General features: G+C 59.5%; 212 protein-coding genes, 1 tRNA gene, 1 other RNA gene and 2 pseudogenes. 118 read left to right on the top strand and 98 right to left on the bottom strand.

Features of this window, described 5'->3' with window-relative positions; genetic code table 11:
• The first annotated feature begins 53 nt into the window (after positions 1–53).
• The 13 genes from I3J13_RS08800 (at position 54) to I3J13_RS08740 (ending at position 11,405) form a co-directional block, all read left to right on the top strand.
• Positions 54–722 (top strand): 4-carboxy-4-hydroxy-2-oxoadipate aldolase/oxaloacetate decarboxylase, encoded by a 669-nt coding sequence (locus I3J13_RS08800; protein ID WP_196378569.1) that lies wholly within the window; start codon positions 54–56, stop codon positions 720–722.
• Positions 723–794: 72 nt separating this feature from the next.
• Positions 795–1,247, top strand: a complete 453-nt coding sequence (locus I3J13_RS08795; RefSeq protein ID WP_196378568.1) for a tripartite tricarboxylate transporter TctB family protein — start codon at positions 795–797, stop codon at positions 1,245–1,247.
• A complete protein-coding gene (locus I3J13_RS08790) occupies positions 1,244–2,755 on the top strand; it encodes a tripartite tricarboxylate transporter permease (protein WP_196378567.1) in 1,512 nt (503 codons plus the stop codon). Before I3J13_RS08795 ends, I3J13_RS08790 begins: the two co-directional genes overlap by 4 nt.
• Positions 2,756–2,798: 43 nt before the next feature.
• Complete coding sequence (gene denD / locus I3J13_RS08785; protein ID WP_196378566.1) at positions 2,799–3,785, top strand: D-erythronate dehydrogenase; 987 nt, start codon at positions 2,799–2,801, stop codon at positions 3,783–3,785.
• Complete coding sequence (locus I3J13_RS08780; protein ID WP_196378565.1) at positions 3,782–4,537, top strand: SDR family oxidoreductase; 756 nt, start codon at positions 3,782–3,784, stop codon at positions 4,535–4,537. The genes denD and I3J13_RS08780 overlap by 4 nt, the downstream gene beginning before the upstream one ends.
• A gap of 9 nt (positions 4,538–4,546) precedes the next feature.
• Positions 4,547–5,482: a 2-hydroxyacid dehydrogenase gene (locus I3J13_RS08775; protein WP_196378564.1), complete on the top strand. Its 936-nt coding sequence runs from the start codon at positions 4,547–4,549 to the stop codon at positions 5,480–5,482.
• Between the two features lie 169 nt (positions 5,483–5,651).
• The gene (locus I3J13_RS08770) at positions 5,652–6,452 is read left to right on the top strand and encodes an SDR family oxidoreductase (RefSeq protein WP_059757916.1); all 801 of its coding nucleotides are present in this window, start codon (positions 5,652–5,654) and stop codon (positions 6,450–6,452) included.
• On the top strand, positions 6,449–7,156 hold the full coding sequence (locus tag I3J13_RS08765) for an ABC transporter permease subunit (RefSeq protein WP_196378563.1): 708 nt from the start codon (positions 6,449–6,451) through the stop codon (positions 7,154–7,156). The genes I3J13_RS08770 and I3J13_RS08765 overlap by 4 nt, the downstream gene beginning before the upstream one ends.
• Complete coding sequence (locus I3J13_RS08760; RefSeq protein WP_035225052.1) at positions 7,153–7,914, top strand: amino acid ABC transporter permease; 762 nt, start codon at positions 7,153–7,155, stop codon at positions 7,912–7,914. The genes I3J13_RS08765 and I3J13_RS08760 overlap by 4 nt, the downstream gene beginning before the upstream one ends.
• The gene (locus I3J13_RS08755; protein WP_196378562.1) at positions 7,911–8,675 is read left to right on the top strand and encodes an amino acid ABC transporter ATP-binding protein; all 765 of its coding nucleotides are present in this window, start codon (positions 7,911–7,913) and stop codon (positions 8,673–8,675) included. The genes I3J13_RS08760 and I3J13_RS08755 overlap by 4 nt, the downstream gene beginning before the upstream one ends.
• A 31-nt stretch (positions 8,676–8,706) precedes the next feature.
• Entirely contained in the window at positions 8,707–9,543 is an 837-nt protein-coding gene (locus tag I3J13_RS08750) for an ABC transporter substrate-binding protein (RefSeq protein WP_035264884.1), read from the top strand.
• Between the two features lie 90 nt (positions 9,544–9,633).
• Positions 9,634–10,308 carry a 4-carboxy-4-hydroxy-2-oxoadipate aldolase/oxaloacetate decarboxylase gene (locus I3J13_RS08745; RefSeq protein WP_003519667.1) on the top strand — a complete coding sequence of 225 codons (675 nt, stop codon included), beginning with the start codon at positions 9,634–9,636 and terminating at the stop codon, positions 10,306–10,308.
• Between the two features lie 65 nt (positions 10,309–10,373).
• Positions 10,374–11,405, top strand: coding sequence for an L-idonate 5-dehydrogenase (locus I3J13_RS08740; RefSeq protein WP_196378561.1), 1,032 nt, complete (start codon positions 10,374–10,376; stop codon positions 11,403–11,405).
• 73 nt (positions 11,406–11,478) lie between these two features.
• Here I3J13_RS08740 and I3J13_RS08735 read toward each other — a convergent pair whose 3' ends face one another.
• Positions 11,479–12,420, bottom strand: coding sequence for a GNAT family N-acetyltransferase (locus I3J13_RS08735; protein WP_196378560.1), 942 nt, complete (start codon positions 12,418–12,420; stop codon positions 11,479–11,481).
• 235 nt (positions 12,421–12,655) lie between these two features.
• On the opposite strand from I3J13_RS08735, the gene I3J13_RS08730 reads away from it, so the two are divergent.
• Positions 12,656–13,000 (top strand): hypothetical protein, encoded by a 345-nt coding sequence (locus I3J13_RS08730; protein WP_196378559.1) that lies wholly within the window; start codon positions 12,656–12,658, stop codon positions 12,998–13,000.
• A 39-nt stretch (positions 13,001–13,039) separates the two neighbouring features.
• On the opposite strand, the gene I3J13_RS08725 is transcribed toward I3J13_RS08730, so the two are convergent.
• The 9 genes from I3J13_RS08725 to I3J13_RS08685 all read right to left on the bottom strand — a co-directional run bounded on the left by I3J13_RS08725 (position 13,040) and on the right by I3J13_RS08685 (position 23,967).
• Entirely contained in the window at positions 13,040–14,185 is a 1,146-nt protein-coding gene (locus I3J13_RS08725; RefSeq protein ID WP_003519654.1) for an alpha-hydroxy acid oxidase, read from the bottom strand.
• A gap of 50 nt (positions 14,186–14,235) precedes the next feature.
• Positions 14,236–15,903 carry an acyltransferase gene (locus I3J13_RS08720; RefSeq protein WP_196378558.1) on the bottom strand — a complete coding sequence of 556 codons (1,668 nt, stop codon included), beginning with the start codon at positions 15,901–15,903 and terminating at the stop codon, positions 14,236–14,238.
• 5 nt (positions 15,904–15,908) lie between these two features.
• Positions 15,909–17,774, bottom strand: coding sequence for a DUF2264 domain-containing protein (locus I3J13_RS08715; protein WP_196378557.1), 1,866 nt, complete (start codon positions 17,772–17,774; stop codon positions 15,909–15,911).
• A 70-nt stretch (positions 17,775–17,844) separates the two neighbouring features.
• Positions 17,845–19,125: an ABC transporter substrate-binding protein gene (locus I3J13_RS08710; protein ID WP_003519651.1), complete on the bottom strand. Its 1,281-nt coding sequence runs from the start codon at positions 19,123–19,125 to the stop codon at positions 17,845–17,847.
• 48 nt (positions 19,126–19,173) lie between these two features.
• The gene (locus I3J13_RS08705) at positions 19,174–19,878 is read right to left on the bottom strand and encodes a DUF624 domain-containing protein (protein WP_196378556.1); all 705 of its coding nucleotides are present in this window, start codon (positions 19,876–19,878) and stop codon (positions 19,174–19,176) included.
• Between the two features lie 19 nt (positions 19,879–19,897).
• Complete coding sequence (locus I3J13_RS08700; protein ID WP_003519648.1) at positions 19,898–21,007, bottom strand: ABC transporter ATP-binding protein; 1,110 nt, start codon at positions 21,005–21,007, stop codon at positions 19,898–19,900.
• Between the two features lie 13 nt (positions 21,008–21,020).
• Positions 21,021–22,193, bottom strand: coding sequence for a glycoside hydrolase family 88 protein (locus I3J13_RS08695; protein ID WP_196378555.1), 1,173 nt, complete (start codon positions 22,191–22,193; stop codon positions 21,021–21,023).
• A gap of 4 nt (positions 22,194–22,197) precedes the next feature.
• On the bottom strand, positions 22,198–23,034 hold the full coding sequence (locus tag I3J13_RS08690; RefSeq protein WP_080854175.1) for a carbohydrate ABC transporter permease: 837 nt from the start codon (positions 23,032–23,034) through the stop codon (positions 22,198–22,200).
• Positions 23,035–23,037: 3 nt separating this feature from the next.
• Positions 23,038–23,967 carry a carbohydrate ABC transporter permease gene (locus I3J13_RS08685; protein ID WP_206696150.1) on the bottom strand — a complete coding sequence of 310 codons (930 nt, stop codon included), beginning with the start codon at positions 23,965–23,967 and terminating at the stop codon, positions 23,038–23,040.
• Positions 23,968–24,214: 247 nt separating this feature from the next.
• Between I3J13_RS08685 and I3J13_RS08680 the strand changes: the two genes are divergently transcribed.
• Both I3J13_RS08680 and I3J13_RS08675 read left to right on the top strand, forming a co-directional pair.
• Complete coding sequence (locus I3J13_RS08680; RefSeq protein WP_196378554.1) at positions 24,215–26,002, top strand: heparinase II/III domain-containing protein; 1,788 nt, start codon at positions 24,215–24,217, stop codon at positions 26,000–26,002.
• 10 nt (positions 26,003–26,012) lie between these two features.
• The gene (locus I3J13_RS08675) at positions 26,013–26,810 is read left to right on the top strand and encodes a carbohydrate-binding protein (protein ID WP_196378553.1); all 798 of its coding nucleotides are present in this window, start codon (positions 26,013–26,015) and stop codon (positions 26,808–26,810) included.
• A gap of 56 nt (positions 26,811–26,866) precedes the next feature.
• Here the strand turns inward: I3J13_RS08675 and I3J13_RS08670 are convergent, their stop codons facing one another.
• The 7 genes from I3J13_RS08670 to I3J13_RS08640 all read right to left on the bottom strand — a co-directional run bounded on the left by I3J13_RS08670 (position 26,867) and on the right by I3J13_RS08640 (position 38,588).
• Positions 26,867–27,619 (bottom strand): FadR/GntR family transcriptional regulator, encoded by a 753-nt coding sequence (locus tag I3J13_RS08670; RefSeq protein WP_020808597.1) that lies wholly within the window; start codon positions 27,617–27,619, stop codon positions 26,867–26,869.
• A gap of 145 nt (positions 27,620–27,764) precedes the next feature.
• Positions 27,765–28,775: a 2-hydroxyacid dehydrogenase gene (locus I3J13_RS08665; protein ID WP_196378552.1), complete on the bottom strand. Its 1,011-nt coding sequence runs from the start codon at positions 28,773–28,775 to the stop codon at positions 27,765–27,767.
• Positions 28,776–28,831: 56 nt separating this feature from the next.
• On the bottom strand, positions 28,832–30,454 hold the full coding sequence (locus I3J13_RS08660) for an ABC-F family ATP-binding cassette domain-containing protein (RefSeq protein WP_003519640.1): 1,623 nt from the start codon (positions 30,452–30,454) through the stop codon (positions 28,832–28,834).
• A gap of 110 nt (positions 30,455–30,564) precedes the next feature.
• A complete protein-coding gene (locus I3J13_RS08655; RefSeq protein ID WP_196378551.1) occupies positions 30,565–31,803 on the bottom strand; it encodes a vWA domain-containing protein in 1,239 nt (412 codons plus the stop codon).
• Positions 31,804–31,971: 168 nt separating this feature from the next.
• Positions 31,972–32,850 (bottom strand): transglutaminase family protein, encoded by an 879-nt coding sequence (locus I3J13_RS08650; protein ID WP_196378550.1) that lies wholly within the window; start codon positions 32,848–32,850, stop codon positions 31,972–31,974.
• Positions 32,851–32,854: 4 nt separating this feature from the next.
• Positions 32,855–35,260, bottom strand: coding sequence for a circularly permuted type 2 ATP-grasp protein (locus I3J13_RS08645; RefSeq protein WP_196378549.1), 2,406 nt, complete (start codon positions 35,258–35,260; stop codon positions 32,855–32,857).
• A gap of 1 nt (position 35,261) precedes the next feature.
• On the bottom strand, positions 35,262–38,588 hold the full coding sequence (locus tag I3J13_RS08640) for a transglutaminase family protein (RefSeq protein WP_196378548.1): 3,327 nt from the start codon (positions 38,586–38,588) through the stop codon (positions 35,262–35,264).
• A 292-nt stretch (positions 38,589–38,880) separates the two neighbouring features.
• Between I3J13_RS08640 and I3J13_RS08635 the strand changes: the two genes are divergently transcribed.
• The gene (locus tag I3J13_RS08635) at positions 38,881–40,689 is read left to right on the top strand and encodes an ABC transporter ATP-binding protein/permease (protein ID WP_196378547.1); all 1,809 of its coding nucleotides are present in this window, start codon (positions 38,881–38,883) and stop codon (positions 40,687–40,689) included.
• A 27-nt stretch (positions 40,690–40,716) separates the two neighbouring features.
• On the opposite strand, the gene I3J13_RS08630 is transcribed toward I3J13_RS08635, so the two are convergent.
• The gene (locus tag I3J13_RS08630) at positions 40,717–40,950 is read right to left on the bottom strand and encodes a hypothetical protein (RefSeq protein ID WP_078052121.1); all 234 of its coding nucleotides are present in this window, start codon (positions 40,948–40,950) and stop codon (positions 40,717–40,719) included.
• Positions 40,951–41,084: 134 nt separating this feature from the next.
• On the opposite strand from I3J13_RS08630, the gene I3J13_RS08625 reads away from it, so the two are divergent.
• From I3J13_RS08625 to I3J13_RS08610, 4 genes are all read left to right on the top strand, one after another.
• Complete coding sequence (locus I3J13_RS08625) at positions 41,085–41,474, top strand: acyl-CoA thioesterase (protein ID WP_035260778.1); 390 nt, start codon at positions 41,085–41,087, stop codon at positions 41,472–41,474.
• A 173-nt stretch (positions 41,475–41,647) separates the two neighbouring features.
• Positions 41,648–43,891, top strand: a complete 2,244-nt coding sequence (locus I3J13_RS08620; protein WP_196378546.1) for a polysaccharide deacetylase family protein — start codon at positions 41,648–41,650, stop codon at positions 43,889–43,891.
• Positions 43,892–44,124: 233 nt separating this feature from the next.
• On the top strand, positions 44,125–45,165 hold the full coding sequence (locus I3J13_RS08615) for a four-carbon acid sugar kinase family protein (protein ID WP_196378545.1): 1,041 nt from the start codon (positions 44,125–44,127) through the stop codon (positions 45,163–45,165).
• Between the two features lie 4 nt (positions 45,166–45,169).
• Positions 45,170–45,877 carry a FadR/GntR family transcriptional regulator gene (locus I3J13_RS08610; protein WP_003519630.1) on the top strand — a complete coding sequence of 236 codons (708 nt, stop codon included), beginning with the start codon at positions 45,170–45,172 and terminating at the stop codon, positions 45,875–45,877.
• Between the two features lie 45 nt (positions 45,878–45,922).
• Here the strand turns inward: I3J13_RS08610 and I3J13_RS08605 are convergent, their stop codons facing one another.
• The 3 genes from I3J13_RS08605 to I3J13_RS08595 are packed head-to-tail and all read right to left on the bottom strand — an operon-like array spanning position 45,923 to position 49,196.
• Positions 45,923–47,050, bottom strand: coding sequence for an iron-containing alcohol dehydrogenase (locus tag I3J13_RS08605; RefSeq protein WP_196378544.1), 1,128 nt, complete (start codon positions 47,048–47,050; stop codon positions 45,923–45,925).
• Positions 47,047–48,003, bottom strand: a complete 957-nt coding sequence (gene pdxA, locus I3J13_RS08600) for a 4-hydroxythreonine-4-phosphate dehydrogenase PdxA (RefSeq protein WP_196378543.1) — start codon at positions 48,001–48,003, stop codon at positions 47,047–47,049. Before pdxA ends, I3J13_RS08605 begins: the two co-directional genes overlap by 4 nt.
• Entirely contained in the window at positions 48,000–49,196 is a 1,197-nt protein-coding gene (locus I3J13_RS08595; RefSeq protein WP_196378542.1) for a sialidase family protein, read from the bottom strand. Before I3J13_RS08595 ends, pdxA begins: the two co-directional genes overlap by 4 nt.
• A gap of 323 nt (positions 49,197–49,519) precedes the next feature.
• On the opposite strand from I3J13_RS08595, the gene I3J13_RS08590 reads away from it, so the two are divergent.
• The 6 genes from I3J13_RS08590 to I3J13_RS08565 all read left to right on the top strand — a co-directional run bounded on the left by I3J13_RS08590 (position 49,520) and on the right by I3J13_RS08565 (position 55,758).
• Positions 49,520–51,028: an ABC transporter substrate-binding protein gene (locus I3J13_RS08590; protein ID WP_196378541.1), complete on the top strand. Its 1,509-nt coding sequence runs from the start codon at positions 49,520–49,522 to the stop codon at positions 51,026–51,028.
• A 76-nt stretch (positions 51,029–51,104) separates the two neighbouring features.
• Entirely contained in the window at positions 51,105–52,019 is a 915-nt protein-coding gene (locus I3J13_RS08585; protein ID WP_035262398.1) for an ABC transporter permease, read from the top strand.
• A 15-nt stretch (positions 52,020–52,034) separates the two neighbouring features.
• Positions 52,035–52,958, top strand: coding sequence for an ABC transporter permease (locus I3J13_RS08580; RefSeq protein ID WP_196378540.1), 924 nt, complete (start codon positions 52,035–52,037; stop codon positions 52,956–52,958).
• Complete coding sequence (locus tag I3J13_RS08575; RefSeq protein ID WP_196378539.1) at positions 52,951–54,594, top strand: ABC transporter ATP-binding protein; 1,644 nt, start codon at positions 52,951–52,953, stop codon at positions 54,592–54,594. Before I3J13_RS08580 ends, I3J13_RS08575 begins: the two co-directional genes overlap by 8 nt.
• Complete coding sequence (locus I3J13_RS08570) at positions 54,591–55,472, top strand: dihydrodipicolinate synthase family protein (RefSeq protein ID WP_196378538.1); 882 nt, start codon at positions 54,591–54,593, stop codon at positions 55,470–55,472. The genes I3J13_RS08575 and I3J13_RS08570 overlap by 4 nt, the downstream gene beginning before the upstream one ends.
• A gap of 196 nt (positions 55,473–55,668) precedes the next feature.
• A tRNA-Ser gene (locus I3J13_RS08565) sits at positions 55,669–55,758 on the top strand.
• 213 nt (positions 55,759–55,971) lie between these two features.
• On the opposite strand, the gene I3J13_RS08560 is transcribed toward I3J13_RS08565, so the two are convergent.
• Together I3J13_RS08560 and I3J13_RS08555 are read right to left on the bottom strand one after the other, a co-directional pair.
• Entirely contained in the window at positions 55,972–56,142 is a 171-nt protein-coding gene (locus I3J13_RS08560) for a YegP family protein (RefSeq protein WP_196378537.1), read from the bottom strand.
• Between the two features lie 142 nt (positions 56,143–56,284).
• Positions 56,285–56,539: a hypothetical protein gene (locus tag I3J13_RS08555; protein WP_196378632.1), complete on the bottom strand. Its 255-nt coding sequence runs from the start codon at positions 56,537–56,539 to the stop codon at positions 56,285–56,287.
• Positions 56,540–56,716: 177 nt separating this feature from the next.
• Between I3J13_RS08555 and I3J13_RS08550 the strand changes: the two genes are divergently transcribed.
• The 5 genes from I3J13_RS08550 (at position 56,717) to I3J13_RS08530 (ending at position 63,863) form a co-directional block, all read left to right on the top strand.
• Entirely contained in the window at positions 56,717–57,334 is a 618-nt protein-coding gene (locus I3J13_RS08550) for a restriction endonuclease subunit S (RefSeq protein ID WP_196378536.1), read from the top strand.
• A gap of 2 nt (positions 57,335–57,336) precedes the next feature.
• On the top strand, positions 57,337–58,863 hold the full coding sequence (locus I3J13_RS08545) for a type I restriction-modification system subunit M (RefSeq protein ID WP_196378535.1): 1,527 nt from the start codon (positions 57,337–57,339) through the stop codon (positions 58,861–58,863).
• A gap of 85 nt (positions 58,864–58,948) precedes the next feature.
• Positions 58,949–60,160 (top strand): restriction endonuclease subunit S, encoded by a 1,212-nt coding sequence (locus I3J13_RS08540; RefSeq protein WP_236000849.1) that lies wholly within the window; start codon positions 58,949–58,951, stop codon positions 60,158–60,160.
• On the top strand, positions 60,157–63,126 hold the full coding sequence (locus I3J13_RS08535; RefSeq protein ID WP_196378533.1) for a type I restriction endonuclease subunit R: 2,970 nt from the start codon (positions 60,157–60,159) through the stop codon (positions 63,124–63,126). The genes I3J13_RS08540 and I3J13_RS08535 overlap by 4 nt, the downstream gene beginning before the upstream one ends.
• Positions 63,123–63,863: a YgjP-like metallopeptidase domain-containing protein gene (locus I3J13_RS08530; protein WP_196378532.1), complete on the top strand. Its 741-nt coding sequence runs from the start codon at positions 63,123–63,125 to the stop codon at positions 63,861–63,863. Before I3J13_RS08535 ends, I3J13_RS08530 begins: the two co-directional genes overlap by 4 nt.
• Positions 63,864–63,982: 119 nt before the next feature.
• Here I3J13_RS08530 and I3J13_RS08525 read toward each other — a convergent pair whose 3' ends face one another.
• Positions 63,983–64,531 (bottom strand): recombinase family protein, encoded by a 549-nt coding sequence (locus tag I3J13_RS08525; protein ID WP_196378531.1) that lies wholly within the window; start codon positions 64,529–64,531, stop codon positions 63,983–63,985.
• 470 nt (positions 64,532–65,001) lie between these two features.
• Here I3J13_RS08525 and I3J13_RS25720 point away from each other — a divergent pair, with 470 nt between their 5' ends.
• The 6 genes and pseudogenes from I3J13_RS25720 to I3J13_RS25940 all read left to right on the top strand — a co-directional run.
• Positions 65,002–65,355 (top strand): hypothetical protein, encoded by a 354-nt coding sequence (locus tag I3J13_RS25720; protein ID WP_236000847.1) that lies wholly within the window; start codon positions 65,002–65,004, stop codon positions 65,353–65,355.
• 294 nt (positions 65,356–65,649) lie between these two features.
• On the top strand, positions 65,650–65,859 hold the full coding sequence (locus I3J13_RS08515) for a cold-shock protein (protein ID WP_059759453.1): 210 nt from the start codon (positions 65,650–65,652) through the stop codon (positions 65,857–65,859).
• A 134-nt stretch (positions 65,860–65,993) separates the two neighbouring features.
• Positions 65,994–66,221 (top strand): hypothetical protein, encoded by a 228-nt coding sequence (locus I3J13_RS08510; protein ID WP_065654520.1) that lies wholly within the window; start codon positions 65,994–65,996, stop codon positions 66,219–66,221.
• 29 nt (positions 66,222–66,250) lie between these two features.
• Positions 66,251–66,507 (top strand): annotated as a pseudogene (locus tag I3J13_RS26045) (hypothetical protein).
• 128 nt (positions 66,508–66,635) lie between these two features.
• A complete protein-coding gene (locus I3J13_RS08505; protein WP_065654519.1) occupies positions 66,636–66,911 on the top strand; it encodes a hypothetical protein in 276 nt (91 codons plus the stop codon).
• Between the two features lie 109 nt (positions 66,912–67,020).
• A pseudogene (locus I3J13_RS25940) lies at positions 67,021–67,556 on the top strand (oxidoreductase); the annotation flags it as partial.
• Positions 67,557–67,756: 200 nt separating this feature from the next.
• Here the strand turns inward: I3J13_RS25940 and I3J13_RS08495 are convergent.
• Complete coding sequence (locus I3J13_RS08495; RefSeq protein ID WP_174046928.1) at positions 67,757–68,077, bottom strand: hypothetical protein; 321 nt, start codon at positions 68,075–68,077, stop codon at positions 67,757–67,759.
• Between the two features lie 13 nt (positions 68,078–68,090).
• On the bottom strand, positions 68,091–68,378 hold the full coding sequence (locus I3J13_RS08490; RefSeq protein ID WP_065654517.1) for a hypothetical protein: 288 nt from the start codon (positions 68,376–68,378) through the stop codon (positions 68,091–68,093).
• A gap of 305 nt (positions 68,379–68,683) precedes the next feature.
• On the opposite strand from I3J13_RS08490, the gene I3J13_RS08485 reads away from it, so the two are divergent.
• The 3 genes from I3J13_RS08485 (at position 68,684) to I3J13_RS08475 (ending at position 69,968) form a co-directional block, all read left to right on the top strand.
• Positions 68,684–69,019, top strand: a complete 336-nt coding sequence (locus I3J13_RS08485) for a hypothetical protein (RefSeq protein ID WP_065654516.1) — start codon at positions 68,684–68,686, stop codon at positions 69,017–69,019.
• Positions 69,020–69,166: 147 nt separating this feature from the next.
• The gene (locus I3J13_RS08480) at positions 69,167–69,448 is read left to right on the top strand and encodes a hypothetical protein (RefSeq protein ID WP_065654515.1); all 282 of its coding nucleotides are present in this window, start codon (positions 69,167–69,169) and stop codon (positions 69,446–69,448) included.
• A 133-nt stretch (positions 69,449–69,581) separates the two neighbouring features.
• A complete protein-coding gene (locus I3J13_RS08475) occupies positions 69,582–69,968 on the top strand; it encodes a response regulator (protein WP_206696133.1) in 387 nt (128 codons plus the stop codon).
• Between the two features lie 403 nt (positions 69,969–70,371).
• On the opposite strand, the gene I3J13_RS08470 is transcribed toward I3J13_RS08475, so the two are convergent.
• Entirely contained in the window at positions 70,372–71,415 is a 1,044-nt protein-coding gene (locus I3J13_RS08470; protein WP_196378530.1) for a hypothetical protein, read from the bottom strand.
• Positions 71,412–71,756 carry a hypothetical protein gene (locus I3J13_RS08465; RefSeq protein WP_196378529.1) on the bottom strand — a complete coding sequence of 115 codons (345 nt, stop codon included), beginning with the start codon at positions 71,754–71,756 and terminating at the stop codon, positions 71,412–71,414. Before I3J13_RS08465 ends, I3J13_RS08470 begins: the two co-directional genes overlap by 4 nt.
• Before the next feature lie 103 nt (positions 71,757–71,859).
• Here I3J13_RS08465 and I3J13_RS08460 point away from each other — a divergent pair, with 103 nt between their 5' ends.
• Complete coding sequence (locus I3J13_RS08460) at positions 71,860–72,126, top strand: helix-turn-helix domain-containing protein (protein WP_196378528.1); 267 nt, start codon at positions 71,860–71,862, stop codon at positions 72,124–72,126.
• Positions 72,127–72,150: 24 nt separating this feature from the next.
• On the opposite strand, the gene I3J13_RS08455 is transcribed toward I3J13_RS08460, so the two are convergent.
• Positions 72,151–72,516, bottom strand: a complete 366-nt coding sequence (locus I3J13_RS08455; RefSeq protein ID WP_196378527.1) for a DUF3768 domain-containing protein — start codon at positions 72,514–72,516, stop codon at positions 72,151–72,153.
• A 5-nt stretch (positions 72,517–72,521) separates the two neighbouring features.
• A complete protein-coding gene (locus tag I3J13_RS08450; RefSeq protein WP_196378526.1) occupies positions 72,522–73,127 on the bottom strand; it encodes a hypothetical protein in 606 nt (201 codons plus the stop codon).
• 436 nt (positions 73,128–73,563) lie between these two features.
• On the opposite strand from I3J13_RS08450, the gene I3J13_RS08445 reads away from it, so the two are divergent.
• The 5 genes from I3J13_RS08445 (at position 73,564) to I3J13_RS08425 (ending at position 78,532) form a co-directional block, all read left to right on the top strand.
• A complete protein-coding gene (locus I3J13_RS08445) occupies positions 73,564–74,058 on the top strand; it encodes an HIT family protein (protein WP_196378525.1) in 495 nt (164 codons plus the stop codon).
• A 93-nt stretch (positions 74,059–74,151) separates the two neighbouring features.
• The gene (locus I3J13_RS08440; protein WP_196378524.1) at positions 74,152–74,625 is read left to right on the top strand and encodes an NUDIX hydrolase; all 474 of its coding nucleotides are present in this window, start codon (positions 74,152–74,154) and stop codon (positions 74,623–74,625) included.
• Positions 74,626–75,436: 811 nt separating this feature from the next.
• Positions 75,437–76,600 carry a DUF2235 domain-containing protein gene (locus tag I3J13_RS08435; RefSeq protein ID WP_338081635.1) on the top strand — a complete coding sequence of 388 codons (1,164 nt, stop codon included), beginning with the start codon at positions 75,437–75,439 and terminating at the stop codon, positions 76,598–76,600.
• A gap of 137 nt (positions 76,601–76,737) precedes the next feature.
• Positions 76,738–77,904, top strand: a complete 1,167-nt coding sequence (locus tag I3J13_RS08430) for an MFS transporter (RefSeq protein ID WP_196378523.1) — start codon at positions 76,738–76,740, stop codon at positions 77,902–77,904.
• Positions 77,905–78,076: 172 nt separating this feature from the next.
• Positions 78,077–78,532 (top strand): ArsR/SmtB family transcription factor, encoded by a 456-nt coding sequence (locus I3J13_RS08425; RefSeq protein WP_196378522.1) that lies wholly within the window; start codon positions 78,077–78,079, stop codon positions 78,530–78,532.
• A gap of 76 nt (positions 78,533–78,608) precedes the next feature.
• Here the strand turns inward: I3J13_RS08425 and I3J13_RS08420 are convergent, their stop codons facing one another.
• Positions 78,609–78,824 carry a hypothetical protein gene (locus I3J13_RS08420; RefSeq protein WP_137006064.1) on the bottom strand — a complete coding sequence of 72 codons (216 nt, stop codon included), beginning with the start codon at positions 78,822–78,824 and terminating at the stop codon, positions 78,609–78,611.
• A gap of 383 nt (positions 78,825–79,207) precedes the next feature.
• Here I3J13_RS08420 and I3J13_RS08415 point away from each other — a divergent pair, with 383 nt between their 5' ends.
• Positions 79,208–79,789, top strand: coding sequence for a hypothetical protein (locus I3J13_RS08415; RefSeq protein ID WP_196378521.1), 582 nt, complete (start codon positions 79,208–79,210; stop codon positions 79,787–79,789).
• 20 nt (positions 79,790–79,809) lie between these two features.
• Here the strand turns inward: I3J13_RS08415 and I3J13_RS08410 are convergent, their stop codons facing one another.
• The 13 genes from I3J13_RS08410 to I3J13_RS08350 form a co-directional block, all read right to left on the bottom strand.
• Positions 79,810–80,625: a hypothetical protein gene (locus I3J13_RS08410; protein ID WP_196378520.1), complete on the bottom strand. Its 816-nt coding sequence runs from the start codon at positions 80,623–80,625 to the stop codon at positions 79,810–79,812.
• A 1-nt stretch (position 80,626) separates the two neighbouring features.
• A complete protein-coding gene (locus I3J13_RS08405; RefSeq protein ID WP_149743284.1) occupies positions 80,627–81,052 on the bottom strand; it encodes a hypothetical protein in 426 nt (141 codons plus the stop codon).
• Positions 81,049–81,261 (bottom strand): helix-turn-helix transcriptional regulator, encoded by a 213-nt coding sequence (locus I3J13_RS08400; protein WP_149743285.1) that lies wholly within the window; start codon positions 81,259–81,261, stop codon positions 81,049–81,051. Before I3J13_RS08400 ends, I3J13_RS08405 begins: the two co-directional genes overlap by 4 nt.
• 239 nt (positions 81,262–81,500) lie before the next feature.
• Positions 81,501–82,508, bottom strand: coding sequence for a hypothetical protein (locus tag I3J13_RS08395; protein WP_149743286.1), 1,008 nt, complete (start codon positions 82,506–82,508; stop codon positions 81,501–81,503).
• Positions 82,460–83,659, bottom strand: a complete 1,200-nt coding sequence (locus I3J13_RS08390) for a tyrosine-type recombinase/integrase (protein ID WP_196378519.1) — start codon at positions 83,657–83,659, stop codon at positions 82,460–82,462. The genes I3J13_RS08395 and I3J13_RS08390 overlap by 49 nt, the downstream gene beginning before the upstream one ends.
• A 257-nt stretch (positions 83,660–83,916) precedes the next feature.
• Complete coding sequence (locus I3J13_RS08385; RefSeq protein WP_196378518.1) at positions 83,917–85,020, bottom strand: agmatine deiminase family protein; 1,104 nt, start codon at positions 85,018–85,020, stop codon at positions 83,917–83,919.
• 178 nt (positions 85,021–85,198) lie between these two features.
• Positions 85,199–86,128 carry a sugar phosphate isomerase/epimerase family protein gene (locus I3J13_RS08380; RefSeq protein ID WP_196378517.1) on the bottom strand — a complete coding sequence of 310 codons (930 nt, stop codon included), beginning with the start codon at positions 86,126–86,128 and terminating at the stop codon, positions 85,199–85,201.
• A gap of 55 nt (positions 86,129–86,183) precedes the next feature.
• A complete protein-coding gene (locus I3J13_RS08375; protein ID WP_196378516.1) occupies positions 86,184–87,125 on the bottom strand; it encodes a sugar phosphate isomerase/epimerase family protein in 942 nt (313 codons plus the stop codon).
• A gap of 78 nt (positions 87,126–87,203) precedes the next feature.
• Positions 87,204–88,376: a Gfo/Idh/MocA family protein gene (locus I3J13_RS08370; protein ID WP_196378515.1), complete on the bottom strand. Its 1,173-nt coding sequence runs from the start codon at positions 88,374–88,376 to the stop codon at positions 87,204–87,206.
• An 82-nt stretch (positions 88,377–88,458) separates the two neighbouring features.
• Positions 88,459–89,361: a sugar phosphate isomerase/epimerase family protein gene (locus tag I3J13_RS08365; RefSeq protein WP_196378514.1), complete on the bottom strand. Its 903-nt coding sequence runs from the start codon at positions 89,359–89,361 to the stop codon at positions 88,459–88,461.
• A gap of 24 nt (positions 89,362–89,385) precedes the next feature.
• Positions 89,386–90,207, bottom strand: a complete 822-nt coding sequence (locus I3J13_RS08360) for an ATP-binding cassette domain-containing protein (RefSeq protein ID WP_003519613.1) — start codon at positions 90,205–90,207, stop codon at positions 89,386–89,388.
• A gap of 9 nt (positions 90,208–90,216) precedes the next feature.
• Positions 90,217–91,221 (bottom strand): ABC transporter permease, encoded by a 1,005-nt coding sequence (locus tag I3J13_RS08355; RefSeq protein WP_162936062.1) that lies wholly within the window; start codon positions 91,219–91,221, stop codon positions 90,217–90,219.
• A 105-nt stretch (positions 91,222–91,326) separates the two neighbouring features.
• Positions 91,327–92,292: a substrate-binding domain-containing protein gene (locus I3J13_RS08350; protein WP_196378513.1), complete on the bottom strand. Its 966-nt coding sequence runs from the start codon at positions 92,290–92,292 to the stop codon at positions 91,327–91,329.
• Positions 92,293–92,440: 148 nt separating this feature from the next.
• Here I3J13_RS08350 and I3J13_RS08345 point away from each other — a divergent pair, with 148 nt between their 5' ends.
• Positions 92,441–93,481: a LacI family DNA-binding transcriptional regulator gene (locus I3J13_RS08345; RefSeq protein WP_196378512.1), complete on the top strand. Its 1,041-nt coding sequence runs from the start codon at positions 92,441–92,443 to the stop codon at positions 93,479–93,481.
• 9 nt (positions 93,482–93,490) lie between these two features.
• Here I3J13_RS08345 and soxG read toward each other — a convergent pair whose 3' ends face one another.
• The 4 genes from soxG to I3J13_RS08325 form a co-directional block, all read right to left on the bottom strand.
• On the bottom strand, positions 93,491–94,027 hold the full coding sequence (gene soxG / locus I3J13_RS08340) for a sarcosine oxidase subunit gamma family protein (RefSeq protein ID WP_196378511.1): 537 nt from the start codon (positions 94,025–94,027) through the stop codon (positions 93,491–93,493).
• The gene (locus I3J13_RS08335; protein ID WP_196378510.1) at positions 94,020–96,983 is read right to left on the bottom strand and encodes a sarcosine oxidase subunit alpha; all 2,964 of its coding nucleotides are present in this window, start codon (positions 96,981–96,983) and stop codon (positions 94,020–94,022) included. The genes soxG and I3J13_RS08335 overlap by 8 nt, the downstream gene beginning before the upstream one ends.
• Complete coding sequence (locus I3J13_RS08330) at positions 96,980–97,255, bottom strand: sarcosine oxidase subunit delta family protein (protein ID WP_065656564.1); 276 nt, start codon at positions 97,253–97,255, stop codon at positions 96,980–96,982. Before I3J13_RS08330 ends, I3J13_RS08335 begins: the two co-directional genes overlap by 4 nt.
• Positions 97,256–97,328: 73 nt before the next feature.
• Entirely contained in the window at positions 97,329–98,579 is a 1,251-nt protein-coding gene (locus I3J13_RS08325) for a sarcosine oxidase subunit beta family protein (RefSeq protein ID WP_196378509.1), read from the bottom strand.
• Between the two features lie 89 nt (positions 98,580–98,668).
• Here I3J13_RS08325 and I3J13_RS08320 point away from each other — a divergent pair, with 89 nt between their 5' ends.
• From I3J13_RS08320 to I3J13_RS08285, 8 genes are all read left to right on the top strand, one after another.
• Entirely contained in the window at positions 98,669–99,643 is a 975-nt protein-coding gene (locus I3J13_RS08320; RefSeq protein WP_196378508.1) for a GlxA family transcriptional regulator, read from the top strand.
• Positions 99,644–99,677: 34 nt separating this feature from the next.
• Positions 99,678–100,358 (top strand): helix-turn-helix domain-containing protein, encoded by a 681-nt coding sequence (locus I3J13_RS08315; RefSeq protein ID WP_196378507.1) that lies wholly within the window; start codon positions 99,678–99,680, stop codon positions 100,356–100,358.
• Between the two features lie 96 nt (positions 100,359–100,454).
• A complete protein-coding gene (locus tag I3J13_RS08310; RefSeq protein ID WP_196378506.1) occupies positions 100,455–101,360 on the top strand; it encodes a class II glutamine amidotransferase in 906 nt (301 codons plus the stop codon).
• 37 nt (positions 101,361–101,397) lie between these two features.
• A complete protein-coding gene (locus I3J13_RS08305) occupies positions 101,398–102,084 on the top strand; it encodes a GltB/FmdC/FwdC-like GXGXG domain-containing protein (RefSeq protein ID WP_142780797.1) in 687 nt (228 codons plus the stop codon).
• A 16-nt stretch (positions 102,085–102,100) separates the two neighbouring features.
• On the top strand, positions 102,101–103,429 hold the full coding sequence (locus tag I3J13_RS08300) for an FMN-binding glutamate synthase family protein (RefSeq protein ID WP_196378505.1): 1,329 nt from the start codon (positions 102,101–102,103) through the stop codon (positions 103,427–103,429).
• 86 nt (positions 103,430–103,515) lie between these two features.
• On the top strand, positions 103,516–104,823 hold the full coding sequence (glnT, locus tag I3J13_RS08295) for a type III glutamate--ammonia ligase (protein ID WP_065656696.1): 1,308 nt from the start codon (positions 103,516–103,518) through the stop codon (positions 104,821–104,823).
• Between the two features lie 171 nt (positions 104,824–104,994).
• Complete coding sequence (purU, locus tag I3J13_RS08290; protein ID WP_196378504.1) at positions 104,995–105,879, top strand: formyltetrahydrofolate deformylase; 885 nt, start codon at positions 104,995–104,997, stop codon at positions 105,877–105,879.
• Between the two features lie 142 nt (positions 105,880–106,021).
• Positions 106,022–106,720 carry a GntR family transcriptional regulator gene (locus tag I3J13_RS08285; RefSeq protein WP_059757796.1) on the top strand — a complete coding sequence of 233 codons (699 nt, stop codon included), beginning with the start codon at positions 106,022–106,024 and terminating at the stop codon, positions 106,718–106,720.
• Positions 106,721–106,762: 42 nt separating this feature from the next.
• Here I3J13_RS08285 and I3J13_RS08280 read toward each other — a convergent pair whose 3' ends face one another.
• The 5 genes from I3J13_RS08280 to I3J13_RS08260 all read right to left on the bottom strand — a co-directional run bounded on the left by I3J13_RS08280 (position 106,763) and on the right by I3J13_RS08260 (position 111,520).
• Positions 106,763–108,271 (bottom strand): HAL/PAL/TAL family ammonia-lyase, encoded by a 1,509-nt coding sequence (locus I3J13_RS08280; protein ID WP_196378503.1) that lies wholly within the window; start codon positions 108,269–108,271, stop codon positions 106,763–106,765.
• Positions 108,264–109,094, bottom strand: a complete 831-nt coding sequence (locus tag I3J13_RS08275) for a quaternary amine ABC transporter ATP-binding protein (RefSeq protein WP_003519594.1) — start codon at positions 109,092–109,094, stop codon at positions 108,264–108,266. The genes I3J13_RS08280 and I3J13_RS08275 overlap by 8 nt, the downstream gene beginning before the upstream one ends.
• Complete coding sequence (locus I3J13_RS08270; RefSeq protein ID WP_003519593.1) at positions 109,087–109,944, bottom strand: ABC transporter permease; 858 nt, start codon at positions 109,942–109,944, stop codon at positions 109,087–109,089. The genes I3J13_RS08275 and I3J13_RS08270 overlap by 8 nt, the downstream gene beginning before the upstream one ends.
• 95 nt (positions 109,945–110,039) lie before the next feature.
• Complete coding sequence (locus I3J13_RS08265; protein WP_196378502.1) at positions 110,040–111,077, bottom strand: ABC transporter substrate-binding protein; 1,038 nt, start codon at positions 111,075–111,077, stop codon at positions 110,040–110,042.
• Between the two features lie 101 nt (positions 111,078–111,178).
• A complete protein-coding gene (locus tag I3J13_RS08260) occupies positions 111,179–111,520 on the bottom strand; it encodes a hypothetical protein (RefSeq protein WP_196378501.1) in 342 nt (113 codons plus the stop codon).
• 130 nt (positions 111,521–111,650) lie between these two features.
• Here I3J13_RS08260 and hutC point away from each other — a divergent pair, with 130 nt between their 5' ends.
• The 12 genes from hutC (at position 111,651) to I3J13_RS08200 (ending at position 123,237) form a co-directional block, all read left to right on the top strand.
• Positions 111,651–112,391 (top strand): histidine utilization repressor, encoded by a 741-nt coding sequence (hutC, locus tag I3J13_RS08255; RefSeq protein WP_003519590.1) that lies wholly within the window; start codon positions 111,651–111,653, stop codon positions 112,389–112,391.
• Positions 112,392–112,668: 277 nt separating this feature from the next.
• Positions 112,669–113,271 carry an amino acid synthesis family protein gene (locus I3J13_RS08250; RefSeq protein WP_003519589.1) on the top strand — a complete coding sequence of 201 codons (603 nt, stop codon included), beginning with the start codon at positions 112,669–112,671 and terminating at the stop codon, positions 113,269–113,271.
• Positions 113,272–113,282: 11 nt separating this feature from the next.
• Complete coding sequence (locus I3J13_RS08245; protein WP_196378500.1) at positions 113,283–114,128, top strand: alpha/beta fold hydrolase; 846 nt, start codon at positions 113,283–113,285, stop codon at positions 114,126–114,128.
• Positions 114,125–115,063, top strand: coding sequence for a flavin reductase family protein (locus tag I3J13_RS08240; protein ID WP_236000844.1), 939 nt, complete (start codon positions 114,125–114,127; stop codon positions 115,061–115,063). The genes I3J13_RS08245 and I3J13_RS08240 overlap by 4 nt, the downstream gene beginning before the upstream one ends.
• Positions 115,060–116,100 carry an LLM class flavin-dependent oxidoreductase gene (locus I3J13_RS08235; RefSeq protein ID WP_196378499.1) on the top strand — a complete coding sequence of 347 codons (1,041 nt, stop codon included), beginning with the start codon at positions 115,060–115,062 and terminating at the stop codon, positions 116,098–116,100. The genes I3J13_RS08240 and I3J13_RS08235 overlap by 4 nt, the downstream gene beginning before the upstream one ends.
• A 4-nt stretch (positions 116,101–116,104) precedes the next feature.
• The gene (locus I3J13_RS08230; RefSeq protein ID WP_196378498.1) at positions 116,105–117,571 is read left to right on the top strand and encodes an aldehyde dehydrogenase; all 1,467 of its coding nucleotides are present in this window, start codon (positions 116,105–116,107) and stop codon (positions 117,569–117,571) included.
• Between the two features lie 4 nt (positions 117,572–117,575).
• Complete coding sequence (locus tag I3J13_RS08225) at positions 117,576–117,890, top strand: NIPSNAP family protein (protein WP_196378497.1); 315 nt, start codon at positions 117,576–117,578, stop codon at positions 117,888–117,890.
• A 57-nt stretch (positions 117,891–117,947) separates the two neighbouring features.
• Positions 117,948–118,958 carry an ABC transporter substrate-binding protein gene (locus tag I3J13_RS08220; protein WP_080819559.1) on the top strand — a complete coding sequence of 337 codons (1,011 nt, stop codon included), beginning with the start codon at positions 117,948–117,950 and terminating at the stop codon, positions 118,956–118,958.
• A gap of 60 nt (positions 118,959–119,018) precedes the next feature.
• Positions 119,019–119,894: an ABC transporter permease gene (locus tag I3J13_RS08215; RefSeq protein WP_196378496.1), complete on the top strand. Its 876-nt coding sequence runs from the start codon at positions 119,019–119,021 to the stop codon at positions 119,892–119,894.
• 1 nt (position 119,895) lies between these two features.
• On the top strand, positions 119,896–120,696 hold the full coding sequence (locus I3J13_RS08210; RefSeq protein ID WP_080857499.1) for an ABC transporter permease: 801 nt from the start codon (positions 119,896–119,898) through the stop codon (positions 120,694–120,696).
• Entirely contained in the window at positions 120,693–121,772 is a 1,080-nt protein-coding gene (locus tag I3J13_RS08205; RefSeq protein ID WP_196378495.1) for an ABC transporter ATP-binding protein, read from the top strand. Before I3J13_RS08210 ends, I3J13_RS08205 begins: the two co-directional genes overlap by 4 nt.
• Before the next feature lie 10 nt (positions 121,773–121,782).
• Complete coding sequence (locus tag I3J13_RS08200; protein WP_196378494.1) at positions 121,783–123,237, top strand: NAD-dependent succinate-semialdehyde dehydrogenase; 1,455 nt, start codon at positions 121,783–121,785, stop codon at positions 123,235–123,237.
• Between the two features lie 23 nt (positions 123,238–123,260).
• On the opposite strand, the gene I3J13_RS08195 is transcribed toward I3J13_RS08200, so the two are convergent.
• Complete coding sequence (locus tag I3J13_RS08195) at positions 123,261–123,875, bottom strand: TetR/AcrR family transcriptional regulator (protein ID WP_196378493.1); 615 nt, start codon at positions 123,873–123,875, stop codon at positions 123,261–123,263.
• Between the two features lie 305 nt (positions 123,876–124,180).
• Between I3J13_RS08195 and I3J13_RS08190 the strand changes: the two genes are divergently transcribed.
• From I3J13_RS08190 to I3J13_RS08175, 4 genes are all read left to right on the top strand, one after another.
• Positions 124,181–125,257, top strand: coding sequence for an efflux RND transporter periplasmic adaptor subunit (locus I3J13_RS08190; protein ID WP_080857497.1), 1,077 nt, complete (start codon positions 124,181–124,183; stop codon positions 125,255–125,257).
• Positions 125,257–126,342: an efflux RND transporter periplasmic adaptor subunit gene (locus I3J13_RS08185; RefSeq protein WP_059757757.1), complete on the top strand. Its 1,086-nt coding sequence runs from the start codon at positions 125,257–125,259 to the stop codon at positions 126,340–126,342. The genes I3J13_RS08190 and I3J13_RS08185 overlap by 1 nt, the downstream gene beginning before the upstream one ends.
• Positions 126,339–129,410, top strand: coding sequence for an efflux RND transporter permease subunit (locus I3J13_RS08180; protein WP_196378492.1), 3,072 nt, complete (start codon positions 126,339–126,341; stop codon positions 129,408–129,410). Before I3J13_RS08185 ends, I3J13_RS08180 begins: the two co-directional genes overlap by 4 nt.
• A 197-nt stretch (positions 129,411–129,607) precedes the next feature.
• Positions 129,608–130,324, top strand: coding sequence for a FadR/GntR family transcriptional regulator (locus I3J13_RS08175; RefSeq protein WP_080857495.1), 717 nt, complete (start codon positions 129,608–129,610; stop codon positions 130,322–130,324).
• On the opposite strand, the gene I3J13_RS08170 is transcribed toward I3J13_RS08175, so the two are convergent.
• Positions 130,293–131,720 (bottom strand): aspartate ammonia-lyase, encoded by a 1,428-nt coding sequence (locus tag I3J13_RS08170; protein ID WP_338081634.1) that lies wholly within the window; start codon positions 131,718–131,720, stop codon positions 130,293–130,295. The genes I3J13_RS08175 and I3J13_RS08170 overlap by 32 nt on opposite strands.
• A 273-nt stretch (positions 131,721–131,993) precedes the next feature.
• Between I3J13_RS08170 and I3J13_RS08165 the strand changes: the two genes are divergently transcribed.
• From I3J13_RS08165 to I3J13_RS08125, 9 genes are all read left to right on the top strand, one after another.
• Complete coding sequence (locus I3J13_RS08165) at positions 131,994–133,445, top strand: amino acid permease (protein WP_020813467.1); 1,452 nt, start codon at positions 131,994–131,996, stop codon at positions 133,443–133,445.
• The gene (locus I3J13_RS08160) at positions 133,442–134,395 is read left to right on the top strand and encodes an asparaginase domain-containing protein (RefSeq protein WP_196378490.1); all 954 of its coding nucleotides are present in this window, start codon (positions 133,442–133,444) and stop codon (positions 134,393–134,395) included. Before I3J13_RS08165 ends, I3J13_RS08160 begins: the two co-directional genes overlap by 4 nt.
• A gap of 375 nt (positions 134,396–134,770) precedes the next feature.
• Positions 134,771–134,860: a K(+)-transporting ATPase subunit F gene (gene kdpF / locus I3J13_RS08155; protein ID WP_003506089.1), complete on the top strand. Its 90-nt coding sequence runs from the start codon at positions 134,771–134,773 to the stop codon at positions 134,858–134,860.
• Positions 134,861–134,893: 33 nt separating this feature from the next.
• Entirely contained in the window at positions 134,894–136,597 is a 1,704-nt protein-coding gene (kdpA, locus tag I3J13_RS08150) for a potassium-transporting ATPase subunit KdpA (protein ID WP_196378489.1), read from the top strand.
• 9 nt (positions 136,598–136,606) lie between these two features.
• Positions 136,607–136,768, top strand: a complete 162-nt coding sequence (locus I3J13_RS08145; RefSeq protein ID WP_196378488.1) for a hypothetical protein — start codon at positions 136,607–136,609, stop codon at positions 136,766–136,768.
• A 44-nt stretch (positions 136,769–136,812) separates the two neighbouring features.
• Positions 136,813–138,897 carry a potassium-transporting ATPase subunit KdpB gene (gene kdpB, locus I3J13_RS08140; RefSeq protein WP_196378487.1) on the top strand — a complete coding sequence of 695 codons (2,085 nt, stop codon included), beginning with the start codon at positions 136,813–136,815 and terminating at the stop codon, positions 138,895–138,897.
• Positions 138,898–138,909: 12 nt separating this feature from the next.
• Positions 138,910–139,476, top strand: coding sequence for a potassium-transporting ATPase subunit KdpC (gene kdpC, locus I3J13_RS08135; protein WP_196378486.1), 567 nt, complete (start codon positions 138,910–138,912; stop codon positions 139,474–139,476).
• A 55-nt stretch (positions 139,477–139,531) separates the two neighbouring features.
• On the top strand, positions 139,532–142,234 hold the full coding sequence (locus tag I3J13_RS08130; protein WP_196378485.1) for a sensor histidine kinase: 2,703 nt from the start codon (positions 139,532–139,534) through the stop codon (positions 142,232–142,234).
• A 48-nt stretch (positions 142,235–142,282) separates the two neighbouring features.
• On the top strand, positions 142,283–142,972 hold the full coding sequence (locus I3J13_RS08125; RefSeq protein WP_080854231.1) for a response regulator transcription factor: 690 nt from the start codon (positions 142,283–142,285) through the stop codon (positions 142,970–142,972).
• 30 nt (positions 142,973–143,002) lie between these two features.
• Here the strand turns inward: I3J13_RS08125 and I3J13_RS08120 are convergent, their stop codons facing one another.
• Positions 143,003–144,055 (bottom strand): threonine aldolase family protein, encoded by a 1,053-nt coding sequence (locus tag I3J13_RS08120; protein ID WP_196378484.1) that lies wholly within the window; start codon positions 144,053–144,055, stop codon positions 143,003–143,005.
• Positions 144,056–144,427: 372 nt separating this feature from the next.
• Between I3J13_RS08120 and gltB the strand changes: the two genes are divergently transcribed.
• Positions 144,428–149,173 carry a glutamate synthase large subunit gene (gltB, locus tag I3J13_RS08115; protein WP_080854233.1) on the top strand — a complete coding sequence of 1,582 codons (4,746 nt, stop codon included), beginning with the start codon at positions 144,428–144,430 and terminating at the stop codon, positions 149,171–149,173.
• 181 nt (positions 149,174–149,354) lie between these two features.
• The gene (locus I3J13_RS08110) at positions 149,355–150,809 is read left to right on the top strand and encodes a glutamate synthase subunit beta (RefSeq protein WP_127755537.1); all 1,455 of its coding nucleotides are present in this window, start codon (positions 149,355–149,357) and stop codon (positions 150,807–150,809) included.
• Positions 150,810–150,892: 83 nt separating this feature from the next.
• On the opposite strand, the gene I3J13_RS08105 is transcribed toward I3J13_RS08110, so the two are convergent.
• The 4 genes from I3J13_RS08105 to I3J13_RS08090 form a co-directional block, all read right to left on the bottom strand.
• Positions 150,893–152,248 carry an ATP-binding protein gene (locus I3J13_RS08105; RefSeq protein ID WP_196378483.1) on the bottom strand — a complete coding sequence of 452 codons (1,356 nt, stop codon included), beginning with the start codon at positions 152,246–152,248 and terminating at the stop codon, positions 150,893–150,895.
• Positions 152,245–152,919 (bottom strand): response regulator transcription factor, encoded by a 675-nt coding sequence (locus I3J13_RS08100; RefSeq protein ID WP_003519552.1) that lies wholly within the window; start codon positions 152,917–152,919, stop codon positions 152,245–152,247. The genes I3J13_RS08105 and I3J13_RS08100 overlap by 4 nt, the downstream gene beginning before the upstream one ends.
• Before the next feature lie 247 nt (positions 152,920–153,166).
• On the bottom strand, positions 153,167–154,402 hold the full coding sequence (locus tag I3J13_RS08095; RefSeq protein WP_196378482.1) for an SGNH/GDSL hydrolase family protein: 1,236 nt from the start codon (positions 154,400–154,402) through the stop codon (positions 153,167–153,169).
• 63 nt (positions 154,403–154,465) lie between these two features.
• Positions 154,466–155,689: a lytic murein transglycosylase gene (locus I3J13_RS08090; RefSeq protein WP_003519550.1), complete on the bottom strand. Its 1,224-nt coding sequence runs from the start codon at positions 155,687–155,689 to the stop codon at positions 154,466–154,468.
• A gap of 195 nt (positions 155,690–155,884) precedes the next feature.
• Here I3J13_RS08090 and galU point away from each other — a divergent pair, with 195 nt between their 5' ends.
• Positions 155,885–156,772 (top strand): UTP--glucose-1-phosphate uridylyltransferase GalU, encoded by an 888-nt coding sequence (gene galU, locus I3J13_RS08085; protein WP_003519549.1) that lies wholly within the window; start codon positions 155,885–155,887, stop codon positions 156,770–156,772.
• 59 nt (positions 156,773–156,831) lie between these two features.
• Here galU and uppP read toward each other — a convergent pair whose 3' ends face one another.
• Positions 156,832–158,331: a polysaccharide biosynthesis protein UppP gene (uppP, locus tag I3J13_RS08080; protein ID WP_196378481.1), complete on the bottom strand. Its 1,500-nt coding sequence runs from the start codon at positions 158,329–158,331 to the stop codon at positions 156,832–156,834.
• 419 nt (positions 158,332–158,750) lie between these two features.
• Here uppP and I3J13_RS08075 point away from each other — a divergent pair, with 419 nt between their 5' ends.
• Positions 158,751–159,116 carry a PAS domain-containing protein gene (locus tag I3J13_RS08075; protein WP_020809352.1) on the top strand — a complete coding sequence of 122 codons (366 nt, stop codon included), beginning with the start codon at positions 158,751–158,753 and terminating at the stop codon, positions 159,114–159,116.
• Between the two features lie 112 nt (positions 159,117–159,228).
• The gene (locus I3J13_RS08070; RefSeq protein WP_003519544.1) at positions 159,229–160,224 is read left to right on the top strand and encodes a KpsF/GutQ family sugar-phosphate isomerase; all 996 of its coding nucleotides are present in this window, start codon (positions 159,229–159,231) and stop codon (positions 160,222–160,224) included.
• A 34-nt stretch (positions 160,225–160,258) separates the two neighbouring features.
• Here I3J13_RS08070 and I3J13_RS08065 read toward each other — a convergent pair whose 3' ends face one another.
• The 6 genes from I3J13_RS08065 to I3J13_RS08040 form a co-directional block, all read right to left on the bottom strand.
• Positions 160,259–160,723: an NfeD family protein gene (locus I3J13_RS08065; protein WP_031233584.1), complete on the bottom strand. Its 465-nt coding sequence runs from the start codon at positions 160,721–160,723 to the stop codon at positions 160,259–160,261.
• A 2-nt stretch (positions 160,724–160,725) separates the two neighbouring features.
• Positions 160,726–161,775, bottom strand: a complete 1,050-nt coding sequence (locus tag I3J13_RS08060; RefSeq protein WP_137453620.1) for an SPFH domain-containing protein — start codon at positions 161,773–161,775, stop codon at positions 160,726–160,728.
• Positions 161,776–161,832: 57 nt separating this feature from the next.
• Positions 161,833–162,867, bottom strand: coding sequence for a ferrochelatase (hemH, locus tag I3J13_RS08055; RefSeq protein ID WP_142780764.1), 1,035 nt, complete (start codon positions 162,865–162,867; stop codon positions 161,833–161,835).
• Between the two features lie 352 nt (positions 162,868–163,219).
• Entirely contained in the window at positions 163,220–165,160 is a 1,941-nt protein-coding gene (locus I3J13_RS08050; RefSeq protein WP_196378480.1) for a 5'-nucleotidase C-terminal domain-containing protein, read from the bottom strand.
• A 216-nt stretch (positions 165,161–165,376) separates the two neighbouring features.
• A complete protein-coding gene (gene omp10 / locus I3J13_RS08045) occupies positions 165,377–165,751 on the bottom strand; it encodes an outer membrane lipoprotein Omp10 (protein ID WP_003497694.1) in 375 nt (124 codons plus the stop codon).
• Positions 165,752–165,900: 149 nt separating this feature from the next.
• On the bottom strand, positions 165,901–167,346 hold the full coding sequence (locus I3J13_RS08040) for a homospermidine synthase (protein ID WP_196378479.1): 1,446 nt from the start codon (positions 167,344–167,346) through the stop codon (positions 165,901–165,903).
• 258 nt (positions 167,347–167,604) lie between these two features.
• Here I3J13_RS08040 and I3J13_RS08035 point away from each other — a divergent pair, with 258 nt between their 5' ends.
• Positions 167,605–168,513, top strand: coding sequence for a sensor domain-containing diguanylate cyclase (locus I3J13_RS08035; protein WP_196378478.1), 909 nt, complete (start codon positions 167,605–167,607; stop codon positions 168,511–168,513).
• Here the strand turns inward: I3J13_RS08035 and I3J13_RS08030 are convergent.
• Both I3J13_RS08030 and I3J13_RS08025 read right to left on the bottom strand, forming a co-directional pair.
• Positions 168,510–169,145 carry an aminotransferase class IV family protein gene (locus I3J13_RS08030; RefSeq protein ID WP_196378477.1) on the bottom strand — a complete coding sequence of 212 codons (636 nt, stop codon included), beginning with the start codon at positions 169,143–169,145 and terminating at the stop codon, positions 168,510–168,512. The genes I3J13_RS08035 and I3J13_RS08030 overlap by 4 nt on opposite strands.
• 99 nt (positions 169,146–169,244) lie before the next feature.
• Positions 169,245–171,095: a M3 family oligoendopeptidase gene (locus tag I3J13_RS08025; protein WP_196378476.1), complete on the bottom strand. Its 1,851-nt coding sequence runs from the start codon at positions 171,093–171,095 to the stop codon at positions 169,245–169,247.
• 169 nt (positions 171,096–171,264) lie between these two features.
• Between I3J13_RS08025 and I3J13_RS08020 the strand changes: the two genes are divergently transcribed.
• Positions 171,265–172,812, top strand: coding sequence for a sigma-54-dependent transcriptional regulator (locus I3J13_RS08020; RefSeq protein ID WP_174058059.1), 1,548 nt, complete (start codon positions 171,265–171,267; stop codon positions 172,810–172,812).
• Between the two features lie 175 nt (positions 172,813–172,987).
• A complete protein-coding gene (locus I3J13_RS08015) occupies positions 172,988–174,895 on the top strand; it encodes a peptidoglycan L,D-endopeptidase MepK (RefSeq protein WP_196378475.1) in 1,908 nt (635 codons plus the stop codon).
• 85 nt (positions 174,896–174,980) lie between these two features.
• Here I3J13_RS08015 and pyk read toward each other — a convergent pair whose 3' ends face one another.
• Positions 174,981–176,420, bottom strand: coding sequence for a pyruvate kinase (gene pyk, locus I3J13_RS08010; RefSeq protein WP_003520375.1), 1,440 nt, complete (start codon positions 176,418–176,420; stop codon positions 174,981–174,983).
• On the bottom strand, positions 176,420–176,806 hold the full coding sequence (locus tag I3J13_RS08005) for a DUF1036 domain-containing protein (RefSeq protein WP_020012242.1): 387 nt from the start codon (positions 176,804–176,806) through the stop codon (positions 176,420–176,422). The genes pyk and I3J13_RS08005 overlap by 1 nt, the downstream gene beginning before the upstream one ends.
• Positions 176,807–177,097: 291 nt before the next feature.
• Between I3J13_RS08005 and I3J13_RS08000 the strand changes: the two genes are divergently transcribed.
• The 3 genes from I3J13_RS08000 to I3J13_RS07990 all read left to right on the top strand — a co-directional run bounded on the left by I3J13_RS08000 (position 177,098) and on the right by I3J13_RS07990 (position 178,612).
• Positions 177,098–177,886, top strand: coding sequence for an N-formylglutamate amidohydrolase (locus I3J13_RS08000; protein WP_020012241.1), 789 nt, complete (start codon positions 177,098–177,100; stop codon positions 177,884–177,886).
• 15 nt (positions 177,887–177,901) lie between these two features.
• Entirely contained in the window at positions 177,902–178,207 is a 306-nt protein-coding gene (locus I3J13_RS07995; RefSeq protein ID WP_059755835.1) for a DUF1244 domain-containing protein, read from the top strand.
• 147 nt (positions 178,208–178,354) lie between these two features.
• Positions 178,355–178,612 carry a DUF2312 domain-containing protein gene (locus tag I3J13_RS07990; protein ID WP_020812069.1) on the top strand — a complete coding sequence of 86 codons (258 nt, stop codon included), beginning with the start codon at positions 178,355–178,357 and terminating at the stop codon, positions 178,610–178,612.
• 68 nt (positions 178,613–178,680) lie between these two features.
• Here the strand turns inward: I3J13_RS07990 and I3J13_RS07985 are convergent, their stop codons facing one another.
• The 5 genes from I3J13_RS07985 to I3J13_RS07965 form a co-directional block, all read right to left on the bottom strand.
• Complete coding sequence (locus I3J13_RS07985; protein ID WP_196378474.1) at positions 178,681–179,301, bottom strand: tetratricopeptide repeat protein; 621 nt, start codon at positions 179,299–179,301, stop codon at positions 178,681–178,683.
• A 101-nt stretch (positions 179,302–179,402) separates the two neighbouring features.
• Positions 179,403–179,528 (bottom strand): type B 50S ribosomal protein L36, encoded by a 126-nt coding sequence (gene ykgO, locus I3J13_RS07980; protein WP_003497670.1) that lies wholly within the window; start codon positions 179,526–179,528, stop codon positions 179,403–179,405.
• 147 nt (positions 179,529–179,675) lie between these two features.
• Positions 179,676–180,752, bottom strand: coding sequence for a 5-(carboxyamino)imidazole ribonucleotide synthase (locus tag I3J13_RS07975; RefSeq protein ID WP_196378473.1), 1,077 nt, complete (start codon positions 180,750–180,752; stop codon positions 179,676–179,678).
• Between the two features lie 11 nt (positions 180,753–180,763).
• Positions 180,764–181,231, bottom strand: coding sequence for a 5-(carboxyamino)imidazole ribonucleotide mutase (purE, locus tag I3J13_RS07970; RefSeq protein WP_035212960.1), 468 nt, complete (start codon positions 181,229–181,231; stop codon positions 180,764–180,766).
• A 48-nt stretch (positions 181,232–181,279) separates the two neighbouring features.
• Positions 181,280–181,483, bottom strand: a complete 204-nt coding sequence (locus I3J13_RS07965) for a YdcH family protein (protein ID WP_003497661.1) — start codon at positions 181,481–181,483, stop codon at positions 181,280–181,282.
• 235 nt (positions 181,484–181,718) lie between these two features.
• Here I3J13_RS07965 and I3J13_RS07960 point away from each other — a divergent pair, with 235 nt between their 5' ends.
• The gene (locus I3J13_RS07960; RefSeq protein WP_003506164.1) at positions 181,719–181,895 is read left to right on the top strand and encodes a YdcH family protein; all 177 of its coding nucleotides are present in this window, start codon (positions 181,719–181,721) and stop codon (positions 181,893–181,895) included.
• 103 nt (positions 181,896–181,998) lie between these two features.
• Here the strand turns inward: I3J13_RS07960 and I3J13_RS07955 are convergent, their stop codons facing one another.
• Positions 181,999–182,763, bottom strand: a complete 765-nt coding sequence (locus I3J13_RS07955) for a sulfite exporter TauE/SafE family protein (protein ID WP_003520365.1) — start codon at positions 182,761–182,763, stop codon at positions 181,999–182,001.
• A gap of 104 nt (positions 182,764–182,867) precedes the next feature.
• Here I3J13_RS07955 and I3J13_RS07950 point away from each other — a divergent pair, with 104 nt between their 5' ends.
• The 6 genes from I3J13_RS07950 to I3J13_RS07925 all read left to right on the top strand — a co-directional run bounded on the left by I3J13_RS07950 (position 182,868) and on the right by I3J13_RS07925 (position 189,583).
• Positions 182,868–183,521 carry a thiamine phosphate synthase gene (locus I3J13_RS07950; RefSeq protein WP_174058054.1) on the top strand — a complete coding sequence of 218 codons (654 nt, stop codon included), beginning with the start codon at positions 182,868–182,870 and terminating at the stop codon, positions 183,519–183,521.
• Between the two features lie 8 nt (positions 183,522–183,529).
• Positions 183,530–184,630, top strand: a complete 1,101-nt coding sequence (locus I3J13_RS07945; RefSeq protein WP_162936878.1) for a tetratricopeptide repeat protein — start codon at positions 183,530–183,532, stop codon at positions 184,628–184,630.
• Positions 184,631–184,794: 164 nt separating this feature from the next.
• Positions 184,795–185,595 carry an inositol monophosphatase family protein gene (locus I3J13_RS07940; protein WP_035262908.1) on the top strand — a complete coding sequence of 267 codons (801 nt, stop codon included), beginning with the start codon at positions 184,795–184,797 and terminating at the stop codon, positions 185,593–185,595.
• Positions 185,596–185,796: 201 nt separating this feature from the next.
• Entirely contained in the window at positions 185,797–186,813 is a 1,017-nt protein-coding gene (locus I3J13_RS07935) for a hypothetical protein (RefSeq protein ID WP_003520359.1), read from the top strand.
• 2 nt (positions 186,814–186,815) lie between these two features.
• Positions 186,816–187,847 (top strand): peptidoglycan -binding protein, encoded by a 1,032-nt coding sequence (locus tag I3J13_RS07930; RefSeq protein ID WP_035262896.1) that lies wholly within the window; start codon positions 186,816–186,818, stop codon positions 187,845–187,847.
• A gap of 89 nt (positions 187,848–187,936) precedes the next feature.
• Positions 187,937–189,583, top strand: coding sequence for an FAD-binding dehydrogenase (locus I3J13_RS07925; RefSeq protein ID WP_196378472.1), 1,647 nt, complete (start codon positions 187,937–187,939; stop codon positions 189,581–189,583).
• Position 189,584: 1 nt separating this feature from the next.
• Here the strand turns inward: I3J13_RS07925 and I3J13_RS07920 are convergent, their stop codons facing one another.
• On the bottom strand, positions 189,585–191,384 hold the full coding sequence (locus tag I3J13_RS07920) for an ABC transporter transmembrane domain-containing protein (RefSeq protein WP_196378471.1): 1,800 nt from the start codon (positions 191,382–191,384) through the stop codon (positions 189,585–189,587).
• Between the two features lie 260 nt (positions 191,385–191,644).
• On the opposite strand from I3J13_RS07920, the gene rpmE reads away from it, so the two are divergent.
• Positions 191,645–191,866 carry a 50S ribosomal protein L31 gene (gene rpmE / locus I3J13_RS07915; RefSeq protein ID WP_003497640.1) on the top strand — a complete coding sequence of 74 codons (222 nt, stop codon included), beginning with the start codon at positions 191,645–191,647 and terminating at the stop codon, positions 191,864–191,866.
• Positions 191,867–192,310: 444 nt separating this feature from the next.
• Here the strand turns inward: rpmE and rcdA are convergent, their stop codons facing one another.
• The 3 genes from rcdA to I3J13_RS07900 all read right to left on the bottom strand — a co-directional run bounded on the left by rcdA (position 192,311) and on the right by I3J13_RS07900 (position 194,708).
• The gene (gene rcdA, locus I3J13_RS07910) at positions 192,311–192,826 is read right to left on the bottom strand and encodes a protease adaptor protein RcdA (RefSeq protein WP_035262902.1); all 516 of its coding nucleotides are present in this window, start codon (positions 192,824–192,826) and stop codon (positions 192,311–192,313) included.
• A gap of 404 nt (positions 192,827–193,230) precedes the next feature.
• Complete coding sequence (locus tag I3J13_RS07905; RefSeq protein WP_003506186.1) at positions 193,231–193,422, bottom strand: DUF1192 domain-containing protein; 192 nt, start codon at positions 193,420–193,422, stop codon at positions 193,231–193,233.
• A complete protein-coding gene (locus tag I3J13_RS07900) occupies positions 193,419–194,708 on the bottom strand; it encodes an MFS transporter (RefSeq protein WP_035262904.1) in 1,290 nt (429 codons plus the stop codon). Before I3J13_RS07900 ends, I3J13_RS07905 begins: the two co-directional genes overlap by 4 nt.
• Positions 194,709–194,845: 137 nt before the next feature.
• Between I3J13_RS07900 and I3J13_RS07895 the strand changes: the two genes are divergently transcribed.
• Positions 194,846–195,001 (top strand): hypothetical protein, encoded by a 156-nt coding sequence (locus tag I3J13_RS07895; protein ID WP_003520354.1) that lies wholly within the window; start codon positions 194,846–194,848, stop codon positions 194,999–195,001.
• A gap of 89 nt (positions 195,002–195,090) precedes the next feature.
• On the opposite strand, the gene I3J13_RS07890 is transcribed toward I3J13_RS07895, so the two are convergent.
• Entirely contained in the window at positions 195,091–195,576 is a 486-nt protein-coding gene (locus I3J13_RS07890) for an Lrp/AsnC family transcriptional regulator (RefSeq protein ID WP_059755818.1), read from the bottom strand.
• 161 nt (positions 195,577–195,737) lie between these two features.
• Between I3J13_RS07890 and I3J13_RS07885 the strand changes: the two genes are divergently transcribed.
• Entirely contained in the window at positions 195,738–196,304 is a 567-nt protein-coding gene (locus tag I3J13_RS07885) for a PPC domain-containing DNA-binding protein (protein WP_196378470.1), read from the top strand.
• Positions 196,291–196,698 (top strand): PPC domain-containing DNA-binding protein, encoded by a 408-nt coding sequence (locus tag I3J13_RS07880; RefSeq protein WP_196378469.1) that lies wholly within the window; start codon positions 196,291–196,293, stop codon positions 196,696–196,698. The genes I3J13_RS07885 and I3J13_RS07880 overlap by 14 nt, the downstream gene beginning before the upstream one ends.
• 38 nt (positions 196,699–196,736) lie before the next feature.
• Here the strand turns inward: I3J13_RS07880 and I3J13_RS07875 are convergent, their stop codons facing one another.
• From I3J13_RS07875 to I3J13_RS07825, 11 genes are all read right to left on the bottom strand, one after another.
• Positions 196,737–197,630: a PCC domain-containing protein gene (locus tag I3J13_RS07875; RefSeq protein ID WP_196378468.1), complete on the bottom strand. Its 894-nt coding sequence runs from the start codon at positions 197,628–197,630 to the stop codon at positions 196,737–196,739.
• Positions 197,627–198,406 (bottom strand): SDR family NAD(P)-dependent oxidoreductase, encoded by a 780-nt coding sequence (locus I3J13_RS07870; protein ID WP_142780747.1) that lies wholly within the window; start codon positions 198,404–198,406, stop codon positions 197,627–197,629. Before I3J13_RS07870 ends, I3J13_RS07875 begins: the two co-directional genes overlap by 4 nt.
• Positions 198,407–198,437: 31 nt before the next feature.
• Complete coding sequence (locus tag I3J13_RS07865; RefSeq protein ID WP_196378467.1) at positions 198,438–200,063, bottom strand: acyl-CoA synthetase; 1,626 nt, start codon at positions 200,061–200,063, stop codon at positions 198,438–198,440.
• A complete protein-coding gene (locus tag I3J13_RS07860; protein ID WP_196378466.1) occupies positions 200,060–201,229 on the bottom strand; it encodes an acetyl-CoA acetyltransferase in 1,170 nt (389 codons plus the stop codon). Before I3J13_RS07860 ends, I3J13_RS07865 begins: the two co-directional genes overlap by 4 nt.
• Positions 201,226–202,083, bottom strand: coding sequence for an IclR family transcriptional regulator (locus tag I3J13_RS07855; protein WP_196378465.1), 858 nt, complete (start codon positions 202,081–202,083; stop codon positions 201,226–201,228). The genes I3J13_RS07860 and I3J13_RS07855 overlap by 4 nt, the downstream gene beginning before the upstream one ends.
• A 1-nt stretch (position 202,084) precedes the next feature.
• Positions 202,085–202,888, bottom strand: coding sequence for an SDR family NAD(P)-dependent oxidoreductase (locus I3J13_RS07850; protein WP_183044099.1), 804 nt, complete (start codon positions 202,886–202,888; stop codon positions 202,085–202,087).
• A gap of 76 nt (positions 202,889–202,964) precedes the next feature.
• Complete coding sequence (locus I3J13_RS07845; RefSeq protein ID WP_003520342.1) at positions 202,965–203,975, bottom strand: TRAP transporter substrate-binding protein; 1,011 nt, start codon at positions 203,973–203,975, stop codon at positions 202,965–202,967.
• Positions 203,976–204,041: 66 nt separating this feature from the next.
• The gene (locus tag I3J13_RS07840) at positions 204,042–205,919 is read right to left on the bottom strand and encodes a TRAP transporter large permease (protein ID WP_080854255.1); all 1,878 of its coding nucleotides are present in this window, start codon (positions 205,917–205,919) and stop codon (positions 204,042–204,044) included.
• A gap of 678 nt (positions 205,920–206,597) precedes the next feature.
• Positions 206,598–207,623, bottom strand: coding sequence for a class I fructose-bisphosphate aldolase (locus tag I3J13_RS07835; RefSeq protein ID WP_003523197.1), 1,026 nt, complete (start codon positions 207,621–207,623; stop codon positions 206,598–206,600).
• A 191-nt stretch (positions 207,624–207,814) separates the two neighbouring features.
• Entirely contained in the window at positions 207,815–209,017 is a 1,203-nt protein-coding gene (locus I3J13_RS07830) for a phosphoglycerate kinase (RefSeq protein WP_196378464.1), read from the bottom strand.
• A gap of 67 nt (positions 209,018–209,084) precedes the next feature.
• Entirely contained in the window at positions 209,085–210,950 is a 1,866-nt protein-coding gene (locus I3J13_RS07825) for a potassium/proton antiporter (protein WP_196378463.1), read from the bottom strand.
• 408 nt (positions 210,951–211,358) lie between these two features.
• Here I3J13_RS07825 and I3J13_RS07820 point away from each other — a divergent pair, with 408 nt between their 5' ends.
• Positions 211,359–211,601, top strand: a complete 243-nt coding sequence (locus tag I3J13_RS07820) for a hypothetical protein (protein ID WP_233284772.1) — start codon at positions 211,359–211,361, stop codon at positions 211,599–211,601.
• Between the two features lie 196 nt (positions 211,602–211,797).
• Here the strand turns inward: I3J13_RS07820 and gap are convergent, their stop codons facing one another.
• Positions 211,798–212,808, bottom strand: a complete 1,011-nt coding sequence (gene gap, locus I3J13_RS07815) for a type I glyceraldehyde-3-phosphate dehydrogenase (protein ID WP_003523203.1) — start codon at positions 212,806–212,808, stop codon at positions 211,798–211,800.
• A gap of 62 nt (positions 212,809–212,870) precedes the next feature.
• Positions 212,871–214,853: a transketolase gene (tkt, locus tag I3J13_RS07810; RefSeq protein WP_174058042.1), complete on the bottom strand. Its 1,983-nt coding sequence runs from the start codon at positions 214,851–214,853 to the stop codon at positions 212,871–212,873.
• A gap of 325 nt (positions 214,854–215,178) precedes the next feature.
• Here tkt and I3J13_RS07805 point away from each other — a divergent pair, with 325 nt between their 5' ends.
• The 7 genes from I3J13_RS07805 to I3J13_RS07775 all read left to right on the top strand — a co-directional run bounded on the left by I3J13_RS07805 (position 215,179) and on the right by I3J13_RS07775 (position 220,038).
• A complete protein-coding gene (locus I3J13_RS07805; RefSeq protein ID WP_035263131.1) occupies positions 215,179–215,451 on the top strand; it encodes a DUF4164 domain-containing protein in 273 nt (90 codons plus the stop codon).
• 10 nt (positions 215,452–215,461) lie between these two features.
• Entirely contained in the window at positions 215,462–215,839 is a 378-nt protein-coding gene (locus I3J13_RS07800) for a cell division protein ZapA (protein WP_003523207.1), read from the top strand.
• A 79-nt stretch (positions 215,840–215,918) separates the two neighbouring features.
• A non-coding RNA gene (ssrS, locus tag I3J13_RS07795) (6S RNA) lies at positions 215,919–216,077 on the top strand.
• 230 nt (positions 216,078–216,307) lie between these two features.
• Positions 216,308–217,570, top strand: a complete 1,263-nt coding sequence (locus I3J13_RS07790) for a hemolysin family protein (RefSeq protein WP_059755792.1) — start codon at positions 216,308–216,310, stop codon at positions 217,568–217,570.
• Positions 217,570–218,187, top strand: coding sequence for a 5-formyltetrahydrofolate cyclo-ligase (locus I3J13_RS07785; RefSeq protein WP_196378462.1), 618 nt, complete (start codon positions 217,570–217,572; stop codon positions 218,185–218,187). Before I3J13_RS07790 ends, I3J13_RS07785 begins: the two co-directional genes overlap by 1 nt.
• Before the next feature lie 70 nt (positions 218,188–218,257).
• Positions 218,258–219,082: a TIGR00282 family metallophosphoesterase gene (locus I3J13_RS07780; protein ID WP_003523211.1), complete on the top strand. Its 825-nt coding sequence runs from the start codon at positions 218,258–218,260 to the stop codon at positions 219,080–219,082.
• A gap of 113 nt (positions 219,083–219,195) precedes the next feature.
• A complete protein-coding gene (locus tag I3J13_RS07775; RefSeq protein WP_196378461.1) occupies positions 219,196–220,038 on the top strand; it encodes an MBL fold metallo-hydrolase in 843 nt (280 codons plus the stop codon).
• A 38-nt stretch (positions 220,039–220,076) separates the two neighbouring features.
• Here the strand turns inward: I3J13_RS07775 and I3J13_RS07770 are convergent, their stop codons facing one another.
• A complete protein-coding gene (locus I3J13_RS07770) occupies positions 220,077–220,580 on the bottom strand; it encodes a pyridoxamine 5'-phosphate oxidase family protein (RefSeq protein WP_031234299.1) in 504 nt (167 codons plus the stop codon).
• Positions 220,581–220,774: 194 nt separating this feature from the next.
• Here I3J13_RS07770 and I3J13_RS07765 point away from each other — a divergent pair, with 194 nt between their 5' ends.
• Complete coding sequence (locus tag I3J13_RS07765; RefSeq protein ID WP_003523214.1) at positions 220,775–221,521, top strand: YebC/PmpR family DNA-binding transcriptional regulator; 747 nt, start codon at positions 220,775–220,777, stop codon at positions 221,519–221,521.
• Positions 221,522–221,575: 54 nt separating this feature from the next.
• Here the strand turns inward: I3J13_RS07765 and I3J13_RS07760 are convergent, their stop codons facing one another.
• Complete coding sequence (locus tag I3J13_RS07760) at positions 221,576–222,577, bottom strand: LLM class flavin-dependent oxidoreductase (protein WP_127755569.1); 1,002 nt, start codon at positions 222,575–222,577, stop codon at positions 221,576–221,578.
• 130 nt (positions 222,578–222,707) lie between these two features.
• A complete protein-coding gene (locus tag I3J13_RS07755) occupies positions 222,708–225,017 on the bottom strand; it encodes a methyl-accepting chemotaxis protein (RefSeq protein ID WP_196378460.1) in 2,310 nt (769 codons plus the stop codon).
• A gap of 246 nt (positions 225,018–225,263) precedes the next feature.
• On the opposite strand from I3J13_RS07755, the gene ruvC reads away from it, so the two are divergent.
• The 5 genes from ruvC to ruvB are packed head-to-tail and all read left to right on the top strand — an operon-like array spanning position 225,264 to position 228,201.
• Positions 225,264–225,776 carry a crossover junction endodeoxyribonuclease RuvC gene (gene ruvC, locus I3J13_RS07750; RefSeq protein ID WP_003523217.1) on the top strand — a complete coding sequence of 171 codons (513 nt, stop codon included), beginning with the start codon at positions 225,264–225,266 and terminating at the stop codon, positions 225,774–225,776.
• A 32-nt stretch (positions 225,777–225,808) separates the two neighbouring features.
• Positions 225,809–226,426: a Holliday junction branch migration protein RuvA gene (gene ruvA, locus I3J13_RS07745; RefSeq protein ID WP_003523218.1), complete on the top strand. Its 618-nt coding sequence runs from the start codon at positions 225,809–225,811 to the stop codon at positions 226,424–226,426.
• Between the two features lie 55 nt (positions 226,427–226,481).
• A complete protein-coding gene (locus tag I3J13_RS07740; protein WP_003523219.1) occupies positions 226,482–226,760 on the top strand; it encodes an AbrB/MazE/SpoVT family DNA-binding domain-containing protein in 279 nt (92 codons plus the stop codon).
• The gene (locus I3J13_RS07735) at positions 226,757–227,164 is read left to right on the top strand and encodes a PIN domain-containing protein (protein WP_142780736.1); all 408 of its coding nucleotides are present in this window, start codon (positions 226,757–226,759) and stop codon (positions 227,162–227,164) included. The genes I3J13_RS07740 and I3J13_RS07735 overlap by 4 nt, the downstream gene beginning before the upstream one ends.
• Positions 227,161–228,201, top strand: coding sequence for a Holliday junction branch migration DNA helicase RuvB (gene ruvB, locus I3J13_RS07730; RefSeq protein WP_003523226.1), 1,041 nt, complete (start codon positions 227,161–227,163; stop codon positions 228,199–228,201). The genes I3J13_RS07735 and ruvB overlap by 4 nt, the downstream gene beginning before the upstream one ends.
• Positions 228,202–228,235: the final 34 nt, after the last annotated feature.

Raw genomic sequence — 228,235 nt, 5'->3', positions numbered from 1 at the left:
CCTGGGCCGGCCAGCGGCCCTGCTATGACCCACTGTTGAAAGGAATCCGGCCAATGGCCCATGTAATCCGCAATTTCCAGCGCCCTTCCAGAGCCGATATTGAGGCGATCGGCAAATTCAGCCCAGCCACGATTCACGAGGCGCAAGGTAAGCTCGGCGCTCTCGATTATCGCATCAAGCCGATCAAGCCCGGCCTGAAAATCTGCGGCCCGGCAATCACCGCGAAATGCCATATCGGCGATAATCTGATGATTTTCGAGGCCATCAATCTGGCGAAGCCCGGCGATGTGCTGGTCATCGATGGCGGTGACAATCCCAATCAGGGCGGCTTCGGCGATGTGCTGGCTGCCGCCTGCATCGGCAAGGGCATTGTCGGTTTCGTGGTCAGCGCCGCGGTGCGTGATGGCAAGGGGCTGCGTGAGATCGGTTTCCCGGTGTTCTCGCTCGGGCTTTGCATGAAGGGAACCTCCAAGGACACGCTCGGCACCATCAACCATCCGGTCGTGGTCGGCGGTGAACTGATCAGCCCCGGCGATATCGTCTGCGGCGATGATGACGGCGTCGTGGTCGTTCGCGAGAAGGATATCGCGAAGCTCGTCAAGGCCTGCCGGGAGCGCGACGATCACGAGAATCACATGATGGAACTGCACCGGCAGGGCAAGATGGATATCGAGGATCGCTACGACATGATGCGCTCGAAAGGATGTGTCTGGGCCGATTGAGTCAGTGATTAAACGTTGGATACGCCGTGTCGGGAGGCACGGCGTATTCCTCGATGAGGAGGGGAAATAATCATGGCCGAAAACGGCTCGAAACTAACGGCGAATATTCTGTCGGGGGCCTTCTTTCTGGCGGCCGCCGCCGGGCTTTATTATGGCGCGCGGCCGCTGAGCATGGGCACCAATTTCCAGCCCGGGCCCGGCTATATGCCAACGGTCATAGCGGCTTTGATGTTCGCGCTGGGTATCGCGCTGCTTTTGCAGGATCTGCTGGGAAAGACACCGTCCGAAGCCTGGGTGGCGCCGAAAATGCGCCCGTTTCTGGCGGTGGCCGGCATTGCCGGTTTTGCGCTGCTGATCGAGCCATTGGGCTTTATCGCCGCTGCCTTCGTCCTCATCGTGCTCGCCTGCATCGCTTATGGCAGGATCCGGCCGGTTGAGGTTCTGCTGCTTTCCGCCGTGCTCATCCTCGCCTGCATTCTCATTTTCGTTGTGGGCCTCGGACAGAGGATACCGTTGCTGCCATGACCGATCTTCTTTCCAATATCGTTCTCGGTTTTGGCGTGGCCGTCACACCCATCAATCTTTTCTATTGCCTGCTGGGTGTCACGCTCGGCACGATGATCGGCATCCTGCCGGGCATCGGCCCTTCCGCCACCGTCGCGCTGCTTCTTCCGATCACCTATACGATGCCGGACACGGCGGCGCTGATCATGCTCGCGGGCATTTTTTATGGCGCGCAATATGGCGGTTCGACCACGGCGATCCTCGTCAATCTGCCGGGTGAATCCTCATCCGTCGTCACCTGCATCGATGGATATGCCATGGCCCGGCAAGGCAGGGCGGGTGTGGCGCTGGCCACGGCGGCGCTCGGGTCGTTTTTTGCCGGCACGGTGGCGACGGTCCTGATCGTCGTTGTCGCAAAGCCGCTTTCGGCCATTGCGCTTGCCTTCGGCCCGGCCGATTATTTCAGTCTGGTGATCTTCGGGCTGCTATTTGCCGTGTTCCTGTCCAGCGGATCGCCGGTCAAGGCGGTCGGCATGGTCGCCTTCGGTATCGCGCTCAGCCTCATCGGCATCGATCCGACATCTGGTGAGCAGCGCTTCACCTTCGGCATGGCGGAATTGTTCGACGGCATCGATTTCGTCGTTCTTGCCATCGGGTTGCTAGGCGTAAGCGAAATCCTCTTCAATCTGCAGCAGGGCGTGGAGCGGGATGCGGGAGCGGTAAAGACCGGATCGCTGATGCCGACGCGGGAGGATTTCAAACAGGCTTTCCCCGCCGTCCTGCGCGGCACGGCGCTCGGTTCTTTCCTCGGTGTGCTGCCCGGTGGCGGTGCGATCATGAGTTCTTTCGCGAGCTACGCGCTGGAACGCAAGATCGCCAAGGATCCATCCCGTTTCGGCAAGGGCGCAATCGAAGGGCTCGCAGGGCCGGAAAGCGCCAATAATGCCGGCGCGCAGACCTCCTTCATTCCGCTGCTGACGCTCGGTATTCCCGCCAACGGCCTGATGGCGCTGATGGTTGGCGCGATGATGATCCAGGGCATTACGCCGGGACCGGAGGTCATGCAATCGCGGCCCGATCTTTTCTGGGGGCTGATCGCCAGCATGTGGGTGGGCAATCTTCTGCTGCTGGTGCTGAACCTGCCGCTGATCGGCATCTGGGTCCGCCTTCTCGGCATTCCCTATCGCTTCTTATGCCCGGCCATTTTGATGTTCTGCGCCATCGGGGCCTATGGCCTGTCCTACAGTGTCGTGGATGTTCTGTTTTGCGCGGTCTTCGGCATTGTCGGCTTCTTCCTGCGCAAGATCGGCTGCGAGCCGGCACCGCTGGTGCTGGGCTTCGTTCTCGGTCCGCTTCTGGAACAGAATATGCGCCTTGGGTTGCTGATTTCGCAGGGAAGTTTCTCGACATTCGTCACCCATCCGATCAGCGCCACCCTGCTCGCCTTGTCCGGCATGGTCGTTATCATGATGGCGATGCCGGCGATCATGCGCCGTCGCGAGGTGGTGTTTCAGGGTGATGACGACTGACGATCAATCGAGCCGGCGCGGTCGGCCAAACAAAGGTGAAACAATGCATATTCTGATAATCGGTGCCGCCGGAATGATCGGCCGCAAATTGACGCAACGTCTCGCTTCTGACGGAGCGATTGGCGGTGCGAATATCACCGAAATGACCTTGACGGATGTTTTCGAGCCGGTTGCGCCGAAAGGCTTCGGCGGCACACTGACCGTCGAGCGTAGCGATCTGTCGAATGCCGGCGTCGCCGAAAAGCTGATCGCCAAGCGACCGGATGTGATCTTCAACCTCGCCGCCGTGGTTTCGGGCGAGGCGGAGGCCGATTTCGAGAAAGGCTATCGCATCAATCTCGATGGCGGGCGTTCGCTGTTCGAGGCCATCCGGCTGGAGCATCAGAAGGATGGATACAAGCCGCGTGTGGTCTTCTGCTCGTCGCTCGCGGTTTTCGGATCGCCATTCCCCAAGGTGATTGGCGACGAGTTCCTGCCCGCACCGCTAACCAGCTACGGCACGCAGAAGGCGATCGTGGAGCTGTTGCTTGCGGATTATAGCCGTCGCGGTTTCTTCGATGGCGTCAGCATCCGCCTGCCCACCATCTGCATCCGCCCCGGCAAGCCGAATGCGGCCGCCTCCGGCTTCTTCTCCAATATTCTGCGCGAACCGCTGGTGGGCCAGGAGGCGGTGCTGCCCGTTGCCGATACCGTGCGCCACTGGTTCGCCAGCCCGCGTTCGGCCGTCGCCTTCCTGCTGCGTGCCGCGAGTGTCGATCTCTCCGGGCTTGGTGTTCGCCGTAATCTCATCATGCCGGGGCTTTCGGCCACGGTGGCCGATGAAATCGAGGCCCTGCGCGCCTTTGCCGGGGAAAAGGCTGTGGCGCTTATCAAGCGCGTTCCCGACGAGCGTATCATCCGGATCGTCGACGGCTGGGCCGAGGATTACGATCCGCAGCTTGCGCTGTCGCTCGGCTTCCGGGCGGAAACGTCCTTTGCCGAAATCATTCAGGCGCATGTGGAAGATGAGCTGGAGGGGAAAGCAGCATGAGTGATGGAAAGATCGCGCTCGTCACGGGCGGAGGAACAGGAGTCGGCAAGGCGATTGCCGAGGCGCTTCTGGAAGATGGTTACAGCGTCGCGATCACGGGGCGGCGGCGTGAGGTTCTGGACGCCGCCGTCGGCGAATGGCGCGAACATCGAGACCGTGTTCTGGCCGTCGCGGCCGATATTTCCGTTCCGGCCGATGTCGAACGGCTGTTTGCGGAGGTCACCGGACGTTTCGGCCGTCTCGACCTTCTGGTCAATAATGCCGGCATGTCCGCACCGGCTGTCCATATCGAAGACGTGCCGTTCGAAACCTGGAACGCGGTGGTCGGGGCCAATCTCACGGGCGCCTTTCTCTGCACCCAGGCGGCGTTTCGCCAGATGAAGGCGCAATCGCCGCAGGGCGGGCGCATCATCAATAACGGCTCGATTTCGGCCACCACGCCGCGGCCGCGTTCGGCGCCCTATACCGCGACCAAACACGCGATTACCGGCCTTACCAAGTCGGCCGCGCTGGATGGCAGGGCATTCAACATCGCCTGCGGGCAGATCGATATCGGCAATGCCAGCACCGAAATGACGCGCGCCATGGCGACCGGCGTGCTGCAGGCGGATGGCAGCACCGCCGTCGAACCGACCATCGATGCCAGCATCGTCGCCCGGGCCGTGGTGCATATGGCCTCGCTGCCGCTCGAGGCGAATGTGCTGACCATGACGGTGATGGCGAGCGGCATGCCTTTCGTCGGTCGCGGCTAAGGAGCGCGCATGAAGCCCGATCTTCTGCAAACCTACCCGCTTCAGCCACAGATAGAAGCCGAACTGCAAAAGCGCTTCCGGGTCCATCGCTGGCACGAAATATCCGACAAACAGGCGTTTCTGCAGGCGGAGGCGACTTCGATAAAGGCTGTCGTCACCGGCGGCCATATCGGCCTCGCCCCTGATCTCGCCGCCTGCCTGCCCGCTCTCGAAATCGTCGCCATCAACGGCGTCGGTTTCGATAAGGTCGATCTCGATCAGGCCCGCGCGCGCGGCTTCAGGGTCACGAACACGCCGGACGTGCTGACCGAGGACGTCGCCGATCTCGCCATCGGCCTTTCCATCATGCTGCTGCGTCAGCTCGTCAGCGCGGATCACCATGTTCGCTCGGGGGAGTGGAAAAAAGCCGAGATGCCGCTTGGCAACAAGGCCTCGCGGCGGCGTTACGGGATTTACGGGCTTGGCCGCATAGGCCGCGCCATCGCGGCGCGGCTGGAAGCCTTCGACGCCGAGATTTCCTATTTCAGCCGGCGGAAACAGGACGTGGCCTATGGTTATCATTCAACGGCAGTTTCGCTCGCAAGCGCCTGCGATGTCCTGATCGTCGCGGCGGCGGCGACGCCGGAGACCAGACACGCGATCAACCGCGAGGTGCTGGCGGCGCTGGGGCCGGACGGCGTGCTCGTCAATGTCGCCAGAGGATCGCTGGTGGATGAAAAGGCGCTGGTCGATATTCTTGTGGCAGGCGGGCTGAAGGGTGCGGCGCTCGATGTTTTCGAGAACGAGCCGCATGTTCCCGAGGCGCTGATCGGCATGCGCAATGTCGTTCTTGCTCCGCATATCGGCGCTGCGACCCATGAGACGCGGCTTCAGATGGGCGCTCTGGTTCTCGCCAATCTGGATGCGCATTTCGCAGGACAGGACCTGCCGACGGCGGTGGTCTAGAATGTGCCGGTGGCCGGCATGGGGGATGCATGCCCCGCCGGCCGGATTGCCGCATCGCTGAAAGTGGTGCAATCGCCATCCATACAAGTTGCTTATTACTCCAAAAAAAATCGGTCTTAGGCAAGCGATGAAAGCTTCACTAATGTTTGCTCAACGATAGGGGACAAACATGCCATTCTCAGACTACAAGACCGCACTCGTAACCGGCGCATCTTCCGGAATTGGCGCCGCCGTCGTGGAGCGCCTTTGCCGCGAAGGGCTGGAAGTGCATGCGGTTGCCAGAAGCGCGGACGCTCTCAACAAGCTGGCGAAGCGCACGGGCTGCTTTGCCCATGCCATCGATGTGACGGACCGGCCGGCGCTTGCAAAGCTGACGAGCGAAGTTGCGTTCGATGTCCTCGTGAACAATGCCGGCGTCGACCGCCCGAAGAAGTTTCTGGAAGCGGATGAGAGCGATATCGATCTCCTGATCGACGTGAATCTTCGCGCCGTGCTGCATCTATGCCGCATGGTGGTGCCGGGCATGGTGGCGCGCGATCGCGGCCATGTCATCAACATCTCCTCCATTGCCGGCAATTATAATTTCGGCGGCAATTCCACCTATCATGCCAGCAAGGCCGGCGTGGCGATGCTGTCCAACCAGCTGCGCATCGATGCTTTCGGCAAACGCGTGCGGGTGACGGAAATCTGCCCCGGTCGTGTCGCGACTGATATTTTCAACCATGTGCATGGCGATGATCCGAGCATTCGCGAACGTTTCATCGATGGTTTCGAATTGCCGCAGGCTTCCGATATCGCCGATGCGATTGCGTTTGCCATCGCCGCACCCGTGGCCATGAATATCGGCCACATGGAAATTACCCCGACGCTTCAGGTCATGGGCGGGCTGCAGACGGCCAAGCCCCAAACGGTTGAAAATCGGCCGGCTGAAAAGGTCGCGGCGGGCGGAGCCGGAGGAAAAGTCGCGTGAGCGGTTTTGACCTCGGCGCAATCTTGAACAATGCGGACTACGTCTGGATGCTTTTGCATGGCATCCAGATGACGTTCATCATCTATGCCGGCTCGTGGCTGCTCGCCATGTCGCTTGCCATCGTGCTTCTCGCCATCCGCCTCTCGCCCTTCCGCTTCGGCGATCCGCTGGTGGCGGCCTATGTGTCCTATCATCGCAACGTGCCGACGCTGGTGCAGCTGATGCTCTGGTATTTCGGCGTCTTCACGCTGCTGCCGAGCGGGCTTGCCAGCTGGCTTTCCAGCCACAATGCGGAAGCGATCTTCGCCATTATTGGCCTCGGTCTCTGTCAGGCGGCCTATTTCAGCGAGGATCTGCGTTCGGGCGTTCGCTCCATCAATCCCGGCCAGATGGAGGCCGCACGTGCGCTCGGGCATAGCTATGTCTCGGCCATGCGGTTCGTCATCATGCCGCAGGGCGTTCGCAACGCGCTGCCGCCGCTCATCAACCACAGCACCTCGCTTTTCAAGAACAGCAGTCTCGGCGTTCTGATCGGCGCACCGGAACTGACCCATGCGGTCAAGGAAGTCGAAAATCTGAGTTTCCGGACGTTTGAGGTCTATCTGGTCGCCACCGTGCTTTATCTGTTCTTCTCGCTGCTGATCATGGGTCTCGGAGCCTATATCTCCATGCGTGCCGATCCTCTGCGGAGGGCGCGGGCATGATCCACGATATGATCGCAATCATCCAGGATTACTGGCTGCTGCTCCTGATCGGCCAATATCCCAACGGCCCGCTCGGCGGCCTTGCCAACACGCTCATCCTGTCGGCGCTCAGCATCGCGCTTGCCTTTCCCGTCAGCATCCTGATGGCGCTGGCGCGGCTGTCGAAATGGCGGGCCCTGCGCTGGCCGGTGACCGCGGTGGTCTATTTCACCCGTGGCGTGCCGCTGCTGATGCTCATTCTCTGGAGCTATTTTCTCGTTCCGCTCTGGACCGGCGCCGATGTGCCGAGCTTCGTCACCATGCTCACCACGCTCGTCATCTATCAGGGCGCTTTCATGAGTGAAGTCGTCCGTGCCGGCATCGTATCGCTGGGCACGGGGCAGATGGATGCAGCGCGCGCGCTTGGCCACGGTTATTTCGGTGCGATGCGTTATGTCATCCTGCCGCAGGCGCTCTACAACATGATCCCGAGCCTGATCTCGACTTTCGTATCCACCATCAAGGATACGACGCTCGGTTACGTCATCAATGTGCCTGATCTGACCTTTGCGGCAAACCAGGTGAACAATCAGCTTTTGACCCAGCCCTTCCAGGTCTTCCTCATTCTGGCGCTGGTTTATTACATCATCTGCTGGTCGCTCACCCATGTCGCCAATCTTCTCGAGCGGCGTATCGCCCGCCGCCGGGCCGGCCCGCGCGGCAAGCTTGCCGCAGACACGGCACCGGCCCCCGCCAATATCGCTACGGAGCAGCTATGACCGCGCCAGTTTCCGCCACTCAGGACTACACCATCACGCTTTCGCAGGTCTGCAAAAGCTATGGCGATTATCAGGTGCTCAAGGATGTCAACGAAAACGTCACCCGTGGCGAGGTCGTGGTCATCTGCGGGCCGTCGGGTTCCGGCAAGTCCACCCTCATCCGCACGATCAACCGTCTGGAAGAGATCAGCAGCGGTGCGATCATGCTGGACGGCAGGAACATCCATGCCCAGATGCGCGCAAAGGAGCTGAACGCGCTGCGCAGCCGGGTGGGGTTCGTCTTCCAGAGCTTCAACCTCTTCCCGCATCTTTCGGTGGTGGAGAATGTCTCCATGTCGCCGATCCGGGTGAAGGGTGTTTCTCCGGCCGTCGCCCATGACAAGGCGCTGAAGCTTCTCGACCGCGTTGGCCTAGCTGACAAGGCCAGCTCTTACCCGGCCCAGCTCTCTGGCGGCCAGCAGCAGCGCGTCGCCATCGCGCGGGCGCTCGCCATGGAGCCGCCGGTCATGCTGTTCGACGAACCGACGTCTGCGCTCGACCCGGAAATGGTCGGCGAAGTGCTCGCCGTCATGAAAAGCCTCGCCGCCGAAGGCATGACCATGCTCTGCGTCACCCATGAAATGGGCTTTGCCCGGGAAGTGGCCGACCGCATCTGGTTCATCGATGCCGGGCGCATTCTCGAAACGGCAAAACCGGACGAGTTTTTCAAAAATCCGCAACATCCGCGTGCCCAGCGGTTTCTTGCCGATTTGAGACACTAGACCCAACCTCTATAATAACGGGAGAACTGAAATGAACTGGAAGTGCATTACTCTTACCGCCATATTGGCAACCTCGGCTGCGGTCATTCCGGCCAAGGCCGACCAGCTCGACACGATCATTGCGAACAAGACGCTGCGTTGCGCGACATTCGCCGATGTGCCGCCTTTCGCCTCGCCGGACCCGAAGACGCGCGAAATGGCCGGCTTCGATGTTGATCTGTGCGGCGCCATCGCCAAGGAACTCGGCGTCAAGGCGGAGGTCAAGCCGGTGTCGGTCGAAGCGCGCGTTCCCGAAGTCAAGCTCGGCCGCGTCGACCTCTCGGTCGCCAACCTCGCTTACACCCAGAGCCGCGCCGAACAGATTCAGTTCAGCGATCCATATTACCTGGCTAAGGAAATGCTGATCGTTCCGGTTGACGACCCCGGCACCAAGAAGTCCGATTTCGTCGGCCAGCGCATCGCGTCCAGCAAGGGCTCGACATCGGAACTCTCCGTCAAGCTCAACAAGTCCGAGCCGCTGACGTTCCAGGATACGGCATCCGCCTATCTCGCCGTCCAGCAGGGCAAGGCGCGCGGCATTGTCGGCAACACCATGACGATGACCAAGTTCGTCAATGAATCCAAGACCAAGGGCAAGCAGATGCGCATGATCGAAGAGCCGATGCTCTTCCAGCCCATCGGCATCGGCATGGCCAAGGACAACCCGGCGCTCACCGCGAAGATCAACGAAATCCTGCGCAAGCTCGATGCGGATGGCGAAATCAACCGCATCTGGGACAAGTGGCTTGGCCCGAACACCGAATACAAGATGACGCGCACCGACAAGGTCGTGCCTCTGTCCGAACTGAAGTTCGACCCGATCCCCTGAGCTTCGGCTCAGCCTCGGCCAATTTTCAACTCTTCAACACTATCGGTCGGCGAGACGCTCTCGCCGACAGCTTCAACGTGGGAGGTTTTCATGATCCACATTAAAGATATCGCGCAGCGTCCGGCCAAGGCGGATGTCGACGCCCTTGCCAAATTTTCTCCCGCCACGATCCATGAGGCGCAGGGACGCCGCGGCGCATTGTCTTCGCGGCTGAAGCCGGTCGATTATCGCATGAAGCTCTGCGGCCCGGCCTTCACGGTCAAATGCGCACCGCGCGACAACATCATGCTGCAGCTGGCCATCAACTATGCCAAGCCGGGCGATATCATCGTCGTTTCCGCTGGCGAATATGAAGAAGCCGGTTCCTTCGGCGACGTGCTCGCCAATGCCTGCCTCGCAAAAGGCATCGGCGGCTTGGTAACGGATACCGGCGTGCGCGATACGCTGCAACTGCGGGACCTCGGCTTCCCGGTCTTCTCGCTCAGCGTCTGCATCAAGGGCACGGTCAAGGAGACCATTGCCGCGGTCAACGACCAAGTGATTGTCGGTGGCGAGATCATCAATCCGGGCGATATCATCGTTGGTGATGCCGACGGTCTCGTCGTCGTCAGGCGCGAGGAAGCGCAGGAAGCGGCCAAGCTTTCGCAGGCCCGCGAAGATGCCGAGGCCGGTTACATCGAAGCCTACAAGCAGGGTAAGTCGGTGATCGAGGTCAGCAAGCTCGAGCCGGTTCTGAAAGCCAAGGGCCTCGTGGTCGATATCTGAGACAAGTCCGGACAATGGGCAACGGCGGCGACTGCCGCCGTGTGAGCCTTATGGGAGGAGAGACTATGAAAGCGGTTGTCATCCACGCGGCGAAGGATCTGCGGATCGAGGAGCGAGAGACCGAGCAGCCCGGTCCGGGACAGGTCGAGGTGGCCATCGAAGCGGGTGGCATCTGCGGCTCCGACCTGCATTATTACAATCATGGCGGCTTCGGCACGGTGCGCGTGCGGGAGCCGATGATCCTCGGCCATGAGGTGGCCGGCACCATCAAGGCTTTGGGGGAGGGTGTCTCCGGCCTCGCCGTCGGCGACCGTGTTGCGGTATCGCCGAGCCGGCCCTGCAACCATTGCGAATTCTGCCTTAAGGGCCAGCAGAATCAGTGCCTGAACATGCGCTTTTATGGTTCCGCCATGCCCATGCCGCATATTCAGGGGGCATTCCGTCAGCGTCTCGTCGCCGAGGCATATCAGTGCCACAAGGTGCGGGATGGCATCTCCATTCATGAAGCGGCCATGGCCGAACCCTTCGCGGTAACGCTGCATGGCGTCAACCGCGCCGGCGCATTGACCGACAAACGCGTTCTGGTCACCGGCTGTGGGCCGATCGGCGCACTCGCCATCATCGCCGCCCGCGCCCATGGCGCCCGGGAAATCGTCGCAACCGATGTCATGGACGCGGTTCTGCAAAAGGCGCTCGCCATCGGCGCCGACCGTGTCATCAACGTCGCCAGTGAGGCCGATGCGCTCTCCGCCTATTCGGCAAACAAGGGTTATTTCGATGTGCAATTCGAGGCGTCCGGCAATGAAAGGGCCGTCCGTTCGGGTCTCGAAGCGCTGAAACCGCGTTCCACCGTGGTTCAGCTCGGTCTTGGCGGCGATGTGTCCATTCCGCAGAATATGGTGGTCGCCAAGGAAATCGAGATGAAGGGTACGTTCCGGTTCCATGAGGAATTCGGACTTGCCGTCGATTTCATCAATCAGCGCCGCGTCGACCTGAAGCCCCTGCTGACTGGAACCTTTCCGCTAGAAGAGGCAGTTGCGGCATTCGAAGCCGCCGGCGACCGAAGCAGGTCGATGAAGGTTCAACTCGCCTTTTAACGGGTGCCGATATCTGATTTCGAAACGGCCGCAGGACGATTCCGATTGCGGCCGTTTATACGTGGTTGAAAGATCATTCGGGCCGTGACCGGACAAAGCGCTGTTCCAGAACCTCGCTTCCCCACTGGCTGCCCGGATGTTCCTCTACGCATGCGAAACCATGGGCTTCGTAGAGGTGCCGTGCGGCCAAGAGGCCGTTGAATGTCCAGAGATGGGTTTCGGCAAAGCCTTTTTCATCGACGAAGGCCAGCGCGGTTTCCAGCAACCTGCGTCCGACACCTCCACCGCGCACGCCGTCATCAACGATGAACCAGCGCAGATGCGCAATATCCGCTCCGAGATCTTCGCCATCGATAGCGACGGAGCCGATGATCTCCTGTCCGCGCATTGCGACCCAGATCGCATTCTTCGGGCTTTCGAGCCGGTTGCAAAAAGCCGCGAGGCCTTCGGCCACGACGGATTCGAAACGCTGGCCGAAGCCGGATGTCCGGGCGTAATAGAGCGCGTGCATCTGTGTAATCCGGGCAATGATGCCCGGCCTGTATCCCTCCAGAATCTCTATAGAGGGAGCAACGGTATCGGTCCTGTCTCCCAGCGCATCGGCGTAAAGACGGAGCCCCTGGAGGATCGTGTGAGCATCCGCCGACGTAAGCTGCGTCAGGGCGCCGGAGACCTGCCGGTTCGCGAAGCCATGAATGGCGCCCACCTGTTCTTGTCCCTGACCCGTAAGACGCAGCCGCTTGATGCGGCTGTCCCCTTCATCCGTTTCTTCGCGGACATCGCCCGAGAGGACGAGCTTGCGCAACATGCGGCTGACACTCGATTTTTCAAGCCGCAGAAGTTTTCCCAGATCCCGCGCCGTGATGTCGGGGCATGCCTCGATCTCGATCAGGGCATGCACGGCGGAGGGCGGCAGATCGGTGCCGGCAAAGTCTCCCCCCATGAAGCCGAGTTCGCGGACGAGTCGGCGCGAGGTGGAACGGATGTCGTTTATGGGGAAGGGTTGTTGGGGCACGTTTAATCCATTATGGTTGCATCATGCAACCATAATCATATTCCGCTTGACTTGCCAAGATTGCTCCCGACGTAAAAGGCTGGCTTTCTCAGCAAAAGCGGGCAATCTGCTCTTCCGGTCGCCGACAATGGCGGCTAAACCGATATTATCGGCAAGATGGATATTCGCTGAGATCGCGCGGCGCGACTTTACCTGCGCCGTTTGCGGCAGTTGATTATCCGGCTATGGAGCAGGCATGCCCGACACGCCCCGATTTTTCCGTTACGCGGTTTTAGCGGCCATGTTTCCCGTGGCCGTCCTCGGCCTGGTGGCAACCCCGAACGAATATCGCGCCATCGGCGTCGAGGCCGTCGATTGCGATGGCCCCATATCCGTTCTGATTGCCGCGGTGCCGGCGCTTGCGGTCTATGCAATTATCGGCTGGATGTTTCTCTCCGGAGCCAAGCGCCATCGCTCGCTGATTTCAGCCTGTTTTTGCGGACTTGTTTGCCTGGCGCTCGTCTGGAACATTGGCATGGCGCTTCAGGAGCAGCGGCGAAACGCGGCTGAAATGGCATGCGGTTTCAGTAGTCGGTTGTGACCGCGCTCCGCCCCAGCTCTTCCCTAACGTCCCGCCTGTTCAACGGAACCGAAGGTTCCGGCGTGTGAGCTGATCGACGGAGGTGCAGCCCATCAGCTTCATGCCGCGCTCGATTTCGATGCGCATCAGCTCGAGCGCCCGTTCGACGCCCGGTTGCCCGGCAGCAGCCAGGGGGAAAAGGTAATAGCGGCCGAGCCCTACGGCTTTTGCACCGAGGGACAGTGCTTTCAGAACATGGGTACCGCGCTGCACGCCGCCATCCATCATCACATCGATCCGGTCGCCGACCGCATCGACGATCTCGGCCAGCTGATCGAAGGCGCTGCGGGAGCCATCGAGCTGACGCCCGCCGTGATTGGAAAGCACGATGCCGCTGCAGCCGATCTCCACGGCGCGTCTGGCGTCATCCACCGACATGATGCCTTTAAGGCAGAACGGCCCGCCCCATTCGCGCACCATCTGCGCCACATCGTCCCAGTTCATCGAAGGGTCGAGCATGTCGGTGAAATAGCGGCTGATGGAAAGAGCGCCGCCGTCCATTTTAATGTGGTCGTCGAGCTGCGGCAGGCTGAAGCGCTCATGCGTCAGGTAATTGATGCCCCAGGCCGGCTTGATGGCGAATTGCGCGATGCCGGAAAGATTGAGCTTGAACGGAATGGCAAAGCCGGTGCGCTTGTCGCGCTCGCGGTTGCCGCCGGTAATACTGTCCACCGTCAGCATCATCGTCTCGACGCCGGCGCTCTTGGCGCGCGCCATCATATCGCGGTTGAGGCCGCGGTCCTTGTGGAAATAGAACTGATAGACCTGCGGGCCGCCGCTGATCCGGCGCGCCTCTTCAAGGCTTGTGGTGCCAAGCGAGGAGACGCCGAACATCGTACCGTATTTCCCCGCCGCTGCCGCAACCGCCCGTTCCCCCTGATGGTGGAAGAGGCGTTGCAGCGCCGTCGGCGAACAATAGACCGGCATGGACAGCTTCTGCCCCATGACGGTGACCGACATATCCACATCTGCCACGCCCCGCAGCACATCGGGAACGAGATCGCATTTTTCGAAGGCGGCTGTGTTTCGCCGATACGTCACCTCGTCATCGGCGGCGCCGTCTATATAATTGAAGATCGGTCCGGGCAGACGCTGTTTGGCCATGCGGCGAAAATCGTGGAAATTATAGCAGTCTTTGAGTTGCATCTTTTACTCGACCGGTCCGGTTTGAAAGCTTTCAAAAGAGTGTCGGAAACCTATACCGGAGATTGAGAGCGGGCAATCAGGCCACGGACGATTTCCGCAGGCTCGAAGCGATGGATGCCGCGAGGTCGGAACGGCAGGAGATGTTCCGCATCGAGAAGCTTCGCTGAAAGCCAGAGAACCGACATCCACATTTCCGTGCCCTGCAGCCCGGCCGGATGTCCCTCGGCGAAGGCAAATCCCCTGTTTCTTTGCCAGCGTCCCTCAATTCGGCGCAGAATTTCGCGGGCGATTTCCTTCGCCTCGTCCTGCCGGTGATCCGTCTGTTTCAGGCACAGAAGAAGCGGATGGATCGTATCGAGCAGGTTGCAGGCATTAAAATCCGCGCCATGGAAACCGCCATAGGCACGATAATTGGCGATAACGGAGTCAATTGCTGCTTCCGGATAGGGAAGGGGCAGGCCGAATTGTGCGTAAGAGCCGCGGGTAAGCCGGTAAAAGCCGTTGACCGGTTGCAGCAGGCCCTGCGCGGCAGTCGGCTCACCCCAAAGCCCGGTGGTTTTACCCACATTCATCGCCAGCCAGCCGAAAAGAACGGTGAGGTTGTCGCCGGATGTGAAATAGCGCCTGTTGAAATAAAGCGCGGTGGCAATGGCGTCTATGGTGGCGCCGCAATGCCATGCCCGGCTTTGCCACGGCAATTCTTCCAGCAGGAGGATGAGTTCGTCGGTGCGCAGACGCTCCACGAAAGCGATTGGCTGTTTCGGCGCAGCACCGAAACATTCAAGTGCATATCCGACAGCCAGAATATTATAGAGGACGGCAGGGTCCTTCTCGGGAGGCGTCGAGGGGCGGTGGTGACGATTAAGAAACAGCCCCGTTTCCTGATCCTGCAAGTCCTGAAGAGTGGCCACGGTTTTTACGGCATCGAAAGCAATAGTCTCCTGCCCGAAGGCTGCTGCGATCTCGATGGCATCGCACAGATGCCTGACGCTTTCGACCTCACGTCCGGATGCATCGGCGGAACGATAGATGCCATCCTCGCCATAGGAGCGGATGGCGGCAAGCCAGTCGTCGGCAATCTCCTTGCCGAGTTCTTGCAGCAGGCCATCGGGTTCCATCAGCTTCGGCGCGGACGCTTTTTCTCCGCGATATCGCAGAACCCGGGCGGGAACGCCACCTGCAATGGCCATGGCGGGAATGTCCTTCGCCACCACCGCGCCTGCGGCGATAATTGCGCCGCGCCCTATTTTCACGCCATCAAGCACAACCGCATTGGCGCCGATCCAGACGCCGTCGCCGATCTCTATCCCGAGTGAGGTCAGTGGTTGGCGATAGATCGGAGTTTCAATGTCGTCGAAGCCATGGTTGAAGCCGACGATGCTGACATGTGAGGCGATGCGCACGCCGTTGCCGATTGTGACCTTACCGGAAAGACAGGCATAGGGGTTGATCGAGACATTTTCGCCGAGTTCGATATCGCCGCGCACGATTGCGTAACCGGCGATCCACGACTGTGCACCCATAAGGAGTCTATCCGTATGCACCTCGGCCCTGGCGGCGATGTAGACGCCCTGCCCGAAAACGGTGTTGGCAGAGCGCTCAAGGCCGCGTAACCGCGCTTGGTGGTCGGGGCTGTCGATATCCTCTCGTCTCCGCTCCCAGGTCAGGATGTTCAGCCGATCCGGTCTCTGGGAAACACCCGGTGTGTCGTCGGTCATCTCCGTCAGCCTGCGCGGTTTTCATCGAGAGCATAGGCGGGAACGCGCCGCCCCTCCCGTTTGAACATCTCTTCCAGCCTCGGGAGATCGGGACTTTCGGGGAGGACAGCCAATACGGCCTCTGCTTCTTTGCCGGCCGGCAGTGCCATGGCCGCCGTCACCAGCAGCGTTTCGCCGGAGGCGATGGTGCCGCGCAATTGCGGAACAAGGGTTCTGGCGTGAATGAGGTTGGTATTGGCGATTGCCTGATGGCACACGCCTTCGCGCTGAATGCCAGCCGAAAGATCGACGATGAGGCTGGTGTCAGTCTGTCCGTAACAGACAGCGCGACCTTCACTCGCCTCGGTGCGGTCGCGGTTGAAATCGGCGCGTTCTATGGCAAATCCGCCTTCCGATATTTGCAAGGGGCGCGGGGTGCGGATGCGGTGCAGCCTTATGTGCCAGGGGTTTTGCGGCACGAGCCAGGTTTCGATCTCGACATCCGCCCATGGCCGCCAGCGGGAATAGAGGCAATCCCCGGCGATCAACGCCTCTTCCATCGTCTCGCGGGTGCGAAAGTGCACGCCGTCGTCGGAAAGGCCGAGCATGCCGTCGAAACTCGCGGCGGCGAAATGCCGGTCATCCGCCTCGACATTGAAGGCGTAACGGGTGGAATAGACGAATTTCGAATATTTTTCCTGCGCGCCACGCATCCTGTCGTGCTGCTGCCCGGAGGACAGGACCACGATATTGCCCGGCGTATGAAAGGCCACCATGCCGGGCTCCGCCAAGGGAACCGGTTGGGTAAAGTCCTGCGGTTCGGCCTCTTCCGCAGTCCAGAACGGGTGATCGGCGGGCAGCGCCAGCGGCAGGAAAAATTTGAGCGCCCAATAGGGCGAGCAGGGAGAATTATAGCTCTCGCTCATCAGAAGGTTTGGGTAGCCATATCCGACCGACAGGACGCCGTCGCGGTCCGCGATCGGCCGCTTCGACCACCAGCGGATATGGCGCATGTAATAACCCTTGATCTCCGGCCACGGCAGCGCTTCCAGACCGGAAAAGGCAAGAGCGCCCCAGAAACCGCCCGCCGCAAAACGGTAGGTCTGGCTGCGCCCGAAGGCGAGCGATGCTCCGTCGGGCCCGAACCAGTGGCGTATGTCACGGGTGAAAATGCGCGAGCGTTCGAGCAAACGTGTTTTTCGCGTGTCGTCACCTTTCGCCAGCACCGTATAGATCAGGCCGTAAAAATGCATGGCGAAGGGAATATAATGGTCGACCCGGCGCACCGGCCCGTCGCGATACCAGCCGTTGCCGATATCGAAAGCCTCGAGTTCATCGAGATAGGTTTGGGTCTTGGTCCGGTCGAATTCCACGCCGACCCGCTCCAGCCCAAGATCGATCAGAACACGGAAAAATTTCCAGTTATTGTCGACGAATTCCCGCTCGCGGGCGGCGAGAAGATAGGCGGCGACAGCCCGCCTGTCCGTTTCGGCAAGCGGCTCCCAGATATGTTCGGGAACCATGGCGAGCGCAAATCCTATCGCCGCCAGTTCGACCAGCCGCTGGTGCCGATCAGCCGTATCGCCCCAATATTCGGGGTGGGCGGGGTTGGCGCCATTGGCCAGTCCACGTCTGTAGAGATCCCAGTGGGGAAAGTCATAACCGCCGGCGGCAAGCGGAACGATGCCCCATAATGGCCGGGCAAAACCTTCCAGTTCCGCCGCAGGAAAATCGAAAATCGCCCCCGTTGCTCCGAGCCGCACCCGCGCGCCGCCCGGTGAAAAACAGGCAAGCAGCGGGTTGAAGAGATCGATCACCGCCTTTGCGAGATCGTCCCTGCCGAGAAGCGGATTGTGAAAGAGCGGATTGGCTGTGGCGGTCTCGTGAGGCACGGGTGCAAATGTCCGGAATTCATGATCAAAGGAAAGGGCCGCAGGCTCATCGCCCGCGGCCCTGTGGCAATTATTTGATGGCCTTGACGCCGTCATTCATGTCCTTGATGCCGTCATCGATGGAAATATTGTCGGTCATCAGTGCATCATGCACGCGGTTCAGAACGACTTCGATCTTGGCCGCATTCGGGTTGACCGCCATTTCCAGATAGGCCTTGCCCGCCTGCAGCGCGTCCTTGCTGTTCTGGTCCTGCGGGAAGCCCGGCAGCGCTGCGATCTTCTCGGCCACATCATCGGTTCTGAGTGCAGGGAAAGTGCCGGTGGAGGCGATGATCGCCGCACCCTCAGGTCCGGTAACGAAGTGGATGAAGTCCAGCGCCGCTTCCTTGTGGCCGGAATTGGCATTGACCGACAATCCGGCAATCTGCGCGGCCGTCGCGCCTGCCGCCACACCATCCGGATGGGGGAATTTCACGATGCCCCAATTGACGCTTTTCGACTCGCCGGATTTCACCTTGGCGATCTGGGTGCCGACAAACCATGTGCCCATGGGCAGCATGCCGATCGTTCCGTTAAAGAACAGAGCGGAATAATGGGTGTTCGATGTTTTCAGCGAGGCATAGGACGGTATCGCGCCGCTTTTCTGCAGGGCAAGCGCACGCTCATACCAGGGTTTCAGGAATTCATAATTCCCGTCCACCAGCGTGTGCTTGCCGTCCTGAATACCGGGCAGCTGCACCGTCGAACGCCAGGTGTGCAGCAGCGCGCCATAGGTGCGGTTGGCGCCCATGCCGCCCTTCAGCTTGCCGGCGATCTCATCGAACTGCGCCCAGCTCATGTCGTTGGTGGGGTAAGGCACGCCGGCCTTGTCGAAAATATCCTTGTTGTAGTAGACCACCCAGAAATCCGAGCGGAACGGCAGGGCGTAAATCTTGCCGTCGATGGTCAGCTCCTCGATCAGGCCGCCATAGGGGGCCGTCTCGATCTTCTGGTCCTTGATGAAGCCGCTGAGATCGGTGATGTTGCCGGCGCGCACCAGATTGGCATAGCCGGGCACATCCTTGATGGTGACGACATCGATATCCTTGGAGCCGCCGGTGAGCTGCGTGGATATCATCTGCGTATAATCCTGTGAGCCGAGGTCGACCACCTCGAACGTCACATTCGGATGCTTCTGCTTGTAGGCCTCCATCAAGGGCTTGAAATAAGCGCCCTTGTCCAGGTCCCACAGCGCCCATTTCAGCGTGACGGGTGCATCGCCCGCAGCGAACGCCGTTCCTCCCATGCCCATGGCAATGCCGAGACCGGCGGTTGCGAGAGCGAATGCACGTCTGGTTGTCTTAAACTCCATAGCCCGTTTCTCCTTCCCTGACTGATGTCGTTTTGATTCTGGTCTGCTTTAAGTGCCGCTCCCCGCCGGTTCGGGCATCCGCACGCGTGTTTTCGCAGTAGCGTTTCTCGCTGCGAAGCAGAGGGCGAACATGCCGAGCGAAAAATTGATGGTGGCCGGCATGAACACCGACACCGGATAAAAGAGGATATGCGCTATCCAGAGCGCTGCGACGAAGCCGAGCGCCGCAAGCATCGGCAATGGCCTGGTAAGCGCCAGAAACGCCGCCTGCCGCAGGGTTTCCGAAAGCGGCAGGTCCCGCTTGGCCAGAACAACGCTGGCATAGGCGCTGAGGAGGATGAGAAACAGCGTGACCGCCAGGCTGATCGCAAAAGGTAGGCTATAGACGAGCTGGAGCCGGGTGGCCCCGGCATAGCTGACAGTCGCGTAAACACCGGCGCTCACCAGCAGGGCGCTTACAACCACAAGCGCGGTGCCGCGCAGGGCGAATTTCCGCAAGGCCTCGAGAAAGTCGCGCAGCAGATAGGTATTCTCGTCATTTGCGAAGGAAACAGAGACACGGGCCATGGCCAGCATCGCCGCCGGCATCGTCACCACCGGCAGGCTGGCGATGATGAAGAGGAGGTTGAGCTTCACCATCTCCCACCATTCGCGCTTGATGATATCGAGGAAAAGGGCAAGGCCGGTCAGCGGCGGGGCGTTCTTGTCGATCCCGGCCCCTTCCTTTGTCCATAACCCTTCCAGCCATTGCATCGCGTTTCTCCCCGTCGCCTCAATAAAGGATCGATCGCTCGGTTGCGGGATCGAAAAGCTGCGCATTCGTCAGATCGGCCACCAGTTCGACGGGATCGCCGATCTTCGCCCTGAAACGCGGTGAGACGCGTGCGACGAGGTTTCTGCCGCCGGAGACGAGGTTAAGATGCACTTCCGATCCCATCGGCTCCGCCAGTTCCACCGTCGCCCGGAAGGGTGCGACATTGGCGGCATCGATATCCGCAGGGGCGAATTCGTGGAAATTTTCCGGGCGGATGCCGAGAACGATGTCCTTTCCTTCATGGGGGAGCAGGCGTGCGGTATCGATGCCTGCCGGCAGAGGCAACGGATTGCCGTCGAACAGGGCGGTGAAGCGGTCGCCGTCGCGGCGCAGCGTGACTGGCAGCATGTTCATCTGCGGCGCGCCGATGAAACCCGCGACGAACATGTTGATTGGCCGGTCGTAGAGGTTTTGCGGCGTATCCACCTGCTGGATATGGCCGTCCTTCATCACCACGATGCGGTCCGCCATGGTCATTGCTTCCACCTGATCGTGGGTGACGTAAATGAAGGTGGCGTCCAGCCGCTTGTGGAGCTTGGAGATTTCCGAACGCATCGTGCCGCGCAGCTTGGCGTCGAGATTGGAAAGCGGCTCATCGAGCAGGAAGACTTCCGGGTTGCGCACCATGGCCCGGCCGAGCGCGACACGCTGGCGCTGGCCGCCGGAGAGCGCTTTCGGCTTGCGGTTCAAGAGATGGGTGATGTCGAGAATTTTCGCCGCATCCTTGACCTTGGTGTCGATGAGATCGCGCGGCGCCTTTCTGAGTTCCAGACCGAAGGCCATGTTCTTGTAAACCGTCATGTGCGGGTATAGCGCATAGTTCTGGAACACCATGGCGATGTCGCGATCCTTGGAGGGCACATCGTTCATCACGTCCTCGCCGATGCGCAATTCGCCGCCGGAGATTTCCTCCAGCCCGGCGATCATCCTGAGCGTTGTGGATTTTCCGCATCCGGAAGGGCCGACCAGAATGATGAATTCCTTGTCGGCAATATCCAGATCGATATCGTGAACCACCTTGAGCGCGCCGAAGGTCTTGTTGAGTTTTTTCAGGGAAATGCTAGCCATCTGTTCCTCGCGCTCACCAATAGGAAGACCAGTTGCGCGAAAGCCGGATCAGCGCTTCCAGATAATAATAATCGCCCCAGGAGACGCACTCGTCGACGCCTTCGCCCCGGCAGGTATTATGGGGCGTCTTTTTGGAATAGGTGCCGTGCAGAAGCTGCCCGTTGGAGATCGCGGGATCGCGAACCGAATAGATATCGGCGAGGCTTTTCACCATGCGCCTTGCCAGATCGCGATATTCCGCCGCCTTTTCCGGCGTCTCCAGCTCCGCCATTTCCAGGAGGCCACAGGCGACGATGGCCGCTGCCGAGCTGTCGCGCGGTTCGCCATCGCCATCCGCAAAAATCAGGTCCCAATAGGGTACGAGATCGTCGGGCAGGCGTTTGAGATAGAAGGCGAGAAGCCGCTCGAAGGTGTCGCGATAGGCGGGCAGGCGCTCATATCGATAGGAAATGGCCATGCCGGCAATGCCCCAGGCCTGTCCGCGGGCCCAGTAGCTCTCATCGCTGTAACCCTGTTTTGTGACGCCGCGCACCGGCGCGCCGGTCTCCGGGTCCATGTAAAATGTATGATAGGTGGAATCGTCCGGCCGGACGGAATGGGCAAGCGTGGTGCGGGCATGGGCAAGCGCCACGGTGCGGTAGTCTTCCCGGCCCGTTTCGCGGCTCGCCCAATAGAGCAGCGGCAGGTTCAAAAGGCAGTCGATGATATAGCGATACTCATTGGGATTATCCCTGCGGCCCCAGGCCTGGATGAATTGCCCGACCGGCTGGAACCGCTCCATCAACTGGTCCGCCGCCATCAGCGCCGCGCGTCTTCCATCCTCATCGCCCACCAGTTTCCATGCGGCGATGCAGGAGGGCGAGTAGAGAAAGCCCATATCGTGGTGATCGGTCTCGATGCGGTTTTCGATACGGTGCAGGAAACTCTGCACCTGAATTTGCGCCGCATGCTGAAAGGTCCTGTCGCCGGTATGCTCGAAGGCGAGCCATATCTGGCCCGGCCAGAAACCGGCGGTCCATTGGTCGTTGGCGACTGCAGGGTAAAAGTTCTTCACGCTCGAATGGTTCTGCGCCGCATAGGTAAATTGCGGCAGGTTGCGCCTGACCTGTGCGACGGCCACGGCCAGCGCCGCATCGATTTCGGCGTCTGTGATCGGGGTTGGGAGGGACGTGGTCAAATCGAGCATGAAATCAACCCTTGAGGCCGGTGGAGGCGACGCCTTCGACAAAGAAGCGCTGCAATGCCAGGAAAACGACGAGAACCGGGATAAGCGCCACGACCGAGGCGGCCATGATCAATCCGTATTCCGCCGAATATTGCGAAATGAACATGCGCAGGCCGATCTGGATGGTCTTCAGCTCGGTCTTGGTGAGATAGATCATCGGACCCATGAAGTCGTTCCAGGTCGTGACGAAGGTGAAAATCGTCAAGGTGGAAAGCGCCGGTTTGGAAAGCGGCAACATGATCTTCGCCCAGATCTGGTATTCGTTCATGCCGTCGATGCGCGCCGCCTCGCAGAGCTCATTCGGGATCGACATGTAGAATTGCCGCATCAGGAAAACGCCGAAGGCGGTAAAGGCCTGCAGGAAAATCAGGGCGAGATGGGTGTTGTTGAGCCCGAATTCGCGCATCAACAGAAACTGCGGCACCATATAGACCTGCCAGGGCATGGCGATGGTGGCGATATAGCCGAGAAACAGCGTGTTCTTGTAGGGAAAATGCAGTTTGGCGAAGGCGTAGGCTGCAAAGCTTGAGGTCAGCAATTGCAGCAATGTAACGATGATCGTCAGCTTCGACGTGTTGTAGATGAAGAGCGCCAGCGGGATCTTCGTCCAGATTTCCACATAGTTTTCCCAGCGCGGCTGCGAGGGGATCCATTCGATCGGGAATGCGAAGACATCGCGGCTGAGTTTCAGCGATGCCGACAGCATCCATGCGAATGGCAGAAGCATGACGATGGTGACGACGATCACCGTCAGATAGATGCCAATCGTGGCGGCGGGGATTTTGCGGCCCATGATACGCATGGATCAATCCTCCCGCTGCCGTTTGAACTGAACGATGGTGACCATCAGGACGAGGAAGAACAGGACGAGGGCGATCATGCTGGAATAGCCGAGATCCCAGGAGATGAAGGCCTCATTGTAGATGTGATAGACGAGAACCAGCGTTGAGGTGCCGGGACCGCCCTGCGTGATCATATAGACCTGATCGAAAACCTTGAAGGACTGGATCGTCAGCATGACGGTGACGAAGAAGGTCGTCGGCGCAAGCTGCGGCAGGGTGACGTGGATGAATTTCTGCCAGGCATTGGCGCCATCCAGCCCCGCGGCTTCATAAAGCTCCGAATTGATGCCCTGCAGCCCGGCGAGATAGATGACCATGTAATAACCCATGCTCTTCCACACGCCGAAGAGAATGACCGTGACCATGGCCCAGTGACGGTCCGCCGCCCATCCCGGCATGTCGGCGGGATCGAGGCCGAGCGTATAGAGCAGCATGTTGACCGGACCCATCTCCGGATTGAAAATCATGTTCCAGACGACGGCCACGGCAACCAGCGATGCGACATAAGGAAAGAACATGGCCGTGCGGAAGAAATTGCGGCCGAGGATTTTCTGGTTGAGGAGGATCGCAAGCCCGAGTGCGCAGGCGAGCGTGGCCGGCACCGACGCGACGGTGTAGATGACCGTGTTCCAGAAGGCCGCGATGAAGGCCCTGTCCTCGAAAAGCCGCCAGAAATTATCGAGACCGGCAAAACGCATGGCATTGGAGCCGTCCCAATGCATGAAGGCCAGCGCAAAGGCAAAGAGGATCGGTCCGAGCGTGAAAATCGCAAAACCGAGAAAATTGGGCGCAATGAAGGAATAGGCGACGAGCGCATTTTCTATTCCGCGCCGCCGTTTGGAGACGATGCGGAGTTTTTTCCTGCGATACGGAGTCGCCTGCTTGTCGGACATAGTCGCGGTTGCGATTGCCACAGCATATCTCCCATTGCCGCCGTTTCACTGTTTCATCGGTGCTGGCTGCCTGCATTTTCCATTGCGGTCCGGGTCTTCGCCCTGCCGCCTCCCGCGCTCTGGATAACACAATATCGATATTGGTCAAACAACTTTGCATAAAGTCAGACAAATTTTCTGGTTTTTCAAAAATACGTATGATAGGAGGCCCATATCGGATTGCGGAACGCGCGGGAGGTTTGAGGGCGTGTTTGTCGAAATGATGCGGCTTCTGCCCGAACGGTTCGCCTATTTCGGCGCGGAACTGACGGCGCAGAAAATACGGTCTTCAGCACCGGGCGCGGTTTTGCGTAGTCTTATCGAGGCGGCGGAACAGACGCTTGACGAGCCTTGGTCTGTCATTCTGGCGGGCGACTACCGGGAATATAGCCGCACCGGCAATCGCGATCGTTTCGAGGCGCTTTATTTTTCCCGACGACTGAAGCTGAACGCGCTGGTTCTTGGAGAATGCGCCGAGGGGCACGGCCGCTTTCTCGATGCCATCATCGATGGTCTTTGGCTGATATGCGAGGAGAGCGGCTGGCAATTGCCCGCCCATAATTCCCATATTCGCGGCGGCCCACGAGATCCTCTGCCCGATCCGCGAAACCCGGTGATCGACCTGTTCGCTGCCGAAACGGGCGCCAATCTCGCTTTGTGCCTGCATTTGTTGGCACCGGAACTGGAAAGGGCAAATGCAAACCTCGTTTCCCGCGTCCGCGCCGAGATCGACAGGCGCATTACAAAGCCCTATCTCGCCCGGCATTTCTGGTGGATGGGGAATGGCGACGAGCGGATGAACAACTGGACGGCCTGGATCACCCAGAACGTCCTTCTCTCGACCCTGCTATTGCCCACCGACCAGTCGACGAGGCGTGCGGTCGTGGAAAAGGCGCTCAAGAGTCTCGATGCGTTTCAGAAGGATTATGCGGAAGACGGCGCCTGCGAAGAGGGCGTTCTTTATTATGGCCATGCGGCACTTTGCCTGTTCGGGGCGATGAGCATTCTCGAGGCCTCTGCGCCCGGCGTCATGGCGTCGCTCTTTCATGCGCCGAAGCTGCGCAGCATGGCCGAATTCATTCTCAACATGCACGTGGCGGAAGACCGATTTTTCAACTTCGCCGATGCGCCGGCGAAGGTCGAGACATCCGGCGTGCGGGAATATCTCTTCGGCAAGGCCGTTTCTTCGCCACGGCTTCAGGCTTTCGCTGCCGCCTGCTGGAACCGCTCACCGGACCGGCTGATGTGCAAGGAGTGGAACCTCTGGTATCGGGTCCAGGCGGTTCTTACCATCCCGGGATTGTCCGCGCTTATTCCTGCGGAACCGGCAAAGACCGACATCGCCTATCCCGGCATCGGTCTGGCGATTGCCCGCGACGGGGTCTTCGATCTTGCCGTGAAGGCGGGCAATAATGGCGAGAGCCACAACCACAACGATGTCGGCAGTTTCACGCTTTATAAGAACGGTCGGCCGTTCATCATCGATGTCGGGGTGGAAACCTACACCGCAAAAACCTTCTCGCCGCAGCGCTATGACATCTGGACGATGCAATCGGCCTTTCACAATCTGCCGACTTTCGGCGGCGTCATGCAGGCCGCCGGGGCAGAGTTTGCAGCGAGAGATTTTCTGGCCGAATTCTCTGAAGATCAGGCGGAAGTCTCTTTCGATATAGCCGGGGCCTATCCCGCAGTGGCGCGTGTTGAGCACTATCGCCGCCGTGTCCGGCTGCTGCGTGGCAGCCATGTGGAAGTCCTTGACGACTATCAGGGCGGGCAGGAGGCGGTTCTGTCGCTGATGGCTGCCGAAAAGCCTGCTGTCACGCCGGGCGGCCTGATCTTTGCGGGGCTGGGAGAGATAGCCTGCGAAGGTGCAGGAGAACCCGCCATCGAAGCCACAACAATCGACGATGCCCGCCTTCGCCAGTCCTGGCCACCGGTGATCTATCGCATTCTCATCCCCATCGCAGCCCAGCGTCTGTGCCTGACGATCAGTTAAGGAAGTGCCGATGAAACTTACACTCAAGGTCGTCAATGCGCTGGGTGATATTTTGGCGAAAGCCGGAGCGGAGGACGAAGCTTTGCTCGTCTATCGCGCAGAATATTGCGAGGGCGACAGGCTTGTCGTCGAGGTTTCGCAGCCCGGTCATATCTGGCTTGCGCTCGATGCCGGCATGCCGCCGACGCTGGTTTTCCTGCACGGAAACGAATTCATCCTGCCCGTTCCTTCCGCGGCGAAACGCAAATCCTATCCGCCGCAGGCTTTCAGCGGAAACCTTCACCGGATCGCTGCGCGCCGCACACTTGCCGGTGAAATCGGAGTTCGCAGGAATCTGGCCCTCAACCCGTTTGACGATCATGAGAACACCTCGCTGTTTCCGCACGTTTATGCGAGCACGGAAACGCGTGGGGAGGCGGCCTTCGCAGCTCGCAACGTCATCGATGGTGAAAAGGCGAGCGCGGGCCACGGCTTCTGGCCTTATACAAGCTGGGGCATCAACCGCGATCCCGAAGCTTCACTGACCCTCGTATTCGGCCGTGCAGTCCTCATCGACCAGCTGACTTTTTACCTGCGGGCGGACTTCCCCCATGATGCCTGGTGGGAAAAAGCGAGCGTCACTTTTTCCGACGGCGAAAGCGCAAGCTTTTCCCTGCAAAAAACCGGAGCTGCCCAGAGTTTCCCGGTCGCACCGCGCCAGGTGGAATGGATCCGTCTGCATGATCTAAAAAAAGCCGACGATCCTTCGCCTTTTCCCGCGCTGACGCAGATCGAGGTCTGGGGGGCGGATCTGCGGGAAGCACCGTAGCTCCTGATCGCGCCTTTTGGAGCATAGAGCTACGACCCGGTTTTGCTGGAAATCCTTTAGCTGTGCGCGATGCCGCGCAGGTCGCGCATCATGTCGCGGTAGCGGTGCTGGCTGCCGCGCAGATGCGCCTGCATCGCCAGCTTTGCGGCCTGTTCGTTCCGGTCCGATATGGCGATGACGATGGCTTCATGTTCCTTGTGGATCAATCGCCGGTAAGCTGTCTGGTCGTTCTCGCCGGTTTCGGAAACCACGCGCGATTGTGGAATCACAGCCTGGCCGTGCAGCTCGAGGAACTGTGTGAAGAGCGGATTGTTGGTGGCGGCCGCAATGGCCAGATGCAGCGCCAGATCCGCCTCGCGAATGGAGCGGTTCTCCTCGATACATTGCAGAAGCCGGGCGTGACAGTCGAAAATCGCTTCCTCCTGCGATGGCGAACGGCGGAGGGCGGCGAGCCCTGCCGCTTCGATTTCGAGCGGCGTCCTGATTTCCAGCACCTCCAGATCGGAAGAGAGCCGGGCGCGGTCGATACCGGGTGTGGGCGACGCGTCCTTTTCACGCTTCAGCACGAAAATGCCCGCCCCCTGACGCACCTCCACCAGCCCGTCGCAGCGTAGCGCCGTCACCGCCTCGCGCACCACGGTGCGGCTGACGCCATGGGTTTCCGTCATCTCGATTTCGCTGGGCAGGCGGTCGCCGGGTCCATATTGCCCGGAGGCAATCGCATTTCTCAGGCTGAGGCTAACTCTGCTGACCAGAGAACCGGAGGATTTGCTGCGCTGTTTTTGCTGTTCAGGCACGTCGGTCACCATGCATTGAAATCGAGGCAGGCGTGAAGCCTGTCAAATATGTATGATGAATTTCAGTAAAACTCAATGATCATACCAATTTTACCCGCCTTCATGCAGAGGACGTGCAGAATGGTATCAAAAATCTTCCCGATTCTGACCGGAGACACTAGGCCGGCCCTGCAAATTGTTCCGTAGAAACGGCATGTAGCGCCCTGCCGGTCCTGAAAAAGCTTTCGATATTGCCGATCGTGGTGTCCGCGATGTTCCTGAGGGCCTCCTGCGTGAAGAAGCCCTGATGGCCGGTGACCAGAACATTGGGGAAGGTCAGCAGCCGCGCGAAAACATCGTCGCGCAGCACGTCGTTGGAAAGGTCCTCGAAAAAGAGATCGGCCTCTTCTTCATAGACATCGATGCCGAGACTGCCGATTGTGCCGTCTTTCAGACCCGCAATTGCCGCCTGCGTGTCGATGATGGCGCCACGGCTGGTATTGACGAGCATCACGCCCTTTTTCAGAAGCGGCAGTGTCTCCCGGCGAATGAGGTGACGGGTCTCCGGTGTAAGCGGGCACATCAGCGCCAGAATGTCCGATGTTCGAAACAGTTCCTCGCGCGTGACGTAGACCATGCCCAGTGCTTCGCAATCTGGATTTGGGTGGACGTCATGGCCAACGAGACGGCAGCCGAAGCCGGCCGCAATGCGCGCGAAAATCGCCCCGATCTTACCCGTGCCGACAATGCCGACCGTCTTGCCGTGAAGGTCGAAGCCGAGCAGGCCATCGAGGGCGAAGTTTCCTTCGCGGACACGGTTATAGGCGCGATGGATCTTGCGGTTAAGCGACAGGATGAGCGCCATGGTGTGTTCGGCGACCGCATAGGGCGAATAGGCCGGCACGCGCGCAACGGTCAGGCCGAGCTTTTCGGCGGCGGCGAGATCGACCTGATTGAAACCGGCGCAGCGCAGGGCGATGAGCCGGACACCCATTTCCGCAAGCTTTTCGAGTACTGGCCGCGACAGGTCGTCATTAACGAAGGCGCAGATCGCCGCCGCTCCTTTCGCCAGCGCCACTGTCTCGAGAGACAGGCGTGCTTCGCAATATTGCATCCGCATGCCAGCGTGGGCAGCAGCGTCAAGGAACTGCCTGTCATAGGATTTGGCGCTGTAGACCACGATCCGCATCTGTTCAGTCTCCAAACGAAAGCTGCCGTTACAGTGCGACGCGTCCGGCAGGTGGCTTAGCTGCGAAGGCCCGGTGCTTCCTGTCCCGTGCTTTCGACATATTCGGTATAGCCGCCGCCATATTGGTGGATGCCATCGGGCGTCAATTCCAGCACCCGGTTCGACAGCGCGGCCAGGAAATGGCGGTCGTGCGAAACGAACAGCATCGTACCTTCATAATCCGACAGGGCCTTGATCAGCATTTCCTTGGTGTCGAGATCGAGATGGTTGGTCGGCTCGTCCAGCACGAGGAAGTTCGGCGGATCGAACAGCATGGCGGCCATGACGAGACGGGCCTTTTCGCCGCCGGAAAGAACACGGCAGCGTTTTTCCACGTCGTCGCCGGAAAAGCCGAAACAGCCGGCAAGGGCGCGCAACGGCGCCTGCCCCGCCTTCGGAAAACGCTCCTCCAGCCATTCGAGAATGGTGCTGTCGCCATCCAGAACATCCATGGCGTGCTGGGCGAAATAGCCGAGCTTGACGCTGGCGCCGAGGGTGACATTGCCGGAATCCGGTTCCGCCGTGCCGGTCACCAGCTTCAGCAGCGTCGATTTTCCAGCGCCGTTGACACCCATGATGCACCAGCGTTCCTTGCGCCGCACCATGAAATCGAGCTCGCCATAGATCGTGCGGCTGCCATAGGCCTTGTTCACCTTCTTCAGCGCCACGACATCCTCGCCCGACCGGGGCGCCGGTGCGAATTCGAAAGCAACCGTCTGACGCCGTTTTGGCGGTTCGACGCGGTCGATCTTCTCGAGTTTCTTGACGCGGCTCTGCACCTGCGAGGCGTGCGAAGCGCGGGCCTTGAAGCGTTCGATGAACTTGATTTCCTTGGCGAGCATGGCCTGCTGGCGTTCGAACTGTGCCTGCTGCTGCTTTTCGTTCTGCGCGCGCTGTTGTTCGTAAAAGCCGTAATCACCGGAATAGGTGGTAAGATTGCCGGCATCGATTTCGATGATCTTGGTGACGATGCGGTTCATGAATTCGCGGTCGTGCGACGTCATCAGCAAAGCGCCGTCGTAGTTTTTCAGGAAATCTTCGAGCCAGATCAGGCTTTCGAGATCGAGATGGTTCGACGGTTCGTCGAGGAGCATCACGTCCGGGCGCATCAAGAGGATACGCGCAAGCGCCACGCGCATCTTCCAGCCGCCGGAAAGCTTGGAAACATCGCCGTCCATCATCTCCTGGCTGAAGCTCAACCCGTCCAGCACCTCACGCGCACGGCCTTCCAGCGCGTAGCCGTCCAGTTCCTCATAACGCGCCTGCACTTCGCCGTAACGTTCGATGATGGTGTCCATCTCGTCCATCCGGTCGGGATCGGACATGGCGGCTTCCAGTTCCCGAAGTTCGGCTGCCACTTCGCTGACGGGGCCTGCCCCTTCCATGACTTCCGCGACGGCCGAGCGGCCGGACATTTCACCGACATCCTGATCAAAATAACCGACCGTCATACCCTTTTCGACGACGACCTGGCCCTCGTCGGGCTGCTCTTCGCCGGTGATCATCCGGAACAGTGTGGTCTTGCCGGCGCCGTTCGGACCGACAAGGCCGATCTTCTCGCCGCGATTGAGCGCGGCGGAGGCCTCGATATAGAGAATACGGTGACTGTTCGACTTGCTGATGTTTTCGATGCGGATCATGACAGGGCCTGTGAATGGGAGCGGCCCTCCTATGCCACGGGCCGCCGCCGCTGTCACCTGCCGCACACGTCTTGTCAGCCATGCAGCCGACAAGACGCTCCGGAAACAGATCAGTTGGTGAGCGTGGCTATGCTGCCGGCAGCCTTGCGGGCGATTTCGCCAAAGGCTGTGACGATCTGCTCCATGTTTTCCGGCGCGTAATAATTGTCGAGGCTCGATGCGCAATATTGCAACAACGACTTGCCCTTGTCCGGCGCCATGAAGGCGACGCTGAAAATCTTGATCCCGTCTTTCTTGGCGGTCTCGCAGGTCGTGCGCACGGACTGGTCGATGCTGGAGTTCCAGGAGGCGCTGTTGCCCGTCATTTCACCGTCGGTCATGAGAACGATATAGCGCTCGAAGGATTCGTTCCCCTGCGCTTTATGTGCTTTCGCTTCGTCGGTGTTGGATTTTTTAAGGGCGTTATAGGCGGCGGTCAGGCTGCTGCGGGCATCGGTGCCGCCGGTAGGGAATTCCGGGATTTGCTTGTCCACGTAGCTGACAACGCTGCTCGTACCCCAGCTGATGGGCTGAGCCGGATAGGTTTCATGTGTATAGACCGAGGCGCCTGTGCGAACGAGCTCGGAACCGCCGCTTGCGGTATAGGTCGGATCAGCCTTGTTCAATGTTGCGACGAGGAACCCGACGGCGGTTTTGAGCGACGTAGCCTTGTTGACATAGCAGGGACTGGACGTGACCTGCGCTTCGCTCTTGCCCCAATTGCTGGAAGTGTAGTTCGGGCACGATTTTTTCGCGGTATTGATGGTGTCCGTCTTGAATGACATCGAACCGGAACGATCAAGCGCCAGATACATGGAGATCGGTGCGCCCTTGTTGACGGTGCTCTTTGCTGTGCCTGTTACCGAAAGATCGAGTGTTTTTGCGCCAATGAACCCGAGCAGCGGATTGAGCTGTACGCGGTGGTTGATCGTGGTCTCAACGGTGTAGGTCTTGCCGCGGGCATTTTCCGTCGTCGTGATATTGGTCGGAGAATTCTGCTCCAGTTCCTTTTTCTCTTCCTCGGTCAGGTTCTTTTCCATCTGGGCCGCGATGAAGTTCTTGGCGATTTCCTTGATCTGCTCGTCCGTCAGGTCGCCCATTTTCAAACGGGCCTCGGTGGCCGCCGCAAGGGCTGCAGAATCTGCGGTATTCTGCATATCCGCTTTCACCTGCATCACATTCGCCAACTCCATGCCGGCGCCGGCAAAACCCAGCAACACCGGCAGCAGAATGGCCGTCATCATGCCGAAATTGCCGCTGGTATCGGCAAGGAAACGGCGCTTCGGTTTTTGATGTGCAGAGGCGGTCATGACGGGCTCACGGATTAGAATATTCGACTGAGCACAGAGAAGCCGCAAACGATGTAAAATCCGCTAACGTGATCGGTTCAATTTTACGCAGCGATCAAATTGGAGCAGTTTTCGAAGTATTTTTAAGAATTGTTTGGCGCGATGGCCGCAATAATACACATCGTGTCATTATTGGACGGGGATGACGTCGACGGCCTGTTTTATCTGCTGGTTGCCATAGCTCTTCAAGACACCGATCACCGGGGCGACATCGGAATAGTCCCTGCCGTAACCGACGACGATATGGTCGCTTCCGGCGACGATATCATTGGTGGGATCGAGTTCCAGATAACCGGCGGCTTCTCCGCACCAGACGCGAACCCAGGCGTGCATTGCATCGGCGCCTTCAAGCCGTTCCTTGCCCGGTGGCGGAAGGGTGCGCAGGAAACCGCTGACATAACCGGCGGGAATGCCGAGGCTGCGCAGCGCCATGATCATGATATGCGAAAAATCCTGGCAGACGCCGCGCTTCAGCTTGAAGGCTTCCGATGGCGTCGTATCGACGGTCGTCGCCTCGCCGTCATAGGTAAAGTCCTTGTGGATGCGTTTGCACAGAGAGAGCGCGATTTCGCGAATGGTCATTCCCGGTTTCAGCAATTCCCGGGCATAGGCGGATATTGCCGCATCCATTCCGATCCTCGGGCTTGCGCCGATGAAGTGGTGCGGCGACTGGAAATCGAGCGACCAGACATCGGCCAGGTTCTGCGGCAGGCGGGAAAGTTCCGGGGAGAAATCCGCCGTCAGCGCCGGCGCCTCCACCATCACGCGGGCCTGCATGCGGATATCCAGCTTCTCATGCGGTGCGCGCAGATGCACTGACGTGGCCGATTGATGAAAGAAATCCTCGAAGGTGGCACGTTCTTCCGGCACCGGCGAAACATCGATGGAGCCGGCGACAAGCCGCTGCCGGCCGGGGATGGAGAGCGGCAGGACACGGATGATGTGGCGCGCGCCGTGCGCCAGCGTGTCGTAGGTGTAACCCATATGCAGGGAAAGATCGTAAAGCATAGGATTATCCGAGATAGGTCCGGGCCAGAACATCGGAGAGATGTTCCATGTCGGTTTCGAGCTGGCGATAGATCGCGCCGTTCATATTTTCCGGCGTCATGACCGCAAGCCCGGAATGCAGGCGCATCGCCTCGCGGTAGAAGGGCGACATCTGACCGTTCACGAAGGCGTTCGGCAGCTGTTCCACCTCGGTGCGGATCTCGTTCAGCTGGAACAGGATCGAGCGGGGATTGAGCGGGTCGAGCGCCAGAAGATCGGTCACGGTCAGGCCGGCCGTATTGACGTTGTAGCGGCGGCGATGGGTCATGACGCTGTCGCCTATTTCGAGCAGCATGTCATAGGAGCCGTCGGGCGCATCCGGGCCGGTCATATGGCCGAGAAGACGTGTCATATGCAGGCCGCGCTCCAGGTAACGGCCGATAGACAGGAAACGCCAGCCGGTGAAGCGATACATGTTTTCGTGCACGAGACCGGCAAAGCCCGCAAGCTTGCGCAGCAGGATCGTCATGGCATGGGTAGCGTCGTCGCCGGGGGCGACTTTCGCGTGGAAACGGCGGGCGGTCTTGGCTAGGTCGTTCAGCGCCAGCCATCCGTCAGGCGAAAAGCGGTCGCGGATATTGCTGGCGGAATAAAGCGCGCTGTTGATGTTGTTCAGCAGACTTTCCGGCACGGCATCGCTCATCTCCACATCGAGCGCTTCGAGATAGCGTGTCACATGCGCGAGCAGAGGCTGGCGCGGATCGGCGGATTCAGCGTAGCGCCCGTGCCAGGCGCGCAGGATGCGCAGGGCGCCTTCCGAACGCTCGATATAACGGCCAAGCCAGAACAGATTGTCGGCTGCGCGGCTCGGCAGGCTGCCCGGCATATTGCGGGTAAAGCTTTCTTCCGCCGGCAGAAGCGTGGTGCGTTCCACCGGCTTGTCGCTGACGATCCAGACATCCGCAGCGCTTCCGCCCGATTGCATGGCAATGGCGGAGACATCGTTGCTGCTGCCGATACGGGCGAAGCCGCCGGGCATGATCTGCCAGCCATCCTGGGTGCGCGCGGCAAAAACGCGAAGGCTCATCGGGCGTGGCACGAGCTTGTTGTCGATATAGGCCGGGGTTGTCGAAAGCGTCACCACTTCCTGTCCCACCAGTCTATGGCCGTCGGAGGCGAGCCAGTCGCTGATCGATTCCTTTGCCGTTTCGCGCAGCGACGAGCCGAGCACGGATTGACCGTTGTCGTCAAAGAAGGGAAGCCGGGAATAAGCCGGGCCGATGACCATGCCTTCTATATTGCCAGCGACGTGGCGGCGTTCCGATTCCTGCCCGCACCACCAGGTCGCGATCGATGGCAGTTTCAGCTCCTCGCCCAGAATGTGGCGGCAGATGCGCGGCATGAAGGCGAGCAGTGCCCGCGTCTCGAGAATGCCGCTGCCGAGCGCATTGACGACGGTGAGCGCTTCATTGCGTAGCGCCTGCACCATGCCCGGCGTGCCGATATGGGATTGCTGGTTCAGTTCCAGCGGGTCGGAATAGGAGGCGTCGAGACGCCGCCAGAGAACGCCGACCGGTTTCAGTCCCGCTACGGTTCTGACCATGACGCGGCCGTTGACGACGGTGAGGTCTTCGCCTTCCAGCAGCATGAAGCCGAGATAACGGGCGATATAGGCGTGTTCGAAATAGGTTTCGTTGGCGGGGCCGGGCGTCAGCACGGCGATCCGGTCGTCGGGGTGTTTTCTTTGCGCCTGCAGCGTGTCGCGGAAAGCGCCGAAAAACGAGGCCAGACGGTGCACATGGGTTTCGGCATAGATGTCGGAAAGTGCACGGGTGGTGGCCACCCGGTTTTCGAGCGCGAAACCCGCACCGGAAGGCGCCTGCGTCCGGTCAGCCAGCACCCACCAGTTGCCGTCAGGTCCGCGCCCGATCTCGAAGGAACAGAAATGCAGATAATGGCCGCTTGCCGGTTTCACGCCGACCATGGGCCGCAGATATTCCGGATTGGAGGCGATCAGGGCCGGCGGTACGAAACCTTCCTTGACCAGCCGGTTTTCGCCGTAAAAATCGGCGACCATGGCTTCCAGAAGATTGGCGCGCTGTTTCAGCCCCTCGGAAAGAACCGCCCACTCCCTGTCGTCGATCAGCACCGGAATATGGGAGATCGGCCAGTTTCTTTCGCTGCTGCCCTTGCCGTAGTCGCGGTAGAACACGCCGGCATCGCGCAGATAGCGGTCGGTGCGGGCAAAGCGCTCGTGCAATTCCCGTTCCGACATGCGCGACAGGGCGTCGAGCAGGGTCTTCCAGACCGGCCTGACCTTGCCGTTGGTATCGAGCATTTCGTCGGCAACGCCCGGCAAGGGGGAATATTCGAGCCCGCGCGGTTGCGCGCTCGTTGCCGTCTTGCGTTCCGTTGCCGGGGCTTTGGACAATTTACACTCCGTAAGGCCGACGCAGATCGAGCGTCAGCGGAAATTCTGGCGACATGGTTTCCGCTTGTAGCGGATATTGCCCTGCCGTATGCCCCCATGGTTCGAAACGGGCGAGGCGGCGTGCCTCGGCCTCATTGCCGTTGACGGGAAACGTCTCGTAATTGCGCCCGCCCGGATGAGCAACATGGTAGATGCATCCGCCGATCGATCGCCTCGACCATGTATCATAAATGTCAAAGGTCAAGGGTGAATTGACGGGCAGAACTGGATGCAGGCCGGAAGCGGGCTGCCATGCCTTGAAGCGAACGCCGGCGACCGCGACGCTGCGGTTTTCCGTCGGGGTCAGCGGCACGGCGCGGCCGTTGCAGGCAACCGCGTAGCGGGCGGGATTGGAGGTTTCCAGCCGCACCTGCAGGCGCTCGACGGAGCTGTCGACATAACGCACGGTTCCGCCGATGGCGCCCTGTTCGCCCATCACATGCCAGGGCTCCAGCGCCTGGCGCAGTTCCAGCTTCGCGCCCTCATATTCCACTTCCCCGAAGAAGGGGAAACGGAATTCCTGCTGGGCGGTGAACCATTCCGGCTTGAGGTCGAAACCGTTTTCCCTGAGGTCGGCAAGCACGTCGAGGAAATCCGCCCAGATATAATGCGGCAGCATGAAACGGTCGGCGAGCGCCGTACCCCAGCGCACGAATTTGCCGGCGGCCGGATTTTTCCAGAAGCGGGCGATGAGGGCGCGCACCAGCAATTGCTGGGCGAGCGACATGCGCGCGTTGGGCGGCATTTCGAAACCGCGGAATTCCACAAGGCCGAGGCGGCCAGTCGGCCCGTCAGGCGAAAACAGCTTGTCGATGCAGATTTCCGCGCGGTGGGTATTGCCCGTCACATCCGTCAGAAGATTGCGGAACAGCCGGTCGACCAGCCATGGTAGCGGCGGCACGCCTTCTCCGGGGGCAGGCACCTGCGCAAGTGCGATCTCCAGCTCGTAGAGACTGTCGTGGCGGGCTTCGTCGATACGCGGCGCCTGGCTCGTCGGACCGATGAAGAGACCTGAGAAAAGGTAGGAGAGCGAGGGATGCCGCTGCCAGTGCAGAACGAGGCTTTTGAGAAGATCGGGCCGGCGCAGGAAGGGGCTGTCATTGGGGTTGGCGCCACCCACGACCACATGGTTGCCGCCGCCGGTGCCGGTGTGGCGGCCGTCGATCATGAACTTATCGGCGCCGAGACGCGACTGACGCGCTTCCTCATAAACAGCCGTGGTGATGTCGACGCAGTCCTTCCAGCCCGCGGCGGGGTGGATGTTGACCTCGATGACGCCCGGATCGGGTGCGACGCGGATGACATTGACGCGCTCGTCATGCGGCGGCGCATAACCCTCGATATGGACGGGCAAGCCAAGATCGGCGGCTGCCGCTTCCGCTGCCGCAATCAGTTCCAGATAGTCCTCGATGCGCTCGACCGGCGGCATGAAGACGCAGAGCCTTCCGTCACGCGGTTCCACCGACATGGCGGTGCGCACCGCGCCGCCGATTTCGCCGAGCGTCTGTTCGATGCGCTCCTGCCCCGGGGTCTCGCTGGCATGGAAGGAGGCTTCGGGCATGGCGCGGCCCGATGGCGTCAGGACATCGGGAAGCGGACCGCGGGGGATCGAAGGGTCGGCTTCATGAATGTAGGGATAGGCGGATGGCGGCACATAGGGCAGCGTGCCGAGCGGCAGGCGGTAACCCACCGGGCTGTCACCCGGAACGAGGAATATTTTTCCGCGCCGCGTCTTCCATTTTTCACTGATCCAGCGCTTGCCGGCGGCGCGCGCATTCCACGCCTGAACGGGAAGAATATAGCCGGTCGGTGTCGTCAGTCCCCGCTCGAAGACGCGGGCCATGCGGTTTCGCTCCTCCGGGTCTTTCAGCTTGGAATTGGACGGGTCGACATTGTCGGGAAGGCTGCCTTCCTTGATGATCCATTCGGCCGGATCCTCATAGGCCGGCAGCACCAGCTCAGGCTCGATGCCGAGATGGGAGGCTATGCCGCCCAGCAGTTTCTGCGCATCTTCCGCCTTGACGCCTGTATTTGCGCCCTCCTCGGCGATCAGCGCCGGGTTCTGCCAGATCGGCAGGCCGTCCTTGCGCCAATAGAGCGAGAAGGTCCAGCGCGGCAGGCTTTCGCCCGGATACCATTTCCCCTGCCCGTAATGCAGAAAGCCGCCCGGTGCGAAACGCTCACGCAGGCGGCGGATCAGGGCATCGGCCTTTTCACGCTTTGTCGGCCCGACCGCGCCGGTGTTCCATTCGTCGGATTCGAAATCGTCGATGGAAACGAAGGTCGGTTCGCCGCCCATGGTCAGCCGGACGTCATGGCTGTTCAGAACGTCATCGACCTCCTGGCCGAGCGCATTGAGTTCCTCCCAGCTTTCATCCGAAAAGGGTTTGGTGATGCGCGGCGTTTCGGCAACCCGCCGGACCTGCATGTCGAAGGCGAACTCCGTATTGGCATGGCCGTAATAACCGCCGGAAATCGGCGCCGCATTGCGGTAATGCGGCGTTGCCGCCAGCGGAATATGGCTCTCGCCCGTCAGAAGCCCCGAGGTGGGATCGAGGCCGATCCAGCCGGCGCCGGGCATATAGACTTCGGCCCAGGCGTGCAGATCGGTGAAGTCCACTTCGGTGCCGGATGGGCCATCCAGCGCCTTGAGATCGGGGGTGAGCTGAATGAGATATCCCGACACGAAACGGGCGGCGAGGCCAAGATGCCGCAGAACCTGCACCAGCAGCCAGCTCGTATCGCGGCAGGACCCCTTGCCGGAAGCAAGCGTTTCCTCCGGCGTCTGGACGCCCGGTTCCATGCGGATGACGTAACCGATCTCCTGTTGCAGGCGGGCATTGAGGCCAACGACCATATCCACCGTCTGCTGCCCCGGCGTGCGGTCGACGGTGGCCATGAAGGCGGCAAGCAGCGGGCCTGTCGGCTCCGGCTTCATGTAGATGGAAAGGTCGTCGCGCAATTCCTGCGGATAGTCGAAAGGCCACTTTGTCGCCTCTTCCTCCACAAAGAAATCGAACGGATTGTAAACCGTCATATCGGCGACAAGATCGACCTCGATCTTAAATTCCGTCGCCGGCTCGGGAAAAACGAAGCGGGCGAGGTAATTGCCGTAAGGATCCTGCTGAAGGTTCACGAAGTGATTGGAGGGCGAAACCTTCAGCGAATGGCTGATAACGCGGGTTCTGGAGTGCGAGGCGGGCTTTAATCTTATGATCTGTGGTCCAAGGCGAACCGGATTGTCGTATTTATAATGCGTCAGATGATAGATGCTCGCTTTGATCGCCATTAATCTGCCTTGCCCGGTTTTCCGGCTTATGCGGTTTGTCCGCCCCTCTGAAATTATTCGGATTTTGTGCAATGCAGGAAAAGAAAGCAAGGATCATTTCCGGGGGCAACCGCATTGTTGGTCGAGGCCGCGATATTTGCCTGCGGTAAGAATTGTCCGGGCTTTTCAATCATCGCCGCTGAGATTTCGCCGGGATTGTGGACAAGGTCGAACGGCGTGTTATTGCTTGGCAACGAAAGGCGCAGAATCGCGACCCGCTTTCTTTGCCGACTGACGTTTCGGAATGGAATGAATGGCAACAACGGTGACCGACGATCAGCGCAAAAGCGCGGCTAATCTTTCGGGTTTCGATCTCGATTTCCCGGCGCAGCTGCGGATGATGGGGCGTGCCTTCTGGACCTCGCCAGTGCGCACCCGGCTGATCTTGCTGTCGATAGCGCTGCTCACGGTGATATTGCTCACCGCCTATGGGCAGATCAGGCTCAATGAATGGAACGCGCCGTTTTACAACGCGCTGGAGCGGCGCGATCTTGCCGCCTTCATTCACCAGCTGGAGGTCTTCGCCATCATCGCGGGGCTGTTGCTTCTCCTCAACGTCATCCAGACCTGGCTGAACCAGATGACGGCGCTGAACATGCGCGAGGGCCTTGCCAAGGATATGGTGGATCAATGGCTGAAACCGGGGCGGGCCGCCCGTCTTGCCGGTTTCGGCACGATTGCGATCAACCCCGACCAGCGCCTGCATGACGATGTCCGCAACCTTGCTGAAAGCAGTACGGCGCTTTCCATCGGTCTCGTCAATGCGACGATCCTGCTTGTCAGCTTTATCGGCGTCCTCTGGTCTCTCTCGGCCGGCTTTGCCATCACCATCGGCGGCGATACCTATGCGATCCCCGGCTATATGGTCTGGGCGGCGATCCTTTACGCCGGTTCGGCTTCCCTGCTCAGCAATCTCGTCGGTTATCGGCTGGTGGGGCTGAATGCCGAGCGTTATTCCAAAGAGGCGGAACTTCGCTTCTCACTGATGCGGGCCAGCGAAAATCTTGCTGCCATTGCCCTTGCACGCGGCGAAAAGAACGAAAGGCGGAGGATCGGTATCGATATTGATGCGGTGCTCGGCGTCATTCGCGGGCTTGCCATGGCGCTGACGCATCTGACGTGGGTTTCGGCAGGATATGGCTGGCTGGCGGTGGTGGCGCCGATCCTGATCGCGGCTCCGGTTTATTTCTCCGGCAACCTCACCTTCGGCGGGCTGATGATGGCCGTCGGTGCGTTCAACCAGGTCAACACGGCGCTGCGCTGGTACATCGACAATTTCGGGCCGATCGCCAGCTGGAAGGCGACGTTGCAGCGCGTTTCGGTGTTCCGTAACGCGCTTATCCAGATGGACAGCGTCGAACAGCACGGCCTGGCGATCGATCTGCAACGCAGCGCGGAGAATGAAAAAATCCGCCTCCAGTCGGTGGTGATCTGCCGCGATGCGGGTGGGCAGGATCTGGATCGTGGCTTCCAGCTGCGCGAGAGCGAAGTCGAGATCGGGCCGGGCGAACGGCTGATGATCAATGGCGAGCAGGGCGTGAACCGAAGACTGCTGTTTGCGGCCATGGCGGGCCTGTGGCCCTGGGGGCAGGGCAGGATTGAGATGCCCGAGCAGTCCGACACGCTTTTCATTGCCCAGCACGGCTATCTGCCGGCGGGATCGCTGCGTGAAATCCTCGCCTATCCGCGCGCGCCCCAGCGTTTCGCCGATGCGGACTATGTCTCGGCGCTCACTGCCTGCGGGCTTGGCGAGATGGCATCCCGTCTCGAGGAAAATATTCGCTGGGACAAAAAACTGGATTCAGACGAGCAGGCCAGTATCCGGGTGGCCAATGCCCTGCTGCTGAAGCCGAAATTCGTCGTTATCGACGATTTGCTCGAAGGGCTGGAAAAACAGACGCAGGATACGCTGGCGGAAGTTCTGAACGGGATCGTCGGTGCGGCGATCATCTATATCGGCCGGTCGGAAACATTCCTGTCGGTGCTCGCCCCGGCTGTGGCGCATCTCGACCATACCGCGCAGAAGGAGAATATCTCCAGGGCCGGGAGCGCTCCGCAATAGGTCATTTATGGGGCTGATCCGAGCGGACTAGAGCCGCAAATGCCATTTGTCCGAATCGAGTCGCTGCTGTTTGGCAAGGCTTATGGTGGTGTCCGGCTCCACCTGCGAACGCAGGGCAAGGGTGCCGGTCGCCAGGCTGATGGCGACGACGCTGGCGACCGCCAGGACGATACGGTCGTAGCGCTGCTGTATTGTGTTGTTTCCACTCCAGTCATAGGCCATTCGCACGCCCTCGCGTTTTTTGGAATCGTGCCTCATCATGGTTAACCGAAGCTTACGATGGCTCTGTGATTCCTTGCTGTTTTGGAAGGGCTGCCGCGACAAATCGGCTATTGGCGGATGGGGTGCGGTTGTTTAAGTCCGGCAGCGGGAGGCTTGTGAAAGGACTTTGAGACATGGACCAGCAACCGCCCGCCGATATGGAACTCACGCTCAGAACGCTTGCGATGCCCGCCGATGCCAACCCGGCCGGCGATATTTTCGGCGGCTGGGTCATGTCGCAGATGGACCTTGCCGCTTTCGTCCGCGCCAATGATGTGGCCGGCGGCCGCACCGTTACCGTCGCAGTCAATGAGATCGTCTTCAAGAAGCCGGTCAAGATCGGCGATACATTGTGTGTCTACACCAAAATCGAAAAGATCGGCCGCACCTCCGTCACGCTGAAGATCGAGGCCTGGACCCGCAGGCACTATCAGGATTCACGCGAAAAGGTGACGGAGGCCGTCTTCATCATGGTCGCGGTGGACGACAATGGCGATCCACGTCCCGTCCGCAAGGAGGCGTGAGGCGGCTTCCGCTTTTTCTTTTCAAAGCAATTCCGAAGCGCCTGCGAAAGATTAAAAGCATAGGCGTCTCGGATTTTTCGCAATTCGATATCAGTCCGCTCAATACTTTAGAAATATCCAATTTATTTATCAATTTTTGCGATCAAGATATGGAATAGGACGGGGATCAGGCTTTGACCATTCCAGGTGTTGTTATTGTCGGCGGCGCTCACGGCACGCTCGCCCTTGCCCGCAGCCTCGGCGCCCTGAATGTGCCTGTTTATTACCTCACCCATGATTCTCCTTTGCCGGGTTGGTCGCGTTTCGTGCGGGAAACAATCCGCTGGGCCGGCCCGCATGATGCGGGGGCAATGCCGTTCCTGCGTCAAATGGCCGACAGGCATGGTTTGAAGGGCTGTCTGCTGGTGCCGTCCGGTGACGGAGAGGTCCAGCTTGTTGCGCAGCATCGTGAGGAACTGTCCTCGCTCTACAAAATCATCCTGCCGGATTGGACGGCCCTGCAATGGCTCTGCGAAAAACCGCTGCTTTATCAGCGCGCCGCAGAACTTGGCGTCAGTATTCCGCGAACCTATACGCTGGCATCGGTCGCTGACATCGATACGCTGGACGCATTGTTTCCCGTCATTCTCAAGCCGAATATGGGCGGTGGCGATACCACCATCGCCCGGGCGAAAGTCATTCGCGCCGATGACCGACATGCTCTGAAAACGGCTTTTGCCGATGCGAGTGGAGAGATCGGCGCCGGCAATGTCGTCGTACAGGAACTCATTCCGGGTGGGGGAGAAAGCCAGTTCTCCTACGCCGCGCTCTGGCTGAACGGAGAGCCGGTGGCGGAGTTCACCGCCCGGCGCGCCCGGCAATATCCTGTCGATTTCGGCTATACCAGCACCCGCGTCGAGGTCATCGACAACGGGCAAGCGGTGGATGCGGCCCGAAAAATACTGAAGTCGGCCGGTCATAGCGGGCTGGTCGAGGCGGAATTCAAGCTCGACGGCCGGGACGGGAAACTGAAGCTTCTCGATGTCAATCCGCGCCCATGGTCATGGTTTGGCCTTTGCTCGGCGGCGGGCATCGACCTTGGCGCCCTGCTATGGCGGGTTGCCAATGGCGAGCCGGTCGGCCGGCCCGGCAATGTGCGGCAGGGCGTTTCCTGGTCCTATCTTGTCCGCGATGCCGTTGCCGCCTTCACATTGGCCAGGAGAGGGCAGGGTAAAATCCGCGACTATTTTGCTTCTTTGGGCAAGATCCGCAGCTGGGCCGCCTTTGCGCCGAACGATCCCTTGCCGGGCCTGATCGATCTGCCGCTGACGGTCTCAAGAGTCGTGAGAAAACGCCTTCTTCCCGGCCTGACGTCAGGACAATCGGGGAGGATGTTCTTTCAGCCGATAAAACGCCTTGTGAAATATGGGGCCATAAGGGCAGGGCTGGAGGTGAGTTCTCTCCCGGCCGTCCGTTCGGCATTTCCGTCTTTCGCCGGGCGTGGTGTGATCTTCACGCTTCATCATGTGCGCCCCGGAGGGGCTGTTTCGGCTTTCGCACCCAATGTGCAATTGTCCGTCACGCCGCAATTTCTGGAAGAGGCGATACAGGCCGCTCTCGAATGCGGTCTCGTTCCCGTCCATCTGCACGATCTGCCGGCTCTGCTTGCCGATAATCACGAAGGCCGGTCGTTCTGCGCCTTCACGCTCGATGACGGCTATCGAAACAATGCCGACTATGCCGCACCGATCTTCCGTAAATATGCCGTTCCCTACACGATTTTCATCACGCCGGGTTTTGTGGAGCGAACACGCAGCCTCTGGTGGGAGACCGCTGCTGCCCTGACGCTGAAAGCCGCGTCGTTCGAATTCGATTTCGGGGCGGGGCCGGAGCAGGTGGCATGCGCCAGCCCTTCGCAGAAAGCGGAAGCATTCACGCGGCTTGAAGATTTCGTCCAGAACTTTTCGGAGGACGAGGCGGTGGAAAGGATCGATCGTGCCGCGAGGCAGCATGGCGTCGATCCCATCGCGATCGTGGACGAACTTGTCATGGATGAAGATGAGCTCAGGGCGCTGGCGGAGGACCCTCTGGTGCATTTCGGCGGGCATACCATGACGCATGTGAATATGCGCAAGGTCGATGCGGCGCGTCTGGCTTATGAGATTGCGGAATCGGCGCGCCGGGTGGAAGCCTATGCTGGCCATCGGCCACGGTCCTTTTCCTATCCCTATGGCTGGGTAAAGGCCGTGGGAGAACGTGAAGCGAAAGCGGTTCACGATGCAGGATTTTCCGCAGCCGTGACCACGCAGGCTGGCGTTATCGGTCCCCACAGCCTTGAAAAGTCGACGCAGTTGCCGCGCGTATCGCTGAATGGGCGCTTCCAGAAAAAGCGCTTCGTCAAGGCGCTCATCTCGGGCCTGCCCTTCCGGTTCATCTAGTGACGTTGGTCGTTCGCCATCTCTCGGCCGTCTCGCCATATATGGCTGCGGCCCGCGTTTGGCGTTCTCTTTTGCCGTTTCCGATTTCTTCTTTCGTCCTTTGAGCCTCTTTGCGGCTGATTGGCCAGCCCGAAAAGCTGCGCCATAATTTTTGTTATTCACATCCATTTATCTATTGATTATAAATAAATTTATCGATGTAAAACATTACAACTTTTATGAAGGCCTCGCCCGTGCTGCTGATTTTTGCCGATGATCTGACCGGAGCGCTCGACGCCGCCGCCCCCTTTGCCGGGCGCGGGCTGGCGACCGAGGTGGCGATCGGGCTTGACGGTGTGCGTGCGGCGCTGGCGGATGCGCCTGCCGTCCTCAGCGTCAATCTCGGCTGCCGCGATGGCGAGGCGGATGAAGCCCGGCGTCGCACGCAGGAACTGCTGGGGCTGGTTCCGGTCGATACTATTCTTTTCAAGAAGATCGATTCCCGCCTGAAAGGGCATATTGCGGCGGAAATGGATGCGATTTCCTATCGGCACGCGCTTGTCGCGCCCGCCATTCCGGATTTCGGACGCGTCGTTATTGGCGGAGCCGTTTCCGGCTTTGGCATGGAAGCTGCCATACCGGTTCATGAAAGGCTGGGCGCACATGCCGGCCGCTGCACGATACCCGATACGCGATCAAAGGGCGATATCAGGGAAGCTCTCGCCGCTGCGCAGGCGGAAGGGGCCGATCTTCTGGTTGGCGCGCGTGGGCTTGCCGAGGCGCTGGCTGAAGCGATGACGGCGCAGGCTGTTCCTGAGGCCGCGATCATTCCAGCAGGCAGGGGGCTTTTTGTCATCGGATCTCGCGATCCGATCACGGTGGAGCAGATTGACGTTCTCAAAAGCATTGGGCCTGTCTCGATCGTTGAGGCGCCGAATGGCGTCATGCCCCGTCACACCGATGACGGTGCCGGTCTGACGCTGGTTCAAGCGACGCAGGGTACGGAAAATCTGTCGCCGCTTGCGGTTTCAGACCGGTTGGCGGAAGGCGTCGTGCCGCATTTTACCGCCAGGGCGGCAAGGCTGCTGTTGTCGGGTGGAGCCACGGCCGAAGCCGTGCTGCGGGCCATGGGCGTTTCGCGTCTGCGTCTTGCCGGCGAATGCCTGCCGGGTCTTGGGGTCGGCTGGTCTGGAGATCAATGCATCATTGCGAAATCCGGCGGTTTTGGGCAAGCTGACACGTTGAAACGGATCGCGAAAATGATGCTTGGCGACAATGACGCTGAAGAGAGCTGACCAGATGGGGCTGATGAAAGAAACGGCGCGCAAGGCACTTCCGGACATTATTTTCGAGAGAATGCACCGGGCGATCAAATCCGGCGCCTACAAGCCGGATGAGCGACTGCCGACAGAGCATGAACTCGCCATGGAATTCGAAGTGTCGCGACCCGTCGTGCGCGAGGCGTTGCGGCGGCTGCGCGAGCAGGGGTTCATTTATTCCCGCAGGGGCTCCGGCAGCTATGTCAGGGCTTTTGGCCTGCGCGAGCCGCTCGGCTTCGGACAGCTCGAAAACGTTGCTGATCTTCTCAACTGTTACGAATTCAGGCTGACGCTGGAGCCGGCAGCGGCGGCCGCGGCAGCCTTGCGGCACGACGGCGAGAGACTTGCGGCGATCCGGAAGGCGCTCGAACTGATGCGGGATGCGACCAATCGCCAGTCCCACCGCGAGGATGCCGATTATCAGTTCCACCTCGCCATCGCGCGGGCGGCGCGAAACAGTTATTTCTCCACCGCGATGGAAGCGCTCAAGGACCATATTGCAATGGGAATGAAGTTCCACGGCATGTCGGTCAAGCGGGAGGCATCCGGCCTGACGCGTGTTTTCGCCGAGCATGAGGCAATCGCAAAGGCGATTGCCGATGGGGACGCAGAGGCGGCGCGCCAGTTGATGCTTCAGCATTTGACCGGATCGCGCGACCGCCTGTTCGAGTCTTCGCACACAGACTAAGCGGGTGACCGAAGACCGATGCGCGTCTGCGCACCGGATTTTTGCTCAGAAGGCGTGGCGGTAAATGCCGAGCACGTCCTCGACGCTCATGTCGACGGGATTATTGTCCATTAGCCGGCGGATGGCATGCGCATCCTCAGCGTAGCGGAGAAGATCGGCCTCAGTCGCGCCATGCCGTGCGAGCGACATTTCGATGCCGAGCCCGGCGCAGAAATCCGTTGCCGCCTTGCGCAGATCATCAGGCGAAAGGTGTTCGCGAAGCCCGAGCGCTCCCGCCACTTCCGCCGTCTTCGCCGAAACCGCAGGCTGGTTGAAGGCCAGAACATGCGGAAAGACGATGGCGTTTGCCAGCCCATGCGGCAGGTTGAGAAGCGTGCCGAGCGGATAGGCGATGGCGTGGCCGGCCGCCGTGTTGACCGGGCCGAGGCAGATGCCGCCATAATAGGAGGCGAGCATCATGCCTTCCCGCGCTTCAGTATCCGCACCGTCGCGGACGGCGCGCGCCAGATATTTGCCGACCAGCGCAAAACCCATGCGGGCGAAACCGTCGATCATCGGATGGGCCTTGCGGTTGGTGAAGGCTTCGACGCAATGGGCCATGGCATCCACCCCGGTTGCCGCCGTTACGGCTGATGGCACGGAATAGGTGAGTTCCGGATCGAGCACGGCGAAATCCGCGATCAGATGAGGGCTTTCGACCGCGATCTTGTTGCCTTTCACCGGGTCTGTGATGAGCGAGCGGATGCCGGCCTCCGAACCGGTGCCGGCGGTGGTGGCGATCTGCACCAGCCGTGTGTCGCGCCCGGCAACCCTGTTCGGCCCTGCCACATCCTCAAGCCTTTGGCCGGAATTCCAGAGTGCCGCGACCAGCTTCGCCACATCCATTACGGAACCGCCACCGAGGCCGATGACGAGATCGGGTTGGGCAGCGCGCGCCGCGGCTAGGGCGGCTTCCAGCGTTGTGGTGTCCGGTTCGCCGGGAATGGCATCGAAGATCGTGAAAGGGCCCTGCAATTGCAGCCGTTCGGCAAATTTTGCCGTTAACGGTGTGGCGATAATCAGGGTCGATGCGGTTTTTCCCGCCCAGGCGCCGACCTGTGAAATGGTGCCGGCGCCAACGGCAAGCCGTCGTGGCTGGTGGATGAGAATGGGAGCTGTCGACATGGTGCTCATTCCTTCCGCTCCTTGCCCGCCACCAGCTTGCGCGCATAGGCGATGGCCGCATTCATGTTGCCGTGATTGGCGATGCCCTTGCCGGCGATATCGAAAGCCGTGCCGTGATCGACGGAGGTGCGGTCTATCGGCAGATCGACCGAGACATTGACGGCGGTGTCGAAAGCGACAAGCTTGATCGGGATATGGCCCTGATCGTGATATTGCGCGACGACGAGATCGAAAGCGCCGGAATAAGCCCGGTGGAACACGGTATCGGCGGAAATCGGTCCCTGCACCTCGATGCCTTCGGCGCGTGCGGCTGCGACTGCCGGTGCGATCTGGTCGTCATCCTCGGTGCCGAACAGGCCGTTTTCACCGCAATGCGGGTTGATGCCGGCAACCGCGATGCGCGGCCGCTCGTAACCGATGCGCTTCAGATGCGCGTTGCCGGCGCGGATGGTCGCCAGCACCCGCTCCGTCGTCGCCCGGCGAATGGCTTCCTGCAGGGAAACATGGGTGGAAACGTGAATGACCTTCAACCGTTCGGAAGCAAGCAGCATATAGGCGGCTGAGGAGCCGGTGAGGCTTCGCAACATGCCGGTGTGCCCGTCATAATGGTGACCGGCGAGGTTCAAGGCTTCCTTGTTGATCGGCGCGGTGACGATGCAGCCGATTGCGCCCGCTTCGGCATCGCGAACGGCCTTTTCGATAAAGCGGAAAGCGGCGTCTCCGGCCACTGGTGACAACGTACCCCAGGGCAGCGGTGCGCCTTCCACAGGCAGGTCGACCACATGTTGAGTGAGATCGATATCAACGCCGAGCGCATCCCGCGCCGCTTCCAGCGTGGCGAGGTTGCCGTAAATCCGCGTCGCCGCGCGATCCGGGGCGGACATTTCTGCGAGCGCCCGCACCGTGATCTCGGGGCCGACGCCACAGGGGTCGCCCATGGTGATGCCAATGATGTCGCTCATCTTTGTCTCCCGTCGTTCTCGTTAGCCCAGCCGGGCGCCAGCCGGACATATTTGATTGCGCGGCGATGATAGGTGTAGCTCGCATGCAGCGTACCGTCCGGCGCTTCCAGAAGCCACGGATAGGACATTTCCAGATTGCGTCCATCAGTCGAATCGTTCGAAAGGCAGGTGCCCGGCCCGTCTTCGATCAGGATCCGGGTGGTAAAACTGCGCCCGTCATCATTGGACAAGCAGATCGAAACCGGCGCGCGCGGCACGCCCCAGACCGGCACACAGCCGCCGCTCGGATCGGCATCCGGCCTGTCGTCTTCCTCTCCCAGCTCGTCATAAAGCGAGGCGCGGCGGTCGCTAGACTGCGCGGCGTTGACGGGGTTGCAGATCATTGCCAGCCTGCCATCGTTGAGACTGATCACGGCAATGGAGGAATTATTGTTGGGCACATCGGTCGGCTGCGGCTTTGACCACGAGCGGCCACCATCGTCGCTTTCCGTGCGATAGACGAAATCGGCCTGACGGCGGCGGAAGAAGGCGGCGTAGTCCGCATTCGTCACCGCGACCGGGCTCATATGTACGCAGCCGGTCGATTCCTGTAATTCCTGCAATTGCCAAGTCGCGCCATTGTCGGTGGATATGCCGAGCGCTGCCGTATCGTGGCTGCCGTTCCATTTCTGGCCGGGGCGCTGGATGCAGCGGAAGATCGGCAGCAGCCAGGCGCCGTCATCGCGGATGCGCAGCGGCGCGCGGATGAAACAACCCTGCGGGAGATCGAGAAAACGTCCTTCCTCGGAAACAAGCTTTTCCGGTGCAGTCGCGTCGCGGTGGATTCGCGCCATACGAATGCGGCATTCATCCTGATTGCCGGAGGGTTGGGCTGTGTGAAACAGCCAGAGAACGCCATCCGGCGCGGTGAAGAGGACCGGGTTCTGTTCGGAATGGGCGGGGTCGTAGCTCAGGCGTTGCGGCGGTCCCCAGCGGGTTGCACCCGCTGTCAGCACGGATGCGAAAATCGAAATATCCGATTTTCCTTCCAGCGTGCCGCCGAACCAGGCGCAGAGCAGGGTGCCGTCATCCAGAAGGTGCAGGAAGCTCGCATGGTTCTGGATCATGGGCGACGGCAGGAACGCTTCCTGCCGGTTTTGCGACACGGCATGGATGGCTCCGGTCATGGCGTGAGCGATGTCATCAGGGGTCATCGTGGTCTCCTCTTGTTCCGATGAAAATGACATATTCGAAAAGTTGTCAAGTTTATTTGATAAAAAAAGAGGATCATATGTTTTTGATTTTTGAAATTAAGATTTTGTTTTTAAATAATAAAAATAGGAGATTCGGCTTTAATAAAAATTGCCCCTGAAAAATAAATTGACAAAAAATGCGATACCGTCGATGCTCTGTCTACGGGTGGAGGAGACAATCATCCGCATGTCATGCTCCTCAATGCAGGAGACGGGGATTTTTCAGATGCCCCTTGCGGCGCGCCGCCATGTTGCTGAATTTCTGAATCTGGGAGGAGAACGGAATGAAGAAGTCATTGATTGCGGGCGCCCTTGTCTTGGGTTCCCTCAGCGCCGCGGTTTCCCCGGTGCTTGCGGCATCGGGGCCGATCAAGATCGTGCTGGCGGAAGAGGCGGACCTGCTTGAGCCCTGCATGGCCACCCGCTCCAATATCGGCCGCATCATCATGGAAAATGTCAGCGAGACGCTGACCGAGCTCGATGTGCGCGGCAAGAAGGGCGTTCAGCCGCGTCTTGCCGAGAAATGGGAGCAGAATGCCGATGGTAGCTGGCGCTTCCATCTGCGTGAAGGCGTGAAGTTTTCCGACGGCACGACATTCGACGCCAAGGACGTCAAGCACAGCTTCGAACGCATCATGAGCGACAAGAACGCCTGCGAGTCCCGCCGTTATTTCGGCGGCATGACCGTGACCCCGTCGATCGTCGATGATCACACGATAGACTTCAAGACCGACCCGGCGCAGCCCATTCTGCCGCTCTTGATGTCGCTCGTTACCATCGTTCCCGAAGAAACCAAGATGGAATTCATCCGCGAGCCTGTTGGCACCGGGCCTTACAAGCTGACCAACTGGACGCCGGGCCAGCAGATTGTGCTCACCGCACGCGACGATTATTGGGGCGCCAAGCCGCAGGTGACGGAAGCGACCTATCTTTTCCGCGCCGATCCTTCGGTTCGTGCCGCCATGGTGCAGACTGGCGAAGCCGATCTTTCACCTTCCATTTCCCAGCTCGACGCTACCAATACGAAGACCGACTTTTCCTATCTCGACAGCGAGACGGTCTATATGCGTCTCGATCACAATATTGCGCCGTTGAACGATGTGCGGGTGCGCCGCGCACTCAACCTCGCCATCGACCGGCAGGCCTTCCTCGGCACGCTGGTTCCGGAAGGTGCTGTGCTGGCCACCGCGCTCGTTCCGCCGACCACGCTCGGCTGGAACCCAGACGTCAAGGTCTTCTCCTATGACCCCGAGGGCGCAAAAAAGCTGCTTGAGGAAGCAAAGGCTGCCGGTGTGAAGGTGGATACGCCGATCACCATCATCGCGCGTACCGCGAATTTCCCCAACGTCACCGAGATCATGGAGGCGATCCAGCAGCAATTGCAGGATGTCGGCTTCAAGATCGACCTGAAATTCGTGGAAGTGGCCGAGCACGAAAGCTATTACTCCAAGCCCTTCAAGGAAGGCCGCGGACCGCAGATCGTCGCCGCCATGCACGACAACTCAAAGGGCGACCCGTCCTTCACCATGTTCTTCAAATATGCGACCAAGGGCACCCAGTCCGGCTTCTCGGATAAGAAGGTGGACGATCTGATCGAACGTGCATCCGCAGCGGTCGGTGACGAGCGCGCCAAGCTCTGGTCGGAACTCATCGCCTATCTGCACGACGATGTGGTGGCGGATGTGCTGTTGTTCCACATGGTCGGCTTCTCCCGCGTTTCGGAACGGCTGGACTTCAAGCCCACCATCGCCACCAACTCGATGCTGCAGCTTTCGGAAATCGGCATCAAATAAGACCCCGCGTCTTGTCAATTGAGAAGCGGCGGCGCGGCGAAAGCTTCGCCGCCGCATTGAAAAACCGGAGGCAACCATGCTGAGCTTCATCCGAAAACGTTCCGTTGCGAGCCTGATCTCCCTGATCGGCCTCATCGTCATGGTTTTCTTCCTGTCGCGCCTGACGGGGGACCCGGCCGCCCTGTTTCTGCCGGTCGAGGCTTCGGAAGAGTTGAAGCAGCAGTTCCGGGCGCTGCACGGGCTGAACGATCCGCTGATGGTGCAGTTCCTGCGTTATGCGGGCGATGTGATGACGGGTGACCTCGGAGAATCACTCAGAAAAGCCCGACCGGCGCTGGATGTGGTGCTGGAGGCTTTCGTCTGGACGCTGTGGCTTGCAGTCATCACCATGTCGCTGGTCACCACCGCCGCCATCGTCATCGGTTCACTTGCGGCTTTCCGCTCCGGCGGCTTCTTCGATCGCATGGCCTCGAGCATCTCGCTCATCGGTGCATCCGTGCCGGATTTCTGGCTGGCGATCGTTGCCATCGTCGTCTTCTCCGTCAATCTCGCCTGGCTGCCCACGTCGGGCACGGGCTCCGTGCTGCACTGGATATTGCCGATCGCGGTCCTGTTCGTGCGCCCCTTCGGCATTATCGTGCAGGTGGTGCGCGGCTCGATGATCGGCGCGTTGTCCTCGGCCTATGTCAAAACGGCACGCGCCAAGGGCGTGAAGTCGGGTCCGATCATCTTCATTCACGCCTTGCGAAACGCCATGCTGCCGGTCATCACCGTCATTGGCGATCAGGCGGCAAGCCTTCTTAACGGCGCGGTCATCGTCGAAACCATTTTCGGTTTTCCCGGTGTCGGCAAGCTGATGATCGATTCCATTCTGCAGCGCGATTTCAACGTCGTGCTGGCCGCCATTCTCGTGACCGCGTTGGCGATCTTCCTGATGAATCTTCTGATCGATATCGCCTATGCGCTCCTTGATCCGCGTATCCGGCACTGAGGAGGCCGTTCAGCCATGAGCCTTTCCAGCGCCGACACCGAGATCATCGCCGAGCCCTCCTTCGCAACGCGCATGCTGCGCATGTTGTGGGCGGATAAATTCGCGCTCTGCGCCGCGATCTTCCTCATCATCGTCATTATCCTCGCTTTTGTCGGCCCTGCCTGGCTTGGCGATCTGGCGACGAAACAGAACCTGCGCGGGCGCAACCTCGCCCCGTTCGACTGGCAGCGCGAGTGGTATTTCTGGCTGGGGGCGGATGCGCTCGGCCGTTCGCTTCTCGCGCGCATTGTCGCTGCCACACAAAACACGATGATGATCGCCGCCGGCGCCGTGCTTCTCTCCGCCGTCACCGGCACCGTGCTCGGGCTGATCGCCGGTTTTTCCTCCAACCGTGTCGGCCAGATCATCATGCGGCTTGCGGATGTGATCATGTCGTTCCCGTCGCTCTTGATCGCGGTCATCGTGCTTTATCTGCTTGGCTCCTCCATCCTCAATCTGATGCTGGTTCTCGCCATCACCCGCATTCCCGTTTACATCCGCACCACGAGGGCGGAGGTGCTGGAGGTGCGTGAACGCATGTTCGTGCAGGCAGCAAGGGTCATGGGCGCATCGGGCAAACGCATCCTGTTCCGCCACATCCTGCCCGTCGTGTTGCCGACGTTGACGACGCTCGCCACGCTCGATTTCGCCTATGTGATGCTGGCGGAAAGCGCACTGTCCTTCCTCGGCATCGGCATCCAGCCGCCGGAAATCACCTGGGGCCTGATGATTTCGCAGGGGCGGCAATATCTCACCAATGCCTGGTGGCTGTCCTTCTGGCCGGGGCTTGCCATCATCCTCACCACCCTGTCGCTCAACCTGCTTTCCAACTGGCTGCGCATCGCGCTTGATCCCGTGCAGCGCTGGCGGCTGGAAATGAAAGGCCGCAAGCATGGCTGACCATCTTCTCGACGTGCGCAACCTTTCCGTGGAGTTCCACACCGCAAGCGGTGTCGTCCATGCGGTGAAGGATGTCTCCTATCATATCGACCGTGGCGAAACGCTGGCCATTCTCGGCGAAAGCGGTTCGGGCAAGTCGGTATCGTCCTCGGCCATCATGAACCTCATCGACATGCCGCCCGGATATATCAGCAGCGGCCAGATATTGCTCGACGGCCAGGACCTTCTGACCATGCCGGCCGAGGCGCGCCGCGAGATCAACGGCCGGCGTATCGCCATGATCTTTCAGGACCCGCTCAGCCATCTCAATCCGGTCTATACCGTCGGCTGGCAGATCCGTGAGGCGATGACCACCCACGGCATGGACAAGGCAAAGGCCGAAGCGGAGGCGAGGCGGCTTGTCGCCCGCGTCGGCATTCCCGACCCGGACGGGGCCTTGAAGAAATATCCGCATGAATTTTCCGGCGGCCAGCGCCAGCGCGTGATGATCGCCATGGCGTTGGCGCTTCGGCCCGATCTCCTGATCGCGGATGAGCCGACCACCGCGCTTGACGTGACGGTGCAGGCCGAGGTGCTTTCGCTGCTCAAGGAATTGCAGCGGGAAACCGGCATGGCCGTGCTCATCATCACCCACGATCTCGGCGTCGTCGCCGAAATCGCCGACCGGGTGGTGGTGATGGAAAAGGGTGTTCTTGTCGAGGCCGGCACGGTGCGCGAGGTCTATCGCAATCCGCAGCACCCCTATACCCGCAAGCTCATCAGTGCAGCACCCGGCAGGGGCGACATGCACGAGCCGCAGGCGGCGGGCGAAGCGCTGCTCAGCGTACGTGATGTGCGCAAGCGTTACGGTGCTTTCGAGGCGCTGAAGGGCGTTTCCTTCGACCTCATGGAAGGCGAAACCATCGCGGTCGTCGGCGAAAGCGGTTCCGGCAAATCGACGCTGGCGCGTATTCTACTTCGCCTCGACGAGCCGGATGCGGGTAGCGCCTTTTGGAAGGGCCGTGATCTCTTCAAGCTTCCGCCTGCCGAACTCTTTGCGCTGCGGCGCGATTTGCAGATGGTGTTTCAGGACCCCACCCAGTCGCTCAATCCCCGCATGACCGTGTTTCAGCTGATTTCCGAGGCCTGGGTCATCCATCCGGAGATATTGCCCAGGGCAAGATGGCGTGAGCGGGTTGCCGAATTGCTGCATCAGGTGGGCCTCTCGCCGGAACATATGCGCCGTTATCCGCACCAGTTCTCCGGCGGCCAGCGGCAGCGGATCGCCATTGCCCGCGCATTGGCGCTGGAACCGAAACTCATCATCTGCGACGAGGCGGTCTCGGCGCTCGATGTTTCGGTTCAGGCGCAGGTTATCGCGTTGCTGGACAAGCTGCGCCGCGAAATGGGCCTCTCCTTCATCTTCATCGCGCATGATTTGCCTGTGGTTCGGGATTTTGCCGATCACGTCATGGTCATGCAGCGGGGAGAGGTGGTGGAGTTCGGCACCGTCCGACAGGTGTTCGAAGCGCCGCGCGAGGCCTATACCCGTGCCCTTCTATCCGCGAGCCTCGATCCCGACCCCGATATGCAATCCCAGCGTCATCCGGCCGCCGCCGGCAACGGCATCGCAAATTCAAGCGGAGTTCTTTCATGAGCAAACAAGCTTTCGTCGCGCTCGTTACCTGTTTCAACGAGGACGAAACCATCAACTACGAAGCGACCCGTGCGCAGGTGCGCCGCCAGGTGGCGGCCGGCAACAACATCATGTGCGCCGGCACCAATGGCGATTTCACCGCTCTAACGCATGCGGAAAAAATCCGGTTGACGGAAGAGGTGGTGGACGAAGTTGCCGGCCGTGCCAAAGTCATCGTGAATGCCGGCATGCCTGCCACATTCGAAACCCTGCAACTTGCCAAAGCCTTCGACCGCATTGGCGTCGACGGTATCGCCGTCATCACGCCTTTCTTCATCGCCTGCACGCAGGATGGCCTGATCCGCCATTTCTCGACGGTGGCTGACGCCGTTGAAACGCCGGTCTATCTCTATGACATTCCCGCCCGCACCCAGAACCACATAGAGCCGGAAACCGCCCGCAAACTCGCCACCCATGGCAATATCGCCGGCATCAAGGATTCCGGCGGCGCTCAGCAGACGCTCGAAGCCTATCTTCAGGTGGCAAAGGAGATGCCCGGTTTCGAGGTCTATTCCGGCCCGGATCACCTCGTTCTCTGGTCGTTGCAGAACGGGGCGGCAGGCTGCATTTCCGGCCTCGGCAACGCGCTGCCGGATGTGCTCGCTGGCATTCTCAATGCTTTCAACGCCGGCGATATCACTAAGGCCGAACGCCAGCAGGCAATCTACGCCGACTTCCGCACCGATCTCTACGCTCTCGGTTTCGCGCCGGCCATGGTCAAACGCTCGCTTTATCTCCAGGACTCTTCCGTCGGCGCCAGCCGCCAACCGGCCCTTCTGCCGGATAAAGCGCAGGACGAAAAAATCCTGGAAATCTTGCGGCGCTATCAACGGCTCTGACGCTGCTACCGAATATGACGCGCACCGCTGCGGATCGTGCGCGTCACTCAAAAACATCCACCAAAACGGCCAGAAGCCGATGCATTTCCCGCGCCTCACCCATGACGAATAATTTGTGACACAAACACGAAATTCCCCTTGTCAGTCACGCCATTGATGTTTAAGAGGGGCGCGCAACGCAAGCGTTCGCGCATGCGGAGAGGTGGCAGAGTGGTCGAATGCACCGCACTCGAAATGCGGCATACCTGCAAGGGTATCGTGGGTTCGAATCCCACCCTCTCCGCCATTTAATCAAAAATTTTGTTAATTTTTAATAGGTTAGCGGTGGGCGACGGCTGCGCCCCACAAAATACCCACATGTTTATTGACGCTACACCAGCGGCTTTGATAGATGGCCCCTAGCGCCGCCTTTAAGCGGGATAAGCGGCTGTTCCATCCTAAAAGCCTGCAACTTTCATATATACCCGGAGGTATGTCTCCGGGTATATATGCCTTAAGGTCAGGTCTTGTCGTAGACCTGTGCTACAGGCGCAATCCGCTTTGCAGCGTCAACGCCACTCTGCGCGGACTGCTTAGACGTGTAGACTTCCGAGTGGCAAATGGTTTCGCCATTGCCCCCCTTCAGGCGCCAAAAATAGCCACCAGAGCTTGCGCGGAGAATCTCGAACATTGTTTGATTGCCCTCCTTGGGGCGAGAATCTAACCCGGCCGAAGCATCCGGGTTATTGATTTTTAAGGAGGGGACCGCTACGATTCGTTTGCTTAGGACGTCCTAGCGGGCTTCGGCCCCGGGTATTCGGAAGTCGGCTGGTTTACGAGACCAGTCGGTTTTCCATCCATGATACCTTTGGAGTCAGATACGGCCCCTTAGGTGGCAGCTCATCCGGGCTTGCAATGACAACATCTGGAAACCGACTTCCGTCCTTGATCTCAGCAATCCTGCCCTGATTTAGTCCAAAGAAAGCTGCGATGTCGTGGTGGCGATCACCACGATCAATCATGCCCTTAATGAGGGACGCGTCGCTTTCCGAAATTGAAAGGCCGCTCGGCCTTGCTCTTGTCTTCATGTATTTCTCCGTTTTGGTCCAACTCTCGGACTCTGCATCCGATTGAGCCAGAATGTCAGAGATTTTCGAGTTGTCAACAGCTGATTTTCTAGATATTCGCAATCGTATTAGAATACGGTAGATTGTTGCGTATTTAGCTTCTTGACATCGTAGGCAAATACGGACACATCATGCGCCATGATTAGTGAAAACATTAGACGCCAACGAGTACTTCGCCTTGGTGACGTTGCCAAGCTGTTCGCTGGCGCCAGCACCTCGCGAAGCGAGAATGCGGAGGGGGTCCCCTTTCCAGTTGTAGGCGTTCGCCACTTAGATGATGGGCTGGTAACACCCAAGTCGGAACTCGACATAATGTCGTTCCCCTCCGAGGCTCGCGCCCTACCATTTCAGTTGCAGGAGGGAGATGTTTTAATCACCGGCCGCGGAACCGTGCTGAAATTTGGCATCGTTGGCGCTGAGACAGCCGGGGCGATTGCGAGTGGCAATATCATTATTGTGCGCCCCGCCCCACCCGTTCGCGGAGAGGTGCTGTTTGCAATTCTCTCTAGTGAGGGTTTCCGTCCGAAGATCGAGGTGCTCCAACGTGGTGCGACTACTCTCTTGTCATTGTCGCCAAAAGATCTCGCAAAACTTGAGATCAGTTTGCCTCCGATTGAGGAACAGGACCTAATCTCCGAATTCGTACGTACGTCATTAGCGACCTATTCAGCAGCCATTCGAGCTGCGACTGCTCGTCGCACGTTAGCGCGTAGCGTTCTAAACACGCGCCTTTTTGGAACAAAGAAGAAAGACTGATCATGGCCAAACTCACCCGCTCGGAGCTCGAAAATCATCTCTGGAAATCCGCCGACATCCTACGCGGCTCCATCGATAGTTCCGACTATAAGATCTACATCTTTGGCTTTCTGTTTCTGAAGCGCCTGTCTGATCGCTTCGAGGAAGAGGCTAAGGAAGCCATACGTCAGGGTCTGCCGGAAGATGTCGCCTACAGCGACCCCGATGAGCATGAATTTTTTCTAGTTGAACGTGCGCGCTGGTCGTCGATCAAAAAGCTGACGACAGGCATTGGCGACCACCTCAACAAGGCATGCGCCGCGATTGAGGACGCTAATCCCTCGATTGAAGGCGTGCTGGCCAATATCGACTTCAATTCCGAATCGCGGCTTGGCGATGCCAAGAACCGCGAAGGCGTACTGTCCCGTCTGATCGACCATTTCTCACGTATCGACCTGTCGAATGCCTCTCTGTCCGAACCGGACATGCTTGGTCGCGCATATGAATACCTGATCGACAAGTTCGCGGACGACGCAGGCAAGAAGGGTGGTGAGTTCTATACTCCTCATCACGTTGTGCGGCTGATTGTCGAACTGCTGGACCCCAAGCCCGGCATGCGGATCAGCGACCCCACTTGCGGCTCAGGCGGCATGCTGGTTCAGGTTGCAGAGCATGTGGCGAAACTTGAAGGCAAGCGGCTGGGCGAAGCGCTCAACATCACGCTGCACGGGCAAGAGAAGAACCTTGGCACATGGGCCATCGCCAAGATGAACCTGCTGCTGCACGGGCTGCGGGATGCGCGAATTGAAAAGGGCGATACGATCCGTAACCCGCGCCTGCTCGATCAGGACGGCAACCTGTTCCTTTATGATCGCGTCATCGCCAACCCGCCATTCTCGCTGGATAGCTGGGGTGCGGAGGACGTTTCAGGCGACACCGAGAAAAAGGGCCATAACCGGTTCATCTATGGTATTCCCCCTAAGAACATGGGCGACCTAGCCTTCGTTCAGCACATGGTGGCGACACTCAACGCCACGGGTGTGTGCGGCGTCGTGATGCCTCATGGTGTGCTGTTCCGCGGCTCGGGCGACGGCCGCATTCGAGAGGCGATGCTGAAAGCCGATCTGTTTGAGACGATCATCGGCCTGCCCGAGAACCTGTTCGCGGGTACTGGCATTCCAGCGACCGTTTTGATCCTCAACAAGGCGAAGGCACCTGAGCGCAAGGGCAAGGTGCTATTCATTAATGGTGCGAAAGAATTCATATCTCAGCCGAAGAAAAATATCTTAGGTGAAGAGAACATCACGCGTATTTTCAGTGCCTTCCAAGCATGGACGGATGAAGAGCGTTTCAGTCGCGTTGTTGACTTGAAGGAGATCGGAGAGAACGACTTCAACCTCAATATCTCCCGTTACATTGATACGCTCGAGCCGGAAAAGCCTATCGATGTGCAGGCTGAACTTGCCAAGCTTTGGGATGCTGAAAGAACTCGGGACGATGCTGCGGCTCGTATGAACAACCTGCTCAAGGAGATGGGTTATGTGGGATAACCGCCCTTCCGACTGGGAGGTTCGGCGGCTCTCGGACATTACCAAACGCATAACTCGCAAGAATGACGGTGCTGGTCATCCAGTAATGACCATTTCTGCCAAGCGTGGCTTTATGCTTCAGTCCGAAAAATATAGTCGCGATATGGCAGGGCAAAGCGCGGAGCGTTACATTCTGCTGAAAAGAGGAGAGTTTGCTTACAATAAAGGAAATTCTCAAACAGCCCCACAGGGATGTATATTTAAACTGGACGTTGATAGTGCTGTAATTCCGTTCGTATATTATTGCTTCTCCCTCGCAAACGACATCGACGCTGGCTATGCCGCCCACGCCTTTCAAAATGGCGTCCTTAACAGAGAACTGGCGCGGGCAATCAACTCAGGTGTTCGAAACGACGGCCTCTTAAATCTACCCGCCGAAGATTTTTTCCGTTGCCAAATTGCCGTTCCACCGCTTCTCGAGCAGCGCGCAATTGCAGAAGTCATGGATGCGCTAGAGGCAACTATAGCCCAAACAGATGCGCTGGTTGCGGCGCTGGTTGACGCCAAGTACGCCACCATGCGCGAATTGCTTACGCGTGGAATTCGGCGCGAAAAGGCACCGATGAAGCCTTTACCGACGCGCTGGATCCTTGGGCGAGTGGCCGAAAGTGTCACGCATATCCCGGCAGATTGGGAACTGGTGACACTGGCGAAGGTAGCCAAGCTCGAAAGCGGACACACACCAAGCCGAGACAAGGCAGAATATTGGAACGGTGAAATCTCATGGTTGTCGCTCGCCGACACCGAGGCTCTCGACGCGCTCGAAGTCGATCAAACTGCCGAATGCGTCACCCCAAAGGGCATAGAAAATTCCTCAGCGCGCATTCTGCCCAAGGATACCGTGGTGTTTTCTCGTACGGCAACGGTAGGCAAGGCCTCGCGCATGAAGCGCCCTATGGCGACCAGCCAGGACTTTGCAAATTGGGTCTGTGGGCCAACTCTTGTACCGGCCTACCTCGTTCAGGTTTTCCGCCACATGGAACGCGAGTGGGATCGCCTCCAAGAAGGTAGTACTCACCAGACCATCTACATGCCGGTCTTCAAGAAGCTCCAGATCTTGCTGCCATCGGCGACCGAGCAGCAAAAGATCGCGGACGTCGGCGAAGCATTTGACATGCGGATCGCGAAAGAACGTGAGACCCGCAAGGTGCTGGCCCAAAACCGGGATGCACTAGCTCAGGAACTGCTCTCAGGGCGCATTCGCCTCCCAGAAAGCATCATCGGGCGGCATCGTAACAAAGCTGGGCAAGCGGCATGAACGAGACCAATGAACAGCTTGAGCGCGAATGGGTAGAGGAGCCGGCGACGGACCTGCTGCGGGTGTTGTTCGACTATAAGCCCTTGTCAGCAGAAGACGTGCGACGGTTGCGAGATGGTCTGGCTACAGAACCGGTTCTGACGGTTCGCCTTGCGGAATGCCTGAAGCGCCTTAATCCGTGGCTTGGTGATGACGACGTTCGCCGAGCTGTTGCCGCAGTCACGCGCGTTACCGCCGTCGATGTGATGGCGGCTAATGAGAGCGCCTATACGGCCCTCACCTACGGCGTCACGGCCCCCCATACGGAAGGCGGCAGACGACAGGACCGCAATGTGCAGTTCTTCGATTTCGATGATCCATTCGCCAATACGTTCGAGTTCGCCCGCCAAGTCGCCATCAAGGGCGCTCGTCAGGACATCATCCCCGATATCGTCGTTTACGTGAACGGTCTCCCGCTCGCGGCCATCGAATGTAAATCGCCGTCACTGGCCGACCCGATGGGTGATGCGATCCGCCAGTTCCGTCGTTACGAAAGCCGGGATGAGTTCGCCGGGCTTGGCGCTCCCCGCCTATTCGAGACGGCGCAGATTTCCATTGCAGTGGCGCGCGATGTAGCGAAGTACGGCACGACGCTGACGCCTGCTCGGCAATGGGCTGAGTGGAAAGACCCCTATCCGCTCACCCTTGATGCGCTCGCGGCCCAATTGGGCCGAACACCAACCGGACAAGACGTCTTGCTCGCCGGGCTTCTCGCCCCGGCCAATCTGCTCGATCTCATCCGAAACTTTGTGATGTTCGAGACCATTGACGGGCGGCGTATCAAGAAGCTGGCTCGCTATCAGCAGTTCGTTGCCGTTGGAAAGGCGATTGAGCGTATCCGGACCGCACCCAATCCGCAGCGCCGTGGCGGGGTCATTCACCATACACAAGGCTCCGGTAAATCGCTGACGATGGTGTTTCTCGCGACTAAGTTGCGCCGCCTTCCCGAAGCTGAAAATCCGACGATTGTCATCGTCACGGATAGAACCGATCTTGATGATCAGATCACCGCGCAATTCCAGCGTTCAGGATTTGCGAACCCCATACAGGCAGAAAGCGGAGATGGGCTGCGGAAGGCTCTGTCGGGCGGTGCTGGAACGACAGTTCTGACGACCGTCCATAAGTTTCACAGCGCCGTGCCGAAACACTCATCAGTAATCTCCAAGGCGCGGAACGTCTTCGTGATGGTCGATGAAGCGCATCGGACGCAATATGGCGCGCTTGCCGCCCGTATGCGCGCAGGACTGCCCAATGCTTGCATGGTCGCCTTCACCGGCACGCCCATCGACAAGAAGGACCGCAGCACCCGCGAGGTCTTCGGCGATTATCTACACCGCTACCTGATCGACCAAGCTGTGAAGGATGGAGCGACCGTCCCGATCTATTACGAGATGCGCGATGCCCGCATTAGGATCGATGGACGCGATTTCGAAAGAGAAATTCGAGCAGCATTTCCGGAACTATCCGAAGACGAGATTGCGAAACTCAGACGCGGCACCGCGCTTCAGGAGAAACTAGCTGGAGCGCCCGCCCGGATCGAGGTAGTCGCCAAAGACATACTAGAACACTACCGGAGCACGATTGAGCCAAATGGGTTCAAGGCACAGATCGTGGCTGCCAATAGAGACATAGCGGTTACTTATGTCGAATCGTTGCGGAGGCTGGGCGCGCCGGAATGTGCGCTCATTATGTCCGCATCGAATAATGACAGCGCCCGGTTGCAAGCCCATCACCTGTCTAAGCGCGAACGCGACACCTTGATAAGCCGGTTCAAGAAGCGCGACGATCCGCTGAAAATTCTGGTCGTGTGCGACATGCTGCTGACTGGCTTCGACGCGCCCGTGGAGCAGGTTCTGTACCTTGATGCGCCGCTGCGCGAGCATACGCTTTTGCAGGCCATCGCCCGCGTGAACCGTACCGCTGACGGCAAAACCTATGGACTGGTAGTGGACTATTGGGGAGATAACCGACGCATCGCAGATGCCTTGGATATGTTCTCCGACGAGGATGGCATAGCCAGTGCGCTCCGTTCGCTGTCTGAGAAAATTCAGCTTCTTGAAAGTCGGCACAGAGCAGCCATCCGGCTCTTCGAAGGCCTTAGCCGTCAGGACGATAACGATTGCGTTGAACTGCTGCGTCCGGATGACATACGCGCCAAATTCGAACTCGACTTCCTACGTTTTGCAGAGGCCATGGACATGGTCTTGCCTGCCCCCAAGGCATTGGACGAACCCTATCCGTCCGACTTGAAGTGGCTATCGCGGATTCGCGTCCTCGCCCGTCGCGCCTATCATGAGGAACCGTTTGACCCCAAGGACTACGGTGCGAAGGTGGGCGAGATCATCACCAGCCACCTCTCGGTAACGGGTGTCGAGCAGTTGCTGGTGAAGTTCGATATTCTCGACCCTGCCTTCCGGCCACATCTTGAAAGCCTACGGTCGAGCGATGCCAAGGCTGCCGAGATCGAGCACGCCATCCGCCAAGAAATCCACGTCCACCGGGACGAAAATCCTACGGCTTACGCCTCGCTTTGGGAGCAGTTGGAACGGATCGTTAACGACAGGCGAGAAGCTCGTGTGTCCGCAGCGAGCGCCTTGACCCAGCTTGAAGCAATGGTGGGGCAAGCCGCAGATATTCGCTCACGCGCGGGAGGCAGGAGCGATGGCCTCACTGGAACGGCTGCCGCCATCCTGCCCTTCATTGACACCTATCTGCCCGAGGCCGAACGCTGTCGGAGCGCTGCCAATATCACCAAGGCGCTCGAAGAATATACCGACGTCGTTGATTGGCATCATAAGGAGGACGTGCAGCGGCAGATGCGCCGATCTATCAAGGAGCAGTTACGTAGTTTAGGATTGGACGCGCACAAGGTCGAAGCCACGACGGCGAAGATTATGGATGTCGCCCGCGCGAGGTATGTGGAGTGACAGACGCCGCTAAGCATTCCATTGTCTTTGGTGGTGAAACGTTCGCATTTCTGATCGAGAGGACAGCGCGCCGGAAAACTGTGGCGATATCGGTTGGCTTCGATGGAGTGCGCGTCCTCGCACCCTCAGACTTGGATGATGATCGCGTCCTTGGAATCGTTAGCAAGAAAGGCGCTTGGCTACTTCGCAAACAGGCGGCGTACCGCGAACTTGGCGGGCAGCCGGTTACAAAGGAATTTGTGAGTGGCGAGACCTTCCACTATCTCGGCCGCCAGTATCGCTTGAAGCTCATTCCTGACGAAACCGCCGTCACGACCCGGATTGCCGCGAGAGGTTCAACACTTATCGCGCCGGTGCTGCCGAGTGGACATGCATCGGTCCAGCGTGCCGCTGTTCGCAGTGGTCTCAGGCACTGGTATCGAGCCCATGCGATCCTGCATTTTCCTGCCCGTGCGCGAATGATCGCAGAAACGCTTGGCATTCCGACACCACCCGTCAAAGTCGTTGACCAGTCCAAGCGCTGGGGAAGTTGCGATTCACGGGGACGCATCCGCCTCAACTGGCGCTTGGTGATGGCTCCGATGCCGCTGGTCGACTACGTTATTGCACACGAGGCTTGTCACGTTCTTGAGCACAATCATTCACGGCGATTTTGGCGGTCGTTGGAAACGATCATGCCGGACTACGAAGATCGTTTAAGAAGGCTTGATAGAATGGGCCATCTTTTTTTATGGTGAAAGCTAGCTGGTTTTAGGCAATTAATTCGCTGAGTTTGGATAAATGAACGCCAGAAAACTAGAGAAATGGCTTTGGCCTGCAAGGCAGCCTGGAGCAGACGTAGGCGCTAAAATCAAATTTAATTGGCTCTGTTTAGTATCCGGTATACTTGCATTCGGGAGCAACGCATTTCCTGGGCTATTTTGGTGACTCCCACTCCCCGAGCGCGGAGTTCGTGGACGAGTTGGGGGTCAATGCGTATTTTTCCGCCTTGATACACGCCAAGCCTTTTCGCACGTTCGATACCTTCGCGCTGACGTTCCTTTATGAACCGCCGCTCCATTTGGGCGACCATCCCGAGAACAGTCAGAATTACTTTGCCCATTTCCCCCTTGGTGGAAACATTTGGTTCAAGGACAGTGACGTGGGCACCGCGCTGTTCGCAATCGTGAACAATATTTAAGACGTCGCGTGTGTCGCGTCCGAGGCGGTCTAGTCTCGTTACGATTAATTCGTCTCCTTTGCGCAAAAATTCTATAATGGTCGCTAACTCGGTTCGGCCTTGACGGCTTGCACCGGAAACCTTTTCGCACCGAATGATTTGGCAGCCTTCGGCTACAAGCCGCTGTTGCTGAATCTCTAAATCCTGATCGAGCGTGCTGACGCGCGCATACCCAATTCGTGCCATATGTCACCTCAAGCTTTAAGCTTGACGCTACCCTGTCACAAATAGTCGATGTCAACCCCGATGTTACGTTCGCAAGTATAACCCGCTGAGTGTCACATCAGGGTATACCCTGATGCGAGCCGTCATCGCGGTATTTTGTGGGCAGTCAGGTTCTCTTATCAAGCGACGGATTTGCGCCCCCAGTTCGGAACGTTAGCATAGCGATTACATGCTCACTAAAGCAGTCTTTTTTTAAGGGATCGGAAATTAACAGGCATGTTTCGGGCGACCGCGGCGGGAAAGCTGCATTCCCACCGGGCCAGCAGCTTTAGGCGGCAGTGCAGCTTTATGTCGATACTCCTTCACTCCTCCGAAGCGAAGATCGCATGTATCGATGAACGTTCAAAATTAGCCCTCCTTGGTTGATGTTAATGGTTTTACAGAGCGCAAATCTCTGTACGCGTCGGACGTCGAAGCTACCCCGCCCCTATATGACCTTAATTGAAGGATTGCCAAACAGGCGGGTCGGCCTCATCATCATGCCTTCGGCAGCCATTAAAACGGGCGCTGTCGCTTTGGGCTTTAATGCCCGTGCCCGCAATCTGAAAGGAGGACCCATGTCTTCCAGCATTCACGCCGTCGATTTCAATTCCGGCAGCAATCGTATTCTCAACCAGATGCTTCATAAGGCCGGATATGTCACGGCGAGGATGAAACCGCTGTCAGGAGCGCTTGCAAGTCAATCACGCGCTGTCTTGCTCCGGTTCATGTCCGGCGTCATTCGCCAGGGAGACACTGATTTTCCGTCGGGACCGGAGTCCATTTCCGCTGCCGGACGACCGTGATTCCATGGCTGAACCTGGCGTGGGGTTACGTTCCCAGCCCTGTTTCCGGAGTCTAGAGTGTGAAACGGCACCCCGAAATTACAACTAAATGCTGAGAGTGCTGGAGCGCAAAAACTAAAAGTTGACAATCGGATATTGACGACCTATATGTTGAACATCGATATTTGCTTGCTTAGCTTTGGTTATCGCGCGTCTGGCACCGTGCCCTGAACGAGCCTTTTCTCTCAAAAATCGCTATCGCATCTGCAACGCCGCGGGCGTTGTGGTTCTCTTATTGCCATGAAAGGGTTCATCATGACCACTGGCACAGTTAAATGGTTCAATTCCACCAAGGGCTTCGGCTTCATCCAGCCTGACAATGGCGGCACCGATGCGTTCGTCCATATCTCGGCCGTCGAGCGCGCCGGAATGCGCGAACTCGTTGAAGGCCAGAAGATCGGCTACGACCTCGAGCGCGACAACAAGTCGGGCAAGATGTCGGCTTGCAACCTGCAGGCTGCCTGATCATCCCGGTATCCGCTCTCCGTTGACCACGGATGTACTGGCACTGTCGAGAGCCATGATACCAGCAGGTCAGGCAAATTGCCTGGCCTTTTTTGTTGCCGCGGCACCTCGCGGCGTTCAATCCGGAAAAACCCATGTCACAGACACACAGCAAATCCCGTCAGAAGGCGGAGATTGCCTTTGCCAATACCCAATCGCAATTCTTCGCCCGCAACAGCGCCGTCGATGAACTCGATTCTCTCGTTCTGGCCCGCGAGGAAAAGACGCGGCGGCTTCGTGAAGCGCGTCTTGCGAAAGAATTGAAGGACCGAGAGGCGGCGACCGCCTTTCTTCTCGAGAAACGGCGGGCCAAGACGGTCTGATCTGCCCAGCACTCTCTCCAAGGCAAAGATTGCAAAAAACCAGAAACAATGACCTTGCCGATCGCCGCATCGCGGTCTTGGAAGCAAAGTCCGCTTTTTGGAACGCCTATCACGCGATAAAGGCCGCCACTGGCCCTGCCAGAATAGAATGGCAGGCGGAGCAGACGAGGGTCCCCGTGCGAGGGAAGAGCGGCGCATTAGGCGCGGACGGATAAAACACGACGAGGCCGCCCGCAAGGCCGAGCGCAATCGGCGCTACGCCAATTGCAAGGCAAGGCGGCTATAGTAAATGGCTTGGTCACGTCCGGTCACCAATCAGGCTCTTTCAGCAGTTTCTTTCAAACCGTTGTAATCCGCAACCGACAGCGTGGTGCAAACCGCCGCTAAAGATTCGTCACACCGAAAGGGATACCCATGGCAGACAGTACCGGCGACCTTCAGGCACTCAACACGGCATGGCAGATCGCAATCCAGGAAATCCTGCGGATGGTCATCCGCGACATGTATCATGCGGGCGGAGAGGAAGCCTTTCTGGCGAACGTCAAGCGGATCGAAGAGGGCGCCGTCGACAGCATCTATTCCGACCTGCGGCTACGCGGGACGAATGAATGGACGGAAACGCTTGTCAAGGATAATGCAAGTAACTTTGTAACCACGCTGCTGACATCGTTCACATATGATCGAATCTAATGGAAGACGGGGCCGTGCGTGAGCCGCGCCGCTGCTGTTCCGTACAAGCATTTTGATAGGTTGGGCTTTGCGCGCGGCAACTCGCTCGCCAGCGTCTGCTTTCAGAAACTATATGGTGGAGGTTCACGCCACCAATGTCCGAACGGACGCCTATGGCGGCAAGGTGGAAAACCACGCGCATTTGATGCTCGAGGTCACGGCCACGGTGGTGCAGGAAATCGGCGCCAAGCGCACTGTGCCTGATTTCGCCGCTTTCGCCAGCAAATGGCATTTCCTGTAGCGATTCCCAGGCGCAATACGAGTATATCATCGATCAACTTGATGCTCTCGGCATCGCGTACGTTCATGTGGTCGAAGGCCCAACGTGTGGCACGCGCCACGTTGCACCCTTCGACTACGGATCGCTCCGCCGCCGCTTCAGCAGTGCATATATCACCAATAATGGCTATGATCTCGATCCGGCGACGTCGCATCTAGCCGAGGGAACGGCGAAACTGATCGCCTTCGGACGTCCGTTTATCGCCAATCCTGATCTCGTCGATCGACTACAAAGCGGCCCCCCTTGGCTGAAACAATCCGGTCACACTTTATGGCGGTGCAGGTTGTGCGGACTGTTCCGGCTTCACCGGGACTTCCGGCAGTTAAGCGATCAAGGCGTTGTACCTCGGTGCGGCTCCCGTGATAACGATCATCATCAATCTCCCACAATTCCCAAGGCTGCGCGGCCACAGGCCGCGCGCCAGATCGAAAAAAGCTATGGCCACCGTCGCATCAGAGAACAAATGTCCGCACCCATGACCAGTAATGTGTGATGGGGTTGATGAAATCAGGGGGGAGTCCGCGGGCTATCTTGCGGCGGGGAAAAATCTTATGAGCTGTGTCTTCATAAGCGTATCTCGACTTGCGGCATCTAAGGAGATGCAATGTTCAATATTTGCACGCAAATCCGCAGGCACTTCTGGTCCGCCGGCTTTCAGGAGCTTGTCGCCCATCGCGAGAAGAGCCGCCAGTTCGACACCACATTGGGACGCAGACATAACTGTTGCTCCTGCCGGACCGGGTCGTATTTCTTCAAGGTCGTTGCTGGCGGTATAAAGCGTCAACAGATACCAGATCAGAAAGAAAGCGGACCAAAGCATCATGCTTCCAAGAACATATGCGCGCACAGGTGTTTCCCCGTTATCTGCCGAACTCCGGAAGGCCTTGGATTGCGTATCTCGCGAGTGGTTTGCGAGCTGGCATTCGTTCTCGCTTCTGCACCCCGAACAGGAACAGCATTTCTCCTTTGAGTTTGGAGGGGTCGGTCATTCCACCCTGAAAAAGATCAATTATCTTGCGAGTGGCCTTGTTGAATGTCCGGTCGTCATCCAAGCGCGTATCGCTTTCAAAGCCTGCATCTGACAATAGAGACCGCAACATATTCAGATCGTGAGACGAAATCGGGCCGTATTCTTGTGCGGAAGACATCGTGTCCTCCTTTCGTTGGGGCCAAGGGATTTCACCTTGAAGCGGTAACGCCCTTTAAAAAAGCTACCGAAGAAATCAGCCTGCGCGTTTTGAGTTTCATTAGCAAGGGAATTCCAATGCACCAGAATGCAGCCGCCGCTCAATGATGACCAGCGAATGGCTGGCGAACTTCGCTTGATGTTCTTCCAAAACCGTATTCGCTTGCGTCTGGAGCTATTCAGGCGCACTGTAAAGTGTCGGTAGCGATGTCACGGGCACTACTGGTTGAGGGTCGGTTACCCTGGCCCCAACGAGAGGAGGACAATATGTCTTCCCACCCCAGCCTTGTAGCCATCTCCCCAGAGGAGATGGAGATGATCCAGTCAGTTTTGAAGCGAGCAGGCTATAACGCCACGTTGCTGGGCAATGACCAGCGACAATTCAATACGGCCGCGTTTCTTGTAATGAGACTGTTTCTTGCGGGAGAAACATCTGCAGATGCTCTCGCGGCACAATTGAAACGCCGTCTTGGAAATGCGGACTCACTCAAACAATCCTATCAATCACGGCCTGTTGTTGAGGCCGTCAGAAGTGTTCCGCGCAACACGATATACGTCCTCAACTTTTTCAGGAAGGCGCGTGATCGATCGATTGAGGGTTGATGAACAGTCCTGGAGGAACGAAGACGGTATTGTAAGGAACCCCGTCGCCAATCCTTCTCGGGGTCCGAAATCCACTTAGTTGAGAATGACAGTTGAGGATAAACGTTGCGGCTCCGTGTGAATTACGTGTCAGGAAAGAGTGAGGGTATGAAAGAAAGAAAGACATACAAAGAAATCACCTTCGCGAACCCGTTCGTACTGGATGGACTGGTAGTTCCTTTGGAAGCTGGAACATACCGTCTGGTTGTCGATGAGCAGCTTATTGAAGGTCTCAGTTTTCCTTCGTATCAACCCGTCGCTACACACCTTGAGATACCCGCTATCTCCGCCCAATTAGTCAAGCGCCAATTTTTGCAGGTGTCCGCGGAGGAAATAGAGGAGGCGCTGCAAAAAGATACCGAATCGCAATGCGGCGAGTCCGACCAGTGATCAAAACGTTTCACCCGTTGGTCGGTGAGTGCGCTAGTCAGTTTGTGCGTAAGCGGTAATACGACGCTATTTGCACGCTGCTTAGTTTTCTCCAGACAAAATCTATCTCCGGCATAGCGCGGGCGAGCGCAAAATGAGTAAGAAGGATATTCCTGTGTTACATGCCTTCAGAGGCAAAAAACTGATAGTGGTAGAGCGGCGTGCACCAGTGACGGCAGCATGTCATGCGCAGCTTACTGCCGCCGGAGCCATCGTTGCAGGCCCTGTTTCCTCTGTCGAGCAAGTCTTGAATCTGCTGGAAGCCGGCGATGTCGACGGGGCGATTATTGACATCAAAGTTGACGTAGAAATGATGTTCCACTTAGCCATGCTTCTTGAATCAATGGCGACGCCGTTCGTTTTCGCATCTTTCCTCGACGTGAACTCGGAAGGCTACACTTTCAGCGGTGATAGGGAGCATCTCCGCAAGATAGCGGGCGCTCTTTTTGGCTCGCCTGGATCAGCGTCAACCCTCCATTGACGTGGTCTCGTTAAATAGATGGCGTGGTTGGTGCTCTACCACCCGGCACGTTCTGTCAGAGGATGGCCGGACTTAATCCAACGGGTGAAAGGATGGCGGCATGATATACAACATTATGATTGGGATCGATTTGGCGAAGAACGTTTTCCAAGGTTCATGGAGCTTCGCTTTCCGGAGAGGTCGGGTTTCGGCAGAAGCTGTCTTTTAAGGTCTGGTTACTGAAAGACAGCTATCCGATAAATGCGTCCACCAGCGGACAGACCGCTGCCGGCCACATTCAAGATCTGTTGAGATTTTACCGCACTTGCTCAAGTGGCAGACGACAGCACGGCTTTGGAGCGGCTGGATTCGTTACATCTTCCTCAGGTGGAGATGCTCCGTGGCGTGGAAATGCCTGACGATCTTACCTATCCGTATCTTCCAAGCAGGCATTCAGCTGCCAAAACGCTCCTAACGCTCCGTCTAGATCGGTGGTGATGACTGTGCCCTTGTCATCGGTAACCGTAAGCGTCTTTTGACCCGATATCATCTGGTCCACAAACGCCGTTTTGAAACCGGAAAAACTGTGCCAACCGAAATAGTCGTTAAGGTCGCCTTCGGAAGCGACAGGCGGTTCATTATCCACCTTCCATGAGGTTTTGACGCTGCCGTCAAAGCCACCATTCTCGACAAAACCTTCAAGCTCATGCCCACGCGCCTTCATGAAGCCGATTGTGATATTGCCGTTCTTCTTCTCCGCGTAGCAGGTTTCGCCCCAATCCTCCTCGCGCCTGCTGAACTCCCAAGCTGAGGGTGCGGAAGGCACCGAAGGATCGGTTTTGGGTGGTGCCGCGAACGGCGACGTCGCTTCGTCTTCCGATGAGAACAGTTTGGGCCCCAGCTGCTTCAATGCGACGTCGCAGTCATTCAGACCCTCGTTCAGCGCATAATAGTCCCGCTTGTTGATGGCTGGAATAATCCAAGGCTGTTCGTTGCCTTCGAAAGTTAATGCCATTGCTGAGGGCAGTTTGGGGGAGAACGCGAAGCTTGTTGCCAGAGCAATGCCGATGGCGCCGTCTTCATCCTCAGAGTAGCTAACATATAGCTCCTCGGGGGAAATCACACCGAGTTCATATGGTGCCGGGCTGAGAAAATTTACGCCGACCTTCACCTGCGTGGTTTTGCCAACCGGCAGGTTCCAGCCGGTTTTTCGAATGCGGAGGCCGCGAGCGATCTTATCAACGCCAATCAGGCGCGTTTCAATCGACAACGACCGGCTAGGCCAAGCCGTGGTCCGCAATACACACGCCGGTTTTGCATCTGCATTCTCATCAGACTGGGTGAGCAGCAACTCCCACGGAGTGCCCTGAAAGTAGAAAGTTTCCTTCGCAGCTACGGCAGGGTTCAACAATCCAGCGCCGAGCAGCCCGACAGTGGTCAGCGTCGTAAGTCTTTTAATGCGGATCATGCTGCTGCCTTCCTCCGCTTGGCCGAGCGCCACGTGAAGAAGCCCATGACGGCGAGCACGAGAGCAATCACGCCCCATACCGACATATCCCCGAATGTGCCTTGCGATGACGCGATGAAGGCCATCAGGGCGGATACGAGGAAAATAACGGCACCCACCAGCGGCAGGCCGAAGGAAAACGCGCCACCAATCACCAGCAGCACGCCTGTGAGCATGCCGACCGCGCCTGCGCTGCCTGTGGCCTGATCGTTCAATAGGCCGCTTCCCGCCGTGACTGCGCAGGATTGCAGCAGCACCAATAAGCCGAGGAAGAGCCCGATAATTCCGACTGCGATTTTCATAAATACCCCCTTAAGTGAAGTGATCGAGTCAATGCTCGTGTAAGATTAATATGGGACTGTTGGTCCGTCGATTGTCAAGCCGTGAATATGGCTTTCTGCGCGTATGGATGTTCGCAAAACAATCGGCTGGAACTTACGCCGCCTGCGCGTTGACAAAGGCCTCTCGCAAGAACGGCTGGCTTTAGAAGCCGGTATCGACAGGTCGTATGTTGGGCGGGTCGAACGCGGTATGGAAAACGTGACTGTTTCGACGCTTGAAGCAATATCGCTCACCCTTAACGTCCACGTATCGGAGCTCTTTGCGGTCGTTGATGACAAGTTGGCTTCGCCCATGCCATTGAGGTCGGGGCGAAAGCCGAAGGCTGGGTGACCTCCTAAAGGTGAAGCCGTCATTTCAATACTCATCTGCCCGCATGACGGTGAGTACCCGGCAGGTCACGTCGTCATCTGCCGGATCGGATGATCCGAATTGCAGGTCGAGGTCGTAGTAGTCGATCTTCCAAAAGAACACGGCGTCTTCAAGCGTGACCGCGCCGAAATCATGTTCGCCATAAGGGTCGTTATCCCGTGAGAAATCATCGAACGCCTGCACCGCCAGTATGACCGCTTTCTGCTGATCGGCGCTGAGGGTGGTGACTCCCGGTGTCAGCAGTACCCGCCCGCCGGAGAAGCTTTTTCGAAAAGCGTCGTTTTTATCGCGGATGGCTGCGGCCCGATTGGCCGCACCCTCGCCGATCTTCTGTTTCAAAGCGCAGACCATGGCGATCACTTCTCGACATAGGCAGGGTGAATGAGGGCCACCTGATCGACGCGGCGAGTGAAAGGCAGCATGTCGAGATAATCGCGCCACTTGAGGCGAAGCCCCGTATCACCATCGATCTTGACGACGGTGGCTTCATACCACCCCTCCAAAGGGCCTTCAGTCGCCAACACGAGGCTACCCACGGTCAGCTGGTCCCAGCTTTCGGGCATATTTTTGGGCGGAACAGGGTACTCGATTTCGGCGGCGGGCTTCTCCGGCACCACACGCGGTTGCTCCAGACGTTCGCGCTCCTCATCGGATAGGTGGGCGGCGATGGCCTGATAGAGGTCCTGCTTCACAAAAGGCACGAAGGCCTTGCCGCTATCGAACAGCTTGCCCTGCGGCAACCGGCCGAGAAACGCCCTGAGTTCGTCGCCTTCCACCTTGAGCGCTACCATGCCCATCAGTTCGGCGGCTTTCTCAGCTGCACGGGTGTCGGTGGCGGGAAAGAATGAGGCGTGGGGCCTGCCGTTGTCGTCACGGCCAAGGATGATGACGGGGCAGGGCAGGGTGACGGCAGGGGTGGCGGGTAAGGCGGTGGTTGTAGGTGTAGTGGGTGAAACGTTCATGGCTGTAGCTCTCCAAAACAAGAAGAGGGGCCGAACGGCCCCTCACACCAGCAGCAGCGCCGGCGCGTTATGGTATATCATTACAATCAAGGATTGTCAAATTTAGAAAAAATACAACCCCATTGTCCGCTGGCGTGGAGCTCTCCCGGAGCGCGTTTGCAACAGTGAAAGTAGGCCCGCTTACTCTACGGTTCGGACGCGACAGCGATACAACACAAGGCCGCTTGGTCGGCACTACAAAGCCAAAAGCTCTGATTCCCCAACGCTGCGTTCCGATCAAAATCGCATTAGCTTGTTTATGCGCAGTGCAGTTCGGATTTGGAAGGTTGAGGAAGGGGTAAGGTGCCCTGCCGTTCACGGCTGACTATTAGTTTGCTCATACTCTGCGCCAAAAACCAGTCATTGCGACCGCGATTGTGCCTGATAAGGTGAAGCTATGAGCAAAGACCACAGCATTCCTCCCGAGTACCAAATCGCCCAGACTCCGAACTGGTCAGTGAACCACAGAATAGATTCGGCGCTCCCCGGCTACCTCATGATTGCTGCGACCCAATCCACGAACGATCTGAGCGATTTGTCTTCCGAAGCATTAGGATTGATGGGTACGGTGTTCGCAAAGGTCCAGCGCGCGCTCAATGTGCTCGGTGCCCGACGGGTCTACATCGGCCGTTATGGGCACTCCCCAGGATATCCGATCCATTTTCACGTAATCCCGATCTATGAGTGGGTGGAAAACCTTTTCAACAAGGATGATCGCTACCGCCTACTTGCGCAGTTTGCAGACGGGCCTAGAGAGAGACCGGCTGATGGCGCGGAACTGACATTGTTTGTCTGGCGTGAATTTTGCGAACGAGTTGACCCGCCGTCCATCGAGGGGCCGTCGGTGGTGGAGACTATCGCCATCCTACGTCAGGCCATCCAATTTTCGTGACAGTGGGTGACGGTTTCTGGCTGACGGCAGGATGCGCCAGCGGCGGCCACCGTAAAAGTCAGAAAAATAGGTATCGATCTAATAGGGAATTTTATGGCTGAGATTCCAATCCGTTGCCGAGGCGTGTCTGTTGTTCTTCTTCGTAAAGCTGAAGCCGAAATTGAAGTCCTGTTATTGCGCCGAAATCATACTCTTGTTGGCGAATGGTGCCAGATTGCCGGTGGCATTGAGGATGGTGAGAAGGCTTGGGAAACTGCGCTGCGTGAGGTGAAGGAGGAAACGGGTTTGACATGCGCGCGCCTATATTCAGCAGATATATGCGAGCAGTTCTATGAGGTGGACCGCGATGCCATTACTATGGTTCCGGTTTTCGTCGGCTTCGTCGATTGGGGCGCGCAAGTTTTCCTCAATGAAGAACACAGCGAGTTCCGCTGGACGCGGCTAACTACCGCGTTCGACATGGTACCTTTTGCAGGCCAACGCCATGTTCTAAAGCACGTAGAGGCAGAGTTCGTACAACGTGAACCTGTAGAGCACCTGCTCATCTGGGAGCTGCATAAATTCTGATTCTGTTCCCTTTACCCAGTATGTGATGCGCGATGTTTGAACCACCGCGTTTGTTCGAGACACCCCCAATAACGCTGCACGCTTCACCGTGGCTTACGGCAAAACGCGAAAAGTGGGCTTGAATTTTCCGGGCGCACCGTCAAAAACAAGAGAATCGTAGTCATCTTTGTCGGCGGGGTGTTGTGGAAACGAAAACTTATTATTCGAGCCGGTGGTTCTCCGTTTTTGTAACGGTCGTTTTACTTCCTAAAACATTGGCCCTAGTCTCTATTTCGTCTTTGAGTCATATTTCTGGTATCGTCTTCGGCCTGATATCTTTAATGTTTGCTTGGTTCTCTACGATTGGCCTGTTTAGCATATTCAAGCGCTCCAGGGTCACCCTCGCCCCCAAAGGCTTCACGGTTCGGCGCGTGTTAAGCAAGCCTGTTTTTGTTGCGTGGCAGGACGTGAAGTCAATCCACACAATATATATTAGGGGTTTCTTTCCAGTCGTTACATGGCGACCGAAGCGAAAGCCCGAACGGTCACCTGTGCTGAGTTTTTTATTTGATGGTCGAGCGTTCCCGGTCCGTTCAGGGATTTATGCAAACTCTTTTCTCAAAGAGTTAGAGAAGTTTCACGAAGCTTATGGTGGTCCAGACGGTCAAACGTTCGGAGCCTATTAAGCCGGATACCTGCCGGATGTTCCTGACTGCGCAGACGCGCCAAATCCTCGTCAAGTTTGCTCTGCCGCATCAAGGTTGATTTTCGTCCGGTTGGTTTGTCCGACTCACTAGCGTCGCGTATAAAAAGCTGTCGTAGGAGAGAAACCGTGGAATTGTTGAACACACCGCCGTTGTCACCGAAAAAGAAGCTCGCGATCTTTTTAGACGGAACGTGGAATGCAGTCGGTACGAACACGAATGTTTGGCGCCTCCGCTCTCTTTGTGCAGACAAGGATGCCGACGGCCTGCAACAGCTTCGCTACTATGACTCTGGCGTGAATGGCTTCATCGGAGGCGGTTGGGGCAAAGGCCTCACCGAGAATGTCCAGGAGGCTTACAATTGGCTTGTCGAGAACTATGAAGATGGCGACCAAATCTTCATTTTTGGCTTCAGCCGTGGAGCCCACACCGCGCGGAGCCTCGCGGGCTTCATTTCAATATGCGGTCTTCTGAAACCCGGAGGAGCATTGGGGGTAGATCAGCTATATGAGCGGTACCGCAATGATGATGACCGCACGATCTATAAACTTCCCACGTTTGAACCCAAGACCATCACGCTTGAGGAGCGGTGGATGCTGAAATACTCCCGCCCGGTGGCAATCGAAATGGTCGGCGTTTGGGACACCGTGGGGGCGCTCGGCGTTCCCGCTTTTAGCCTTGCTGGCATCAGCAGTTCTACACTGAAGTTCCATCATACAGGCCTTCGCATACCGGTCAGGCACGGGTTTCATGCGCTAGCGATTGACGAACATCGAGCGAAGTTTGCACCAACGCCATGGACAATCAGAAGCAAGGCTGGAAGCAACACGGCGCAAATGAGGTCGATAGAGAGTGTTGAACAGCGCTGGTTCGTCGGTGCTCACGCGAACGTCGGCGGTGGTTGTTTTAATGATACGCTCGCCCAAATTCCGCTGAGATGGATGATGCAAAAGGCGTCAAATCTTGGACTGGCTTTTCGCAATGAACTTGAGCTGGAGGGCGACGAGCATTTGGGCTCGGTTTCGGATTCCTATAAGGAGTTCCTAAAAGGCGCTTACTCCTGCGTGAGCAAGAGAAGTTATCGTCCTGTTGCACCTGAACCGTTCGTAGGGCCGACGGGCACCCACACTAGAGTCAATGAAACAATTGACGTTTCAGTTTTTGAACGATGGCGGGACAACTTCGATTATCGGCCGCCAAACCTGATTGATTGGGCGAAGCGGAAAAAGATCGATCCAGTCGACATCCAAACTTCCGTTTTAGCGAACTCGCCGACTGTCGCCGCGCCGTGACTGAGACGCTTCCCAGAACCCAGCCGGGGTTGGTGCCAATTCGAAGCGATCTCCCCAAGTCTGAGCGTCTGGGGCCAGAGATTCGGTATTATCGTGGTTGTTATCTGACCGTCACACTTCGGCTCTACCAGTGAACAATGCAACGTCACCTCTTTGTATTATTACTCCTAGCGCTGACCCAGATCACCGGCTGGGGCGTTGTGAGCGTTTTGCCCGTGATCGCGACGACGGTCGCGGTAGAATTCCGAACCTCGCTGCCGATGATTTTTGTCGGAACCTCTGTGATGTTCGTCGCGATGGGGCTCGCTGCCCCTTGGACAGGCCGTGCGTTTCGCAGACTTGGACCGCGTTCTGTCATGGCTACTGGAGCCGGGATGATCGCGGCCGGGCTTTGTCTGCTCGCGCTGTCTCCGGACCTTTTGGTATTTTGGGCCGCTTGGATGTTGGTCGGGATTGCAGGCGCGAGGTTTCTGACGACGTCAGCCTATGCCTATATAGCGGACTACGCAGAGGATCGGGCGCGGAGTCTTATCGGCACGCTGATGTTGGTAACTGGGCTGGCGGGTAGCGTCTTCTGGCCCATCACTGCCTTTCTCGACGGTGTGGTTGGATGGCGTGCGACAGTTCTTATCTACGCTGGCATCATGGCATTGGTCATCTGCCCACTTGTTTTAATCGGCCTGCCGGCGACCCGTGCCGCGACCGCGCCGACCACCAACAAAGGAAGTGCTCGCAAGGGTCCTGTTTTTGCCCTTCTTGTGACCGCCATCGCTCTGAACAGCTTCGTGACGTTTGGCATTGAAGCTGTAGGCATTCAACTTTTGCAGGCGACCGGAATGGACCTTGCCAAAGCCGTCGCGATTGCCTCGCTTCTGGGGGTGTTCAAAGTGGGCGGACGCGTGGTTGACCTGCTGGGTGGGCAACGATGGGATGGGTTATCCACCGGGCTTGTGTCCGGCGCAATGATACCCGTTGGTCTTGCTGCAATGTGGACAGGTGGTCAGGGCGTCCTGACGGTAGCAGGGTTTCTCGTGATCTTTGGCGTCGGAAGTGGGGCTTTTGCTGTTGCCCGAGCCACGATGCCGCTCGTTTTTTTTGAGAAAGCCGACTATGCCGCCGCGATGGCAACCATTGCCCTACCAATGAATCTGATCAACGCACTGGCACCGCCGGTATTGGCTGCGCTCATGGCGTGGATGGGGGCGCATGCGGTGTTTGCGGTGCTTGGAGGTCTCAGCGCGACGGCATTTATGGTTTTATGGCAACTCAACCGCAAGCGGTCGTGGAGCACCGTAGCCGAGTGATTGCTACCGACGAACTTTTGTTTGACGTCCTCAGTGAGGCAGGCGAGGAGGAGGCGAATATCTGCGGCAGTGGGAAATTGACGAGTTAGAGAAGCCTGAATACGATTAGCCAATCAAGCTTCTATATTTTTATGAATTCATATTGAAACCGGTAATCTCAAAGAGATTTTGAATGAACCAAAAACGAGACAACGCCTGTTGTCGATCTTGGCCGGATCAGCCTACAGGTAAAATTCTGCACTTTCGAAAAGACGGAAATCCACGCAAATGTTATGACGAAGCCCACGGAAATCTGCGGGGGCGAGCCACTATGCATGGAGCGGTTGAAGACAAGAACGCCGAATATCTTCAACGGTGTGGCGAGGTGCTCAACATCCTGTCGAACGCAAAGCGCGTCGAGGTCGTGCTAGCACTGTCCAAGAATGAGCAGAGCGTGAAGCAGTTGGCCCATCAAGTCGATTTATCGCAATCAGCGCTTTCTCAGCATCTCGCAAAAATGCGCGAGGCGGGTGTTGTTGAAACGCGCCGTCACGGCCTTGTCGTCTATTATCGGCTGATAATGCCAGAGCTTATAGGGTTGTTGAAAGAGGTGGTACTTTTCGTGAAAACGAATTCAAAAAAGGCATGACCACCTGCATTCCCATCGTTGAGGAATCCTCTAACTTTCACTACCTGTGAATGCTTCCACCATCGCTGATGGTAGGTCAGATAGCAGCCAGACAGTCCGCATCGGAATGTTCTTCACCCCGCAGCTTTGCCAAGTCCTCATCCATTTCGCTGAGCCGCATCATATGTGCAGTGATCTGCAATGAGATGATGTGCCGATCATCTATCGAAAAACGTTCCCACCTCTTGAGATTGTCTATGACCTCGATGAGGTCGAGGCGTTCTCGTTCGAGTTTCTCCAAATTCCAGATCATCGCAGCCGGGCTCCCGTTTCGACTTGCGTGAAACGTAGCATGCCGGGATCGGTTCAAACCGATAAGATTTAGCGTAAATTTTATCTAAATCTCCGCTCGGCTTTTCCAGAGAAACTGCAGGTCGGCGCTTATCCGCGCCTGCGAGTCCGACGCCAGCTGCAAAAATCCCCTAGAGACGCCGCCGTAAATAACGGTCGGCATAACGCCAATTACATTTGCAGGCCGCAAGGTCGTGCGTGGAAGCGCCACGCGGGACTTTGCCTGCTTCATCTGGAGACACAGATGCTGCGTTCGCAAGGGCAAAGCATATGGGCCAGCTGTACCCAAATTACCCTACAGACACACCCCCACACACAATCAAACTAACCAAGGGAGATATGCTTATGCATACCCACACCCACACCCATACCCATACCCATACTGATACCCAACAGATACTCGATGCCTACACCCAGATGGTGGAAGAACGAACAGCAGGGGGGTGGGAAACTTACATGGTCACGTTGATGTTCAACCCTTTGGCAGGCAGCGAGAGCGCCAAAAGGCAGCAGATGCGTCGGATTACGGAGAACCTATATGCCCTCCTGTTGACCCGCTTCGTGAGGCGTCCTCACAACACCCCGATAGTGGAGATGCCATTCTGGCTTGCCAGTTACGACTGGCCAGTGCGGAAGCTGTCTGGCTGGACTGCGGCTGACAGCATGATCAACGACGGGATGCATATGCATATTCTCGCAATGATTCCGCCCAACGGACGTGAGGGTCGTCGTCTGACTGACGTTATCGCGAACGCACCCACAAGCTTTCTGATCGGAAAGACTGCGCCGCTTTCCCGCATTCATGTGATGCCCATCGAAAAGACCTTGGCGCGGGCCGCAGCATACACCCTGAAGTCGGTGGACAGAAAAAGAACGACCCCGGAAGATGTGATTATCCTTCCGAGGTCGAAGAGCGAGCTTCAGTAATATAAAGACGATGAGGTCGATCAGCCCTTGTCCGCCGGTGGCACAATGGGTTTCACCTTGTGCACCAGCAACTTGAAGGACGCGCTGATGCTTTCGATGGTCGCGGTGATCTTGACCTTCTCACCAACCTTATAACGCGTAAGAGATTTTTTCGAGTTCTTGAACCTCATAGTCCCGGGCCAGTCAAAAGCGGGATCGCTGGCCCGGCGATCAGGCTGATCGAGATCATGCGTTTTTTCACTTTTCTTATCAGGACCCGCGTTAGCCGCGCGGGTCTTTTTCGGTGCATTTTCGGTATCGTCTTCCTCAGATCGACGGCTCTCGTTACTGTCGTTCTTGTCGTCATTATGCTCTTTCTTTTTCTCCTTTTTTTCCTTCTTATGCTTGGCGTATTCTGCAGCGAGTTTTTTAAGACCTTCCTTTTCGAGGCGATCCTCGAGATCTTCACCTCTGAGGCCTTCCTCCTGCACCAGAAGGGCAACGGCGTTGTAGTAGAAGCTTGCCTTCTTTTGTGCACCCTTGCCGGGACCCACCATGAACTTTATGGCAAAGCGCACGGCTTGATCGATTTGGTCTTCTTCCGGTCCCCCAGACTCCCAGGAATATTTGCAAAAGTAAGCCCATTCTTCTCTATCGTCTTGCATCTCCAAGCCGATCTCGACTGCAGCAACGATATCGGATCTTATGCCCTTGCGATGCTCTCGACGGCGTTCTTGATGCGCGTCATGGAGTGCCAAGATTCTGGCGACAGCTGTGTCGTCATTTTCAGTTTTTTTCGGACAATCCGATTTTTTGGCGGCGATTTTCGACCGCGTTAAGTGAGCAGCAGCTGCCATATCATTGGCCCTCCAGGTAATCGTAGCCGTCCTCAGCTCTTTTGATTAACTCTTTGAATTCGGAAACCAAATAGCGGAGGCGGCATTTGTGCTGGTGTCGGACTTCTGTTCTTAAATCGCCTCTTCCGTTGATGATTGCTTCGAGAAAACTGCAAATTTGCGCCAGTAACATCTCCATCTCTTCCTCGTCATCGCCGCAAGACCACCCGTATAGGGGGCGCGGGCACTGATAGGTATGATGAATGAGATTTGAGCACATTCGGCGAACTTGCTTGGGAGATTTGCGCTCGAGTACGTTGTCCAGCTTTTGCAACTCACCGCAAAACTCGATCATTCCGGAAACGACAATTTGGGCTTCTTCCGACCTTTCTTCTCGATATGCCCGTTCCGGAAAGCTTTCATCATCATCAAGGAAACCAGGAGTCATGCTGCACCGCCTTCCTGTTCTAGGCGGTCGATGAACGCGATGATTTCGGAGGCGCGCCATGCACGCATACGGGGGCCGATTTTGATTCCGGGCGAGATTCGGCCGTCGCGAACCATCATCCAAAAGGTGGATTTGCTGACCCCTAATATGCCATCTGGTTTTGCAATTTGATCCACTCGAAGAAGCTTGTGATGTGCTTTTATTTCCATATGTATTTTCCTTTTTGTTTCATCCGTATTGGATGAAAGGAAAATAGACCGTGGGCTTTTCTGGGGGAATTTCTCCGAGAGTTTCTGAAGATCTCCGCGGAAATTTGGAGAGGATTAACCGCCTGAAAAGATTAATCTTTCTCTCTCCACCTGAATACCGAGATGTGGAGAAACCGTGGTGGGGGACGAGTAGTTGCTTCATTGCTGAGACGGAGTAGCGCCGCCTTCTGCACAAAACTTTAACGCACGTCGCGGTTCAATCTTGCACGGGTGGCCCTTGCCTTTTGGATTAGCCGCTTCTTATTGACGTCTCGATCCGTTGCCGCCGCCAACTCCTCTGGTGCAAATGGGAATACATCGAATTCAAGAGGATTTATTTCTCTTAATGGCTCCGCGTTGATTTTATACAGTGTTGGCTCGTGCATTTTTAGCAAAACATGGTCACAGACATAGCGAGCGCGACCTAAGAGAAGCGGAATGAAATCACGTTGTTCTCGATAATCAAAACTTCCATCATGCCATTGGTCAGATAAAACGCCGTCGGCGACAACGATTGTGCTCGCCGCATAATTCAGCGCTATCGTGTGCTTCATAACCGACCAAACGTCATAGATTGAACTTTCGGATGCCCAAAAGTTGTCAGTATCGACCTCTTGCTTAACTGCATTTATTCCACGCCTAACGCTTGGTTTGATGTTCAGGTTGGGAGTTGAAGCCCAATAGTGGCAATAGCGCATGAACTGGAGGACACTTACTGTAGCCCGATAGTCAGAATTAACGGCATCGTAAACTTCGTCTCGACTAGCGGCATTTGTGCCTGCTATCCCACCAATACCATTATAGAGATGCTCAATAAATTGTGGACCTGCAATAAAATAGCGGGCGAAAATATCCTGCTCAATCATAGTCCCGAAAGGAAGTTCACTGGCCAAATCTTCCGCTTCCTCAAGAAGCCGCCAAACGGTGTCAGAAACCAAATCGTATATTAGCCCATCTGACGTCGAATCGATTATCCAGCCGCAGAACGCTGTATAGACCGCTTCCTTGTGTCCGTAGAAGGAGGGACGGTCGTCGGCTAGGAGCTGAACAGCTCTAAAAGCGTCAAAGTCGTCTAATAAATATGATTCAGCAAAAAGCGGCTCGTCCGCAGGGCGCTCAACAAAATTCGCCTCACAGGCCATGTCCGTAAGCTTTTCGGTTAACCGTTTGGCAATGTCGGGTATTTTGAAAACAGATGCTTTTCCCATTCGGCCATCAACTCCCGTCGCTTTTCAAATAGATCGCCACGACGGTAGGCTGCCTCAACTTTGTTTGCAATCGCGTGAGCTAGGGCCATCTCCACCACATCGTGTGGGTGATTAGTCGATTCTGCAGCCCAATCTCTGAAAGAAGACCGAAACCCGTGAGCTGTGACATCAAGCTCCATAGTCCTTAGTATTTTGAGGAACACCATATTTGACAGCGGTTTGCCGCGCTTTTGTCCAGGAAACAGGTAGTCGGTATCCGATGAAAGTTCCTGTGCTTCTTCCACTATCTTGACCGCTCGATTAACAAGGGGAATCCGATGCTCGCGCTTTGTTTTCATCCGCTCGGCAGGGACAACCCACACCTTTTTTTTGAGGTCGAACTCATTAGGTTTCGCGAGAATGGTTTCACTTGTACGTGTCGCTGTCAGGATGAGTAACTCGAATGCCAGCTTTGATATCAAGTTACTGTTAGAGGCCTTTAACCTGACAATGAAATCCGGGATTTGTGCAAATGGAAGTGCCTCATGATGTTTGACTAATTTTGATTGCTTTGGCAGCCCCCTCGTTACACCCTCCACCGGGTTGTCGCCGTCTCGGAAGCCTGAAGCCTTCGCCCAATCAAATACGTTTGAAATGCGTTGGCGGACACGTCGTGCGGTCTCTGGCTTGTTTAGCCAAATCGGAGACAGTACCCGCAGGATGTCCGGCGTGTCGATTTTATCTATCCGCATGTCGCCGATGATTGGAAAGGCGTATTCTGTCAGCGTGTTGATCCACTGTTGAATATGTTTATCATTTTTCCATGCTAATTTGTGCTCGGTATGCACGGTTTGGGCCGCCTTCTCGAAAGTTGGGTAAACTCTTTTCGCTTGACGCTTAGCGGCGAGAGGGTCGTCGCCTTGTCGAGCTGATTTCCTGTATTCTTGAGCTTTTTCTCGCGCTTCCGCCAAGCTCACCAATAATAGACTTCCCAGCCCCATGTCGGTTCGCTTACCTTGTATGGTAACTCGCAGCATCCAACGTTTTGCACCGGATGGATCGACAATCAGGTATAAGCCGTTGCCATCAGTATATCGACCCGGGGTGGTTAGCTGCTTTATCTTCAGCGCAGATAGCGCCTTTTCGGGATGTTTCCCCGCCGGTTTAACCATAGTTCTCTTGAAGCCCCACAAAATACCCCACATAATATGCTGGATTTTACTGGCTTACAATGCATGTGAGTGGATGATTGAAAAATACATGATATTGATTTTAAATAGTTTATCAAATGACGTTGTGCGTCTTAGTCTTCTAATTTGGCGGCCACCCTCTCCGCCATTATCGCTTAATCAATACTTTTCGTGGATTTGACGCCATTTCGGCATCGTGGTTGCGGCGCCTTTGGTCGTCACGAGTGCCTGTTCCCATGTCAGACCTTGGGTTGCTCGTGGGTGGCGCAATGGATGCCGCCGCCCACTTCACCCAACGGATCGATATTCAACGTGATTATCTCCCGATCTGGATAGAGCTTGCCAAGAACGGTTGCGGCTCGTTCATCGGCTTGCCGGTCGCCGAATTCGGCGGCGATTACGGCGCCGTTGCAGACATAATAATTGACGTAGGAAGAGACAAAATCGGGGCTATCCGCACGGATGTCGTAGGGTTCCGGCAAAATGACCATCTCAAGCTTGCGGCCCTCGGCATCGGTGGCGGTGGCCAGGATATTATGGGTCTCGAAGGCGGCGACCGACCAGGGGTCGTCGGGATCGATTTTGTCCCCCATCTGAATCAGCAATTGCCCCGGCTTGACGAAGCGAGCCAGTGCATCGATGTGATAATCGGTGATGTCCGCACCGATAATGCCCGGCGCCCAGATCATCTTGCGTGCGCCCATCGTGTCCAGCAGCATCTGCTCGATCCGGGTTTTGCTGTCCTGATTGCGGTTGGCGTTGACGAAGCTGCTTTCATGGGCGATCAGCGTGCCGTGACCGTCTGTTTCAACGCCTCCGGCCTCTCCCACCAGTCCTGCATCGAAAATCTGAAGGCCCATGCGTTCGGCTATCCGCGCGGCAATACGGCCATCGGCGCTATGGGTCTGTTTGTTGCCCCAGCCATTAAAGTTGAACTGCGTGATGGCCAGTCCGCCCTTGCCATCCACAACAAAGGACGGTCCGGAATCGCGGCACCACAAATCATCGGTTGGAATATCCCACAACTCGACGCTACGCGACACTTGGCTGCGGATCGCGCCATGGTGCTGCGCTGCGGCCAGCATCACCACCGGTTCGAATTCCGCGATGGTGTTGGCGATTTTTGCGATGGTTTTCTGAAGATCGTCGAGGAAATCAGGCTCATCATGCACGGCGGGGTTCACCGGCCATTGCATGAAAGTGCGCTCATGCGGTTCGGTTTCTTCAGGATACCAGAAACCGGCGGCACGCGCCGATGAGCCTGTCGCATGGCTCTGGTCTGACAAGGTTGAAAGACCGGTGGCAGCAGCGGCAAACAGCAGGGCCTGGCGACGGGTCATCATCGTATCACCATGAAAATAAAAAGAAAAATGTCGATCATCTCGCGGTGATACAGGTTAGGTTTGCTGACAGGTGCTGTCAACAGGGACGAAATTGCCTGCAAACAGGGCCATTTTTCAATGCCGCGGCTCTCGGCCGCTATTGCCTCTGCGAAAGGTGCAACGGATTTGCCCCGTTTTCTCAGAACCCACACTTGGCGAGAAATGCCCTGCTGGCCGCCAGATCGTCCAGAATGCCGCCGGCATTGCGCGGATCGCGCTCCTGCTCGATGGTGATATAGCCGCCATAGCCGAGTTCCGTCAGAAGGCTGCGGATGGCTGGATAATCGATTGAGCCGCGACCGATCGGGCACATGACGCCTTTGGCGCAGGCGTCGAAGAAGCGGATGCGTTCTGCCATCACCTCTTCGAAAACCGTGGCGTCGATATCCTTGAAATGAATATAGTCGACACGGTCCCAATAGCGGCGAAGCGCGGTGACGGGGTCCATGCCGGAATAGGCCATATGGCCGGTGTCGAGGCAGAGGCCCGCCAGATCGGCGGGAATGTCCTCGACGATCTGCTGCAACTCATCGGCAAATTCGATGTAGCCGCCAGCATGGGGGTGGATGGTGGCGCGCACGCCATATTTTTCGCGGGCGAGCGTTGCGATGGCGCGGATGTTCTCCACCATGCCTTTCCATGCGCCGCCATCGAGGCGCGGCGCGCGGTCGGAATGGCCGGCGGCATAATCCCGCTCGTCATGTCCCCAGTCCATCACCGTCAGATAGGGGGCGGAAAAGCGTTGGCCGGCATGGGTTTCCGGTTTCGGCAGGCGGGTGATCAGCGCGCAGATCTCGTCGGTCTGGCGCAGCAGATTGTCGCGGTTTTCCGGTGAGACCAGATCGTCGAAGATCGTGCCGGCGACGATCTTCAGGTCGCGCTCGTTGAGCGCTTGCGAAACACGCTCGAGGTCGAGCGGCAGATAACCGTAGGGGCCGAGTTCCAGCCCGCCGAAACCGGCGGCCTTCGCCTCGTCCAGCACCTTTTCCCAATGGGGCAGATGGGGATTTTTGACGTCGTCGACGCCCCAGCAGCAGGGAGCGGTGGTGATGGTGATCCGGTTGGTCATGGCATCCTCGTGGCGCAATTGACGCCGGGCCGCCTTGTGCGGCCCGGAGCAGATATCAGCGGCTGATGGTGGCTTGCAGGGCGTCGATGGAGGATTGGATGCCTGCCTCGGTGGACATGGTGAAATCTTCCATTTCCAGACTGACCCAGCCATTGTAACCGGCCATGCGCACCACGGAGAAAAATTCCTTCCACCATTGCAGATCATGGCCGGCACCCACCGCCACATAGTTCCAGCTGCGGTTGGCGACGTCAGTCACCTCTTTCAGCTCCAGCAGGCCGTTCACATCCGCCAGTCCGCGTTCGATGCGGGTGTCCTTGCCGTGGCAATGATGGATCGCACTGCCGAGTGCACGGGCGGACGCGATGGGATCGGCCCCCATCCACATCAGGTGCGACGGGTCGAGATTCATGCCGACCGTCGGGCCGACCTCATTGCGCAGGCGGAACAGGGTTTCCGGGTTCCAGACGAGCATGGCCGAGAAATTCTCGAGCGCATATTTTTCGACGCCCGCTTCCCTGGCGAGCTTCACAAGCCCGTGCCAGAGCGGAAAGGCGCGGTCTTCCCATTGGTAACGGTCGCGCTCCGGCATCTCGTTCGGCCAGCTCTTGGTGTAGACGAGCCAGTTCGGCACGGTGTCGCCCGGTGCTGCTTCCGGCAGGCCGGACATGGTGACGATCTTCGTCACGCCGATTTCGCCCGCCAGCCGGACGGTGTCCTCAATCTCCTTCAGGTGGCGCTTGCCCATATCGCCGGGATCGAGCGGATTGGCGGAGCAATTCAGCGCAGCGATTTCGAGGCCACGGGCCTCGATTTCCTTGAGCTTGGATTTGAGAAGCCCCTTATCCGCCAACAGTTCGTCGGCCCGGAAATGCGGGCCGCTTGACCAGCCGCCGCCGGTCATCTCGATGCCTTCGACACCGAGCGCGACGCATCTGTCGAGCATATCGGTGAAGGGCAGGCTTGCCATGACGTCAGTACAAATTGCGAGTTTCATCGTTCATCTTTCCGAGGAGGTATGGGGACGCGCCTGAAGAGGAGGACGGGAGAGTTGTCCGGCGCGCCCCCAAGCTGGTTAAGCGAAATCGACCCAGGCGCCGCCGGCATCGGCCGAACGGACGCAGTTTTCCAGCCAGCGAACGCCTTCGGTGCCGGCCGTGATGCCGGGATAATGGTGGGTCTTCAGAAAAGCCCTGTCACCGCGATTTGCCGCGTCGACAGCCTGAGCGATCCAGAGATAGATGTTCGACCAGCTGTCGCCGAGACCTTCGGTGTGCAGCGCGCCCATGCGGTCGATGGCGAGGCTTTCCTGTTCCAGATAGGGCATGCCGTGATGCAGGATGCGGCCGGGCTCGCCCTGAACCTCGTAGATCAGCTGATCGGGATGGGAATCCGACCATTCGAGTGAAGCCCTGGAGCCGACGAAACGGTAACGTTGCGATCCCATATTGCCGGCATTGACGGAGGAGACCCAGAGGCGGCCGCGTGCGCCATTGTCATAATGCATCAGGACGGTGGCGTGGTCTTCCAGCGGCGCGCGCGTGGGGATGAAGGCCTTGCGGTCGCAGAGCAGGCGTTCCACCTTCATATGCGGCAGCACGACTTCCGAGAGATAATAGAGATGCGTGCCGATATCGCCCAGCACGAAGGTCGGGCCAGCGGTGCGGGGATTGGTGCGCCATTTGACGGCCTCGCCCGCGCCCACATCGTCGCCGGCATTGAAACCATGGGTATATTGCAGGTCGACGATACGGATGTCGCCCAGCATTCCCTTTTTGACCATGGCGGCCATCTGGTGGACGAGCGGATGCCCGGTAAAACCATAGGTGACGCCGACGATCAGGCCCTTCTGTTCGGCCAGCCGCGCCACCTCGTCGCATTCCGCCACGGTGAAGAACAGCGGCTTTTCGCAGATAACGTGCAGCCCGGCTTCAAGGCAGGCCTTGGTGATCTCGTAATGGGTGAAATTGGGGGTGGCGATGGAGACGACGTCCACACCGTCTTCGCGCGCCGTCTCGCCGGCAATCAGCGCCCTGTAATCCGCATAGCAGCGTTCCGCCGCCACGCCGAGATTGACGCCGAAGTCTCTGCCTCGTTCGGCATCGAGGTCGAAGGCGCCCGCGACGAGCTGGTAATTGCCGTCGCGCAGCGCGCCGGTGCGGTGCTTGTAACCCACCTGTCCCGTGCGTCCGCCGCCCACCATGGCCCAGCGCAGCGGGCGCGAAATCAGTCTTTCTCCGTTGATCATGTCAGTCGTCTTTCCATTTGATGTTGTGAATGGCCGCGGCGGGAGGCGGGGTCCGCCTCGGGCTTGGCGCCGGTTTACCGCGTCATTTCTTGAAATAGAGGTCGATATAGTCCTGCATCTTGGCGCGCATGAACCGGCTCGATTCATCGGCCCTGTCCTCCCAGGCGAAGACGCAGGAGGTCATGATGCCGTCGAAGCCGATTTCGGAAAGCGTGCCGAAGAAGTCGTCCCACGGCACCTCGCCCTGGCCGATATTGAGATGCTGGTGCACCCGCGCCTGCGTGCCCGGCGGATTGAGGATATAACGAAGCCCGGAACTGGCCTTGTGGTTGAAGGTGTCGCCCACATGCACATGCGCCAGCACATCCTTGGCTTCGCGCAGCATCGCCTTGGTGTCGTCGCCGAAATAAAAGGTATGCGGTGCGCAATAGAGGAACTTGACGTTCTTCGAATTGACGGTGCGGATGATGTCCAGCGCCGGTTGCAGCGTTTCGCACCAGTCTTCCGGATGCGGCTCGACATGCAGGTTGATGTTTTCGCGCTCGAATATCGGCACCAGCTCTTCCATCGAGCGCCACCATGCATCCTCGCAGGCCTCGATCATCGAGCCGGTATGGCAGCAGTAGCAGGAGCCCTTGTCGGGATGCGGTCCGCGGCCGAATTCGGAGTTCATCGTGTCGACCTCGAGTTCGATGGCGATCTCGATGGCCCGCTTCCAGTGTTTCACCGCCGCCTGCCGTTCGGTCTCGTCATTGGAGGCCCAGCGATACATGGGCAGCAGCGAGGCGATGCCGACATCGGCGTCCTTCAGCGCCTTCTTGAACGAGCGGATGCGCTCGGGAAAGACGCGCGGCGCCTTGAACCATTCGAGGAAATCCGCGCGCGGGCTGAGTTCGATCCAGTCGTAGCCGAGTTCCTTCACTTTGGCCGGAAGCTCATCGAGGCTGGTGAAACGATGCATGTGGGGGTCGATGGCGATCTTCATCGGTCTTGATCCTTGCTTTATGTCTTAATTCGAGGGTGGCTGCGGCGGATGGCCGTCATGGCTGGCCATGTAATTTTCCACCTCGGCACCTAGATCGGCGAGTGCCTCACCGCCGGCCATCAGATCGGTGATTTCCTCGCGGGACTTCTCGCCCTTGCGGAAATTGGCGGCGACCGCGCCTCGGATGAGCACGGCGAAATGGTCGCCGACGGCAATGGCATGGGTGACCTGATGGGTGATGAAGATGACCGCGATGCCGCGTTTGCGCGCTTCCAGCACGATGCGCAGAACGTGGGACGCCTGTTTCACACCCAGCGCCGCCGTCGGTTCATCGAGGATCAGAACGCGTGCGCCAAAATGCACCGCGCGGGCGATGGCGAGCGATTGCCGTTCGCCGCCGGAAAGCCCGCCGATCAGGCGGTCGCCGTCATCGATGCGGGTGATGCCGAATTCCTGCACTGCCTTGACGGCGATTTCGTTGGCTTTCTTGCGGTCGTAGATTCGGAAGGGCCAGAAGCCTTTGGTGGGTTCTGCACCGATGAAGAAGGAGCGGCCGATGCTCATCAGCGGGAAGGTTCCGCCGAACTGGTGTACGGTGGAAATGCCCATGCGCTGCGCATCGCGCGGTCCGTCGAAATTGACCGGCTTTCCATCCATCAGCACTTCGCCGGAACTCGGCTGGTAGACGCCGGCCAGCGTCTTGATCAGCGTGGATTTTCCAGCGCCATTGTCTCCCAGCAGGCAGAGCACCTCGCCGGCGCGCACTTTCAGCGAGATATCGTGCAGAACATCGATCGGGCCGAAGGATTTATTGACGTTTTTAAGTTCGAGAATGGGTGTCGACATCGTCTTGCCTCACTTCTTCTTCGGCGAATAGGTGAGCGCCATGACACGGAAAGTGTTGTTCATCAGCACTGCCAGGAGCAGCATGACGCCTATGATGAGGCTCGACCAGTTGCGGTCAAAAGCGGTGAAATAAATGCCCTGATTGACGATGGCGAAGGTAATGGTGCCGAGAAAAATACCGATCACCGAACCGAAGCCGCCGGTCAGCAGCACCCCGCCCACGACGACCGCGATGATGGAGTTGAAGATGAAGGTCATGCCGGCCGAAACCTGGGCGACATTGAACAGGATCGCCTGACAGACACCGACGAAGGAGGCGCTGACGGAGGAAAGGACGAAAAGCGTCACCGTCAGCTTGTCGGTGGGAATGCCGGCATTGCGGGCACTCACCCGGTCGCCGCCCATGGCGAAAATCCAGTTTCCGAAGGGCGAATAATGGACATAGAAGATATAGATCGCCGTCAGCAACAACCACCAGACGATGCTGACCTGAAAACTGCCGCCGATGAACTGTCCGAACAGGAATTTGGCGACGGGGCCGGATTGGGCGGGGCTCAGCGCCACGCTGGTCGTGCCGGTCAAGAGCACGGAAAAGCCGAGGATCAACCCCTGCACCGCAAACAGCGTGCCGAGCGTGACGATCAGTGAGGGCACCACGGTCCGTATCACCAGAAAGCCGTTGATAAGCCCGACAAGCAACCCAAGGCAAAGCGCGCCGATAATGCCGAGCCAGATCGGCATGCCGTAATAACCGGAGATAATGGCGACCGTCAGCGCGCCGGCCGGGATCATCGCGCCGATGGAAATGTCCAACTCGCCGGAAATCATCAGCAGCCCGACGGGAATGGCGACGATGCCGAGATTGGCGGCGACATTCAGCCAGCTTGCGGCGCCGGCGGGTTTCAGAAAATCGATGCTGCCGAAGATGACGAAGAAAGCAAGAACGAAAACAAGGCCGAGAAAGGCGCCTGATTCCGGGCGGCGCAGAAGGTCGCCCAAAGAGAGATTTTTCACGTCGTTCACTCCAATATTGGCCCTAAGTGCCGAGGGGATATCCTCTGCCCGTCAAGCCCCGATCCCCGGTTTCGCCGGGGATCGGAGGCGGGTATGGATCACCGCTCAGCGCGCTCCCTTGGCGACGCCGGCAAGCGTGGTCTGGATGTTGGATTTGTCGACGATGTTCGGTCCCGTCAGCAGCGGGGCGGTCGGCAGATCGGTTCCGAAATCGATGGCCGAGGCCAGAAGCGTTACCGCCAGCAATGATTGCAGGTAGGGCTGCTGGTCGATTGCGAAACCCTGTGTCCCGTCCTTGATCCGGTCGAGGCCGGACTGGTTGAGATCGAAAGTGCCAAGCAGGGCGGTTTCGGTCTTGCCGGCCTGCATGATGCCGATGGCGGCGGAATCCGCATCACCCGCCGAAATGGTCAGGACGCCGTCGATCTTGCTGTCCTGTAGCAATGTCGCCTTGATCGCCTCGGCTACGGCGGTGGCGTCGCCGAAACTGGTGGCGGGAAGCGGCAGTTGCTTGCCGCCGCCGCCGGCCTTGGTAATGCCGTCGATGACGCCCTTGCAGCGCGCCTCCTGATTGGCGGCGCCCGGAACGGTGTTGACGCAGATGACGTTCTTTTTGCCCTGTTTCGCGAAATATTCGCCGCCGGCGACGCCGGCAATATATTCGTCGGAACCGACATAATTGATCGCGCCGAGTTCTTTGGCCTTTTCGTGCCCACCGGCATTCATGAGAATGACCTTGATACCGGCATTGATGGCTTCCCGGATCGCCGGGTCCTCGCCTTCCGGAACCCAGTTCGGAATGACGAGACCATCAACCTTCTGGCTGATGGCGGTCTGGATCAGCTGCACCACGTCGGGCGCGAAATTGTCATAGGTCTGCAAACGCAGGTAATTGACCTTACCGCCATTCGCCTCGACCACGAGGCGTGCGTCGTCGACACCCTTTTTGATGAGATTCCAGAACGCATCGTCATTCTTGCCGCCGACAACGGCGATATTGGCCGCGAACGCGCCGGATGCCATCACGAGCGACACAGCGCCCGTTGCGAGAAATTTCCTGAAAAATGCCATTGCTTCCTCCCTGCCCATTCTCCCGATGGGCCCTAATGACAGAATGATTTATATCTTTCATTTTCATGCGAATGGAATTTATATTTCATTTAATGTTGCATTTAATATCATTTCATGTCATTCATGGATGATACGATTGTGAGGCGTCATGAACCGACCGACCATTACCGATCTTGCGAAAGCCGCCGGTGTCAGCATCTCCACGGTCAACCGGCTGCTGCACGGTTCGACCGCCGTGCGCCAGGATACGATCGACCAGATACTCAGGGCGGCGGAGGAGATCGGTTTTTATGGTCTCGGCACCATCAAGGACCGTCGCCGCGAGGCCATGCCCCATCACCGGCTCGGCTTTCTGTTGCAGCAATCCCACCGGCCGCTTTACCGGCTTTGGGCGGAAGGGATCGTCGCCGCCGCACGCCAGCGGCCGGATAGCATCATCGAGCCGGATGTCGTTTTCGAGGACGATCTTTCACCGGAGGCCGTATCCGCCAATCTCTTGAAGATGGGACAATCCTGCGGCGCAATCGCGGTGGTGACGGCCGATCATCCGCTCGTCAGCCAGGCGATCGACGAGCTGCGGGGCAGGGGCGTTCCGGTGGTGACTTACGTATCCGATCTATCGGCGGCAAGCCGCGCGGGCTTTGTCGGCACCGACAGCTGGAAACGCGGCCGCACGGCGGCATGGTTCCTCAGCCAGACGGTAAAGGGCGAGGGCGTGGTCGCGCCGCTGATCGGCAGCAATCGGTATCAGTGCCAGGATGTTTCGGACGCCAGCTTCCGCTCCTATATGCGCGAAAACACACCTGAACTTCAGGTCGCGGAAACGCTGCTGACCCATGAGGAGCCGGAAAATGCCTATGTCATTGTGCGGGATATGATTGTTGCCGAACCGGGGCTCAGGGGGATTTATGTCAATGGCGGCGGCATATCGGGTGTTCTGCGCGCGCTCAGGGAACTGCCTGCCGAGCGGCAGCGCGACATAAAAATCATCTGTAACGATATCGGGCCGGAAACACGAAAAGGCCTCAACGAAGGACTGATCACCGCCTCGCTGCCGCTTCCCCTTGACAGGATGCCGCAGCAATTGATCGACGTGATGTTACGGCGCATCGAGAATGGAGATTCGTCTTCCGTTGAACAGCGGATCGTGCCCTTCGAAATCCTGACGCCCGAAAGCATCTGGACCTGAGCGGCACGATCACTGGAATTCGAGGCTCATCCGGGCAAGATCGTCCCACAGGCTTTCGGCAAAACCGCGCAGCACGATGATTTCGAAGACCTGTCCGTCGACGCGGGTGAGGTGGGCGGCGATGTGGCCGATCAGCGTCGCGGCGGAATGTCCCACCGGGAAGGCTGCTAGAGACAGGTCGACCGCCGTGCCTTTGGCCAGAACCCGCTCGGCCATCTTGCCTTCGATGCGGATGCGAACGCGTCCCTGGCTCTGGTCGACACCCGTTGCCTGAGGCTCGAGCGCCGCAAGAAGCGCCTTCATATCGGCATGAGACAGAGGGTGTTCACCGACGATGAACCATTGGCCCGGTGAGACCGCGCGTATATCGCCTTTGGCAAGGTCGCTAAGGCGGACTTCCATATTTGCTGCGCCGGGTGCGGCCAGAACGTGGATGATCGCGCCTTCCGGCAGGGGAGAGAGCTTGATGGCGGTGGAGGCAATCGCTCTCTTTGCGCCCAGCACCGGGCGGAGCGTCGGCCGGAAGTCAGACTTGAAATCAGACATGGAGTTTCTCGTTTTGAGGATCGACAAAACCCGGGTTGCAAAGGCGGGCTTGGGTAAATTCGTTGCGCAGGCCGTTCCAGACCATGATTTCCTCGCCATGCCGCGCAGGGCCATTCTTGACGAGGGCGAGACCGATGGTCGAACCTAGATGCGGTGAGAACGCGCTGGAGGTCACATAACCCTGATCGTTCTCCAGCGTTGCCGCGGCATCCTTCGCAAGAATATGCGAGCCGGTGCGGAAGGACTGTTTTGGATCAAGCGGCACGACGCCGACGAGGCTCGGACGGTCGGCGTCGGAAAGCCCCTCGCGCTCCAGCATCCGTCGGCCAATGAAATCGGCCTTTGTGGTAGAGACCATTTTGCCGAAGCCGAGATCGGCGGGCACCACCGTGCCGTTGATTTCATTGTGGGTGACATGGCCCTTTTCAATGCGCAGCACGCCAAGCGCCTCGACGCCATAGGGCATGATATTCTCCGCCTCGCCGGCTTCCATCAGGGCATCGGCGACGCTCTCGCCGTAACCGGCCGGGACGGCAAGCTCGTAGGCCAGTTCGCCGGAGAAGGAAATCCGGAACAGGCGTCCATGCAGCTGCCCGCCAAACAGGGAGACTTCCCGGGCTGCGAGGAAAGGAAAGGCCTCGTCGGAAATATTCTCATCGACGATCTTCTGGAGAATGGCGCGTGCCTTCGGTCCGGCAATCGCCATCTGCGCCCACTGGTCGGTGACGGAGGCAAGCCGTACATCGAGATCAGGCCAGAGCGCCTGCGCGCAGAATTCCAGATGGTTCATGACGCCCGCCGCATAGGCGGTGGTGGTCGTCATGAAGAAGCGGTTTTCCTCCAGCCGGCTGGTGGTGCCGTCGTCATAGATCATGCCGTCCTCACGCAGCATCAGACCATAACGCGCCTTGCCGACCGGCAGTTTGAGGAAAGCGTTGCAATAAACCCGGTTGAGGAATTCGGCGGCGTCCCTGCCACAGATTTCGATCTTGCCAAGCATCGACACATCGCAGAGCCCGGCATTCTTGCGGACATTCAGAACTTCACGATCGACGCTTTCCCGCCAGCCGCTTTCGCCTTCGCGCGGAAACCAGGAAGAGCGATACCAGAGACCGGTTTCAACGAAGACCGCGCCGTTCTTTTCGGCCCAGCCATGCAGAGGCGATTTGCGCACCGGCTGGAAATGCTGGCCATGATAGGCCCCGGTCAGTGCGCCGAAGGAGACGGGCGTATAAAACGGCCGGAACGTCGTGGTGCCGACATCCGCCGGGGAGACACCACGCGCTTCGGCCAGCAACCCGATGGCATTGACATTCGAAAGCTTGCCCTGATCCGTCGCCATGCCGTTCGTGGTGTAGCGTTTGGCGAGTTCGACATGGCCATAACCTTCGCGGATGGCGAGGCCGAGATCCTGGCGGTGAACGTCGTTCTGATAATCGACAAAGGCTTTCGCCTTGATGCCGGGGATGGACCAGAGCGGTTTTGCGGGTGGGGCCACGATATCGTTTTCCACCGTGCCGAATGTCGGTGCAGCTGATGCAAAGCCGAGTTCTTGTGCCAGCGCTGCGCCCTTTCGTGCGCCATTCTCAAGGCAGGCGGCGATACCGTTGATCGCGGAAACCGCGCCGGCGAGTTCCAGCCCCTTGAGGTTGCCGGGCGCCAGAAAAGCGGCATCGTCCTCCGACCAGACCGGCCTGCCGCCGCGATGGCAGGCGAGATGGATGATGGGGCTGAAGCCGCCCGACATGGCCAGCGCATCGACATTCAGCTTCTCCGCGCGGCCATTCGCATAAATCTCGATGGCGGAAAGCGCCTTGCCGCCCTTCGCATTCGAGACGACGCCACCCTTGATGACGCGCGCCTTGCCTTCGTAGCCCGGATTGCCCTGCTCGCGGCTGTCGATGATGGCGGCAAGAGCGACGCCCTGCGCCTCCAGATCGCGGGCAAGCGCGTAACCGCTGTCATTGGTGGTGAAAATTGCCGTCGCCGTGCCGGGGCTGACGGCATAGCGATTGAGATAGCTGCGCATGGCGCCCGCCATCATCACGCCGGGAATATCGTTGCCGCCGAAGACCAGCGGTCGTTCTTCCGCGCCGGTGGCAAGCAGCGCCCGCTTGGCGACGATGCGCCACAGGCGCTCCACGGGCACATGGGCTTTCGGATCTGGCAGATGTTTCTGCACCCGCTCCACCGCGCCGAAGACATTGCCGTCATACCAGCCGAAAGCTGTGGTTCGCGTCAGCACCGTCACATTCGGCAGGGCTTTAAGTTCGGCAACGCATTCCGCCGCGAAATCCGCAGCGCTCTCGCCGCCGATGGCTGCCGTTTCGGAAAGAAGCCCGCCGCCTGCGAGGGAATGTTCATCGAGAATGATGACGCGCGCGCCGGCGCGGCCTGCGGCAAGCGCCGCTGCCAGACCCGCCGCGCCGGAGCCGATCACCAGCAGGTCGCAATGCGCCCAGCATTTGTCATAGGCATCCGGATCCGCCTCGTAGCTCGCCTTGCCGAGACCGGCGGCTTTGCGGATGAAGGGCTCGTAGACCTTTTCCCAGAAGGCGGCAGGCCACATGAAGGTCTTGTAGTAGAACCCCGCCCCGAGGAAGGGAGACAGAAGGCCGGTCAACGCGCCGATATCGAAATCGAGAGAGGGCCAGCGGTTCTGGCTGTTGGCTTCCAGCCCGGCATAAAGCTCCTGCATGGTGGCGCGGGTGTTCGGCTCCGTGCGCCCGCCGCGGCCGATGGTCATCAGCGCGTTCGGCTCGGCTGCGCCCGCCGTCAATATGCCGCGCGGACGGTGGTATTTGAAACTACGACCGACGAGCTTCTGGCCGTTGGCGAGCAGGGCGGAGGCGAGGCTGTCGCCCTGAAAGCCTGACATCGGCTTGCCGTCGAAGGTGAAGGAAAGCGGTTTGGAACGGTCGATCAGACCGCCGGTCTTCAGGCGGTTGGCGCTCATGCGTTTGTCACTTTCGTCTTGTCGGCGGCGTCGCGGCAGGCGGATATCTCATGGGTGGCGGTATCTCGGGCGACGACCAGCCAGCGGCGGCAGCCGGATGTGTGGTGCCAATATTCCTCATAGGCGCCGCGCGGATTGTCGCGCAGATAGACATAATCGAACCATTCCTCCGCGCCGGCATCGGCGGCGGGCCTTTGAAGGGCTGCGCCCTTGATGGTGAATTCTTCCCTGGGTCTTGGCCCGCAATGCGGGCAGGGCACGAGACTTGCCATTTCAGATGTCCTTGATCCGCCAGATAGCGGGATGGCGAAAACTGTGAGCGGTTTTCGTCATCCCGCTACAAATTTAGTGAAGGTTGGGCTGGGCGCCCTGGCCCTTTTCATCGATGAGATAACCGCGCCGGAAGCGGTCCAGCCGGAAGGCCGTTGCCGTTTCCTGCGGTGCGCCGCGCGCCAGAAGATGGGCGAAGCAGAAACCGGAAGCGGGCGTCGCCTTGAAGCCGCCATAACACCAGCCGGCATTCAGGTAGAGATTGTCGATAGGGGTCTGGTCGATGATCGGCGAACCATCCATCGACATATCCATGATGCCGCCCCAGGAGCGTAGCACCCGGACGCGGGAGAGCGCCGGTATCATCGCCTTGCCTGCCTCCGCGACATGTTCGACCGTCGCCAGATTGCCGCGCTGGGCATAGGAATTGTAGCCGTCTATATCGCCGCCGAAGACGAGGCCGCCCTTGTCCGATTGCGAGACGTAAAAATGGCCGGCCCCGAAGGTGACGACGCCATCGATGAAGGGCTTCAGCCCTTCCGACACGAAAGCCTGCAGCACATGGCTTTCGATCGGCAGTTTCAGTCCGGCCATGGCGGCCACCTGCGAGGAATTGCCGGCTGCCGCGAGCGCCAGCTTGCCGCAGCCGATGAAGCCCTTGGCGGTCTCCACACCCACGACCCTGCCGTTTTCGCGGCGAATGCCGGTTACCTCGCAGCCCTGAATGATATCGACGCCGCGGCTGTCCGCGCCGCGCGCATAACCCCAGGCGACGGCATCGTGACGCACGGTGCCGCCGCGTCTTTGCAGCAGGCCGCCCTGCACCGGAAAGCGGGCATTGTCGAAATCGAGAAACGGCAGCATGGCCTTGACTGCGGCGCGGTCCAGCAATTCGGCGTCGACGCCGTGCAGCCGCATGGCGTTGCCGCGCCTTGTATAGGCGTCGCGCTGCGCATCCGAATGATAGAGGTTCAGCACGCCGCGCTGGGAAACCATGGCGTTGAAATTGAAATCCTGCTCCAGCCCTTCCCAAAGTTTCATCGAAAGTTCGTAGAAAGGATTGTTACCCGGCAGCAGATAATTGGAGCGAATGATCGTGGTGTTACGGCCGACATTGCCGGAGCCGATGTAGTTTTTTTCCAGCACCGCGACATTGGTGACGCCGAATTCTTTCGCAAGATAATAGGCCGTCGCCAGCCCATGTCCGCCGCCGCCAACGATGATGACGTCATAATGCGGTTTCGGAGACACCTCCCGCCAGGCGGGTTTCCACGCCTTGTTGCCGAAAAGGCCGTTCTTGAAAATTGAAAAGGCGGAATAGCGCATCTGCGTACCTCGAACGATATGGCGCAAGCTTACCGGCGTCGTTCGAAAGGGAATTGCAAAAAAGGGACATAATGATTTAAAAAAGAGACATGACGATCATTGAGCAGAAGAATGTCCAGCGCATTGGTTTCATCCTGATCCCGAATTTCGCGCTGATGTCCTACGCCTCGGCCGCGGAGCCATTGCGGGCCGCCAATTTGATCGCCGGAACCGATCTTTACGATGTGGTTCCGCTTTCTTTCGATGGCGAGGCCGTCAGAAGTTCTTCCGGCATCATTGTCGGCTGCGAGGCACTCGCCACCGCAGGCGAGAGATGCCACACGATCTTCGTCTGCGCGGGGGGTGGGCCGCAGGACTGGACCGGTGCGGAAAATTCCTACGGGACGTTAAGGCGGCTGGCGCGGCAGGGTGTCCGGATCGGGGGCATTTCCAGCGGCGCTTATGTGCTGGCGGCGGCGGGATTGCTGGAAAACCGCGATTTCACGATTCACTGGGAGCATGCGCCGGTGCTGAAAGAGGCCTTTGGCCATCTCACGCCCCGGCAGGCGCGGTTCGTTTTCGATGGAGACCGCATCACCTGCGCCGGCGGCGTCGCGCCGCTCGACATGATGCATGCGATGATTTCGCAGAGAATGGGCGCTCATTTCGCTCGGCGTGTCAGCGACTGGTATCTGCACACGGCCGTGGCCGAACCCGGCGCGCCGCAAAGGGGTTCCGCCGCCGAGCGCCATGGCACCAACCATCCGGCCCTGCTGACCGTGCTGGAAAAAATGGAAACGACCATCGAAAGCCCGCTCGACCGGCAGACCATGGCGAAACTGGCGGGAACCAGCGCGCGCCACCTCGACCGGCTTTTCGCAACCCATCTGAAAACGACGTTTCTGGAAACATACCGCGCGATCCGCCTCGATCACGCCCGGCGGCTGCTGGAGCAAAGCCCGCTCTCCATTGCCGAAGTGGCCTTCGCCACCGGCTTCTCAAGCGCCGGGCATTTTTCGGGAAGCTTCAAGGCCCGGTTCGGCCATACCCCAAATACACTGCGGCAAAGATTTCCTCCGAATTAAAATAGTTTTCCTGTAAGGAAGGGAAAACACGATAATGCCGGAGGACCCCATGGCGAAGGATACCACCAAGACCGAAACTGCGCAGTTCCTGTCGCAGGATCCCCATGCCATCCGCGAGCCAAGGGTCAATAATCTGGAAATGGCGATTGGCCATGAGGTGCGTGCCTATCGCAAGAAACTCGGCATCACGATCACCGATCTTGCATCGGCCACCGGCGTTTCCGTGGGCATGCTTTCCAAGATCGAAAACGGCAATATCTCGCCGTCGCTCACCACGCTGCAGACGCTCTCAAAGGCGCTGGGCGTGCCGATCACGGCCTTCTTTCGCGGTTTCGAGGAACCGCGCAGCGCCACCTTCGTCAAGGCGGGGCAGGGCGTGAATATCGAGCGCAGGGGCACGCGCGCCGGTCATCAATACAGCCTGCTCGGCCATATCGACAACAATACCAGCGGCGTCACCGTCGAGCCCTATCTCATCACGCTGACCAAGGATTCGGACGTGTTCCCGACCTTCCAGCATGAGGGAATGGAGTTTCTCTACATGCTGGAAGGCGAGGTGGTTTACCGCCACGGCGAGCAGCTTTTCACCATGCAGGCCGGCGACAGCCTGTTTTTCGACGCCGACGCGCCGCACGGGCCGGAGGAATTGGTGAAGCTTCCCGCCCGTTATCTGTCGATCATTTCCTATCCGCAAAGGCGGCTGGGCAATGATTGATAATTTGCCTTAGAAGAAAAAAATATTCCTGATAGTTGACGGAATGGAATTCCATATGTTAGCCCTTCATTCAGAAACGAATGGAGGTGCCTGTCGATGTGCGGCATTGTTGGACTATTCCTGAAAGACAAAAGCCTTGAACCGCAGCTGGGTCAGCTGCTTTCGGACATGCTCGTCACCATGACCGATCGTGGCCCGGATTCGGCCGGCATCGCGATCTACGGAAGCGCTGCCAATGGCCGCGCGAAAGTGACGATCCAGTCGGCCAATCCGGCCGCCGATTTTTCCGGCCTCGCCGAAGCGCTGAAGGAAAGCGGCGTCGATGCCGCAGTCACGGTGAAAAGCACTCATGCTGTTCTCGATATTCCCGCCGAGAAGCTGAATGGTATCCGCGCGGTTCTTTCCGCAATCCGCCCGAATGTGCGCGTGATGGGTTCCGGCGACAGCGTCGAAATCTACAAGGAAACCGGTCTTCCGAAGGATGTCGTCACCCGTTTTGACGTGCGTTCCATGGCCGGCACCCATGGCATCGGCCACACCCGCATGGCGACGGAATCGGCGGTGACGACGCTTGGCGCGCATCCCTTCTCCACCGGTGCAGACCAGTGCCTGGTGCATAATGGCTCGCTTTCCAACCACAATAATCTGCGCCGCGAACTGGTGCGCGAAGGCATGGTCTTCGAGACCCAGAACGACTCGGAAGTCGCCGCCGCCTATCTCACGGCGGAAATGGCCAAGGGCAAGGATCTGGGCGAGGCGCTGACCGGCGCGCTCGACGATCTCGATGGTTTCTTCACTTTCGTCGTCGGCACCAAATCCGGTTTCGGCGTGGTGCGTGATCCCATCGCCTGCAAGCCTGCTGTCATGGCCGAGACCGACCAATATGTCGCTTTCGGCTCTGAGTATCGCGCTCTGGTCAATCTGCCCGGCATTGAAAATGCCCGCGTCTGGGAGCCGGAACCGGCGACCGTCTATTTCTGGGACCATGAAAAGGCCGCCTGAGACCCGTCATCGGCGCCTGTTTTGAAAGTCATAATCCATGCCAGTTTTCGATCTCTCCCACACGCCGCTGCGTGAACTCAACAAGGCGCTCCACGGTCTTTCCTCGGGCGCGAACGACACCGAATTCGAGGTCGTCAATCCGCGCGGCCACCATGCCGTGGCGGTCGGCATCGACAGCCCCGTCACCGTCGATGTGCACGGTTCGGTTGGTTATTATTGCGCCGGCATGAATGATGGCGGCAATGTCACCGTGCACGGCTCGGCCGGGCCGGGTGTCGCTGAGAACATGATGTCCGGCACGGTCGTCATCGAGGGCGACGCCTCGCAATATGCCGGCGCCACAGGCCGCGGCGGGCTTCTGGTCATCAAGGGCAATGCCGCCTCCCGCTGCGGCATTTCCATGAAGGGCATCGATATCGTCGTGAAGGGCAATATCGGCCACATGTCGGCCTTCATGGGCCAGTCCGGCCATCTCGTCGTCTGCGGCGATGCGGGCGATGCGCTGGGCGATTCCCTTTATGAGGCGAAGCTTTTCGTGCGCGGTTCGGTGAAGAGCCTCGGGGCCGATTGCATCGAGAAGGAGATGCGGCCCGAACATCTCGAAAAGCTTGCCGAACTTCTGGAAAAGGCCGGCGTCACGGATGTCAGCCCTGACGAGTTCAAGCGCTACGGCTCGGCCCGCACGCTCTATAATTTCAACATCGACAACGCCGACGCGTATTGAGGCGAGGGATATTCCGATGAGCTATCACAACCCCTTTACCCCGCCGCGCAAATCCGCAACTTTCGATGACCATACGCTGGCGGAAATCCGCCGCGCGGCTGCGACCGGCATCTATGATATTCGCGGCGCGGGCACCAAGCGCAAGGTGCCGCATTTCGACGATCTCCTGTTTCTCGGCGCGTCCATCTCGCGTTATCCGCTCGAGGGTTATCGCGAGAAATGCGATACGACAGTTATGCTCGGCACGCGCTTCGCCAGGAAGCCGATCACGCTGAAAACGCCGATCACCATTGCCGGCATGAGCTTCGGTGCTCTGTCAGGCAACGCCAAGGAAGCGCTCGGCCGTGGCGCGACAATCGCCGGCACCTCCACCACGACGGGCGATGGCGGCATGACGGATGAGGAGCGCGGCCACAGCCAGACGCTGGTTTACCAGTATCTCCCCTCTCGTTACGGCATGAACCCGAAGGATCTGCGCCGTGCGGATGCCATCGAGGTCGTCGTCGGTCAGGGCGCGAAACCGGGCGGCGGCGGCATGTTGCTCGGTCAGAAGATTTCCGATCGCGTCGCCAATATGCGCAACCTGCCGAAGGGCATCGATCAGCGCTCCGCCTGCCGCCATCCCGATTGGACCGGCCCGGACGATCTGGAAATCAAGATCCTCGAACTGCGCGAAATTACCGACTGGGAAAAGCCGATCTATATCAAGGTTGGCGGCGCGCGGCCCTATTACGACACGGCGTTGGCGGTGAAGGCCGGTGCCGATGTGGTGGTGCTGGATGGCATGCAGGGCGGTACGGCCGCCACGCAGGATGTCTTCATCGAAAATGTCGGCATGCCCACGCTCGCCTGCATTCGCCCCGCCGTGCAGGCGCTTCAGGATCTCGGCATGCACCGCAAGGTGCAGCTGATCGTCTCTGGCGGCATCCGTTCGGGTGCTGATGTCGCCAAGGCGCTGGCGCTGGGTGCGGATGCGGTCGCCATCGGCACGGCGGCGCTGGTTGCGCTGGGCGACAACGATCCCAAGTGGGAAGACGAATATCAGAAACTCGGCACCACGGCCGGCGCTTACGATGACTGGCACGAGGGCAAAGACCCCGCCGGCATCACCACGCAGGACCCGGAACTTGCCGCACGCCTCGATCCCGTCGCCGCCGGTCGTCGCCTTGCCAACTATCTGAAGGTCATGACGCTCGAAGCGCAGACCATCGCGCGCGCCTGCGGCAAGAACCATCTCCATAATCTGGAGCCGGAAGATCTGGTGGCGCTGACGATGGAGGCTGCCGCAATGGCGCAGGTTCCGTTGGCGGGAACCAACTGGTTCCCGGGCAAAGGCAGCTTTTAAGCCATAAAGAACGGACGGGCGCATTTGGGAGGATGTGCCCGTCTTTTTTCGATGAAGTGTCTGATATTCAAAAAAAGGGGAATGACGTGACACTGGACCTCTCCAAATTTGCTGCCGAAAAGGGCATCAAATATTTCATGATCAGTTATACCGATCTCTTCGGCGGCCAGCGCGCCAAGCTGGTTCCCGCAGAAGCGATTGCCGATATGCAGAAGGATGGCGCGGGTTTTGCGGGCTTTGCCACCTGGTTCGATCTGACGCCCGCCCATCCCGATCTTTTCGCCGTGCCCGACGCCTCCTCGGTCATCCAGCTTCCATGGAAAAAGGATGTCGCCTGGGTCGCCGCCGATTGCGTGATGGAAGACCAGCCGGTGGAGCAGGCGCCGCGCGTGGTGCTGAAAAAGCTCATCGCTGAGGCGGCGAGCGAAGGGCTCAGGGTCAAGACCGGCGTGGAGCCGGAATTTTTCCTGATTTCGCCGGATGGTGCGAAAATCTCCGACGAATACGACACGGCGGAAAAGCCCTGCTACGACCAGCAGGCGGTGATGCGCCGTTACGATGTGATCGCCGAGATTTGCGATTACATGCTGGAGCTGGGCTGGAAGCCCTACCAGAACGACCATGAGGACGCGAACGGCCAGTTCGAGATGAACTGGGAATATGACGACGCGCTGCAGACCGCAGACAAACATTCCTTCTTCAAATTCATGGTCAAATCCGTTGCCGAAAAACACGGGCTGCGCGCCACCTTCATGCCGAAGCCTTTCAAGGGCCTGACCGGCAATGGCTGCCATGCCCATATTTCGGTCTGGGACCTCGACGGCAAGGTCAACGCCTTTGCCGACAGGGAAATGCCGTTCGGTCTGTCGGCCAAGGGCAAGACGTTTCTCGGCGGCATCATGAAACATGCGTCCGCGCTTGCGGCCGTCACCAATCCGACGGTCAATTCCTACAAACGCATCAACGCGCCACGCACCATTTCCGGCGCGACCTGGGCGCCGAATACGGTGACCTGGACCGGCAATAACCGCACCCATATGGTGCGCGTGCCGGGGCCGGGGCGGTTTGAACTGCGCCTGCCGGATGGAGCCGTGAACCCCTATCTGCTGCAGGCCATCATCATCGCGGCCGGCCTTTCCGGTGTCCGTTCCAAGGCCGATCCCGGTCCGCACTACGATATCGACATGTACCGCGAGGGCCACAAGGTCACGGATGCACCGAAGCTGCCGCTTAACCTTCTCGATGCGCTGCGCGAATATGAGAAGGACGCGGAATTGCAGCAGGCTCTCGGCACTGAATTCTCCAAGGCCTATCTGAAGCTCAAGCAGGGTGAGTGGAACAGCTATTGCTCGCAATTCACCGCCTGGGAGCATCAGACCACCCTCGACGTCTGAGCCCGGTTTTCCCCGCGCTGATCAAAAGCGCGGGGTTTTCCGCTAAAGCGCGTCGCGTCCAATCTGATTCATGCCACGCGCTTTAGATCTTTGTTTTTAAGCATGTCTTGGTTCCAAAACCGCTGCACACTTTTGGGAGACATGCTTTATCGATGACAGAAAGAGTGCCAGATGACGAACTTCGTCCTGACCGTGACATGCAAATCCACCCGCGGCATTGTCGCCGCCCTTTCAGGCTTTCTCGCTGAGAAGGGGTGCAACATCGTCGATAGTTCGCAATTCGACGATCTCGGTACCGGCCGTTTTTTCATACGCGTGGGTTTCATTTCCGAGGAGGGTGCGACACGCGACGCCTTGATGGCCGGGCTGGCGCCGATCTCGGAAAAATTCGGCATGGAGGTGGCGCTGCACGACCAGGCAGAGCGGATGAAGGTTCTTTTGATGGTGTCGCGCTTCGGCCATTGCCTCAATGACCTGCTCTACCGCTGGCGCATCGGGGCGCTGCCGATCGATATTGTCGGCGTGGTTTCCAACCATTTCGAGTACCAGAAGGTCGTCGTCAATCACGACATTCCGTTCCACCACATTCCGGTGACGAAAGAGAACAAGCCGCAGGCCGAAGCCCGGATCATGGAGATCGTCGAAAGCTCGGGTACGGAACTCATCGTGCTGGCGCGTTACATGCAGGTGCTTTCCGACAGGATGTGCGAGGCGATGTCGGGCAGGATCATCAATATCCACCACTCCTTCCTGCCGTCCTTCAAGGGGGCCAACCCTTACAAGCAGGCCTATCAGCGCGGTGTGAAGCTGATTGGCGCGACGGCGCATTATGTGACTGCCGATCTGGATGAGGGACCGATCATCGAGCAGGATACCGTGCGCATCACCCATGCCCAGTCGGCCGAGGATTACGTGTCGCTCGGCCGCGACGTGGAGGCGCAGGTGCTGGCGCGTGCCATCCACGCCCATATTCATCGTCGTGTATTCCTGAACGGCAGCCGAACCGTGGTGTTTCCCCCCGGTCCCGGCTCTTACGCTTCGGAAAGAATGGGATGAGCATTCTGCGTGAGCCGTGCTGATGTTGCCTTAAGCAGAGCACGGCGCTAAATAAGCTGGTACGCCATAATACAAAAGCCATTTCCCGTTTTGTTCGTAACTGCGTTGCAATGAAACGGGAGGTGTCAAACGAGGTGATACCATGACAGATGCTTCGCACGGAACTGCCATTCGCGTTGAGCGCCCGACAAAGACGCTGAGGGAACTCGCTCTCGACAAGGTCCGTGACGCCATCGTGAACGGTTATTTCCGCCCGGGCGACCGTCTGGTAGAGCGCGATCTCTGCGCCCAGCTCGGCGTTTCCCGCACCATCGTCCGTGAGGTCCTGCGGCATCTGGAATCCGAGGGGCTGGTGGCGAATTTGCCGAACAAGGGCCCGATGGTCGCGATGCTCGATCTCGATGAGGCGAAGCAGATTTATGAAATTCGCGGTGCGCTGGAAGGAATGGCGGCGCGCCTTTGTGCGGAACGTCGCGATCCTGCCATCGTGGAAGCGCTTGAAGCGTCGCTCAGTCATATCCGCGAAAGCTATGTCGAAAGGGATATGCCGGGCGTTCTGGCGCATACCTCGTCCTTTTATCAGACGCTGTTCAGCAAGATCGACCGGCATGTCGCCTGGGGCGTCGTCAACCTGCTGACGGTGCGGATCAACCATCTTCGTTCGATGACGATCAAGACGAAAAGCCGCGATACCGAAGGTCCGGCGCAAATGGAAAAGATCGTCGAAGCCATCCGGCAGGGGGATGGAGACGCCGCTTACAAGGCGGCTCTGGACCATGTCGCGAGCGCAAGCGCGATTGCGGAAGCTGTTCTCATCGCCCAGAAGACCGGCAAAGAGTAACCTCTCCCGCCTCGTGTGCGGCTAAAATTTCCGACGCAGTATCTAGCCTGCGTCGGCACCTATCCCCGCAAGCGTGGTTTGCAACATTTCCCGAACGGCAGCTACCAAATCGTTGAGCGGCTGGTCGTCGCGGTAAAATGGCGCCGCCATCCGGACACGCCGGTATAGCGTATCGGTGCCGGGCGCACGGCCGCCTTCGTCTGGCTGCATGTCGTAAGCCTGCGCCGCGCTCATGATCTCGATCGCGAGAATGGTTTCCAGATTGCCAATAATCGAAAGCGTCTTGTCGGCGGCGGCGGTGGCATGTGTCAGTATATCCTCCTGCAAGGCGGAGGTGATGCCGCCATCGAGGCTGGCGGGGGCGGCGAGGCGGCGGTTTTCCGCGGCAAGCGCTGCGGCCGTGTACTGGATGATCATAAAACCGGAACAGACGCCATCGCTTTCCGCCAGAAAGGCGGGCAGCCCGCTGACAAGCGGGTTGACGAGCCGGTCGATACGCCGCTCGGAAATCGCCGCAAGTTCCGCTGCGGCCGTCGCCAGCCCATCCATGGCAAGCCCGAGCGCCGCACCGACGGCATGGGCCTGGGAGTGGACCTCCGGCGCCTGCGGCGTGCCGCCGACGACCGGGTTGTCCGTGACACTCGCGAGCTCGCGGTCTACGACGTCGGCGATCTGCGCGACGCTGTCGCGAACGGCGCCATGCACCTGCGGCACGGCGCGCAGGCTTAGCGGATCCTGCGTGCGCGATCCGGCCGACCGGGCAAGAAGCGGGCTTGCCGCCAGAAGCTGGCGCAGGTTTGCGCCGACGGTCTGGATGCCGGGCGAGCTGCGCAGTGCCAGCGGCCCTGCGGCGAACGGATCGGCCTGCGCACCAAGGTTTTCATAGCTCATTGCCGCTGCCGCATCGGCCCAGTCAAGGAGCGAAGTCGTGCGTGCAAGCGCGAGGCTGGCGAGGCCGGTGGCGCAGGGTGTGCCGTTGACGAGGCTGAGCCCCTCCTTCGCCTGCAGAACCATGGGGTCGAGGCCGAGCTTTTCGAGCCCCCGCCTGCCGCTGATGAGTTCGCCCCCGTGGCGGGCCCGGCCTTCGCCGATCAGCACCAGCCCTATGGCCGCGGCATGGGTGAGGTAACCCACCGAGCCCTTTGACGGAATGAGGGGAAGAATATCGCCATTCAGCAGGGCGAGCAGCGCTTCGACCGTTTTGACCTGCACGCCGGAATAACCATGCGCGAAGTTGTTGATCTGGGCGGCCATAATGGCGCGCGTTTCTTCGCGTCCGAGCGGTTCTCCGACGCCGCAGGAGTGGCTGAGTATAATATTGCGGGAGAGAGCCTGCTGCTGCGGGATGTCGACGATCACATCGCAGAGTGCGCCGACACCCGTATTGATGCCGTAACCGCGCACCCGTTTTTCGACGAGCGCATCGACAATGGCGCGGGCTTCGGCAACGCGCCGCCACGCTTTATCCGACAGGGAAAGCGTGGCGCCCTCTGCAACAGCGGCGATCTCCTGCCAGGTGAGGGCACGATCGATGGTGATCGTATCAGCCATGCTGGCCTTCTCCCGCACCCGTGCGGCGCTCCACGAAACGGGCGACATAGTCGTTTGCGGGGCTGTTGAGGATCTGGTCCGGCGTTCCCACCTGCACCAGTTTGCCGTCCTTCAGGATCGCGATCTGCGCGCCGATGCGGAGCGCCTCGTCGAGATCGTGGGTGATGAAAACGATGGTCTTGTGCAGGTTCTTTTCGAGTTGCAGCAACTGGTCCTGCATATCGGCGCGGATCAGCGGATCGAGCGCCGAAAAGGCCTCGTCCATCAGGATGACGTCGGTATCGGCGGCCAGCGCGCGGGCCAGACCGACGCGCTGCTTCATGCCGCCGGAAAGCTGGTGCGGAAACTTGTCCTCATAGCCAGAAAGGCCGACGGTTTCGATCCACTTCATGCCGATGGGCCGCGCATCGGCCTTGGTCAACCCGCGCACGCGCTGGCCATAAACGACGTTCTGCAACACGGTGCGGTGCGGCATCAGGCCGAAATTCTGGAACACCATGCTGACGCGCCGGTTGCGGAAGTCGCGCAGGTCCTTCGGTTTCAGTGCGAGAACATTGTCGTCGCCGACGAGAATCTCGCCGCTTGTCGGTTCGATAAGGCGGTTGATGTGGCGCACAAGGGTCGACTTGCCGGAACCGGAGAGGCCCATGATCACGAAAATGCGGCCGCCGGCTATATCGAGGCTGACATTGTCGAGACCGACGCTACATCCCGTCTTTGCCAGAATGTCGCTCTTTTCCGCGCCCTGCTGCGCCATGGCGAGCGCAGCCTTCCAGTTGCCGCCGAAGATCTTGGACACGTTGCGGATATGGATATCAGTCATTGCCCATTTCCTTCCGGCTGGATCGGCCAAAACCCTGGGTGATACGATCGAGCACGATTGCGAGAATAACGATGCCGAGACCCGCTTCGAGGCCCTTGCCGACATCGAGCGTCTGGATGCCGTTCAGCACCTGCTCACCGAGACCGCGCGCGCCGATCATCGAGGCGACGACGACCATGGAGAGCGCCATCATGATCGTCTGGTTGAGGCCGGCCATGATCGTGGGCGTGGCGAGCGGCAATTCGACGCCGAAGAGAATTTGTCGCGGGCTGCCGCCAAATGCGGTTGCCGCCTCCACCACTTCGCGGTCCACCTGCCGGATGCCGAGATCGGTCAGGCGGATCAGCGGTGGGACGGCATAAACGATGGTGGCAAGCACGGCCGGAACCTTGCCGAGGCCGAAAAGCATGATGGCGGGAATGAGATAGACGAAGCTCGGCATGGTCTGCATGACATCGAGCACCGGCAGGGTGATGCGCCGCGCCCATTCGCTTTTGGCAAGCAGGATGCCCATGGGCACGCCGATGACGATGGAGATGAGGCTGGCAATCAGCATCAGCGCCAGCGTCTGCATCGTCAGGTCCCAGAGACCGAGCGCGCCGACGATGAAAAGCATCACCGCCACCATGATGACGAGCGAAATCTTCTTCGCCGCGAACCAGGCGAGCACCAGGAAGACCAGAAAAATGACCCACCACGGCAGACCGCGCAGCACCCATTCCACGAAGAGGATCGCCTGCAGGATCGTCTGCGAGATCGCCTTGAAAACGGAGCCGTAATTCACCACCAGCGAACGCACGATCTCATTGATCGGGCCTCGGATGGAAATATGGAAAACTTCAGGAAACATTGGTGTCGTCCTCGCGCCTGCCGACCCCATGTCCGGGAGCCGGCCCCTGTCCTGACGGGAAAATGCGCGCCGGAAGCCCGGCGCGCCTGCGATGTTTACTTGACGGCGGCTTCGATACGCGCCTTGGCCTCCGCAGAAACCCAGCTGCCCCAGATATCGGCCTTGGTCTGAAGGAAGGTTTTGGCGGCGGCTGTCGCATCGACCTGCTTGTCGGTCATGTAGGCGAGGCTGGAGTTGATCTCGGTCAGCGGGAATGTCGCCTTTTCAAGGATCGCGATGATGTCCGGCGCTTCCTTCGCAAAGGTGCTGTTCACGCCATAGGCCACCTCGACGGAGGGGAAGGCGCAACCGGCGTCGCGCTTTCCATCGGCGCTCGTCAGTTCCTTCCAGCAGGCGTCGCTATAGGCCGGCTCCTGCAACTGGATGAGCTTGTATTTGCCCATGATTGCCGTCGGGCTCCAGTAATAGAACAGCATCGGCTCGCCCTGGAGGTAGGCGGCGGCAATTGCGGCGTCGAGAGCGGTGCCGGTGCCGGGGCGGAAGTTCACATAGTTTGCTTCCAGCTTGTAGGCTTGCAGCTTGGCGGTGTTGACGCCTTCGCAGGTCCAGCCCGATGGGCAATTGAGGAAGCGGCCCTTGGTCGGCTCTTCCGGATCCTTGAACAGTTCGACGATCTTCGGGTCGGAAAGCTGGTCGACGCTCTTCAGGTCCGGAGCCTTGGCTTCGATGCCTTTTGCCGGGTCGCCCTTGACCAGATATTCCGGTACGAACCAGCCTTCGGCGGCGCCAACGAAGGTCTTGCCGACCGATGTTACCTGCCCGGCTTCCGCAGCCTTGTTCCAGACGTCGGAGCGGCCGATCCATTCTTCAGCGAAGATCTGCACGTCGTTATTGGCGGTCGCCTGTTCCAGCGTTACGGAGTTGCCGGGAATGGAATCGACCTTGCAATCATAGCCCTTGGAGAGGATTTCCTTCATGACTTCGGTGATGAAAGCGCCGCTTTCCCAGTCGATGCCGGCGAAGGTGATGGTCTTTCCAGCGGCGCAATAGCCTTCCGCTTTCGCGGACCCGGCATAGGCTCCCATGATGAGCGCGGTGGTGGCCAGCGCGATTTTCAGCTTTGAATTCAGCATTGCATTCCCCTTTTGGTTTGATGATTGGCAAGTTGCTGGCATGCGTTTTGTGATTTCGGCCGGGCGTGCCCTGGGCAGATGTCTACCCCTGAGCCCGGCGGTCATTGGTGCATTCCATGTCCCGTCGAAATCGGCGGCCGGGCGCTCGTCGAATCAATATGGAATTCGATGTTCACCCTGGAGCGGTGTGTCGGAAGTTCACTATACAACTTTGAGAAATTCATATGCTTCACGCGCATTGGCCATGCCGGGTCGAAGGCGTATGCGGTTGGCGGGTTCTGGCAAGGGCGGTCTTTCAGCGCATATTGCCCGGCCGAGCCACCAAACATGGCTTCGGCATCGGTATGGTAGCTCCTGCCGTTGCGCTGGGCGGGCATTCGAATATCGCCCCGACCATCGGCGGGAGACTTGCGGCCGCTGGAGATCGAGTCTTCGCTTGCCATTATTTTCCCCTCAAGTTGTATATGTAACTTCACACATTTGCGAAAGACAAGCAAGATAGGATGTGATAATTTTGTGCTTGCGCGGATTCTGGCTGCGTTTTGTGCAGTCGCCCGATTTTTAGGAGTTTCAATGCTGCCCGTCACCGAAAACGAGTTTCCTGTCTCGGGCGATCGCTCCTCCCTGCCGCTGTATGAGCGGGTGAAAGAACAGATCAAGGAAAAGATCGCCAGCGGCGAGTGGTTGACCAACCACAGGATACCCTCCGAAAACGAGATCGTCGACATGCTGGGTGTCAGTCGCATGACGGCAAACCGCGCGCTGCGGGAGCTGGCAACCGAGGGGGTGATCGTTCGTGTGCAGGGGCGCGGGTCCTTTGTCGCCCCGAAAAAGCGAAGCGCCGGCATGATGGGCGTGCGCAACATCGCCGACGAGATCAAGGAGCGCGGTTCGACGCATCGGCCGAGCCTGATCCTCGCCCAGACGGAAGTTTGCGGTCCCGATCTCGCAACGGCGCTGGAGATCGCCGTGGGAGCGAAGGTTTTTCACTCCATCATCGTGCACCACGAAGACGATGTGCCGATCCAGCTCGAAGATCGCTTCGTCAATGCGGAGATCGCTCCCGATTATCTGATGCAGGATTTCAATACGCTTACCCCGAATGCCTATCTGACGGCGGCCGCACCGATTTCGCGGACCGAGCAATTCATCGAGGCCGCATCGCCCCAGCCCTGGGAATGCAAATTGATGGCCATCAGCCGAAACGAGCCCTGCCTTCTTGTGCGCCGCAGAACCTGGTCGTCAAGCCGTGCCGTCACGTCCGTACGGCTGCTCTATCCGGGTTCCCGATATCGGCTTGAAAGTCAGGAATAGAGGCCGCCGGCCTCGGCTGCCCTGATCTTCCGGAACATTATCGCCGTATAAGGCGGCCACTTGCGCATCCAGCCCGGCTGATGGCGCCCCGGTCAAATCTGCCTCATTCTCCTGCCTCCAATCGTTGCTTGCCAAGTGCAATCGGTTGCCCATAGCGCTCGACTTGTCGGCGACGACAATCCTCAAAATTCAACTGCTCGCCCTTGTGGGATTACGGTACTTGACAGTCATATATTATGGCATACCATAAGCCATCATATTTACGGAGAGAGCGCTGATGTCCATCCAGATCCGCAAGACCCTGCTGCAGGTCGAAACGACGTTGATTGAGGGGGGCAAGGCTGCAGCAGCGCCGTTGAAGTTGTTCGCCGCCATTGCGGTCGTTAAAAATCCGTGGGCGGGCAAAGGTTTCGTGGCCGATCTGAAGCCGGAAATTCACGCAGGCGCGCCGGTGCTTGGCGAGTTGCTGACGAAGATGATCCTTGACGCTGTCGGTTCCGGCGAGGCGGTGGAGGCCTATGGCAAGGCGGCCGTCGTGGGGCTGGATGGTGAGATCGAACATGCCTCCGCGCTCATCCATACGCTGCGCTTCGGCAATCACTATCGTCAGGCGGTCGGCGCCAAATCCTATCTCGCCTTCTGCAACACGCGCGGCCCCGGCAATGCGCCGATCATGATCCCGCTGATGGACAAGAATGATGAAGGCCGCCGTTCGCATTATCTGACGATCCAGACGGCCATTCCCGATGCCCCGGCTGCGGACGAGATCGTGGTCGCGCTCGGTGCTTCCGTTGGCGGCCGGCCGCACCACCGCATCGGCGACCGTTATCAGGATCTGAAGGATCTCGGCCAGGATGTCGCCAATCCGGCCGGCGTTTGAGGCGAACGCCAATGCAAAGGGTCGCCGACACTTCACGGGTCAATGGTGCAAAGGCAGGCGCCGCCACGCTCCCCCGGAAAACGACCGGAGGCGGGGCCGCCTATTTCGAAGCCGGCGCGGGCGAGGACTTGATCCTCATCCACGGTGTTGGAATGCGGCTCGAAGCCTGGACGCCGCAGATCGAGGTGTTTTCGAGGACGCACCGCGTCATCGCGGTCGATATGCCGGGCCACGGCGGCAGCGAACGTCTTGCGGCCGGCAGCACTCTTGAGGATTTCGTCGGCTGGTTCGGCCGGTTTCTCGACGACATGCGGATAGAGCGCGCCAATGTCGCCGGGCATTCCATGGGGGCGCTGATTTCCGGCGGGGCAGCCGCGACGCTTGGAGATCGCATAACGCGTGTCGGGTATCTGAACGGTGTTTATCGCCGCGATCCCGTTGCGAAGGCGGCGGTGCTTGCGCGTGCGGCGGCGATCCGCACCACGGGCGTGGACAAGGAAGGCCCCTTGCTGCGCTGGTTCGGCGATGATCTGAAAAGCCGGCACGCGCGGGAATTGACGCGGGGCTGGCTGGAAATGGTCGACCCGGAAGGTTACGCGGTCGCCTATACCGCTTTTGCGGGCGGGGACGAGACCTATGCCGACCGCTGGCCTTCGGTCACCTGCCCGGCGCTTTTTCTGACCGGTTCGGACGATCCGAACTCCACGCCCCTGATGGCGGAACAGATGGCGGCGATCACGCCGCGCGGTTATGCCCGCATCGTCGAGGCGCACCGGCATATGGTCAATCTGACCGCACCCGAAACCGTCAATGCACTGATGGCCGAATGGCTGGCTTTAGAGGAGGAGCCGCAATGACCGTTGCAACCCTTGACCCGCGCGCCCTGCGCGACGCATTCGGCGCCTTCGTGACGGGGGTGACGATCGTTACCACCCGCGACGAAGCCGGAAAGCCTGTGGGTTTCACCGCAAATTCCTTTACCTCCGTCTCGCTCGATCCGCCGCTGCTGCTGATCTGCCTTGCCCGCACCTCGCGCAATTTCGCGACGATGACGGGTGCGAAAAATTTCGCCGTCAATATTCTGTCGGAAGGCCAGAAGGATCTGTCCAATACGTTCGCCCGGCCGGTGGAAGATCGTTTTGCCGCCGCCATCTGGTCGGATGCGCCGGCAGGCTCACCGGTCTTTGCCGATGTTGCGGCCTGGTTCGAATGTTCGATGCAGGAGGTTATCGAGGCCGGAGACCACGTCATTCTGCTCGGTCGTATCGACGCTTTCGAGAATAGCGGCCTGAACGGCCTCGGTTACGCGCGCGGCGGTTACTTCACGCCGATGCTGGCCGCAAAGGCGCTTTCGGCTGCGGCAGAGGGTGAAATCGCTGTCGGCGCGGTTCTCGAGCGTCGTGGCGAGATTTACCTCGTCGGGGAGGATGTGCTGTCGCTGCCCGGCTGCGTCGTGGCGGGCGGCGATCCGGTCGCGGCGCTGACGGCGCGGCTGGAAGAGCTGACCGGACTGCCGGTCAGGACCGGCTTTCTTTACTCGGTTTATGAAAACAAGACGGATGGGCGTCAGCACATTGTCTACCACGCGCTGGCGGATGGGGACGATGCGCCGCGCCAGGGCCGTTTTCTGTTGCCCGGCGCGCTGGCTTCGGCAAAGTTCGACTCCGGCGCGACGGCGGACATTGTCAACCGGTTCGCGCTGGAAAGTTCAATCGGCAATTTCGGTGTCTATGTCGGTAACGAGACTGCCGGCAGGGTCCATCCCATCTCGATGAAGGCGGCAAATCCATGAAATTCTCCCTCTTCGTCCATATGGAACGGCTGGACGCCTCGCAGGATCACAAGACGCTCTACGAAGAGTTCGTGACGCTTTGCGAAATCGCCGATCGCGGCGGCATGCATGCCATCTGGACCGGTGAACATCACGGCATGGATTTCACCATCGCCCCGAACCCCTTCGTGACGATCGCCGATCTGGCGCGGCGCACCAGGACGGCGCGTCTCGGTACGGGAACGGTGATCGCGCCCTTCTGGCACCCGATCAAGCTTGCCGGCGAAGCCGCGATGACCGACCTCATCTGCGATGGCCGTCTCGATATCGGCATCGCGCGCGGTGCTTACTCGTTTGAATATGAGCGGCTGCTTCCGGGTCTCGATGCCTGGGGCGCCGGCCAGCGCATGCGCGAGCTGATCCCGGCCGTCAAAGGTGTGTGGGCAGGCGACTATGCCCATGACGGCGAGTTCTACAAATTTCCGGCCACCACCTCCGCTCCCAAGCCATTGCAGCAGCCCTTCCCGCCGATCTGGGTAGCGGCGCGCGATCCGAATTCGCATGAATTCGCCGTCGCCAATGATTGCAACGTGCAGGTGACGCCGCTCTGGCAGGGCGATGACGAGGTGGAAACCCTAATGGGCCGCTTCAACGATGCCTGCGCCAAGAACCCGGAAAAACAGCGGCCGAAAATCATGCTGCTTCGCCACACCTATGTCGGTTCCGATGAAGCCGATATCGCTCAGGCGGCGCATGAGATGAGCGTCTATTACAATTATTTCTTCGCCTGGTTCAAAAACGAAAAGCCGATCCATCAGGGGTTGATCGAGCGTATTGCACCCGAAGACATCGCCGCCAACGCGATGCTTTCCACCGATGTCATGCGAAAGAACAATGTCGTCGGCAATGCCGATGAGGTGATTACCCGGCTTAAAGCTTACGAGGCTATGGGCTATGACGAATATTCCTTCTGGATCGACACGGGCATGAGCTTCGAGCGTAAGAAGGCCTCGCTGGAGCGCTTCCTTTCCGATGTCATGCCGGCTTTCGGGGAGTAACGCGATGCGCAGTTTCCAGTGCTATATCGACGGACGTTTCGAAGACGGCGAGGCGCGTTTCGCAAGTCTCGATCCCGCAAGCGGCGCTGCATGGGCCGAAATGCCGGAAAGCCGCGAGGCGGATGTCGGCCGTGCGGTCGAAGCCGCGCATCGGGCGCTTTACGAAGATGCAGGCTGGTCGAAACTGACGGCGACACAGCGTGGCAAGCTGCTCTACCGGCTTGCCGATCTGGTCACTGAGAATGCGAAGACGCTCGCCGAACTCGAAACCCGCGATACCGGCAAGATCATCCGGGAAACCTCCGCGCAGATTGCCTATGTCGCGGATTATTACCGTTATTATGCGGGTCTGGCCGACAAGATCGAGGGCGCCTATCTGCCGATCGACAAGCCGGATATGGATGTCTGGCTGCGGCGTGAACCCGTGGGCGTCGTGGCGGCCATCGTGCCGTGGAACAGCCAGCTGTTTCTCGCCGCCGTCAAGATCGGCCCGGCACTCGCGGCCGGCTGCACGATTGTCGTCAAGGCCTCGGAAGATGGGCCTGCACCCCTTCTGGAATTCGCCCGACTGGTGCATGAAGCCGGTTTTCCCGCCGGTGTGGTCAATATCGTCTCCGGCTTCGGCGCGTCCTGTGGCTCAGCGCTCACCACCCATCCGAAAGTGGCTCATATCGCCTTTACCGGCGGTCCGGAAACGGCGCGTCATATCGTGCGTAATTCGGCTGAAAACCTCGCCTCCACCTCGCTGGAACTCGGCGGCAAATCGCCGATCCTCGTTTTTGCCGATGCCGATCTTGAAAGCGCTGCCAATGCGCAGGTGGCTGGCATTTTTGCCGCGACCGGCCAGAGCTGCGTCGCCGGCTCGCGGCTGATCATCGAAAGAAGCGTCAAGGATCGGTTCCTCGAGATTCTGAAGGCGAAGGCTGAGGCGATCCGCATTGGCTCGCCGCTGGATATGGCGACGGAAGTAGGCCCGCTGGCGACGGAGCGTCAAAGGAAGCACATTGTTTCTCTGGTTTCCGCCTCCGTGGACGCGGGCGCCAAGGTTGTAACAGGCGGTGCGCCTGTAGACGGCGACGGTTATTTCTATCGGCCAACCATTCTCGATTGCGACGGCATTCGTTCCCCATCGATGGAGAAAGAGTTCTTCGGCCCCGTCCTTTCGGTCGTTTCCTTTGAAACCGAAGCGGAAGCCATCGCGCTGGCCAATGACACGGTCTATGGCCTTGCCTCCGGTGTCTTCACGCAAAATCTGACCCGCGCTCACCGCCTGATGAAGGTGATCCGTGCCGGCATCGTCTGGGTGAATACCTACCGTGCGGTCTCGCCGATTGCGCCTTTCGGCGGATTCGGCCTGTCGGGCGACGGACGCGAGGGTGGGCTTGCGGCGGCGCTCGATTACACGCGCACCAAGACCATATGGCTGCGCACCTCCGATGATCCGATCCCCGATCCCTTCGTGATGCGGTGAGCCCATGTTTTACGAAATCCGCACCTACCGGCTGAAGAACGGCGCCATTCCCGCCTACCTCAAGGTGGTCGAGGAGGAGGGTATCGAAATCCAGAAGAGCCATCTCGGCGAACTGGTGGGTTACTTCTTTTCCGAGATCGGCCCGATCAATGAGATCGTCCATATCTGGGCCTTTTCGAGCCTGGATGACCGCGAGGAGCGGCGCGCACGGCTGATGGCCGATCCGTGCTGGTTGTCCTTCCTTCCGAAGATCCGCGACCTCATCGAAGTCGCTGAAAACAAGATCATGAAACCGGCGCGGTTTTCACCGCTCGGGTGAAATGCGCCGGTCGCGACGTGCATACCAACAAGAAGCTCTAAAACGGAGTAAGGGAACATGAAATTGAAACTGGTATTGACGACATGCGCCGCTCTTTTTGCCCTTGGTGCATCTGCTGAGGCGAATGATCTGGTTTTCTCCAGCTGGGGAGGAACCACACAGGACGCCCAGAAGGCGGCCTGGGCTGAAAAATTCATGGTATCGACCGGCATTAACGTGGTGCAGGACGGTCCGACGGACTACGGCAAATTGAAAGCCATGGTCGAGGCGAACGGCGTGACCTGGGATGTGGTCGATGTCGAGGGCGATTATGCCGCGCAGGCCGGCCCGAAAGGCCTGTTGGAGAAGCTCGATTTTGCCGTCATCGACAAGACCAAGCTCGATCCGCGCTTCGTGACGGATTACTCCGTCGGCAGTTTTTATTATTCCTTCGTCATCGGCTGCAATGTCGATGCCGTGGCCGCCTGCCCGAAGAGCTGGGCCGATCTGTTCGACACCGCGAAATTTCCGGGAAAACGAACCTTCTACAAATGGTCTGCGCCGGGTGTGATCGAGGCCGCCCTTCTGGCCGATGGCGTGGCCGCCGACAAGCTTTATCCGCTCGATCTCGACCGCGCTTTCAAGAAGCTCGATACGATCAAATCCGATATCATCTGGTGGTCCGGCGGTGCGCAGTCGCAGCAGTTGATTGCATCTGCGGAAGCGCCATTCGGCAGCGTCTGGAACGGCCGCATGACGGCGCTTGAAAAAAGCGGCGTGAAGGTGGAAACCTCCTGGCAGCAGAACATTACCGCGGCGGATTCCCTCGTCGTTCCCAAGGGAACGAAGAACAAGGATGCGGCGATGAAGTTCATTGCGCTCGCCACCTCTGCGCAGGCGCAGGCGGATATGGCGACCGCGACGGGTTATGCGCCGGTCAATATCGAATCCGCCAAGCTGATGGATCCGGAAACCGCCAAGACCCTGCCGGATCAGCAGACGGCAAGCCAGGTAAACGCCGATATGAACTACTGGGCGCAGCATCGCGACGAGATCGGCGAGCGCTGGTACGCCTGGCAGGCGAAGTAAGATAACGGCGCGGGCCGCGAAAGGCGCCCGCGCGATTTTCCACGTCCGGGAGATTTGGGCATGGTCTCGCTTACCGATGAAACAGTCAGCCAGAAAGCAAAGGTGCGGACGCCTTTCCGGCCCGGCAATTTTACGGCTACCCTGCCGGCGCTTATCCTGCTTGTCCTGTTCTTCGTCGTTCCGGTTCTGATCCTGCTGTCGCGCAGTGTCACCGAACCCGCCCTCGGGTTGGGCAACTATGCCGCCCTGCTGGGAAGCTCCACCTATCTGAAGATTTTCTTCAATACCTTCGCGGTGTCAGCGCTGGTAACGGTCGTGTCGCTGGCGATCGGTTTTCCCGTCGCCTGGGCGCTCGCCATCATGCCGGCGCGGCTCGCTTCCATCGTCTTTGCCATATTGCTACTGTCGATGTGGACCAATCTTCTGGCGCGCACCTATGCGTGGATGGTGCTGTTACAGCGCACGGGCGTGGTGAACAAGACGCTGATGGGGCTCGGCATCATCGATCAGCCTCTGGCGCTGGTCAACAATCTTACCGGGGTAACGATAGGCATGACCTATATCATGCTGCCCTTCATCATCATTCCGCTCTATGGCGTCATCCGCAAGATCGATCCGGCCATTCTTCAGGCGGCGGCGCTGTGCGGGGCGACACGCTTTCAGGCGCTGACCCGCATCCTCATTCCGCTGGCAGCGCCCGGCATGATTTCCGGCGCGCTGATGGTCTTCGTCATGTCGCTCGGTTATTTCGTCACCCCCGCGCTACTCGGCGGCACGGCGAACATGATGCTGGCCGAACTCATCGCGCAATTCGTGCAGTCGCTGGTCAACTGGGGCATGGGCGGCGCGGCCGCACTGGTGCTGCTGGTGGTGACGCTGACGCTTTACGCCATCCAGCTCAAATTTTTCGGCGCGGCCGGGGCAGGGGGGCGCTGACATGCTTTTGAACTATAACAGCCTCGGCCTCTGGAAATGGCTGCTCCTCCTGATCACGGTGCTGACGACGGCATTTCTCATCCTGCCCATCGTTTTCATCGCAGCGCTGTCCTTCGGCTCGTCGCAATGGCTGATCTTTCCGCCGCCCGGTTGGACATTGAAATGGTATGCGGATTTCTTCGCCGATCCGCGATGGCTGGAGGCCGCCTGGACGAGCCTGCGCATCGCCCTCATGGTCACGGTGCTGTCCGTGCTGATCGGTCTTGTCGCCTCCTTCGGGCTGGTGCGCGGCCGTTTCATCGGGCGTAACACGCTTCGCGCGCTGTTCATGACGCCGATGATCCTGCCCGTCGTGGTGCTGGCGGTGGCGCTTTACGCTTTTTTCCTGAAACTTGGCCTTGCCGGCACCACTGCCGGTTTCGTTATCGCCCATCTCGTCGTGGCGCTGCCTTTTTCCATTCTGGCGTTGACCGGCGCGCTCGAGGGTTTCGACAAATCGATTGAGGATGCGGCGGTGCTGTGCGGCGCAAGCCCGTTGCAGGCGAAAATCCGCATCACGCTTCCCGCCATCAGCCACGGCCTGTTCTCGGCGGCGATCTTCTCCTTCCTTACCTCGTGGGATGAGGTGGTGCTGGCGATCTTCATGGCAAGCCCGACATTGCAGACGCTGCCGGTGAAAATCTGGGCAACGCTGCGTCAAGATCTGACGCCGGTTATTGCGGCCGCCTCCACGCTTCTCATCGCGGTGACCATCATTCTCATGCTGCTTGTCGCGGCTGTGCGAAAAGGACTGAAAACATGACCAAACCGCTCCTGCAGATTCGCGGCATCCGCAAGCAATACGGACCGGTCGTCGCCGTTCAGGACGTCAATCTCGACGTGCAGCCGGGTGAGTTCATGACATTTCTCGGGCCGTCCGGTTCGGGCAAGAGCACGACGCTTTATATCCTTGCCGGTTTCGAGCAGCCGACATCGGGCGATATTCTGCTGAACGGCGAAAGCCTGCTGTCGACGCCGTCGCACAAGCGCAATATCGGCATGGTCTTTCAGCGCTACACCCTGTTTCCGCATCTGTCGGTCGGCGAGAACATCGCCTTTCCGCTGAAGGTCCGCCGCAAGAGCAAGGCGGAAATCAATGCGAAGGTGAAGGAAATGTTGCGGCTTGTCCGTCTCGAAGGTTTCGAGGACAGAAAGCCGGCGCAGATGTCGGGTGGCCAGCAGCAACGCGTGGCGTTGGCCCGTGCGCTTGCCTATGACCCGCCGGTTCTGCTGATGGATGAGCCGCTCTCGGCGCTCGACAAGAAGCTGCGCGAAGAAATCCAGTTCGAAATCCGCCGCATTCACCAGCAGACGGAAGTGACGATCCTCTATGTTACCCACGATCAGGAAGAGGCCTTGCGTCTTTCCGACCGGATCGCCGTGTTTTCAAAGGGGGTTATCGACCAGATCGGCACGGGGCCGGAGCTTTATGCCCACCCGGCGACCCGTTTCGTGGCTGAATTCATCGGCGACAGCGACTTCATCGCCTGCGATCTCCTCGCCGCCTCGGGCGGCAAGGCGACGGTGTCGCTCGGCCGGGATATCGTCTTCGATCATATTCCGATGCATGGCGAAGCCATGCCGGGAAAGAAGGCGGCGCTGATGCTGCGCCCGGAGCGGCTGCAGCTCAGCCGTAACCGACCGGTCGCCGCCGGTTTCCAGGCCACGGTCAGCGACATCACATTCCTCGGCAACAATGTCCATGTGGTGGCCCATACCGGCTCGGGTGAGCCGCTTGCGGTGCGCCTGCCTTTCGGCCACGAGGCGATTTCCGGCCTCAGCCGTGGCGACCTCGTGCATCTCGCCTTCGATCCGGCCTCGGCGCAGGTCTTCTGTTGAGGAATGGGCCATGCATCTGAATGATCCCACACTCTTCGGCGAGAAAGTGCCGGTGGCAGGCCGCTGGGTCGGTTGCAATGGCCGTGAAACGGCGGCGATCCGCAATCCCGCGACCGGTGAGATCGTCGGGCGGGTTCCAGAACTCGGTGCGAAGGAAACGAGAGAAGCAATCGCTGCCGCCGTGATCGCCCAGAAGGAATGGGCCCGCCGCACCGCCGGCGAGCGTGCGAATATCCTGAAGGAATGGTTCCGGCTCGTCATGGAAAACCGTGGCGATCTCGGCATGATACTGACGCTGGAACAGGGAAAGCCGCTGGCGGAAGCAAAGGGTGAGATTGCCTATGGCGCAAGCTTCATCGAATGGTTTGCAGAAGAGGCGCGGCGGATCAATGGCGAGACAGTGCCCGGCCACCAGCCGGACAAACGCATTCTGGTTCTCCGCCAGCCCGTGGGCGTGGTTGCGGCCATCACGCCATGGAATTTCCCCAATGCCATGATCACCCGCAAGGCCGGCCCGGCGCTGGCCGCCGGCTGTGCGGTGGTGCTGAAACCGGCGCCGCAAACGCCGTTTTCTGCTATCGCCCTTGCCATCCTTGCCGAGCGCGCCGGCCTGCCGCTTGCGCTTTTCAGCATTTTGACGGGGCCAGCGGCCGAGATAGGCGGGGAAATGACGGCAAGCCCGGATATCCGCCTTCTGACCTTTACCGGCTCGACGCACACGGGCGAACATCTTTACCGACAATGCGCGCCGACGATCAAGAAACTGGGGCTGGAACTCGGCGGCAATGCGCCCTTCATCGTCTTCGATGACGCCGATCTCGATGCTGCTGTCGAGGGCGCGATCCTCGCCAAATTCCGCAACAATGGTCAGACCTGTGTTTGCGCCAACCGTCTTTATGTGCAGAGCGGCGTCTATGATGCTTTCGCTGAAAAATTCGCTCGAGCCGTCGTTCGGTTGAAGGTTGGCAACGGGCTGGAGGGGGCAAGCATTCTCGGGCCTCTTATCGATGCAAACGCGGTCGCCAAAGTGGAGGCCCATATTGCCGACGCGCTTTCGAAGGGCGCCGAGATCGCCACCGGTGGCAAGAGGCATGCACTGGGCGGCAATTTCTTCGAGCCGACGATCCTGCGCAATGTCGATGCCGGCATGCAGGTGGCGCGTGAGGAAACCTTCGGGCCGCTTGCGCCGCTCTTCCGCTTCGAGGATGAGGCGGATGTGATCGCGCAGGCGAACAATACCGATTTCGGCCTCGCATCCTATTTTTATGCGCGCGATCTATCGCGGGTCTTCCGGGTTGCCGAGGCGCTCGAATATGGCATGGTCGGCGTCAATACGGGGGCTATTTCCACCGCCGAGGCGCCTTTCGGTGGCGTCAAGATGTCGGGTCTCGGCCGAGAAGGGTCACGCCATGGCATCGAGGAATATACCGAGCTCAAATATGTCTGCATCGGCGGCGTCGGCTGAGGCCGGGCCGCGAAGAATGATGCCTATGCCAGCAGCCCACGCATGATCAGCTCGAGATGTATTTTCAGGACGGCCTGTCTGTCCAGAATGCGTCGGTCGTTGAAAATCAGCCGAAACACCAATGTTCCGACCATGGGCGACATCACCACTTTGGCAAGTTCGGGAGGGTTGGCCCTGAACCTTTTTTTCGCGACGCCTTCCTCAAGGACCGTATCGATGCGCGCAAAGACAGGCGCCATCAACGTGTCATGGTGCTGGTCGATGAGATCGGGAAATTTTGCGCCTTCCGCAAGGATCAAGCGGAACAGTTCCCGCATCTTCTTGTCGTCGACGAGTGCATCGAACAGGAATTCCAGCAGCAGGCGAAGCTCCTCGACGGGGTCGTCGGATGTATGCGTATAGGCCTTGAACGCCTCCTGGAATGGCAGGGAGGCGTGCTTGACCATCGCTTCGAAGAGCGCCTCCTTGGTTTCGAAATAGACGTAGACCGTCCCTTTCGTCACCCCCACCCGTTCCGCGATGTCTTCCACCCGCGTCGCGGTAAATCCCCTTTTGGTGAATTCCTCGAATGCGGCATCGAGAATTTGCAACGGACGTTGTATCTTCTGTTCAGCACGTGTCAGTTTTGCTTTCGCCATGGCCCCGGATCCTTCTTTATTTTCGACGCGTGCCCTTCTGTCCGTCGCGATTGGCGGAAATGAGAGATGGGTTTGCCTATAGCACCGGCGCAAAAACCGGAACGATTTTTGTGAAGGCGCGCGCATGCTTCACTATGCCGGAACATTGCCAATGCGCCCGCAGGTATGTGCCGGACGAGAAGGGAACGATCATTCGGGAACCTGTACCGATACTCCGGACAGCTCCCCGATCAGCGGCATAAGAATTTCATTGACTATTCAGTCAGTCAAATATTATAGGATGAGGCGAAGATCAAGAGGTCACCATGAGAACCATTCTTATCGCGGCGGCGCTTGGCGGTATTTTCGCCCTGTCGTCCTGCAGCAATGAAGAGCCGCCTGCCGAAAAGCCGCTCCGCACCGTCGATGTGGTCGCGGCTGAGAAAAAGCCCGTTGATCGCGGTAGCGTCATCACGGGCGAAGTAAAGGCACGGGTCCAGACGGATCTGTCCTTCCGGGTCAGCGGCAAAATCACCGAGCGGCTGGTGGATGTGGGCGCACGGGTGAAGACCGGGCAATTGCTTGCCCGCATGGATCCCGAAGAGCAAAAGGCCGATCTCGATGTCGCCCTGGCTAACCTGCAATCAGCGGAAGCGCAGCAGACGCAGGCGCAATTGACGTTCGACCGTCAGCAAAGCCTTTTCAAGACGCAGGTGACCTCGCGTTCGGCGGTCGACAAGGCCCAGGAAACCCTGCTCACGACGCAGGGCGCAGTGAGATCGGCGCAGGCGCAGCTCGATACGGCGCGGGATGCTCTGTCCTATACCGAACTCAGGGCGGATGCGGATGGCGTTATCACGGCGCGTAATGTCGAAGTCGGCCAGGTGGCGCAGGCCGCCCAGCTCGTTTTTACGCTGGCGCATGACGGGCCGCGCGATGCGGTCTTCGATGTTTATGAATCCCTCTTCCTTGAGCGTGATATCGACAATCTCGTCAATGTCAGCCTCCTGTCGGACCCCGCCCGCAGCGTTGCGGCGCCGGTGCGGGAGATTTCTCCGACGATAGACCCGGACAATGGAACGATCAGGGTCAAGGTGGGTCTTAACGGCGATATGACCATGCCGCTCGGCGCGCCCGTATCCGGCCATTTCCGCTTCAAACAGGTCGATGCGATTGAGCTTCCGTGGTCGGCGATGACGTCGCAGGACGGCTTCCCCGCCGTCTGGGTGGTCGATCCGCAATCTTCGGAAATCGCCATGCGGCGCATCGAGGTCGCCGATTACGAGACGGGTCAATTCGTCATCACGCAGGGGCTTAATCCCGGCGATCTCGTCGTCACCGTCGGCACCAAATTTCTCCGCGCCGGTGAAAAGGTCGCCTATGAAAAGGGGCAGGCACAATAATGTCCAGTATATACAAAAGCTTGTTTTTGGTGGCTGTGGCGATTGCGGTTTCCTCCTGCGAGGACAAGCAGGAAGCCGCCGCCGAGGCGCCGCGCCCGGTGCTTTCCGTCGTCGTGGAAGAGAAGCCGGCTGACGCCCTGCGTCTGACCGGCACGGTGGAATCGCGCATTCAGACCGATCTCGGCTTTCGCGTGCTCGGGCGCATTATCGCCCGCAATGTCGATGTCGCTGATCTGGTGAAGAAGGGCGACGTGGTGGCCTCGATTGATCCGCTCGCGCTCGAGCTTGCGGTGAAGAGCGCGCAATCCGACCTCTCCAATGCGGAAGCGCAGCTGGCCAATGCAGTGACGACCGAGCAGCGCCAGCGCGTGCTGGCGGAAGCCCGCAGCGGCACGGAAGCCGCACTGGAAGAGGCCGAGCAGGCCACCCGCACCGCCAATGCTTCCGTCGCCAAGGCCCGCGCCAATCTGGACAAGGCCGAGGAGCAGCTGGGTTATGCGCAGCTGCATGCGGAATTTGACGGTGTGGTGACGGCAACTTCAGGCGAAATCGGTCAGGTCGTCTCGGCCGGGCAAACGGTCGTGACCATTGCCCGTCCGGAAGTGCGCGACGTGGTGGTCGACGTTCCGCAATTTGCGGCGCAGCGTCTGGAGATCGGCTCCGCCTTCGAGATCGCCCTGCAGCTTGACCCGAAAATTCGCACCACCGGCGTGGTGCGCGAGATTGCTCCGGAAGCCGAAACGGCGACGCGCACGCGCCGCACGAAGATCAGCCTGCAGGATGCGCCGCCGGCATTCCGGCTCGGCTCCGTCGTCACGGCCTCGGTGCTTGCCGCATCCGAACCGCAGATCATGCTTCCGTCATCGGCCCTGCTAAAGACCGACAATGGATGGGGCGTCTGGATCGTCAATGCCGATACGGCAACGGTAACGCTTCGCCCCGTCACGATAGAGGGCGAGCCTGCCGAAGGCGGCAGCGTGCGCATCACCGGCGGCGTCAAGCCCGGCGAACGTGTTGCCAGCGCCGGCGTTCACAAGCTCAAGGATGGACAGGCCATCAGGATCGATCAGGAGGTCCGTCAGTGAAGAAATTCAATCTCTCCGACTGGGCGCTCGAACACCGTTCGCTCGTCTGGTACTTCATGCTGGTTTTCGTTCTTGCCGGCGTTTTCTCCTATCTCAACCTCGGCCGCGAGGAAGATCCGAACTTCACCATCAAGACCATGGTGATCAGCGCGCAATGGCCCGGCGCTTCCGCCGAAGAAGTGGCGCGGCAGGTGACCGACAGGATCGAGAAGAAGCTCGAGGAACTCGACAATCTCGACCATCTGCGCAGCCAGACGGTGGCCGGTCGCACGACGATCTTTGTGGAGCTGGTGCCGGAAACCAAGGCGCGCAACGTCGAGCCGACCTGGGTGCGGGTGCGCAACATGATCGGCGACATCAAGGGCGATTTCCCCTCGGGCGTCGTCGGCCCCTTCTTCAACGACCGCTTCGGCGATGTCTATGGCAATATCTACGCCTTCACCAGCGACGGTCTCAGCCAGCGACAATTGCGCGATCTGGTGGAAGATGCCCGTGCGAAGGTGCTGACCGTCGACAATATCGGCAAGGTCGATGTCATCGGCGCACAGGATGAGACGATCTATCTGGAGTTTTCCACGCGGCAGATCGCGGCGCTCGGCATCGACCAGCAGTCGATCATCAAGACGCTGCAAGCCCAGAACGCCGTCACGCAATCCGGCTTCGTCAATGCAGGGCCTGAGCGTGTGGCGCTGCGCGTCAGCGGCCAGTTCACCTCGGAAGACAGCCTGCGGTCCATCAATCTGCGGGTCAACAACCGGTTTTTCCCGCTGACGGAAGTGGCGACGATCCGGCGCGGTTATGTCGATCCGCCGTCCTCGCTGTTCCGCTTCAACGGCCAGCCGGCCATCGGCCTTGCTATCGGCATGAAAACCGGCGCGAACCTGCTGCATTTCGGTGAGGCGCTGGATGCTGAGATGAAGCGGGTGGTGGCTGATCTGCCTGTTGGCGTCGATGTGCATCGCGTGTCCGATCAGCCGGCCGTGGTCGATGAGGCGGTCTCTGGCTTCACCTCGGCGCTGTTCGAGGCCATCGCCATCGTTCTCGTCATCAGCTTCATCAGCCTTGGCCTCAGGGCCGGCATGGTGGTTGCGGTTTCCATTCCGCTCGTGCTGGCGATCACCTTCGTCTACATGGAATATACCGGCATTTCCTTGCAGCGTATCTCTCTGGGCGCCCTCATCATCGCGCTCGGGCTTCTCGTCGACGATGCGATGATTGCGGTCGAGATGATGGTCGCGCGGCTTGAGGTCGGAGACGATCTCAGGAAAGCGGCGACCTATGTTTACACCTCGACCGCTTTCCCGATGCTGACCGGTACGCTGGTCACCGTCGCCGGCTTCATTCCGGTCGGCCTCAACAACAGCGCGGCGGGTGAATTCACCTTCACGCTTTTTGTGGTGATCGCCGTTTCGCTGATCGTGTCATGGATCGTCGCGGTTTTGTTCACGCCGCTGCTCGGCGTGACGATCCTGCCGAAGACGATGAAATCGCACCATGAGAAAAAGGGCCGCTTTGCCTCCGCCTTTTCCTGGCTTCTCGGCCGGGCGCTGCGCTGGCGCTGGGTGACGATTATCCTCACCATTGCGCTGTTCGGTCTTTCCGTTGGCGGCATGAGCCTTGTGCAGCAGCAGTTCTTCCCCTCATCCGACCGCGTGGAGCTGATCGTTGACTGGAACCTGCCGCAGAACAGTTCCATTGCCGAAACCAACCGGCAGATGGCGCAGTTCGAGCAGGAAATGCTGGCCAAGAATCCGGATATCGACCATTGGACAACCTATGTTGGTGAAGGCGCGCCGCGTTTCATCCTGTCCTTCGACGTGCAGACGCCGGATGTCACCTTCGGCCAGACGGTCATCGTCACCAAGGGGCTGGATGTGCGCGATAAGGTGCGCGCCGAGTTGCAGGACTATCTGAACAAGACTTTTATCGGCACCGACGCCTTCGTGAAACTGCTCGATATCGGTCCGCCGGTCGGAAAGCCGGTGCAATATCGCCTCAGCGGTCCTGATATCCAGAAGGTGCGCGAGCTTGGGCAGCAATTGTCGGGCATCGTCGGCGAACACCGGCTGCTGTCCAACATGGTGATGGACTGGAACGAGCCGACGCGTGTGGTGAAAGTGGATGTTCTGCAGGACAAGGCCCGCCAGCTTGGCGTCTCCTCGGAAGACATCGCCAATGCCATGAACAGCATTGTCGAAGGCTCCACAGTCACGCAGGTGAGGGACGATATCTACCTCGTCAACGTGGTGGCGCGGGCGCAGCTTTCGGAGCGCGGCTCCATCGAGACCTTGCAAAACCTGCAATTGCCGGCAACCAACGGCAAGGCCGTGCCGCTCTCGGCAATCGCCAATTTCCGTTATGAGCTGGAGCAGCCGACCATCTGGCGTCGCGACCGGATTCCGACTGTCACCGTCAAGGCCGCCGTCATCGGCTCGACGCAGCCCGCCACAATCGTGGAACAGCTAAAGCCGAAGATCGAGGCGTTCCAGAAAGCGCTTCCCGTCGGCTACACGCTGGAGACGGGCGGCTCGGTAGAATCCAGCGCGGATTCGCAAGGGCCAATCGTTGCCGTGGTGCCGATGATGCTGTTTGCGATGGCGACCATCCTGATGATCCAGTTGCAGAGCTTCAGCCGGCTGTTCCTGGTCTTCGCCGTGGCGCCGACTGCCCTGATCGGCGTCGTGGTGGCGCTGCTCTTCTCCAATGCGCCGATGGGCTTCGTCGCCATTCTCGGCGTGCTGGCGCTGATTGGCATCCTGATCCGCAACTCGGTCATTCTCGTCGTGCAGATCGAGCATCTGAGAAGCGAAGGGGTCTCGGCATGGCGCGCCGTCATCGAGGCGACCGAGCATCGCATGCGGCCGATCATGCTGACGGCGGCGGCGGCCACGCTTGCCCTCATCCCCATATCGCGGGAAATCTTCTGGGGGCCGATGGCCTATGCGATGATGGGCGGTATCGTGGTGGGCACGGCGCTTACGCTGCTTTTCCTGCCGGCGCTCTATGTCGCGTGGTTCCGCATCCCGCGTGAGGATGACAAGCCGGGGGTAGCGGAAATCAAGGCGTAATATCTGGCGCGGAGCGAGGGTGCGGCGATACCGTACCCTCGCTCCAACAAAAATATCCGCCGTCGTTGTTCCGGCGGGCAGGATAATGTTAGGAAGGTCGGCTTGGCCGCGAGAGCGGCGGCCGTCCTTTTTGCGTTTGGACGATTCTGGTTTCGCGTTGATATTGCGAACATATTGAGAGTGCGGAGGGTTTAAAGATGGGCGGGTTGTCGGATTGGCTGTCGGATGCGCAGCCGATCAATCGCAAGAATGCCGCAGAAGCGGTGTTCGATGATATCCGTTCCGCCATCACCTCGGGGCAGCTTGCGGTCGGCACCCGGCTGCCTTCCGAAGCCCATCTGGCCGCCCGATATGGTGTCAGCCGGCCGATTATTCGCGAGGCTTTGCGGTCGCTCCAGACCCTGGGGCTGACGCAGACCCGCACCGGAAGCGGCACCTATGTGATGACTCCGACCCCGCCTTCCGAATTGAATTACGGCGCCTATTCCGCCCGCGATCTGATCGAAGCCCGCCCCTTCATCGAAGTTCCTGCGGCCGGTTGGGCGGCGTTGCGGCGCACGGATGCTCAGCTGGAAGTCCTGCTTGACCTCTGTGATCGGATGGAAGCCGAAGAAAGGCCGCATCCCTGGGTGCTGCTGGATGGGCAATTCCATTGCGCCATTGCGGAAGCATCGGCCAACAGGCTGTTCGCCAAGGTGGTGGCCGATGCCCGCGAGGCCCTTTCCCAACAGTCAGAGATGGTCAACCTGATGGCCGGTCGTCGCGTCGCCTCGAATTTCGAGCACCGCCGGATCGTCGAGGCGATCCGGCGGGGTTCAGCGCCCGAGGCGCGGGAGGCGATGGAGCTTCACCTTGGGCAGGTGAAGCAGGTGGTGACGACGATTATTGGCGAAGATCGGCTTCGCCAGCCGTGACGGCGGGCAGGTTGGCAAGGTGCCGCGGGCTCAGCGCCTGCTGCAATTGCGCATCCGTTAGATAACCGCGTTCCAGAACCACCTGCGGCACGGTGCGGCCGCTGGCAAGCGCTTCCTTCGCCACTTCCGTCGCCGCATAATAACCAATCAGCGGGTTGAGCGCGGTGGCGAGACCGATGGACTCTTCCACGCGCTGCGCCATGATCGCCGGATTGGCCACGATGCCGTCGACGCAGCGTTCCGCCAGCGTGCGGCACGCGGCGCTCAGTTGGCTGATGCTTTGGGAAAGAGCGCGCACGATGATCGGCTCGAAGGCGTTCAGCTGCAATTGCCCGGCTTCGGCCGCCATGGTGATGGTTATGTCGTTGCCGATCACCGCATAGGCCACCTGATTGACCACTTCGGGAATGACCGGGTTGATCTTGCCGGGCATGATGCTGGAACCCGCCTGAACGGAGGGCAGGGTGATTTCGCCGATACCGGCGCGCGGGCCGGAAGAGAGCAGACGAAGGTCGTTGCAGGTTTTCGACAGCTTCACGGCAACGCGTTTCAGCACGCCGGAGAGATGCACGAAGGCGCCGGGGTCCTGTGTGGCTTCGATAAGGTCTGCCGCCGTCATCAGCGGTCGTCCGGTCAGTTCCGCCAGATGCTGGCAGGCAAGCTCGGCATAACCACGGGGTGCATTCAGCCCGGTGCCGATGGCGGTGGCGCCAAGATTGATCTCGTGCAGAAGTGCGGCGGATTCGATGAGGCGCGCCTGATCTTCTCCCAGCATCACCACGAAGGTGCGGAATTCCTGGCCGAGCGTCATCGGCACCGCGTCCTGCAATTGCGTGCGGCCGATCTTGATGAAGCCCGCGAATTCCTGCGCCTTGCGGTCGAAGGCATCCTTCAGCACGCCCATGGAAGCCGCCAGATCGTCGATGGCCTCGATCAGCCCGACATTGATCGCGGTCGGATAGGCGTCGTTGGTCGACTGGCTGAGATTGACATGGTCATTGGGGTGAAGGCGGGCATAATCGCCTTTTTCGTGTCCGAGCAGTTCGAGCGCACGGTTGGCGATGACCTCATTGGCGTTCATGTTGGTGGAAGTGCCGGCTCCGCCCTGAATTTCATCCACCACGAATTGCTCGTGCAGCGCACCGGCGCGGATTTCGCGGCAGGCTGCGGCGATGGCTTCCATGCGTTCCGTGTCGAGAAGGCCGAGCTCGTGATTTGCGCGTGCCGCCGCCTCCTTCACATAGGCCAGTCCCCGGACGAGATAGGGGTTATGGCCGATGGTCACCCCGGTGATCTTGAAGTTTTCCACGGCGCGCGCCGTGTGCACGCCCCAATAGACATCCGCCGGAATTTCCTTCGTCCCGAGCAAATCATGCTCCTTGCGCGTCACGCTCACTTTTTCCTCCACTGGCTTTTAAGCGTTGCTATATCTGTAAAGCTGTCTTACAGATTTTTTGACCTTAATTGGGGTGGAGGAGAAGGTCAATCATATCGAATACGCTTGACGAACGGCATTATCTGCCATTATGAGGAGCGAAAATCTGTCATGCAGCTTTACAGCACGCATGAGCATGCATGCTGGCCATATTCCAGCGCGGACTGTGCCAGTTTCATTTTCATTTCCGGCTTATCGCCGACTGCAAGCACTTTATCGGGAGGATAAATATCCATGCATTCTGGGAAAACGGCGTCTGCCGACCGTGAGGTCTTCGTCGAAGAAGACCTCGGTTACCACAAGGCCCTCAAGCCGCGTCAGATCCAGATGATCGCCATTGGCGGCGCCATCGGCACTGGGCTTTTCCTCGGTGCGGGTGGGCGTCTTGCGCAGGCAGGCCCCGCGCTGGTCTTCGTTTATGCGCTTTGTGGCTTCTTTGCGTTTCTGGTGCTGCGCGCACTCGGCGAGCTGATCATGCACCGCCCGAGCTCCGGTTCCTTCGTGTCCTACGCCCGTGAGTTCTACGGCGAGAAAATGGCCTTCGCGGCCGGCTGGATGTATTGGCTGAACTGGGCCATGACTTCGGTGGCGGATGTGACCGCCGTCGCCCTCTACATGAATTTCTTCAAGCAATATGTTCCGTGGCTTGCGGGTATCGACCAGTGGGTCTTCGCGATGACGGCACTTCTGGTCGTGCTGGCCATGAACATGCTGTCGGTGAAGGTCTTCGGCGAGCTTGAATTCTGGTTCAGCCTCATCAAGGTGCTGGCGCTTGCGATCTTCCTCGTGGTCGGCATTTATTTCGTCATCTTCGGCACCCCCATCGAAGGCCACGTCACCGGCTTCAGCATCATCACGGATAATGGCGGCTTCTTCCCGAACGGCATTTTGCCAGCCTTCGTCATCATACAGGGCGTCGTCTTCGCTTATGCCTCCATCGAACTGATCGGCACGGCGGCAGGCGAGACGGAAGACCCGCGCAAGGTCATGCCCCGCGCCATCCGCGCCGTGGTTCTCCGTCTCGTGGTCTTTTATGTCGGTTCGGTGCTGCTGTTCGCGCTGCTTTTGCCCTATACCGCCTACAAGGCCGGCGAGAGCCCCTTCGTCACCTTCTTCGGTTCCATCGGCGTTCAGGGCGCTGACGTGATCATGAACCTCGTGGTTCTGACCGCCGTGCTGTCCTCGCTCAATGCCGGGCTTTATTCCACCGGCCGCATCCTGCATTCGATGGCGGTTTCCGGCTCGGCGCCGGCCGCACTTGCGAAGATGAACAAGAACGGCGTGCCCTATGGCGGCATCGCGGTGACTGCCGTTGTCACTGTTCTCGGCGTGGCGCTGAACGCCGTCGTTCCCGCTTCGGCCTTCGAGATTGCGCTCAACCTCTCGGCGCTTGGCATTATCTGCGCATGGGCAGTCATCGTGCTCTGCCAGTTGAAGCTCTGGCAGCTTTCTGAGCGCGGTGAACTCGTGCGTCCGGATTTCCGTATGTTTGGCGCGCCCTATACCGGCATTCTCACGCTCATCTTCCTGTTCGGCGTGCTGGTGCTGATGGCCTTCGACTATCCCGTCGGCTCCTGGACCATCGCCTCGCTGCTGGTCATCATCCCGGCGCTCGTCATCGGCTGGTATCTCTTGCGTGACCGCATCTACCGCCTTGCGGACGAGCGTGCGGGAGCATCGCAGTGAGCGGGCAGGACGCAACGCCTCTGGTGGCGGTCATCGCCACCGGCGGCACCATCGCCAGCCGGCGTGGCGCCGATGGCGTCAGCACGCCCAGCCTTTCGGGTGAGGACCTGCTGGCGCTGGTTCCGCAGATCAACGCCCGGCTGAAGCCGGTCGACCTGATGGCGAAGGATTCCTCCAGCCTGACATTGGCAGACATGCAGCGCATCAGCGATGCTGTGGGCGCCGAGCTCGATGATCCCGCCGTTGCCGGCATCGTGGTTCTGCATGGCACCGACGCCATGGAAGAATCCTCGCTGCTCGTGCATTTGCAGCGGGCCATCACAAAGCCGGTGGTCTTCACCGGCGCACAGTTTACTGCAGACCATAAGGACGCGGACGGGCCGGCCAATCTGGCCCGGGCCATAGAAACAGCGCTCGATCAGGCGAATGCCGCAAAAGGCGTGCTCCTTTCCTTCGGCGGCCGCTGTCTGCCGGCCTGGGGGCTTTATAAGCTGAGCGCGGACGAAGCGGACGCCTTCCGCTCCGCCCGGCCGCTGGCCGCTGCCGCAACGCTGCGGCTTTCCGCCCCGGTAACCGATCAGCGCGTCGATATCGTCGCCATTCATCCCGGCTGTGACGCGACCCATATCGATGCAAGCCTGCAGGCGGGCGCGAAAGGCATCGTCCTTGCCGCACTCGGTTCCGGCAACGCCAATCCGCGTATCGCCGAAGCCGTGAAGCGCTGCGCCGAACGCGGCGTTCCCGTCATCGTTTCCAGCCGTGTGCCGGAAGGGCGGCTGGTGGCGACTTATGGCGGCGGTGGCGGCGGGCATGATCTTGTCGCGGCGGGCGCCGTGCATTCATCCACGCTTCGCCCGGGCCAGGCCCGCATTTTGCTGGCCGCGCTGCTGGCCGGTAAAAGTCCGGCGGAAACCATCGTTTCCGCTTTCGGTGACAGCCCGCTCGCTTAGAGCATTTCCAGGAAAAGTGGACCCCGGTTTTCCGTCCGGAAATGCGCCAAAACTCTAAGTAGCGGCAGCGATGCCCGCGACCGGCGGGCATCGAAATTCCTATAGGATTCCTATTTTATTGTCTCTGTGGCCGTCTCGAACCTTTATGCGGTTCGGGTGCATTCTTCTGTGCGGGAAGGGATGGTGTTCCCTTCTCAGCCAGAAAGAATGAAAAGCGACGTCCCACATGACGGCGCTTTTCTTCCTGTCCGGCTCCTCGAATAAAAAGGAGTCCCATCGATGATGGATGTTGTTCTGATCGGCGCAGCCACGGTGTTTTTCGCCCTCTGCTTTGCCTATACGCGCGCCTGCGACCGGCTTTAGACGGAGGCCGCGATGACATTCGACTATATCTTGAGCGGCGCCGTCACGGTCTTTATCGCCGCCTATCTCACCTATGCTCTCATTCGCCCCGAACGTTTCTGATCGGGAAGCGGCGGCTATTGAAAGTTCAATACCATGACCCTCAATGGATGGTTTCAGATTCTGCTGTTTTGCGGGATCATTTTTGCGCTGGTGAAGCCGCTCGGCTTCTATATGGCGCGTGTCTTTAATGGCGAGCGCACCCTGCTGTCACCGGTTCTCGCACCGGTCGAGCGCGGCCTTTATGCCCTTGCCGGGACAAGCGAGCGTGAGGAGCAGCACTGGACGACCTATGCTTTCTCCATGCTTCTCTTCAACCTGCTCGGTTTTGCCCTGCTTTATGCCCTGATGCGCTTTCAGGCGGTGCTGCCCTATAATCCGCAGGGAATGGCGGCCGTGGGACCGGAATTGTCCTTCAATACGGCGGTCAGCTTCGTCACCAACACCAACTGGCAGAATTATGGCGGCGAAAGCACCCTGTCCTATCTGACCCAGATGGCCGGTCTCACCGTGCAGAATTTCGTTTCCGCCGCCACCGGCATTGCGATTGCACTCGGGCTGATCCGCGCCTTCGCGCGTGCATCCGGCAAGGCCATCGGCAATTTCTGGGTTGATATGATCCGTGCCACGCTTTACGTGCTTCTGCCCCTCTGCATCCTGCTGACCCTTGTTTATGTCTGGCTTGGCGTGCCGCAGACGCTGGGCGCCTATGTGAATGCCCAGACGCTGGAAGGCGCGCAGCAGACGATTGCCGTCGGCCCCGTCGCGTCGCAGCTGGCGATCAAGATGCTGGGCACCAATGGCGGCGGCTTCTTCAACGCCAATTCGGCGCATCCCTTCGAGAACCCGGATGCCATTTCCAACATGATCCAGATGGTGTCGATCTTCGCCATTGGCGCAGCCTTTACCAACGTCTTCGGCCGTATGGTCGGTAACCAGCGCCAGGGCTGGGCGATTCTCGCCGCCATGGGTACGCTGTTCATCGCCGGCGTCGCCGTCACCTATTGGGCGGAAGCGGCCGGAAACCCGCTGATGCACGGTTTCGGTCTAGCCGGCGGCAATATGGAAGGCAAGGAGGTCCGCTTCGGCGTGGCGCTCTCGTCGCTCTTCGCGGTCATCACCACGGCGGCCTCCTGCGGTGCTGTCAATGCCATGCATGGCAGCTTCACGGCGCTGGGCGGCCTTATCCCGCTCATCAACATGCAGCTGGGTGAAGTGATCGTCGGCGGTGTCGGCGCGGGTTTCTACGGCATTCTGCTCTTCATCGTCATCGCCATCTTCGTGGCGGGTCTGATGGTCGGGCGCACGCCGGAATATCTCGGCAAGAAGATCGAGGCCAAGGAAATGAAGATGGCGGTTCTGGCCATTCTCTGCCTGCCGCTCGCCATGCTGGTCTTCACGGCAACGGCCACCGTGCTGCCCTCGGCGGTCGCGTCAATCGGCACGGCGGGGCCGCACGGCTTCTCCGAAATTCTCTATGCCTATACCTCGGCGGCGGCCAATAACGGCTCGGCCTTCGGCGGCCTCACCGGCAATACGACCTGGTACAACATCACGCTTGGCTTTGGCATGCTGATGGGACGTTTTCTGGTCATCATTCCGGCACTTGCCATTGCCGGTTCGCTGGTCACCAAGAAGACCGTTCCGGCCTCGGCTGGCACCTTCCCGACGGATGGCCCGCTTTTTGTCGGCCTGCTGGTTGGCACGATCCTGATTGTCGGCGGCCTTACCTTCCTGCCTGCACTGGCGCTCGGCCCCGTTGCCGAACATCTGGTGATGGCGGCAGGCCAGCTCTTCTGAGGTGACGCCATGAACGACAAGTCCCGAAGTAACCGCATCGTCTCCGACGGCAAAGGCGCTCCCGTCAAAGGGAGCGCCACGCCCGGCGGCTGGTGCGCTTCCAATCTCATTCTCGCGATGATGGCGGCTCTCGTCGCCGCCGTCATCGCTCTCGAAGTTATCACGGGCTGATCGACCTTCATCGGTCGCCCTGTTTCAAACGCTGGAGCCTCTTCATGAGCCAGTCCAAACAAGCGAGCATCCTCGATTCTCGCATTCTCGTGCCGGCGATTGCCGCCGCATTCAAAAAGCTCAATCCGCGCACGCTTGCGCGCAACCCCGTCATGTTCGTGGTGGCGACGGTGTCGGTGCTGACCACCGTTCTGTTCATTCGCGACCTCATCATCGGCAGCGCCAATCTCGGTTTCTCCTTCCAGATCAATCTCTGGCTCTGGTTCACCGTATTGTTCGCCAATTTCGCGGAAGCCGTCGCCGAAGGGCGCGGCAAGGCGCAGGCGGATTCGCTGCGCCGGACCCGCACCGAAACCCAGGCGAAACTGCTCACCGGCGATGATCGCAGCCAGTATAAGATGGTGGCGGGCACCAGCCTGAAGGTGAACGATGTCGTTCTCGTCGAGGCGGGCGATATCATTCCCTCCGACGGTGAGGTCATCGAAGGTGTCGCCTCCGTCAACGAGGCGGCGATAACAGGCGAATCCGCCCCCGTCATCCGCGAATCCGGCGGTGATCGCTCGGCCGTTACCGGCGGCACGCAGGTGCTGTCGGACTGGATCAGGGTTCGCATCACCGCCGCCGCCGGTTCCACCTTCCTCGACCGGATGATTTCGCTGGTCGAAGGCGCTGAACGCCAGAAGACGCCGAACGAGATCGCGCTCAACATTCTGCTCGCGGGCATGACGCTGATCTTCGTTCTGGCCACCGCGACCATTCCAAGCTTTGCGGCCTATGCCGGCGGTTCCATCCCGATCATCGTGCTGGTGGCGCTGTTCGTGACGCTCATCCCCACCACCATCGGCGCGCTTCTGTCCGCCATCGGCATTGCCGGCATGGACCGGCTGGTGCGCTTTAACGTGCTGGCCATGTCCGGCCGCGCCGTCGAGGCTGCCGGCGATGTGGATACGTTGCTGCTCGACAAGACCGGCACCATCACTCTCGGTAACCGGCAGGCGACCGAGTTTCGCCCCGTTGCCGGCGTTTCCGAGCAGGAACTGGCCGATGCGGCGCAGCTTGCATCCCTTGCCGACGAAACGCCGGAAGGCCGTTCCATCGTGGTTCTCGCCAAGGAAAAATACGGCATCCGCGCCCGCGACATGCAGAAGCTGCATGCGAACTTCGTGCCCTTCACCGCCCAGACCCGCATGAGCGGTGTCGATTTCGAGGGCTCCTCCATTCGCAAGGGCGCAGTCGATGCCGTTCTTGCTTATGTTGATGGCGGCGCTCCGCAACAGGGCAATGTGGCGCTTGCCGTCAAAACCGAAACGGACGCCGCACGCGGCATCCGGACAATTGCGGAAGAGATCGCCAAGACCGGCGGCACGCCGCTCGCCGTCGTGCGGGATGGAAAGCTGCTCGGCGTCGTGCAGTTGAAGGACATCGTCAAGGGCGGCATTCGCGAGCGTTTCGCAGAGCTTCGCCGCATGGGCATCCGCACGGTTATGATCACCGGCGACAACCCCATGACGGCCGCCGCCATCGCGGCGGAAGCCGGCGTCGATGATTTCCTTGCCCAGGCGACACCGGAAAACAAGCTGGAGCTTATCCGCGAGGAACAGGCCAAGGGCAAGCTCGTCGCCATGTGCGGCGATGGCACCAACGACGCACCTGCGCTGGCGCAGGCCGATGTCGGCGTTGCCATGAACACCGGCACGGTGGCGGCACGCGAGGCGGGCAATATGGTCGATCTCGACAGCGATCCGACCAAGCTCATCGAGATCGTCGAAATCGGCAAGCAATTGCTGATGACGCGCGGCGCGCTGACGACGTTCTCTATCGCCAACGATATCGCCAAATATTTCGCCATTATCCCGGCAATGTTCCTGGCGCTCTATCCGCAGCTCGGCGTTCTGAATGTGATGGGGCTTTCGACACCGCAGAGCGCCATCCTGTCGGCGATCATCTTCAACGCGCTCATCATCATCGCGCTCATCCCGCTGTCGCTGAAGGGCGTCAAATATCGGCCGATCGGCGCGGGCGCGCTGCTGTCGCGCAATCTGGTCATCTATGGCCTCGGCGGCATCATCGTTCCCTTCATCGGCATCAAGGCCATCGACCTCGCCATCACGGCGCTCGGTCTTGCCTGAGGAGTAAAGACAATGTTCAAACAGCTTCGTCCCGCACTGGTGCTCATCCTCGCCACCACCGCCATCACCGGCCTTGCCTATCCTCTGGGCATGACGGGTCTCGCTCAGGCGATCTTCCCCTTTCAGGCCAATGGCAGCCTCATCGAAAAGAGTGGTGCGGTTGTGGGTTCGCAATTGATCGGGCAGACCTTTGCCGGTGAGAAATATTTCCATGGCAGGCCATCGGCTGCCGGCGATGGTTACAATGCCGCTTCGTCGTCCGGCTCCAATCTCGGCCCGACGAGCGCCAAGCTTATCGACCGGGTGAAACAGGACTACGAGGCCGCAAAAGCCGAAAATCCGGCGGCCGAGGTTCCGGCCGATCTGGTGACGGCCTCGGGCAGCGGCCTTGATCCGCATGTTTCGCCGGAGGCCGCTTATTTTCAGGTTCCCCGTGTCGCCAGGGCAAGGGGCATGGATGAGGCATCCCTGCGTACCATCGTCGAGCGCCATGTCGAAGGACCGGAACTCGGATTCATGGGAGAGCCGGTCGTGAATGTGCTGGCGCTCAACATGGCTCTTGACGCAGCCGGCTCATGAACTGAAATGGCTATGGCTTGTTCGCAAGCCATAGCCTCGACCACTGGTGGGTTAAATGCCTGACGACAATCGCGATATGCCGAGCCGACCGTCGCCCGATGCGCTGCTGGAAAACGCCCGGCGCGAGGCGCGGGGCCGGCTGAAGATATTTTTAGGGGCGGCACCGGGCGTCGGCAAGACCTATGAAATGCTGATGTCCGGCCGTGCGAAGCTGGCCGATGGGGTGGATGCCGTCATCGGCGTTGTGGAAACCCATGGCCGCCGGGAAACCGAAACGCTGGTGCAGGGTTTCGAGATCGTCGCGCGCCGGCGTATCGATTATCGCGGTCAGGTGCTGGAAGAGATGGATCTCGATGCCATTCTCGCCCGTCGTCCCGCCCTGGTTCTGGTCGATGAACTGGCCCACACCAATGCCGCCGGCAGCCGCCACCCCAAGCGCTACATGGACGTTCAGGAAATCCTCGCGCAGGGCATCGACGTCTATACGACGCTGAACATCCAGCATGTCGAAAGCCTGAACGATGTCGTTGCGCAGATCACCCGCATCCGCGTTCGAGAAACAGTGCCGGACAGCATCATCGACCGGGCCGACGATGTCGAAATCATCGATATTACGCCGGACGATCTGATCAAGCGGCTGCAGGATGGCAAGGTTTATCTGCCCCGCACCGCCCGGCGCGCCATCGAGAATTATTTCTCGCGCGGCAATCTGACGGCGTTGCGAGAGCTTGCGCTGCGGCGCACTGCGCAACGCGTGGATGAGCAATTGCTCAACCACATGCAGTCCCATGCCATTTCCGGCCCCTGGGCGGCAGGAGACAGGGTGCTGGTCTGTCTCGATCATGGCGGCAACGGTCCGGGGCTGGTGCGTTATGCCCGCCGGCAGGCAGATCGTCTGCGCGCGCCCTGGACGGCGCTGCATCTCGATACACCGCGTTCGCAACAATTGTCGGAGACGGAGAAGGACCGGCTGGCCGGCACCATGCGGCTCGCGCAGCAGCTCGGCGGCGAGACGGTGACCCTGCCGGCGCTCGACCTGACGCGGGAGATCATCTCCTACGCCAACGCCAATAATTTCACCCACATCATCATCGGCCGCCCGCGAAAATCCTGGTGGCAGCGGATTTTTCAACGTTCGCTGACGCATGATCTGATCGACCATGCGGGCGATATCAGCGTTCACGTCATTTCCGGCGATAAAAAAGAAGAGAAACCGGGCCAGGCCGCAAAGCCGGCCTCGGCACAAGCGCATCGTTCCATAAGGCCTTATCTTAACAGCACCCTTTTCGTCGGCTTGGCGATCGTGGCCGGCATCGTGCTCGACCAGACACTCGATGTTCGAAATCTGGCGCTGGTGTTCCTGATGGCGGTTCTGGCCGCCGCCGTGCGCGGCGGGCTGGGGCCAGCGCTTTATGCCTCCCTGCTCGGCGCTTTTGCATTCAATTTTTTCTTCCTTGAGCCGCGTTACACCCTGACCGTTCGCGATCCCGAAAGTGTCGTGGCGCTGCTGTTTTATCTCGGCGTGGCGCTTGTCGCCTCCAATCTTACCGCGGCCGTGCAACGGCAGGCCGCCGCCGCGCGGGCAAGAGCGCGAACGACGGAAGATTTATATCTGTTCTCCAAGAAGCTTTCGGTGACGGGAACGCTGGACGATGTGTTGTGGGCGGCCGCTTTCCAGATGGCCTCGATGCTGAAGGTTCGGATCGTTCTGCTTTTGCCGGAAAACAATACGATCACGGTCAAGGCGGGATATCCGCCGGACGATACGCTGGTGGATGCCGATATTGCCGCCGCGCAATGGGCCTGGGAACATAACAAGGCCGCAGGCAGGGGCGCGGATACGCTTCCCGGCGCCAAACGTCTTTACCTGCCCCTGCGCACCGGCAGCGGCGCCGTCGGCGTGGTGGGGCTGGACGATGACCGGCTCGGCCCGCTTCTGACGCCGGAACAGCAGCGGCTGTTCGATGCCCTGGCCGATCAGGCGGCGCTCGCCATCGAGCGGATTCAGCTCGTCTCGGATGTCGACCGGGCAAGGCTTGCGGCGGAAACCGACCGGCTGCGCACCGCGCTCCTGACATCCATCTCCCACGACCTTAAAACGCCGCTTGCGGCCATTCTGGGTTCGGCCGGAACGCTGAAGGATTTCGCCGAGGACATCCCGCCGGATGCCCGCGCCGAACTGCTTTCGACGATCATCGAGGAATCCGAGCGGCTGAACCGCTTCATCTCCAATCTTCTTGATATGACGCGGATAGGTTCGGGCGCGATGGAGCCGAATTACGGCCTGCATTTCGTGGGCGATATGGTTGGAACCGCACTTTCGCGTGCGGCGAAAATCGTCGTCAGGCATGAGATCGTTCTGGATATTCCCTCCGACCTGCCGATGCTGAAGGTCGATCCCGTGCTTTTCGAACAGGTTCTGTTCAATCTCATCGACAATGCCGCCAAATACGCTCCCGAACATACCGCCATCGAAATTCGCGGCTGGCGGCAGGGCAAGAATATCTTCCTCTCCGTGGCGGATGCGGGGCCGGGTATTCCACCCGACGATACGGAACGGGTCTTTGACAGTTTCTACCGGGTGCGCAAGGCGGACCATGTGCAGGCCGGAACGGGCCTGGGACTATCCATCTGCAAGGGGTTTATCGAGGCCATGGGCGGCTCGATCCGCGCGGAAAACAGGTCGGGTCGTACCGGTGCGCAGTTTACCGTCAGTCTGCCGGTTCCCGCCGATGCGCCGGTGATAGACCATGATTAAGGCGCGATTGCCGGCGACAAGCAGCTATGCCGCTGAGGGAGATCGGAAATGACCAATTCCGCCGTTCGTATTCTGATCGTCGACGACGAACCGCCGATCCGCAAGCTTTTGCGCGTGGGGCTGTCGACCCAAGAATATGCGGTGAGTGAGGCGATGAATGCGAAGGTGGCCATGGAGCTGGTCAGTGAGGACAAGCCAGATCTCGTCGTTCTCGATCTCGGCCTGCCGGATATGTCGGGTCATGATCTTCTGGCGAAATGGCGCGGCGAAGGGCTGGCGCTGCCGGTCATCATTCTCTCCAGCCGCACGGATGAGGCGGGTATCGTCAGGGCGCTGGAACTGGGGGCGGATGACTATATCACCAAGCCTTTCGGCATGAACGAACTCGTCGCCCGCATCCGTGTCGCCCTGCGCCATCGTCTGCAAAGCCAGGGGGAGAGGCCGGTATTCCAGACCGGCGATCTTTCCGTCGATCTGGTCAGGCGCATCGTCAAGGTGGAGGATCGGGAGGTGAAGCTCTCGCCCAAGGAATATGACATCCTGCGGGTTCTGGTGCAGCATGCCGGCAAGGTGCTGACGCACCGTTTCCTGCTGGAGCATGTCTGGGACGAACTGACCGATGTGCAATATTTGCGGGTCTATGTGCGCCAGCTTCGCCAGAAGATCGAAAAAATCCCGGATCAGCCGCGCTATATTCTGACGGAAACCGGGGTCGGTTACCGGCTGCAGGAGGTATGAGGGCGCCGCAAGGCGACGCCCTCCGATAGTTTAAACGGCGGCGCAGATCGACAGGAATTCGTCGACATCGGCCTCGGTCGTCGCAAAGCTGGTGACCATGCGGATCAGCACTTCGTCCTTGCCGACCTTTTCTGGCATGTCGCGCGGCTCCAGCCAGTCATAGAACTTCGCACCCTTTGCCGTGGCGGCTTCGGCGGCGGCCTTTGGCAGAATGGCGAAAACTTCATTGGCCTGGGTCGGCCAGGCAAGGCGGGCGCTGTTCAGTGAAGCGAAACCGGCGCGCAGCCGGTTGGCCATGGCATTGGCGTGGTTGGCGAGCCCAAGCCAGAGATCGTCCTGCAGATAGGCCTCGAACTGCGCGGCGATGAAGCGCGACTTGGAAAAAAGCTGGGCGGTGCGCTTGCGCAGGAAGGAAAAATCCCGGGCGAGCGAGGGATCGAAGAAGACGATGGCTTCCGCGCACCAGCAGCCATTTTTCGTGCCGCCGAAAGACAGGACGTCGACGCCGCGTTTCCAGGTCATTTCGGCGGGGGTGGTGCCGAGGGCGGCCAGCGCATTGGCGAAACGGGCGCCGTCCATATGCAGCGGCAGGCCGTTGTCTTTTGCGATTTTGGCGATGACGTCGATTTCATCGAGTGTGTAGACCGTGCCGGCCTCGGTCGCCTGCGTCATGGTGATGGCTGCGGCGCGGCCGTGATGCACGGCATCCTGCGGATAACGCGCAATGCGCTCGATCAGGTTCTCCGGCAACATCTTGCCGTTCGGTCCCTCGACGGCGACCATGCGCATGCCGGAAAAGAAATCCGGCGCGCCGCATTCGTCCTCGATCACATGCGCTTCGGAGTGACAGAAGGTCAGGCCACCGGCGCGGGCGATGCTGGCCAGCGAAAGCGAATTGGCCGCCGTGCCGGTGGCGACGAAAAACACCGCGACCTCGCGCTCGAAAATCTCGTTGAAGCGCTTTTCGATGGAGAGATCGAGTTCGCTGGTGCCGTAAGCGGCGGCAAAGCGCGTGGATTCCCGCGAAAGCCGTTCGTTGACGGCAGGGTGGGCGCCGGCCCAATTGTCTGAAGCAAAAAACATCTCTGAAGGCTTTCCGATGGCTGGGGTTCTGGTTTGGGAATGCGTGGCGCGATGAACGGCAAAGTTCTATGACCTAAGATTGCGATTGGCAAATCCGGCAATGAAAGCAATGGCTCGGCGGGTGTTGCGATAAGAAAGTTTCGCGCAATAGGTCAGTATCGAAACTTCGCTGCAAAATGGGGCTTTCACTAATTGGATTCGCGCCCTTGCTAAATTCGCCTGTTTCTGCCAAAATCCTCGTGAATTGAGACAGCTTTGCTGTCCTAAATTTGGTCGAGCCGGATTGAATGCGGATTTTGCGGGAAGCGAAAATTCGTGTCGAGCCGGATCTTCGCATGAAACCATGCAAGTAATTTTGCAGGAGGGACAAAAATGACGAACAAGCCGCAGGCGGAAATCGCCGCCGCCACCCTGACCACAGACTGTCCCACCGCGGCTGCGGCCGCACCCGTTTCTGCGAAAGCGCGTTTCGCGGGCGGTTTGCCGGAAAGGCAGGGTCTTTACGATCCCGCCAATGAACATGATGCCTGCGGCGTCGGCTTCGTTGCCCATATGAAGGGTCAGAAGTCGCACCAGATCGTCAAGGACGGCCTGTTCATCCTTGAAAACCTGACGCATCGCGGCGCCGTTGGCGCCGATCCCCTGATGGGCGATGGCGCGGGCATTCTCGTGCAGATCCCCGACCGCTTCTTCCGCGAGGAAATGGCGGCGCAGGGCGTCACCCTGCCGAAGGCCGGTGAATATGCTGTCGGCCACATCTTCATGCCGCGCGATCCTTCCCGCATCGAGCATTACAAGAAGGTCATTGTCGACGTCATCGGCGAAGAGGGGCAGCAGTTCCTCGGCTTCCGCGATGTGCCGGTCGATAATTCCTCGCTCTCCAAGGCGCCGGATATCGCAGCGACCGAACCGCACCACGTGCAGGTCTTCATCGGTGCCGGCCGCGATGCCGCCAGCAATGCCGATTTCGAGCGCAAGCTGTTCCTGATCCGCAAGGTGCTTTCCAACCGCATCTATGACGAGGGCGGCGGCAAGGAAACGCAGGATTTCTATCCCGTTTCGCTGTCGTCTTCGACCATCGTCTACAAGGGCATGTTCCTCGCCTATCAGGTGGGCGCCTATTACAAGGATCTGGCCGATCCGCGCTTCGAATCCGCCGTCGCCCTCGTGCACCAGCGTTTTTCGACTAACACCTTCCCGTCCTGGAAGCTCGCGCACCCCTACCGCATGGTCGCCCATAACGGCGAAATCAACACGCTGCGTGGCAACGTCAACTGGATGGCGGCGCGTCAGGCGTCGGTTTCCTCCGTGCTGTTCGGCGACGATATCTCCAAGCTCTGGCCGATCTCCTATGAGGGCCAGTCGGACACGGCCTGCTTCGACAACGCGCTCGAATTCCTCGTGCGTGGCGGCTACTCCATGGCCCATGCCGTGATGATGCTGATCCCGGAGGCCTGGGCCGGCAACCAGTCCATGTCGGCCGAACGCAAGGCATTCTACGAATATCACGCAGCGCTGATGGAGCCGTGGGACGGTCCGGCCGCCGTCGCCTTCACCGACGGCAAGCAGATCGGCGCGACGCTCGACCGCAATGGTCTGCGTCCGGCGCGTTATCTCGTCACCGATGATGACCGCATCATCATGGCGTCGGAAGCCGGCACGCTGCCGGTGCCGGAAGAGCGCATCGTCAAGAAGTGGCGTCTGCAGCCCGGCAAGATGCTGCTGATCGACATGGAAAAGGGCTCCATCGTTTCCGACGAGGAAGTCAAGCACGAGCTTGCCGCCAAGCACCCCTACCGCACCTGGCTCGACCGCACGCAGCTCATCCTCGAAGAGCTGAAGCCGGTAGAACCGCGCGCGCTGCGCCGCGACGTGTCGCTGCTCGACCGCCAGCAGGCCTTCGGCTACACCAGCGAAGATACCAAGCTCCTGATGTCGCCGATGGCGACCACCGGTCAGGAAGCCATCGGCTCGATGGGCACCGATACGCCGATCTCGGCCATGTCGGAAAAGTCGAAGCTGCTTTACACCTATTTCAAGCAGAACTTCGCGCAGGTCACCAACCCGCCGATCGATCCGATCCGCGAAGAGCTTGTCATGAGCCTCGTGTCCTTCATCGGTCCGCGCCCGAATATTCTCGACCATGAAGGTGCCGCCCGCGCCAAGCGTCTGGAAGTGCGCCAGCCGATCCTGACCAATGGCGATCTGGAGAAGATCCGCTCCATCGGCCACACGGAAGACCGTTTCGACACCAAGACGCTCGACTTTACCTATGATGTTGAGCGCGGTGCCGAAGGCATGCCTGAAATGCTCGACCGCCTGTGCGAGCGCGCGGAATCAGCCGTTCGCGGCGGTTACAACATCATCGTTCTCTCCGACCGCCAGCTTGGCCCGGACCGCATCGCGATCCCCGCCCTTCTGGCGACCGCCGCCGTGCACCATCACCTGATCCGCAAGGGTCTGCGCACGTCGGTCGGTCTCGTCGTGGAAACCGGTGAGCCGCGCGAAATCCACCACTTCTGTCTGCTGGCCGGTTACGGTGCCGAGGCGATCAACCCCTATCTCGCCTTCGATACGCTGCTCGACATGCACAAGCACGGCGCCTTCCCGAAGGAAGTCTCTGACGATGAAGTGGTCTATCGCTACATCAAGGCTGTGGGTAAGGGCATCCTCAAGGTCATGTCCAAGATGGGCATTTCCACCTACCAGTCCTATTGCGGCGCGCAGATTTTCGACGCCATCGGCCTGTCTTCGGAATTCGTCGAGAAGTATTTCTTCGGCACCGCCACCTCCATCGAAGGTGTCGGCCTGACGGAGATTGCCGAAGAAACCGTAACGCGCCACACGGCTGCCTTCGGCAAGGATCCGATCCTTGCCAACACTCTCGATATCGGCGGCGAATATGCCTATCGCATGCGCGGCGAAAGCCACGCCTGGACGCCGGATGCGGTCGCCTCGCTGCAACACGCCGTGCGCGGCAACAGCCAGGATCGCTACCGCGAATTCGCCGGCATGGTGAACGAGACGGCGCTGCGCATGAACACCATTCGCGGCCTGTTCAAAGTCAAGTCGGCGGAGGCGCTCGGCCGCAAGCCGGTTTCCATCGACGACGTCGAGCCGGCGGCTGATATCGTCAAGCGCTTCTCCACTGGCGCCATGTCCTTCGGTTCGATCAGCCGCGAGGCGCATACCACGCTTGCGATTGCCATGAACCGCATCGGCGGCAAGTCCAACACGGGTGAGGGCGGCGAAGAATCCGACCGTTACATGCCGCTGTTGAACGGCAAGCCGAACCCGGAACGCTCGGCCATCAAGCAGATCGCTTCCGGACGCTTCGGTGTGACGACGGAATATCTCGTCAATGCCGATATGCTGCAGATCAAGGTGGCGCAGGGTGCCAAGCCCGGCGAAGGCGGCCAGCTGCCCGGCCATAAGGTGGATGCGACGGTTGCCAAGACCCGTCACTCCACCCCGGGTGTCGGCCTCATTTCGCCGCCGCCGCATCACGATATCTACTCCATCGAAGATCTGGCGCAGCTGATCTACGACCTGAAGAACGTCAACCCGGAAGCCGATGTTTCGGTGAAGCTGGTGTCGGAAGTCGGCGTCGGCACGGTTGCGGCCGGTGTCGCCAAGGCGCGCGCCGACCATATCACCGTTGCCGGTTTCGATGGCGGCACGGGTGCTTCGCCGCTCACCTCGCTGAAGCACGCCGGTTCCCCATGGGAAATCGGTCTTGCCGAAACCCAGCAGACGCTGGTGCTGAACGGTCTTCGCTCGCGCGTTGCCCTGCAGGTGGATGGCGGTCTGAAGACCGGCCGCGACGTCATCATCGGCGCGCTGCTCGGTGCGGATGAATTCGGCTTTGCCACCGCACCGCTGATTGCGGCCGGCTGCATCATGATGCGCAAGTGCCATCTCAACACTTGCCCGGTAGGCGTCGCGACGCAGGACCCGGTTCTGCGCAAGCGCTTCAAGGGCACGCCGGAACACGTCATCAACTACTTCTTCTTCGTGGCCGAAGAAGTGCGCGAAATCCTCGCTTCGCTTGGCGTTACCAGGCTGGATGAGATCATCGGCGCTTCCGAGCTGCTCGAGAAGGATGAGATGCTGGCGCACTGGAAGGCCAAGGGGCTGGATTTCAGCCGTATCTTCCACAAGGTCGAGGCTCCGAAGGAAGCGACTTTCTGGACCGAACGCCAGAAGCACCCGATCGACGATATTCTCGACCGCAAGCTGATCGAGAAGTCCCTGCCGTCGCTCGAAAACCGCGAGCCCGTGGTCTTCGAAGTGCCGATCAAGAACGTCGACCGTTCCGCCGGCGCCATGCTGTCGGGTGCGCTCGCCAAGCGCTGGGGCCACAAGGGCCTGAAGGACGATACGATCCACGTCACCCTCAAGGGAACGGCGGGCCAGTCCTTCGGCGCTTTCCTCGCACGCGGCATCACCTTCGATCTGGTGGGTGACGGCAACGACTATGTCGGCAAGGGCCTTTCGGGTGGCCGCATCATCGTGCGCCCGCCGGAAAACACCCGTATCGTCGCGGAAAACTCGATCATCGTCGGCAATACCGTTCTTTACGGCGCGATCACCGGCGAGTGCTATTTCCGTGGCGTGGCTGGCGAGCGTTTCGCGGTGCGTAACTCCGGCGCGGTCGCGGTTGTCGAAGGTGTCGGCGACCACGGTTGCGAATATATGACCGGCGGCATCGTGGTCGTTCTCGGTGAAACGGGCCGCAACTTCGCGGCCGGCATGTCCGGCGGCGTGGCCTATGTTCTCGACGAGAAGGGCGATTTCGCCACCCGCTGCAACATGGCCATGGTCGAGCTGGAGCCGGTTCCGGAAGAGGACGACATGCTGGAGAAGCTGCACCATCACGGCGGCGACCTCATGCACAAGGGACGCGTGGACGTTTCCGAGGACATGACGCGCCACGACGAGGAGCGTCTCTACCAGTTGATCTCGAACCACTTCCATTACACGAACTCGTCGCGTGCCAAAGATATACTTGACCGCTGGAGCGAGTTCCGTCCGAAGTTCCGCAAGGTCATGCCGGTCGAATACCGCCGTGCGCTTGAGGAAATGGAGCGCATGCGCATGGGCGTGGCGGCGGAGTAATCCGCCGCGTGAGGATACTACACCAACTGGTCTCGCTGATGATCGCGGTCGCCGTCCCACGGCGATCACCTGAACGAGCGGCGAGACCGGATTTGAGTTCATCGTGCTGGGGGCGGCTTTTGGTGTCGCTTGACGGTACTGGGGCCCGACAGGCGCTCCGCTTTGATGTGAGGACATAAACGTGGGCAAGGTTACAGGTTTTCTGGAGATCGACCGGCAGGTGGGCAAGTATCAGCCCGCATCGGATCGTATCCGCCATTTCCGCGAATTCACCATTCCGATGTCGGATGCCGAGGTGCAGAAGCAGGCGGCGCGCTGTATGGATTGCGGCATTCCCTACTGTCACGGCCCGACGGGCTGTCCCGTGCATAACCAGATCCCCGACTGGAACGATCTGGTCTATAACAACAACTGGGAAGAGGCGATCCGCAACCTCCATTCCACCAACAACTTCCCGGAATTTACCGGCCGCGTCTGTCCCGCGCCTTGTGAGGAGGCGTGCACGCTGAACCTCGAGGATGCGCCGGTCGCCATCAAGACCGTCGAGCAGGCGATTGCCGACAAGGCCTATGAGCTGGGCTTTATCGTGCCGAAGCCGGCGACGATCCACACCGGCAGACGAGTCGCCATCATCGGTTCCGGTCCTTCGGGCATGGCGGCTGCGCAGCAGCTCGGCCGCGCCGGCCACGAGGTTCATGTCTATGAGCGCGAATCCAAGCCCGGCGGCCTGCTGCGTTACGGCATCCCGGACTTCAAGATGGAGAAGAACTTCATCGACCGCCGTGTCGAGCAGATCAAGGGTGAAGGCGTCACCTTCCATTGCGGCGTCAATGTCGGCGTCGATGTAACGGTTGAGGCGCTTCTGGCCGACCACGATGCCGTGCTTTATTGCGGCGGTTCGGAAACCCCGCGCCCGGCCGGTATCGGCGGCGCCGATCTGCATGGCGTTTACGATGCCATGCCCTATCTCGTGCAGCAGAACCGCCGCGTCGGTCGTGAAAATATCGATAGCGTCGGCTGGCCGGCCGATCCGATTCTTGCCGGGGGCAAGCATGTCGTCGTTGTCGGCGGCGGCGATACCGCATCCGACTGCGTCGGTACGGCTTTCCGTCAGGGTGCGGTGAAGGTCACGCAGCTCGACATCCGCCCGATGCCGCCGGAAAAGGAAGACAAGCTGGCGGTCTGGCCCTTCTGGGCAACCAAGATGCGCACCTCGTCCTCGCAGGCCGAAGGCGCCATCCGCGAGTTCCAGGTGGCAACGCTCGAATTCGTCGGCGAAGACGGCGTGCTGACCGGCGTGAAGTGCTGCCAGGTGGATGACCGCCGCAAGCCGATTGCCGGCACGGAATTCATCATCAAGGCCGATCTCGCCTTCATCGCCATCGGCTTTTCCGGTCCCTTCACGGACAGCGTGCTGAAGGAAATGGACGGCAAGCTGACGCTCAACACCGACCGTCGCGGCTCCACCAATGTGATCGCCAACGAAACGGACTATAAGACCTCGGTCGACAAGCTGTGGGCGGCGGGCGACGTGCGCCGTGGCCAGTCGCTGGTGGTCTGGGCGATCCGCGAAGGCCGTCAGGCGGCGCGTGCTATCGATGAAGCGCTGATGGGTGCGACCGTTCTTCCGCGCTAAGCACCGAAGGTAATACGAGCCGGAAAGGCCTGTTGCAGACGCAACAGGCCTTTTCTTTTGGCTGCAAAATGACGGCTTCTTCTTCAGCAATAGGGAAGGGTGATACGAAAACAGGCGCCACCGGTGGAAGCATCGCTGATGGCAATCTCTCCGCCGTGATAACGGACGATTTCCTGCACGAGGTTGAGCCCAAGCCCGGTGCCGCGATCTTTCGGCCGCAGGCGGTGGAAGGCATCGAAAACCAGTTCCCGGTCCTCCTCGGGAATGCCATTGCCTTCGTCGGCTATCTCGATCACCCGGTTTGCCGCCACCCTTATCGTGATCGTGCCGCGATTGCCGCCATGTTCGATGGCGTTTTGCACGATGTTCATCAGGGCGCGCTGCAAGGAAGCGTCGTCGGCAAGGGCGAGGATCGGCTCTTCCTCCGGTTCGAAGGACAGCGCATATCCCTGTGATATGGCGAGCGGGGCCATATCGGCAACGACCGATCTGCACAGGGTGACAAGATCAAGGGGAACCAGAGGGGCTTTCTGCCCGCCAAGGCGCTGCAAATCGAGCAATTGTTCGGCCAGCACGGCGATACGGCTGGCATCCGCCAATATTCTGCTGCGGGCCGGGCCGTCCAGCAGCGTCTCAACGCGGGTCTGGAGAATGGCGACGGGGGTTCGCAATTCATGGGCGGCATCGAGAATGAAGCGCTTGTGCCGTTCGTAGCCATCGTCCAGCCGCTTCAACGCGCCGTTGACGGCATGCACGAGCGGCTGCACCTCCCGTGGAATATCGCCATCCGGCAATCGGTATCCGCGCCTGTCGATATCGATGGTTTCCGCCGTGCGGGCAATGGTGGAAAGGGCGCGAAATTCCCTACGGATGATCCAGGGGATGGTCACGACCGTCACGATGGACATGAGAATGAGGACAGGCATGATCAATATGTTCGAGAACAACAAAACGGGGAAGGTCATGCTGAACGGCCCGCCTTTGCCGATCATGACGAATTCTCCGGCCGGCCCCGAAGCGCGGCGAACGACGGCGATGCGCACCACGGCGAGGTAGGAATAGGACAGCGCCGCGTCGCGCACGTCGGAGACCCTGATGTCGCTCAGCTGCTGATCCATGTTGCTGAATGCCTCGGGCACCTGCCCGCCCTGCACGATCTCACCTTTTTCGCTGACTGCGACGAACCAGAAATCGGAGGTATTGCTGCGCAGGTTGATGAATTCGGGCGTTTCTTTGAGAACCAGCCGATTGTCCTCATTCCGTATGATCGCGTTGGCGGTTATCTGGGCCGCCTCCGGGCTGAGCAGCGCGCTGCCTGCGCCGCCGCTCGACATATAGGTGACAATGGCGGCGGTGACGAAGAACAGGCTGCCGATCTGGAAAAGCAGCAGTTGAATGGTGAGCCGGCGCTTGAGCGATTTTCTTCTGGCCAGCTTCACGAAGTTGCCCTCAGCAGGTAACCGACGCCGCGAATGCCGTGGACCTCAAGGCCCGCATCCGCGGCCGCCAATTTGCGGCGCAAGCGGGAAATATGGGAATCGAGTGCATTGGACTGGATCTCATCGTCGAAATTATAAACGGCTTCCTCAAGCAATGAGCGCAGCACCGTTCTGCCCTGTCGCCGCAACAGGGCTTCGAGGATCAGCAGTTCGCGTCTCGTCAGCGGAAGGAATTCGCCCTTGATGCGCACTTCGCGGGTTTCGAAGCAGAATTCCAGCCTGCCCAGTTTTGCCGTCATCGTCACGGCGCCGGCCGGGCGGCGCATCAGGGCGCGAATGCGTGCAAGCAGTTCCTCGACAGCAAATGGCTTGGCCAGATAATCGTCCGCACCGAGGTTCAGGCCATTCACGCGATCCACAAGCGCCCCCTGCGCCGTCAGTACGATAACGGGGGGAGTGACGGGCAGAAGCCGCAAATCTTCGATAAGCTGGATGCCGTCACCATCCGGCAATTGCCGGTCGAGCACGACAAGATCGTGGACGCCATCCATGATGGCGTGACGGGCAAGATCGAGCGTGCCGACCGTATCCACGATAATATCGAACCGGTGGAGCGCGGCGGACAGGGCTGCTGCCATTTCGCGTTCGTCTTCAACAAGCAGCAGGCGCATGAATTCATCTCGGTATTGTCCGGCGTACCTTCCGGAAAGGGGCGCGGCGAAAGGCAAAAAACGACGGCGCCGCTGACGCTACGGACAAGCGAGGCGTCGCCGTCAAATAGATGTCGCCATGCAAAAAGGGGAGCGGTGATGGTGGATGGCCAACCCCGCATTCCTGCAAAGCTTCACCTATCCTGTCATGTGCGGATTGCCTAAACATTACGCCCGCTGCGGGGCGGTCAGGCCGCTGCGAAAGGGCTTATTGTTTTGCCTGTGTGGTATCGGGCGCCACACGATAGTCATCGATGCGGCCTGCCGGTGCATCGGCCATCTCGCCCCGCTTGGTCAGCCTTTCGCGTGGCGATTCCACCACGGATACGCGTGTCGGTCCGGCGGTCAAAGGGGCATCGCCCAGCAGCTTGTCGCCGCCATCGAGATTGGGATCGGTGAGGCTGATAGGCTGGGTGCGCACCTGCCCGGCATCGATGCCGAGCGCGGGCAGGGAGGTGAGCGCCGGCAGATTGCTACCGTCCAGTTTCACGAGGTCCGGCCCGGCGCTATCGAGGTGCCTGCGCACGAATTTTTCGACGTAAAATGCAAGCTTGCGTTTGCCGGCCTGGGTCATGCCGATGCCATCAGCCTCGCGCAGGCGCGCCTGCTGGCCGTTCATGTCGTAGCCGGTAATGACGAATTTTCCCGCCTCATCGACGAAACCGTCCCAGACGTCGACGAATTCGCCGCCATATTTCTCGACATGGCTGCGATAAAGCCGGTTGAAACCGACGAGATCGGCCGAAAGCGACGGCGACTGGAAGGCGGGCAGGCCAACCCACAAGAGCGGCACCTTCTGGCGCCCAGCAAGGGCCAGAAGCTCGTCGATCCGCCGCTCATATTCCTTGAACCAGACCTCCGTGCCGAATTTTTCCCTGATATCGCCGATCTGCATCTGCTGGCGATCGTTCGATCCCATCATGATGACGATGGTGGCCGGCTTGGTCTCGCTGATGAATTGCGGCAGGTTGGTGAACCAGTCGTAATAATCGGTACGGACGAGGCCGGAAGAACCATTGGCACGCACATCGACGGCGATTGCAGGCGAACTGGCGAAGGCATTGACCAGTTCTTCACCCATGCCGCCGGCGAGAAAATCGCCGATGACCAGAACGCGCCGCGCATTTTCAAGCTTGGCGGCAGGTTCCGGCTTTGCGGTTCGCATCTGCACCACAGAGGGCGCTTTTCTGGCGGGTTGCGGGCGGGTGACCGATCTTTCGCGCGGAGCAGACGGAAAGTCGCGGCGGTTGCGGGGCTGGTATTCGCGCCCGGATCCGCCATCGCGGCCCACCGGTCTGCCGAAGAGCATTTCAAACAGGGTGCGCCGTTGCTCCTGGGCGAAGCTTTCGAAAGGAACGAGCGGCACGGCAAGGACAGCGGAAAGAAGGACGGCGCAGAAACGCCAGCCGGTTCTTCCGTTCTTTGCCGCAGGTTTCCTACTCATGACATCAACCTTTCCGGATGCATCGGCGGCGTTCACGCCGCCGCCGAATTCACCGGCACATTATCAATTGCGCAGGGCTCTCAGCAACCGCTGCGACGGCTGGCCGTCGGTTTCCATACCCATGCGCGACTGGATGGCGCTGATGGCGGCTTTCGACCCGGAGCCGAAGTTGCCATCGACCTCGCCGTCATAATAGCCGAGTTCCTTCATGCGGGTCTGCAGCTCGAATTTTTCACGAATGTCCAGCGTCCCATCGGGGCGCGGCCATTTCTGCTGCATGCCGCCATAACCGGCGATCTCATCCGCAAGCAGGCCGACGGCGAGCGCATAGCTGTCGGATGCGTTGTATTTCTTGATGGTGAAGAAGTTCTTCATCATCAGGAAGCCGGGGCCGTTTGCCCCGCCCTGCAATTTCAGCATGGCGCGATCGGAGCCGCGCGTGAAGTTCTTGCCGTTCGGGCGGGCGAAGCCGAGCTTCGTCCATTCCGCAATGGTCTTCGTCTGCCCTTCATAACGGGCGCCGCCACGCGGAACGGCGGTTTCATAACCCCAGGTCCGGCCGGGCTCCCAGCCGTTCTTGGAAAGAAGGTTGGCCGCGGTTGCCAGCGCGTCCGGAACGGAGTGCCAGATGTCGCGCTTGCCGTTGCCATCCGCATCCACCGCGTAAAGCAGGTAGCTGGTGGGAATGAACTGTGTGTGACCCATCGCGCCCGCCCAGGAACCTGTCAGCTGTTTCGGCGTGACATCGCCCGCCTGGAGGATCTTCAGAGCCGCGATCAATTGCGTGCGCGCGAATTTGGCGCGTTTGGGATCGGAGTAGGCGAGTGTGGCCAGCGCCTGCGGGATATTGTGCAGCCGCTCCGGCTTTTCGAGAACCGCGCCGTAATTCGATTCCATCGACCAGATGGCGAGAATGATGTGCTTGTCGACGTTGAAGTTGCGCTCGATCCAGTTGAGGGTCGTCGCGTGCTTCATCTTCATCTCGCGGCCGATCCGCACCGTGTACGGATTGACGCGGGAATCGAGATAATCCCAGATCTGCGTGGTGAATTCCGGCTGGAAGGTGGCTTTGCGCAGCGCGTCGGGATCCGGCTCGCTGACACCGGCAAAGGCCTTCTGATAGGTCGCCTTGCTAATGCCTTCTTTCGCGGCTGTTGCATAGAACTGGTTGATCCACTGACGGAATCCCTGATCGGCGCGGGCCGAAACGGGCGCCAGCGAGATTGCCAGGCCTGCAACCACCATGCAGCCGAATTTGCGGACATCTGAAAGGATCATCTTTGTCATCGTCTGTCTTTCGTTCTCTCGAATGTCATTTCGATTGCGAAAACGCATCGGGCGTCATCATGGATAACAAAAGAACGTCAACAAATTCTTTACCATTAATAGATGGTAGCGTCACCCTTTACAAAACGTTGTTATTTTTGAAATAACAACAGCGTGCGGGGATTGTGATCAAGTTTTATCTCTCAGGAGGGATATGTGGTAGAACAGAAGAAAATTCGGAAGGCCGTATTTCCGGTCGCAGGTCTCGGCACGCGTTTCCTGCCCGCAACCAAGGCGGTTCCGAAAGAAATGCTCACCGTCGTCGACAAGCCGGTCATTCAATACGTCGTCGATGAGGCGGCGGAAGCGGGCATTGAGCATTTTGTATTTGTCACCGGCCGCGGCAAGGCGGTGATCGAAGATTATTTTGATATTCAATTTGAACTTGAACAGATGCTGCGCGAGCGCAACAAGAATGCCGAGCTGACATTGCTGGCCGGCCTTCTGCCCAAGGCGGGCACCGCGAGCTTCACGCGCCAGCAGGTGCCGCTCGGTCTTGGCCATGCGGTCTGGTGCGCCCGTGATATCGTCGGTGACGAGCCTTTCGCTGTGCTCTTGCCCGATATGATCATGCATTCGCAGAAAAGCTGCCTCAAGGGCATGGTCGAACTTTATGACCAGACCCAGGGCAACGTCATCGCGGTGCAGGAATGCGCTCCCGACCAGACGCATAAATACGGTATCGTCGGCGTGGGTGATGCCGTGGGCGAAGGTTTCAAGATCACTGAAATGGTCGAAAAGCCTGCCAAGGGTACGGCGCCGTCGAATTTCTACATCAACGGCCGTTATATTCTTCAGCCCGAGATTTTCGACATTCTCGAAAATCAGGAGCGTGGCGCCGGCAACGAAATCCAGCTGACGGACGGTATGCTGACGCTTGCGAAGTCGCAGGAATTCTCCGGCTATCATTTCCGTGGCCAGACCTTCGATTGCGGCGCCAAGGATGGTTTCATTCTTGCCAACGTCGCTTTCGCGCTGGAGCGTGGCGATATTCGCCCTGCGATCGAAGAGCCGATCAAGGCTCTGATCGACGGGCTGAAATAATCCACCAGAACAGAAACGGGATCCCGGCCTCAGCGCCGGGATTTCTTTTTGGCCGAAGCCTATCGCTTGAGGACAAGTCCTGCGCCGACGCGCAGCTCACTGCTGTCGTAAACCGGCGTCCACTGGTAACTGACATCCGCCGTCAGGTCGAGATAGCGGTTCAGTCCCCAGGTCAGGCCGGCGCCTGCGGTATATTCCACGGCATTTTCCGTGTCGGAAGAGGGGAATGTGCGATGCACGATCTGCCCCGTCAGGCGGGCAACGAGGTTGCTGCGCAATTCGTGGGTCAGACCGGCATCCAGCCGATAGGAAACCCAGCCACCCTGTGGTCCGCCGGCAAAGTCCTCTATCGTCGTGCGCAGGCCAAGATTGACATTCGTGCCGCGCTGGGGTGACCAGTTGAGTTCGCCATCCAGCGTCAATGCGCCGATCGAGGCGAGGCGATCGTCGTCATATTGCTTGCGCAGATAGCCGATGGCGGCCTCGCCGCGGGTCTTCTCGCCAAGATCGACTTCCGCGCCGACCTTCGCCCCATAGGCATTGGAGGAGCGGGCATAGCCCGAATTGTCGAGACGCCTGTCATATTTGGTCATCCCGGCATTCAACTCGAGGAAGGGGATGAGGGCCGGCGACAATTCATAACCGATACGTCCACGTAGGTTCGCGCCGTTCTGATCACGGTCGCTGAGGCTGATCGGCCGGCCGTCGACGCCTTTCGCGTCCGTATAGACCGTGCGCGAGAGATCGAGCGCCGCCAGGCCGCGCAGCTTGCCGAAATCCCGCTCTATCGATGCGCTGGTGGTGAAGCGGTGTTCGCCGCCCTGCACGGCAGCGCCGGTGAGAGCATTGGGGTCCGTCGTGTCTTCGCGGCTGAATTCGTAACCGGCCTTGAGGTTGGCCATCGTTTCTTCGCCGAGATCAAGGCGCAGATCGGCCTCTATCCTGGCCCGGGGTTCTTCGCCGTCCTTGTCGCTGCCGAAGTTCCTCTCCCAGGCGCCGTCGCCCGTCACCGTCAAAGCGTGGCGGGACCAGTCGCTGGTGAGCGTACCGCGTATGCCTGTCGTCAGATAGTTGCGTCTGGAAGGACCGCCGGTATTCGTCTGCTTTTCCGTATTGATCGTCTGGCTGATCGAAGGCCGCAGCAGAAATGTGCCGAGCCGGATGCCGGGCGTCTGGCCGGGTTCGGTCGCTATCCGTGGATTTTCGCCACCGTCCACCGTCGGCTCATAGGGGTTTTCTGCCTCGGCATAGGGTTGGCCCGCTTCGTCCTGCTGTTCGTAAATCGGATCGCCGGGATTGCTGGACGGACGCCAGAGTTGCGGTGCGGGCGTGGGCGTAGCAGTGGCCGGGACAGTGCCAGTGCTCACCCCATTGTCTGTCGCCGGCGTGGGTGAAGCTGCTCCGTCGACGGCAGAAGCGGCGCCCGGCAATACGGGTACGGCTGTCGTTGCAGTCTGCGCGAAGGTGTTTCCCTGCGGGTAAAAAATCGTGCAGGCGAGCAGCAGGGTTGCTGCTTTCCGCGACGTCGGCAGACGTGTGGCGGTGCCCTTCACGTTCATTCCTTTTCACCCGGCGAGTTTGGCCGATGCCGGATCGAAGGACCACCAAGACATCTCCTCAGGCCCGATGAGTGACAGGCCGATGAAATGACGTGAAGAAACCAGGGACCAGACAGGCGACGCAAGTTTTAACATCGCTTTAACAATAGGTTTTTTATGGTTAACAGTTGATAAAGATCGCCGGGATTTCAGTGTTATGGCAGGGGCGCAAAGCCAACGGCGCCGATCATCGGACCCGGTGGGCCGATTTCACCCATCACCATGACTGGAGGAAAATGGTCAAGAATGCAAAATATTCCTAATATGAGAAGATTAAAACGTTTCAATTCGGCACGGAATCGCCCTATAGTTTATAGGGGCTGATCTTCTATTGCTCAGCAAGTGGTATTGAATTTTATTTTGTGTGACAGCGTCGTTTCATGAATCCCGTTTTGAACACCAAGCAGGTCGGTTTTTATTGTTGGGATATTACCAATGACCGTTTCTATCTAGACGAAGTATGTGCTGAACTCTTCGGGATTCCACTGCGGCAGGCGATGCAGGGCATCAGCATTTTTCAGATGCTTGAAAAAGTGGACCTGGATCATCGAAACCGTGTGATCGAAACGGCTTTGATTACCCTAAAGGCCGCGAGTTTTTATAATCAGGAATATGCCGTGCGCCGCAGCGACGGCTCGGTCTCATGGGTAAGGACGCTCGGGCGATATCTGGTCGACGAGGAAAACATCCCTTTCAAGCGGCTTGGAACGATGGAGGAGATTTCTCCGCCGGATCGGCGTCATTGATGACATGCCGCTGTACCGAAACCGTCGAACATTTTCGGGCGACATCGACTAAAACCCGGTGCCTGTCGGCTGGAGAGTGGACTTATTCCAGCTGAAAGAGTAACAGTCGGCCATGATTACGCGCGCCGTCAAACTGGTCGAAGACAATGCCATCGAATCCGCCGTGCGGACGATTTCGATGGAGCGGGCTGGCCTTGCCGCCCTTGAGGATGCTCTGAGGAACGGTCTTTCCGACCCCTTCTGCAAAGCGATCGAGACCATCGGCCAGTCCAATGGCCGTCTCATCATTACCGGGGTCGGGAAAAGCGGCCACATAGGCGCGAAGCTTGCCGCCACCTTCGCCTCCACCGGAACGCCTGCCTTTTTTGTGCATGCGGCGGAGGCCAATCACGGCGATCTGGGCATGATCGGCGGCGATGATGTGGTGCTGGCCATTTCCAAGGGCGGCGAAAGCGCGGAACTGCGCAGCATCATCAACTATTCGCGCCGTTTCTCCATTCCGCTGATCGCGCTCACCTGTTCGGAAAATTCATCGCTGGCGCAGGCTTCCGATATCGTGCTGCTGGTTCCCAATGAGCAGGAAGCCTGCCCGCTCGGCCTTGCGCCTACGACCTCTACGTTGATGCAGCTTGCGCTGGGCGATGCCCTTGCCGTTGCACTGCTGGAGGCGCGCAATTTTACGGCGGGCGATTTCAAGGTGTTTCATCCCGGCGGCAAACTGGGGGCGAGCCTGACGCTGGTCAGCGATATCATGCATACCGGCGATCGTGTGCCGCTGGTCAACAAGGGAACGGCCATGCCGGAAGCGGTCGGGGTTCTCTCCCGCAAGCATTTCGGCTGTGTCGGCATTCTGGACGAGGATGGCCGCCTGTGCGGCATCGTCACCGAGGGCGATATGGCGCGCAACCTGTCGCGCAACCTCGCCGAGATGACGGTCGACGACATCATGACCCGCACGCCGAAGACCGTCAAAAAATCGGTGCTGGCGACGAGCGCGCTGGCGACGCTGGAAAAATTCCACATTGGCGCGCTGATTGTCATCGATGACGACAACCGGCCCATCGGGCTGGTGCATTTCCACGATCTCTTGAGAATTGGCGTGGCTTGAAGCCACCGCCGATCCTGAAAAAGCTGGTCTGAATCTATCGGTCCAACGGCTCGATTGTCAGCGTGCGTCCGCGTGCGGAAGCGATCCTCACCCGGGTGCCGGCCGGCAGGTCTTCGCCGTTGACCGGCCACCAGGTATCGTCCAGCCTGATGCGGCCACGCCCTTCGACAATCGGTTCCTGAAGGGTCGCGGTGCGGCCGACAAGGCTTGCCTCTCGCTGGTTGAGGAAGGGTTCGTCGCTTGCCGCCCGGTTCCTGCCGAAATATTTCCGGCCGAGCAGGGCGAAGACGACGGAAAGCGCGGCAAACAGCACCAGCTGCAATTGCCAGGCCCAGAATGCCGCATCCCACAAAAGCAGCGAGACCGCGCCGATGACCAGCGCGGCGAGGCCAATCCAGATCAGGAACACGCCGGGAGCGATGAGTTCGGCGGCCAGAAGCACGAAGGCGACGATCCACCAGCTCCATGGTCCCAGCTCAGTGGCAAGCCGTTGCAACATCATCACTTCTCCGATGAAGAGCCGAAGGGATTACCGGGGATCGTGACGTTGATGCTCTGGCCGGAAGGCCGCGTCGGCGGCACGGAGCGGGACGCTGTGGAGGCGGCAGGCGCGGTCGGCGCATCGCCCCTGTCACCGAAAACCTCTTTCGCAATCGTGCCGATGCCGCCGAGGGAGCCGATCAGCGCCGAAGCCTCCATCGGCATCAGCACGATCTTGGAATTCTTCGCCGTGCCGATCTCCGCCAGAGCCTCGGTATATTTCTGGGCGACGAAATAGTTGATGGCGTGGACATTGCCGGCGGCGATGGCTTCCGAGACCATGCGGGTGGCGTTGGCTTCGGCCTCGGCCAGACGCTCGCGCGCCTCGGCATCGCGGAATGCCGCTTCGCGCTGGCCTTCCGCCTCCAGAATGGCGGATTGCTTTGCGCCTTCCGCCCGCAGAATCTGGGCATTGCGGGCGCCTTCGGCTTCCAGCACCTGCGCGCGTTTTTCGCGCTCGGCCTTCATCTGCCGCGCCATGGAATCGACGAGATCCTTCGGCGGCGCAATGTCCTTGATTTCGATACGGGTAACCTTGATGCCCCATGGTCCCACCGCCTCGTCCACCACGCGCAGCAGGCGATCATTGATGGCGTCGCGGTTCGACAGCAATTCGTCGAGGTCCATCGAGCCCATCACCGAACGGATATTGGTCATGGTGAGGTTTTCGATGGCCATTTCCAGATTGGCGATCTGGTAAGCGGCCTGCGCGGCATTGAGGACCTGATAGAAGGTGACGGCGTCGGCGGAGACGCTGGCATTGTCGCGGGTGATGACTTCCTGTGTCGGTATATGCAGGACCTGCTCCATCACGTTCATTTTCGAACCGATGGTTTCGAAGAACGGCACGATGAGGTTCAGGCCCGGCTCAAGCGTGCGGGTATAGCGCCCGAACCGTTCAACCGTGTAGCGATGCCCCTGGGGCACGGTCTTGATGCCGGCAAACAGCACCAGAATAACGAGAACCACCGCTGCCATGACGACGATGTCGAAACCGCCCAATGCAATCATCACTTTTCCTCCTGATCAGAACCGTCCGGGTTTTACCCCGGCATCGTTATGGCAAGATTACACCCATCCTTGCAACTCCCGCCGCACAACCTTTTCGAGAACATTCATGCCCTCGGCGCTGTCGTTCAGGCAGGGAATATGGGTAAATTTCTCTCCGCCATTATGCAGGAAAATCTCGCCCGCTTCACCGGCGATTTCTTCCAGCGTCTCAAGACAATCCGAAACGAAGCCGGGATTCATCACGGCGATTCGTTTGATGCCTTCCGACGCCAGCTTTTCCACGGTCTTGTCGGTATAGGGCTGCAACCACTCTTCCGGCCCGAAACGCGACTGGAAGGTGATCATGAAATTTTTCTCTGTCCGCCCCAGCGCCTCGCGCAGCAGCCGGGCGGTTTTCTGGCAGTGACAATAATAGGGATCGCCCTTTTTGAAATAGGATTGCGGAATGCCGTGGAAAGAGGTGATCAGCATTTCCGGTTCCCAGTCTAGCGTCGCCAGATGGTTTTTGACGGAGGCGGCGAGCGCCTCGATATAGGCCGGATCGTCGTGATAGGGCGGTACGGTGCGGATGGCGGGCTGCCAGCGCAGCTTCATCAGATGCTCGAAAGCCTTGTCGTTCACGGTTGCCGTGGTCGATGCGGCATATTGCGGATAAAGCGGGAAAAGCAGGATTTTTTCGCAACCCTGTTCCTTCAGCGCATCGATCTTCGAGGCGATGGAGGGCTGGCCGTAACGCATGCCCCAGTCGACCGCGACATTGGGCAGGTCCTTCAGCGCTTCCGCCAGCAGCTCGCCCTGACTGCGAGTATAGGTGCGCAGATAGCTTTCATTGCGCTCGTGGTTCCAGATTTCCTCATAGGCCTTGCCGACTTTCTGCGGGCGCTTGTTGAGAACAATGCCGTAAAGGATCGGATACCAGTAGAGACGCGACCATTCGATTACCCGCTTGTCGCTCAGGAATTCCGCCAGATAACGGCGCATCGGCCAATAGTCCGTCCCGTCAGGTGTGCCGAGGTTGACGAGCAGGACGCCGACCTTGCCAAATGCCGTGCGGGGATGGTTTGCGGGGAGTGCGGATAGTTCTGTCGCCATGAATGATACCCTGAAACTCGGACTGGTTGCGTGAGGAACGGTTCCGTTTCGGATAAGGGCGGAAACGCTCCATCTTCTGTTTATGCATGCCGAACGCAAACCGCGACGGTTGGACCGGCAATGCCCGAGCTATACGCTCGTGCCGTCAATTTGTTCACGTGTTCTAGACGAAATTTTTCAGGATTAAACCACCGGCGGAGGCTATTTCCGCGGCGGGGGGCGCTGCAGGATGTCCTTTGCCAAAATTTGATCTGTAAAGATTTGTTTTTAAAAGGAAAATAAGAAGCCGGCCCCGATCTCCGAGGGCCGGCTTCTTGTCTGCGGCAAATTGCCCTGTCTGTTCCCGTACGGCTTATTGAGCCGGCAGTTCCAGCTCCTCGCCGATCTCGATGTGGTTCGGATGCTTCAGCGTGTTTGCCTTGGCAATCCTGCTCCAGAGAGCGCCGTCGCCATATTTCTCGGCTGCGATCTTCCAGAGCGAGTCGCCCTTTTCAACGACATATTTGCTGGCGGCTGCAGCGGCAGCGGCGGGCGTCGTCGTGGCCGGAGCCGTGGCGGCCGGTGCTGTGGCAGCAGGTGCAGTAGCGGCAGGGGCTGCGGGAGCGGGTGTGGCGGCCGGCGCAGGTGCGGTCGCTGCCGGCGCAGGTGCTGCGGGCTTTGCCGGAGCGACATAACCGGCAGGCGTCACTTCGCTGATGCGGCCATCTGTGTAGGGCTTATAGGGGCTGTTGGCGGTGATATAGGCCGCAACGGCTTCCTCGAGGTTGGGGCCGAAGTCATAGGCGTTGATGGCCTTGGTAGCAAAGACCTTGAAGCCGTCGCCGCCGGTACGAACGTAATTATTGGCCGCGACAATATAGGTCTTGGCAGGATCGAGGGGCACGAAGGCGTCGCCTTCCTTGACCTCGACCGAAACGACACGGCCGCCGGCCGGCTTGGAGCGGTCGAAGGAATATTTCAGGCCGGAGACCTGCATGAAACGACCCGCGCCGTCGTCGATCTGGCTGACGCCGTTTTCGAGGGCGGCGCGAATGTCCTCGCCCTTCAGCTGGAAGGTCGCGACGGTGTTCTGGAACGGCAGAACCGTCAGCACTTCGCCCATGGAGACATCGCCGGCATCGATGGAGGAGCGCAGGCCGCCGCTATTGGCGAAAGCGATGGTCACGCCCTGGTCCTTGACGCGGGCGAGCGTCGCATCGGCCACCAGATTGCCCATGGAGCATTCCTTCACGCGGCAAACCTTGCGGTCCCCCTCGATCGGGCCTTCCGAGGAGCCGACGACCTTCGATTTCAGAGCCTCGATCGGCGCCTTCAGCTCATCGATGCGCTTCAGCGTGGCTTCATCGGGCTTGAAGGAGGAGTCGATGAGGATGGGATCGCCCTTGCTTTCCTTGACCACGCCACTGTCGTCGAAGACCACTTTGAGGTCGCCCAGATATTTGCTGTACTGCCCGGCCTGAACGACCGGAACCTTGTAGCCGCCGGGATTGTCGACGAGGGTCGGATAGGGGCCTTCGGCCTTCTGGTCGGTGTTGGAAAGCAACGTATGTGTGTGGCCGCCGACCACGACGTCGACGTCAGGGATTTTGGCGATGAATTCGAGATCGCGCGGATAGCCGACATGGGTCAGCGCGATGATCTTGTCGACGCCGTCCTGCTTCAGCTTCTGTACCTGCTCGCTGATTTTCGCGACATCTTCGGCGATGGTGATATTGGGACCGGGCGTTGCCAGTTCAGCCGTGTCGTTGGCCACCGCGCCGACGATGCCGATTTTCTGTCCGCCGACTTCGAGCACGATGGAGGGCTTGACGCGGTCGCCGATTTTCGAGGCGGCGGTTGCCACCACATTGGCGGTCACGACGGGGAACTGCACCTTGTCGAGGAAGCCGGCAAGTCCGTCTTCGCTGTCGTCGAACTCATGGTTGCCGACGGTCATGGCGTCGAACTTCATGGCGTTCAGCACTTCCGCTTCCACCGTGCCCTTGTAGGTGGTGTAGAACAGCGAGCCTTGGAAATTGTCGCCGGCATTGAGCAGCAGAACATTCTTGCCTTGAGCCTTCAAGGCATCACGGGTCTGATTGATTGCGGTCAGAAGACGGGCGGCGCCGCCGAAGCATTCGTTTTTGCCTTCTTCTTCCACCGAGCAGGTCGAGTCGAACTTGTTGATCGATTCGATACGGGAGTGAAAATCGTTGATGTGAAGAATGTTGAGCTCGTAATCGGCCAGAGCCGCTCCGGCCGAAAGCGTTATCGCCGAAACGCTCAGCATGCCCAGTCCCAAAATTTTCTTCATGGTCCCTCTCTCCTGTTCAAAGCGGAAGCCCGGGCCGGTCGATCATCCTCCGGCCGTGCTCATTTTCTAATCTGAAATCATGTCAGTCTTTCAAAGCGCGATGTTTCCATTTAGCGGCAATCGCCGCAAGCGAAATTATGACAGGCGCACAATAAACAAAAACGCACGCCTGAGGCGTGCGTTCCAGAAGATCATCTCTTTGAAAAGGTGACGTTATCAGCCTTGGCGCGTCAGCGAGAACTGGCTGTTCGTGTCCGTCGTGCAGTTCAATTGTGACGGAGAGACGAGGGCGCAGTTGACGCGCGACTGCGTGTTGCGCACCAGCGAGGTCATGTTGATTTCGTAAAGCGTCGGCGAAATCGTCACATAGGTGCCGGAAGCCAGAAGCGTATTGGTGTCGGTCGAACGGGTGGAGAAGGCGCCGTTCTGGAACGTCGATACGATGCCGTTGCGGTCGATCCAGCGACCGTCGACGGCCGGGCCGCGGGCAAGCGAAGGCGCCATCGAGGTCTGCTGGGAGGGACCCGGCGCGACGCATGAAGACACCGCGATGGCGGCTGAAAGCAAAGCAGCGCTTGTCTTGAAGTTCATGAGCCTGTTCTCCTGCGATTCGATGAAACCTTCTGTGCTTCGACCATGCCGCGAAGCGTTGCTTATTTCAAGGCAACGTTGTTCGCTCTCCCCGGTTCCTGATGTCGTGCAGGAAAGCCCCGGCGTGACAAATATGAGACTCCGTCCCGTCAGCGTACGAGGATGTTGCGAAACTGCCAGGGATCGGACGTATCGATATTGTCGGGAAACAGGCCGGGGCGGCCATCGGTCGGCTTCCAGTCGGTATAATGTCCCTCGATCGGCCCGAGATAGGGGCGCTGCACCTCAAGGCAACGGCGGTAATCCATTTCATCCGCCTCGACGATGCCGGCCTGCGGGTTCTCAATCGCCCAGACCATGCCCGCGAGCACGGCGGAGCTGACCTGCAATCCGGTCGCATTCTGGTTGGGGGCGAGGGAGCGTGCTTCCTGCAGGCTCAACCGAGAGCCATACCAATAGGCATTCCTGTCATGACCATAAAGAAGAACGCCGAGTTCATCGGCGCCGTCGACAAGCTCGTCTTCGCCAAGCACATGCTGGATCGGTTGAGGAGTGCCGCCATTGCCGAAAAGCTCATGCAGGGAAAGAATGGCGTCATTGCAGGGATGGTAGGCATAGTGGCAGGTCGGCCGATAGGTCACGTCGCCATCTTCGTTGCGGACGGTGAAATAGTCGGAAATCGAGATCGCTTCGTTATGTGTGACGAGAAATCCGTATTGCGGCCCAAGGCCCGGACACCATGTCCGTACCCGCGTATTGGCGCCGGGCTGATCGAGATAGATCGCCGCCTTGCTTCCCTTTTTCTGCTTTTTCGCGTTTTTCGGCATCCAGTTTTCATGCGTTCCCCAGCCGAGTTCGGCCGGCTGAAAACCTTCCGCGATAAAACCTTCGACGGACCATGTGTTCCAGAAAGCGCCGAAGGGCTTGGGTTCTTTCGCCCGCTGGGTGTCGCGTTCGGCCACGTGAACGCCCTTGACGCCAAGCCGCTTCATCAGCTTTGCCCAGCCATCGCGGTCATGCGGCTGCGGTTCCTCGATGTCGAGACCGGTATCTTTGGCGAGATTGACGAGTGCCTGTTTCACGAACCACGACACCATGCCCGGATTGGCGCCGCAGGTGGAAACCGCCGTCGTGCCGCCCGGCTTGCGCGCCCTCTCCTTCAACATGGTCTCGCGTAGCGAATAGTTGGTACGGGCCGCATTGTCGGCATCGGCGTCGAAATAAAACCCGGGCCAGGGTTCGACGACCGTGTCGATGTAAAGCATGCCATGCTTGCGACAGATCCGCATCAGATCGACGGAGGCGGCATCGACCGAGAGATTGACGCAGAAGCCCTGGCCCTGAACGCCCTTGAGGAGCGGCTTGAGAATCTCGCGGTAATTTTCCTTGGTCAGATGCGTCTGGATATGGCGGATGTTCCTCTCGGCCAAAAAGGCGGCGATGTCTTCGCGCGGGTCGATGACGACGAGCCGGCTCCTGTCGAAATTGAAATGACGTTCGATCAACGGAAGAGTGCCGCGCCCGATGGAGCCGAAGCCGATCATGATGATGGGGCCGTCAATATCGCCGTAAATCGGGTGGTTTTTATCCGTCATTCGTCAATTTTCCTTTTTCAGCCAATAAGTAAGCTAGATCATAAAAGCGTGCCACAATAAAGGGCAGGTGGATGACGGACATATGACGATGGCGACGGCAAGGCGGTCGCGCGCACCCTTTCCACCGCATTCTGCCTCTTCGCATTTTAGAGAGTGCGTTTATAATTAAGTTCTTCTTTTCCTCTCTATGTCCAAAGGCTTGGGGGCTTTGGCCGGATGACGACGGGGGAATTTTCGCCATCACGGGGGAGTTGCCTGTTGAATAATCTTATCGAGCGTGTCGCAGCGCTTCAGAGTGCCACCCCCGTTCTTATTGCGCTTTACGATTCCGAGGACCGGTTGCGCCATGCCAATCCGTCGTTTCGGGAAAGCTTTCAGCTCGCCGCCGGCGATTTCCCGACCTGGGCGGATATCATGCGGCTGAACCACCGGCTGCGCACCGGTGTCGTCGTCCGCAACAATGATTTCGAGGGATGGCTGCTGTCGGCGCAGTCCCGGCGCGGCAAGCTGCCTTACCGCGCCTTTGAGATGGATATGCATGACGGCCGCTGGTTCTGGATGACGGAAACGGTGCAGCAGGATGGCTGGATGCTGTGCGTTGCAAGCGACGTCACCGAATTGCGCCAGGGTTACAGAACGCTGCGGCAGGACCGGGATCTGGCAGTCCGCGCCTCGCAGACGGATGAATTGACGGGAACGGCAAATCGCCGTTTCGTTTTCGCCAAGCTGGCTTTGCAGGTGGAGCAGGTTGCCAAGGGGCTGGAAACGCCCTTTTGCCTGTGCACGCTCGATATCGATTTCTTCAAGCAGATCAACGATCGTTTCGGCCATAAATGCGGGGATGCGGTGCTTCGCGATTTCGTCGGCATCGCCCATTCCGTCATCCGGCGGGTGGATTGTTTCGGCAGGATCGGCGGTGAGGAATTCATGCTCATCCTGCCGCGCAGCACGGTGGCCGAGGGCCGGGAGATCGTCGAACGGCTGCTGCAGAAGGTGCGCCTTTCGAGGCCCCTCTCCGAATTTCCGGATTTTTCCTATAGCTGCTCGGCCGGGCTGACGGTCTATCGCACGCCCGAAAGCACCGACGATGTTTTCATGCGGGCGGATCAGGCTCTTTATGCAGCCAAGGAAAAAGGCCGCGACCGGCTTCTGGCGGTGACTGTTTAGACGAGTTCCGCCGCAATCAACCCATGCAGCGAATTGCCGACGAAGAGTTTCCGGCCGGCAATATCTTCCGGTTTCAGCGCCTGTCCGCGCGCCCTGCGTTCGCGGATCAGATCGGCGCGCAGCACACCCGGCAGAATGCCGCTGTCGAGCGGCGGCGTCAGCAATTGCCCATCCGGCATTTCGACGAAAATGCTGGTCGACGATCCCTCGCACAACTCACCGCGCTCGTTGAGCAGCAGCACCTCGTCGGCGTCCCCGGCTGAAAATTCGGCCCGGGCGGCATCATAGGGCTCGCGGCGTGAGGACTTGTGGCGATAGAAGGTGTCGGTGGAGTCGAGCGTGGTCTGCCGGGCGATGCGAACCCGCCAGACGGCATCCTGCCGCAAGGGCTGGAAATCGGCGGTTTCGATGTCGAGTTCGCCCTTGTAGTTCATCACCAGCCTGACGCAGAGCGGCTTTTCGCCGCCCACCTTCTTTTCCAGCACCTGAACCGCATTGACCGGCGCGCGAAAACCGAGCGCGTCGGCGGAGCGCAGCAATCGGCGCATATGCTGGTCGATACGCTGAAAGCCGGTCTGCGGCTCCCAGCGCAGGGTTTCCCTCAAGGTCAGATCGGCGGGTTTGCGTTTCATTGCCTGTGCTCGTCGCCTGAATTGTTGCCGGTGTCTTCCGCCGGCAATATCAACCGGCAAAGCTTGTCCGAAATAGGATAGCCCTGCCGGCGGAAGAGATTAAGCCTGTTTGTTATCCAGCGCCTCGAGCTCGTCGATCAGCCCCTCGATCATCGAAAGCCCCTTGTCCCAGAAGGAGGGATTGGTCGCATCGAGGCCGAAGGGTTTCAGAAGCTCCGAATGATGCTTGGTGCCGCCCGCCTTCAGAAGCTCGAAATATTTCTCCTGAAAACCCGTCTCGGCCTTCTGGTAAACCGCGTAGAGCGAGTTCACCAGGCAGTCGCCGAATGCATAGGCATAAACATAAAAGGGCGAGTGAATGAAATGGGGGATGTAGGTCCACCATGTCTCGTAGCCTTCGGAAATCCGGATTGCCGGGCCCAGGCTCTCGGCCTGAACGGACAGCCACAATTCGCCGATCTGCTCGGAGGTCAGTTCGCCCTGTTTGCGGGCGGTGTGCAGTTTGCGCTCGAATTCATAAAAAGCGATCTGGCGCACGACCGTGTTGATCATGTCCTCGACCTTGCGGGCGAGCATGGCCTTGCGTTCCCGGATGTCCCTGGTGTCGTCGAGCAGCTTGCGGAAGGTCAGCATTTCCCCGAAGACGGAGGCGGTCTCGGCAAGCGTCAGCGGCGTCGCGCACATCAACGCGCCCTGTTCGCCGGCCAGAACCTGGTGAACGCCGTGGCCGAGTTCATGGGCAAGCGTCATTACGTCACGCGGTTTGCCGAGATAGTTGACCAGCACATAGGGATGGGCCGAGGGCACGGTCGGATGCGCGAAGGCGCCGGGCGCCTTGCCGGGGCGGGCCGGCGCGTCGATCCACTCTTCATCGAAGAAACGGCGGGCAATATCGGCCATCTCGGGGGCGAAGTTGCCATAGGCGGAAAGCACGGTGTCCTTTGCCTCGTCCCAGGGAATGATCGTGTTCGACGTATCGGGAAGCGGCGCGTTGCGGTCCCAATAATTCATCTGCTCCATGCCGAGCCATTTCGCCTTCATGGCGTAATAACGATGCGAGAGGCGCGGATAGGCCTTCTTGACCGCCGCCGCCAAGGCATCGACCACCTCGCGCTCGACGCGGTTGGCGAGATGACGGCTATCGGCAATATCCTCGAATTTGCGCCAGCGGTCGGAAATATCCTTGTCCTTGGCAAGCGTGTTGGTGATGAGCGTGAAGACGCGCAGATTGTCCTTGAAGGTGGCGCTCAGCGCCTGAGCCGCTTTCTTTCGGGTTTCCGGCTCCGGCTCCTGCAGCATGTTGAGCGTCACTTCCAGCGGCAGGCTCGCGCCGTCAATGTCGAAACGCAGATCGGCCATCGTCTCGTCGAACAGGCGGTTGAAGGCCGCCGCGCTGGTCATCGATTTTTCGAGGAACAGCTGCTCCAGCTGGTCGTCGAGCTGGTGCGGCTTGTCCTTGCGCAAATCCACCAGCCATGGGCGGTAGTGACCCGCCGCGGCGTCATTCGCCATGCAGGCGTCCATCGTGGCGTCGTCGATGCGGTTGAGCTCAAGGGTGAAGAACAGGAGGTGAGAGGAAATATCCGTCAGCTTCGCCTGGGCATCGCCGTAAAGCTTGCCGTTTGCCGGGTTCGACGTATCGGAAAAATAGGTGAGCCCGGCAAAGGAGCCGATGCGGCCGATGAGATCGTCCAGCGCCTCATATTCCTTCAGCGCAGCGCCAATGCCCTTTTCGCCCGTCGCCTTCGCGGCAGCTTCAAGCTTGCCCTTCCATTTCTTCTCGAAAGCCGTCGCCATCGACGCCGCCTTCTCGAGATCGCCCTTGTATTCCGGCGAATCGCCCGACGGATAGAGGTCCGAGAGCTTCCAGCCGGGCAGGTCGCCAAGCGCCGGACCGGCGGTTTCGGCAAGGGAGAAGACGGGTTGCGGGGTAGGGCGGTTGAGGGTCATCGAACGTGTCCTTCTGATTATGCGTGCGAAGCATATGGGGACCTTGTTTCCCGCGGCAATGGATAAAATGCAAGCAATTCTCAAAACTGGATGTTCAAGTCTCCCATGCCAGAGTGCGGAATAAGGGACCGCATGAAGCAGGTCCATAAACCGGAAACCGGAGCTAAAAATGACCGCGCATGTTCTCGTGATAGACGATGATCCCGTCCAGCGCCGCCTGCTCAAAAATGCGGTGGAACGTTATGGGCATCTCGCCTTGCTCGCCGAAAACGGCAAGGCGGGGCTGGAACTGCTCAAGCAATATAGCGGCGAGATCAATGTCATCGTTCTCGACCTCATGATGCCTGAAATGGACGGGCTTACCTTTCTCAAAGCTATCGGCGAACTCGGCACCGATGTTCCCGTCATTGTCCAGACGGGGCAGGGCGGCATCGATACCGTTGTGCAGGCCATGCGCGCCGGCGCTTTCGATTTTGTCGTCAAGCCGGTTTCGCCGGAAAGGATCGGCGCTGCCATCTCCAATGCGCTCAAGCTCGACAGGAGAGAGGCAAAGGCCCGCACGGGCCGGCGCGGACGGAGCAATGCAGTGAATTTTACCGATATCGTTTCCGCAAGCCCCGCAATGCTGAGGGTCATCGAACTCGCGCAGCGCGCCGCCCAGTCCAGCATCCCCGTGGTGCTGGAAGGCGAATCCGGTGTGGGCAAGGAAATGGTCGCCCGCGCCATCCAGTCGGCCGGAGACAGGGCGAGCAAGCCGTTCATCACCGTCAATTGCGGCGCCATTCCCCATAATCTCGTGGAAAGCATCCTCTTCGGCCACGAAAAGGGAGCCTTCACAGGCGCGACGGAAAAACATGTCGGCAAATTCATGGAGGCGGATGGCGGCACGCTGTTCCTCGATGAAATCGGCGATCTGCCGCTGGACGTGCAGGTGAAGCTGCTCCGCGCGGTCCAGCAGGGCGAAATCGAAACCGTCGGCTCCGCACGGGTGCAGAAGGTGAATGTGCGGCTGATCTCCGCCACCAACAAGAACCTCATCGAAGAGGTGAAGGAAGGTCGCTTCCGCGAAGACCTTTATTATCGCCTCAACGTCTTCCCGATCACCATTCCGGCGCTGCGCCGCCGCAAGGAAGATATTCCCCATCTGGCGCGGGTTTTCGCCGAGCGCTTTTCGGCGGAACAGAAATTGCCCAATCCCGTCGGTCTCAATGCCAGCGCGCTGGCGCTGCTGACGGCCTATGACTGGCCGGGCAATATCCGCCAGCTCGAAAACGCCGTCTTCCGTGCGGTAGTACTCTCGCAGGGCGAGGAACTCTCGGATTCCGATTTTCCGCAGATCGCGCTTCAGCTGCCGGAATTTTCGACCGGCGACGATGCGGACGACGTCATCCGCACACCATCGGGAGCGTCGCTGAAGCTTGCGGCCTATTCACCTGCCCCGCCACCGGCCGCTGAAAACCACGCCGTCATCGAGGAGCCGGCGGATATTTCCACCACCATCTACCGGGGCGGAAACCTGATCTCCAGCATGGATGAATCGGGCAATATCCGCAAACTGGCCGAGATCGAGGAGGAGCTCATCCGTTTTGCCCTGCGCTTCTATCGCGGGCAGATGAGCCAGGTCGCCAGAAAGCTCGGCATCGGCCGCTCGACTCTTTACCGAAAGCTGAAGGATTATGGCATCGATCCCGACGATCCCCTTCGAGATGCAGCCTGAGCGCACAAACCCCGCATTCGAAGGCAGATCGTAAATTCGTTAACTTCTGAGCAAGGATATCCGCTTACCGTCTATAAACCTCTTGTTAGTGGCTGATTCACTATGTAGAGGAAGGTTGTATGTGTGTGGCAATTTTGCCATCGTGTCACCGTATTTGACGTTCATTTGAGGCAATGTGACAGAAATTGTCTTCCAGGCGGGGATCGAATTGCCATATCTGCATCGGAATAACGCGCTTTCGACTAAGATCGCGCGCGGCTTGATCAAGGATATATGCACGAAGCTGTCGGCGCGCGCTGTCACCTTTGCCTGCCTGATGCTCGCCGCAATGCCTTTCGTAGGTGTTTCGGCGACGGAAGCCGCCGCCGAGACGCGCAGCCTCAAACTGTATTATATCCATACACGCGAGAAGGCGGTCATCACCTTCAAGCGCAATGGAAAATATGACCAGAAAGGTCTGCAGGAGCTGAACCGGTTCCTGCGCGACTGGCGGCGCAACCAGCCGACACGCATGGACCCGCGCCTTTTCGATCTCGTCTGGGAAGTTTATCGCCGCAGCGGCGCGACCGACTATATCAACGTCGTTTCGGCCTTCCGCTCGCCGGAGACCAACGGTTTGCTGCGGACACGCACCAAGGGTGTCGCGGAAAAAAGCCAGCACATGCTCGGCAAGGCCATGGATTTTTATATCCCCGGTGTGAAGCTTGCCCGCCTTCGTGAAATCGGTATGCAGATGCAGATCGGTGGCGTCGGCTTCTATCCGACGTCGGGCTCTCCCTTCGTGCACATGGATGTCGGCGGCGTTCGCGCTTGGCCGCGCATGAGCCGCCAGGAACTCGTCCGCATCTTCCCGAACGGCAATACGCTGCATCTTCCTTCGGACGGCAAGCCGCTTCCCGGTTATGAGCAGGCGCTCGCCGATTACAAGAAGCGCGTCAGCTCCTCCTCCATTCAGGTTGCTTCCAGTGCCGGTGCCGGCCCTGCCTCATCTGGCGGCGGCAAGCGCAAGACGTTGCTGCAGGCCCTCTTTGGCGGTGGCGGCGACGAGGATGAAGATCCCGATAGCATCGCAGCGCCGGAGCCCGCAGAACGCCCGGCTGTCGCCCGTCCGGCGGCTCCGCAGCAGGCGGCTCCCGAGCCTGAACCCACCATTGCAGTTGCTTCGGCACAGGCGCTTCCCGGCGTGAACGATGCGCCGCTGCCGACGGCCCGACCCGCTTTCGGCAACCAGCCGCCGGCCAATACCGGCCTTGCGACCGCGCTTTATTCGCCGGCTCGCAATGCCGCACAGGATGCCCTGCAGGCAGCGACCACGCCGACTCCGGCTTCCGCGCCGGCTGAGCGCCAGCAATTTGCCGATCTGGCTGAGGTGTCCGTGCCGGTGCCCACACTTCTCGGGCCCCGTGGCATGAAAGGTGATGCGGAAGGATCGATCCTGACGGCGTCCGCAGATGGTGCGACACCGGCTGCGAGTGGCGAACTTGCCTCTGTTCCGGTTCCCGCCAATCGTCCGGCCGTGGCGGAAGCCCTGCTGGCGGCGGCCAATGCCGATCCCGAAGGTGAGGACGATCTCGCCGAGGCGCAGGAAGATACGCTTTCGCCGACGGTGGTTGCGGCTCTTGAACAGAGCGGTCAGGCCGCCCGGTCGCAGGTCCAGTCGGCTGCCATGCCGACAGCCGCGCCATTCCCGGCCGCCGTCAACCACAAGGTTACCGTCGCACCCGCTGAAACGGCCAAGGCTGAACCGCAGGCTGGCTTCGGTGATGCTTTCGACCTGAAGCCCGCCATCAATGGCGGCCTCAGCGCCGGCATGCCGACCAAGGGTTCGCGCCCGAGCAGGCAGGATGCCGCCGTTTCCCAGCAGGCCATGGTGGGCGGTGGACGCTTGACGCAGGATCTGATTTCGGATTGGGCGCTCAACCAGAACAAGGGTACGACTGGACGCTCGGTGAAGGCGCCGCGTGTTGTCGCCAACCGCATGCTCAGCAACGACATGTCGGCTTCCGCGACCTCGGCGAGCTTCAAGCCCGGTGCCGTTGCCATCGAATCCAGCCGCTTCAGCACGCCGGTGAAGATGCACTGAGCCTGCTTTCATAAGTAAGACGGCCGAAAGGCCAACAAAAAACCCGCCGTTACCGGCGGGTTTTTTTATGCGGGATATTGAAGCTTTAGACGCCGCTCTGGCCGTCTGAGCCGATATAGGCGATGCGGACCATGTTGGTTGCGCCGGGAGTGCCGAGCGGTACACCTGCGGAGATGATGATACGATCGCCCGGCTTGCCGAAACCTTCGGAAACCACGATGCGACAAGCGCGGTTCACCATGTCGTCGAGGTCGCTGGCATCGCCGGTGACGACGCAGTGCAGGCCCCAGACGACCGACAGGCGGCGGGCGGTCTGGATGATCGGCGACAGCGCGATGATCGGAACCTGTGGCCGCTCACGCGCGGCGCGCAGGCCGGTCGTGCCCGAGGACGTATAGGTGACGATCGCCGCAAGCTTCAGGGTTTCGGCGATCTGGCGGGCGGCAAGCGAAATGGCGTCGGCGCCGGTCGGTTCCGGCTGGGCGCGCTGCGCATAGATGATATTGGAATAATAGGGGTCCTGCTCCACCGTGCTGGCAATGGATGCCATGGTGGAAACCGCTTCGACCGGATAGTCGCCGGAGGCAGATTCAGCAGAGAGCATGATGGCGTCTGCGCCTTCGAAGACGGCGGTGGCGACGTCGGAGACTTCGGCGCGGGTCGGCACAGGCGCGGTGATCATCGATTCCAGCATCTGCGTGGCGACCACGACCGGCTTGCCGGCGCGGCGGCAGGCGCGGGTCAGCTGCTTCTGGATGCCCGGAACGGCTTCCAGCGGCATTTCGACACCGAGATCGCCACGGGCGACCATCAGCGCGTCGGAAAGTTCGATGATTTCCTCGATGCGCTCGACAGCCTGCGGCTTTTCGATCTTGGACATCAGGCCGACGCGGCCGCGTGCGATCTTGCGCACTTCCGCAAGGTCTTCCGGACGCTGGACGAAGGAAAGCGCCACCCAGTCGACTTCGCCGGTGGCGAGAACGGCGTCGAGATCGACGCGGTCCTTGTCGGTCAGAACGCCGACGCCGAGCAGCGTATCCGGCAGGCTGATGCCCTTGCGGTCGGAAATGCGGGTACCGGAAATGACGGTGGTGACGATGCTTTTGCCGTCGCTCTTTTCAGCGCGCAGATGCAGCTTGCCGTCGTCGATCAGCAGGCGATGGCCGGGCTTGACCGCCTCGAGAATTTCCGGATGGGGAAGGAAAACGCGGGTGTTGTCACCGGGCGTGTCGTTATTGTCCAGCGTGAAGGTCTGGCCCGGAACGAGTTCGACCTTGCCTTCGGCGAATTTTCCGACGCGCAGCTTGGGACCCTGCAGGTCGGCCAGAATGCCGATGGGACGGCCGGTACGGCTCTCGACAGAACGGATACGCTGAATGAGCGTCCGCATCACGTCGTGGCTCGCATGGCTCATGTTGATCCGGAAAAGATCTGCGCCAGCAAGATGCAGCTTCTCGATCATCGCCTCTTCGGAAGAGGCCGGGCCGAGAGTTGCAAGAATTTTGACTTTGCGGTTACGCTTCATCAGTTTTGATTTCCCTGTGTGCCTGGCGTATCGGAGAGCTGGACCATCCAGCTGCCCTGTCTGCCCGTGTCATATTCCTTGAAACCCATTCTCTGGAAGCTGCGGGCAAAACAATCGTCCACGCCGTTGATCTTGAACTCGTTTTCCGCCACGCACATGTTGACGTCACCGGTCCAGCGGCCGCCATGGGCGGCATCTTCGGCATAGAGATAATAATAACGTGACTGCAGCTCACCCTCGATCAGCGTCGCGCAGGTCGAGGAGGGGACCTGCCACCAGCCTTCGCTGACCCAGCCCTCCTGTGCCCGGTAGCCGATTGCGACCCCCACGAGGTTCTGCGTGCTGTTGCACACGCGAAAATCCGCATGCGCGGGCGCCGCGATCATGAACGGGGTCAGAAACAATGCCGCTGCGGAAAAAAGACGGGCGATATGCCGAAAGTGGCGAGGAAGAGCGAGAGATGACTGAGTCACGGCTTCCATCCGGATTCCATGGTTATAATGAACACACTTCTTGGCGTGGCCGCCCAAGAAAGTCAACGCGATTTTAATCGATTATATTGTTCGTGGGATCGTGAGTGCGATAAGGTAGATGGCTGTTCTTTCGCCGCAACTTGCGCCCGGCCTCAAGCCATGCCATCAAGCTTCTCTCCTCAATCCTGCCCCAGAAAATCATCGATGAACGACTTCATACCCTATGAAATCATAGAAGGCGATTATGACAAAGGCATGGTTCTTCTGGCGGACCATGCCATGAACCTCCTGCCGGCACACTACGGCAAACTTGGCCTTCCGCAAACCGCTTTTCATCGCCATATCGCATTTGATATCGGTATAGAGGGGCTGACACGCTCACTTGCCGCGCGCCTTGGCGTGCCGGCGGTGCTCGGGCGGTTTTCCCGGCTGCTGATCGATCCGAATCGCGGCGAGGACGATCCCACTCTCATCATGAAGATTTCGGACGGGGCGATCATCCCCGGCAACCATCCGATTTCGGACGAGGAATGGCAAAGGCGGATCGAGATTTTCCACCGGCCCTATCACAATGCCGTGGACCGTGTGCTGACCGGCGTGGCCGAGGCCTCGGAAGAAGCGCCGCTGGTTCTGTCGCTGCATTCATACACGCCGTTCTGGAAGGAAACGCCGCGGCCGTGGCATGCGGCGGTTCTGTGGGATACGGATCATCGCGCGGTCGATCCGCTTCTGGCGCATCTGCGGGCCACGGGCGACATCCTCGTCGGTGACAACGAACCCTATGACGGGGCGCTCAAGGGCGATACCATGTATCGCCATTGCATGATGAAAGGCATACCGCATGCGCTTCTCGAGGTTCGGCAGGATCTGATCGCGAATGAAGAGGGGATCGCCGAATGGTCGGACCGGCTCGCTCCCATTTTCGCCGCAATGAACGACGATCCCGTCCTGCATGAATATCAGCTGTTCGCCTCCCGCACCGGCCCCTATTGAGCCTGGAGTTTTGCCATGACGAATGAAAACGACAATCGGCAGGTCGAATTCGAGGCGGCGGCATTTCGCCGTCTCGTGCAGCACCTTCGCGAACGCCACGACGTGCAGAACATCGACCTGATGAATCTCGCGGGCTTTTGCCGCAACTGCCTGTCCAACTGGTATCGGGAAGCGGCCGAGGAGGCGGGTGTTCCGCTCAGCAAGGAAGAGTCCCGGGAAATCGTCTACGGGATGCCCTATGAGGACTGGAAGGAAAAATATCAGGCGGAGGCGAGTGATGCCCAGAAAGCCGCCTTTGAGCAGAACAGGCCCAGGGAATAACCCCGAACGACGGAAACGACTTGACGCGACGCCTTTCAGTGGGCAGTTCACAGGCCGGAATTCTGCTGCCCGCCGGCAGCGACCGGCGAAGGCTTCGCCCGGATATAATGAACAGGGCTCGCATGCGGGCCGCCAATGAAGGATGATATGATGGACGATACCAGCACCACCGAAACTGTCGCCGCCGCGGAACTGCGCCAGTTCATCGAGCGCGTCGAGCGCCTCGAAGAAGAAAAGGCCGCCATACAGGGTGATATCAAGGATGTCATGGGCGAGGCGAAGGGCCGTGGTTACGACACCAAGGCGATCCGCACCATCATCCGCCTGCGCAAGAAGGATGCCAATGAGCGCATCGAGGAAGAAACGATTCTCCAGACCTATATGGCCGCGCTTGGCATGGAATGATCGGCTGGAAACGCCTCAATGAAAAATCGCCGCTTTTGCGGCGATTTTTGTTTGAGCATCTCGCGAATTCAGCCGCGCGTGCCGGCCAGCTTTTCCGAAAGGTCGACGGCCTCCTTGCGGGCGTCCTTGTCGGCGGGGTAAAGCGCCAGATAACGTTCCCACGCCTTCAGCGCCAGCTCGTCGCGGCCCGAGGCTTCGAGGATGTTGGCAAGGCTTGCCAGCGCCGGAAAATAGCGCGGCTCCCTTTCCAGCGTCAGGTTGATATCCGCCATCGCCTTGCGGGTATCGCCATCGGCAAAATGCACCATGGCGCGGCGATAGGGCGCCTGCACATAGTCCGGATCGAGCAGAATGACCTGATCGAGAAAATCGTAAGCGGCGGCGTTGCGCTTTTCGTCGGCGGCTTCGCCCGCCCATTGCATCAGCAGATTGACCGTTGCGCTGCCGGAATCATTCCATTCGGAGGCGATCTGATTGGCGATGCTGCGCGCCTTGACCGCATTCCGTTCTTTTTTCAGCGATGCGAAAAGCGTGTCGATCGTCTTGGCGGGTGAAGGCGCGGAGTCCGCAACAGCAGGCGGTTGCCCGTCCGCCGCATGGGCAATGGCAGCCATTCCCGGAATCGGGAGGCTTGAAAACAGGAAGCCCTGAGCGACGATGATAGCCGTGCAAAAACGATTTGGGCGCATGGGTTAAAGCTTAACCCGACTGCGCCCAATATCAAATGCAAACTTCTGCTCTGTCAACAAAGTGATCCGCGAGCTTGATCGCGAACCGCAGTCGCAGTCAATCAGCCCTGACGAGCCTTGAAGCGCGGGTTCTGCTTGTTGATGATGTAGACGCGGCCCTTGCGGCGAACCAGGCGGTTATCGCGATGACGGGCCTTAAGCGCTTTAAGCGAATTCTTGATCTTCATTTTACTGGTCCGCAGTTTTGCACGGTTTCTGCCGTGCTTATTCAAACAATCAAAAGCGCGCAACGGGGCGCGCTCTTTTCGGTTGGCAGGCAGATACCCGTTTGAGCCCTGCCTGTCAACACTTGCCCGTGTCTTTGCCTTAAAAGACTAGGCTTTTCCTGTGCGCAAAAGCTCGGTCACATGGCCCATCTTGCGGCCCGGCCGTGCTTCCGTCTTGCCGTAGAGATGCACGAGACAGTCTTTTTTCGACAGCCATGCCGGTACATCGTCGATGTCGTCGCCGATGAGGTTGGTCATGACGCAATCCGAATGGCGATCCGTGCTGCCGGGTGTAAGGCCCGATACGGCCCGGATATGCTGCTCGAATTGCGAGATTACGCAGGCCGCCTCCGTCCAGTGGCCGGTATTGTGAACGCGCGGTGCCATTTCGTTGGCGACCAGCGAACCATCCGGCAGGACGAAAAACTCGATGCCGATGACGCCGACGTAATCGAGCGCCGCCAGAAGCTTTTCCGCCGATTGCACGGCAACTGCCCTGGCGGCATCGGAAAGTGCGGCCGGAACGGTGGACGTGTGTAGAATACCGTTCAGATGAACGTTCTCGGCCGGATCGTAACAGGCAACGGTCCCATCCAGGAAACGGGCGGCAATGATCGAAATTTCCCGCTCGAAGGAGATGAAGCTTTCGAGAATCAGCGGCACGCCGCCGAGCGCCGCAAAGGCGCCTGCGAGGTCTTCCCCGCCCCGGAAAAGACGCTGGCCCTTGCCGTCATAACCCATGCGGCGGGTTTTCAGCACGCCCTTGCCGCCGAAGGCGGCCAATGCGGACTCCAGCTCTTCCTGGCTGTCCACGGCGCGGAAATCGGCGGTCGGGATGCCGCAGCCGTTGAGGAAGCGTTTTTCCGTCAACCGGTCCTGCGAGGCGCTGAGCGCTTTCGGAGGCGGATAGACGGGAACGGAGAGGCTGAGCTTTTCGGCGGCCGCGACAGGCACGTTCTCGAATTCGTAGGTCACGACATCGCAACGGCTTGCGAGTTCCGCAAGCGCGTTTTCATCGTCATATTCCGCCACGATCTGCTCGTTGCAGACCTGCGCAGCCGGACAATCGGCCTGCGGTTCCAGTACGATGGTACGGTGGTTGAGACGGGCTGCGGCCATCGCCAGCATACGCCCGAGCTGCCCGCCACCGATGATGCCGATGGTCAGGTTGGTCGTCTTTGCCATCACTTTTGTCGTCACTGGGCGCTGTCCATGGGATATTCCGCGACAGCCGCCGACTGGCGCGCACGCCAGGCATCCAGCCGGTCGGCGAGGTCCTCATCGCTCAGCGCCAGCACCGCGGCGGCGAGAAGGGCCGCATTGATCGCGCCGGCCTTGCCGATGGCGAGCGTGCCGACCGGAATGCCGGCCGGCATCTGCACGATGGAATAGAGGCTGTCCTGACCGGACATGGTCTTGGACTGAACCGGAACGCCGAAGACTGGAAGCGGCGTCATCGAGGCCGTCATGCCCGGCAGATGGGCAGCGCCGCCCGCACCCGCGATGATGACCTTGAAGCCTTCGTCCTTCGCGCCATTGGCGAAGTCATAAAGCCGGTCCGGGGTGCGGTGGGCGGAAATGATGCGGGCTTCGTATTCGATGTCGAGCGCATCCAGCGTATCGGCGGCGTTCTTCATGGTCTCCCAGTCGGACTGGCTGCCCATGATGATGGCGACGGGGGGCGTTTCTGCTGTCACGTAATGTCTCCGGGCTCAGGCGATGATATCGGGAATGACCTGGTCTTCGAGCTGGGTCATCTTGTCCTTGACGGCCAGCTTCTTCTTTTTCATGCGCTGTATTCTCAGCGCATCGCAGCTGGTCTGGATCATCGCGTTGATCGCCGCGTCATAATCCTCATGCTCCTGGCGCAGCCGCGCCAGCGTGAGCCTGATGTCCGCCTGGTCCTGATCGGGCATCTCGTCATCCCCATTTTATGCCAGCCGGAGAGTGTCCGGCGCGTATGTCATCCGTTCTGGAGGCTCTATCATCAAATCGCGGTAACGGGAAGTTATCCCTTGCGACCAAATTGCCCACTTATTGCCTTCATTTCGCCTTCGACAAGCCGGTCGATCCGTGTCACATTGTCGTCGCAAACCTGAAACTCCAGCGATGGAGAGCTGGAGGTAGGTTCAAAAAGGAAGGACGTGCCGCATGACCATTCAGGCTCATATTGCATCGCTCGAAAAGAAACACGGTGCTCTGGAGGAGGAGCTCGAAAGTATTCTTGCTTCCCCGTCGTCTGACGATAGAGAGATCGCGGACCTTAAACGTCGAAAACTGCGCCTGAAGGATGAACTGCAGAGGCTCAAGGCCTCGACAAGACATTGATTTATGCCAGACCGTCGGCCCTCGATGAATGAGGGGTCGACGGTCTGAGCCTTTCGAGCTCTGGCGGCGAAAACCTGCTGCCAGAGCTTTTTTATTGTCGGATTTAGAACGGCAGTCCGTCCCACAGCAGTTTAAGCGCCGCAATCAGCGCCATGGCATACATGAGTGGGTAAAACACGGCGGGTTTCAGATATTTCACCACCCTGGCGCCGGCAAGCGTCGCCAGCATCGCCACCGGCAGCAGGCTTGCCGATGTCTTGAGGTTGGTGGCGTCCAGCGCGCCGAGCGCGAAATAGGGAATGAGCTTGATCGCATTCATGATGGCGAAGAAGCGCACGCTCATGCCGGTATAGGTCTTTGGATCGAGCTTCAGCGGCAGAACATAGATCTGGAAGGGCGGCCCCCCCGCATGCGCCACGAAACTCGCATAACCCGACAGGCTGGACCAGAGGGTCGCAGCCGCCGGTCTTTGCGGTTTGGCCGGAATTTCCTGGCCTTTGCGGCTTTTGAAACTCTCATAGAAATAACGCAGCACGAACAGGATCGTGACAGAGGCGACGACGAGACGCATGGCGTCTGCGGAAATGAGGCTTGAGGTCGCCCAGCCGAGCGCGATACCGGCGATTGCGCCCGGCAGCATGATGAGGAGCGTTTCCCGGTGGTTGTAGTGCCGCCAGGCAAAAAGCGCCACGATATCCATGACGATCAGGATCGGCAGGAAGATGGCCGCCGCCTGCACGGGCGATACCGCAAGCGCCATCAAGGGCACGCCCATCAGGGCGAGAGCGCCGCCCAGCCCGCCCTTGGAAAGGCCGACGAGCACGACTGCGGGGATGGCGACGAGATAAAAATGAAAATCGGTGAGCATGGATGGACGGTTGATCCTTTCGCCGGTCCGGTTTATCGGATTTGTCATATGAAAACGAGTGCAGATTGCGCGGTAAGCGTCTTCTGTCTGAAATGGACGAACCGATGACCCTAGTTGAAGATCGTTGCCGCCTTGTCCTGATCGTTCCGCAATCGGACGACGCGCAAAAGCAGGCGACAGAGGTGGAAGACGCATTGCGGGGCGGCGATGTCGCTTCCGTCATCATTCCGCAATATGGTCTGGATGACGCCGCTTTCCAGAAACGCGCCGAGCTGATCGTGCCGGTTGTCCAGAAGGCAGGTGCGGCAGCGCTCATCGCCGGCGACAGCCGCGTTGCCGGTCGCGTGAAGGCGGATGGCCTGCATGTGGTTGGCAATAGCGAGGCGCTTGCCGAGGCCGTGGAAAAATTCACGCCGAAGCTCATCGTCGGCGGCGGTAATGCGGATGACCGTCACAAGGCGCTGGAGCAGGGCGAGGCCAATCCGGATTATGTGTTTTTCGGAAAGCTCGAAGGCGACATCAAGCCGGAAGCCCACCCCAAAAATCTGGCGCTCGGCGAGTGGTGGGCCTCGATGATCGAAATCCCGGCCATCGTCATGGGTGGTACCGATGTCTCCTCGGTGGTTGCAGTGGCCGAGACCGGTGTGGAGTTCGTGGCGATGCGCAGCGGTGTTTTCGATAACGCCAGTGGCGCTGCCCAGGCCGTTTCTGAAATCAACGCCCTGCTTGACGAAAAAGCGCCACGGTTTGACGGTTGATACAGGCGATGATCATGCGCTCGGTTCACCTCTGCCTTTCCGTTTCGCTGCTGGCGCTCGCTTTCGGCGCGCCGGTGGGTGTCGCTTTTGCCCAGTCCGGGCCGCAGAGCGAAAGCAATGCGCTTTCCCGCCAGCTGGAAAATGAGGCTCAGCCGACCCGTCAGGGCCGGGTGCAATCCGAAGAGCAGAAGGACTTGCAGCCGTCGGCAGGCGTGAATGTCTATCAGCGCATGGGCGCGGAATTGCCGGCGCTGCCGCCTGAAAAGGAATTCAAGGGCCGGGTGGACGAAGCTTACGGGCATTTCCAGCGCGGCGAATATGTGCAGGCGCTCGACAAGGCGCTGAACCGCGCGCAGAACGGTGATGCAGCCGCCCAGACGCTGGTGGCGGAAATGATGTCGCGTGGTCTGGGCATCGCCCGCGACGAGAAGACAGCTGCTTTCTGGTACCAGCAGGCGGCTCAGGGTGGCGATCCCGTCGCCATGTTCAAATTCGCGCTGATCCTGATGGAAGGCAAATTCGTCACCCGCGACAAGGCGAAAGCTGACGATTTCATGCGCCGTGCGGCGGAAGCCGGCAACGCCTCTGCCCAGTTCAACTGGGGCCAGATACTGGTTTCGGAAAATCCCGGCGCCAAGGGCCTGCTGATGGCTTTGCCGTTCTATGAGAAATCTGCCGAACAGGGCATTGCCGATGCGCAATATGCGGTGTCGCAGATTTACTGGTCGCTCAAGGATGTGCCGGCCGAGAAGAAGGCAAAGGCGCGGGACTGGCTGACACGGGCCGCGAAGGCTGGATACGATACCGCGCAGGTCGATCTCGGCATCTGGCTGGTCAACGGTTTCGGCGGTGAGCGCAATCTGGATGAGGGTTTCCGCTGGCTCTACGGTGCGGCACAGCGCGGCAATGTCGTGGCGCAGAACAAGGTGGCGCATCTTTACATTCAGGCGCTGGGCACCCGGCCCGATCCGGTCGAAGCGGCCAAATGGTATGTGCTTTCCCGCCGCGCCGGGCTGAAGGATCCGTCTCTCGAGGACTTTTATCTCGGCATCACCGACGAGCAGCAGAAGAAGGCGATTGAGGCCGCAAATCGTTTCCGCCCGACGTGATGGAAGGGGAGCCTTCCTGCGCTGGCATTGACCCATGGGCTTTTTGCCTTGAATTTCCGCGCGTTTTGTGGTCTTGAACCGCAAACTTTCAATTCAAGAAAATAATGACGTGCCTGCCCGGTGAGCTTCCGGGCGGTTCGCAAGCTTTCCAGGAAACAACATCGATGGCCCGTTCAGCCCTTCTCAATGTCATGGTTCAGGCCGCCATCAAGGCGGGTAAGTCTTTGTCGCGTGACTTCGGTGAAGTGCAGAACCTTCAGGTCTCGGTCAAGGGACCGAGCGATTTCGTCTCGCAGGCGGACCTGAAAGCCGAGAAGATCGTGCGCGACGAGCTGATGAAGGCCCGCCCGACCTACGACTTCCTGGGTGAAGAAGGCGGCGAGGAAAAAGGCACGGACGGCGCACATCGCTGGATCGTCGATCCGCTGGATGGCACCACCAACTTCCTGCACGGCATTCCGCATTTCGCGGTTTCCATCGCGCTCGAGCGTAACGGTGAAGTCGTCGCCGGCGTGATCTTCAATCCGGCCACCGACGAACTCTACACCGCCGAGCGCGGCGGCGGTGCGTTCCTCAACGATCGCCGCATCCGCGTCGCTGCGCGCAAGGCGCTGACCGATTGCGTCATCGGCTGCGGCGTGCCGCATCTCGGCCGCGGCAATCACGGCAAGTTCCTGGTCGAACTTCGCCACGTTATGGGTGAGGCAGCCGGCATCCGCCGCATGGGTGCGGCTTCGCTCGATCTCGCTTATGTCGCCGCAGGCCGTCTCGACGGTTTCTGGGAAGCCGATCTTTCGCCCTGGGACATGGCGGCAGGTCTGGTGCTGATTCGTGAAGCCGGCGGTTTCGCCTCCGACATCAAGGGCGGCACGGATATCTTCGGCAGCAGCTCCGTGGCTGCCGGCAACGAATATATCCACAAGGCGCTCGTTGAGGTCGCCAACCGTCCCATTCCGGGCCGCTGATTGGTTTTCGGCGGAAAACCTGCCGTTTTCTGCAAGTTTTAGGCGCCCGGCGAATATTCGCCGGGTGTTTTTGTTTTCCGTCATCCGGTTCCGGGCTGTTTTCGTGAAACGCCTGTGACGAAAGACCGGCTTTTCGCTTCAAATCGTCGCAATTTTCAAATAGCTTCCGCTGGATACCTGACCAGAGGGAATGCGAACGTTATGGCGGATTCGGAGCTGCTCGATCTTGGCGTCGAGAAACCGGTGACCACACGGCAATACAGCCACAAGCTGTCCAGCCCGACACCATTTCTCTGGACGATGGTTCTGTTTCTGATCCTCGTGGGCTTTCTGGCGGCCATTCTTTACCGGCAGGCCCACACCGCCTTCATGACCAATCCGGGGCTCAACGGCTTCATTCTCGGCGTGCTGGCCATCGGCATCATTCTGGTGTTCACGCAGACGATGAGCCTGCGTTCCGAAGTTCGTTGGTTCAATGCCTTTCGTGCTGCCGGCAGCGTCGAAAAGGTCGGCCGTGCGCCCAAGCTGCTTGCGCCGATGAGCACGCTGATCGGCAAGCGTGGCGAAGTCCGGCTCTCTGCCGTTACGCAAAGGACGATCCTCGATTCCATCGCGACGCGCCTTGATGAGACGCGTGACACATCGCGTTATCTCGTCGGTCTGCTGGTGTTTCTCGGCCTGCTCGGCACCTTCTGGGGCCTGATCGGCACCATTGGCGCCATCAGCAATGTCATTCAGTCGCTCGATCCGAGCGCCGGCGACAGCAACGATATTCTCGGCTCCCTCAAGGCAGGCCTGACTGCGCCGCTGGCGGGCATGGGAACGGCCTTTTCCTCGTCGCTGCTCGGTCTTTCGGGTTCGCTGATTCTCGGTTTCCTCGATCTTCAGGCCGGCCGCGCCCAGAACCGTTTTTATACCCAGCTCGAAAACTGGCTTTCCTCGGTGACGGATACGACGGAAGGGCCGAGGGAGTTCAAGGGCGAACCCGGCGCGGTGGTCAGCACCGAGCGTTCGCTTGCTGCCATGACCAGCCTTGCCGAAGGCATTCAGGGCCTGGTCAAGAACATGCGCAGCGAACAGCAGATGTTGCGAGACTGGATCGAAGCGCAGCAGGAAGAATCGAAATCGCTCCGCCGCACGCTCGACCGGCTGTCGGCGCGGATCGACAGCGACACGAAATCTTCCGGACGCACCCGGCACGATAACGGGAGCGAGTAGCCATGGCGCTTGCGCGCAACCGCCGCCGCGACAGGGGCGTGGATTATTGGCCGGGTTTCGTCGACGCGCTTTCGACGCTGCTCATGGCCATCATGTTTCTGCTCACGGTCTTCGTGCTGGCGCAATTCGTTCTGTCGCGGGAAATCACCGGCAAGGACGAGGTGCTGACACGCCTCAACAGCCAGATTGCCGAACTGACCGAACTTCTGGCCATGGAAAAAGGCAACAAGCAGGATATTGAGGACGCGCTCGCGAGCCTGCAATCCACCCTTGCCGCATCCGAAAACGAGCGCTCGCGCCTGCAGTCGCTTCTTGATGCGGGGTCGGGCAACAACGCAAGCGCCAATGCCCGGATCGGTAGCCTGACCGGCGAACTGGACGACCAGAAACAGGCCAATTCCCGCGCCTCCGCACAGATCGAATTGCTCAACCAGCAGATTGCGGCGCTGAGGGCGCAGATCGCCTCGGTGGAAGCCGCGCTTCAGGCATCGGAAGCCAAGGATGCTTCTTCTCAGGTCAAGATCGCCGATCTCGGCCGCCGCCTCAATGTCGCGCTGGCGCAGCGGGTGCAGGAACTGAACCGTTATCGCTCCGATTTCTTCGGGCGGCTGCGCGAAATCCTGTCGGACCGCGAAAACATCCGCATCGTCGGCGACCGGTTCGTCTTCCAGTCCGAAGTGCTCTTCCCCTCCGGCGGCAACGAACTCAACCCGGAAGGGCAGGCGGAGATGGAGAAGTTGGCTGTCGCGCTGCTCGATCTCGCCAAGGAAATCCCGGCGGAGATCAACTGGGTGCTGCGCGTGGATGGCCATACGGATAATGTCCAGCTTTCCGGTTCCGGGCGTTACCGGGACAATTGGGAACTCTCCTCGGCCCGCGCCACCTCGGTGGTGAAATTCCTGATCTCCAAGGGCGTGCCGGCAAATCGGCTGGTCGCCGCTGGTTTCGGCGAATATCAGCCGATTGCCGAAGGCGATACGCCGGAAGCACGGCAGCAGAACCGTCGTATCGAACTCAAGCTTACCGAGCGCTGAAATCGCGGACCGCGTCATCGCGGTTGCCTTCTGATGAAAGTAAATTTACGTTCGCGTAAAAGTAATTCCGTCATATCTGGGAGGGGCTGATGGAAGGCTATGATGTGATCGTTGTCGGTGCGGGGCTTGCCGGGCTGGTGGCGGCAACCGAGGCGGCTGAGCGGGGTTTCAGCGTCTGCGTCGTGGATCAGGAGGGCGAGCAGAACCTTGGCGGGCAGGCCTTCTGGTCGCTGGGCGGTCTGTTTTTCGTCGATAGTCCCGAACAGCGCCGGATGCGGGTGCGAGACAGTCTCGATCTTGCAAGACAGGACTGGCTCGGTTCGGCCGGTTTCGACCGTCCGGAGGATTATTGGCCGCGCCGCTGGGCGGAGGCCTATCTCGATTTTGCTGCCGGTGAGAAACGCGAATGGCTGCACCGCATGGGCATGCGCTGGTTCCCCGTTGTCGGCTGGGCCGAGCGCGGTGGCAGCCTTGCCCACGGTCATGGCAATTCCGTTCCGCGTTTCCATGTAACCTGGGGCACGGGTCCGGGCGTACTTGCACCTTTCGTAAAAAAGGCGAAGGCCATGGCGGCAACCGGCCGGCTGACCTTTCGCTTTCGCCACCGGGTTGATCGTCTGGAGATCGCCGACGGTCGGGTGACCGGTGTTTCAGGCGCTGTTCTTGCACCCGACCCCGTGCAACGCGGGCAGGAGAGCAGCCGGGAAACGCAGGGCGATTTTAACTTCGCCGCTGCGGCGGTCATCGTCAGCTCCGGCGGTATCGGCGGCAATCAGGAACTGGTGCGGCGCAACTGGCCGGTGGAACGGCTGGGCGAGCCTCCTGCCAGCATGGTCTGCGGTGTTCCCGCGCATGTGGATGGCCGCATGATCGCCATTACGGAAACCGCCGGTGGAGCCGTCATCAACCGTGACCGCATGTGGCATTATACCGAGGGTGTGAAGAACCACGATCCGATCTGGCCGGGTCACGGTATCCGCATCCTGCCCGGCCCCTCGTCCTTGTGGTGCGATGCGGATGGAAACCGCCTCGCCGCCCCCGCCATGCCGGGTTTCGATACGCTCGGTACGCTAAAAATGCTTGGCGAACGCGGCAGCGGCCATAGCTGGTTCATTCTGACCAAGGCGATCATCAAAAAGGAATTTGCGCTTTCAGGCTCGGAGCAGAATCCGGATCTGACCGGCAAGGATATAAGGCTGCTGCTCAAAAGACTGGGCAAGGAACCACCGGGACCGGTGCGTGCCTTCATGGAGCGCGGCGAAGATTTCGCCGTTCGGGATACGCTCGAAGAACTCGTGACGGCGATGAATGCCATCAGCGGCGACGACCGGCTGCATATAGACCATATCCGCCGGCAGATAGAGGCGCGCGACCGCGAAATCGAAAACGGTTTCAGCAAGGATGCGCAGGTAACGGCCATCCACGGCGCGCGCCGTTATCTCGGCGACCGGCTGATGCGGACGGCAAAACCGCACCGGCTGCTCGATCCTGCAATGGGACCGTTGATTGCCGTGCGCCTGCATGTGCTGACGCGCAAGACGCTTGGCGGCCTTCACACCGATCTTGAAGCGCGGGTGCTGGATGCTGCCGGTGCGCCGGTGCCGGGCCTTTATGCCGCCGGAGAAGTGGCGGGTTTCGGTGGCGGCGGCATGCATGGCTATAATGCGCTGGAGGGCACGTTCCTTGGCGGCTGCCTGTTTTCCGGCCGCGTTGCGGGGCGCAAAGTACTGGCGTGATCTAGGCCTGGGCGCGCAATTCGTCTGGCCCGGTCTGGAATTGCAGCCGGGCAAGCCGCGCATAAAGGCCGTTCTGGCGAATGAGGCTCTGATGCGTGCCCTCTTCGATGATGCGGCCTTCATCCATCACCAGAATGCGGTCGGCCTTCAGCACGGTGGCAAGGCGATGGGCGATGACGATGGTGGTGCGGGTTTTCATCAGTTCATCGAGCGCCTTCTGCACCAGCGTTTCGCTTTCCGCATCCAGCGCCGAGGTGGCTTCGTCCAGCAGCAGGATTGGCGCATTGCGCAGGATGGCGCGGGCAATGGCGATGCGCTGGCGCTGGCCGCCGGAAAGCGTCACGCCGCGTTCACCCACCTGCGTATCATATCCGTCGGTGAGACGTTCGATGAAGCTGTCGGCCTGTGCGGCGATGGCGGCGATGCGCACTTCCTCGCGCGTCGCGTCAGGCCGGCCAAAGGCGATATTGTCGTGAATGGAGGAAGCGAATATCGCCACATCCTGCGGAACGATGGACAGGCGCGCGCGCAGATCGGCAAGGGTGACGTCGCGGATATCCGTGCCATCGACGGTGATGCGGCCCTGCTGCGGATCGTAAAAGCGCATCAGCAGCGAAAAGACCGTGCTCTTGCCGGCACCGGAAGGTCCGACGATGGCGACGGTTTCGCCGGCGCTGACCTTGAAGGAGAGGCCGGAAACGATCGGCCGTCCTGTCGCGAGCGGATAGACGAAATCGACATTCTCGAATTCCGCCTCGCCGCGCGGCGGCTGCGGCATGGCGACGGGCGATGTGGGTTCCGCGACGGGCGAGTGCTCGTTCAGCAGTTCGGAAAGCCGTTCGGCCGCACCGCCCGCCTGCGCCAATTCACCCCAGACTTCCGAGAGCTGACCGAGACCGCTTGCCGCGATGACCGAATAAAGCACGAACTGGCCGAGCGTACCGGCCGTCATAGTGCCCGACAGCACGCTTTGCGCGCCATACCAGAGAATGCCGACGACGCTGCCGAAGACCAGCGCGATGGCGACGGCGGTGAGGATGGAGCGGGCGCCGATGGCGGCGCGTGCGCCCTGATAGGCGGCTTCCACGGAAGCGCCATAACGGGTATTCGCCAGCACCTCGGCATTAAAGGACTGCACGGTGCGGCTCGCCGCAATCGTCTCGGAAGCATAGGCGGCGGAATTGGCCAATGTGTCCTGCGTGGTGCGGGAGCGGGCGCGAACCGAGCGCCCGAAGGCGATCAGCGGAAAAACGATGAAGGGAATGGCAAGCAGCGCAAGGCCGGAAAGGCCGGGGCTGGTATAGATCATCATCGCCACCGCGCCGCAGCACATGATGATATTGCGCAGCGCTACCGAGGCGGACGAGCCAAAAGCCGAGCGAATCTGCACGGTATCGGCGGTTAGCCGCGAGGTCAGTTCGCCGGATCGATTGCTATCGAAAAACTGCTGCGACAGGGTGGTGAGGTGGGCAAAGACATCGCGGCGCAGATCGGCGACGACCCTTTCACCGATGGTCATGACGTAATAATAACGCATGGCGCTGGCGAGCGCGAGGACAACAGCAATCGCCAGAAGCATGGCGAAATAGCTGTTGATCATGCCGCCATCCGGCGTCTGGAATCCGTGATCGATGATGCGGCGAACGGCAAGCGGCAGGGCGAGTGTCGTGGCGGAAGAAAGCACGAGAGCGAAAAGGGCGGCCGCCATCAGGCCGCGGTAACGCCGGAGATAGGGAAACAGGCCAAGAAGCGGCTTCAGGCTTCTTTGTTTCGCCGCTTTCTGCTCGTCAATGTCTGCCACGTCCTCTATGCTCCTCATTCCCTGCCGTTTTGGGCCTTTTGCGGGTGAATTTCCGGTGTGCGGTAAAATTCCCGCCCCTTTGGCCATCTCCTTTCACAAGGGGATAGCAGGCTCTTGTTATCTGGGCGACCTTCATGTATAGGCTCCGCATCGAATTGGGAAGCCATAGCCCATCTGGTCTATGGCTTCATTTATTGAAATGGCTCAGTTGACGCAATTGCGGCAAATGGACCGCACGTCACTTAACCAGGAAGATTGTCATGAAGGCTGATATCCATCCCGATTATCACACGATCAAGGTGGTCATGACCGATGGCACCGAATACGAAACCCGCTCCACCTGGGGTTCGGAAGGCGCCGTCATGAACCTTGAAATCGACCCCAAGTCCCATCCGGCATGGACGGGCGGCAACCAGCAGCTTATGGACCGCGGTGGTCGCGTTTCCAAGTTCAACAAGCGTTTCGGCGGCCTCGGCCTCTGATCCTCTTGCGGACGGATCGTTTAAAAAAAGCCCGGTTTTGCCGGGCTTTTTTGTTGCGTTGCTCCGCCTTGATCAGTTGCAGGCAGCAGCTCTTGCAGCGTCATTACGAATATACGCCGGTGAGGAATCATCAGAGCAACGGTCGATACGGTCGCTTGCGTCCAAAAGTGGCTTCAAACAAATATAAGCAGCAATGAGCAATGCCCATCCAGACGCCACTGCAATATACATTAAAAAACGCATATTTTCCTCTTCGGAAGATTTCGGCGCTATACTGAAACATAAATTATTAAGACAATGCAGAATTAAAGATCGTTAATGTTGATGACCGTTTGTCGCTTTGAACTAGGGCAATAATTCGGCGTCTCTCTGTTCTATTGTTAAAAACAAAAAAGCAGGCCGGTGAGCCTGCTTTTCAAATTGTCCGGATAAGGTCGTCTTTTCTCAGTTGATCGAGAAGGCCGTGCGCAGAAGGTTGAGCTGCGCCTGCACGCTGTTTTCATTGTCCGGCACCTTGGCGGCTTCGGACGGGCGATAGATCTCGCGGTCGAGCAGGGCGATACGGTTCTGGAGACGCAGCGAGCGCTCGATGAGGTCGCGGAAGGATTCTGGCAGGTCGTTCCAGCCGGGCGCGTTGCGGTCGACGTTGAAGCTGTCGAGTCGCACCTTGTTCTTTTCGTTCAGAACCTGATCGCGCGTCATTTCACCGTTGTTGACGGCGCGCTGCAGAAGCAGCCAGGAGGCCATCTGCATCAGGCGGGTGGTGAGGCGCATCGATTCCGCCGCATAAAGCACCGAGGCCATGCGCGGCAGCACCTTGGAGGCGGCGCGGCCGGCGCCGTCGAGATAACTTGCCGTTTCCTCAACCAAGGTCATGCCTTCGGTATAGAGGGTCTTGAACTGGTTGGAAGCAGCCGCGCGACCCGCAAAGCTTATGGTATTTAAAACCTGTTCCGACATTTTCTTTAAATCCCTGCTCACGCACCACACTGTCAGGCAACGACGACCCGGATATTTTGTTCCGGCCTTTAGTGTTTTCAGGATGGTATCTTTACCTGAAATGCGCAAGGCAATTATTAAAGAAGGGTTAATACCCACAGTTTTACGGAAACCGGCCAGCGGCAAAAAAAGAGCCGCGAAAGCGGCTCTCAAGGTAAAACAGGGAGAAAAATCAGACCAATTCGCCGTATGGAGAAGATGCCTGAGGTCCAGAAGAACTGGACATGTATAGTAATCTCTCAGAAAGCTTAATTTTTGGTTAATGGTAAACGAAAGACTGCCCCGTAATATTCATTTTCGGGCGCTGGCTGAGCCGTAGCTTACGAAAGCGGAAGTGCAGTCGTGTACCTATTCTGCAGCGCGCATCAGGATCGGAAGAGATTTTCCGCCGCCTGCCTTCCGGCGGATTTCCGTGTCCTCTCCTCTTCGAGTCGGGTGATTTCGGCTTGCAGAAGATCGATACGGCTGCTCAGCTCGTCCACGGAAAGAAGGCTGAGATCGCCTCCGATCTCATGCGCTGCCGGTTTTTGCGGACGGTCATCGTCAAAGAGGCTCATATGCCTGCTCCTTTTTCCACATAGTCGCCATCGTCGCCTGGATATTGCGGCGCGCGCGGGTCAAGCGCAATACTTTCCGGCGTGACGAGCGGTGAGGGTGTCGTTGGCATCATCGTCGAGAAATTGTCTTTTTCCTCGGTTGAAAGCGCGGCGCGCCGACGGCTTCTGATGATGGCATAGGCGGTGATGAGCAGATGGGCCACAGCCGTCACCAGAAACAGCGCATAGGGGCCGAAATGGGTCATGATCGCGCCGCCGAGCGTCGGGCCGATGATGGTGCCGATGCCGTAAAGCAGCAGCAGACCACCGGAAACCTTGACGAAGTCTTCCGATGCGGCGAAGTCGTTGGCATGGGCCACGGCGATGGGATAGAGCGCATTGGCGGCGGCGCCATAAATGGCGATCATGGAAATCAGCACATAGACATCATGCGGCTGGACCACCGCGACAGCCAAGCCCGCGACCGCGCCAAGCCCGGCCAGCCCGGCCAGCACATAGCGGCGGTCTATCCGGTCTGAAAGCCGGCCTGCGGGAAATTGCGCCAGCGCACCGACGAAAATCGTGACGGACACCATGATGGCGATCATGGTCGGGTCCAGCCCTGCCCGCGCACCGAAGACGGCGCCGAGCGTACCGTAAGCGCCGTTGGCAATGCCGATCATCAGAATGCCGATGAAGGAAACCGGTGAGTTGCGGTAAAGGGCCGGCAGATCCAGCTTCACCTTCTGCAACGGTTGTGGGCTCGCCGCCTTCGAAAGTGTGGCCGGCAGAATGGCGATGCAATAGATGATGCCGCAGATCATGAACAGCGAGGTATTGCTGATATCCCCCATCGGCACGATCATCTGCCCCGCCACGACGCCGAGCAGCGTGATGGCGATATAAAGCGAGAAGATCATGCCACGACTTTCATTGGTGGCGCGCTCGTTCAGCCAGCTTTCGATGATCATCGAGGTTCCGGCCGTGCAGAAACCGGTAAGCGCGCGCAGCGCGATCCATGAGGTGTCGTCGATGATGAGGCCGGTCATCAGCACCGTCAGGCACACCAGCGCCACGAAGGACCCGAATGCCCGCACATGGCCAGCGCGGCGCACGATGGCAGGCGCGACAAAGCAGCCGACGACGAATCCCGCCGCCCAGGAGGTGCCCAGAAAGCCAAGAATTTCATTGGAGTAACCTTCCGCCGAACCACGCACCGGCAGCACGAGGCCCTGAAGGCCGTTGCCGAGAAAAAGAAACAGAGTGCTGGATAAAAGAGCGAATACGGGTAGAAGATTTCTGCTCATGAAAACACTCTCATGCGTTCGGACGGACGGTCGGACAGATCATAGGACGGGCGTTACCCGAATGAGTTGCACTCTTCTGGTGAACGGTAAAAATGTCCAGCCTGTGACGATGCAGAAATAAAGAAAAGGCTCAATAAATGACGAAGGCGATCGGCCTTTTTTTACTGCTGGCCATGGTGGTCCAGATCATCCGGCCGCTTGGTCTGCCGGGCCTGAAAAAAAGAGGCGATTGCTGGAAGATCGCGGTTGCCGCCTTTGTCATCTGGTCGGTGACGCTGCTTCTGCGCCCGTAACGAAAAAGCCGCCCGTCGGAATGGTTTCAAGGGCTGGCAAAGTGCGAAAATCTCTCCACCGTACCATTCCTGTCCCCGATCAGGCCCATTCAGCCAGATGGAGGCTCGGCATCGGGCACAACTGACAATGTGTGCTTGAGGCATTTAAGTGCGAAACAGGAGCGGGAATGGCGCACACCCTCGATCTTGTAAAGCTTGCGGCGCAGAAACTGCTCGTAGCCCGCGGTTCCCGCCACCGCCACCTTGATGAGATAATCATATTCGCCGGTTGTCAGATAGGCTTCCAGCACTTCGGGAAGAGCGGCCATGGCCTTACCGAAACGTTCCAGAACCTCATCGTCGTGACGTTCCAGCATGACCTCGATGATCACCGTCTCGGTCAGTCCCAGATGGGCCTGATCGAGAATGGCGGTATAGCCGCGAATGACCCCTTCGTCTTCCAGCCGCTTGACGCGCTGCCAGCAAGGGCTGGGTGACAGCCCCACCTTTTCCGATAGTTCCGTATTGCTCAGCCTGCCATTCTCCAGCAGGGCCCGCAATATTTTGCGGTCAATTCTGTCCAGCGGCTTCGTCATGCCGGCCTCCCTGAAATATATCGCAAAAAAATCTGCCGTCCGTGGGGCCGCTTGCGAAAGAAGTGTTTTCCGAAGGGCACTTTGGCGGCGCCATTCGAAAGCACCTTTGGCTGGTCTTTGAGTACCGTACTGCAAGGTACAGGCAGCAGGGAGGAGCAGGCATGGCACCAACACAGCAACAGCATTTTCCAAGGCCGAGAACGCTGATACACCCCGGTATTTCTTCGCCGGTGCGTATCAATAGCCTGCGCTCGCCGTCTGCGCGCCATATGCGGCTGTTCATCGCGCCTGACTGTAGCCTTTACGATGGAATCGTGCGGCCTTTGGCCGAAAACGGCATCGAAAATGCCTCTTTGACCATTCTCGGCGGTTATTTCGACATCCTGTCCTATTGCGTGGCTCCACCCGATCCTTCCGGCAGGGCGGTCATCGCCTATACGAAACCCATCGATGCCGGGGCGGCCTGGCTGGTTTTCGGCAACGCCACGCTGGGGCGGAGCATGAAGGGCGAGCCGATCGTGCATTGCCATGCCGCCATGCGGACTGCGGCGGGTGTGGTCAAAGGCGGCCATTTGCTGACGGAATCCTGTATCGTCGGAGAAGGCGGCATTTCCGCACTCGTGACCTCGCTCGACAGTTTCGTGCTGCAGCAGTCCTTCGATCCCGAAACCAATATTCCCCTTCTTCAACCCAGGAACCGCACGGAGCGCGCCAATGAACACGCATAACACTGTCGAATCCGGCTCCATGGGCCGCGTGGCCTATGCCCGCATCGCGCCCAATGAAGACCTCGTGCTCGGCGTCGAGAAACTGTGTCTGGCAGAAGGTTTCCGCAACGCCTTCGTGCGCGGCGCGTTGGGCAGTCTGGTGGATGCGTGCCTCGGCACTCGCAGCGGCGCGTTTTTGCAGATAAGCGGTCCTGCCGTTGAAATCGTTTCGATTGCCGGTGAGGTGCGCACCCAGCCGGATGGCTCCCTGCGCGCCGCGCTGACCGGCGTTGTCGCCGATACCGATGGCGCGGTTTACGGCGGTCCCTTCATTGCCGGCGCCAACCCCGTGTGCATGACCTTCGAGGTGACGCTGGAAGAATGGTTGCCTGCGGAAAAGCCGCAGGCGGCGTGAGGTACGGTAAGGCGGGCGGTGGAGTTGCACGGCGCAACTCATGCGGCCGCCCCCTGTCTTTCGGTCAGAAGCAGCTCGAAAGTGACGCAGACCGGGTTCTTGCCGCGCACCAGCCGCCCGCCGCTGATCTGCGTGGTAAGATCGACCATCGCAATATCCAGCATTGCCCGTTCGCCACCCGTGGCGGAGGGGTGGATGCGGCCATTGCGGATGAGGATTTCGCTGGCATAGGCGGTGAGGCTTGTTCCGTCTTCATAATCCGCACCGATCAGGCTGCCGATACCATTGACCTCGGCCTCCCGCAGGTCGAACTGTCTGCAGGCGGCTTCAAGGGCCGTGCAGATATCGGTATTGGGCCGCACGGTGCACAACAGCGCCCGGAGCCCCGCATCTTTCCGGTTGCGCGGCTGCGGGATGGGTGTGAAGAGGGGGAAATTGGTTTCCTCATCCTTTTGCACGTCCAGAATTGCGCCATCCAGCGCCAGCGCCTCAAGCGGCGTTTCCCCGGCAAATTCGGACTCCAAAGGCAGCAGGTGCCCCATGGATAGAACGCCTTCAGCACTTTTCCACGAACCATGGCAGTGCAGGAACGGCCGACCGTCGCGTCGCCCCATATGCAGGCCGGCATCGATGATCGTGCCTCCCGGCATGGAGAATGTTTCGCTATACCAGGCGGCATGGGCGTCATCGGGTGCTGCTGCGGGCATGACATAGTGCAACCGCTTCATCGGCACATTTTTCAGTCTGACATAACCGCCATCGAAACCCTGTTCGACAAAGGCTTCTGCAATCGCCTCGTTGACGCAGACACCGGGTCTGGCATTCAGCGTAACCGGATGGGCGTGGCAGCCGACGACGCGGAAGCGTTCGGGTGTTGCCGGCCCCGGATGGACGATGCTGCGCGGAAGCCCCTCCGGGGGCATTATCGTCATACCGCAAGCCCTGCGGTAATGAAGCCGCCATCCACGGCCAGCACCTGACCGTTGATGTAGCTCGCGTCGTCCGACACAAGGAAAGCCACGGCAGAGGCGATCTCGTCCGTCCTGCCATAGCGGTGCATGGGAACGCGGCTGTGCCATTGGCTGCGAACATTCTCCGTATGAACCGCTTGGGTGAGGGGGGTATCGACGGGGCCGGGCGCAATCGCATTGACGCGAATGCCCGATTGCCCCAGCTCGTTTGCCATAACCATCGTCAGAAGATTGACGCCGCCTTTTGAAGCGCCATAGGCGCTGCGGCCACGGTTGCCACACATGCCGGAGACCGAGCTGATATTGACGATCGAACCGGAAATTGCGCGGTCCAGCCAGTAACGCGCGGCGGCGCGGGCCACGGCGAAGCTGCCGACGAGATTAACGTCAACGATACGACGGAACTCTTCCACGCTGGTATCGATGGAAAGCTTGTCGATGCCGATGCCGGCGCTGTTGACGACGGCCACCAGATCAACGGCACGATCGGCGCCGCCTGCCGTCAAGGCGGCGAAAGCCTCTTCTATCGACGCCTCATCCGCCACGTTGCAGACGATGCCGCGCGAGGCATCGATGCCGAGTTTTTCGCAGGCCGCATCCAGCGCCTCACGCTTGAGGTCCAAAAGCCATGGCTGCCAGCCGCGCGCCATTAAGAGCTGCGCGGTGGAAAAGCCGATACCCGATGCGCCGCCGGTGATGGCGACAGCGCCTTTCATCTCTCTCGTCTGCTGTGTCATACCGTCTCCTCCCGGTTATGCGTTACGGCCTTCAGCCGGTCAGTTTTTCCTCGAAAACCGGCATCTGGCCGCGCTTTTCCAGCTCCTCGCGGATCATCTTCTTGGTGATCTTGCCATAGGCGGATTTCGGCATGGCATCCCAGAACACAACGGCTTTCGGCAGCTTGTAACGGGCCATCTTGCCGTCGAGATAGGCTTTCAGGTCGATGCCGGCGATATCCGCGCCCTCCCGCGCCACGCAGACGGCGACGCCGACCTCGCCCCACACCGCGTCCGGCACGCCCAGAACCGCTGTCTCGCTGATATCCGGGTGCATCAGGATTTTCTCCTCGATCTCGCGCGGATAGATGTTCGAGCCGCCGGAAATATACATGTCGGAGGCGCGGCCGGTGATGTAGACGAAACCGTTCTCATCGCGGTGGCCAAGATCGCCGGTGCGGAACCAGCCGTTGCGGAAGGCTTTGGCATTGGCATCGGGATTATCGTAATAACCCGCGAAAACAGCAGGACCGATCACGCAGATCTCGCCGGTTTCACCGGCCTGAAGCTCCTCGCCCGCATCGTTCTGGATTTGCACTTCCATGCCGGTGCGATCAAAGCCGCAGGTGCCGATCCGCGCCTCCGGGCCGTCCTCGGCGTTGTGGAAGGAGGGCGGCAGCACGGTGATGTTGCCAGTCACTTCGCCGAGGCCGAAATATTGCACCAGCACCGGGCCGAGCTTGGCGAGCGCCCGTTTCTGATCGGCGCGATACATGGGCGCGCCGGCATAGATGACGTAGCGCAGCGAGGAATGATCGAAACGATCCACGGAAGAGTCTTCGATCAGCATTTTCAGAATGGTCGGCACGGTAAAGGCATTGGTGACACGCCATTTCTCGATCAGCGCCCAAACCGCAGGCACATCGAGTTTTTCCGCAGCCGGAAGCACCGTTTTTGCCCCATGCGCCACCTGCACCAGCTGGTGAATGCCCGCGCCATGCGAAAGCGGCGCAACGACGATGGAAGCGTCGCCCGGTCCGGTGCCGGGCATCAGATCGCAAAGATGGTTGGTGATGACGAAGGCCATCTGGCCATGGGTCAGCACCGCCGCCTTGGGCCGACCCGTCGTGCCGGAGGTGAAGAAGAACCAGCAGGGATCGTCCCGATCCACCGCCTGGCTTTTGACTTTCTGGCCCAGATAACGGGCCACGATGGTATCGTAGTCCTCGCCGAATTCGGCCGTGCCAATGGCGATGGTAAAATCGATTGCGGTTGCCTCCCGGCTGGCCCTTGCATGCTCGGGAAAAGCGCTGGCGCAGATCATGCCGCGTGCGCCGCTGGCTTTTGCCAGATAGGCCACCTCATCGGGCGACTGGCGATAATTGGTGGGCACCCACACCGCGCCCACGCGGAAGCAGGCGAACATGGATTCGAACATCTGGTTGTTGTTGGAAGACTGCACCAGAATGCGGTCGCCTTTCCTGACGCCGAATTCTGTTACCAGCGCCTGTGCCATGGCATCGACGCGGGCGTCCATTTCAGCCCATGTCCAGCTCTTGGCACCCCATACGAAGCCGATGTCGGCGGGGTTGCGGCGCGCTGCCTGGGTCAGGAAATGCGAGAGATTCATGACCCGCGTGGTCGAAGGCGCAACCCCGCCCGGAGGATGTATCGTCATTTCACGCGCTCCATGATCGAGACATAGTTGGCAACCGCAGTTCCCCCCATGTTGAAAACACCGGCAAGCGAGGCGCCGGGGATCTGCATGTCGCCCGCTTCACCCATCAATTGCATCGCCGCCATGACATGCATGGAGACCCCGGTTGCTCCAACCGGATGTCCCTTGGATTTCAGCCCGCCGGAGGGGTTGATCGGCAGGCGCCCGGTTTTCAGAGCCGTGCCTTCGCGCACCACCCGGTGGCCTTCACCGGGCTTTGCCAATCCCATCGCCTCATATTCGATGAGTTCGGCAATGGTGAAGCAATCATGGGTTTCGACGAAGGAGAGATCGTCAAGCGTCGCCCCGGCGAGTTCCAGCGAGCCTGTCCAGGCGCGGCGCGCGCCCTCGAAGGCCAGCGGATCGCGGCGGCTGAGCGCCAGAATGTCATTGACATGCTTGCGGCCCCTGAAACCGATGGCCCGGTTGAGTGTCGCTGCGGTTTCCTCGTCGGCCAGAATGATGGCGGCAGCGCCATCGGAAATCAGCGAGCAGTCGGTGCGGCGCAGCGGGCCTGCGACATAAGGGTTTTTCTCCGATACCGTGTTGCAGAAATCGAAGCCGAAATCCTTGCGCATATGGGCATAGGGATTGACCGCGCCATTGGCGTGGTTCTTGGCGGCGATCATCGCCAGTTCTTCCGAGCGATCGCCATAGCGCTGGAAATAGGCCTCAGCGATGCGTCCGAACTGGCCGGCAAAGCCGCCGGAAATATCGGCTTCCTCAGCACGGTAGCAGGCGGATAGCAGGATTTCACCCACCTCGGCGGTTGGCAGTGCCGTCATTTTTTCGGCGCCGACAACGAGCGCGATGCGTCCACGCCCGGCCTCGATGAAATCCATGGCGCTGTAAAGGGCGGCCGATCCCGTCGAGCAGGCATTCTCGAAACGCACGGCGGGCGTATAGGCGAGGCGCTCATCGCCCATGGCCACCAGCGCGCCCTGAAAATCCTGTTTCGAGAAACCGTTATTCATCACGCCAACGAAAATGCCGTCTATATCGCCGACATCGACGCCGGCATGATCGATGGCCGGCGCCACGACCGAAGCCATCAGTTGCTCGGTATTTTCAAGGGCCGATTTGCCGAAAGGCGAATGCGCCCAGCCGACGATCTGCGCTTTGCTCATTTGCTCGTTCTCCTTGTTTGCCGTTTCGCGTCGCCTTCGCCGCGCGTGCGGGCGCGGCTGGCCATCATTTCCGCAATGCGTGTCTCGATGCGGGTCACTTCCTCGCGCAGCACCGCCGCCAGTTCCGGCTGGCGCTCCGGCCGCATGCGGCTGTCGACGGCGGCAATGCTCAACGCCCCCGCCACCGCGCCATCCGGTGTTCGGATGGCAACGCCGATACCCCAGGAATTCGAGAGGATCAGACCCGGATTGAGCGAATAACCATTGGTTCGCGTCAATTCGACATCGCGGCGCAGTCCGTCCACCGTGATGCCGGGATAGTTCGCGGCAATCAGCCCGCTATTGGCGGCAATGACGCTTTCCACCTCGGCATCGGGCAGCGCCGCCAGCATGGCGAGCGATCCCGCGCCAATGCCCAGCGGGTGCTCGAAACCGGCCTGAAGCGCATGGGTGCGCACCGGCCAGGTGCCTTCTTCGCGATAGAGGCACAGTGCAAATGTATCGCGACGCACGGAAAGGAAGCTCGAATCCTCAGTGCGGCGGGAAATGCGCGTCAGACTGTCCTGGGCCATCTGCAGCAAGCCGAAACGGCGCGATGACAGGCTGCCCAGCACATAGGCTTCCTCGCCCAGATAATAACGGCGCGTTTCCTCATCCTGCTCCACCAGGCCTGCGCGGATCAGCGCCAGCAGCAGGCGGCGGGCCGTGGGCTTGTTCAGCCCGCTTTCGGTGACGATGACCGAAAGCGCCACACCGCGTTCGGCATGACGCCCCACCATCGATAGAAGTCCCAGCGCCCGGTCTACCGCGCGGGCGCCTGTCAGGTCGTTCTCTGTCGGGATCATCGTGGCCATGTCAGGAAAACGCTCCCACCGCACAGCTTTGCCCGCCATCGACCGGCAGGCAGATGCCGGTGATGAACTTGGCTTCATCGGATGCCAGAAAGACTGCCGCATGGGCGATATCGAAGGCATCGCCCATGCGGCCGACCGGGACCGCGGCATTGCGCGCTGCCACCATATCCTCGACGGAGGCATATTGATTGCTGATCTGCTTGTAGATCAGCGGCGTGTCGATCATTCCGGGCAGAACGCAATTGGCGCGAATGCCCTGGCGGGCATATTGCATGGCCAGCGCCACGGTTGCCTGGTTTACGGCGGCTTTCATGGCGTAATAGGCAAAATAGGGATAGCCGGTCCAGCGAATGGAGGCGAGCGAGGAAATGTTGACGATGGCCCCGCCGCCCTGCGCCAGCATCACCGGCAGCACCGCCTTGGCGGTGCGATAAACCGAACCGATATTGAGATCGACCGAGGCTCGAAAGCGTTCCTCATCCAGCTCGACCGGGCCGCCCATATGGGTCACGCCGACATTGTTGTGCAGAATATCGATGCCGCCGAAGACCTCGCAAGTCCGCGCAACCGTGGCCGATACGGAATCGAGTTCCGTGACATCGGCAGCAACCGCAATCGCCTCGAAACCTTCGCCGCGAATGATCTGCGCGGTTTCCTCGGCCGCGTCGGCGAAGAGGTCGACACAGGCCACGCGTGCGCCTTCGCGGGCGAATTGCACGGCCGCAGCCTTGCCATTGCCGAAACCCGGACCAGATGATCCTGCGCCAAAAACAATGGCGCGTTTTCCCGTCAGGCGACCTGTCAAAACAGTCTCCATTACAATCGTCAGAAATAGTCGGGTCGGCCCCGCCTGACGCGGGGCCAGTTATTCAGCGGACCGATCAGGTCAGGCTGGCGCCAACGGCCTTTTCAAGAATGGCCCAGGCTTCATCGCCATATTTGCCCTTCCATTCGGAATAGAAACCGGCTTCCTTGAGGGTTGCACGGAAGAGTGAGGCGTCGGTGTCGTTGAAGGTCATGCCCTTGGCAATCAGGTCTTCCTTCACCGAGGCATTGAGTTTCGCCACATCGGCCCGCTCGTCCTTGCCGGCCTGATTGAGGTTTTTGGCAACGATGGCGCGCAGGTCATCCGGCAGGCGCTCCCAGGCGCGCTTGTTTGCCAGGAACCAGAAACCGTCCCACATATGGTTGGTGACCGAGCAGAATTTCTGCACTTCGAACAGCTTGGCGGTGGAAATGATCGCCAGCGGATTTTCCTGGCCATCGACAACGCCGGTCTGCAAGGCGGTGTAGACTTCAGCGAAATTGATCGAGGCAGGGGCCGACTTGAAGGCCTTGAACATCGAGGTCCAGAGTGGGCTTACCGGCACGCGGATCTTGAAGCTTTCGAGATCGGCCGGCGTGGCGATGGGCTTCGAAGCGCTGGTGATCTGGCGGAAACCGTTATCCCAGATGGTGTCCATGGCAACGAGGTTCTGCTTGGCGATTTCGCCGCGCACATATTTGCCGAGATCGCCATCCATGGCCGCCCAAACCGAATCGTAGTTCGGGAAGGCGAAGCCGATGCCGCTGATGGATGCATTCGGCACCAGCGTCGACAGGATCAGTGGCGAAAGCGTAAAGAATTCAACGCCGCCCGAGCGTACCTGGCTCAACACATCAGTATCGGCACCCAACTGGCTGCTGGGGAAGATGTTGATATTCACCTGGCCGTCGGTTTCCTTGGCGATACGGTCAGCCGCTTCCTTGGCGCGGATGTTCATGGGGTGCGCGGCAGGCAGGTTATTGGCGTATTTATAATTGAATTGCGCAGCGCGGGCGCGCGACACAAAAGCGGTGGCAAGAACGGCAGAGCCGGCGCCGGCCAACACGGTACGTCTGTTGATATTCATTGCTTTCTCCTCCCAAAATAAAAGCATGTGTCATTCATCGGCGTGGCGGGTGGACCCGCCACGGTCTCAGAGCAGAATTGTCGAGAAGCCCGGAATTGCCGCAATCAGCAGCAGACCTATGACCATGGCTGCGAGATAGGGCCAGATGGCGCCCATGGCCTCATCAGGCGAAACATTGCCTATCTTGCAGGCGATATAGAAACCGATGCCGATGGGTGGCGCCATCAGGCCGATATTCATGGCGACCACCACCACCATCGAATAATGGATGTCGTTGATGCCAAGCGTGCGGGCGATGGGGAACATGATCGGTGCGAGCAATACGATTGCCGGCAGGCCTTCCAGCACACAGCCGAGGATCATGAAAATCAGGATCGACACGACCATATAGGTCATCCAGCCGCCCGGCAGATCGGTGATCATCGCGGTCAACTGAAAGGCAAAGCCGCTCTGCGTCAGCCCCCAGGCCATGGCCGAGGCGCAGCCGAGGATCAGCAGGATCGCCCCGGAAAGGGCGGCCGTCTCCACCAGCATGGAATAAAGCTTTTTGAGGCTGATGCCGCCATAAAGCACCGCACCGATAATCATCGCATAGAGCACGGCAATGGTGGAAACCTCGGTTGCCGTCGCCACGCCGCCGCCGACGAGGCTGCGGATGAGGAAGGGCAGAACCAGCGCAGGCGCTGCAACCAGCGCTGCCTTGCCCACCAGCGGCCACGGGGTGCGTTTTGCGCCTTCCATGTTTTCATGCCGCGCCTTCCAGCGCGCCAGAACGGCCAGTACCAGAAGCAGTACCATGGCGATCATGAAGCCGGAAGTGAACAGGCCGGCAATCGACACGCCCGCTGCCGAACCGAGAACGATCAGCACGATGGAGGGCGGAACCGTATCGGCCATGGCGGCGCCGGTGGCCAGAAGCGCGATCATTTCCTTGGGCTTGTGGCCACGGCGCTTCATTTCCGGAAACAACGCCGGTGCGACCGTCGCCATATCCGAAACCTTGGAGCCGGAAATGCCCGAGACCAGAAACAGCGAACCGAGCAGCACATAGGACATGCCGGCGCGAATATGGCCGAACATCGAGGATAGCAGTTCGACAATCGCCTTGCCCATGCCGGTGGCATCGAGCACACAGCCCAGCAGCACGAAAACCGGAACCGACAGCAGAATGATGCCCGACATGCCCTCGTCAATGCGCCCGATCATCACGATGGTCGGAACCCAGGTGGTAAAGGTCAGGTAGGCGAGGGTTCCAAGGCCGAAACAGAAGGCGATCGGTACGCCCAGCACCAGAAACACCGCCACGAACAGGCCGAGGAAGATCGCCAGATTGAAATTGCCGAAAGTTTCGAGCGTCGGAGATGCCAGATAGAGCAGGCCGGAGGCGAGCGCGACGGTGACAACGGCTGCGATGATGTCCCGCAGATTTTCCCTGCGGAAGAGGTTGTTGAGGACCAGCAGCAGCATCAGACAGGCGCCAACCGGCAAGGCCGCGGCGCGGAAGGACATTGGAATATTCAGCGCTGCCGAGGTGACGACCCATTCCTCAATGGCATATTCTATCGCCGGCTTGATAATCGCCGCAAGAAATGTCGCCACCAGCACCAAAGCGAGCGAATTGACATAGCCCAGAATGCGCTGCGGAAACATGTTGAGAAACAGCGTAAGGCGCAGGTGTTCGCTACGATCGATGGCAATTGCCGCACCCAGCATGGCAAACCACAGGAAGCTCAACGACGCCGTTTCATCGATCCAGACGATTGGCAAATGCAGGGCATAGCGAGATGTCACGCCCAGCAGAAGCAGGCCGATCATCACTGCCAGCAGCACCGCCGCCACGGCCTCGATGGGTCGCATGAACCACGAGCCTGTTACCGGCCCGGTATGCAAAAGCTCTCCATCGAGTACAAATACGTCGTCATTCGCGTTTGCGGTCATGGTCATCGGGGCCTCCTCTCCCACAGAACAACCTTCGCAACGGACTGCGGCAGACAAAGAGAGTTATCCGCGCCGAGGCCAATATCATGACCGACGCATCAGGATATATCTGTCATTGCCAGACCGGCCAGACCCCTCCAAAAGCCTGAAACTAGCGGTATATTGCCTCCACAATATGGACCGTTAAAAAACTATGCATTCGGGATACACAGGAAAAGTGCCAAAATCAACTGTATAAATGCAGTATTGCGCGGTTTTCATCGCATGTTTATAGGTCCACATAGTGGATCATACTATAATTGGTTGAAATTTATCTGTGATGTAACGAGCGCGCAGCAATTTCCGGGGCTTTTCGGAAGCCCGTCGAGACGAAAGCGCTTATGATGCCGGGCGATCCGGATGGTCTGGCGCTATGCGCTGGAGAAGTCGGGGAGCAAATCCGCTGCCTATTGCGGCAATGACGGTCATAAAGTCGTCAGGTCGCACGACTTGAGCGGATAAGGCTGCCGATGGTGGACATGCTTCCACGCAGGTAGCGATGCACAATCAAAACGGTTGAGAATTATCAGTCAGGTAAAATGAAAGACGATTGGGTCCGGGTGACGGAATACGGATGATCTTGCTTTATCAAACGAAGCAGCCGCCCGTTGGGGCGGCTGCTGTTTATGATGTTCTCTGCCAGCCTCAGGCTGCCTTTTCGAGTTCCTGCTTCCAGTTACCCTTGGCGGCGAGGCTGTTCATCGCGGCGCGGTGCGTGAAGGCGCGCTGGCCGGCGGCGACATTTTCCTGCTTGCCGCCCCATGTCTTGAGGGCCGTATCCTGAAGCGCGCGGCCGTAGGAATAGGTCAGAGACCAGGGCAGGTCGTAGCCGGCATTCATGGCGGAGAGATGCGCCGTTGCCTCTTCGGAGGACTGGCCGCCGGAAAGGAAGGCTATGCCCGGAACGGCGGAAGGCACGGTCGCCTTCAGAACCTTCACGGTCTTTTCCGCCACTTCCTCGACAGAAGCCTTGCGGGCCTTCTTGCCGTCGATGATCATGTTCGGCTTGAGGATCATGCCTTCAAGGTTCACACGGGCGTCGAACAGGTCCGCGAAGACGGTCTGGAGAACCCACTGCGTGACTTCCGCACAGCGGTCGATGTCGTGCGTGCCCGGTTCGCCGTCCATCAGCACTTCGGGCTCCACGATCGGCACGATATCCGCCTGCTGGCAGAGGGCGGCGTAACGGGCGAGCGACTGGGAGTTTGCCTTGATCGAACCCCAGCTCGGACGCTGTTCACCAATGGTGATGACGCCGCGCCATTTGGCGAAACGGGCACCGGCCTCATGATACTTGCGCAGGCGCTCGTAAAGACCGTCGAGGCCTTCGGTGATGAATTCATGCGGATGGAAAGCCATCGGCTTGGCGCCGATATCCACCTTGATGCCCGGCAGGCTGCCGGCCGCCTTGATGATATCCACGAAAGGCGTGCCGTCGGCGGCCTTCTGGAACAGGGTCTCTTCATAAAGGATGACGCCGGAGATGTATTTCTTCATGGCGTCGTCGGAACGGAACAGCATCTCGCGATAATCGCGGCGGGCGGTCTCGGTGGACTCCAGATTGATGCTGTCGAAACGCTTTTTGATCGTTCCCGTGGATTCGTCGGCGGCGAGCAGGCCCTTGCCGTCGGCGACCATTTTGATTGCGATGTCTTCGAGACGTTCGGTCATTTGCTATTCTCCCAAGGCACAATAAATTTCCGATAACAGAAGTTCCAGGGCAGGGAAATGGCACGCTAAATCATTGAAACGATTGAAATGATTTCAATCGTTTGAAACTTTTCCTCCCGGTGCCGCTTACCAAAAAGCAAGGCCGGACAAGCATGGCTTGTCCGGCCTTGTGTCAGGCAAGTAGGGTGAGTTTACTTGGCGGCGGTCAGGATGGCAACGCCCGGCAGTTCCTTGCCTTCCATCCATTCGAGGAAGGCGCCGCCGGCCGTCGAAACATAGGAGAAATCCTCGGAAACACCGGCATGGTTGAGCGCGGCAACGGTGTCGCCGCCGCCGGCGACGGAGACGAGTTTGCCGGCCTTGGTGCATTCCGCCGCGTGTTTTGCAGCGGCAACGGTCGCCGTGTCGAAGGGCTCGATTTCGAAGGCGCCGAGCGGACCGTTCCAGACCAGCGTTTCGGCGCGGGAAATCCAGGCCTTGATGCTTTCAACCGATTTTGGGCCGACATCGAGAACCATGGCATCGGTGGGAATGGCGTTGATGTCGACGATTTCATTGGCCGCACCGGCCTTGAATTCGCGGGCGACGACACCGTCTTCCGGCAGCACGATGGCGCAGCCGGATGTCGCAGCCTCGATCATGATCTGCTTTGCGGTCTCGGCGAGATCATGCTCGCAAAGCGATTTGCCGACCTGCGCGCCGCGGGCGGCGAGGAAGGTGTTGGCCATGCCGCCGCCGATGACGAGGGCATCGACCTTCTTGACGAGGTTCATCAGCAGATCGATCTTGCTCGAAACCTTGGCGCCGCCGACGATGGCGACGACCGGGCGCACCGGCTGGCCGAGGCCCTTTTCCAGGGCCTCAAGCTCGGCCTGCATGGTGCGGCCGGCATAGGCAGGCAGGTGGCGTGCAAGGCCTTCGGTGGAAGCGTGGGCGCGGTGGGCGGCGGAGAAGGCGTCGTTCACGTAGATGTCGCCATTGGCTGCCAGAGCTTCTACGAAGGCCGGATCGTTCTTTTCTTCGCCCTTGTGGAAACGGGTGTTTTCCAGAAGCAGGATATCGCCATCGTTCAGTTTCGCGACGGCGTCCGCCGCCGGTGCGCCGATGCAGTCGGTCGCGAAGGAAACGGCGTGATCGAGCACTTCCTCGACGGCAGGCACGATCTGGGAAAGCGACATGTCGGCCACCGGTTCACCCTTCGGACGGCCGAAATGGGCAAGCAGAATGACTTTCGCGCCCTTGGAGGACAGCTCCAGAATGGTCGGCGCAACGCGTTCGATACGGGTTGCGTCCGTCACCTTGCCATCTGCGACCGGTACGTTGAGATCAACGCGGACGAGAACGCGCTTTCCGGCAATGTCGTTGAGGTCGTCGAGGGTCTTGAAAGCGGGCATAGGTCGATCCTGATTTGTTGCGAGTTCGGCACGGACCATACTATGCCTGATTGACGACGCAAGCCGGTCAGGCCTCATTTTCTCTCACTGTATTCGCAGCGGCGGGGGCGCTTTCTTCAACGCTGGCGGAGCGTGGCTGGCGCTTCTCTGCCAGATGGTCGCGCACACGGTTGAGGATTTCCGAAAAGCTGATGAAGATCGGCAGGCTGGTCGCCGGTTCCACCGGTTCGAGGGAGATGCCCACACCGGTTATCGCCTCGTGCTCGTCCAGTGTGCGAACGATCAGGACGATGGAACCGAGGCGCACGCGGTCGGCATAATCGGCCTTTCCGGCAAGGCGCGCTTCGATGAGTTCCGCGACGCTCATCGCCTGTTCGGCGGACGAAAGCAGGCCGGGACCATAGGCTGCGTCCAGCTCCTTTGCCGGGCGGGTGGGCGAAATCGCGAAAGTGCCGAAGAAATCGGCGTCGTCTTCGGCAACCGGCAGGGCGCTGGCGAACAGCCGGTCGATCAGGCGGGAATAGCCGGGCGCGATGAAGAGATAGACGAGATCGTTCTCCCGCAGCCGCCCGGCATATTGATAGCGGATCGATTTGCCGTCGCGCACCACCAGCGAAGGCATGGCCCAGCGCGGAATGCGCTCGCCCTGCATGATGGCGCTGCCTTTCGCGACCCGGTAGGAGATCAGCTCATGATTGGCGGTGCCGGGAAGATCCACCTCCAGCTTGTCCACCTCGCCCATGCGCGGCGGCACGATCAGCCCGAGCCGCGTCGCTACCGGCTTGATGGTCCAGCCCTGCACCAGCAGCGACACCAGCACGATGATGAAGGCGGCGTTGAAATAGACCTGCGCATCGTTAAGTCCGCCGAGAATGGGCATGATGGCGAGCAGGATGGAGACGGCCCCGCGCAGGCCCACCCAGGCGACGAAGGAGGTTTCCTGCTGGGTATAGTTGAAGGGCATTAGGCTCAGCCACACCGCAAGCGGGCGGGCGACGAAGATCAGGAAAAGCGCCAGCAGCACGGCCGGAATGGCGATTGCCGGAAATTGCGACGGGGTGGCGAGCAGGCCGAGCATCAGGAACATGATGATCTGGGCAAGCCAGGTCAGACCCTCATGGAAACGGCGGATGGTTTCCTTGGCGAAGATCCGGCGGTTGCCGGCAACAATGCCCGCCACATAGACCGCCAGAAAACCGCTGCCGCCAATTGTGCCGGTGAAGGAAAAGACGAGCAACGCCAGCGCCAGCACGAAGATCGGCGCAAGCCCGCGGTCGGCGGCGAACCGATTGACGACGGTGGCAATCATGACGCCGCCGAGCAGGCCGAAAATCACGCCAAGCCCCATCTGCTCAATGAAAAGCAGCAGAAAACCGCTATCGATGCCGGCCAGCCCCTGGCCCTTGGCGATGATTTCGACCAGGGCGATGGTGAGGAAGATCGCCATCGGATCGTTGGTGCCGGATTCGACTTCCAGCGTCGAGCGTACCTGATCGCGGATATGGATGCCGCCGATGCGCAGCAGGAAGAACACGGCCGCCGCGTCCGTGGAAGCGACGATGGCGCCAAGCAGCAGGCCCTCAAGCCAGGAAAGCCCGAGCAGGAGGGCCGCCGCGCCTGCAAAAAAGACGGATGTGAGGACGACGCCGACTGTAGCGAGAGCGACGGCGGGTGCTGCGGAAAGCCGGAAGGACTGGATGGACGTGCCGAACCCGGAATCGAAGAGGATGACGGCGAGCACCAGCGAGCCGAGCATATAAGCCAGCGGATTGTTGGTGAATTCGATGCCGAGACCATCCACACCGGCCACAAGGCCGATCATCAGGAAAAGCAGGAGGAGCGGCGCGCCGAAGCGGAAGGCGATGAGGCTGGAAAAGGCGGCGACGAGAACGAGAACGGTTGCGACCAGCAACAGAAGATAAAATGATTCCACGTCCACCGCCTCATTCAAACCGCGTTGACCGCTGCAATGAATGCTCTGCGCGTCTGCAGTCAATGCGCCACGGGTTGCGGTCTGTCAGCGCTGTTTCGGGTGGCGTTGAAAGGCGACGCAAGGCGGGGTGTATCGAATGATACGGCAGGGCCGAAGTGCATTGCGCACGACCGTTATCCCTGTATTTCTTGTCCGTCCCAAAGTGGACCAGACAAAGGCAGGAAATGGGATTTTTTTCGGCGTGCAGGGAAAACATGCAAGGCCTGGAGAAGCGGCGCATACCCTGCACAAACAATTCATCCGCCGGTGTTTCAACGTAACATAGAGACAATGCAGCTGCGTTAGTTCTCGCCTCCGAATTGCTTTACCCATGATCGGAGCGATCGGATGAAACGGATATCTACCTTTATGATGCTGCTGGCGGCCGGCCCTATGGTTTCGGGTTGCTCGAGTACGGAGCAGACGGCAGAAAACATGGCCGCGCAACGAGAGCGCTGTCGCGTCTTCGGCTATTACGAAGGCTCGCGGGATTTCGCCGACTGCATGATGAAACTCTCCATGCAGCAAAGCGAATTGAGGCAACAGACTTTCGATACGATCTGGAGCAGTGCCGGCAATTCCGGTCCGGTCATTATCAACAATAGAAAATGACGAATGCACGCGCCTCGCCCGGCTGGTTGAGGGACGGCTTGCATCGTCGCTTGGCCAGTGACGGTTTTCGATCCGAAGCGCCCCGCCTTGCTTCGGGATCGACGCCGGCGGGATCCCTCACTCCCGTCGGCATTTTTCAGGCAAACAAAAACCGGCAGGATTGCTCCTGCCGGTTTTTTATGGAAGCGATGCCCGCTTAGATGGTCTTCGCGAAGGCGACGGCCGTGTCCGACATGCGGTTGGAGAAGCCCCATTCGTTGTCGTACCAGGACAGAACGCGCACGAACTTGCCTTCCATAACCTTGGTCTGGTCGATAGCGAAGATCGAGGAATGGCTGTCGTGGTTGAAGTCGCGGGAAACCAGCGGCTCCTCGGTGTAGCCGAGAATGCCCTTCAGCTTGCCGTTGGCGGCAGACTTGATCGCCTCGTTGATTTCCTCGACCGTCGTGTCACGCTTGGCGATGAACTTGAAGTCGACGACCGAAACGTTCGGGGTCGGAACGCGGATCGAGGTGCCGTCCAGCTTGCCCTTGAGGTGCGGCAGAACGAGGCCAACGGCCTTGGCGGCGCCCGTCGAGGTCGGGATCATGGACAGGGCTGCGGCGCGGGCGCGGTACAGATCCTTGTGCATGGTGTCCAGCGTCGGCTGGTCGCCCGTGTAGGAGTGGATCGTGGTCATGAAGCCATGATCGATGCCGACGACGTCATCGAGAACCTTCACGACCGGCACGAGGCAGTTGGTGGTGCAGGACGCGTTGGAAATGACCAGATGGTCCTTCGTCAGCTGGTCGTTGTTGACGCCGAAAACGACCGTCAGGTCTGCGCCGTCAGCCGGAGCCGAAACGATGACGCGCTTTGCGCCGGCCGTCAGGTGAGCGGCAGCCTTGTCGCGGGCGGTGAAAATGCCCGTGCATTCCAGCGCGATGTCGACGCCGAGTTCCTTGTGCGGCAGCGTTGCCGGATCGCGAACGGCCGTAACCTTGATCGGCTTGCCGCCGCCAACGATGATCGTGTCGCCTTCGACCTTCACATCGGCCGGGAACTTGCCGTGGATCGAATCGTAACGCAGCAGGTGTGCGTTGGTCTCAACCGGGCCGAGGTCGTTGATGGCAACGACTTCGATATCGGTGCGGCCGGATTCGACGATGGCGCGCAGGACGTTGCGGCCGATGCGGCCGAAGCCGTTAATGGCAACTTTTACAGTCATTTACAGTCTCCCGAACAAGAATGGGCGTGGTCTTTGCTGAATGGTGAGGGCCTGGGAAGCCCTCACGCAAGTTTTGCCTCGACTGCGGCGACGACGGCTTCCGCCGTGATGCCGAAGTGCTTGAAGAGATCCTTCGCCGGCGCGGACGCTCCAAAGGAGTGCATGCCGACGAAAGCGCCGTCGTTACCGATGAAATAATCCCAGCCCTGGCGGATGGCGGCTTCGACCGCTATTCTGACCGGAGCCTTGCCGATGATGGCGTTGCGATAGGTTTCCGGCTGTTCCTTGAAAAGCTCGAAGCAGGGAACGGAAACGACACGGACGGAAACGCCGTTGTCCTTCAACGTTGCGGCGGCCTTCAGCGCAACTTCGACTTCCGAACCGGATGCGAAGATCGAAACCTTGGCGTCGCTGGCGGAGACGAGTTCGTAAGCGCCGTAAGCAGACAGGTTCTTCTCTTCATATTCCTTGCGCGAGGGCGCAAGGTTCTGGCGGGTAAGCGCCAGCGCGGAAGGACGATGCTTCTGTTCCAGCGCGAGCTGCCAGCATTCCGCCGTTTCGGTTTCATCCGCCGGGCGGAAGACGAGCAGGTTCGGAATGGCGCGCAGGGCTGCGATCTGCTCCACCGGCTGGTGGGTCGGGCCGTCTTCGCCGACGCCAATGGAATCATGCGTCAGAACGTGGACGACACGGATGCCCATGAGCGCTGCAAGGCGGATCGACGGACGGCAATAATCCGAGAAGATCAGGAAGCCGCCGGCATAGGGAATGAGACCGCCATGGAGCGCGATGCCGTTCATCGCCGCCGCCATACCGTGCTCGCGGATGCCGTAATGCAGGTAACGGCCGGAGAAATCCGTCGGCGTGATGGACTTCATCTGGCTGGTCTTGGTGTTGTTGGACGGCGTCAGGTCAGCCGAACCGCCGATCATTTCCGGCAGGACGCCGTTGATGACTTCGAGCGAATCTTCCGAAGCTTTGCGGGTGGCGACGGTCGGGTTGTTCTCGATGATCTTCTTCTTGAAGGCATCGATGGCGCTGTCGAAATTGCCGGGCAGGTCGCCGGCGAAGCGGCGCTTGAATTCGGCCTTCTTGCCGGCTTCAGCGGCTTCAAGGCGGGCTTCCCAGTCCTGGCGGGTCTTGGTGGAGCGCAGGCCGGCGAGACGCCATGCATCCAGCACGTCTTCCGGAACGACGAAGGCTTCGGCTTCCCAGTTCAGGTGCTTGCGGGTGGCGGCGATTTCTTCGGCGCCGAGCGGGTTGCCGTGAACCTTGTGGGTGCCCTGCTTGTTGGGCGCGCCGAAGCCGATGACGGTCTTGCAGGCGATGAAGGTCGGGCGGTCGGATTTCTGCGCGGCTTCGATGGCGGCGGCAATCGCGTCCGGATCGTGGCCATCGACGCGGATGGTGTTCCAGTGAACGGCCTGGAAGCGGGCGATCTGGTCGGTGCTGTCGGAGAGGCCGACTTCGCCGTCGATGGTGATGTTGTTGTCATCCCAGAACAGAACGAGCTTGTTGAGCTTCAGGTGGCCGGCAAGCGCGATGGCTTCGTGGCTGATGCCTTCCATGAGGCAGCCGTCGCCGCAAAGCACATAGGTGAAGTGGCTCTGCAGGTCGGAACCGAACTCCTCTTCCAGCTTGCGCTCAGCGATTGCCATGCCGACGGCGTTCGCGATGCCCTGGCCGAGCGGGCCGGTCGTCGTTTCGATGCCGGTCGCGTGGCCGTATTCGGGGTGGCCGGCGGTCTTGGAACCGAACTGGCGGAAACGCTTGATCTCGTCGATCGTCATGTCCTCGTAGCCCGTCAAATAGAGCAGCGAGTAAAGAAGCATCGAGCCATGACCTGCCGACAGCACGAAGCGGTCGCGATCCGCCCAGAGCGGAGCCTTGGGATCGAATTTCAGGTAACGGGTGAAGAGAACGGTGGCGACATCAGCGGCGCCCATCGGCAGACCGGGATGGCCTGAATTGGCCTTCTCCACTGCATCCATGGCAAGAAATCGGATCGCATTTGCCATCCGGTTGTGTTTGTCGCGAGAAATCATGGCTTTTCCGTCTGTTTCCGGGTGAAAGGAGATAGTTTTACGCAACTATCCAAAAAGCGGGTTGATCCATAGCAGGTGAGGCCGGCAAGTCAATAAATCCACGGGCGTTTGCGGTTCGCTGGGGGAGAAAAAATCGTTTAGAAAATCGGGCATCCTGACAAAATCCGTGCGATAGGCGTTGCCGCCTCTTCGTTCATCCACAGAGCAAAACGTCTCAATGCACTGGTTTGATTGACGGGATGGTAAATCGGGTAATAACCTCGTGATTGTTGAAAAGGCCTGAAACCGGACGATTCGGCCGGTGGCGTGCGAGTTGGAAAAAACGATGTCGGCTGACAAGACCGTACAATCTGCGCTGACGGAGCTGAATGCTGCCATCACAAATCTCGAAAATGCCATCGATATGCGTATCGAGCGGCAAAGGGAGACGGGCGAGATCGATAACGAGGTCAAGCGGGTCCATGTCGACCGCGCAAGGCTCGCGCATGAGCTGGACCAGGCCGAGTTTCGCGCCAATCGTCTTGAAGAAGTCAACCGCGAGGTTTCCCGCCGGCTGGTAACGGCGATGGAGACGATCCGCGCGGTGCTGGATCGATAGGAGCGGGCTCATGGCGCAAGTCACAGTTATGATCGACGGCAAGGCCTATCGCATGGCGTGCGAGGCGGGGCAGGAAGACCATCTGACCGATCTCGCAACGAGGTTCGACCGGTATGTCGGACACCTCAAGAGCCAGTTCGGTGAAATCGGCGATCTTCGCCTGACCGTCATGGCGGGCATCATGGTGATGGACGAGCTTTCCGAACTCAATCGCAAGATCGAGAAGCTGGAAGGGGAGGTCGCATCCCTTTCCCGCAACCGCGACGGCATGGCCGAGCACCGGGCGAAATCGGACGAGATGGTGGCGCTCGCCATCGGCGATCTGGCCGACCGCCTGAACGGGATTACCGAGAAACTGCTGGCGCGGCCGAAGCCCGCCGCGCATTGATGGCCTGAAGGGTTCTGAGGCGGCAAAATTTCGCGCGCTGCCCTCTGGCGGTTTTCTTCGATCCGTCCTATATCTTGGATGCGTTCTGCGCTTCCCGACAGGAACCACAATCCCTGGGGCCATACTCGATCCAAAGGGAGCTGTCCCTGGCCAGTCCCGTGGGGCTGGACACACGGTGCCCACCTACTTTTGTAGGCGCCCAGGATCGTAAATCTCCATCGGTCGCCGTGGATCGCGCTTGAAGTTTCGGATCAACCCCCGGTGCTTCCCTGTACCCTTGATATATTCGACAGTCATTTTTCATAACTGCCGGACGCGGCTTTTTTATATTGCCGTCATTGCAATGGCGGAACAATTCCCTATTATCCGGATTGGTATGTCTGTCATGCCCTTTAAAAAAGGGCGCTGCGGTCAAAACCGCGACGTGCCGTTCAACAGCCCAAAGAGCTAAACTTGTTTACTGAAATTATGATCGTGGTCCTGCTCACCGTATTGAACGGTGTGCTTGCCATGTCCGAGCTTGCCGTTGTCTCCTCCAGACCGGCGAGGCTTAAAGTGCTTGCCACACAAGGCAGCAAGGGCGCCACACTGGCGCTCAGCCTTTCCGAAAATCCCGGACGCTTTCTTTCCACGGTGCAGATCGGCATCACGCTGGTCGGCGTCCTTTCCGGCGCTTTTTCCGGCGCCACGCTCGGCGCGCGCTTTACGGCGTGGCTTCTGGAGCAGGGCGTTCCCGACCGTGCCGCCGATGCGCTCGGCGTCGGCTCGGTGGTCGTCGCCATCACCTATCTGTCGCTGATCGTCGGCGAGCTGGTGCCCAAGCAGATTGCGCTGCGCGATCCCGAAAAGGTCGCCGCCCGCGTCGCCCCCACCATGATGCTGCTGTCCAAGGTCGGCGCGCCGCTGGTGTGGCTGCTCGACCGGTCGGGCAAGGCCGTTCTGGCGCTTCTCGGCCATAGCGGTGAATCCAACGCGTCGGTCACCGACGATGAAATCCGCACGGTTCTGGCCGAAGCCCACAGCGCCGGTGTGATCGAGACCGAGGAATCGGCGATGATCACCAGCGTCATGCGCCTTGCCGACCGCAATGCGCGCGGCCTGATGACGCCGCGTCGCGATGTGGAAGTGGTCGATATCGAAGACAGCGCGGAGGAAATCCGCGAGCAGCTTCGCCAGACGCAGCGTTCGCGCCTACCGGTGCGCAACGGTGCCTCGGATGAAATTCTCGGCGTGCTTTTCGCCAAGGACGCTTTCGATGCGCTGGCTTCCGGTAAGGAACTCAACATTCGCGAGCTTCTGCGGGAAGTTCCAGTCGTATCGGATCTGACGAGCGCGGTGGACGTCATCCAGTCGCTGCGTCGCTCCACCGTCCATATGGTGCTGGTCTACGACGAATACGGCCATTTCGAAGGTATCGTCAGCTCCGGCGACGTGCTGGAAGCCATCACCGGCGCTTTCCAGGAAGATAATGACGAGGAGCCGGCCATGGTCGAGCGCGAGGACGGTTCGTTCCTCGTCGCTGGCTGGATGCCCGCCGATGAGTTCGCCTATCGCATGGGTTTCCAGATCGACGAGGATGCCGAGTTCGAAACCGTTGCCGGTCTGGTTCTGGACGAGTTCCGCCGCCTGCCGGAACTGGGCGAACATGTCACCCGCAATGGTTGGCGTTTCGAGGTCATCGATCTCGATGGCCACCGCATCGACAAGGTTCTCGTGAGCCGGGCCGCCTGATGCCCGGTGACGTTGCCGAAAAAGCAAGGCTGCGCGGCGAAAGGCTCGCCGCGCGCGATGCGCTGACGCTGGCGGAGCGCCAGCAAAAGAGCCAGTCCATTATGGCTCATGGTGCTTCCGGCATCCCCTTTGCACCGGGCACCGTAATTTCCGGCTTCATGCCGATCCGCTCCGAGGCCGATACCCGGCCGCTGATGGAAGCGTTGCGGACAAGGGGCGGGCGTCTCGTCCTGCCCGTTGTGCTGGATCGTGAAACCATTGTCTTCCGCGCCTTTGAAACGGATACGCCGCTGGTGAAGACCGGCTTCGGCACGACCGGGCCGGGCGAGGATGCGGAGGTTCTCGATCCGGATATTCTGCTCGTGCCTCTTTCCGTCTTCGATGGCAAAGGTCAGCGGGTCGGTTATGGCGCGGGCCATTATGACCGCGCCATTGCGCGATTGCATGGCAAAGGTCGGTTTCCCATTCTCATCGGCGTCGCCTATGACTGTCAGGAAGTGCCGTCGGTACCGGCAGAACCCCACGATGTGCCGCTTCATGCCATTTTGACGGAGAGCGGCCTGCGCTGGTTTTCCGGCCAGCCGTTGATGTCTGATAATGGGCAAACGGCGCTTTAGCACTTTTTAAAAGACGGATTACCCGCTAGAGGGACGAAATCCAAAGAACATACGCAAAACGGGGCGGTGAATGAGACTTCTTTTTCTCGGAGATATGGTTGGCAAGACCGGACGCACGGCTGTCTGGGAGCGGTTGCCGGGGCTGATTTCCGACCTGAAGCTGGATTTCGTCATCGTCAACGGTGAAAACGCTGCCGGTGGTTTCGGTATCACCGAGGATATCTATCTCGAGACCATCAATGCCGGCGCCGATGTGGTGACGACCGGCAACCATGTCTGGGACCAGAAGGAAGCGGTTTCCTTCTGTGAGCGCCATGACCAGTTCCTGCGGCCCGCCAATTATCCGGATGGTACGCCGGGCAAGGGCTCGGGCATTTTTTACGCTCGCAACGGCGCGCGCATACTGGTTGCCAACATTATGGGCCGGGTCTTCATGCATCCGGAACTGGACGATCCCTTCAAGTCGGCGGAAAACATTCTTGCCGCCTGCCCGCTGAAGGAACAGGCCGACGCCATTATTTTCGATTTCCACGCGGAAGCGACCAGCGAAAAACAGTGTTTCGGCCATTTCGTCGATGGGCGCGCAAGTTTCGTTGTCGGCACCCACACCCATGTTCCGACCGCCGATGCCCAGATATTGAACGGCGGAACCGCCTACATGTCGGATGCCGGCATGTGCGGCGATTATGACAGTTCGCTTGGCATGGAGAAGGAAGAGCCGATCAACCGCTTCATTTCCAAAATGCCGAAGGGCCGTTTCGAGGCCGCCAGCGGACCGGCGACGATCTGCGGTGTCGGCGTTGAGATTTCCGACCGAACCGGACTTGCGGAAAAGATTGCGCCGCTGCGCATCGGGCCGCGGCTTTCGGAAACCCTGCCGTCCTTCTGGGTTTAATCTTCTCCGAAGCGTTCACAATGACGAGAGTGTGAGCCTTCCGTTGCTCTTGTAACTGGACGCTCGCCAAAACCTGTCCCATCCTCTCAGCTTCGCAAGTTCAGGGGAGTGGCATGATGCTGCGCGTGCTAATGCTTGCAATAACGGGGCTGATCGCCTGTTCGGGAGCGGCCTTCTCCCAGACGGCGAGCCGTCCTCCCGTCAGCCAGTGCCAGGCGATCGCCAGCAACATTCCGGGCGTCATGTTCGCGAGCTTCAATCCGCCGGGTGTTCAGCTGGCGCAGGCGACGGCAAAGGAAGAGGTGAAGATCAGCTTCATCGGCCATTCCACCTATCTCATCGAAAGCCCCGGCGGTGTGACCATCGCCACCGATTATAACGGCGTCTATCGTCCGCCCGTCACGCCGACTGTCGTGACGATGAACCGGGCGCATTCGACGCATTTTACCCTCAGTCCGGACCCGGCCATTCAATATGTACTGCATGGCTGGAGCGATACGCCGGGAGAAAAGGCCGAGCACAAGGTTCTGGTGGGCGATGTCTATATCCGCAATGTCGCAACCGACATCCGCAACCGCTGGGGCGATTACGAGTCCTTCCAGGAGAACGGCAATTCCATCTTCATCTTCGAGATTGCCGGGCTGTGCATCGGCCACCTCGGGCATCTGCATCATGAGTTGACGGATACGCATTATGCCGAGATCGGCCGTCTGGATGTGCTGATGGTGCCGGTGGATGGCGGGCTGACCATGGGTGCCGACAGCATGAGCCGGGTGGTCAAGCGCCTGCGCTCCGCGCTTATCCTGCCGATGCACCGCACCGGCCCGCCGCTGGAGCAGTTTCTGACGATGTTCGGCGAAAGTTTCCGCATTGCCTATGCGACCGATCCGGTGATCCGCGTTTCGATGAGGAACCTTCCCCGCCAGCCGCAGATACTGGTGCCGAAAGGCATGTAGCATGGCGACGGGTGGGGAAGGCCGGGGGGAGTGGTTTATCAGGCAAAGGTCAGGTGCTGGCGGACGCCGACGTCAGGCGTCTTGTCATCCGACATGTTCGCCTTGGCGATTTCCCAGCCGAATTTCAGCGTGCTGTCCGTCGAAGCCCAGATATCGGCATCGTCGACATGCAACGCCAGCATGGTCAGTTGCGGGTCGCTTTTGCCGTGTTCGTACCAGGCCGCCGTGACGGAGTTCCAATATTCGTCGATCTTGGTTTTGTCGTCGCGCGCTTCGAGGATGCCTGAAAGGCAGGCGTGGTAGTCATGGTCCTTGCCCACCACGCAGAAATGCGCCCGGGAGCCGGATTTCAGCGATTTAACCAGATCGGTGTCTTTTTTGGAGAAAAACCAGATGGTGTTGGTCTTGGGGTCAGCATGAGGCGCCATGGGCTGCATGTGGTTGTGCAGTCCTTCGAGACCGAGCATGCCGGCATGGACGGAATTGATCTCGTCCCAAAGCTGGCGGGCCGGTGCTTCTCGTGCTTCAGTCAGGCTGACCATATGTTTTCTCCTTCGGGTCTCATGCTGCAACGGAGGAAAAATGCCCTGTTCCGCCGCGTTCATGATCAGAACGAAGAGCGGATAAATCAGTTCCTTCTGTTGTTGCGGCAAGAGAAAGCGCTTGCGGGGTTGAATGGCGCGGCTATCGCACTTATAAGGCCCGCAATCTCCAAATTACGACAATCAGGTTTTCCATGGCTGGTCATTCACAGTTCAAGAACATCATGCACCGCAAGGGCAAGCAGGACTCCGTGCGGTCCAAAATGTTTTCCAAGCTTGCGCGCGAAATCACCGTTGCGGCAAAGACGGGCATGCCCGACCCGAACATGAACCCGCGCCTGCGTCTGGCGATCCAGAACGCCAAGGCCCAGTCCATGCCCAAGGACAACATCGAGCGTGCGATCAAGAAGGCGTCCGGCGCCGATGGTGAGAACTATGACGAAGTCCGTTACGAGGGTTACGGCCCGGGTGGCGTTGCCGTCATCGTCGAGGCCCTGACGGACAACCGCAACCGCACCGCCTCCAACGTTCGCTCCATCTTCACCAAGGCCGGCGGCGCTCTCGGCGAAACCGGTTCGGTCTCCTTCTCCTTCGACCGGGTTGGCGAAATCTCCTACAAGGCTGAAGTCGGCGATGCCGACAAGGTCATGGAAGCCGCCATCGAGGCCGGTGCCGACGACGTCGAATCTTCCGAAGACGGTCACACCATCATCTGCGGTTTCGAAGCGATGAACGAGGTTTCCAAGGCGCTGGAAGGCGTGCTGGGCGAAGCTGAAAGCGTCAAGGCCATCTGGAAGCCGCAGAACACGGTGCCGGTGGATGAAGAAAAGGCGCAGTCGCTGATGAAGCTCATCGACAATCTCGAAGACGATGACGACGTGCAGAACGTCTATTCCAACTTCGAAGTGTCCGAAGAAATTCTCGCCAAGCTTTCCGCCTGACGTCTCATGTTTCAAAAAAAAGCCCCGGTAGCGATCCGCTCCGGGGCTTTTTGTTTAGGCGGCCTTCCTTATGGAGGTCCGCACGTCGGCAAAAATCTCCACGGATCGCAGCCGCTTTTCGATGTCATGGATCGGCATGGAAACGATCAGCTCATCCGCCTGCGTTTCCGCCAGGAAACCGTCGAGATGGCGCTGGATCGTCTCAGGCGAGCCCACGGCTGCGAAACGCAGCGTGTGTTCGACAGAGAAACGTTCCATCTCGTTCCAGTAATCGTCCATGCTGTGCACCGGCTTCGGAAACTGCGTGCGCACGTTGCGGCGCAGGTTGACGAATTGCTGCTGCGACGAGGTGAAGAGATGTTGCGCCTCCTCGTCCGTATCGGCGCCGACCCCCATCACACCCACCATCACATAAGGTTTATCAAGCACTTCAGAGGGCTGGAAGCGCTCGCGATAGATATGGATGGCTTCCATCAGCATATCGGGCGCGAAATGCGAGGCGAAGGAATAGGGCAGGCCGAGGGCTGCGGCGAGATGCGCGCTATAGGTGCTGGAGCCGAGCAGCCAGATCGGCACATTCGAATTCATGCCGGGCACGGCGAGAATAGCCTGATCCTGCTGCGGCGGGCCGAGGTAACGCTGGAGCTCGACAATATCGTGCGGGAAGTTTTCCGCGCCGGCATCGAGATTGCGGCGCAGCGCCCGTGCCGTGCGCATGTCGGTTCCGGGCGCACGGCCGAGACCGAGATCGACACGGCCGGGAAGCAGCGCCGCAAGCGTGCCGAACTGCTCGGCGATGACGAGCGGGGAATGGTTGGGCAGCATGATGCCGCCGGAACCGACGCGGATATGTTTCGTGGCCGCGCCCACATGGGCGATGACCAGCGACGTTGCCGCACTGGCAATGCCCGGCATGCCGTGGTGCTCCGCCAGCCAGATGCGGTTATAGCCATGTTCTTCGGCCTTGATCGCCATTCGGCGGGAATTTTCAAGCGCCTCGCTGACGCTCTCGCCTTCGCCGATGGGCGAAAGGTCGAGAATTGAAAAGGGGATCATCCGACGCTCCTGCGAAATTTAAATCTTTGCTGCGGATGTAAGGCGCGTGTCCCGATTTACCAGTGAAGTCGCGCAGAATTGAAGGATGGTTCAAAAAAATTGGGGCCTCCGGAGAGGCCCCTTTACTTTTTCAGCCTGCCCGCCGAATTTGTCGGGCGTCACGATGACCAGCCGCATCCCGGTCGGAAGCCAGCGTGAATTGTCCAAGCCTGCCATCCATTTCACCCGCTTCGGAGGCGAGATTGTGAATGGCGGCCGTCGTTTCTTCCACCATGGCGGCATTCTGCTGGGTCATGGTGTCGAGGCTGGCGACGGTGCTGTTGATTTCCGAGAGCGTGTGCGCTTCCTCGCGGGTGGAGTCCATGATCTCCTCAATGCGCGCGCTGATGGTCTGCACATGCTTGCCGATGCCGGAAAGCGACGTGCCTGCTTTTTCCACCAGCGCCACGCCGGCGGAAACCTCGTCGGTGGAGCGTTTCAGCAGGCTGGTGATCTCCTTTGCAGCCGCCGCCGAACGCTGCGCCAGTTCGCGCACCTCCTGCGCCACGACCGCAAAGCCTTTGCCTGCTTCGCCCGCACGGGCTGCCTCCACGCCGGCATTGAGGGCTAGAAGGTTGGTCTGGAAGGCGATTTCATCGATGACGCCGATGATCTGGTTGATCTGGCGTGATGAGGTCTGGATCGCCTCCATGGCGGCGATGGTTTGCTCCATCACGCGGCTGGATGCTGTGGCTTCCGCGCTGGCGTCGCGAGCGATCCGCGTTGCCTGTTCGGCGCGTTCGATCTGGTCGCGGACGGCCTCGGTGATCGCCTTGATGGCGCTTGCCGTTTCGGTAATGGAAGCTGCCTGTCGCTCGGTGCGTTCGGCGAGTTGGTCGGCCCCCACCCGCATCTCCTCGGAACCGCCACGCACCGCGGCGGAGTTGCCGCCGATGGCCTGCATGGTTTCGCTGAGCCGGGAAAGCGCCGTGTTGAAATTGTGGCGCAGGCTTTCGAGATCGTCGGGGAAGACGGTTTCGATACGATAGGCAAGGTTGCCGTTCGCCAGCCGGTCCAGACCTTCATCCAGAGAATGCACGACCATCTGCAGAGTGCCGGCCTCGGCCTCCCGTTCCGCCAGATGCGCGCGGCGGGCCGTTTCGGCTTCCTCACGCGTGCGCGATGCGGTTTCTTCCATCTCCCGCTGCAGGATGAGCTTTTCGCGGAAACTGCCGAGCGCCCGCGCCATGCGGCCGATCTCGTCCTTTCGGTCCTGATTGCCGATCTCCGCATCGAGACGGCCTGCGGCCACTTCGCCGGTCAATCCTGCAAGCTTTTCCAGCGGTGCGAACAGGCGTCGCGCGAAAAAGGCCGTCGCCGCGCACATGGCCGCCAGAACGCAAAGGCCGATCACGGCAAGCGTGCCGGCAATCGAAACCGAGCCCGCATTCAATTCGCTGCGCAGCATGCTTTCCACCGCGAGATATTTTTCCCCGGCAAAGGAGAAGGGGCGGGCATAGGCGTTGGCCTCGCCATCCGCACGGTCGATCTTGGCAATCGTCATGCCTGTCGTATTCAGCGCCTGCCCATGGAAACCATAGATTGCCGGATCGAGACCGACCAGCCTGTTGCCCTCCACGCCGATAACCTTGCCATCGGCGGAAACGATTGCCGACTGTTCGGAACTGCCGGCCGTCACACCTTTCGTGAGGATCTGGCTGAAGATCTCTTCCTTGACCCGGAAGAGGACGATGCCCTTGAACGCGCCGAATTTGACGACCGGAACGCCGAAATAAATACCGGCCTCTTTCGTGGCGGCGTCGATGCGCAGGCCGGAGAAGCTGGTCTGCGCCACGTCGTTCACGGCCTTTTCGGCATTCGCGGCGCCGCGCGTGAAGGCCGCGCCGAGGCCGCTTTCCGCCCACGCGCTGCCGGTGACGGTTTCCCCGAAAGCCGTTCCCTTCAGGTAAGAGTAATAGACCGTGCCTGCGGGATCGATGAAGAGAACGTCGCTGAACGGCGTTCCCTGCAGATAACCGCCAATATCCGTCTGGGTTTTTTCATGGGTCGAATAATAAAAGCCGCTCGGGCTTTCCGGCTTGATCAGCTTTTCCTTTTCGCCGAAGGGGTTTTCCTTGACGAAGACGCGCTGCAGTTCCGCCTTCGCGTCGCCGGAGTTCTTCTGCACGGTCGCCCAGCCGCTGCGCATGGAAACGACAGCCATTTGCAGGGATTCGATCTTGGCAATGGAATCCGCCTGCGTTTTCAGCTGCTCAAGACGCTCCTGAAGCATGTCGCCGCGAAAGACGAGAATGCTCTCCATGGATTTCGACGCCTGTTCTTCGAGAACGCCGCTGCTGCTCTGATAACCGAGAAGTGTCAGAGCCCCGGTCGAGATCGCCATAAGCGCCAGGAAAATCGCCAGCACTTTGGTGGATATGGAATGAAAACGGTTCAGCATGGCCGATACAGCCCCCAATGCCGGATCAGTTCCCGCGCCAAGCATGTGGCGCCACCGGATGGCTGATATGGCTCAAATATTATGCTGCGGATCATCATGTCCGCAGCTCCCCTTTTTTGATTTTGTGGGGGAACAATGCGGTACGCGGTTTAAGCAGAGGTAAATGCTGCACTGCAAATTTGATGAATGTTGTCGTTTTGTTCACTTATCGCTGGCAGGGTCGCAGCCGGAAAGATAAGGTGCCTCATGCAAAAGACGATTCGAATCATCGGCATTGACCCCGGATTAAGGCGCACCGGCTGGGGGGTGATCGACACCCTCGGCAACAGCCTGCGGTTTGTCGCCTCCGGCACGGTGACGTCGGACGGCGATATGGATCTGGCCTCCCGGCTCTGCCAGCTGCATGACGGGCTGGCGGATATCGTGCACAGCCACCAGCCCGACGAGGCGGCGGTGGAGCAGACTTTCGTGAACAAGGATGCGGTGGCCACGCTGAAACTCGGTCAGGCGCGCGGCATCGCCATGCTGGTTCCGGCGCGGGCAGGGTTGCCGGTCTTCGAATATGCGCCGAACGCGGTGAAGAAGGCCGTGATCGGTGTCGGGCACGGCGAAAAGCAGCAAATTCACATGATGCTGAAAATCCTGATGCCGAAGGCCGAATTCAAGGGTAACGATGCGGCGGACGCGCTCGCCATCGCAATCTGCCACGCCCATAATCGCGGCGGTGACAGGATGCGGCGACTGCTGGCGGCCGGTTGAATATTTAAAGTCTCATTGCAGCGGGCGGCATCATGATCGGAAAACTGAAAGGCAGCATCGAGGAAATCGGCGCGGACTATGTGCTGGTGGATGTGCACGGCGTCTGTTACGTCGCCTATTGTTCGGCGCGCACGCTGTCGAAAATCGGCTCCGTCGGGGAGGCGGTGGTGCTGTTCATCGAAACCTATGTGCGTGAGGATCAGCTGAAGCTCTTCGGTTTTCTCTCGGCGCTGGAGCGGGAATGGTTCAACCTGCTGCAGAGCGTGCAGGGTGTGGGCTCGAAAGTGGCCTTGGCCGTTCTTTCCACGCTGTCACCCTCCGAACTGGCCAATGCCATTGCGCTACAGGACAAAACGATGATCTCACGCGCGCCGGGCGTCGGGCCGAAGGTGGCGGTGCGTCTTGTGACCGAGCTTCGCAACAAGGCGCCGGCCTTCGCAGGAGAGGCTTCCGCCTCGATCGGCCTCAAGCAGGAGCTTGGCGAAGGCGTCGCATCCGCACCGGTGGCGGATGCCGTTTCCGCGCTCACCAATCTCGGCTATTCGCGCGACCAGGCCGCCAACGCGGTTGCCGCCGCGCTGAAGAACGGTGGGGAGGGCGGCGACAGCGCCAAGCTGATCCGGCTCGGGCTGAAAGAGCTTTCGCGTTGATGCGCTTAATGCTAAATTCCTTACAATGGGTGAAAAGTAAGAAAAGGGCAGCAGCATGGGCTTTCAGGTGACAATCACCTCCAAAGGGCAGATGACAGTTCCCAAGAACGTGCGCGAACAATTGAAAATCAAGCCCGGCGACAAATGTTACGCTTGGGTTCGTAACGGGGAGATGATCGTTGTCCCTCGCAATAAATCTCTTGCCGATCTGGCCGGAATTCTCGGTAAACCTCCGAATGGCAAAAAGCTTACCGTCGAGCAGATGAATGACGCGATTGGTGAGGGAGCCGTTGCGCGATACAAGCGTTCTACGGGTAAGACGGAAGACGAATGACCAGCCGTTTCGGAATAGACACGAATATTCTGCTCCGTATCGTGGTAGATGACGATGTCGAACAAAAAGAAACGGTGAAGCGTCTTCTTACACGGCTTGAGGACGGAGAAACCCTGCTTGTAAGTCTTGCTGTGATTTTGGAGACGGCGTGGGTACTAGGCCAGTTCTACGGTTATCCTAAAAGCACCGTTCTGGAGTTTTTCCAGCTTATGCTTGAGCGGCGGGAACTGGAAATTCCGGATTATGAGGCGATTGGCAATGCCATCGACATATGCCGGAATACAAATGCGGATTTTTCCGACGCAATTGTATCGGAAAGCAACAGGGTCAATGGCTGCGTGGCGACATATACGTTTGACAAAAAGGCTGCTCGCAAGCTGCCCGGAATGGAACTTCTGACATGAGTGATGCGGCAAGGCTGATCACCCCCGAAAAGCGCGGTGAGGATATCGACACCACCCTGCGTCCGCAGTCGCTGGACGATTTTACCGGCCAGGCGGAGGCCCGCGCCAATCTCAAGGTATTTATCGAGGCGGCCAAGAACCGTGGCGAGGCGCTGGATCACGTGTTGTTCGTAGGCCCGCCCGGTCTCGGCAAGACCACGCTGGCGCAGATCATGGCCAAGGAACTTGGCGTCAACTTCAAATCGACATCCGGCCCTGTCATCGCCAAGGCGGGCGATCTTGCCGCACTTCTGACCAATCTCGAGGAGCGCGACGTACTCTTCATCGATGAAATCCACCGTCTCAACCCGGCGGTGGAAGAAATTCTCTATCCGGCAATGGAGGATTTCCAGCTCGACCTCATCATCGGCGAAGGACCGGCGGCACGTTCGGTGAAGATCGATCTTTCCAAATTCACCCTTGTCGCCGCGACGACTCGTCTTGGGCTTTTGACGACGCCGCTGCGCGACCGCTTCGGCATTCCCGTCCGGTTGGCTTTCTACACCGTCGACGAACTGGAACTGATCGTCCGGCGCGGCGCGCGGCTGATGGGGCTGAACATGACCGACGAGGGTGCGCGCGAGGTGGCAAGGCGTGCCCGTGGCACGCCGCGTATCGCCGGACGGCTATTGCGCCGCGTGCGCGATTTCGCTGAGGTGGCGCGGGCGGAAGCGGTCACGCGTGAGATCGCCGATGAGGCTTTGACCCGGCTTCTGGTCGACAAAATGGGCCTCGACCAGCTCGACATGCGTTATCTCACCATGATCGCCGTCAATTTCGGCGGAGGCCCGGTTGGCATCGAAACCATCGCCGCCGGCCTTTCGGAGCCGCGCGACGCCATCGAGGATATTATCGAACCCTATATGATCCAGCAGGGCTTCATCCAGCGCACGCCGCGCGGCCGCATTCTGACCGGCACGGCCTGGAAACATCTGGGCATGCAGCCGCCAAAGGATATCGAGGCGGCGCAGTTCCGGCTGACGCTGGAGGAGGATTGAGGGAACAAGCCCGGCGTGCCGGCATTTGATCGTA

The organism is Agrobacterium leguminum, assembly GCF_015704895.1.
GTDB classification, from domain to species: Bacteria; Pseudomonadota; Alphaproteobacteria; order Rhizobiales; family Rhizobiaceae; genus Agrobacterium; species Agrobacterium leguminum.
The sequence above is the reverse complement of the archived record's forward strand: the minus strand, read 5'-3'. Positions and strand labels throughout refer to the sequence as shown.

Bases quoted from the DNA above. Each gene is read 5' to 3' on its own strand.
- I3J13_RS07985 (WP_196378474.1), bottom strand. From the start codon at position 179,301: ATGCGCCCAAATCGTTTTTGCACGGCTATCATCGTCGCTCAGGGCTTC.
- I3J13_RS08610 (WP_003519630.1), top strand. From the start codon at position 45,170: ATGGGGCTGATGAAAGAAACGGCGCGCAAGGCACTTCCGGACATTATT.
- I3J13_RS08685 (WP_206696150.1), bottom strand. From the start codon at position 23,967: ATGTCCGACAAGCAGGCGACTCCGTATCGCAGGAAAAAACTCCGCATC.
- I3J13_RS08675 (WP_196378553.1), top strand. From the start codon at position 26,013: ATGAAACTTACACTCAAGGTCGTCAATGCGCTGGGTGATATTTTGGCG.
- I3J13_RS07785 (WP_196378462.1), top strand. From the start codon at position 217,570: ATGCCCGGTGACGTTGCCGAAAAAGCAAGGCTGCGCGGCGAAAGGCTC.
- I3J13_RS08465 (WP_196378529.1), bottom strand. From the start codon at position 71,756: ATGAAAATCGCAGTCGGAATTATCGGGCTCTTCCTCGGCTTATTGGTG.
- I3J13_RS08450 (WP_196378526.1), bottom strand. From the start codon at position 73,127: ATGAACGTTTCACCCACTACACCTACAACCACCGCCTTACCCGCCACC.
- I3J13_RS08750 (WP_035264884.1), top strand. From the start codon at position 8,707: ATGAACTGGAAGTGCATTACTCTTACCGCCATATTGGCAACCTCGGCT.
- I3J13_RS07880 (WP_196378469.1), top strand. From the start codon at position 196,291: ATGAACACGCATAACACTGTCGAATCCGGCTCCATGGGCCGCGTGGCC.
- I3J13_RS08760 (WP_035225052.1), top strand. From the start codon at position 7,153: ATGATCCACGATATGATCGCAATCATCCAGGATTACTGGCTGCTGCTC.
- I3J13_RS08755 (WP_196378562.1), top strand. From the start codon at position 7,911: ATGACCGCGCCAGTTTCCGCCACTCAGGACTACACCATCACGCTTTCG.
- I3J13_RS08375 (WP_196378516.1), bottom strand. From the start codon at position 87,125: ATGAAACTCGCAATTTGTACTGACGTCATGGCAAGCCTGCCCTTCACC.
- I3J13_RS08245 (WP_196378500.1), top strand. From the start codon at position 113,283: ATGCAAAGGGTCGCCGACACTTCACGGGTCAATGGTGCAAAGGCAGGC.
- I3J13_RS07765 (WP_003523214.1), top strand. From the start codon at position 220,775: ATGGCTGGTCATTCACAGTTCAAGAACATCATGCACCGCAAGGGCAAG.
- I3J13_RS08265 (WP_196378502.1), bottom strand. From the start codon at position 111,077: ATGCTGAATTCAAAGCTGAAAATCGCGCTGGCCACCACCGCGCTCATC.
- I3J13_RS08030 (WP_196378477.1), bottom strand. From the start codon at position 169,145: ATGAAACGCAAACCCGCCGATCTGACCTTGAGGGAAACCCTGCGCTGG.
- I3J13_RS07950 (WP_174058054.1), top strand. From the start codon at position 182,868: ATGACCCTAGTTGAAGATCGTTGCCGCCTTGTCCTGATCGTTCCGCAA.
- I3J13_RS08050 (WP_196378480.1), bottom strand. From the start codon at position 165,160: ATGAAGAAAATTTTGGGACTGGGCATGCTGAGCGTTTCGGCGATAACG.
- I3J13_RS08510 (WP_065654520.1), top strand. From the start codon at position 65,994: ATGTCACAGACACACAGCAAATCCCGTCAGAAGGCGGAGATTGCCTTT.
- I3J13_RS08285 (WP_059757796.1), top strand. From the start codon at position 106,022: ATGACAGATGCTTCGCACGGAACTGCCATTCGCGTTGAGCGCCCGACA.
- I3J13_RS08650 (WP_196378550.1), bottom strand. From the start codon at position 32,850: ATGCTTTACGATCTTTCCCTGCATATGGGTTACACCTACGACACGCTG.
- I3J13_RS07845 (WP_003520342.1), bottom strand. From the start codon at position 203,975: ATGAATATCAACAGACGTACCGTGTTGGCCGGCGCCGGCTCTGCCGTT.
- I3J13_RS08395 (WP_149743286.1), bottom strand. From the start codon at position 82,508: ATGGGAAAAGCATCTGTTTTCAAAATACCCGACATTGCCAAACGGTTA.
- I3J13_RS08310 (WP_196378506.1), top strand. From the start codon at position 100,455: ATGTGCGGCATTGTTGGACTATTCCTGAAAGACAAAAGCCTTGAACCG.
- kdpF (WP_003506089.1), top strand. From the start codon at position 134,771: ATGACATTCGACTATATCTTGAGCGGCGCCGTCACGGTCTTTATCGCC.
- I3J13_RS08065 (WP_031233584.1), bottom strand. From the start codon at position 160,723: ATGTTGCAACGGCTTGCCACTGAGCTGGGACCATGGAGCTGGTGGATC.
- I3J13_RS08730 (WP_196378559.1), top strand. From the start codon at position 12,656: ATGCCCGACACGCCCCGATTTTTCCGTTACGCGGTTTTAGCGGCCATG.
- I3J13_RS08665 (WP_196378552.1), bottom strand. From the start codon at position 28,775: ATGCGGATCGTGGTCTACAGCGCCAAATCCTATGACAGGCAGTTCCTT.
- I3J13_RS08580 (WP_196378540.1), top strand. From the start codon at position 52,035: ATGAGCCTTTCCAGCGCCGACACCGAGATCATCGCCGAGCCCTCCTTC.
- I3J13_RS08040 (WP_196378479.1), bottom strand. From the start codon at position 167,346: ATGACGGATAAAAACCACCCGATTTACGGCGATATTGACGGCCCCATC.
- I3J13_RS07835 (WP_003523197.1), bottom strand. From the start codon at position 207,623: ATGACCGAACGTCTCGAAGACATCGCAATCAAAATGGTCGCCGACGGC.
- I3J13_RS08540 (WP_236000849.1), top strand. From the start codon at position 58,949: ATGACCATTTCTGCCAAGCGTGGCTTTATGCTTCAGTCCGAAAAATAT.
- pyk (WP_003520375.1), bottom strand. From the start codon at position 176,420: ATGAAGCGTAACCGCAAAGTCAAAATTCTTGCAACTCTCGGCCCGGCC.
- I3J13_RS08370 (WP_196378515.1), bottom strand. From the start codon at position 88,376: ATGATCAACGGAGAAAGACTGATTTCGCGCCCGCTGCGCTGGGCCATG.
- I3J13_RS08415 (WP_196378521.1), top strand. From the start codon at position 79,208: ATGCATACCCACACCCACACCCATACCCATACCCATACTGATACCCAA.
- I3J13_RS08725 (WP_003519654.1), bottom strand. From the start codon at position 14,185: ATGCAACTCAAAGACTGCTATAATTTCCACGATTTTCGCCGCATGGCC.
- I3J13_RS08070 (WP_003519544.1), top strand. From the start codon at position 159,229: ATGATTACGCGCGCCGTCAAACTGGTCGAAGACAATGCCATCGAATCC.
- I3J13_RS08205 (WP_196378495.1), top strand. From the start codon at position 120,693: ATGACCAAACCGCTCCTGCAGATTCGCGGCATCCGCAAGCAATACGGA.
- I3J13_RS08635 (WP_196378547.1), top strand. From the start codon at position 38,881: ATGGCAACAACGGTGACCGACGATCAGCGCAAAAGCGCGGCTAATCTT.
- I3J13_RS08120 (WP_196378484.1), bottom strand. From the start codon at position 144,055: ATGTTTTTTGCTTCAGACAATTGGGCCGGCGCCCACCCTGCCGTCAAC.
- I3J13_RS07860 (WP_196378466.1), bottom strand. From the start codon at position 201,229: ATGAGCAAAGCGCAGATCGTCGGCTGGGCGCATTCGCCTTTCGGCAAA.
- I3J13_RS08700 (WP_003519648.1), bottom strand. From the start codon at position 21,007: ATGGCTAGCATTTCCCTGAAAAAACTCAACAAGACCTTCGGCGCGCTC.
- I3J13_RS08790 (WP_196378567.1), top strand. From the start codon at position 1,244: ATGACCGATCTTCTTTCCAATATCGTTCTCGGTTTTGGCGTGGCCGTC.
- I3J13_RS07945 (WP_162936878.1), top strand. From the start codon at position 183,530: ATGATCATGCGCTCGGTTCACCTCTGCCTTTCCGTTTCGCTGCTGGCG.
- I3J13_RS07940 (WP_035262908.1), top strand. From the start codon at position 184,795: ATGGCCCGTTCAGCCCTTCTCAATGTCATGGTTCAGGCCGCCATCAAG.
- I3J13_RS07770 (WP_031234299.1), bottom strand. From the start codon at position 220,580: ATGGTCAGCCTGACTGAAGCACGAGAAGCACCGGCCCGCCAGCTTTGG.
- I3J13_RS08800 (WP_196378569.1), top strand. From the start codon at position 54: ATGGCCCATGTAATCCGCAATTTCCAGCGCCCTTCCAGAGCCGATATT.
- omp10 (WP_003497694.1), bottom strand. From the start codon at position 165,751: ATGAACTTCAAGACAAGCGCTGCTTTGCTTTCAGCCGCCATCGCGGTG.
- hemH (WP_142780764.1), bottom strand. From the start codon at position 162,867: ATGGCGACAGAACTATCCGCACTCCCCGCAAACCATCCCCGCACGGCA.
- I3J13_RS08220 (WP_080819559.1), top strand. From the start codon at position 117,948: ATGAAATTGAAACTGGTATTGACGACATGCGCCGCTCTTTTTGCCCTT.
- I3J13_RS08480 (WP_065654515.1), top strand. From the start codon at position 69,167: ATGAAAGAAAGAAAGACATACAAAGAAATCACCTTCGCGAACCCGTTC.
- I3J13_RS07830 (WP_196378464.1), bottom strand. From the start codon at position 209,017: ATGCCCGCTTTCAAGACCCTCGACGACCTCAACGACATTGCCGGAAAG.
- I3J13_RS08130 (WP_196378485.1), top strand. From the start codon at position 139,532: ATGCCTGACGACAATCGCGATATGCCGAGCCGACCGTCGCCCGATGCG.
- I3J13_RS07775 (WP_196378461.1), top strand. From the start codon at position 219,196: ATGATGCTGCGCGTGCTAATGCTTGCAATAACGGGGCTGATCGCCTGT.
- I3J13_RS08710 (WP_003519651.1), bottom strand. From the start codon at position 19,125: ATGGAGTTTAAGACAACCAGACGTGCATTCGCTCTCGCAACCGCCGGT.
- I3J13_RS08470 (WP_196378530.1), bottom strand. From the start codon at position 71,415: ATGATCCGCATTAAAAGACTTACGACGCTGACCACTGTCGGGCTGCTC.
- rcdA (WP_035262902.1), bottom strand. From the start codon at position 192,826: ATGTCGGAACAGGTTTTAAATACCATAAGCTTTGCGGGTCGCGCGGCT.
- I3J13_RS07780 (WP_003523211.1), top strand. From the start codon at position 218,258: ATGAGACTTCTTTTTCTCGGAGATATGGTTGGCAAGACCGGACGCACG.
- ruvB (WP_003523226.1), top strand. From the start codon at position 227,161: ATGAGTGATGCGGCAAGGCTGATCACCCCCGAAAAGCGCGGTGAGGAT.
- I3J13_RS07900 (WP_035262904.1), bottom strand. From the start codon at position 194,708: ATGAGCAGAAATCTTCTACCCGTATTCGCTCTTTTATCCAGCACTCTG.
- I3J13_RS07865 (WP_196378467.1), bottom strand. From the start codon at position 200,063: ATGACGATACATCCTCCGGGCGGGGTTGCGCCTTCGACCACGCGGGTC.
- kdpA (WP_196378489.1), top strand. From the start codon at position 134,894: ATGACCCTCAATGGATGGTTTCAGATTCTGCTGTTTTGCGGGATCATT.
- I3J13_RS08380 (WP_196378517.1), bottom strand. From the start codon at position 86,128: ATGACCAACCGGATCACCATCACCACCGCTCCCTGCTGCTGGGGCGTC.
- I3J13_RS08075 (WP_020809352.1), top strand. From the start codon at position 158,751: ATGAATCCCGTTTTGAACACCAAGCAGGTCGGTTTTTATTGTTGGGAT.
- gap (WP_003523203.1), bottom strand. From the start codon at position 212,808: ATGACTGTAAAAGTTGCCATTAACGGCTTCGGCCGCATCGGCCGCAAC.
- ruvC (WP_003523217.1), top strand. From the start codon at position 225,264: ATGCAAAAGACGATTCGAATCATCGGCATTGACCCCGGATTAAGGCGC.
- I3J13_RS07790 (WP_059755792.1), top strand. From the start codon at position 216,308: ATGATCGTGGTCCTGCTCACCGTATTGAACGGTGTGCTTGCCATGTCC.
- I3J13_RS08260 (WP_196378501.1), bottom strand. From the start codon at position 111,520: ATGGCAAGCGAAGACTCGATCTCCAGCGGCCGCAAGTCTCCCGCCGAT.
- pdxA (WP_196378543.1), bottom strand. From the start codon at position 48,003: ATGAGCGACATCATTGGCATCACCATGGGCGACCCCTGTGGCGTCGGC.
- I3J13_RS08745 (WP_003519667.1), top strand. From the start codon at position 9,634: ATGATCCACATTAAAGATATCGCGCAGCGTCCGGCCAAGGCGGATGTC.
- I3J13_RS07925 (WP_196378472.1), top strand. From the start codon at position 187,937: ATGGAAGGCTATGATGTGATCGTTGTCGGTGCGGGGCTTGCCGGGCTG.
- I3J13_RS07990 (WP_020812069.1), top strand. From the start codon at position 178,355: ATGATGGACGATACCAGCACCACCGAAACTGTCGCCGCCGCGGAACTG.
- I3J13_RS08695 (WP_196378555.1), bottom strand. From the start codon at position 22,193: ATGCTCGATTTGACCACGTCCCTCCCAACCCCGATCACAGACGCCGAA.
- I3J13_RS08545 (WP_196378535.1), top strand. From the start codon at position 57,337: ATGGCCAAACTCACCCGCTCGGAGCTCGAAAATCATCTCTGGAAATCC.
- I3J13_RS08190 (WP_080857497.1), top strand. From the start codon at position 124,181: ATGAGAACCATTCTTATCGCGGCGGCGCTTGGCGGTATTTTCGCCCTG.
- I3J13_RS08740 (WP_196378561.1), top strand. From the start codon at position 10,374: ATGAAAGCGGTTGTCATCCACGCGGCGAAGGATCTGCGGATCGAGGAG.
- hutC (WP_003519590.1), top strand. From the start codon at position 111,651: ATGCTGCCCGTCACCGAAAACGAGTTTCCTGTCTCGGGCGATCGCTCC.
- I3J13_RS07935 (WP_003520359.1), top strand. From the start codon at position 185,797: ATGGCGGATTCGGAGCTGCTCGATCTTGGCGTCGAGAAACCGGTGACC.
- I3J13_RS08210 (WP_080857499.1), top strand. From the start codon at position 119,896: ATGCTTTTGAACTATAACAGCCTCGGCCTCTGGAAATGGCTGCTCCTC.
- I3J13_RS07875 (WP_196378468.1), bottom strand. From the start codon at position 197,630: ATGACGATAATGCCCCCGGAGGGGCTTCCGCGCAGCATCGTCCATCCG.
- I3J13_RS08655 (WP_196378551.1), bottom strand. From the start codon at position 31,803: ATGACCGCCTCTGCACATCAAAAACCGAAGCGCCGTTTCCTTGCCGAT.
- I3J13_RS07965 (WP_003497661.1), bottom strand. From the start codon at position 181,483: ATGCCCGATCAGGACCAGGCGGACATCAGGCTCACGCTGGCGCGGCTG.
- I3J13_RS08590 (WP_196378541.1), top strand. From the start codon at position 49,520: ATGAAGAAGTCATTGATTGCGGGCGCCCTTGTCTTGGGTTCCCTCAGC.
- I3J13_RS08315 (WP_196378507.1), top strand. From the start codon at position 99,678: ATGCCGGAGGACCCCATGGCGAAGGATACCACCAAGACCGAAACTGCG.
- I3J13_RS08515 (WP_059759453.1), top strand. From the start codon at position 65,650: ATGACCACTGGCACAGTTAAATGGTTCAATTCCACCAAGGGCTTCGGC.
- I3J13_RS08780 (WP_196378565.1), top strand. From the start codon at position 3,782: ATGAGTGATGGAAAGATCGCGCTCGTCACGGGCGGAGGAACAGGAGTC.
- I3J13_RS07975 (WP_196378473.1), bottom strand. From the start codon at position 180,752: ATGGCAAAGACGACCAACCTGACCATCGGCATCATCGGTGGCGGGCAG.
- I3J13_RS08775 (WP_196378564.1), top strand. From the start codon at position 4,547: ATGAAGCCCGATCTTCTGCAAACCTACCCGCTTCAGCCACAGATAGAA.
- I3J13_RS08460 (WP_196378528.1), top strand. From the start codon at position 71,860: ATGGATGTTCGCAAAACAATCGGCTGGAACTTACGCCGCCTGCGCGTT.
- kdpB (WP_196378487.1), top strand. From the start codon at position 136,813: ATGAGCCAGTCCAAACAAGCGAGCATCCTCGATTCTCGCATTCTCGTG.
- I3J13_RS08770 (WP_059757916.1), top strand. From the start codon at position 5,652: ATGCCATTCTCAGACTACAAGACCGCACTCGTAACCGGCGCATCTTCC.
- I3J13_RS07760 (WP_127755569.1), bottom strand. From the start codon at position 222,577: ATGATCCCCTTTTCAATTCTCGACCTTTCGCCCATCGGCGAAGGCGAG.
- I3J13_RS07855 (WP_196378465.1), bottom strand. From the start codon at position 202,083: ATGGCCACGATGATCCCGACAGAGAACGACCTGACAGGCGCCCGCGCG.
- I3J13_RS08490 (WP_065654517.1), bottom strand. From the start codon at position 68,378: ATGTCTTCCGCACAAGAATACGGCCCGATTTCGTCTCACGATCTGAAT.
- I3J13_RS08145 (WP_196378488.1), top strand. From the start codon at position 136,607: ATGAACGACAAGTCCCGAAGTAACCGCATCGTCTCCGACGGCAAAGGC.
- I3J13_RS07870 (WP_142780747.1), bottom strand. From the start codon at position 198,406: ATGACACAGCAGACGAGAGAGATGAAAGGCGCTGTCGCCATCACCGGC.
- I3J13_RS08585 (WP_035262398.1), top strand. From the start codon at position 51,105: ATGCTGAGCTTCATCCGAAAACGTTCCGTTGCGAGCCTGATCTCCCTG.
- I3J13_RS08270 (WP_003519593.1), bottom strand. From the start codon at position 109,944: ATGTTTCCTGAAGTTTTCCATATTTCCATCCGAGGCCCGATCAATGAG.
- I3J13_RS08670 (WP_020808597.1), bottom strand. From the start codon at position 27,619: ATGGTGACCGACGTGCCTGAACAGCAAAAACAGCGCAGCAAATCCTCC.
- I3J13_RS08060 (WP_137453620.1), bottom strand. From the start codon at position 161,775: ATGATTGCATTGGGCGGTTTCGACATCGTCGTCATGGCAGCGGTGGTT.
- I3J13_RS08560 (WP_196378537.1), bottom strand. From the start codon at position 56,142: ATGTTCGAGATTCTCCGCGCAAGCTCTGGTGGCTATTTTTGGCGCCTG.
- I3J13_RS07755 (WP_196378460.1), bottom strand. From the start codon at position 225,017: ATGCTGAACCGTTTTCATTCCATATCCACCAAAGTGCTGGCGATTTTC.
- I3J13_RS08390 (WP_196378519.1), bottom strand. From the start codon at position 83,659: ATGGTTAAACCGGCGGGGAAACATCCCGAAAAGGCGCTATCTGCGCTG.
- I3J13_RS08430 (WP_196378523.1), top strand. From the start codon at position 76,738: ATGCAACGTCACCTCTTTGTATTATTACTCCTAGCGCTGACCCAGATC.
- I3J13_RS08440 (WP_196378524.1), top strand. From the start codon at position 74,152: ATGGCTGAGATTCCAATCCGTTGCCGAGGCGTGTCTGTTGTTCTTCTT.
- I3J13_RS08125 (WP_080854231.1), top strand. From the start codon at position 142,283: ATGACCAATTCCGCCGTTCGTATTCTGATCGTCGACGACGAACCGCCG.
- I3J13_RS08475 (WP_206696133.1), top strand. From the start codon at position 69,582: ATGAGTAAGAAGGATATTCCTGTGTTACATGCCTTCAGAGGCAAAAAA.
- I3J13_RS07820 (WP_233284772.1), top strand. From the start codon at position 211,359: ATGATGCTGCTGGCGGCCGGCCCTATGGTTTCGGGTTGCTCGAGTACG.
- I3J13_RS08095 (WP_196378482.1), bottom strand. From the start codon at position 154,402: ATGAGTAGGAAACCTGCGGCAAAGAACGGAAGAACCGGCTGGCGTTTC.
- I3J13_RS08230 (WP_196378498.1), top strand. From the start codon at position 116,105: ATGCGCAGTTTCCAGTGCTATATCGACGGACGTTTCGAAGACGGCGAG.
- I3J13_RS08300 (WP_196378505.1), top strand. From the start codon at position 102,101: ATGAGCTATCACAACCCCTTTACCCCGCCGCGCAAATCCGCAACTTTC.
- I3J13_RS08280 (WP_196378503.1), bottom strand. From the start codon at position 108,271: ATGGCTGATACGATCACCATCGATCGTGCCCTCACCTGGCAGGAGATC.
- I3J13_RS08525 (WP_196378531.1), bottom strand. From the start codon at position 64,531: ATGGCACGAATTGGGTATGCGCGCGTCAGCACGCTCGATCAGGATTTA.
- I3J13_RS07930 (WP_035262896.1), top strand. From the start codon at position 186,816: ATGGCGCTTGCGCGCAACCGCCGCCGCGACAGGGGCGTGGATTATTGG.
- uppP (WP_196378481.1), bottom strand. From the start codon at position 158,331: ATGAACGTGAAGGGCACCGCCACACGTCTGCCGACGTCGCGGAAAGCA.
- I3J13_RS07740 (WP_003523219.1), top strand. From the start codon at position 226,482: ATGGGCTTTCAGGTGACAATCACCTCCAAAGGGCAGATGACAGTTCCC.
- soxG (WP_196378511.1), bottom strand. From the start codon at position 94,027: ATGTCTGATTTCAAGTCTGACTTCCGGCCGACGCTCCGCCCGGTGCTG.
- I3J13_RS07735 (WP_142780736.1), top strand. From the start codon at position 226,757: ATGACCAGCCGTTTCGGAATAGACACGAATATTCTGCTCCGTATCGTG.
- I3J13_RS08025 (WP_196378476.1), bottom strand. From the start codon at position 171,095: ATGACCCTCAACCGCCCTACCCCGCAACCCGTCTTCTCCCTTGCCGAA.
- rpmE (WP_003497640.1), top strand. From the start codon at position 191,645: ATGAAGGCTGATATCCATCCCGATTATCACACGATCAAGGTGGTCATG.
- ykgO (WP_003497670.1), bottom strand. From the start codon at position 179,528: ATGAAGATCAAGAATTCGCTTAAAGCGCTTAAGGCCCGTCATCGCGAT.
- I3J13_RS08345 (WP_196378512.1), top strand. From the start codon at position 92,441: ATGAACCGACCGACCATTACCGATCTTGCGAAAGCCGCCGGTGTCAGC.
- I3J13_RS08410 (WP_196378520.1), bottom strand. From the start codon at position 80,625: ATGGCAGCTGCTGCTCACTTAACGCGGTCGAAAATCGCCGCCAAAAAA.
- I3J13_RS07995 (WP_059755835.1), top strand. From the start codon at position 177,902: ATGACGAATGAAAACGACAATCGGCAGGTCGAATTCGAGGCGGCGGCA.
- I3J13_RS08335 (WP_196378510.1), bottom strand. From the start codon at position 96,983: ATGAGCGCCAACCGCCTGAAGACCGGCGGTCTGATCGACCGTTCCAAA.
- I3J13_RS07960 (WP_003506164.1), top strand. From the start codon at position 181,719: ATGACCATTCAGGCTCATATTGCATCGCTCGAAAAGAAACACGGTGCT.
- I3J13_RS08175 (WP_080857495.1), top strand. From the start codon at position 129,608: ATGGGCGGGTTGTCGGATTGGCTGTCGGATGCGCAGCCGATCAATCGC.
- I3J13_RS08420 (WP_137006064.1), bottom strand. From the start codon at position 78,824: ATGATCTGGAATTTGGAGAAACTCGAACGAGAACGCCTCGACCTCATC.
- I3J13_RS08595 (WP_196378542.1), bottom strand. From the start codon at position 49,196: ATGACCCCTGATGACATCGCTCACGCCATGACCGGAGCCATCCATGCC.
- I3J13_RS25720 (WP_236000847.1), top strand. From the start codon at position 65,002: ATGACCTTAATTGAAGGATTGCCAAACAGGCGGGTCGGCCTCATCATC.
- I3J13_RS08225 (WP_196378497.1), top strand. From the start codon at position 117,576: ATGTTTTACGAAATCCGCACCTACCGGCTGAAGAACGGCGCCATTCCC.
- I3J13_RS07805 (WP_035263131.1), top strand. From the start codon at position 215,179: ATGTCGGCTGACAAGACCGTACAATCTGCGCTGACGGAGCTGAATGCT.
- I3J13_RS08250 (WP_003519589.1), top strand. From the start codon at position 112,669: ATGTCCATCCAGATCCGCAAGACCCTGCTGCAGGTCGAAACGACGTTG.
- I3J13_RS08385 (WP_196378518.1), bottom strand. From the start codon at position 85,020: ATGATGACCCGTCGCCAGGCCCTGCTGTTTGCCGCTGCTGCCACCGGT.
- I3J13_RS08350 (WP_196378513.1), bottom strand. From the start codon at position 92,292: ATGGCATTTTTCAGGAAATTTCTCGCAACGGGCGCTGTGTCGCTCGTG.
- I3J13_RS08660 (WP_003519640.1), bottom strand. From the start codon at position 30,454: ATGATCCGCATCGAAAACATCAGCAAGTCGAACAGTCACCGTATTCTC.
- purU (WP_196378504.1), top strand. From the start codon at position 104,995: ATGACGAACTTCGTCCTGACCGTGACATGCAAATCCACCCGCGGCATT.
- I3J13_RS08720 (WP_196378558.1), bottom strand. From the start codon at position 15,903: ATGACCGACGACACACCGGGTGTTTCCCAGAGACCGGATCGGCTGAAC.
- I3J13_RS08705 (WP_196378556.1), bottom strand. From the start codon at position 19,878: ATGCAATGGCTGGAAGGGTTATGGACAAAGGAAGGGGCCGGGATCGAC.
- I3J13_RS08550 (WP_196378536.1), top strand. From the start codon at position 56,717: ATGATTAGTGAAAACATTAGACGCCAACGAGTACTTCGCCTTGGTGAC.
- purE (WP_035212960.1), bottom strand. From the start codon at position 181,231: ATGGGCAGCCAGTCCGACTGGGAGACCATGAAGAACGCCGCCGATACG.
- I3J13_RS08365 (WP_196378514.1), bottom strand. From the start codon at position 89,361: ATGAAGATCGCCATCGACCCCCACATGCATCGTTTCACCAGCCTCGAT.
- I3J13_RS08485 (WP_065654516.1), top strand. From the start codon at position 68,684: ATGTCTTCCCACCCCAGCCTTGTAGCCATCTCCCCAGAGGAGATGGAG.
- I3J13_RS07955 (WP_003520365.1), bottom strand. From the start codon at position 182,763: ATGCTCACCGATTTTCATTTTTATCTCGTCGCCATCCCCGCAGTCGTG.
- I3J13_RS08575 (WP_196378539.1), top strand. From the start codon at position 52,951: ATGGCTGACCATCTTCTCGACGTGCGCAACCTTTCCGTGGAGTTCCAC.
- I3J13_RS08330 (WP_065656564.1), bottom strand. From the start codon at position 97,255: ATGGCAAGTCTCGTGCCCTGCCCGCATTGCGGGCCAAGACCCAGGGAA.
- I3J13_RS08505 (WP_065654519.1), top strand. From the start codon at position 66,636: ATGGCAGACAGTACCGGCGACCTTCAGGCACTCAACACGGCATGGCAG.
- I3J13_RS08445 (WP_196378525.1), top strand. From the start codon at position 73,564: ATGAGCAAAGACCACAGCATTCCTCCCGAGTACCAAATCGCCCAGACT.
- I3J13_RS08195 (WP_196378493.1), bottom strand. From the start codon at position 123,875: ATGGCGAAAGCAAAACTGACACGTGCTGAACAGAAGATACAACGTCCG.
- I3J13_RS08100 (WP_003519552.1), bottom strand. From the start codon at position 152,919: ATGCGCCTGCTGCTTGTTGAAGACGAACGCGAAATGGCAGCAGCCCTG.
- I3J13_RS08640 (WP_196378548.1), bottom strand. From the start codon at position 38,588: ATGGCGATCAAAGCGAGCATCTATCATCTGACGCATTATAAATACGAC.
- I3J13_RS08275 (WP_003519594.1), bottom strand. From the start codon at position 109,094: ATGACTGATATCCATATCCGCAACGTGTCCAAGATCTTCGGCGGCAAC.
- I3J13_RS07890 (WP_059755818.1), bottom strand. From the start codon at position 195,576: ATGACGAAGCCGCTGGACAGAATTGACCGCAAAATATTGCGGGCCCTG.
- I3J13_RS08570 (WP_196378538.1), top strand. From the start codon at position 54,591: ATGAGCAAACAAGCTTTCGTCGCGCTCGTTACCTGTTTCAACGAGGAC.
- I3J13_RS07840 (WP_080854255.1), bottom strand. From the start codon at position 205,919: ATGACCATGACCGCAAACGCGAATGACGACGTATTTGTACTCGATGGA.
- I3J13_RS08555 (WP_196378632.1), bottom strand. From the start codon at position 56,539: ATGAAGACAAGAGCAAGGCCGAGCGGCCTTTCAATTTCGGAAAGCGAC.
- I3J13_RS08090 (WP_003519550.1), bottom strand. From the start codon at position 155,689: ATGACAAAGATGATCCTTTCAGATGTCCGCAAATTCGGCTGCATGGTG.
- I3J13_RS08000 (WP_020012241.1), top strand. From the start codon at position 177,098: ATGAACGACTTCATACCCTATGAAATCATAGAAGGCGATTATGACAAA.
- I3J13_RS08320 (WP_196378508.1), top strand. From the start codon at position 98,669: ATGACGATCATTGAGCAGAAGAATGTCCAGCGCATTGGTTTCATCCTG.
- I3J13_RS08005 (WP_020012242.1), bottom strand. From the start codon at position 176,806: ATGATCGCGGCGCCCGCGCATGCGGATTTTCGCGTGTGCAACAGCACG.
- I3J13_RS07800 (WP_003523207.1), top strand. From the start codon at position 215,462: ATGGCGCAAGTCACAGTTATGATCGACGGCAAGGCCTATCGCATGGCG.
- I3J13_RS08630 (WP_078052121.1), bottom strand. From the start codon at position 40,950: ATGATGAGGCACGATTCCAAAAAACGCGAGGGCGTGCGAATGGCCTAT.
- I3J13_RS08625 (WP_035260778.1), top strand. From the start codon at position 41,085: ATGGACCAGCAACCGCCCGCCGATATGGAACTCACGCTCAGAACGCTT.
- I3J13_RS08200 (WP_196378494.1), top strand. From the start codon at position 121,783: ATGCATCTGAATGATCCCACACTCTTCGGCGAGAAAGTGCCGGTGGCA.
- denD (WP_196378566.1), top strand. From the start codon at position 2,799: ATGCATATTCTGATAATCGGTGCCGCCGGAATGATCGGCCGCAAATTG.
- kdpC (WP_196378486.1), top strand. From the start codon at position 138,910: ATGTTCAAACAGCTTCGTCCCGCACTGGTGCTCATCCTCGCCACCACC.
- I3J13_RS08240 (WP_236000844.1), top strand. From the start codon at position 114,125: ATGACCGTTGCAACCCTTGACCCGCGCGCCCTGCGCGACGCATTCGGC.
- ruvA (WP_003523218.1), top strand. From the start codon at position 225,809: ATGATCGGAAAACTGAAAGGCAGCATCGAGGAAATCGGCGCGGACTAT.
- I3J13_RS08235 (WP_196378499.1), top strand. From the start codon at position 115,060: ATGAAATTCTCCCTCTTCGTCCATATGGAACGGCTGGACGCCTCGCAG.
- I3J13_RS08690 (WP_080854175.1), bottom strand. From the start codon at position 23,034: ATGCGTATCATGGGCCGCAAAATCCCCGCCGCCACGATTGGCATCTAT.
- I3J13_RS08020 (WP_174058059.1), top strand. From the start codon at position 171,265: ATGACCGCGCATGTTCTCGTGATAGACGATGATCCCGTCCAGCGCCGC.
- I3J13_RS08400 (WP_149743285.1), bottom strand. From the start codon at position 81,261: ATGGAAATAAAAGCACATCACAAGCTTCTTCGAGTGGATCAAATTGCA.
- I3J13_RS08360 (WP_003519613.1), bottom strand. From the start codon at position 90,207: ATGTCGACACCCATTCTCGAACTTAAAAACGTCAATAAATCCTTCGGC.
- I3J13_RS08325 (WP_196378509.1), bottom strand. From the start codon at position 98,579: ATGCGCTATTCCGCCTTTTCAATTTTCAAGAACGGCCTTTTCGGCAAC.
- I3J13_RS08165 (WP_020813467.1), top strand. From the start codon at position 131,994: ATGCATTCTGGGAAAACGGCGTCTGCCGACCGTGAGGTCTTCGTCGAA.
- I3J13_RS07885 (WP_196378470.1), top strand. From the start codon at position 195,738: ATGGCACCAACACAGCAACAGCATTTTCCAAGGCCGAGAACGCTGATA.
- gltB (WP_080854233.1), top strand. From the start codon at position 144,428: ATGACGAACAAGCCGCAGGCGGAAATCGCCGCCGCCACCCTGACCACA.
- I3J13_RS08795 (WP_196378568.1), top strand. From the start codon at position 795: ATGGCCGAAAACGGCTCGAAACTAACGGCGAATATTCTGTCGGGGGCC.
- I3J13_RS08185 (WP_059757757.1), top strand. From the start codon at position 125,257: ATGTCCAGTATATACAAAAGCTTGTTTTTGGTGGCTGTGGCGATTGCG.
- I3J13_RS08305 (WP_142780797.1), top strand. From the start codon at position 101,398: ATGCCAGTTTTCGATCTCTCCCACACGCCGCTGCGTGAACTCAACAAG.
- tkt (WP_174058042.1), bottom strand. From the start codon at position 214,853: ATGATTTCTCGCGACAAACACAACCGGATGGCAAATGCGATCCGATTT.
- I3J13_RS07905 (WP_003506186.1), bottom strand. From the start codon at position 193,422: ATGAGCCTCTTTGACGATGACCGTCCGCAAAAACCGGCAGCGCATGAG.
- I3J13_RS08425 (WP_196378522.1), top strand. From the start codon at position 78,077: ATGAACCAAAAACGAGACAACGCCTGTTGTCGATCTTGGCCGGATCAG.
- I3J13_RS08605 (WP_196378544.1), bottom strand. From the start codon at position 47,050: ATGAGCACCATGTCGACAGCTCCCATTCTCATCCACCAGCCACGACGG.
- I3J13_RS08215 (WP_196378496.1), top strand. From the start codon at position 119,019: ATGGTCTCGCTTACCGATGAAACAGTCAGCCAGAAAGCAAAGGTGCGG.
- I3J13_RS07895 (WP_003520354.1), top strand. From the start codon at position 194,846: ATGACGAAGGCGATCGGCCTTTTTTTACTGCTGGCCATGGTGGTCCAG.
- I3J13_RS08535 (WP_196378533.1), top strand. From the start codon at position 60,157: ATGAACGAGACCAATGAACAGCTTGAGCGCGAATGGGTAGAGGAGCCG.
- I3J13_RS08405 (WP_149743284.1), bottom strand. From the start codon at position 81,052: ATGACTCCTGGTTTCCTTGATGATGATGAAAGCTTTCCGGAACGGGCA.
- I3J13_RS08455 (WP_196378527.1), bottom strand. From the start codon at position 72,516: ATGGTCTGCGCTTTGAAACAGAAGATCGGCGAGGGTGCGGCCAATCGG.